This window comes from Rathayibacter sp. VKM Ac-2929, from assembly GCF_022815495.1.
Taxonomy (GTDB): domain Bacteria; phylum Actinomycetota; class Actinomycetes; order Actinomycetales; family Microbacteriaceae; genus Rathayibacter; species Rathayibacter festucae.
This window is the reverse complement of the sequence record NZ_JALGRV010000001.1, coordinates 1-228459: the sequence shown is the minus strand read 5'-3', so window position 1 is coordinate 228459 and position 228459 is coordinate 1. Positions and strand designations below refer to the sequence as shown.

Below are 228459 nucleotides of genomic sequence, written 5' to 3'. Positions count from 1 at the left end.
TCGATGGCGGTGGTCACAGCGAGGATCCCGAGGTGCCCCTTCGCCGCGACCGAGCGGACGAACGCTGCGTCGAAGCGCAACGTCTCGTCGGCGGAGCCGCTCGGCGCGAGGACGCCGGTCGTGACGTCGACGCGCTCGCTCTGCGCACCTCCGACCACTCCCTCGAGGACGCGCAGCGAGTAGACGCTGAGCAGGGTGTCGAAGACGACGGTGACGCCGCCGCCGACCCGGGGCGCCCGGGTGCTCGGGCTGTAGCCGAGCTCGCGGAGGGACTGCTCGACCCGCGCGCGCGTCGCCGCCGACGCGCCGGGCCGCCCGTTGAGCACCTTCGACGCGGTCGCCTTCGAGACGCCCGCATGCGCCGCGACGACGTCCAGCGTGACGCGCGTGTCCGGCGTGCGGGCCACAGGCCCTCCTCTCAACGGTGCCCCGACCCTACCGAAACCGTTTCCTCCCCGCCCCCTGACCTGGTGCGCGCCCCGTAGCGCGCCGCGAGATGCCACTTATGTACACGACACGCCGTAAGAAGCGTGCACAAGTGGCATCTCGCGGGGGGGAGGGAGGACTCGGGGCGTCATATCGATTCGACCGGCAGGGGCCCCGCTGGTTGGATACCGAGTATGAGTAGGCATGTCGTCGTCGTCGGGGCCGGTCTCTTCGGGGCCGCCACTGCGCTGCACCTCGCGCGCGGAGGCGCCCGGGTCACGCTGGTCGAGTCGGGGGACGCGGCGCGCGGCACCACGGCGGCCGGCGCCGGCTTCGTCGGCCTGTGGGCCGCGGGCTACGCCTGGTACTGGAACGAGTCGGAGCGCGACCTCGAGCAGTACGGCCTCGACTTCTACCGCGCCCTCGCCGTCGATCCCGACCGCGGCGGCGTCGACATCCTCCTCCGCGAGACCGGCAGCGCCTGGCTCGCCGTCACCGAGGAGGGCGTCCGCGACCACCTCGGCCCGCTCGTCGAGCACCCGCTGCGCCCGGAGGGCTCCCGCGAGCTCTCGCCGCAGGAGGCCGCCGAGCTCGTCCCCGGCCTCGACGCGAACGCGGTCACCGGCGGCTTCTTCCAGCCCGACGGCATCCAGATCAGCGCCCCCGACGCCGGGCTCGCCCTGGTCGCCGCGGCCCGCGCGGCCGGAGTCGAGATCGTCGAGCACGCGCCCGTCACCGAGGTCCTCGCGACCGACGGCCGCGCGAGCGGCGTCCGCACCGCCGACGGCCGCACCTTCTCCGGCGACAGCGTCGTGCTCGCCGCGGGCTCCTGGACGAACGAGCTGCTCGCCCCGCTCGGCCGCGGCCTCCCGCTGGCCCGCGTCGTCGCGAGCCGCCTCACCACCGCGCCCTTCGGCCTCCCGCACCTGCCGACGCTGATGCTGCCCGAGCTCGGCGGCCTCTGGGTCCGCGAGCACCTCGGCGGCCTCACCTACGGCAACGGCGTCGGCTACCAGCCGCTCGGCGAGTCCGCCGCCGACCGCCGCCCGCAGCGCACCGACCTGATCGAGGCGATGGACGCGCACCTCGCTCCGCTGATCGCCCGCCTGATCCCCGCCTCCGCCGACGCGCTGCGCGAGACCGAGTGGACGCAGGGCGTCGTCTCCTACACCGCCGACCGCCGCTTCCTGGCCGGCCCCGTCCCCGAGCTGCCCGGGCTGTTCGTCGCCGCGGGCGACAACGAGTCCGGAGTGACGCACGGGCCCGGTCTCGGCCGTCTCGTCGCCGAGCTGGTCCTCCACGGCACCACGACCCTCGGCGACGCCGAGCTCTACGCCCCGGCCCGCTTCGCCGCTCAGCAGTTCCCCGACGAGGCCGCCGTGCGCGCGGCGATGCCGGCCCGGCGCCTGGTCGACGCGGTGACCGCCCGATGACAGGCCGCGACGTCGTCGTCGTCGGCGCGGGCCTCGTCGGCGCCGCCGCCGCGCGCTCCCTCGCCGAGCGCGGCGACCGGGTCCTGCTGTTCGAGCGCTTCGAGCGCGGCCACGACCGCGGCTCCTCGCACGGCGAGACCCGCATCTTCCGCCGCGGCTACGCGGAGGACGACTACCGAGCGCTGACCGGACGGGCGGCCGCCGAGTGGGCGCGGCTCGAGCGGGAGTCGGGCCGGAGCCTCTTCACCGCGACCGGAGCGATCGACCACGGCGACGCCTCCGCGCTGCTCGCGATCGAGGAGGCCTTCGCCCGCGACGGCATCCCCTGCGAGCGCCTCGACGCGGCCGAGGCCTCCGCACGCTGGCCCGGCCTGCGCTTCGAGACCGACGTGCTGCTGCATCCCGAGGGCGGCCGGCTCGACGCGGCCGCCGCGATCGAGGCGCTGCTCGCCTCCGCGGAGTCGCACGGCGTCGTCGTCCGGGCGAGCACCGGCGTCCGGGCGATCGAGGAGCGCGAGGGCGGCGTCCGCGTCGTCACCGACGAGGGTCCGCTGCTCGCCGACGCGGTCGTCGTCGCCGGCGGCTCCTGGACGCCGGGACTCGTCGGCGGGCTGGTCGCCGCGGCCGGCCGCTCCCTCCCTCCGCTGCGAATCACGCAGGAGCAGCCCGCGCACTTCACGACCGATCTGCCGCTCGACGCCTGGCCGAGCTTCGTGCACCACCGCGGCGACGAGCCGACGATCTACGGCCTGGCGACCCCGGGCGTCGGCGTGAAGGTCGGCGAGCACGGCACCGGCCGCGTCGTCGATCCGGACCACCGCGACTTCCGCGCCGAACCCGAGCGGCTCGCCCGGCTCGTCGAGTACGTCGCCGACTGGCTGCCCGGCGTCGACGCGGCGAGCGCCGACCCGATCTCCTGCCTCTACGACATCACGCCGACGGAGGACTTCGTGCTCGACCGCGTCAGCCGCGTCACCCTCGCGACCGGATTCTCCGGCCACGGCTTCAAGTTCGGGCCCGTGCTCGGCGAGCTGCTGGCCGACCTGGTCGACGGCGCCGATGCGCTCGACCGCTTCCGGCTCGCGACTCTCTAGATCTCCACCACTCCCCCGCACCACGGACGAAAGCAGCAGCATGCAGACACTCCGCGCCCTCGGCGCCCTCGCCGCCCTCGGCACCGCCGTCGCCCTCGCCGGCTGCACGGCCCCCGGCAGCTCGAGCGACTCCGCCTCGGGCGAGCGCCTCGTCATCGGCACGACCGACTCGATCGTCTCGCTCGACCCGGCCGGCGCCTGGGACCGCGGCAGCTTCACGCCGCAGAACCAGATCTACCAGCACCTCCTGAGCTACGCGGACGGCTCCACCACGCCGGTCCCCGAGGCCGCCGAGGAGTGCGGCTTCGACGACGCGACGACCTACCGCTGCTCGATCGCGCCCGGCCTGACCTTCTCGAACGGCGACGAGCTGACCGCGTCGGACGTCGTCTTCTCGTTCCAGCGCGTCGTCGACATCGCCGCGGACAACGGCCCCTCGCCGCTGCTCGCGAACATGGAGTCGGTCGCGCAGGACGGCGACGACGTCGTCTTCACCCTCGCGGTGCCGAACGACCAGACCTGGCCCTACGTGCTCTCGAGCATGGCCGGGCCGATCGTGGACGAGGAGGTCTTCCCCGCCGACGCGCTGCTCGACGACGCCGACGTGATCGGCTCCGGGCCGTACTCGGTGCAGAACTACGAGGCCGGCGGGCTGCTGCAGCTCGCGGCGAACGAGTCGACCTCGAGCCCCGCGCCGAAGACCGCCGACGTCGTGCTGCGGCCGTACACCTCGTCGACGAACCTGCGCCTCGACGTGGAGAACGGCGCCGTGGACGTGGCCTACCGCTCGCTCACGGCGACCGACGTCGAGGACCTGCGCGGCAACTCCGACCTGCAGGTCGTCGACGGCCCCGGCGGCTCGGTGCGCTTCCTCACCTTCAACGTGAACACCCAGCCCGGCGGCACGCCCGAGCAGAAGCTCGCGATCCGCCAGGCCGTCGCCTCGCTGGTCGACCGCGACGAGCTGTGGGAGCAGGTCTACCGCGGCACCTACACGCCCGCCTACTCCGTGGTGCTCGACGGGCAGACCGGCGCGACGCAGGCCTTCGCCGACGCGTACGGCACGACCCCCGACGCGGACGCCGCCGCCGCGATCCTCAGCGCCGCCGGCGTCTCGACCCCGGTGACCCTGCCGCTGCAGTACACCTCCGACCACTACGGCCCCGACTCCGACCAGGAGTACGCGCTGATCAAGTCGCAGCTGGAGTCGTCGGGCCTGTTCACCGTCGACCTGCAGTCGACCGAGTGGACCAGCTACGTGAAGCAGCTCTCGCCGGACGCAGGCTACCCGGCCTACCAGCTCGGCTTCTTCCCGGACTACCCGGACCCGGACAACTTCCTCCGCTCGGCCTACTCGACCACCGGTGCCTCCGTCGCGAACGGCTACTCGAACCCGGCCGTCGACGCGCTGATCGACACCGAGGCGACCGCGACCGACCCCGCCGCTCGCGCCACCGCGATCGAGGCCATCCAGGCGCAGACCGCCGCGGACGCCCCGATCGTCCCGCTGCTCCAGGGCCGCGAGACCGTCGTCGCCGCCTCGGGCGTCACCGGCATCGAGGACACCCTCGACGCGACCTACCTCTTCCGCTTCGGAGCCCTCGCGAAGTAGCAGCGGAGCGACCGCTGCATGCTGGTCGAGTGGCCGCGCAGAGGCGTATCGAGACCCACCCTCCGGCAGACGGTGGATCTCGATACGCGCCCTCCGGGCGCTACTCGATCAGCATGGTCCGGCGTCAGCGGTCGACGAGCTCGGCCTCGGACCGGCCGTCGGGGGCGTCCTGGCCGTCGGGCGCTGCGGGCCGCCTCCGGCGATGCTGCGCCGCCGCGACCGCGAGCACCACGAGCAGCCCGAGCGCCGCGGTCATCACCGGCCCTGCCGCCTGGGACAGCGCCGCCCGCCAGACGATCTCGATCGGCGCGGTCAGCGAGTCGCCCTGCCACTGGTTCGGCAGCACGAGGATGATCGCCGGGATCGCGAGCAGCGCGGCCCAGAGGACCAGATCGAGGACGACCGCCCCGATCCACCAGGCGCGACCCGGCGTCATGCGCGCGACCGCCGGACGGCCTGCACGACGACGGCGGCGGCGAGGGAGGTGAAGCCCACGGTCAGCAGCGGTGTGGCGCTGAACTGCAGCAGCAGCCGGACGTACTGCTCGTACTCCAGCCGCTCGTAGACGGTGCTCGTCGTGTAGATGGCGAGCGTCGACCACCACAGCGCGGCCAGCCCGAGCGGGATGAGCACGACGCCGGCGATCGCGAGCGTCAGCGGGACCCGGCGGCCCAGAGGACGCACCGCCGTCGGCGCCTCGGGCTGCGGCGTCTCCGCGACGTCCTGATCCTCGGCGGCCTCGACAGCGGCGGGCTCCGGTACGGAGGAGAGGGCGGCGAGCGGCGACTCCGGCTCGGCCGCCTCCACGCGCGGGCTCGGATCCACGTGCGGCACTCGTGCGCCCGCACGCCGCGGACGCCGGTACGCGTCCTCCTCGCGGCGGCGCACCTCCGGCGCCGGCCCCTGGTACCCGCGCTGATAGGCGGCGTGGAACCGCGGATCCGTTCTGCTGCTGTCGACCATGACCGCCCCCGCCTCGTGCGCTCGGAGTCCCATCCTGTCGCACGGCCGCCTGTGGAGGGGACCGCATCGTCAGGAGGGTCCGCGACCGCCTCCCGCGGGCAGCAGCTCGACGAGCACACCCTCGCCGAGCTCGACGTCCTCCTCCGCGTCACCGTCGACATCCTCGGCGATGGCACCCCGGCCGGCGCGCAGGAGCCCGATCGCGAGGGCCGTCGCTGTCATGGCGAAGGCCGCTGTGCCGAGTGCCGGCGCACCGGGCCAGAGCAGAGTGGACACGATCGCGGCCAGCGGAACCTGGTCGCCCTCGGTGTAGCTCCAGTTGTCGGGTTGCACGGCCGAGACCCAGCAGGCCCCGAGCGCCAGCGCCCAGAGCAGGGCGGTGTAGCCCAGGAGCAGGGGCCACCAGCCACCGCGGCCGCTCATGAGCGTGCCGCCCGCAGCGCGATCGCCGCGCCGATCGAGAGCAGCCCGATGGTGATGGCAGGGCCGGCCAGGTAGTTGGTGATCGCGCCGACGAACTGATCGAACTCGTTCGGCTGGACTCCGATGCTCCCGTAGATCGACGACGTGGCGGACCAGATCAGACCCACTCCGGAGACCAGGAAGAGCACGCCCAGCACAGCGAGCGCGAGCGGGATCCGGCGATCGAGCGCGGACGGCCTTCGCGGCGATGCCGGACCGGACTCCGTCGCGACGTCGTCGATCGGCACCTGCTCGCCGTCCCCCACGACCGCAGCGGAGGTACTCGGCAGCGGCGGGGCGGCCGACGGAAGGACGGGCTCTGGACGCAGCGCGGAACTCGGTCGCCGCACTCGAAGCGGTCGAGCGTCCTCCACGGTCGTCGAGCGGCGCCGGCCCTCGGTCGTATCGCCTCCGCGCGGCCGGCGGAACCGCTCCTCCGCCGGCACCACGGAGGCGCTCGGCGCCCCCTGCCCCTGATACCCCCGCTGATAGGCGGGATGGAACCGCGGATCCGTCCGGGTGCTGTCGGTCATGAAGTCCCCCACTCCGTGCGCGAGCCCCCATCCTGTCGCAGACCCGCGACGAACGGCGAGCGCGGCGCTCAGCGCGCGGAGGCGACGCTCGCGCGGCTCGGCAGGCTCACGCAGCCAGCGCCGACGAGCAGCAGGGCGGTCATCACCGCGGTCAGCGCGCCCCAGCCGCCCGCCTCGACGACGAAGCCGAGCAGCCAGCCGCCGACGCCCGAGCCCAGGTAGAAGGCGATCGTGTAGACGGCGCCGGCGTGGCCGCGGAGGGCGGGGGCCGCTCGCGCGCCGGTCCAGGCCGCGCCGGTGGCGTGCACGGCGAAGAAGCCGGCCGAGAAGAGGACGAGCCCGACGACGACGACCACGATCAGCTCGGAGAGCATCACGAGCAGCCCGACGATCATCGCAGCGACGCCGATCCGCATCACGACCCGCGGGCCCAGGCGCGGCGCCCAGACACCGGCGAGCCGGGAGGTCGCGGTCCCGGCGAGATAGGTGAGGAAGAGCAGCGAGACGAGCGCCGGCGGCAGCGCGAACGGCGCGGCCTCGAGCCGGAACGCCAGGTAGTTGTACACCGCGACGAACACGCCGACGACGAAGAACGTCTGCGCGGCGACCGCGAGCAGGACCGGGTCGCGGAGCACCTGCGCGATCTTCCCGCGCCAGCCGCCCTCGCTCCGCGGCGCCCGCACGACACCGCCGCGGGGAGCGAGCAGGACGAACGCGACGGCCGCGAGGGCGCAGACGATCGTGACGGCGAGCAGCGCGCCCCGCCAGCCGACCACGGCGGCGAGCGGACCGGCGAGAAGCCGTCCGGCGGCTCCGCCCAGCGTCGTCCCGGAGACGTAGGCCGCCGCGGCGGCGGTCGCGCCCGCCCCGCCGACCCGGTCGTGGATCGCCGCCACGGCGAGCGCCGGCACCGCGCCGAGCGCCGCGCCGCTGAGGAAGCGCAGCACGAGCAGCACCTCGAAGGACGGTGCAACGCAGGCGAGCAGGGCGAGCACCACGGAGGAGAGCACCGCGATCCGCATGGACTCCAGCCGTCCGATCCGCTCGGCGATCGACGCCCAGGGCAGCACCATGAGCGCGAGCCCGACGGTCGCCGCCGAGACGGTCAGCGCGGCGTCCGAGGCGGAGATCCCCCACTCGCGGGAGAACTGCGGCAGCACGCCCTGCACGGCGTAGAGCTCGGCGAAGGTCGCGAGCCCGGCGGCGAGGAGGGCGATCGTCAGCCGGCGCTGGGAGACGGGAGGAGCGTCGACGGCGGGGCGGACGCTGGTGCTCATCCTCCGAGGCTAGAACCGCGGCGAACGCATGACCAATGCCTGTCGCGTGCCGACCTATACGCTGCAGACATGGATGAGCCCGCGATCCTCCGGCTGCTGCCGACGCTCGTCGCCGTCGCGCAGACCGGGAGCGTCACCGCCGCGGCCGCCGAGCTCGGCGTGCCGCAGCCCACCGCGAGCCGCTCGCTCGCGCGCCTGTCGGAGCTGGTCGGCGCTCCCCTGGTCCGCCGCGAGGGCCGAGGCGTCGTGCTCACCGAGGCCGGCCGGCGGCTCGCGGACGTCGCGCAGGACGGCCTCGCGCTGATCCGCGCGGGCCTGACCGAGGTGCAGCAGGCCCGCGACCTCGAGGACGGCCGCATCGCGATCGCCTTCCAGACCCTGCTCGGCGAGACCTTCGTGCCCGACGTGATCCGGCGCTTCCGCCGCCGCTGGCCGCGCGTCGGCTTCGGCCTCCGCCACGGCTCGCGCGCGCTGTGCCTGCGGGCGGTCGCCGACGGCGAGTCGGAGCTGGCGATCGTCGCCGACCCGCCGGAGCTGCCGGGCACCACCACGACCACGCTCTACACGGAGCCGCTGCTCGCCGTCGTCGACGACCGGCACCCGCTCGCCTCCCGCCGCTCCGTGACGGTGGCGGAGCTGCGCGGCCTCGACCTGATCATGCTCTCGCCCGGCTACGGCCTGCACGAGTCGGCCCGGCGACTGCTGTCCTTCGAGGGGCACGATCCCGAGCCGGCTTTCGAGGTCGGCGACTACCGTGCGGCGCGCGGACTGGCCGCGGCGGGCCTCGGTCTGACGATCCTGCCGCCGAGCCCGTCGTCGATCGAGGACGGCGTGCGCGAGATCCCGATCGACGACCCGCGGGCCGTCCGCGAGATCGGCGTGCTCGTGCGCGACACCGGGAATCCGGTGGTGCCGGAGTTCGTCGAGGCCCTGCGCGCAGCGGCCGGTGTGCGCGCCCGGGTGCGCTGACGCGCGAGGACTCTTCTGTCAAGCACAGGCACACGCGGCTCCTGTGCAGGATGCTCGGAGAGGATCCACTTCCCCCCCCTCACCGCGCACCACCAGCAGCCAGGACGGTCCCGGTCATGATCCTTCTCCGCACCCACTCCAACCGCTGGATCGCCCGCGCCCGCCGCACCGGTGTCGTCCACGGCCTGATCACCTTCGCCGACGACCTGCCGCAGCCCGTCTTCCGCACCCTGCGCCTGGACGCCGCGACCGGCGAGCGCGTCCTGCTGCGCGACACCGACACCCTCGAGGTCGCCTTCGCCGTGCTGATCGCAGCGGTCGAGCGCGTACGCCTGGCGGAGGTCGCGGCACCGGTGCGGGACGACGCGGACTCCGAGGCTATGGCCCCTCTGGCGCCGGTCGCGGTCCTCGCCGAGCCGGACTCCTTCGAGCCGGACGAGCCCACCGACCCGCTGGAGGACGCCGTCGCAGCGTGACGCGCGACGCGTTGAGGACCACCCAGCAAACAGTCAGATATAACCTTCTGAACAGAATCGTTCAAACGGTTATATCCTGCCTTCATGACCCGAGTCGACGCTGCGATACCGCTCCAGGAGCTGCTCTCGGACGCAGGAGCAGCAGCGCGCATCCTCAGCCCGCGCGACGTGCAGATCACCCCTCCCTCCGGAGCGCGGATCGATGTGCGCCTCGTCTTCCTGTCCCGTCCTCCCACCGCGCGCGAAATGCGCCAGCAGGTGGGGGCGGCGGCTGCAGGAACGACAATCGGATTCGTGACCCCCCGGATCAACAGCATCAGCCGACGTGTCGCGCTCGCCGATCCTCGAGTGGCGCTCTTCGGCACCACCGATGGAGTCGTCATCCTTCGCGGAGAAGAACTCACCCCGGCAGCGGACGATCGGCAGCCGAACAGCGGGCACCGGCGCGTGTCCTCCGCGCTCTTCGCGCTCCAGCGAGTCCTGACGAGGACGCCCGAACCTCGGTTCCAGGCAGACCTGGCGCGCGAGTGCGGCGTCTCGCAGGTGACCGTCTCGAATCTGCTCGCAGCCGACTCGGGCCTGGCGGAGAAGACCACCCGTGGATGGATCGCGCGCGACCCCCGCTCACTCCTCGAGCGGTTCCTCACGGACTATCCGGGCGCAGGCGGCCTCTCGCAGCTCTGGTACTCGAGCCGGCCGGTGATCGAACAGGCTGAACGCGCTTGGAAGTCGGGCCCGAGGGCACTGCTCTCCGGCGACAGCGCCGCCGACGCGATCGCCCCCTGGAGGATCCCGACGTCCGCCGTCCTCTACGCGGAGAGCAGCCTCCCGCTGGAGTCGTCGGGCTTCGCGGAGACGGATTCCCCTGAGGCCACGCTGCGGGTCGTCGTTCCGGCGGACCGGACTCTCTGGGCGACGGCGACCGCGTGGTATCCGACCGGGAGGACGGTCGACCCGCTCATCGCCGCCTGGGATCTGAAGCGGACCGGTGGTTCCGACGTGGACGAGGCCGTTGATCACCTCCTCGACAAGGAGCTGGCATGGTTCAGATGAGGTCCGTCGTCCTTCCCTCGACGTCCGGAGCCGATGACGCCGCGCTCCACGCCCTGAAGGACGCGTCGCTCGCGATCGCCGACATGGAAGACGCCTGCATCGTCGGCGGGCAGATGGTGGCACTTCTCTCCGGTGCGTACCCGAGTCCGGGATCGATCGTGCGCCGGACCGCCGACGCGGATGCCGCGGTGTCCCCGCTCATCGCCGCCCAGGGGACGCTGCACGACGTGCTGATCGGGCTCGGATACACGCCGGCGGCAGGCAACCACTACACCTCGGGTGCACGGGTGATCGATGTCCTGGTGCCGTCCCTGACGGGAAGGTTCGAGAGCACCGAGCACGGCGGCCGGGGATTCGACAGTGCGCCCGGTCTGGATCTGGCACTGCACGGAACGCTCGAACTCGGCGTGACGGCGGTCCTGCTCGACGAGACGCACCTCGCGTTCTCGACTCGGGTCCCCGGCGTCGAGCGAGCGCTGATCATCAAAGCACTCGCCTACGAGTCGCGCCGGGCCCAGAAGGATCTCGTCGACATCTACAACCTGATGGAGATCAGAGATGCGCACCGTGCGGAGGACATCGGCGGGTGGCGGATCGGCGAGGATGCGCAGTCCGGGGCTCGGCGCGATGCGGCACTGGCACTCCGGCGCATCGCCGGATCACCCGGGCTCAAATTGATGCTCCGCGGTTCGCCCGTTCCGAGAGGGCGCTTCGGCACCCTTGTCCGCGACCACAGCGCGGAGGTCTGAGGGAGGAGGGCCCGACGCTCGGAAGCGTCGGGCCCTCCTCCCTCAGAGCGTCAGCGTGTGCGCGCCCGAGGCGAGCTCGCGGTCCTCGGCGCCGGCCGTGCGGACGACGGCGGTCGCGCCCTCCGGGACGGTGACGGCCAGCTCGATCGCGTCTCCGCGGCGGTCCCAGCGGACCGAGGCCAGGCCGTGCGGGGTCTCGAGCGTGGACTCCGCCCAGTCGAGGTCGGTGCCGGGCTGCGGTGCGACCAGCAGGCGGGAGTAGCCGGGCTCCAGCGGCGCGAGGCCGCCGACGACGCGGTGCAGCCAGTCGGCGACGGCGCCGAGCGCGTAGTGGTTGAAGCTCGTCATCTCGCCGGGGTTGATGGTGCCGTCGGGCAGCATCGAGTCCCAGCGCTCCCAGACCGTGGTCGCGCCCATCGTCACCGGGTACAGCCAGGACGGGCACTCGCGCTGCAGCAGCAGGCGGTACGCGGCGTCGATGTGGCCGGTCGAGGAGAGCGCGTCGGTGATGAAGGGCGTGCCCGCGAAGCCGGTGGAGATCGTGTAGCCGCTCTCGGCGACCAGCTCGGCGAGGCGGTCGCCGGCCCAGCCGAGCTCGTCGTCGTCGAGCAGGCCGAAGACGATCGCGAGGGAGTAGACGGTGGTGCAGTCGCTGAAGACGCGCTGGTCCGCGACGTACTTCGCGCGGAAGGCCTCGCGCAGCTGCGCCGCCATCTCGGTGAACTCCTGCGCGTCCTCGGTGCGGCCGAGCACGGCGGCGCTCTCGGCGACGATGCGGGCCGTGCGGTAGGCGCAGGCCGTGGCGACGACGCCGGTGTCGGCCTTCGCGTCGGCGGGCTTGTCGGGCGCGGCGTCGGGGTCGAGCCAGTCGCCGAACTGGAAGCCGGTGTCCCAGACCCCCGAGTCGGAGAGCTTCGAGCGCACCCGGCGGGCGTGTGAGGCCATCGACGCGAACGACTCCTCGAGCACGACCGGCTCGCCGTAGGCCTCCCAGACCGCCCACGGCACCCAGGCCGCGGCGTCGCTCCAGAGCGCAGTGGAGTCCATGGGAGGGAAGCTGGTCTCGGCCGCGCGGCGCTTCAGCACGTCCGGCACGACGAACGGGACGGCGCCGTCGTGGTGCGCCTGCTCGAGGGCGAGGTCGCGCAGCCAGTCGCGGAGGAAGTCCTCGGCGTCGGCGAGGTAGACGGCGGTCGAGGCGAAGGCGGCGATGTCGCCGGTCCAGCCGAGGCGCTCGTCGCGCTGCGGGCAGTCGGTCGGCACGTCGAGGAAGTTGCCGACCATGCCGCGGTAGACGTTGTCGTGCAGCTGGTTGACGAGGTCGTCGGAGCTGCGGAAGGTGCCGATCCGGCGCAGGTCGCTGGAGACGACGACCGCGGTGAGGGCGCCGTCGGCGATCTCCGCTCCGGGCCAGCCCTCGACCTCGGCATAGCGGAAGCCGTGGAAGGTGAGGGTCGGCTCGAAGACGTCCGCGCCGCCCGAGAGGGTGAAGCGGTCGGTGGCCTTCGCCTCGCGCAGCGGGCGGACGCCCAGCTCGTCGTCCTCGAGGACCTCGGCGTGGCGCAGTGTGACGACGCTCCCCCCCGGGCCGGTGACCTCGACGCGCAGCCAGCCGACGAGGTTCTCGCCGAAGTCGACGAGGGTGCGGCCGGACGGGCTCGTCCAGATCTTCTGCGGCGCGACCTCGCGCAGACGGCGGACCGGCGGCGCGATGTAGGGCTCGAGCTTCGACAGGTCGACGTCGACCTCGCGGGTGGGCGTCCAGGCGGAGTCGTCGAAGCCGGCGCTCCTCCAGCCCTGCGGCTCGAGGCGGGCGTCGATGTCCTGGCCGTCGTAGATGCTGTCGGCGGTCGTCGATCCGGTCGCGGCGCGCCAGGAGTCGTCGGTCGCGACGACCTGCTCGGCGCCGTCCGCGAAGGTGATCCGCAGCTCGGCGAAGCCGGCGATCTCGGCGCCGTAGGGCTCGGCGCCCTCGCCCCAGGTCAGGCGGCCGCGGTACCAGCCGTCGCCCAGCGCGAGGGCGAGCACCACGGAGTCGCCGGAGATCAGGCTCGTGACGTCGTGCTCGGAGTAGCGCAGGCGCCACTCGTAGCTCGTCCAGCCTGGGGTGAAGAGCTCGTCCGAGACGGGCTCGCCGTCGATCCAGGCCTCGACGATGCCCAGCGCCGAGAGGCGGAGGGTCGCGGAGACGACGTCCCCGTGCCCGGTCTCGAGGGCGGTCTCGCGGCGGAGCAGCGGGGCGGCGTCCAGGGCGGCGGCGGGCGCCGTGAAGCGGGCGGTCCAGTCGGTCATCATCGTCCTTCTGTCAGGAGTGGTCGGGGTGGTCGGGATGGTCGGAGTGGTCGGGGTGTCAGGGGTGGTCGCGGGCGGTCGGCCGGTGGCGCGGGGTGCCCGGCGCGGAGGAGGAGCGGATGCGCAGCACGGGGGTGAGCTGGAAGTGCACCGGCTCGGTCCGGCCCTCGAGGCGCTCGAGCAGGAGGCGCACAGCGCGGTCGCCGAGCTCCTCGCCCGACTGGTCGACGGTCGTCAGCGAGATCCCGGGGTGGCCGGCGACCTCGATGTCGTCGTAGCCGACGATCGCGACGTCGGCCGCGGTGAGCCCGAGCTCGTCGCGCGCCCAGAGCGCGTCGAGGGCGAGCGCGTCGTTGCCCGCGAAGACGGCGGTCGGCCGGTCGGGCGAGCGGAGGAGCTCGAGCGAGCGCTCGTAGGCGTCGAGGCGCTCCGTGCCGAGGTGGACGACCTGCAGCTCGTCCGCGAGACCGGCCGACACCATCCGCTCGCGGTACCGGACGAGGCGCACCGAGTGCGGCGCTGCGGCCACCCGGCTGGTGATGTCGTCGCTGATGGTGAGGTGCGCGATGCGGCGGTGCCCGAGCTCCAGCAGATGATCGAGGACGAGGTCGGTCCCCGCGACGTCGTCGTTGGTGACGGTGTCGTAGCCGGTGGAGTCGTCGTGCCGGCCGAGCATCACGATCGGCGTGCGGGCGGCCAGCCGCTCGAGCCAGGCGGGCTCGACCATCGGCGAGACGGCGATCATCCCGTCGACCTGGCGGTCGAAGAGCGCCTCGATCGCACGGAAGCCCTCGCCGGAGTCGCTCTGCGCGGGAGCGACGATCAGCTGGTAGCGGCTGCCCTCGAGCGCCGCGGAGGCGCCGGTGACGATGCGGTTGAAGAAGGAGTTGCCGAGCGAGGGGACCTCGACGCCGATGGTGAAGCTGGCGCCGCGCATGGCGCGAGCCGCGACGCTGGGCCGGTAGTCGAGCTCCTCGATCGCGGCGGTGACCCGCTCCCGCATCGAGGCGCTGACACCGTAAGCGTTGCGGATGACCTTGGAGACCGCTGCCCGCGAGACGCCGGCGTGCAGCGCGACGTCCTGGATCGTCGCGGGGCCGCTGTGGCCTGTCTCCATCGAGCTCATCATCGCCTCCTCGCGCTGTCGCTGCTGCCGTGCTGCCGTGCTGCCGTGCTGCCGTGCTCTGACGGCGCCCCGATCGGGGCCTCCGCGAACGCCACTGTAACGGTTCATTCCCGATCGTGTAGATCGATCCACGAATTTGCCCGATTTCGTTGACACGTTTCACGACACGGACGTAGGTTCTCCCTGCGTCGCCCCGCGGCCCGGCCTTCCGAACGGTCCGGCGAGCAGGACGACAGCCCCCGGGCACCCCCGCAACGAAGAAGTTGTCCCTACATGGAGGTAGTGATGTCGACCCGACAGAACCGGCGAGCAGTGCTCGCCCTCGGCGCAGGAGGAGCGGCACTCGCTCTCGCGCTCACCGGCTGCAGCACCGGAGGAGGAGGAGGCGATTCCGCCGACGGCTCCACGCTGAGCGTGCTCATCGACAACCAGACGGCGACCGTCGAGCTCTGGGACGCGCTGAAGACGAAGTTCGAGGAGGAGAACGACGGCATCACCCTCGACATCGAGACCCGGCCGCAGGGCAGCGAGGGCGACAACCTGGTCAAGACGCGCCTCGCCACCGGCGAGATGAACGACGTCTTCGCCTACAACTCGGGCTCGCTCTTCCAGGCGCTGAACCCCGACCAGAACCTCGCGCCGCTCTCGGACGAGGCGTGGGTCGACTCGCTCGACGAGGGCTTCCGCACCGTGGTCTCGACCGACTCGGACCTCTACGGCGTCCCGCTCGGCCAGGCGATGGGCGGCGCGGTCCTCTACAACAAGGACGTCTACAGCTCGCTCGGCCTGACCGTGCCGAAGACCTGGGACGAGTTCATCGCGAACAGCGAGAAGATCAAGGCCGCCGGCGACGTCGCGCCGATCATCCAGACCTACGGCGACACCTGGACGTCGCAGCTCTTCGTGCTCGGCGACTTCGCCAACGTGCTGGAGCAGGACCCGGAGTGGGCGACCCAGTACACGGCCAACGAGGCCAAGTACGTCGACGAGCCCGCGCTGGCCGGCTTCGAGCACCTGCAGCAGGTCGCCGAGTCGGGACTGGTGAACGAGGACTACGCCTCGGCCACCTACGACGACGGCGTCCGCATGGTCGCGACCGGCGAGGGCGCGCAGTACCCGATGTTGACCTTCGCGGCCGGCCCGCTGATCCAGAACTACCCGGACTCGCTCGACAAGGTCGGCCTCTTCCCGCTGCCCGGCGAGTCGGCCGACTCCAACCCGCTGACCGTCTGGCAGCCCAACGCGGTCTACGTGCCCAAGTCGACCGAGGGCGCGAAGCTCGAGAGCGCCAAGAAGCTGATGGCCTTCCTGGTCACCCCCGAGAGCTGCGACATCCAGAGCGAGATCGCGGCGCCCCAGGGTCCGTTCGTGATCGACGGCTGCACGCTGCCCGACGACGTGCCCGCCCTCGTGTCGGACATGCAGCCCTACTTCGACAGCGGTGACACGGGCCTCGCGCTCGAGTTCCTCTCGCCGATCAAGGGACCGGCGCTCGAGCAGATCACCGTCGCCGTCGGCTCGGGCATCACGCCCGCCGCGGAGGGTGCTCAGCAGTACGACGACGACGTCACGAAGCAGGCCAAGCAGCTCGGCCTCGACGGCTGGTGAGCCGCGGGGGCCGGGAGCGGAGGCAGCCCCTCCGCTCCCGGCCCCTTCCCCCGGGCGCACCGCCCTCCCACCCTCCCCCCGGCCGATCGACGGAGATCTGATGACCGCAACGATGGAGAAGCGCCCGGCCCGGCGCTCCGAACCCTCCCGCTCCCCCGAGCCGCCGAAACGGCGCAAGGCCATGAAGAGCCCGTACCCGACGTGGTTCTACCTCCCGGCCGGCGTCTTCTACGTGGTCCTGTTCCTCGTCCCGACGGTCGCCTCCCTCTACTTCTCCCTCACCCGCTGGACGCTCTTCGACTCGACCTTCATCGGCTTCGAGAACTTCGTCGAGTTCTTCCAGGACCCGGCGCTGACGACCGGCTTCGTCAACACGTTCATCTACGCGGCGATCACCTCGGGCCTGAAGATCGTGCTCGGCATGGCCCTCGGTGTGCTGCTGAGCTCGCAGATCATCGGCCGCGGCTTCCTCCGCAGCGTGGTGTTCTTCCCGGTGCTGGTGTCGACGATCGGCATCGGCATCACCTTCAAGGTGCTGCTCGACCCGTTCGACGGCCTGATCAACCAGGGCCTCGCGACGATCGGCCTCGCCGGCCCGGGCTGGCTCACCGACCCGCAGTGGGCGCTCTTCTCGGTCGCACTCGTCGACGTCTGGAAGGGCGTCGGACTCGCGACGCTCATCTACATCGCCGGCATCGTCGCGATCCCGCAGGACTACTTCGAGGCCGCCCGCGTCGACGGCGCCGGCGCCTGGCACAACTTCCGCCACATCACATTGCCGCTGCTGCGCCCCGCCACCGTGACGGTGATCCTGCTCTCGTTGATCGGCGGACTGCGCTCCTTCGACCTGATCTGGGCGATGACCAAGGGCGGGCCGGGCTTCACCAGCGACGTGGTCGCCTCGGTCATCTACAAGCAGTACCAGGCCGGCTTCTACGGACTCTCGACCGCCGGCAACGTCATCCTCTTCCTCGTCGTCGCAGCGCTGATCTTCCCGCTGTCGGCCTGGCTCAACCGGAAGGACAAGGAGCTGTGACTACCACGCCGCTCACGCCCGCCCCGCTCTCGCCGACCCCGCTCCAGGACGACCCGCTGCGCGCGAAGGTGCGCCAGCGCGGTGTCGGCCGCGGCTCCCGGACCTGGCGCTACGGCGGCGGGATCCTCGCGATCGTCCTCGCCGTCCTCGTCTTCATCGTCCCCTTCCTCTTCATCGTGCTCACGGCCGCGAAGACGCAGCAGGAGTCGTCGCTGCTCGGCTTCACCCTGCCGACGCAGTGGGTGTTCCTCGAGAACCTGCAGGAGGTGGTCTCGGCGCGGAACTTCGTGCTGCTGCGGGCCTTCGCGAACAGCGCGATCCTGACGATCGTCTCCGTGACGGTGATGGTGGTCCTGGCCGCGATGGTCGGCTACGTCCTCCAGCGCCGCCGCTCGAAATGGAACCCGCTCGTCAACGGCTTCGTCCTGGCCGGCCTGATCATCCCGCCCGCCGTCGTCCCGACGATCTGGGTCCTGCAGGGCCTCGAGCTCTTCAAGACGCTGCCCGGCCTGATCGCGGTGCACGTCGCGTTCGGCCTCTCCTTCTGCATCCTCCTGTTCCGCGCCTTCGTCTCGACGATCCCCCGCGAGCTGGACGAGGCGGCGACCATCGACGGCGCCGGTCCCTTCCGCCTCTTCTTCACGGTGGTGCTGCCGCTGCTGAAGCCGGTGATCGTGACGGTGATCGTCGTGCAGGCCGTGACCGTGTTCAACGACTTCACCTACGCGCTGTACTTCCTGCCCGGCGACGACAACGCGACAGTGCAGCTGACGCTCTACAACTTCTCCTCGCAGTCGGTGTCGTCCTGGAACCTGCTCTTCATGGACGTGCTGCTCATCACCATCCCGCCGCTGGTGATGTACATCTTCTTCAACCGCCAGATCGTCGCCGGCATGACGTCCGGAGCGGTCAAGGGCTGAGCGGGGCCGGCTTGCCCTCACCTCCGTCCCGCCGCCGCCGGACTCCCTTCGGAACCCCGAGGAGGCGTCGGGCGGCGGTTCTGCGCGCGTTCCGCGCCGCGCCGACGAAGCGCCCTGCTCCAGCGACACTCGCCGCCTCCGATGTCCGCTGGACAGTGACGACCGCCGTCGGCCTCCCTCCCGATGACCTCCCTGCCGCATCCTGCGCCGCCACCTTCCGTGGCGCGAAGTATCGGGCCCGTCTCGACGCGCCGCAGCACCGCCTTCAAGCGAGGGGGCCTCGCCACACTCGAGACCCGCCGATGCCCGCGGTCCTGCGGATTCCGCCGGCACTGCGTCGACGGCGACGACTGCGTGGCGGAGAGATCGACCACTGCGCGGGAGGCCTCGGTCGCCTCGCAGATGCACGAATAACCGGCGGAGCATGATCACGGCCGCACAAGGCGAAACATCCTCGTATTCTTCCTGATCAACCGCGAAGGGCGGGACCGAAGTCTCTTCGCAGGCTCGAAGACCTCGGTCATTCAGTCACGAAGGAGTGCAGCTAATGGTCATGCAGAAGAATCACAGAACGGTCTTCACCGTCGTCATGTCGAGTGTGATCGCGGCAGCGGTCGTCCTCGCCGCAGCGAGTCCAGCGCAGGCGATCCCTAGAGTCGAGAGAACTGAACCATCTCCGGCGGCCGACTTCTCGACCGAGGTCGTTCCCGCGACCACCACTGTGGTGACCGACGCCGGAGCGGTATCCGTGGGCATCACCCTCCCCGGCGCGGTGTCGTCCTCCGCGGTGGTCGACCCGGGCACTCTCCCGGACGGTCTCTTCGACGGAGCAGGCGAGCCGGTGCTGACGACGACCCTCGGTGACGCAGCGATCAGCAGCTATGCGACGGAGAAGGGCACGCAGACGCTGATCCAGGTGGACTCCGCCGATGCGGCCCACGATTACCGCTTCCCCCTCTCGCTTCCCGCCGGCGCCAGCGCGACCGTCGAGCCCGACGGGTCGGTCGCCGTCCTATCGGCCGCGGGTGATCTGCTCGGTGGCTACGAGATCCCCTGGGCCTACGACGCCCTGGGCAGTCCTGTCGGCACGAGTTTCACCCTGGACGGGAACACCCTCGTCCAGACGGTGGAGTTCGACGAGGCGACTGCCTTCCCCGTGATCGCCGACCCGAGCGACGCCTGGGGGTGAGCCGCGTGTGTGGCCGCAGTGGCCGGTGCCGTGGCAGTGAACGCGAACATTGCGAACAAGGTCGCCTCCCTGGTGTCCCGGTTCGGAAACATTCAGAAAGCCTTCGAGGTGATTTATCGCGCATGGAAGACCACCTCCAACGCGGAGAAGCGGCGGCAGGCGATCATCAACGCCGCCGGCGATCTGGTCCTGGAACTGGCCGGGGTGATCTCGATAAAGCAGGCCTGCTTTGACTCCTGAGAAGAGGAACAGTTCGCCGTTCGCTCTCACCATGTTCGCGATCGGCAGCCTGTTCGTCTTCCTCGCCGCCGCCGAGAACCGACCCGCGTGGTGGATCGTTCTCTTCGGGATCATGCTGCTCACGACCGGGTACAGCGCTTTCGTCGAATTCCGTCGGCGTGGGCAGTAGAACCGGAAGAGGGTTCATGTTCTCCGCCGCCGCGGAGTGCAAGCCGAGCTGGTGGATCTTCCTCACCGCCGTAGGCCTCCTCGGGACCGGCGTCGGCGCTTTCGGTCACTTCAGGCGGTGGGGACGCTGAAGACACTGTCACCTCCTTGCTCAAGTAGGCCACGGTTCGAGTGAGACATTCCACCCAGGCCCCACGAGAGCGGGCAGAGCGAGCCGATCTTGACGGCCGCTCTGCCCGCTCTTCGCGTCGGGCCACTCCGCCTGTCGGCGCCACACGGTCGGCGAAGCGAGCATGGCGAAGCGTACGAACTCCGGGGCGGTCAAGGGCTGAGCGGGGCCTCCTCTCCGTCGGCCGGGTGCTCCCCCGGCGGGCGCCGCTCGGTCCAGCGGGCGACGTCCGATGGGGGCTCGGTCGTGGGGAGGTCACGGGGGCCGACGAGTCGGCGCAGCCGGGCAGGTCGACGCGAGCGGGTCAGCGCCGTGCGCCAGCGGACGTCGACCACCGCGCGCTGCAGCGGGTCGATCGGCTGGAGGACGCCGTCGATCCGCTCCTCGATGCGCACGAGCGGCGGGCGGACGAGGTGCAGGCGTCGGCCGGGCTCGCGCTCCGGGTCGGCGCGGCCGGCCCGGGTACGGAGCTGCTGCTCCAGCTGCTCGGGATCGCGGGCCGACCAGGCGCTGACCGCGACCCGGCCGTCGGGCAGGTCGAAGCGCTCGGTGATGCGCAGGGGCAGCTCGTCGTGGGGGTGGGTCATCGTTCGTGCCTTTCCGAGGGAGGGGTGCCGAGCCGGATCAGCGCCGGAGGACGTGGCGTGGGGCCTGCGCCGGGGCGGTGGTCCAGCCCCATCGGGAGGAAAGTACTGCTCGCCTCCACACGGCAGAGGGCCACGGGAGCGAACTGTGGAGAGCTCCGCGATCCGCACCGTTGGGGAGGAGTGGCGTCTCCGGCGCCGGACGGCGACGGCGCGCGGGATCCATGGCACGCTCGTGGAGACCGAAAGGCCGTGATGACCACCGCACCTCCCTCCGCTCCGACTCCCTCTCCCGCTCCGCTCGCCGGCGTCCGCGTGCTCGAGCTGGGCAATTTCATCGCCGCCCCCACCGCGGGCCGCCTGCTCGCCGACTTCGGCGCCGACGTGATCAAGGTCGAGCGCCCCGGCACGGGCGACGAGCTGCGCAAGTGGCGGCTGCACTCCGGATCGACGACGTCGATGCTCTTCCACACCCTCAACCGCAGCAAGCGCTCGGTCGCGCTCGACCTGCGCACGGAGGAGGGCTGCGACGCCGTCCGCGGGCTCGCCGCCGAGTGCGACGTCGTCCTCGAGAACTTCCGTCCGGGCACCCTCGAGCGCTGGGGCATCGGACCGGACGTGCTGAACGAGGCGAACCCCGAGCTGGTCATCGGCCGCATCTCGGCGTTCGGCCAGACCGGTCCGCTCTCCAGCCGGCCGGGCTTCGCGGCGGTCGCCGAGGCGATGGGCGGCTTCCGCGAGCTGGTCGGCGATCCGGACCGCCCGCCCGTCCGCGTCGGCGTCTCGATCGGCGACTCCATCGCCGGCCTCTACGCCGGATACGGGGTGATGATGGCGCTCTTCCAGCGCGAGACCCGCCGCGCCGCCGGACTCGGCCCGGCACCGCTGGTCGAGCGGGTGATCGACGTCGCGCTGAACGAGGCGATGTTCTCGATGATGGAGTCGCTCATCCCCGACTACCAGGCGCACGGCATCGTCCGGGAGCGCGTCGGCGGCCGGATGGAGGGCATCGCGCCGACGAACGCCTACGTCTGCGGCGACGGCTCGAGCATCGTGGTCGCGGCCAACGGCGACGCGATCTTCCAGCGGCTGATGGCCATCATCGACCGCGCCGACCTGGCCGAGGATCCGGACCTGCTCACCAACGACGGCCGCTGGCGCCGCCGCGACGAGCTCGACGCCGCGATCGGCGCCTGGACCGCCACGACGACCTCGGACGCGGCACTCGCGATCCTCGACGAGCGCGGCGTGCCGTCGGGCCCGATCCTCACCGCCGCCGACATCAGCACGAACGAGCAGTACGCGGCCCGCGGCATGATCCAGAAGTTCGACGTCGACACGGGCGCCGGGATCATCGAGGGCGTCGGCTTCCCCGGCATCGTCCCGGTGCTCGGCGACCGCTCGCTCCCCATCCGCACGCTCGCGCCCGCGCTGGGCCACGACACCGAGGAGGTCCTGGAGATGCTCGGACGGAAGCCGATCCACGACGCGGCGGCAGCGGAGGAGACCCGATGACCGGCGCCGACCGCACCGTCCGGCTGCGCGACGTCACCCTCCGCGACGGACTGCAGCTGACCGGCAAGCTCCTCTCGACCGAGCGCAAGGTCGAGCTGGTCCGGGCGCTCCTCGCGGCCGGCGTCCCCGAGCTGGAGATCGGCTCGCTCGCCCGGGGCGATCTCGTGCCGCCGATGGCCAACACGCTCGAGGTCGTCGCGGCGCTGACCGCCGAGGAGCTCGAGCACTGCTGGGTCTGGGTGGCGACCCCGCGCCACATCGAGCGAGCAGCGGCGGCCGGCGCACGCAACTTCCAGTACTGCTTCTCGGCCTCCGACTCCCACAACCGCGCCAACATCGGGCGGAGCACCGAGGCGAGCCTCGACGCGATGCCCGAAGCCGTCGCCCTCGCGCACGCGGTCGGCGGACGCATCCAGCTCTGCATCGCCACGTCCTTCACCTGCCCCTTCGAGGGCCCGGTGCCGGAGGAGCGGGTGCTCGCGATCGCGAACGACCCGCGTGCGGCGGGCGCCGAGGACGTCGTGATCTGCGACACCCTCGGCCAGGCCCACCCCGAGCAGGTGTTCTCGCTCGTCTCCCGGGTCGCCGCCGAGACGCCGCCGCGCGAGATCGTCTTCCACGGTCACGACACCTGGGGAGCCGGCGTCGTCAACGCGCTGAGCGCCGTCCGCGCCGGCGCGACCGTCGTCGACGGGGCGCTCGGCGGTCTGGGCGGCTGCCCGTTCGCTCCCGGCGCGAGCGGCAACACCGCCACCGAGGACCTCGTCTTCGCGATGCGCCCTGACTGGCTCGACACCGAGCGCTTCGCCGAGCTCGTCCGCCAGTCCGAGCGGTTGCTCGCCGACGTCGAGGAGCCGAACCGCTCGAAGGCCCGCCAGGGCGCCCGCTCGAAGGCCGAGGCCTTCCCCTGGGTGGTCGCGGACGCGACGGCCTGAGGCCGAGCCTGCCGGCGGATCCACTTGGAAGAGCTGCCCGCAGCCTTTGCTGGTCGAGTAGCCCCGCAGGGGCGTATCGAGACCCGTCGTCACCGGCAGGGCGGGTCTGCAGACTCAGGTGCTGACGGTGGTGGATCTCGATACGCCCGCTCCGCGGGCTACTCGATCAGCATGGGCAGAGCCGCTCGGCGGGCTGGTCGATCAGCATGGGCGGGCCCGCTGCGGGGTCCTCGATCCATTTGCACGGGCCCGCTCCGCGGGTAACGCGATCGGCATGGTTCGCGGAGCGATCGGCGGCCGAGGGCGCGCCGGTCAGGCCGGGACGGGCTCGCGCGGGACGCGGGGCTTCGCGGCCGAGGTGAGCAGCGAGGCGAGGGCGACCAGCACGAGGACGACGGCCATCGCGCCGCGGAGGCCGAAGTGCTCGCCGAGGAAGCCGAGCAGGGGCGGGCCGACGAGGAAGGCGATGTAGCCGGCGGTCGCGACGGCGGCGACGGCGGAGGTCGGGTCCTCGCTCTCGCCCGCGGCGGAGAGCGTGACCGGGAAGCCGAGGGCCGCGCCCAGGCCCCAGAGGACGACGGCCGCGCCGGCCACGACGGCGTTGTCGGCGAAGACGACGATGCCGATCCCGACCGCCGAGACGAGGGTGCTCGCCAGCAGCACGGTCGCCTTGCCGAAGCGGGCCAGCAGGGGGGTGCCGAGGAAGCGGCCGACGGTCATCGCCGCGGCGAAGGCGGTGAACACCACGGTGCCGACGGTGGCGGAGACGCCGTGGCCGTCGACCATGAGCAGCGGCAGCCAGTCGGTCGCCGACCCCTCGGCCAGCGCCAGGGCGAGCACGATCAGGCCGAGCATCAGCACGCGCGGCTGCTGCCAGACCGGCGTCGAGCGGACCTTCTCGCGGGGAGCGCCGGCGACGGCGCGCTCGACCCGACCGGTCTCGACCGGGATGGAGCGGATGACGGTGAGCAGCAGCGCGAGCGCGACGACCGCGACTCCGACGAGCTGCCAGACCACGGGGAAGTCGATCGCCGTCAGGCCGATGCCCGCGACCGCGCCGGTGACGGTGCCGAGACTGTAGAAGCCGTGCAGCGCGGGCAGCACCGAGCGGCCGGTGAGCGTCTCGAGCGCCGCTCCCTCCACGTTGAGCGCGATCTCGGAGATGCCGATCCCGAAGCCGACGAGGGCGAGGCCCGCCGCGACGCCGAACGGGGTGGAGAGCTCGGCGAAGACGCCGGTCAGCGCGATGCCGGTGACGAAGGAGGCGCCGCCGATCACGACGGTGAAGCGCACCCCCTGCCGGCGGACGACGGCGGCGGAGGACAGGACTCCGCTCATCGAGCCGACCGAGAGGCCGAGCAGGACGAGCCCCATCTCGGCGGTCGACGCGGCGAGCAGGTCGCGGACCGCCGGGGTCCGCACGACCCAGGAGGCCATCCCGATGCCGAAGACGAGCATGAAGGCCGAGATGGCCAGGCGGCGCTTCGCGGCGGAGACGGGGCGGGACGGCATGACTACGACCGTATCGCCCGGGGGTGGACGGCAGACGCCGCAGTACGACTAGGGCGGCCGTCAAGCTCCTCCGCCGGCACGCGGGCCGCGGCTAGCGTCGAGAAGAGCCGGTGCCGCGGAACGACGGCGCCCCGCCCGCTCGACGACCCCGGAGGACCCCATGCCCGACCAGTACACCTTCACCGACCCCGCCACGCAGTACCCGAACGTCACGCCGCCGGTGCAGCAGCAGCCCGAGCCCGGCCTCCAGTCGCGGATGACCCCGGTCCCGGACCTCGGCGAGGACAGCTACCGCGGCACCGGCCGCCTGACCGGGCGGCGCGCGCTGATCACGGGCGCCGACTCCGGCATCGGCGCGGCGGTCGCGATCGCCTTCGCCCGCGAGGGCGCGGACATCGCGCTCGCCTACCTCCCCGACGAGGAGGAGGACGCGCAGCACGTCGTCGAGCTGATCCGCGCGGCCGGCCGCACCGCCGTGACGATCCCGGGCGACCTGACCGACGCGCAGTACTGCCGGGACCTCGTGGCGAAGGCCGTCGAGGGGCTCGGCGGCCTCGACACGGTCGTCAACGTCGCCGGCAAGCAGGTCTGGCAGGACGACGTCCTCGAGCTCAGCGACGAGCAGTTCGAGACGACGTTCGCGATCAACGTCTTCGCGCCGTTCCGCATCATCAAGGCGGCGCTCCCGCACCTCCCCGCGGGCTCGACGATCATCAACACGGCCTCCGCGGAGGCGCACTCCCCCGCGCCGGACCGGCTCGACTACGCCATGACGAAGGGCGCGATCAACAACCTGTCGAAGGGGCTCGCGCAGCAGCTCGCGGCGAAGGGCATCCGGGTGAACGTCGTCGCGCCGGGTCCGACCTGGTCGGTGCTGCAGGTGACCGCGGGCGTCGACCCCGAGAGCCTGCCCGAGTTCGGCTCGAGCGAGGCGCCGATGGGCCGCGCGGCGCAGCCGGCCGAGCAGGCGCCCGCCTACGTCTTCCTCGCCTCGGCGGAGTCGAGCTACGTGGTCGGCGAGACGCTGAACGTCAACGGCGGAATGGTCTCGCCGTAGCCGATGCCGCCGGGCCGGCGCCCGCCCTCTACCGTGGAGGCATGAGGATGAGGCGCCGGCTCCTGCCCGTGGTCGCGGGCGCGCTGCTCGTCGTGATCGGGATCGTCGTCGCGGCGACCACTCCGCGCGAGGTGTCGTTCGGCTGGTTCGCGTACGCCCCGCTCTCGGAGACGATGTTCTCGCCCGGGACGATGGTCGTCACTCCCGGTCTGGCGACCGCCGCCGCGCTGATCGTGCTCGGCCTGCTGGTGCTGGCGTTCTGCGCGGGCGGGGCTGTCGCCCGCCGGCACCCGCAGACCGCGAGTGGAGCATCGGGACAGGGCTCCTGACGCCTCGGTCCGCGCGCCTGCGCTGTGACGCGGTGACGACGCGGCGCGAGTCGGCGACGGACCTCGGGCCGGCGAAACGCAGTCCGGCTCGCTGAATCGGGAGGATTCCACGAGCCGAAGGTGATTCCGCGAGCCGGAGCTGGGCATCGGCGGTGGCGCTCGTGACGTTCGGCACGTGGATCCGGGTCCGGCTCGTGGGATCGGCCGGTTCTCACGAGCCGAGGCTGTTCCTGCGAGCCGAGGCCGATGCGGGTGGACCTCCGGCACGTGGAACGAGGCTCGGCTCGCCGGATCGAGTCGATTCCACGAGCCGGAGATGACTCCACGAGCCGGAGCAGATCCCACGAGCCGCCGCTGAGCAGGAACATCTCACGCGAACGGACCCGAACCGGGCCCTGCGCCCGGAGCGGAGCCCGATCCCCGTCCACTCGCTCGCGGCTCCGACTGCGAGTGGACGGGAAACGGGCCCCGCGTGGGTGTCAGGGCCCGTTCCGCGTCCGGTCGCGGAGCCGCCCCGGGAACCGGCGCGCCGCTAGGGTGAGCGCACCCGCCGCCGCTGCGATCCCCGCGCGACCGGGACACCGAGAGGCGGCCGCCGTGGTCCCCGACATCAACCCGTGGGCGGTCGGACTCGCCACCCTGTCGACGATGCTCGTCGGCTCGATCTGGTACACCCCGAAGGTCTTCGGCACGCTCTGGATGCGGCTGGCCGGCATCAGCCGGGAGCAGATGAGCAGCCGCAGCGCGGTCGTCCCGATCCTGGTCACCGTCGTGGTCAGCCTCGTCACCGCGCTCGTCCTGGCCGGCTGCGTCGACATCGCGCACGCCTTCTACGGCGGCAGCTGGTTCGCGAACTCGGTGATCACCGGGCTGTTCCTCTTCGTCGGCTTCACCGCCGCGCGGATGATCACCCACGACGCCTTCGAGGGCCGCCCGGCGAAGCTGACGATCCTGAACATCACGCACGAGCTCGTCACGATCCTCGTGATGGCGGTGATCATCGGCCTGCTGCCGGCCTGACGCCGGCCCCGCCCCGGCGCCCCGGTCAGCCCTCCGGCAGCTCCGCGAACGTGCGCTTGGCGCCGTTGTACCAGCCCATCGACTGCACGGGGTGGCGCCAGCGGTTCTTCATCTCGTTGCGCGCCTCGTCGTGCGTCGCATCGCCGGCCTTCACCGCGTCGCGCAGGTGCCGGTCCTGCAGCGTGATGACGACGTCGGCCGTGTCGCCGCGGTGCTCGAGATCGCAGGGTCCGCCGAGCTGGCGGCAGGTCATGGTCTTCATCGGGTGCTCCTTCTGTCGGGCCCCGGGTGGGCCTCTCTCCTGGTCGACGGCCGGGCGGCCGCCGATGTGACACGACACGCCGGGGCGAGGTCAGCCCGCGTCGACCACGGCGCCCTCGCGCCGGCGGATCGACGCCAGCACGGCCGGGTCCGCCCGGAAGACGACGGCGGTGACCCGCCCGTCCTCGACCGTGAAGTCGAACGCGACCTGCGGGGCACCCCGGTGGAACCAGGCGGCGCCCGGCCGCCCGTCGACGATCGCGGCGAGCGCCGCATGAGCACTGCCGTCGAAGAAGGCGGCCACGGCCTCGCGACCGTCGATCCGCTCCGGGGTCCCCGCGGCGAGCGCGTCCGCGTCCGCGCGGATGCTCGCGCCCGGCGCCAGCAGCTGCAGCAGTCGCACCAGGTCGCCGCCGCGCGCCGCCGCCATGAAGGCGTCGACCACCTGCCAGTCCGCGACCGGCCCGTCCGCGGGTCCGGCCGCGGTCTTGGCGCGCGCCCGGGAGGCGAGCTTGCGGGCCGAGGCCGCGCTGCGCCCGAGGATCTCGCCGATCGTCGCGAAGTCGACGCCGAAGCTGTCCGCGAGCACGAACGCGACGCGCTCGTTGGGCGTCAGGGTCTCGACGACGACGTGCAGGGCCTGGCCGACGGCCTCGGCGCGCTCGAGGCCGGCACTCCCCGTCCCCACGCCTTCCACGCCCGTGCCGGTCTCGACGAGCTCGGCGGGCTCCGGGATGCGCTGGCGCAGCCGGTCGAGGCAGAGCCGGGTCGTGACCGTCGTCAGCCAGGCCGGCAGGTTGTCGATCGCGGCCGTCGTGCCGTGCAGTCGCAGCCACGCCGACTGCACCGCGTCCTCGGCCTCGTGGTGGTCGTCGAGCAGCCGCGAGGCGAGCCGGATGAGCCGGCCGCGCTCCGCCTCGAAGGCTACGGCCTGCTCGTCGACGGAGTGGGACACGCGTCCTCCTGACCGGACCTGCGGCGGCCGCAGCTCGCGCCCCGGTCGCCGGTCCGGAGAGGACCGCGCGGTGAGGGACGCCCCCAGTGTCGCGGCCGGTCGCCGCCGCGACAAGAGCGACGGCGGCCGGCCCCCGCGTCAGCGGTCGGCGCGCGCGTCCTCCGGAGCCTCCGACCGCACCTCGGCGGCCGGCGCCGCGAGGCTCTCGCGGTGCAGGCGCTCCGCCTCCTCGCCGCCGACGGCCTCGCCGCGGGCGACCATGCCGGACTGGTCCGACAGCGGGATCTGCTTGAGCAGCAGCGCGAGGACGAAGGCGATCGCAATGAAGGGCAGCAGGTACCAGAACACCGGCGCCAGCGACTCGGCGTAGGCGCGGACGACGCCGTCGCGGACCTCGTCCGGCAGGGCGCTCAGCGCCTGCGGGTCGAGGGTCGCGGTGGCCGCTCCGACGTCGGCGACGCCCGCGTCCGTGAAGACGCCGGTCAGCTTCTCGGCGAGGGAGTTGGTGAAGATCGTGCCGAACACGGCCACGCCGAGCGAGGCGCCCACCTCGCGGAAGTAGTTGTTCGTGCTGGTCGCCGTGCCGATCATCTCGGGGGCGACGGCGTTCTGCACGACGAGGACGATGACCTGCATGATCAGGCCGAGCCCCGCGCCGAAGAAGAAGAGGTAGACGCAGATCAGCGGGATCGGGGTCTCGGCGGTCAGCGTCGTCATCGCCGCCATCGCGAGGCCGGTGAGCAGGGCGCCGACGATCGGGAACGCCTTGTAGCGGCCGGTGCGCGAGATCGCGATGCCCGAGTAGATCGACGTGCCCATCAGGCCCGCCATCATCGGCAGCATCAGCAGGCCCGACGCGGCGGCGGAGGTTCCGGACGCCATCTGCAAGAAGGTCGGCACGAAGGCGATGGCGGAGAACATGCCGAGGCCGAGCGTGAGGCCGATCGCGGTCGCGTTCACGAAGATCGGGTTGCGGAAGAGGCTGAGCGGGATGATCGGGTCCTCGGCGCGCGACTCCACCCAGATGAAGCCGGCGACCGCGGCGATCAGCCCGGCGCCGAACGCCCAGGTCTCGAGGGCGCCCCAGCCGTGCGCGGCGTCGCCGCCGAAGTCGGTGAAGAAGATCAGGCAGGTGGTGGCGATCGAGAGCAGCAGCACGCCCGGGATGTCGATCCGCTTGGTCGCGCGCTTGCTCGGCAGCGTCAGCGCGAACCAGGCGATGGCGAAGGCCGCGATGCCGACCGGGATGTTGATGTAGAACGCCCACTGCCAGGTGAGGTGGTCGACGAAGAGGCCGCCGAGCAGCGGGCCGGCGACGGCGGAGAGGCCGAAGACGGCGCCGAGCGGGCCCATGTACTTGCCGCGCTCGTTGGCGGGCACGATGTCGGCGATGATCGCCTGCGACAGGATCATCAGCCCGCCGCCGCCGAGGCCCTGCAGGGCGCGGAAGACGACGAACGACCAGAAGTCGCCGGCCAGCGCGCAGCCGACCGAGGCGAGGGTGAACAGCGCGATGGCGATCAGGAAGAGCGTGCGGCGGCCGAGGACGTCGCCGAACTTGCCGTAGATCGGCATCACGATCGTGGTCGCGAGCAGGTAGGCGGTGGTGATCCAGGCCTGGTGCTCGACGCCGCCGAGCTGGCCGACGATGGTCGGCATCGCGGTCGAGACGATGGTCTGGTCGAGGCTGGAGAGGAGCATGCCGGCGATCAGCGCGGAGAAGATGATCCAGATCCGGCGCTGCGTGAGCAGGAGCGGAGAGGCGGTGGCGGGGGCGGTCATGGTGTCCTCGGGGTCGGGTGGGGCGAGAGGGAGCGGGGGGCTGGTCGGCGCGGCGGGGGCCGGGTCAGCCCAGGAGCAGGCGCGTCACGGCCGCGATGCGGTCCTGCGCGAGGCGCTCGAGCGGCACGGAGCCGTCGGAGTCGAGGTAGGCGCCGACGGCGCTCCGGATCACGGTGCCGGCCGTCTGCACGGCGAGCAGCACGGACGGGTCGGCGGGGTCGAGGCCCTCGCGCCGCGCGACGAGGTCGGCGACGAGCAGGTCGCGCTGGGTGCCGACGTCGAGCAGGGCCTGCAGGAGCTTCGGCTCGCGATCGGCGACGGCGACGAACTCGCGGACGCTGTCGGCGTTCAGGCCGATCGCGGCGAAGTGCACCGCACCGAGGGCGACGAGCGCCTCGAGCAGCGAGACGCCCGGGCGGCGGGTCAGGAACTCCGCGACGCTGTCGTCGTCGAGGCCCTCCTCGGGCCGGCCGACGATCGCGTACTCCTTGCTCGGGAAGTAGTTGAAGAAGGTGCGGCGCGAGATGCCGACCTCCTCGCAGAGCTCCTCGACGGTGAAGCCCGAGAAGCCGTGGCGGATGGTCAGCTCGCGGGCGGTGCGGGCCAGCTCGCTGCGCCGCTCGGCCGCGCGCTGGTCGCGCCGGGTCGCGGTCGCATCTGCTTGCATACTGTGCATCATTGCACCATCGGGGTCAGGGTGCAACGCTACCGGTGTCGCGCAGCCGTGACCCCCGTCCGGGTGACTAACGGCCCTCAGCGGCGACCGGGGGCGCACCGTTCGATACCGTCATCGCGGAGGCGAGACACCGTCTCCGCACGCAGACTCGGGGGGACGATGTCGCAGCAGACCAGCCAGGACCCGGCGATCGGCGCCGACGCACCGCTCGGGGCGCCCGACGACCGGGACCGCCGCGCCGCCGTGATCGAGGCGCTGGGCCTGATGGGCTCCGGCCCCGAGGAGCGCTTCGACCGGATCACCCGGATGGCGCAGGAGCTCTTCCAGGTGCCGGTGGCGGAGATCCACATCCTCGACGAGACGACGCTCTTCACGAAGTCGCCGCAGCCCGAGGGGCCGGTGTCCTACCCGCGCGCGGGGACGTTCTGCGACGCGACGCTCGCCCAGCGGAGCACGCTCGTCGTCCCCGACCTCGGCGCCGACGGAGCCTGGGCGCGGCACGTGCACGTCTCCGGACCGCCGCACGTGCAGTTCTACGCCGGCCGCCCGCTCACGGTGGACGACGGCCTGCAGCTCGGGACGCTCTGCCTGCTCGACTTCGTCCCCCGCGCGCTCAGCCCGGAGGAGGAGCTGCTCTTCGAGGAGTTCGGCCAGTGGGTCGAGCGCGAGCTGCGCGACACCGCGGAGTGGGACCGCGCCGCCGACGTGCAGGCCCGCCTCTCCCCCACCGCGTTCCGCCACCCCGCCGGCTACGACCTGGCCGGCGCCTCGCTGCCCAAGTGGCAGATCTGCGGCGACTTCTACACCTGGACCGCGACCGAGGCGGTCGTCGACCTGACCCTCGTCGACGTGATGGGCAAGGGCACCGGCGCCGCGATCCTCGCCGCCGGCATCCGCGCCGCGTTCCGCGCCCGGGCCGGCGGCGCTCCGGACGCGGTGGTCACCGCGGTCAGCGAGCAGCTGCAGCCGGACTTCTCCGCCACCGAGACCTTCGCGACGCTCTTCCACGGCCGGCTCGACACCGCGACCGGCCGGGTCGACTTCGTGGACGCGGGCCACGGGCTCACCGTCCTGCTCCGCGCCGACGGGACCTTCCACCGCCTCGCCGCGCTCGGCCTCCCCCTCGGCATCGCGGAGGACGGCGGCTGGGTCACCCAGACCGTCGATCTCGCCGTCGGCGACTCCCTGGTCTCCTTCACCGACGGGGTGCTCGACCTCTTCGACGGGACCCTGCAGTCGCTCGTCCTCGCGGCCGACCTGGTCCGCACCTCAGAGGGCGCCATCGGCTTCCTCACCGCCCTGACCGCGCTCGCCGGCTCCGGCCGCGCGCTCGACGACATCACCGCGCTCCTCGTGACGCGGACCCACGACACCCCGCGCCCCGCCGCGGACACCGACCAGGAGCAGGCATGACCTTCAGCACCGAGACGATCGCTCCCGGCGTCGCCGTGATCACGGCGGCGGGCCGGCTCAATCTCGCCGCGGCGCGGGATCTGCGCACGGAGGTGCGCAGCGCTCTCGACGAGGGCAGCAGCCGCATCGTCGTCGAGCTGAGCGAGGTCACCTTCATGGACTCGTCCGGGCTCGGCGCGCTCGTCGCCTGCCTGAAGAGCGCCCGCCAGGCCGGGGGCGACCTCCGGATCGCCGCCCCGAGCGAGCAGGTCACCATGGTGCTCGAGCTCTCCAACCTCGACCGCGTGCTCGTCGGCTACGCCTCGGCCGGCGACGCGTACCGTGACTGAGCGCACCCTCGCCTTCCGGACGCCGCCCGACGACATCGAGCTCGTGCACGACCTGCTCGACTCGCTCTTCGGCGAGCGCGCCGACGTCGGTGCCCGCGACCGGATGGAGTTCGAGACGGCGCTCGTCGAGCTCGTCTCCAACGTGATCCAGCACGCCGTCTCGACCACCGCGGTCCTCTGCCGCCTCGTCGTCTCCGTCGACGACGAGGCGCTCCGGGCCGAGCTGGTCGACACCGCGGACCCGCCCGGCGTCGACACCGGGCCGCGGGAGATGCCGGACGCGTTCGCCGAGTCGGGTCGCGGGATCGCCCTCATCCAGGCACTGGTGACCGACTTCGACTACGAGCGCACCGCGAGCCGCAACCTCTGGTCGATCCGCAAGGACCGCGCCCTGCAGGCCTGACGCGCGGGGTCGCTCGCGCTCAGCCGATCGTGTGCGCCGTGATGACCGCCGCGGCGCGCGCGAGGTCCTCGACGACCTCCTCCTCGCCCAGGCGCGGGGACGCCCGCAGCACCTCGACGCTGACCGCGCCGTAGCGCTCGTCGACCGCTGCGAGCAGCGCGGTGCCGGAGTCGGTCAGCCGGAGCAGGACGCTGCGCCGGTCCTGCGGGTTCGAGACGCGGTCGAGGTGGCCGGCCTTGGCCAGGCGGTCGAGCAGCGCGGTCACCGCTCCGGTCGTCAGCGACAGCTCGAGCCCCAGCCACTTGGGCGTCAGTCCGGGCGACTCGGCGAGCGCCTCCAGCGCGCTCAGCTCCGAGATCCCGATCCCGGCGTCGAGGGCGACCGCGGCGCGCAGGTCGCGCTGCGCCGTCTCGAGCTGCCGCAGCGCCTGCCGGAGGGCCGCGCCGGCGGGCTGCTCGCCGCCGTCGGCGGGGGGTGTGTTCTCGCGATCCATGCGGCCTTCTCGGGTGTCGGAGCGGGGGTGGGAGCGGGTGTCGGAGCGGCGACGTCGCCGCCAGACTCGCTGTCCCCACAACAGGGGGTATTAGAACGATTGCAAAGTATCTTTGCCATCAAGTAACTTACTCGACAAGCCAGAAAACACCCCACAGCGAACTGCACGGCAGTTCACCTTCTACCCGATCAGGAGTCCTGTCATGTCGAACCACACCGCAAAGCGCAAGCGCGTCCGTTTCGCCCCCCTCGTCCTCGCCACCAGCGTCGCCGCCGCCGCGCTGCTGTCGGTCTCGATGTCCGGAACCCTCTCCGGCTTCGTCGCCAGCATCACCAACACCAACAACACCGCCGCCTCCGGCTCGCTCGTCATGGAGGAGAAGTCGACCGGCACCACGCCCGTCACCTGCCTCAGCACCGACGGCGGCTCGGTCAGCACCAACACCGCGACCTGCTCGACCATCAACAAGTTCGGCGGCTCGACCACCATGGTCCCCGGCCAGACCGTCAGCACCGCGATCACCATCAAGAACGCCGGCACCGTCTCGGCCAACACCTTCACGCTGACCCCGGGCGCCACCTGCGCCCAGTCGGTCAACACCGCCGCCGGCTCCTCGGGCACCGCGACCGACTTCTGCTCCAAGCTGAACGTCGTCATCACCTCCGGCAGCACCACCGTCTACAGCGGCACCGCCGCCGCGCTCGCCGGCACCGCCGCCAAGTCGCTCTCCGCCGCCCCCGTCACCGCCGGCACCAGCACCCCCTTCACCATCGCCGTCACGCTCGACTCCTCCGCCGGCAACACCTACCAGGGCCTGTCCGCCTCGCTCCCCCTCACCTGGACCTTCGCCAGCTGATCGAGCCTCCCCGGCTCACGCCGAGCGAGGCACGCGCCCGGTCCATGCCGAGCGAGACACGCGTCCGGCTCACGCCGACCGAGGTGCACGCCCGGTTCATGCTGATCGAGTAGCCCGCGCAGCGGGCGTATCGAGATCCACCACCGAAGACCGCTTCCCCCGAAGCACCCGCCCCACCCCGAGAAACGCCCCCGCAACACCCGACACCCGCACCCCGGGGGCCGCCGCCCAGGCGGCCCCCACCCCGCCGAGGAGGTGGACCCGTGACCACGCTGCAGACCCGCCCCGCCCCCGCGCTCCCCGGATCCACCGCCGTCCCCACCGGCACCGCCTCCCCCCTCACCCCCGCCACCACCGTCTCCACCCCCGAGCCCCGCTCCCCCCGCTCCCGCCTGCGCACCGTCGCGACCTGGACCGTCACCGCCATCGTCGCCGCCCTGGTCGTCGCCGCCTTCCTCTTCCACGCCTCCGGCGGACGCTGGTTCATCGTCCAGACGCCGTCGATGGGCACCGCCGCTCCCGTCGGCACCCTGGTCCTCACCGCCCCGACGCCCCTCGAGGACATCCGGGTCGGCGACGTCGTCAGCTTCCACCCCACCACCACCCCCGACGAGACCTACACGCACCGCGTGGTCGACCTCGCCGACGACGGCACCCTGGTCACCCGCGGCGACATCAACGGCGCGACCGACCCGTGGGCGACCGGCGCCGAGCAGCTGATCGGCAAGGTCGTCGTCGCGCTCCCCGGCGCCGGCTGGCTCGCGAAGGGCCTGCCGATGCTCCTCGCCGGCACCGTCCTCGTCCTGCTGCTCACCCGCCTGCTCTCCTCCCCCACCCACCGCGCCGCGATGCGGGTGCTGGGGATCTCGCTCGTCGCCTCCTTCACCGTGTTCGTCCTCCGCCCGTTCGTCGGCATCGTCGTCCTCGAGGCGACCGTGGAGGACGGGCAGACGGACGCCTCGCTCGTCTCGGTCGGCATGCTCCCGATCCGCGTGACGGCGGTCGGCGGCACGAACGCGGACCTCGTCTCCGGCCAGGTCGGCAGCATCCAGGTGCCGGCCAACGGCGAGGACTTCTACAACGTGTCCTCGGCGCTGCACCTGCCGCTCTGGGGCTGGATCCTCTTCGGCGCGGTCTGCGCCACCCCCGTGCTCTGGACGATGCTGGTCGGACTCCCCGCCGAGGCCGAGCCGCGCGGCGAGCACGGCCGCCGGGCCCGCGCCGCCGAGACCGAGACCACGCCCGCCGAGACCGCCGAGACCGCCGAGACAGAGTCGGCCGCCCGATGAGCCGCCACCGCCGCACCCGCTCCGGCCTCCTGGCCCGCCTCCGCTCCGCAGCACCGCGCACCCCGCGCACCACCCTCGCCGCGCTGCTCGTCGCCGCCCTCTCGGCCGTGCTGTTCCTCGCCCCCGCCACCTCCGGCGCCTACGTCGCCTCCATCCGCAACTCGAACAACACGGTCGGCAGCGCGGCGGCCTTCTTCACCTGCGACTCGGCGCTCGCCGCCGACAGGGGCGACGCACTGTTCTCCTACACGCTCGCGCAGGCCACCGGAGCGACGACCGCCGTCGACACCGACTCCGGCGCCTACCCCGGCACCTACCGTCCGGCGATGACCAGCTCCGCGACCACCCCGAAGGCCTGCCCGCGCGACGCCGGCGGCTCCTGGCTGCTGAACGGGACGAACGGCTACCTCAGCACGCCGCTGCAGCTGGCCAACCCGACCACCTTCAGCACGGAGATCTGGTTCAAGACCACCGTCGCGGGCGGCAAGCTCTTCAGCTTCAACAGCAGCCGCGACACCGCCGGCAGTCAGTACGACCGGCACACCTACATCGGCGCGGACGGCCGCCTCGTCTTCGGCATTTACAACAACGGCGTCCAGTCGATCACCAGCCCGAACCCGGTCAACGACGGAGCCTGGCACCACGTCGTCTCCACCCTCTCGCCGACCGCCGGGACGAGCCTCTGGCTCGACGGCGTGAAGGTCGCCGGCAACACCGCCTTCCGCAGCGCGGAGAACACCACCGGCTACTGGAAGATCGGCTACGACACCCTCGGCGGCTCCTGGACGAACGTCGGCCCCGCCTCCTTCTCCGGCAGCCTGCGCTACGCCGCCGTCTACTCGACCGCGCTCACCGCGACCCAGATCCAGAACCACTACAACGCCGGTCGCTGAGTCCCTGCTCCGCACCCGCACCGCTCCGCCCTGCTCCGCCTCGCCCGCTCCCCTCCGCACCCGAACGGATCCCGCCATGACCAGCACCCCCGCGCCCGGACTCTCCCGCCGCTCGCTCACCACCACCGCCCTCTGGACCGTCCCCGTCGTCGCCATCGCCACAGGCGCGCCCCTCGCCGCCGCGTCGACCGCGCCCTGCACGAGCGTCACGCAGTTCGCCGCGACGAACGCGAGCGGCAACCCCGCCGTCCTCGGCGCGACTTCCGCCTCCGGCCGCACCTCGACGATCCGCATCACCTCGACCCTCGCCGCCGGCACGACCGACCTCTCCGGCGGCACGCGCTACAACATGAGCCAGAACGGCTCGGGCTGGGCCGGGAACGCCCCCGGCGGCGTCCCCTCCGAGTACTCCTTCGCCGGCTTCGGCCCGGCGGGTGCGCTCGTGCTCAATCAGCGCCGCGAGGGCGACCTCGCCGTCCTCCCCACCCCGGGCTCCGACGCGCAGACGCTGACCTTCGAGTTCCGCGACGCCGACGGCGCGCTCTTCGACCCGGTCGACTTCCAGCTGACGGTCTTCGACATCACCTCGAACACCGACGCGAACTCGTGGGTGCCGACCTACTGGGACGCCGTCGGCTTCAGCACCGAGCCGACCTCGATCGCCACGTCCGGCTCGCTCCCCGGCGCCGGCGCCGGCACCCTCGCCGACCCCTTCCGCCGCGCCACCGGGAACGAGTACACGACGGCGGGCGTCACCCGCTCCGACACCTTCCACTTCGGCGTCTTCCCCTCGGGCAGCACCCTGACCTACACCCAGCACGACGGCCGTCAGGGCTGGCACTTCGTCTCGCTCACCGACCTCCGGTTCGGCGCCGACGACTGCTGAAGTCGTCCCGGACGCGTCGCCTGCGACGCTCCACTTCCGAGGCCCACGCGAGAGCGTGGGCTTTCGGCGTCTCCCCGCCGCGCTGCCAGGATGAGGGCATGCGCGCTCTCGTCCTCGACTCCGTCCGCGGCGAGCCTAAGGTCCGCGACGTCCCGACACCGGTCGCCCCGGCTGACGGCGTCGTCGTGCGGGTGCTGGCCACCGGGCTGTGCCGGAGCGACTGGCACGCCTGGGCCGGGCACGACGACATCGCCTTCCCGCACGTCCCGGGGCACGAGCTCGCCGGTGTGATCGCCGAGGTCGGGCCCGAGGTCCGGAACTGGGCGGTCGGCGACCGGGTGACCGTGCCGTTCGTCTGCGGCTGCGGCCGCTGCGAGTGGTGCCTGCAGGGCGACGCCCAGGTCTGCCCGGACCAGGAGCAGCCCGGCTTCACGCACTGGGGCTCGTTCGCCGAGCTCGTCGCGCTGCACGCGGCCGACACCAATCTCGTCGCGATCCCGGAGGGCGTCGACTTCGCCACCGCCGCGAGCCTCGGCTGCCGCTTCGCCACCGCCTACCGCGCGCTGGTCGGGCGAGCCCGGGTGCAGCCCGGCGAGTGGGTGACCGTGATCGGGGCCGGCGGCGTCGGCCTCAGCGCCGTCATGGTCGCGCAGGCGCTCGGCGCCCGCGTCATCGCGGTCGACCGGAACGCCGCGGCCCTCGAGGTCGCCGCGAGCGTCGGAGCCGAGCACGTCCTCCTCGCCGACGGCCGCGATCTGCCGGCCGCCGTGCACGCGCTCACCGGCGGCGGGAGTCACGTCGCCGTCGACGCCGTCGGCAGCGAGCAGACCTGCGCCGACGCCCTGCTCAGCCTGCGCCGCCGCGGCCGGCACGTGCAGGTCGGCCTGCTGCCGCCGGTCGAGGGGCACCCGCGGGTGCCGATGGCGCGCGTCATCGCCTGGGAGCTGGACGTCCTCGGCAGCCACGGGATGGCGGCGCGCGACTACCCCGGGATGCTCCGGCTGATCGAGCAGGGCGTCCTCGCCCCGCAGCGCCTGATCGAGCGCACCATCGGACTCGAGGAGGCGGCCGAGCTGCTCCCCGTCTTCGACCGCTCGAACCCGGCGGGCATGACGATCATCGACCCCACTGGTCACCGGTAACCGCTTTCCGATACGCTGGCCGGATCATGCAGAGCAGACGAGACGACCGCAGCCGCCCGCTCTCCGGAGTCCGACCGTGATCCCCCGGATCGGGCTCGTCGGCATCGGCGGCTACGGCGCCTCGCACCTCGGCGCCGTCCTCGCGGCGCACCGCGACGGCCGCGTCCGGCTCGTCGGCGTCGCCGACCCCCGGCCGCCGGTCGAGGGGCTGCTCCCCGACGGCGTCGCGCACCACCCCGACGCGACCGGCCTCTTCGCCGCCGGCGGCACCGACGTCGTCATCATCAGCACCCCGATCCACACCCACGCCGCGATCGCCCTCGCGGCGATGGACCACGGCAACGACGTCCTGCTGGAGAAGCCGCCGGCCGCCTCGCTCGCCGAGTTCACCGCCATCACGGGGCGCGCCGCGGCGACCGGCTCGCTCGTGCAGGTCGGCTTCCAGAGCCTCGGCTCCTCCGCGATCCCGGCGATCCGCACGGCCGTGGCCGACGGCGAGATCGGCGACGTCCTGCGCTACGGCGCCTCCGGGGTCTGGGTCCGCGACGACCGCTACTGGTCGCGCTCCCCCTGGGCCGGCCGCCGCACGCTCGACGGCGCGGTCGTCGCCGACGGCGTCCTGACCAACCCCTTCTCGCACGCGACCGCCACCGCCCTCGCGATCGCCGGTGCCGACCGGCTCGAGGACGTCGTCGACGTGCGGCTGGACCTGCGCCGCGCGAACGACATCGAGGCGGACGACACCTCGGTCGCCGTGCTGACCCTGGCCGACGGCCTGCGGGTCACGACCGCGGTCACCCTCTGCGCCGAGCGGCCGGAGGAGCCCTCCGTCGAGATCGTCGGCACCCGCGGGACGCTCCGCTTCTACTACACGCTCGACGTGGTGCAGCTCGTGCGCGAAGGCCTGCCGCCGCGCACGCTGCAGTACGACCGGATCACGCCGTTCGAGGGACTGCTCGCCGCCCGCGAGCTGGGAACGCCGCTGCACGCCGGGATCGAGCGCACCGGCGGCTTCCTCCGCCTGCTCGAGGCGGTGATGGCGGCTCCGTCGCCGCGCGCGCTGCCCACGGACGCCTGGCGCGAGGTGCAGGACATCGAGGGGCGCCACCGCGTAGTCGACGGCGTCGAGCACGCACTGCAGGAGGCGCTGCGCCGGGAGACGACGTTCGACGCGCTGGATCTGCCGTGGAGCTGAGCGCGTCGCTTCTCTAGAGGGCTCCTCGAGAAGAAGGAGCCCGGTCCGCCGCTCACCCTCCAGCGACGGCGGACCGGGAGTTCAGGGGTGCGCCTCTCAGAGGTGCGGCGACACCGTCTCGGCGAAGGCCGCGACGACGCGCTCGGCCACTTCGGGGTACGCCGTGTCCCAGACCTCCTGGTGGAAGATCTCGACCTCGACGTCGCCGGCGTAGCCCGCCTCGACGACCGCGCGGGTGAGCGATCCGAAGTCGATGACACCCTCGCCCGGGTAGCGGCGGGCGAGCAGCACGTCGGCCGGCAACGGGGTCACCCAGTCGCAGACCTGGTAGCTCGCGATCCGGCCCTCCGCTCCGGCGCGGGCGATCTGCGCGAGGACCTGGGGGTCCCACCAGACGTGGAAGGTGTCGACGACGACGCCGACCGCGGCCGCGTCGAACGGCGCGGCGAGGTCGAGGGCCTGACCGAGCGTCGAGACGACAGCGCGGTCGGAGGCGTACATCGGGTGCAGCGGCTCGATCGCGAGCTGCACGCCCGCCGCCGCGGCGTCGTCGGCCAGCTCGGCCAGCGCGTCCTGCACGCGGGCCCGGGCGCCGACCACATCGCGCGAGCCCGTCGGCAGTCCGCCGGCGACGAGCACGAGCGCGGGGGCACCGAGCGCGGCGGTCTCCTCGATCGCGCGGCGGTTCTCGTCGATCGCCGCCCGCCGCTCCGGCCCCTCGGGCGCGGTGAAGAAGCCGCCGCGGCAGAGGGAGGAGACGCGCAGGCCGGAGTCGGCGACGAGGCGCACGGCCTCCGCGAGCCCGACCGCGGCGACCGGCTCGCGCCAGAGGCCGATCGCGCTCATGCCCGCGGCGGACGTGGTGTCGAGCGCCTCGGCGAGCGACGCGTGCTTGATCGTGGCCTGGTTCAGCGACAGGCGCGGGTCGGCGCTCATGCGGGCACCGCCTCGACCAGGTGCAGCCCCTCGACGGCGCGGGTCACGTCGACCCCGTTCAGCGCGAGCAGCCCGGTCCAGCGGTCGGCCGCGAGCTCCGGCCGCTCCAGCGCGCCGGACGCGTTCGCGAGCCGGACGATCTCGGACAGGTGCGGCAGCGAGCGCGCGGAGTGCAGGCCGCCCACCATCGAGAAGGCAGGCTGGTGGCCGTTCAGCCAGGAGAGGAACGCGACTCCGGTCTTGTAATACTGCGTCGGCGCGGCGAAGACCTGGCGCGAGAGCGCCTCGGTCGGGCCCAGCACACGGCGGTACTCGGCGGTGTCGCCCGCGTCCAGCGCCTGGATCGCGGCGGAGGCGCTCGGCGCCAGCGCGGCGAAGGCGCCGAGCAGCGCGTCCGACCAGCGCGGCGTGCCGTCGGCGTCGGGGGCGCCCTCGATCAGGCCGACGTAGTTGAAGTCGTCGCCGGTGAAGAGGGTCGCGCCCTCGGGCAGCCGCGAGCGCAGCGCGATCTCGGCGTCCGCGTCCAGCAGCGACATCTTGATGCCGCGCACCGAGTCGAGGTTGTCCTCGATGATCCGCTGGACGACCGGGAAGGCGTCGACCGGGTCTGCCGCGCCGAAGTAGCCCTCGAGCACGCCGTCGAAGGCGGTGCCGAGCCAGTGCAGGACGACCGGCTTCGTGGCGCGGGCGAGCACGGCGGCGTAGACGCGCTCGTAGTCGGCGGCGGTCTCCGCGGCGCGGGCGAGGTGCCGGCTGGCCATCAGCACGACCTCCGCCCCCGCGTCCTCGGCGAAGGCGAGCTGCTCGACGTAGGCGTCGATGACGGTGTCCAGCGGGACGACGTCGTCGGTGAGCTGGTCGGTGTTGATCCCGACCACGAGCGCCCCGCCGACCGACGCGGCCTCGGCGGCGCTGCGGCGGATCAGCTCCTGGGTCGCAGTCCAGTCCAGGCCCATGTTGCGCTGCGCGGTGTCCATCGCGTCGGCGACGCCCAGGCCCCAGGACCAGACGTGGTGGCGGAAGCCGAGCGTCGCGTCCCAGTCGATCTGGGCCGGGTGGCCGGGCCGGTTCTCGCCGTGCACCAGCGGCACGACGTGCGCGGCGGCGTAGGCGGTGCGCGAGCGCAGCGGCGCGGTGGGCCTCGCGTGCGCGGGCGCCGGGAGCAGCTCGATGGAGCGGGTCGCGCCGTCGGCGCCGAGGAGGGTCAGCCCGCTCACTGGACGGCGCCCGCCTGCACGAGCACCTCGGCGTCGGCGGCGGCGTCGAGCGCGGCGACGTCGATCCGGCGGCCCTCGCGGGAGGACTCCAGGCCCAGCTCGGCGAGCCGCACGCCGCGCGCACCGGCGAAGAAGTCGTACTCGTGCGGAGCGTCCTCGACCACGTGGCGGATGAACTGCTCCCACTGGGTCTTGAAGCCGTTCTCGAACACGTCGTTGACGGGCAGCTCCTGCCAGTCCTCGGCGTAGTCGTGCGTCTCGGGCAGGTCCGGGTTCCAGGTGGGCTTGGGGGTCGCGACGCGCGGCTGGATCTTGGCGCCGAACAGGCCGACCACGGCCGAGCCGAGCGTGCCGTCGACCTGGAACTCGACGAGCTCCTTGCGGTCGACCCGCACGGCCCAGGAGGAGTTGAGCTGCGCGGTGATGCCGCCGGCGAGATCGAAGATCGCGTAGGCCGCGTCGTCGGCCGTCGCGGTGTAGGGCGCGCCGTTCTCGTCGACCCGGGTCTCGATGTGGGTGGTCGCCTTGGCGTAGACGCCCTCGATCGGTCCGAAGAGGTTCTCGAGCACGTAGTTCCAGTGCGGGAACATGTCGACGATGATGCCGCCGCCGTCCTCGCTGCGGTAGTTCCAGCTCGGACGCTGGGCGGCCTGCCAGTCGCCCTCGAAGACCCAGTAGCCGAACTCGCCGCGGACGCTGAGGATGCGGCCGAAGAAGCCGGAGTCGATGAGGCGCTTGAGCTTCTGGAGGCCCGGCAGGTAGAGCTTGTCGTGCACGACGCCGTTCTTGATGCCGGCCTCCTTGGCCAGCTCGGCGATCTCGAGCGCCTCGGCGTAGGACTCCGCCGTGGGCTTCTCGGTGTAGATGTGCTTGCCGGCGGCGATCGCCTTCTTGATCGCGGGGACGCGCGCCTTCGTCACGAGGAAGTCGGCGTAGACCTGCCACTTCGGGTCGGCGAGCGCGGCGTCGAGGTCGGTGGTCCAGTTCGTCAGGCCGTGCTTGCCGGCGAGCTCGGCGAGCTTCGCCTCGGAGCGCCCGACCAGCAGCGGCTCGACCTGCACGCGGGTGCCGTCGGAGAGCAGCACGCCGCCCTGCTCGCGGATCGCCAGGATCGAGCGGACGAGGTGCTGGCGGTAGCCCATCCGGCCGGAGGCGCCGTTCAGGATGATCCCGAGGGTGGGGGTGGTCGACTCTGACACGGTGCGCCTTTCGAGGAGTGGGAAGCGTTTTCCTGATGGTAGCCGCGGAGCGGCCCGGCGGGCAAGCGCTTTCCCATTCAGCGGAGGAACGGTGGTGGCCGGGTCTCGATACGCCCTTCGGGCTACTCGACCAGCAAGGGACGGCCCACGTCGACGCGTTCGCCGCGCACTCCATGCTGATCGAGTAGCCCGCGCAGCGGGCGTATCGAGATCCACCCCCGTCAGAACAGGCGTCTGCAGACCTGCCCTTCGGGGGACGGCGGGTCTCGATACGCCCCTGCAGGGCTACTCGACCAGCACGGCGCGCGCTACGCGGGCGGCGCGGCTCGCGGCGGGGTGCTCGCGCGCAGGACGACGCGGGTGGGCAGCTCGACGGAGGCGCCGTCGGCCTCGTCGCCGAGGGCCGCGGCGACGGCGCGCTCGCCGAGCGCGGCCAGCGGCACCGCGACCGTGGTCAGCCCCGGGTGCACGTCCTCCGCGATGGGCGCGTCGTCGAAGCCCGCGACGCCCATGCCCGCGCCGGGCTCCACTCCGGCCGCGCGCATCGCGGAGGCGACGCCGACCGCCATCAGGTCGGTCACCGCGAAGACCAGGTCGATGTCGGCGGAGCGCCCGGCCAGCAGCGCGGCCGCCGCGTCGAACGCGCCGTCCCGGGTGAGCGGCGCCTCGACGATCAGATCCGGATCGACGCTCACACCGGCCGCGGACAGCCCCTCGAGGAACCCCGCGACCCGGTCGGACGACGTCAGCACCGCCTCCGGACCGCGCACGATCGCGCAGCGCCGGTAGCCGGCCTCGGCGAGCGCCGCCGCGAGCGCACGCGCTCCGGCGCGGTTGTCCACCTGCACCGAGGGGAACGGCAGCCCGCCCTGGCTGATCATGGCGACTCGCCCGCCGGACGCCTCGTAGGCCTGCAGCTCGGCGATCAGCGCGTCGCGGTGCCGGTCGGCGGCGAAGCGGCTGCCGGCCAGGACGATCGCCCGCGGCCGGCCGCCGCGCAGCGAGCGGACCAGGCCGAGCTCCTTGTCCGGGTCGCGGTCGGTGACGGCGATCCGGACGTCCAGCCGCGACGCGTCGGCCGCGCCGATCACTCCGGAGGCGATGCCCGAGAAGTAGGGGTCGGTGATGTCGCTGACGAGCAGCGCGATCGTCGAGGTGGTCCCGCGCGCGACGGCCTGCGCCGCCGGGTTCGCGGAGTAGCCCAGCTCGGCCGCGGCCGCCTCGACCCGCTCGCGGTACTCGCCCTGCACCTTGCGCGTGCTGCCGTTGAGCACCCGCGAGGCGGTGGCCAGGGACACCCCCGCCGCCCGGGCGACGTCGTGCAGCGTCGCGGCGGCGGTCGTTCGTCGTGCTGCCACGGTGCTCCTCGGGGTCCGGCGGCGGCTTCCCGCGCGCTCGCCAGTGTACGGAGGAGCCGGGATCGGGCGGGAGCGGGTGTCCTCGACGGGCGGTCGCGCTCAGCTCGCGTCGAGCGGCGACACCCCGGTCAGCTCGACGGCGCGGTCCCAGAGCCGGCGCGCCGTGTCCCGGTCGCGGGCGGCGCGGTTCGGGTTCACCTGGCGCGGCGCCCCGCGGACCTCGCCGAGGCCGCCCGGTCCGTAGTAGGCGCCGGAGCGCGCGTCGGGCGAAGTCGCCGCGAGCAGCGTCGGCAGCGCGCCGTCGTCACCGCTCTGCCCGACCGAGCGCATCAGGGCGCCCATGATCGCGCCCTGCCCGTCGCCGGTGTGCGTGTGCAGCTCGGTGACCGACATCCCCGGGTGCGCGGCCATCGAGCCGACGCTCGAGCCGGCCCGGCGCAGGCGTCGGTGCAGCTCGAACGCGAAGACGAGGTCGGCCAGCTTGGACTGTCCGTAGGCCGGCCACGGGCTGTAGCGGCGGCGCTCCCAGTTCAGGTCGTCGAAGTCGAGCGCGCCGAAGCGGTGGGCGAGGCTCGAGAGCGACACCACGCGGTCCGCGATCCGCGGCAGCAGCAGCCCGGTCAGCGCGAACGGCCCGAGGAAGTTCGTGCCGAACTGCAGCTCGAAGCCGTCCGCGGTGCGCCCCTCCGGGACCGCCATGATGCCGGCGTTGTTGACCAGCACGTCGATCGGCCCGGTCGCCTCGGCGAACTCGCGCACCGAGGCGAGGTCGGCGAGGTCGAGCCGCCGGACGACGACGTCGCCGCCCATCCGCTCCGCAGCCCGCTCGCCCTTCTCGACGGTCCGGCAGGCGAGGACCACGCGGGCGCCGTGCTCGGCGAGCGCCCGCGCGGTCGCCTCCCCCAGTCCGCTGTTCGCGCCGGTGACGACGAACGTCCTGCCGGTCTGGTCGGGGATGTCTGCGGCGCTCCAGGAGGTCATCCGCCCACCCTAGATTCCGGGCGTGCACGCCACCTGGACGCCGGTCGGTCCTCGGTCCACCGGTACCAGTGCGCCAGGACGACCGGGCCGAGCTCGAGAAGAGGAGAAGCGTCCCGTCGCCGGCGCTCCTCGGCGCTCCCGGTCAGGCCGATCCGCGCGTCGGGCGACATCGGCAGGATCTCCAGGACGACGTCCCCGGAGCCCGCGTTCAGCGCGTCCAGGTCGAGCACCCACGGCCCACCGTCCCAGAACTGATCGGCGACGACCTCGCCGTCGACGAGGATCCGGGCGACGTCGCCGGACCAGTGGATCTCGAGCTCGCGGCGCTGCGCCGCCGGATCGGTCTCCGGCAGCTCGAGCCGGTGCGCGGCCGCGGCGGCGAAGTCGGCGTCCCGGGGTGCGGAGGCGCGCCCCGCGGACTCCCCGTAGGACACCGGCACGGCGTCGCTCGCGCGGAGCAGGGGCGCCTCGACCGCCTCCGTCTCCGGCCGCATCGACGCCGCCGATCCGGCGACCGGGACGAAGCGCTGCCCTTCCGGGTCGTAGGCGCGCGGCAGGCGGCTCCCTGCGCGGACGTCCCCCGCGATCCGCCCCGCTCCGTCGAGCCAGACCGGGTCCTCCGAGAGGACGAGGCGGCGCTCCCCCGAGCCGGCGGCGGCGAGCACCGACGCCTCCTCGCCCGCCTCCGCGGACAGGATCAGCACCGAGCACGCTCCGCCGTCGCCCTCCGCCCGCACCAGCACCGGCTCGTCGACGTCGAGGCGGAGGAGCGCGCCGTCCTGCCGCTCCCCGTCCACCTCCAGCCGCGTGCCCTCGGCGAAGGCGAGCTCGGCGACGACGCCCGCGGCCGCCACCAGGACCAGCGTCGGCTCCGCCCCGTCGAGGAGCGTCAGCGGCGTCGCGGTCGCCCAGTCCAGCCGGACCCCGCCGACCATCAGGCGCACCGGCCAGACCGCCAGCGTCCCGGCCGGCACGGGCGTGCTCACCGAGGGGAACCGCACGACCTCGTCGTCGAGACCGATCTCGAGCACCACGCCCGGGTGCTCCGGCAGCGGCTCGTGCGGCTGGTGCCAGGTGACGAAGACGAAGCCGCTCGCCCCGTCGCTCCGCAGCGCCCAGCGGAGCGTGTCCGTGTCCTGCTGGCTCGACGGCAGCTCGTCCGGGAGCGTCGACGGCATCTGCGCGAGCCGCTCGCCGAACGCCTCGAGGAAGGCGTGCTGGCGCCGCAGCAGCGCGAGGGTCGGCGACGGCCGGCCGCTCGCCCCGATCGGCGCGCGGAAGTCGTAGTCGAACCGCGGCAGGTCGTTCGGGTAGCCGGTCGCCTGCGACTCCTGCAGCCCGTCGGCGGCGGCGCCGCGCGGGTTCGTCCCGCCGGCGTACATGTAGTAGCCCTGCCAGGCCGAGCCGTTGCCGATCTTGGTGTGCGCGACCGCCGCGATGTCGCGCGGCTGCACGGCCGGGCGCCGGTGGTAGGCGGTGGCCATGCCGCCGCCGAGCTCGCAGGTCGCCGGCGGGTAGTCGAGCGAGGGGGCGCGGGGCGTCACCGCGTCCGTCGTCGCGCCGCGGACGTCGGCGCCGATGCCCGGGTCGTCCCACGTGTGGCTGAAGAAGAAGTGGTCGCGGAACGTCGAGTCCCACGGCGAGTCCGACTCGACCCAGAAGCCGTCCGCGTAGCCGCCGAACAGCGGCAGCACCTCGTCCAGCGGCAGGTCGGCGCCGCCCCAGCCCGTCGACGTCCAGATCGGCGCCGTCAGCCCCGTCTCCCGGGCCAGGCCCTTCAGGGTCCGGATGTGCTCGGGCTGGTCGTAGATCTCGTTCTCGATCTGGATCGCCACCACGTTGCTGCCCGGTCCGCACCGCGACGCCAGCTCGCCGCCCAGCGCGCCGAACCACTCCCGGACGAGCGCGAGATACCCCGGGTCGTCCGTCCGGTGCTCGACTTCGGCGGCCTGCACCCAGTCCGGGAAGCCGCCGTTGCGGACCTCGCCGTGGCACCACGGCCCCACCCGCAGCACGACGTCCAGGCCGACCTCCGCGCACAGGTCGACGAACGCGCCGACGTCGAGGTCCCCGTCGAAGCGGCGCTCCCCGCGCACCTCCTCGTGATGGATCCAGATCACGTAGAACGCCACGACCGTCACGCCGCTCGAGCGCATCAGCCGCAGCCGCTCCTCCCAGCGCTCGCGCGGTACCCGGCTGTAGTGCAGCTCACCGGAGACCGGGACGAAGGGCCGGCCGTCGCGCAGCACCGAGCGGCTGGTCAGCCGCCAGCGATCGTGGCGGTCGACCGCGGTGCTCATCGCGGGCTCCCGCGCGGGCGCGGCCCACGGGAGGTGCCGCACAGTGGCGGTGCTGACGGTGTCCTGGTGTGCTGCGGTCATCGAGATGCCCCTTCGGATCCGGTCGACGATCCCGTCCACGCTAGCGGGAGCCCGATCCGCGGCCGCCGCCTCAGCGCCGCGCCCGCGTCGACGCCCGCGCGACCAGCTCCGGCAGGAACACCGTCTGCCGCGGGATCAGCTCCGGGTCCGCCGCCTCCTCGAGCAGCACGCGCAGCGCCGTCCGCCCGATCACCGAGCTCGGCTGCCGCATCGAGGACAGCGGCACGGCGGCGGCCGCGGCGAAGGAGATGTCGTCGAAGCCGATCAGCGCGATCTCGTCCGGCACCAGCATCCGCCCGTCCACGGCGAGCGCCTGCAGCAGCCCGAGCGCGACCAGGTCGTTGGCCGCGAAGAGCGCATCGGGGCGGTCGCGCCGCGGCCGGGCCAGGATCCGCATCCCGGCGGCGACCCCCTGCGCGACGGTCAGCGCCGTGGTCGCCACCACCTCGAGATCGACCGACGCATCGCTGTTCTCCACCGCGACCCGAGCGCCCGCCAGCCGGTCGGTGACCTGGCGGATCTCGAACGGCCCGCCCACGAAGGCGAGCCGGCGCCGCCCGGTCTCGATCAGGTGCTCGGCCGCCATCCGCCCGCCGGCGACACTGTCGACCGAGACCGAGCTGTAGCGGCCGTCCCCGCTGAAGCGGTCGACCAGCACGACCGGCACCCCGCGCCCGCGCAGCTTCTCCAGCCGCTGCGAGATGTCGCCGTACGGCGCGATCAGCACGCCGCGCACCTGCTGCTCCTCGAACAGGTCCAGGTACTGCCGCTCGCGCGACGGGTCCTCGTCGGTGTTGCCGTAGAGCACGGCGATCTGGTGGCGGGACGCCTCGTCCTCCGCCCCGCGGACCACGTCGTTGAAGAACGGGTTCTGCCCGTCGAGCACCACGAAGCCGACGGTCGAGCTCACGCCGTTGCGCAGCTTCCGGGCAGCGTCGTTGCGCACGTAGCCGAGCGACTCGACGGCGGCGTTCACCCGGGCGAGCGAGTCGTCGGAGACCTCGTCCGGCCGGTTGAGCACGTTGGAGACCGTGCCGACCGAGACGCCGGCGCGCAGGGCGACGTCGCGGATGCTCACTCGCGCCACATCGCCTCCCCTGGGACGCCGAGCCGCATCTCGCGTTGACCGCTCCGGCTCGGCGTCCCTATAGTAGCGATGAAGCTGGATGAATCGATTCAGGTCCTCTTCATCCGAAGCCGGGACCTGACCGCGATTCCCCTCGATGAGGAGGTACCACCCGTGGCATCAGATCCGCCACCCGCACTCGAGCTCGCCCGCGTGGTCAAGGCGTTCGGCGCCGTCGTCGCGCTGCGCTCGGGCACCATCGCCGTGCACCGCGGGTCGATCCACGCGCTGGTCGGCGAGAACGGCGCCGGCAAGTCGACGCTCGTCAAGATCATCGCCGGAGTCCACCAGCGCGATGCGGGCGAGTTCCTCCTCGACGGCGAGCCGGTCGACTTCTCCTCGACCTCGCAGTCGAAGGCCGCGGGGATCGCCGTGATCTACCAGGAGCCGACGCTCTTCCCCGATCTCAGCGTCACCGAGAACATCTTCATGGGCCGGCAGCCCCGCGGTCGCCTCGGCCGCATCGACCGCAGGGCGATGCGCACCGAGGTCGTCGGCCTCTTCGAGCGCCTCGGCGTCCGGATCGACCCCGACCGCCCCGCCGAGGGCCTCTCCATCGCCGACCAGCAGATCATCGAGATCGCCAAGGCCATCTCGCTCGACGCGAAGGTCCTCGTGATGGACGAGCCGACCGCCGCGCTCTCCGGCGTCGAGGTCGAGCGCCTCTTCACCGTCGCCCGCTCGCTCCGCGACGAGGGCCGCGCGCTGATCTTCATCTCGCACCGCTTCGACGAGGTCTTCTCGCTCTGCGACACCATCACCGTGATGCGTGACGGCGCCTACATCTCCACCACCGCCACCGAGGACGCCACCGTCGACGGCATCGTCCGCGAGATGGTCGGCCGCGACATCACCGAGCTCTTCCCCAAGCAGGCGACCGAGATCACCGACGTCCTGCTCGAGGTGAGCGGCCTCACCTCGGCCGGCGTCTTCCACGACATCTCCTTCACCGTCCGCGCCGGCGAGATCGTCGGCCTGGCCGGCCTCGTCGGTGCCGGCCGCAGCGAGGTGGCCCGCGCCGTCTTCGGCGTCGACCCCTACGACTCCGGCTCGGTCACCCTCGTCGGCGGCCGGATCCCGGCCGGCAGCCCCTCGGCCGCGATGCGCGCCGGGCTGGCGCTCGTCCCCGAGGACCGCCGCAAGCAGGGCCTCGTGCTCGACTCCTCCGTCTCGCGCAACATCACGATGGCGATCCAGAAGTCGCTCTCCAGGGGCGGCCTGATCACCGGCCGCCGCGAGAACACCGCCGCGCGCGACTGGGCCGCGCGCCTCGAGGTCAAGACCGACGCGCTCGACACCGTCGCCGGCACGCTCTCGGGCGGCAACCAGCAGAAGGTCGTGCTGGGCAAGTGGCTCGCCACGAATCCGAGGGTCCTGATCATCGACGAGCCGACCCGCGGCATCGACGTCGGCACCAAGTCCGAGGTGCACCGGCTGCTCTCCCAGCTCGCCGGGGAGGGAATGGGCATCCTGATGATCTCGTCCGAGCTGCCCGAGGTGCTCGGCATGGCCGACCGCGTCCTGGTGATGCGCGAGGGGCGGATCACCGCCGAGCTCGACCGCTCCGACGCCACCAGCGAGACCGTGATGCTCGCCGCCACCAGAGGGGCAGCCGCATGAGCACCGCCCAGGCGCCGGCGCAGAAGCGCGTGCCGGCCGCGAAGCCCAACGCCTTCTCCTCCGGCTTCGGCTCCTTCATCCGGGCCCGCGAGACGGGAATCCTGCTCGCGCTGGTCCTCGTCGTCATCGCGACGACCGCGAAGAACCCGACCTTCCTCTTCTCCCCCGACGGCTGGCGCGACCTGCTGCTGACCCCGTCGATCCTGATCCTGATCGCGGTCGGCCAGGCCATCGTGATCATCACCCGCTCGGTCGACCTCTCGGTCGGCTCGATCCTGGGGCTGACCGCCTACCTCACCGGCCGGCTGTTCCTGGACGTGCCGGGGATCCCGATCCTCGCGGTCTTCGCCGCCGGCGTCGTCTTCGGCGGACTGCTCGGGCTGATCAACGGCGCGCTCGTCGCGTTCGCGAAGGTCCCGGCGCTGGTGATCACCCTCGGCACGCTCTACGCCTACCGCGGCATCAACGTCGCCTGGACGGGCAGCGACCGGATCAACGCGTCCGATATGCCCAAGGACTTCCTCGCCCTGGGCACCGGCCAGTTCCTCACCATCCCGTACCTCACGATCATCGCCCTCGTCGTGCTGGTCGCCGCGGGCTGGTACCTGCGCAACCAGCGCGCGGGCCGCGAGTTCTACGCGATCGGCTCCGACCCGGACGCCGCGCGGCTCTACGGCCTGCCCGTCACCCGGCGCATCCTGGTCGCCTTCGTCGTCTCCGGCGCGCTGACCGGCCTGGCCGGCGTGCTCTACGCCGCCCGCTACGGCACCGTCAACTCGCAGGCCGGCTCCGGCTACGAGCTCGACGCGGTCGGCGCCGCGGTGATCGGCGGCGTCGCGATCTTCGGCGGCTCCGGCACGGTCTGGGGCGCGGCGATCGGCGCGGTGCTGCTGCTCACCATCAACCGGGCCCTGCCGATCCTGGGCGTCCCTGACTTCTGGCAGCGCGCGGTCGTCGGCGTGCTGATCATCGGCGCGATCGTGCTCGACCGCGTGCTCTCCCTCCGACAATCCCGCAAGCTCCTCGAAGAGAGGGACGACTCCTGATGAGCCTCGTCACCGACACCACCGCCGTGCGCACCGCGCGCGAGTACCGCGACTACGCCCGGCCGGCCTGGCAGCGCGTCCTGTTCAGCCGCGAGACCGCGATCGTCGTGCTGCTGGTCCTCGTGATCGTCGTCGCCTCCGCCTCGGTGAAGAGCTTCGACAAGCCGATCACCATCACCTACCTGTTCCTCGACATCGCGCCGACGCTGCTGATCGCGCTGCCGATGACGCTGATCATCATCACCGGCGAGATCGACCTGTCGGTCGCCTCCACCGTCGGGCTGGCGAGCGTGCTCACCGGCACGCTGCACCAGGCCGGAGTGCCGTTCGAGGTCGCCGCGCTGGTCGCGATCGTGGCCGGCGCGGTCGGCGGAGCGCTGAACGGCTTCCTCGTCACCGTCGTGGGGCTGCCCTCGCTCGCCGTCACGATCGGCACGCTCGCGCTCTACCGCGGGCTCGCGGTCGGACTGCTCGGCACCACTGCCGTCACCGACTTCCCCGAGTTCTGGACCGACCTCGCCAAGGCGAAGCTCGTCGGCCCGGTGCCACTGGTGGTGCTGCCCTTCGCGATCCTGGCGATCGTCTTCGCGGTGGTCCTGCACTCCACCCGCTTCGGCCGTGGCGTCTTCGCCATCGGCCTGAACGACGAGGCGGCGATCTTCTCCGGCGTGAACGTGAACCGCACCAAGTTCATCCTCTTCGTGGTCTCCGGAGCCGTCTCCGCGCTGGCCGGCATCTACTACACGCTCCGCTACGGCTCCGCCCGCGGCGACAACGCGACCGGCCTCGAGCTGCAGGTGATCGCGGCCGTCCTGCTGGGCGGCGTCTCGATCTTCGGCGGCCGCGGCGCCCTGCACGGCGTGATCGCCGGCGTGATCCTGATCGGCGTGATCGCCTCGGCCCTGCGCCTCGCGAACGTCACCTCCGACGTCATCAACATCATCACCGGAGTGCTGCTCGTGCTCTCGGTGGTGTCCACCAGCTTCCTGGCCTGGCTGTCGCGACTGCGGCGCTCGGGCAGGAGACGCCCCTGATCCCGCATCACCGGCACAGCACCCGCACCACCCCGCACCACCCCGCACCACCCCCACAGCACCTCGACGAAAGGCAGACGATGATGTTCTCCTCCCGTGGGCGCCGCCTCGGCACCCTCACCGCACTGGCCGTCTCGGTCGCGCTCGTCGCGACCGGCTGCTCCGCCTCCGACGGCGACGCCGGCGGCGACGCCGGCTCCGGCTCCGGCGACTACTCGATCACCTTCCTGCCGAAGAACCTCGGCAACGCGTACTTCGACACCTCCGACGCCGGCGGCGAGAAGGCCATCGAGGAGTTCGGCGGCACCTACGCCGAGGTCGGGCCCGCCGAGGCCTCCCCCGACGCGCAGGTCTCCTACATCAACACGCTCACCCAGCAGGGCGCCGGAGCGATCGTCGTCTCGGCGAACGACCCGAAGGCGATCTGCGACGCGCTGAACGAGGCGCGCGACAACGGCACCAAGGTCGTCACCTTCGACTCCGACACCAACGCCGACTGCCGCGACCTCTACATCAACCAGGCCACCGCCGAGGGCATCGCCAAGGCGCAGGTCGACCTGATCACCGAGCAGATCGGCGACAGCGGCGAGGTCGCGATCCTCTCCGCCTCCGCGAACGCCACGAACCAGAACGCCTGGATCGAGCTGATGGAGGAGGAGCTCACCGCGAACCACCCGGACGTGACGCTCGTCGACACCGTCTACGGCGACGACGACGACCAGACCTCGTTCGACAAGACCGCGGCCCTGCTGCAGACCCACCCCGACCTCAAGGGCATCATCTCGCCCACGACGGTCGGCATCGCCGCCGCCGCCCGCTACCTCTCCACCTCGGACTTCAAGGGCAAGGTCGCGCTGACCGGTCTCGGCACGCCGAACCAGATGCGCGAGTTCGTCGAGGACGGCACCGTCACCGCGTTCGCGCTGTGGAACCCGGGAGACCTCGGCTACCTCGCCGCCTACGCCTCGAAGGCCCTGATCGACGGCGACATCACCGGCGCCGAGGGCGACACCTTCGAAGCAGGCGACCTCGGCTCCTTCACGGTCGACGCCGACGGCACCGTCCTGCTCGGCGACCCCTTCACCTTCACCGCCGACAACATCGCCGACTTCGACTTCTGACCCGTTCCGCAGCCATGCTGATCGAGTAGCGCCCACAGGGCGACCCCGTTCATGCTGATCGAGTAGCGCCCGCAGGGCGCGTATCGAGATCCACCGTCCCTGAAACGGTGGGTCTCGATACGCCGCTCCGCGGCTACTCGACCAGCATGTTTCAGGCCACGCGAACAGCTCTCGCAGGGCGACCCTGTTCATGCTGATCGAGCAGCGCCCGCAGGGCGCGTATCGAGATCCCCCACCGAGAGGCCCCACCCCATGCAGCGCGTCTGCTTCCAGCTCCAGGTGCGACCCGAGCGCATCCCCGAGTACACCCGCCGGCACGCCGCGATCTGGCCCGACATGGCCGCCGCCCTGAAGGCCACCGGCTGGAACAACTACTCCCTCTTCCTCCGCCCCGACGGCCTGCTGATCGGCTACTTCGAGACCCCGTCGCTCGAGGCCGCCCGCGCCGGGATGGCCGCCACCGAGGTCAACGCCCGCTGGCAGGCCGAGATGGCCGAGTTCTTCGTCGAGCTCGACGGCGCTCCCGACACCGGCTTCCTGCAGCTGACCGAGGTCTTCCACCTCGAGGACCAGCTGCCCTGACTCCTCCCCTCCTCCCCGACACCCATCGGACAGAGCCGCGGCTCCGAATGATGCACGGGGCCGATCGAGGAGGTAGTGCGGGATGTCGTTCAACAGCCGCCGCTGGCAGGTCCGCAGCATCGTGGCGCGGGTCCAGGCCACCGCAGCACTCAGCACGTCGACGCTGGACACGGCCGCTCGCGCCGACCGCAAGCTCGAGATCCTCCGGATCGCGGACGGCGTCGACGCCGGGCGGGTCAGCAACGACGAGGCCGTCGCCGCCTTCGAGCGTCTGGCCCAGGACGTCGGCCACACTCCCGAGGCGCGGCTCGGTTGACGCCTCCGCACCCGGGCGCACCGTGACGGACGGCGCCCCGTCCGCGCAGGACGACCTCGTCCCGACGCTCGCCGACGGCGACCACGCCGCGTTCCGCCGGCTCTACGAGCGCACCGTCCGGCGCGTCCGCTCGATCACCGTCGGCATCCTGCAGGACCACGCGCAGGCGGAGGAGGTCGCGCAGGAGACCTACTTCGAGCTCTGGCGCTCCGCCGGCCGGCACGCGGTCCTCGAGGAGCAGCAGCACCTCGTCGCCGTCATCGCCCGTCGCCGCGCCATCGACCGGGTCCGCGCCGCGCAGTCCTCCCGCGAGCGCGACCACCGCTACGCGATCCACAGCTACCTCCGCGAGATCGACGAGGCGGAGTCGCACGGCGAGATCGTCGGCGAGTTCCGCCGCGCCGCGGCCGAGATCCGCCGCCTCGCCCCGAAGCACCGCGACCTGCTCTTCCTCGCCTACGTCCGCGGCCTGACCCACGCCGAGATCGCCACCGAGCTCGGCCTGCCGATCGGCACCGTCAAGACCCGCCTCCGCGACACCCTCGCCCGCCTCCGCCGCGAGCTGACGCCCCCGCCCCCCTGACGCCCCCTGCACGCCCCTCGAGCACCCGCGCAACGCCCCTGCATGCTGGTCGAGCAGCCGCGCAGCACCCCCTGCATGCTGGTCGAGTAGCTGCGAAGCGCCCCCCGCATGCCGGTCGAGCAGCCGCGCAGCGGCCTCCGCATGCTGGTCGAGTAGCCGCGCAGCGGCGTATCGAGACCCACCGTCCCCAGCAGGCCCGGTCTGCAGACTCCCCGTCCGACGCTGGTGGATCTCGATACGCGCCCTGCGGGCGCTACTCGATCAGCGTGGAGGGCGGTACCACCTCTCCAGCGGCCACGCCTTCCATGCTGCTCGAGCACCCGCGCAGCGGCGTATCGAGACCCGCCCACGCCGAAGCCCCCGCCCTCCAGACACGGAGAGCGGGGGCCACGGCGAGACCGTCAGCGCGTCAGAGCGTCTGCGCGAACGGGTCGAAGTGCACCGGCACCGCGGGCACCGGCGCGGAGAGCGTGCTGTCGATCGCGACGAACTCGCCGCTCTCGGCCGACTCCTGCGCCGACAGCATGACGTCGAGCACGTGGAAGCCGAGCTCGCCGGTGGCCACGTGCGGGCGGTCCTCGGCGATCGCGCGGACCATGTCGAGCAGGCCGAGGCCGCGGCCGACGACCGTGCCCTTCTGCTCGATCTCGGTCCACTCCTGCTCGCCCCACTGGCCGTCGGCGATCGAGGTGCGGGCCTTCACGTACGCGGTGCGCCCCTCGAACTGGTTCGGGTCCGGGATCACGATCGACCCCTCCGTGCCGTGGATCTCGAAGACGCCGTGGCGCTCGAGCGCGGAGTCGAAGCTGAGCAGGCTCGACGCCTGCTGCCCGGCCGCGAACGAGGTCAGCACCTGCAGCGAGGTGGGCACCTCGACCGGGAACGTCGTCCCCGCGTCGGGGCCGGAGCGGATGACCCGCTCCTCGAGCTTCTTCCGCCCGAGCGCCGCGACCCGCTGAACCGGTCCGAACAGGCTGACGAGTCCGGTGAAGTAGTACGGACCCATGTCCAGCAGCGGGCCCGCGCCCTCCGCGAAGAGGAAGGCCGGGCTCGGGTGCCACAGGTCCGGTCCGACCGTCTGGAAGACGGTGGACGCGAACATCGGCTCGCCGATCACGCCGTCCGCGATCGCGCGCTTCGCGGTCTGGAAGCCCGGGCCGAGCAGCGTGTCCGGCGCCGAGCCGACGCGCAGCCCCTTGGCGGCGGCGTCCTGCAGCAGCTGCGCGGTTCCGGCACGATCCAGGCCCAGCGGCTTCTCGCTCCAGACGTGCTTGCCCGCGGCGATCGCCGCGGCCGAGACCTCGACGTGCGCGGCGGGGATGGTCAGGTTGACGACGACCTGCACGCCGGCGTGCGCGAGGACGTCCTCCGCCGAGCCCCAGGCGGGGACGCCGTGCTTCTCGGCCTGGCTCTTCGCCCGGTCGAGCAGCAGGTCGCCGACGATCAGGACCTCGACGTCCGGGAAGGACGCGAGGTTCTCGAGGTAGGTGTCGCTGATGACGCCGACGCCGATGACGCCGATCCCGATGGGCCCGCTCATGCCGCGTACCCGCCCTTCACGAGGAAGTCGTAGCTGGCCTGGATGTCCGCGAAGACGTCGCCGGGGGCGTTGTCGTACTCGATGACGGCGTACTCGATGGCACCTTCGCCGGCCTTGAGCGCCTCGACGAGCGGCACGTCGCCCTCGCCCGGACGGCGCTGGTCGAGGGTGTCCGAGCCGAAGGCCGCGGCGCCGGGGGCGAACGGGTTCTCGGCCGGCGCGATGCCGTCCTTGACGTGCACCGCGACCAGGCGCGAGCCCAGCTTCGACACCAGTGCGGGGCCGTCCTGGCCGCCGGTCAGCGCCCAGAACAGGTCGAGCTCGATCTCGACGCGCTCGTCCGTCGTCGCGACGAAGCGCTCATAGGCGGTCTGGCCGTCGAAGGAGGCGATGAACTCCTGCGCGTGGTTGTGGTAGCCGACCTTCAGGCCGAAGGTCGCGGCGACCTCGGCGGCCTTGTTCAGGCGGTCGGCGATGTCCGCCACGCCGTCCTCGGTCAGCCAGCGCTCGGCCGAGACGAACGGGTCGATGACGGTCTGGATCCCGATCTGCGCGGCCGCCTCGAAGACGACCTCGGGGGCGGGCGTGGGGATGGAGCCGTCCGGCGTCCACAGCTCGTCGGAGAGCAGCGGAGCGTGGCCGGTCGGCGAAGCGAGACCGCTCGCGTCGAGCGCGGCGCGGATCTCGGCGGGACGGCGGACGAAGTCGAACGCCTCGACGTTCTTCAGTCCGATCGCCGCGAGCTTCTCGAGCGAGCCGTTCGGGTCCTCGGAGAACTCCTTGGCCAGCGTGTAGAGCTGGATGGAGGCCAGGGGCAGAGTCATGATCGATGTCGCTTTCACTGGTGATGGTGGTGCGGGCAGGACTGTCGTCTCCGACCAGCCTGTCCTATGGACGTCCGAGAAAGGCCTATCGGACTTTCTTGATGGGGAGGATGACGAGTGCGCCGACCACTGCGGCCAGTGCGCAGACCGTGAACCACAGCCCGTAGTTGTTGCCGGTCGGGTCGCTGACGTAGACGAGGATGCCGCCGACCAGCGGCGCGAGCGTCTGCGGCAGCGCGTTGGCGATGTTGAAGACGCCGAGGTCCTTGCCGGAGTCGTCGGGGTTCGGCAGCACGTCGACGACGAGCGCCAGGTCCACGCCGACGTAGATGCCGTAGGCGAGTCCGAGGACCGCCTCGAGGACGTAGAAGGCGCCGATGTCCTGCACGAAGATCAGCGCGAAGGTGCCGACCGCGAAGAGCGCGGTCGAGCTCCAGACGAACACCTTGCGGCGCCCGATCCGGTCGGAGAGCCAGCCGGCGAAGTAGCTCGCGCCGACGAGGGTCACCGTGTAGATCAGCACGCTGGTGGTGATCACGGCCGGGATGCTCCCCTCCTCCACGCCGATGTGGTTGAGGAGGTAGAAGAAGCGGAAGGTGGTGAAGCCGAAGCTCGCGAAGATGATCAGGAAGCGCGACCACCACGCGAGCGCGTAGTCGGGGTTCTTCACCGGGCTGACCCAGAAGGTCTCGGCCCAGTCGCGCAGCGTCGCGCGCGGCGGCGCCTGCGGCAGGCGCTTGTCGGGCAGCACGACCGCGAAGACGACCATGGCGACGATCGCGAGGATCGACGGGGCGACGAACATCACGACCAGCTGGCCGGCGAACGCCTGGGCGACGTAGGTGCCCCCGAGGATGCCGACGTTCTGCGCGATGCCGAGCGCCGCGGTGATCTTGCCGCGCTGGAACTTCGGCACCTGGTCGGCGAGCGTCGCGGTGAAGGGCGCGAGCGTCATGTTCGCGCCGAGCTGGGCGAGCGACCAGCCGACGGTGGCGACGAGCAGGGTGGGGGCGAGCGCCATGATCGCGAAGGCGACCGTCATCAGCACCGTGCCGGTCACGATCCAGATCCGGCGCCGGCCGAAGCGGCTCGTCGTGCGGTCGGAGAGCCGGCCGACGACGACGTTCGCGATCGTGGCGAAGAGGGCGCCGAAGCCGCCGAGCACCGCCGCGGCGCCGGTCGCGCCGTCCTGCGCGATCTCGCCCGACTCGACGAGCGACTGGATCTTCAGGCCGATGCCGACGACCGCCGGCCCGAGCAGGGCGATGAAGAAGATCAGCTGCGCCGCGAGCAGCCAGAAGACGTAGCCCTTGGTCGCCGGCTCGGTCGGCTCGGAGAACGCGTGGTGCCCCCGCACCGTCGCCGTCGCGGTGGTCATGCCCGAGGGCATCCCCGCCGCGGATCCGCTGGACGTCGTCATGATCGTTCCCTCTCGTCATCGAGTGTGCAGAATCGAGCGGTCGTGCCCAAAACCTTGCGTCGTGTGGTTTTGAGTATGCAGGGCGGCTCACCTCGCCGCAACCGTCGACCGCTCGAGACGCCGGTCGGGAGTTGCGCAAGATTCTGCCCCCACGACGCTAGCCCTCCCCCTCGCGCCCCCGCCGCCCCTCACCCGAGCTGGCGCGCGACGTCCCGCGAGCAGACCCCTGACGTCGGACTGCACACCCCTCCGCGCCGAACCGCAGACGCCCCGGCGGCCGAACGTACGCTCGAAGCATGCCGACCATCAGCGTCACCGACGCGTGCGCGAACTTCTCCGAACTGATCATCCGCTCACGCACCGAGGCTGTCATCATCGTGCGCCAGGGACGTCCGGAAGCCGTGCTCATCAGTCCCGAGCAGCACGAGCGGATGAGAGACGCTCTCGAGGACGCGGAGGAGGTGAAGGCCTTCGACGCGGCGCTGGCGGAGGACGGCGACAACATCCCCTGGTCAGAGGCGAAGGCGGAACTCGGCCGTCTGCGAGCGGACGAACGACCTCAGTCCGGAGATGCGGAGGCTGCACCCTGAACCAGGCGTTGAACCAAGAACGGCCCGCCGAAGCGGGCCGTCCTGTTCTGTCTCAACCAGAGTGCGCCCGGAGGGATTCGAACCCCCAACCTTCTGATCCGTAGTCAGATGCTCTATCCGTTGAGCTACGGGCGCAGTCCATCGTGTGGCCTTGGGGGGCGCACGCAACGAGGTACGACTATACACATCGGGGAGCCCCTCCGCGAATCGAGCGGGCGCCCGCCCGGGCCCGCGTACCGTGGCAGTCATGGAGGCCGCCGCGATCGAGCTCGTGCGCTTCGTCGTCTCGCCGCTGCACCGGTTCGAGGGGCGGCCGGCGGACGGCCCGATCCCCTCCGAGGGCAACGAGCAGCCCGAGCGGATCGAGATCCGCGCGGGACTCGGCATCGTCGGCGACCGCTACTTCGCCCAGCGCGCGCACCGGACGGCCGCGGTCACCCTCTTCGCGATCGAGTCGCTCGAGCACGTCGCGGCGGAGCTCGGCCGTGCCGCGTTCGACCCCGCCGACACCCGCCGCAACATCATCGTGCGCGGCGCCGACACCGACGCGCTCGCCGGCCGCACCTTCGCGGTGGAGCAGGGCGGCGAGCGGATCGAGTTCCAGGGCGGCCGCCCGGCCAACCCCTGCGCCTGGATGGACGTCTCGCTCGCGCCCGGAGCCTTCAAGGCGATGCGGCGCCGCGGCGGCGTCCGCTGCGCTCCGCTCACCAACGGCGTCCTCCACATCGGGCCCGCCCGGCTGATCCTCCACCGCTCCGAGGACATGCTGATCTGAGCGGATCGGCAAGCGCCTAGGCTCTCCCCCGACCCGTTCCCGCCAGGCCGCTGCGCCGCGACACCCGAGGAGGCGCCCGTGCCCTACCCCGGCCGCCCCCTGCGCGCCCTCGCCTCGAGCGTCCGCCACGGCCTGCGCGACGTCTTCTCCACCACGCGCTCCCGCCGGCGCGACCCGCGCCGCCGCTACAAGAACACCGACGTCTCCGTCCTCCGCGTCCACCGCCGCGACGTCTACGCCCGCGTCAACACCGTCGGCCACACCGGCGAGCGCACCTTCGTCCTCGTCCCGGGCATCGGCGTCGCCGCCACCTACTTCGAGCGGCTCGCCCCGGCGCTCAACGAGTTCGGCCCCGTGCACGCCCTCGACCTGCCCGGCTTCGGCGGCGTCCCGCACCCGCCGAACGCCCGGCACATGACCATCGGCGACTACGCCGAGCTCGTCGGCGCGGTCATCGACGACCTCGGCCTCGACGACCCGGTCGTCCTCGGCCACTCGATGGGCACGCAGGTCGTCGCCGAGCTCGCCGCGCGCCGGCCCGAGCTCACCACGATCGTCCTGCTCGGCCCGGTGATGAACCCGCACGAGCGCCGCATCCCCGTCGCCGCCTGGCGGTTCCTCCAGTCGAGCGTCCGCGAGCCGGTCCAGGTCGCCGTCCTCGCCGCCGCCGCGTACCTGCTCTGCGGCCCGCGCTGGTTCTCACGGGTGCTGCCCGAGATGATGCAGTACCGGATCGAGGACGTCCTGCCCCGGATCCGCGCCTCCACGCTGGTCATCCGCGGCGAGTTCGACCGCCTCGTCCCGCGGGAGTGGGCGGAGGAGGTCGCCGAGGCGATCCCGCACGCGCGCGCCTGGGAGATCCCGGACGCCTCGCACTCGGTGATGCACGCCCACGCGGAGGAGGTCGCGCGGCTCTGCGTCGAGCACGCCCGCGCGCCGCAGCCCGACCGCGACGAGGCCGAGCTGCGCCGCTTCCCGGACGACGAGGTCGACCGCTCGCAGGAGGACGCCCCGATCGAGGACCCGCTGGGCGCGATCCGCGGCCGGGTGACCGAGCTCGCCGGCATCCTCGTCGACGACGACTCGCTGATCGCCGAGGGCAAGACCCAGCACGCGGAGGCGACCGACCCGGCCGCCCTGCAGGAGTCCGACACCGATGCCGGAGACGGCGACTCCGGGCCCGGCCTCTTCGACACGCCCGCCGCACGCTGAGCGCGGAGCCCGCTCAGGACTCCTCGCCCACGATCTCCTCGCGGATGCGCCGCAGGTCCTCGGCGAGCGCCCCCAGCAGGATCCAGTGCTCCGGGTGCGGGGTCACGATCACCAGCGGGGCGGTCAGCGCCGGCAGCTCATCGGTGATCGGCTCGGGTTCCGGCACCGCGACCGAGGACTGCACGAGCAGCCGCAGGTCGTGCGCCGCGCGGTGCAGCTGCACCGCGATGTCCCCGATCGTCGGCTCGCCCACCAGGTCCTGGTCGTAGAGGTCGTGCACCGTGCGGGTCATCCCGCGCACGCGCGTCACGATGCGGGCGAGCCGCGGAGTGACGGAGTCCAGCGCCAGCAGCCGGTCGCGGTGCGCGGAGCGGCGCGGGTTGAGCCGCAGCGACTCCTCACCGGTCGCGATCGCCTCCTCCGCCTTCGTCTGCATGGTCTGCAGCAGCCGCGCGTTGATCAGCAGCTCACTGAGGCGCTCCCGGCCGACCCTCGTCTCGAGCACGTCGGCCAGGTCGTCGAGCGCCGCGGCGAGCTGCGCGGTGAGGTCGCCGACGGCCCGCTCCGCCGGTGCGAGGGTGATCGGCGGGACGATCAGCGCGTTGACGACGATCCCGACGGCCGCGCCGATCAGCGTCTCGAGGATCCGGTCCACGGCGTAGTTCGGCGTCACCGAGCCGACCGAGAGCACGAGCATCGCGCTGATCGGGATCTGCACCGCGGAGGCGGGCGTCAGCCGGACCACCCAGCCCACCGCGATCGCAGCGACGATCGCGCCGAGGACGATCGCGCTGTCGTCGCCGAAGAGCGTGCCGATCAGCGAGCCGACCACGACGCCGATGATCACGCCGACGCTGCGCTCGAGCGCCTTGGAGAACGACTGGTTCACGCTGGGCGCGACCACCAGCAGCGCCGCGATGGCGCCGAAGACGGGCAGCGTCCCGGGGAAGATCAGGGCGGCGATGATCCAGGTGACGACGGTCGCCGCCGCCGTCTTGACCAGCTGGAGCACCGGCGGCCGCGTGTCCACGGTGAAGCTGGACGTGAGGCGCATGGCTCCACGGTAGCCGCGGCGTGCGGGCGCGGTCACGGCCTCGGCGCCGCCTCGATGCTCGCGAGCACCGCCCGCAGGCCGCGAGCGGCGTCGTCGCGGAGCGCGTCGGGCACCGCGGCGAGCAGTTCCCGCTCCACCTCGAGCACCTCGGGGAAGGCGGCGTCGACCAGCGCGGTCCCCTCGGCGGTCAGCGCGATCAGCGCGCCGCGCCCGTCCGCCGGGTTCGCGGTCCGCAGCACCAGACCGCGGCGCTCGAGCGCGTGCAGCCGCTTCGTCACGGCCGGGGCGGAGGCGAGACCGATCGTCCGCAGCGTCGTCGGCGACTGCGGGGCGGCGAGCCGGCGCAGCGTCGTCAGCACGTCGAACTCGCCGCGGGTCAGCTCGAAGGCGGCGAGCCGCTCCTCGGTCGCGCGCACGAGCAGGGCGGAGGCGCGGATCAGGCGACCCGCGACGTCCACCGCCGAGGTGTCCAGCTCGGGCCGCAGCCGGCGCCAGCCCGCACGGATCTCGTCGACGGCGTCCGGAGCCGCGCCGGGGTCCGGATGCGACGAGTCGCTCGACAGAAGATGATTCACGAGTAAAGTATATATGGTTCACCCGTGAACGACCTCTCCGGCCGGTGCCGCTCGGATCCACCCGCCGACCCGAGGACTCCGATGCCCGCCACCCCCTCCCTCCGCAACGCGCTGCCGCACCCCCGCGAGCTGGTCGCCTTCGGCCCGCACGACGGCGCCCACCGCGTCGCCCTGCGCGCCGGGATCTCGATGGCGGTGCCGCTCCTCCTCCTCTGGGTCTTCGGCCGCACCGACCTCGCCCTCTACGCCACCTTCGGCGCCTTCACCGCGCTCTACGGACGCCGGCACACCCACCGCCCGCGCCTGCTGATGCAGGCCTCGGCCGCCGCCTACCTCGTGGCGATGGTGACGATCGGCACCGCCGTCGCCCTGTCGCCGCAGCGCGACTGGCTGATCATCCCGGTGGTCACGCTCGCCGCCGTCGGCGCCGCCTACCTCAGCGACGCGCTGCACTGGCACCCGCCCGGCCCGCTCTTCCCGGTGTTCGCCGTCACCGCCTGCGCCTCGGTGCCGGTCGAGGCGACGCGGATCCCGGAGGCGTTCGCCCTCGCCGCCGCCTCCGCCGCCTTCTCGCTGCTCATCGGAGTGAGCGGGATCGCCGCCCCGCGCGCCCGGCTGCTGCCCGCGACGCCGTGGCGCCCCTCCTTCCGCGCCGCCGCCGTCCGCTCCACGACCCGCGCCGGGATGCTCCGCTTCGGCGCCGTCGTGCTGATCGCCGGCGCGATCCCCACCGCGACCGGCCTCGGCCACCCCTATTGGGCGATGGTCTCCGCCGTCGCGGCGGCCTCGGGCGCCGACGCGACCGCCCGCCTCGTCCGCGCCGGCCACCGGATGCTCGGCACCGTCATCGGCGTCGCGATCGCCGCCGCGCTGCTCGCCCTGCCGCTGTCCCCGCTCGCCACGATCGGCGTCGTCGTGCTGCTGCAGATGCTCGCCGAGCTCGTCGTCGGCCGCAACTACGGCCTGACCCTCGCCCTGATCACCCCGCTCGCGATCCTGATGGTCGAGCTCGCCCACCACACCGACGAGTTCGTCCTGCTGCGCGACCGCGCCCTCGAGACCGCGATCGGCGTCGCCGTCGGCGTGGCCGCCACCCTCCTGTCCCACGCGATCGCCACCCGCACGCACAGCGGAACCGCCGCCACCCGCTGACCGCCGCGCGCCTGCGGAGCACATCGCCCAACTCCAGATCTGCTCCAGATTAAGACACGATCTGGAGCAACGGGGCGCTCGGGTGGGGACCACAAGCGGACCGTCGTGCGGCTCCCCCAGCAGAGCGATCGCGCGTCCGGGCACGACGGAACCCCCGGTCGGCTCGCGCTGACCGGGGGTTCCACCGGCGGGGGTCGGCGGGCACCGGACCCGATGGGCCCGCCCGCCCCCGCACGAGGCGCGGAGTCGCGCGGCGGTTCCCCCCACCGCGCGACCCTCACACCTCAGCTAGGCGACAAAGCTCCACTTCTGGTGGTTGCCTCCGTTGCAGGACCAGGTCCCGAGCTGACGACCCGCGGTCGTGCTCTCGTCGGGCACGTCGAGGCAGGCGCCGCTCGCGCGGTTGACGATCGTCTGACCGCTCACCTGCCACTGCGCCGTCTGTCCGGACGTGCAGGGCGCCTGCACCAGCGCACCGCCGGAGCCCGAGGACCCGGACTGCGCGAGGCAGAGCCCGCTGTGCTGCGTCTGGAACTGCACGTAGCCACCGGCCGACGCCCGGGCGAACACGGCGTTCGACCCGTTGCCGCAGGTCCACTGGACCACCTTCGAGCCGGTCGCGGTCGAGTCGTCCGCGACGTTCACGCAGAGTCCGCTCGAGGCCGACTTGATCGTCGACCGCGGCAGCGCCGGGGCGGCGTTCACCTTTCCCGCCGCGGTGTCGATGACGACCCCGTCCACCTCGGGCATGGCGACCGAGGTGTTCGACGGGAACTGCAGCGGCTGCCAGACGTAGCTGGAGTCGTTGACCGCTCCGTTGTTGGCGCCCGCCCAGCGGTCGCCCATGTAGAGGTAGGACGTGCCGGCGCTGCCGCTGATGGTCGCGACGTAGGTCGGCTGCGAGCGGTTGCCGGTCGGCCCGCCGAAGTCGGTCGGCGTCGACCACGGCCCGGTGATCTTCGTGGCCGTGGAGTACTTGTTCTGGTTCGGGCTCCAGCCGGTGGTCCCGGACGAGAGCGCGAAGTAGACGCCGTTGCGCTTGAAGATCGTCGGCGCCTCACGCGACTGGTTCTCCCAGTGCAGGCCCTGGAACGACTCGACGTTCGTGTACGACGCGTTGAGCTTGAAGATCGCCGTCGACGCGTTCGTCGTGGGGATGGCCGTCGACGAGAAGAGGTACGCCGACCCGTCGTCGTCCTGGTACACCGTCATGTCGCGCGACTCGTAGCCCTGCGGCCGGAAGCTGCCCTGGTAGGCGTAGGAGCCGTCGATCGTGCTCGAGGTCGCGACCGCGACCCGGCCCTCCCAGTAGTTCTGCCCGTTCTCCCAGTGCATCCAGAGCACGTACTTCTGCGTCGCCGCGTTGTAGACGAGCTTCGGCCGCTCGATCGTGGAGACGTTCAGCTCCGGCGCCGAGTTCTTGGTGAGGATGTCGCCGCGGAACTCCCAGTTCTTGAAGTCGGTGGAGCGGTAGAGCGGGACCGAGATGAACCGGTTGTCCGCGTCGGTGCTCTGACCGACCCAGTAGTAGTACTGCCCGACCTTGAGCAGCCCGGCGCCGTGCCCGTGGATCGGCTGGCCCTGGGTGGTGAGGAACTGCGTGCCGTTGGTGACGGTCTGCGGCGCCGCCGTCGCGGGCGCCAGGCCCGTGACCGCGACCAGCGCCGCCGTGGCGAGCGCCATGATCGCCAGCCTGATCCGTCCTCGTCGTTTCGTCATTGAAACTCTCCTTCTAGTTGAGGGTCATCGAGGGGACGACCCACGTGGTGGTCGACATCGCGGGAGCGGATGCCGTGAACCGGTTGCCGGCGAGCGCGGCCGAGGGCAGCGCCGCGAGGTCCTGGGAGCCGCTGGTGCGCACCCCGGAGGCGGTCGCGGTGGCGGGAGCGAATCGGGTGAGGTCGTAGGTGACCGTCGCGGCCGTCGAGGTGGTGTTGACCGTGATGAGGACGACGCGCCTGCCGGCCTCGTCGTGGAAGGCGACGGTGTCGTTGTCGCTCACGCCGATCACCCGGTAGCCGCGGCGGATGTAGCGGCTCCACTGCGCCATCGCCCAGAACTTCTTGTTCCGGGTGTAGCTCGACAGGTCCGCGGAGGCGTTGTTGAGGTCGGTGTCGAGCATCCCCCAGCCCCCGGAGTCGACCGCCTGCCAGTAGGCGAACGCGCTCGCGCCGAGCCACTTCACGTCCCAGAGGATGTTCTGCGAGAGGGTCGTGCCGCTGGCGTCGCCGTTGCCGTGCTCGGAGTCCCAGATCCGCGTGCCGCGAGCTGCGGTCTTGAAGCCGGTCCGGTCGGAGCCCTCGTAGCTGTGCACGTTGTACTGCCCGACGAGCGCGCGGGTCTGCGCGGACCAGCTGTTCACCGTGTCGCGGCCGACGTCGATGCTCGTCTCGTCCGACGCCGCGATCCGCGTCGGCGACCCCTGCCGCGCGAGCTCGTCCGCCAGCGCCTTGAGCATCGTCGCCTGGTTCGCCGGGAGCATCCGGTTGCCCTCCTGGCGGTTGCCGAAGGTCCAGTAGGCGGCGCTCGGCTCGTTCACCGGCGACAGCGTGCGGAAGGGCACACCCCAGGTCGTGCGGAAGCGCTCGTTCACCGTCACGAGGTAGCGGGCGAAGGCCTCGAAGCTGTCGGGGCGCAGGTTCTCGGCGGCGTTCCTCCCCCCGGTGACACTGCCCGAGATCGTCATCCACCAGGGCGGCGAGTTGGCGAAGGACTCGGCGAGGAAGTCGCTGGCCGGGATCCGCGACTTCGCTGCCTGCAGGAACCAGCGCTGATTCGGATCCGCCGACCAGTCGTAGGCCGCCGAGGCGGACGCGAGGTAGCCGGGGATGCGGGCGCGCAGGTCCATGTGCCCGGGGTAGGCCGGGTTCTCGCCGCCACCGATGTTGTAGCGGACGATGTTCAGCCCGAGACCCTTGTCGCGGTCGAAGAGCAGATCGGCGTAGGTGTCGCGCACGGCCGCCGTGCCGCCGATGCGGTGCGCGAACCAGCAGAGCGCCGTGCCGAAGCCCTCCCACACCGGTCCGCGCTGCGCCGGGTCAACGACCGCCGTGCCGGTGGCGGCGTGCGCGGGTGCGGCGCCCGGCCCGGCCACCGCCGTGACCGCGCCCGTGAGCGCTGCCGTGCCTGCGAGGGCGAGAAGCCCTCTCCTGTCCATCGTCATGGGTACCTCCTTGTACCTGTGGTGCTCGTGCAGCGGCGCTCGATCGGCGTCTCCACTGCGCGGATGTCCACGTCAACATCACTTAGGTGAACGTAGCATGGCAGCGCAACCATGGCCAGCACGATGCGCGCCACGATGGTCAGGAGCCTCGGACGGGGGTCACTCACGTCCACGGGAGGATCGTCGTCCCCGAGCACCAGGAGCGACGCATCCGGGAACGACAGAACCCCCGGTCGGCTCTCGCTGACTCGGGGGTTCTGACTGGCGGTACCGGTGGGATTTGAACCCACGGTGGACGCAAGCCCACACATGTTTTCGAGACATGCTCCTTCGGCCGCTCGGACACGGTACCGAGGACGAGTGTACGCGAGGCTCCGGAATCCCGCCAATCGGCGCGGGAACCGCGGCCGAGCGCGGGCGTGCGGCCGGCGCCGAGGCGTCAGGCGGGCTCGGGGAGGAGGAAGGCGAGCACCCGGTCCCACTCGGAGACGGCGAGCAGATGGCCTCGGCCGGGTACGACCTCGAGGCGCGAGTCGGGCAGGCGGGCGGCGTACCACTCGCCGTGCTGGCGGCCGACGGTCGCGTCCTCGCCGCCGTAGAGGAGGAGCGCCGGGGCGTCGACCGTCTCGACCGCGAAGCCCCACTCCTGGAGGGTGTAGCCGACGATGTCCGCGGCCTGGCCGAGGTTGCCCTGGGCGACGGCGCGCTCGAGCATCACCAGGAGCCGCTCGCGGACGCCGGGCGCCTCGAGCACGTCCGTGTCGGCGGCGTCCCCTCCGAGCACGCCGAGCAGCGACTCGGGGGTGGGTGACGGACCGAACGCCGTGTCGAGCGCGGCGGCGAGGGAGCGGACGGCCTCGTCCACCGGCAGCTCGCGCAGCTGCTCGAGCATCGCCCGGTTCTGCTCGCCGACCCACGGCACGGCGTCATCGGGCGCGGGAGTGCCGAGGACGGCGACGCGCCCGACCAGGCCCGGGTAGTTGGCCGAGAGGGCGAGGGCGACGCGGCCGCCCGCCGACCAGCCGGCCGCGGTGACGGAGGCGATGCCCGCGGTGGCCAGGTACTCGGCGATGTCGGCGGCGGCCTGCTCCGGGCTCGCCCCGGCACCGGCGCCGGCGGGATCGACGTCGGTCAGCAGCTCCGAGGCGCCGTAGCCGGGGCGGTCGAACGAGAGCAGCCGCACGCCGTGGCGGGCGGTGGCCGCGGGGTCGGGGTCGAGTCCGGCGGCGCCGGGTGCGGGGTGCACGAGCACGACGACGTGCTCGGCGCCCTCCGAGCCGGACCAGGCGACTCCGAGCGCGCGGCCGGACTTGAGCGTGTGCACCGTCGAGGTCATGGGCCCAGTCTCCCGCAGACGACCGACACCGCCGGCGCGCCGCTCGGGTGCCGGCCGGACTCCTCCCCAGCGAGTCACTCGGCCGGCTGTCCACCGTCCGGGCGCGGCGCGTCCGGGTGTCGGCGGTGGCCGCTAGGGTCGAAGACACGTTCGAAAGAACTCTCCGATGTCGGAGGCCGGCCGTAGCGTCGCCGGTGCTCCCGCACTCCACCCCTGCCCCGCACTCCCCCGGCCCGGAAGGACCCCATGGCCTCCTCGAAGACGCGCACCGCCGCCTACCGCTGCTCCGAGTGCGGCTGGACGACCGCGAAGTGGGTCGGCCGCTGCGGCGAGTGCCAGCAGTGGGGCTCGGTGATCGAGAGCACCGAGCGCACCGGCCTCGTCCGCGCGGTCGCCGCCGTCGCCCCCACGGCGGCGCGGCTCGCCAAGCCGATCACCCAGATCGAGACCACCTCCGCCGCGCACCGGCCCACGGGCGTCGGCGAGCTCGATCGGGTGCTCGGCGGCGGCATCGTCAACGGCGCCGTCGTCCTCCTCTCCGGCGAGCCGGGCGTCGGCAAGTCGACGCTGCTGCTCGAGGTCGCCTCGCGCGCCGCCGCCGAGGGCCAGCGCGTCCTCTACGTCAGCGCGGAGGAGTCCGCCGCCCAGGTGCGGATGCGGGCCGAGCGCACCGGCGCCATGCACGACAGCCTCTTCCTCGCCGCCGAGACCGACCTCGCCACCGTCCTCGGCCAGATCGACGAGGTCCGCCCGGACCTCTTGATCGTCGACTCCGTGCAGACCGTCGCGAGCGACACGGTGGACGGCCTGCCCGGCGGTCCGAGCCAAGTCCGCGAGGTCGCCGCGACGCTGATCCGCGTCTGCAAGGAGCGCGCGCTGCCCCTCGTGCTCGTCGGCCACGTCACGAAGGACGGCTCGATCGCCGGCCCGCGCCTGCTCGAGCACCTCGTCGACGTCGTCTGCCACTTCGAGGGCGACCGCCAGACGGCGCTGCGCTTCGTCCGCTCCCTCAAGAACCGCTTCGGCCCGACCGACGAGGTCGGCTGCTTCGAGATGACCGCCGAGGGCATCGCCGAGATCCCCGACCCCAGCGGCCTCTTCCTCAGCCGCACCCGCTTCCCCACCCCGGGCATCTGCGTCACCGTCGCGATGGAGGGGCGCCGCGCCCTGCCCGTCGAGATCCAGGCCCTCGTCATCGCGAACGACGGCGACCACCCGCGCCGGGTGACCAACGGCGTGGACGCCTCCCGCGTCGCGATGATCCTCGCGGTGCTCGAGCGCCAGGCCGGGATCCCGCTCCGCCGCTGCGACGTCTACGTCTCGACCGTCGGCGGAGTGAAGCTGATGGAGCCGGCCGCCGACCTCGCCATCGCCGTCGCGATCGCCTCGGCCCACGCCTACACGCCGCTGCGCCCCGGCATCGCGGCCTTCGGCGAGATCAGCCTCTCCGGTGACATCCGCCCGGCGTCCGGCGCGAAGCAGCGCGCCAACGAGGCCACCCGGCTCGGCCACCCCTCCCACCTGGACTCGAGCGCCTTCACCCTCTCGAGCGCGATCACCCACGCCCTCGTGCCGGTGCCCGCCCGCATCCCCGTCGGCTGACGGCCCCCGCACCGGACCGCCGCCCTAGGCTGACGCCGTGAGCAGCGACACCGAGCGGGCCGGCACCGACCAGGACCGTCCCGCCACCGACGGACGCCCTGCCCCCGCCTCCGCACCGGCGGTCCGCCGCCGCCGCCGCCGCTTCCCGATCCCCGCGCTGCTCGACCAGGCCTTCTTCGTCCTCGGCGGCGTCGCGGCGACGCTGCTGGCCGTCGTCCTCGTCACCGACGGCGTCCGCTCCGGCTGGGCCCAGATCGGCTTCTACGTCGCCGTCTGGGTCCTCGTCGCCTACCTCGTGCTGCCGCGGCTGCACCGGATCCTCACCCGCCTCTACGTGCCCGACTACTTCATCGGCCGCGCGCGCACCAGCGACGGCCTACTCGGCGACCCGGTCAACCTCGCCTTCCAGGGCAGCGACGCGCAGCTGGTCCACGCGATGACCTCCTCCGGCTGGACCCGCGCCGACGAGGTCACGGTGCGCAGCAGCCGGCGGATCATCACCGCCACGCTCACCCGCCGCAGCTACCACCGCGCCCCCGTCTCGCCGCTCTTCGTGTTCGGGCGGCAGCAGGACGTCGCGTTCCAGCAGGAGGTCGCCGGCAACCCGGGCAAGCGCCACCACGTGCGCTTCTGGCGCTGCCCAGAGAACTGGTTCCTGCCCGGCGGGTTCCCCGTCGAGTGGGTCGCCGCCGGCACCTTCGACCGCAGCGTCGGACTGTCGCTCTTCACGCTCCAGGTCACGCACAAGATCTCCCCCGACACCGACCAGGAACGCGACCACATCGTGGCGAGCCTCCGCGAGCACCACCCCGAGGTGACGGTCGACGTCATCCAGGACTTCTCCACCGGCTACCACTCCCGCAACGGCGGCGGCGACTCCATCGTCACCGACGGCGATCTGCCGGTCGTCGACCTCCGCGCGATCCCCCTGCCGTCCGGGGCCGCCGGGCGCGACGCGATCGCCCCCGTCGCCGCCACCGAGCTCGCCGGTGCACTCGGCACCTCGTCCGCGACGGTCCTCCGCCGGCCCGTCACCACGCACGTCGGCGCCCTGATGCTCGTCGCCCGCGGCCTCGCGTACGCGCTCCAGGCCGTGCTGCTGCTCGCCGGCGCCGCCTCGCTCGACGATCTGACCTGGCTCGACGGCGGCACCGCCACGGCGGGCGGCTCCACGCTCGACGAGGCCTCGACCCGGCCGATCGCCGCAGCCCTCCTCGGGGCGGCGACGCTCCTCTGGCTGCTCCTCGGCGCACTCGTGCTCCGCGGCTCCGGGACGGCCCGCCTGCTCGCCCTCTCCTCCAGCCTGCTCAGCACGATCACCGCCTTCGCCGCGGTGCTCCAGGGCGGCGCGGCGATCAGCCTGCAGACCAACCTCGGCAGCGTCGCCTTCGACATCCTCGTGCTGCTCGCCCTCTCGAGCCGCAGCTCCCGCGACTACGCGGCCGCGAAGAGTCGGCTCCGCGCCGACCGCCGTGCCGAGAGCAGATCGAGACGGGCTGCTCGCGGCCGGACGGGCTAGACCCCGCCGCCTCCGCCGCCGCCCCCGCCACCGCCGGAGCTGCCGCCGCCGCCCGCGCCGCCGCTCGACGAGCTCGACGAGGAGCCGACGAAGCTCGACGCGGTCGAGGAGAACGAGGAGATGCTCCCCGCGAACGCCGCGGCGTGGAACCCCGTCGACCCCGAGTACCAGACCGGGCTCTCACCGGTCTGCTCGTAGGCGGTCGCGAGCGCCGCCGACCACTCCTTCTCCAGCCCGAGGAGCACCGCCCAGGGCAGCAGCCGCTCGGTCACCTCGACGACCTCGACCGGACCGACGCTGCGCCGGTCGGTACCGCGGGGCGACTGCAGCATCGCGAACCGGTCCGCCTCCGCCAGCCGCAGATACAGCTCGAGACCCTTCAGGTGGTCGCGCAGCTCCGCGCCGGCCGCGGTCAGCGGCACCTTCGCGAGCAGGACGCAGACCAGCGCCCCCACGACCAGCGCCGAGAGGAGCAGCACGATCGGCAGCGCCCCGCCGAGCGCCGCCCCGAACAGGAGCGCCCCGGACAGCACGACGCCGACGACGGCGACCACCGCGAGCACGATCAGGAGCACGGAGCCGCGCACCGTTCCGGAGCGCCGCAGTCCCTCCTCCACGACCCGCGCGGACATCACCGTCTGGAAGGACGACACCGCCTTCCCGAACTCCTTGTCCTTCCCGCTCAGATCGCGGACGGCGCCCGGCGAGGGCGAGGCTCCGAACGCGATCTCGAAGAACTCCCGGTCGACGGGAGGGACGACCCGCGGTCGGCCGGCCCGTCGCGGCGCGGCCGTCGCCGGATCGAGCACGCGGAGCAGGAAGCCCGGCTTCCTCCCCGAGTCCTTCTCCTCGACCCGGACCAGCCCGCGGACCGCCGCGTCGAGCAGCGCCGCGGCCGGAGCGCGCGAGGACCGCCCGCGCAGCGCCGCGGAGAGGAAGAGCCCCTGCGCGGGCGGCTCGTACTCGGCGATCACCGTCGGGCGCCCCGGAGCATCGCGCAGCACCGTGGCACGCCGACGGATCGCCGCGACGAGCACGCCGAACAGCACGAGCATCGACGCCAGCTGCACCCAGGCCCAGCCCGAGGCGAAGTAGCCGTCGTCGCGCGGCGTGAAGGTCCCCGGCGCGAATCCGACGGCGACCGTCACGTTCTCGTACGCCGCCAGGTCGGTCCCGCTCGCAGTCACCACGGCGCCGTCGCGGCCGATCGAGCAGCCGTCGGTGGAGCCGGCCGCGCCGCGGTAGCAGGATGCGGTCCCGGTCGCCGCCTCGGCCAGGCCGCCGGTGAGCCGGACCCGGACGTCGTAGCGGTCGAAGGGCTGCCGCCACTGCGTGCCGTTCGCGTCCCAGTAGAACTCGTCCTCGCCGCTCCTCGTTCCGGAGCCGGGCAGCGTCACGTCGTGCTGGGTGTAGGTGAAGACGTAGGTCTGGCTGCCGCTGACGAAGCCGTCCGCGGCGCTCGTCACGAGGAGGATCCCGTCCTCGGTCTCGGTGTCGACGGGCCGAGCCCGTCCCGTCTCGTCCGTCACCGACACCAGGTCGACGCCGGTCGGATACCCCTGGTACTCGAGCGGTATCGCCCGCTGCATCCCGCGGTTCTGGTCCTCGGGGAACTCCGCGACGAACGTCTCGACCGTCGTCAGCGTCGAGCGCCCCTCGGCGTCGCGGCCGAGGTCGTAGTCGACGGCGTAGCGGGAGAAGCGGAAGTCGTCGACGCCGCGTGCTGGTCCGCCGATGGCGGCGGCGCCGACGGCAGCGGCGGCGGCCGGCTCGCCCCCGTGGCCCGCGGGCAGGGGTCCCGCCGTCGCCGCGGGCGCTCCCGCCAGCGCGGCCGCGAGCAGCATCCCCGTCGCTCCCGCGGACAGCCCGGATCCGCGCGCTCCGGAGCCCCGCCCCCTCGGCGTGATCGCGGACAGGAGCCGGCGGAGCGTCCTCATCATGTCCGTGAGCGTACGCGCGCGTGTTCCGCGCCACCTCCCCCTGAAGGGCGACAGGCGAGACGGACTACTGCAGCAGGAACTGCGTCGTCGACCCCGACGGGATGCCCGCGACCGAGACCGACAGGTTGTACGCCGCGCCGCCCCCCTCGACCGCCTCGCGCCCGCCGGAGCAGCTGTCCGGCGAGGAGCGGGTGCGGTCCCAGGTGATCGAGCTGCCCGTCACCGAGGTGCCGGCCGGGAGCAGGATCTCCAGGGACGACGCACCCGTCTGGCAGTCGGTCGAGGTCCAGACCGGGTCGGACCCGCTGGTGATCGTGAAGACCTGTCCGCTCGTCCCGGCGTCGATCACGCAGTCGGTGCTCGAGATGTTCGCGAGCGACAGCGAGAGCTGCGGGGCCTCGTCCGGCCCGTAGCTCGTCGCATCGGTGACGGCCGTGACCGCGACGGTGTCGGCGGTGCAGGCGGCGGCGTCGGCGGGCGGCGAGCCCTCCGGCGCCGTCGAGGGGTAGAGCGTCGGCAGCGACGAGGCCGTCGGGCTCGCCCTCTCAGCGGCTCCGCGCGCGCCCGCCCACGGCTGCAGCGAGACCAGCGCGGCGATCCCGGCGATGATCACCAGGAGCGCGAGGATCAGGCCGGCCCTGCGCCGCCGGTAGACCCGGGAGGGCAGGCGGCGGGGAGGCAGAGTCACCGACACAGGCTACGACGCGCGAGCGCTCAGAGCGTCTTGAGCATGCGGGTGTTGCCGAGCGTGTTCGGCTTCACCCGGGCGAGGTCGAGGAACTCGGCGACGCCCTCGTCGGGAGAGCGCAGCAGCTCGGCGTACACCTCCGGGTCGACGACCTTCTCGCCGATCGGCGCGTAGCCGTGGCGCTCGAAGAAGCCGACCTCGAAGGTCAGGCAGAACAGGCGCTTGAGCCCGAGCTCCCGCGCGTCGTTCTCCAGGCGCTCCAGGATGTGGTGGCCGACGCCCCGGCCGAGCCAGTCCTTCGAGACGGCGAGCGTGCGCACCTCCGCGATGTCGTCCCACATCACGTGCAGCGCGCCGCAGCCGATGGCGGTGCCGTCACCGGACTCCGCGATCCGGAACTCCTGCACGGCGCCGTAGAGCACCACGCGGTCCTTGCCGAGGAGGATGCGCTCGTTGACGAGCGGCTCGCTGAGCTCCTGGATGAAGGGGACGTCGCTCGTGCGCGCGCGGCGCACCGGGTACTTCCAATCGGCCATCCGACAAGCGTACGGCCGAACGACGACGAGCCCGTCCCTCCGCGAGGAGGAACGGGCTCGCTGTCGTGCTGTGCGGGTGCTACGCCATCAGGTCGGGCGTCGCCGGGCCGGCGGTCGCCGCTCCCGCCGTCGCACCGGCGCTGATCGAGATCAGGCGCGGCGTCGTCGTGAAGACGAACTTGCCCTCCGCGAAGTCCACGTGCACGTGGTCTCCGGCACCGAGCTGGCCGTGCAGGATCTGCTCGGACAGCTGATCCTCGATCTCGCGCTGGATCGCGCGGCGCAGCGGGCGGGCGCCGAGGGCCGGGTCGAACCCGACCTCGATCAGCCGCTCCTTGGCCGACTGCGTCAGCTCCACCGTCATGTCGCGGTCCAGCAGGCGGTCGCCGAGGCGGCCGATGAACAGGTCGACGATCTGGAGCAGCTCGGGCTTCGACAGCTGCGGGAAGACGATGACGTCGTCCACGCGGTTGAGGAACTCGGGCTTGAAGTGCTTCTTCAGCTCCTCGTTGACCTTGCCGCGCATGCGGTCGTAGCCGGTGGCGTTCTCGCCCTCGATCTGGAACCCGACGGGACCACCGGCGATGTCACGCGCACCGAGGTTGGTGGTCATGATGATGACGGTGTTCTTGAAGTCGACGACGCGCCCCTGGCCGTCGGTCAGACGACCCTCCTCGAGGATCTGGAGGAGCGAGTTGAAGATGTCGGGGTGGGCCTTCTCGATCTCGTCGAAGAGGACCACGCTGAAGGGCTTCCGGCGGACCTTCTCGGTGAGCTGGCCGCCCTCCTCGAAGCCGACGAACCCGGGAGGGGCACCGAACAGCCGCGAGACGGTGTGCTTCTCGCCGTACTCCGACATGTCGAGCGAGATCATCGCGTTCTCGTCGTCGAAGAGGAACTCGGCGAGCGCCTTGGCGAGCTCGGTCTTTCCGACGCCGGTGGGGCCGGCGAAGATGAACGATCCCGAGGGGCGCTTGGGGTCCTTGAGCCCGGCGCGGGTGCGGCGGATGGTCCGCGAGAGGGCCGCGATGGCCTCCTCCTGGCCGATGACGCGCTGGTGCAGCGCCTTCTCCATGAAGACGAGCCGCGAGGACTCCTCCTCGGTCAGCTTGAAGACCGGGATGCCGGTCGCCTGCGCGAGGACCTCGGCGATCAGGCCCTCGTCGACGACACCGGTCGCCTTGACGTCGCCCGACTTCCACTTCTTCTCCAGGCGCAGGCGCTCACCGAGCAGCTGCTTCTCCTCGTCGCGGAGCGACGCGGCCTTCTCGAAGTCCTGGTCCTCGATCGCGGCCTCCTTCGCGGTGCGGACGACGGCGATCTTGTCGTCGAACTCGCGCAGCTCCGGCGGGGCCGAGAGGATCGAGAGGCGCAGGCGGGCGCCGGCCTCGTCGATCAGGTCGATGGCCTTGTCGGGGAGGAAGCGGTCGCTGATGTAGCGGTCCGCGAGGTTGGCGGCCGAGACGATGGCACCGTCGGTGATGGACACCTTGTGGTGCGCCTCGTAGCGGTCGCGCAGGCCCTTGAGGATGTTGATGGTGTGGGGCAGCGACGGCTCCGCGACCTGGATCGGCTGGAAGCGGCGCTCGAGCGCGGCGTCCTTCTCGAAGTGCTTGCGGTACTCGTCGAGCGTGGTCGCGCCGATGGTCTGCAGCTCGCCGCGGGCGAGCAGCGGCTTGAGGATCGAGGCGGCGTCGATCGCGCCCTCCGCGGCCCCTGCGCCGACGAGGGTGTGGATCTCGTCGATGAAGGTGATGATGTCGCCGCGGGTGCGGATCTCCTTCGTCACCTTCTTGAGGCGCTCCTCGAAGTCTCCGCGGTAGCGGGAGCCGGCGATGAGCGAGCCGAGGTCGAGCGTGTAGAGCTGCTTGTCCTTGAGCGTCTCGGGCACGTCGCCGCGCACGATCGCCTGGGCGAGGCCCTCGACGACGGCGGTCTTGCCGACGCCGGGCTCGCCGATCAGGACGGGGTTGTTCTTGGAGCGGCGGGAGAGGATCTGCATGACCCGCTCGATCTCCTTCTCGCGCCCGATGACCGGGTCGAGCTTGTTGTCGCGCGCCGCCTGCGTGAGGTTGCGTCCGAACTGGTCGAGGATCTGCGAGCCGCCCTGAGGCTGCTGCTGCTCACCGCCCACGGCGACCTGCTCCTTGCCCTGGTAGCCCGAGAGGAGCTGGATGACCTGCTGGCGCACCCGGTTGAGGTCGGCGCCCAGCTTGACGAGCACCTGTGCGGCGACGCCCTCGCCCTCGCGGATAAGGCCGAGCAGGATGTGCTCGGTCCCGATGTAGTTGTGGCCGAGCTGCAGCGCTTCGCGCAGGGACAGCTCGAGGACCTTCTTCGCACGCGGCGTGAAGGGGATGTGGCCGGTGGGCTGCTGCTGCCCCTGGCCGATGATGTCCTGGACCTGCTCGCGCACCGCGTCGAGCGAGATGCCGAGGGATTCGAGCGCCTTGGCGGCCACTCCCTCGCCCTCGTGGATCAGGCCGAGCAGGATGTGCTCGGTCCCGATGTAGTTGTGATTGAGCATCTTGGCCTCTTCTTGGGCCAGGACGACGACGCGCCGTGCGCGATCGGTGAATCTCTCGAACATGCTGTCACTCCCTACAGAACCCGCAGGGGTGGGCTCCGATAGCTCGACTGTAGCCAGCGCTCCCCCCGGTCGGACCCCCTGTTCGCCCTGGGCGTGAGGACCGATTTCTATGCACAGACATAGACTTCCGCTATGAGCAATCTGGAGGAGCATCCGGACGAGCACGCGGTCGCGTCCGAGCCGGTCGCCGCGTCTCCCGTCGAGATCCTCGAGGCGCGGCTCGTGCCGCTCGGCGGAGCCCGCGCCATCGAGGTGCGGCGCACCCTCCCCCAGCGCTCGCGCTCCACGATCGGCGCCTGGTGCTTCGCGGACCACTACGGTCCGGTGCGCCTCGGCGAGGAGGCGGGGATGGACGTCCCGCCGCACCCGCACACCGGACTGCAGACGGTCAGCTGGCTCTTCGAGGGCGAGATCGACCACCGCGACAGCGTCGGGAGCCACCAGCTCGTGCGCCCGGGCGAGCTCAATCTGATGACCGCCGGGCGCGGCATCTCGCACTCCGAGGTCTCCACCGGCGCCGAGCCCGTTCTGCACGGCGTGCAGCTCTGGGTGGCGCTGCCCGAGGAGGCGCGCCTGGGCGAGCCGTTCTTCGAGCACCACCGCGGCGTGCGGGTGGAGCTGCCCGGTGCGAGCGCGCAGGTGTTCGTCGGCGAGCTGCTCGGCGCCTCCGTGCCCGCGAGCGTGTTCACCCCGCTGGTCGCCGCGCAGCTCGACCTCGAGCCGGGCGCCCGCGTCGAGATCCCGCTCGAGACCGCGTGGGAGCACGGAGTGCTGGTCGACGCCGGCCCGCTCGAGGTGGACGGCGTCGACGTCCCCCGCTCCGACCTCGCCTACCTCGCACCGGGTCGCGACATGCTGGTGCTGACGGCCGGGGTCGCGGGCGCCCGGGTCGTGCTGATCGGCGGCGAGCCGTTCCCGGACCAGCTGGTGATGTGGTGGAACTTCGTCGGCCGCAGCCACGACGACGTCGCCGCCGCGCGCGAGCGCTGGCAGAGCGACGTCATCGCGGGCGGCGACGCGGACGGGCCGTTCGGCAGGGTCGCGGGTTACCCCGGCCGGGCACTGCCGGCGCCGACCCTGCCGACCGTCCGGCTGAAGCCGCGCCGACGCGCCTGAGCGCGCCGGCGCCGGCCGGCTCAGGCGGTTCGCCTCAGGACGCTCCGGCCGCCTCCTCCTTCTCCTTCGCCGCGCGCTTCTCCGCCGCCTCGCGGTCGGTCGCCTCGGCGGTCTCGCGGAACGCGCGGCGCGGATCCTGCAGCGCGCTCATCGGCGACAGGTCGCGGCGCGAGACCGCGTCGACGACCCAGCCGGCGATGATGCGCCACTTGCGGTCGAACGTGGGCATGGCCGCCCCGTGGTACGCCCGGTGCGCGAGCCAGGCGGGCACTCCGCGGAGCTTCACGCCCTTGATGACCCCCGCGCCCTTGCCGATCCCGTACTCGGCGACCGTGCCGACGGACACGTGCCGGTACTCCTCGACCGGGCCGCCGGTGATGTCGGCGATGATGTTGCGCGCCAGCAGCTTGGCCTGGCGGACGGCGTTCTGGGCGTTCGGCGGGTAGTACGCGGGCTGCTTCGCGGCGGTGAGGTCGGGCACCTGCGCGCCGTCGCCGGCCGCCCAGGCCGAGCCGACGGGCTCGCCGTCCTCGGTGATCACCCGGAGGCGAGCGTCGGCCATCACGTGCCCCTTCGGCCCGCGCGGCGAGTCGGTCGCGTCGAGGATCGGGTTGGGCTTCACGCCCGCGGTCCAGACGATCGTCGCGGCGGGGATCCGCTCACCGCTGGAGAGCTCGACCACGCCGTCCTCGCAGGAGGGCATCGTCGTCTTCAGGTGCACGTGCACGCCGCGCTCGCGGAGGTGGTCGAGCGTCCAGACCGAGAGCTCCGGGCCGACCTCGGGCGCGACGCGGTCGAGCGCCTCGACGAGGTGCCAGGTGACGTCGCCCATCGAGAGCGACGGCTGCGCGGCGAGGGTGCGGCGGCTGAGGTCGAGCAGTTCGCTGAGCGCCTCGACCCCGGTGTAGCCGCCGCCGACGAAGACGAAGGTGAGCAGGCGCCGGCGCTCGGTCGGATCGGTGGTCAGCGCAGCCTTCGCGATGTTCTCGATGACGCGGTCGCGCAGGTGCGCCGCCTCCTCGACCGTCTTGAAGCCGATGGCGTGCTCGGCGAGACCGGGCGTCGGGAAGGTGCGGGTCACCGCGCCGAGCGCGAAGACGACGTGGTCGAAGGGCAGCGTGCGGCTGGTGCCGTCCATCGCTGCGACGGTGGCCGAGCGCTCGGCCAGGCTGACGCCGGTGATCGCGCCGCGGACGATGCGGGTGCGCTTCAGCGCCTGCACCAGCGGCACCGTGACGTGGCGCGGCTGGACGTGCCCGCCGGCCACCTCGGGGAGGAGCGGCTGGTAGGTCATGTAGGGGTTCGGCTCGACGACGGTGACGTCGATCGGCGTCGCCCCGCGGAGCTTCTCGAGGCCCCAGGCCGTGTAGAGGCCGACGTAGCCGCCGCCGAGGATGAGGATGCGCGTCGTTCTGCTCGCCGCCATGACGTTCCCTTCTGAAGTGCCGGCCCCGGAAGGACCGACGGCCCACCGTGCTGAGGACGCTCCGACGCTACGCCGGGCGCCTCGGACAGCACAGGGCCTTGCGCGAGTCGTCGTCACCCGCAAGCGACGAGGGCGGGCGAGGATCGGCGGAACCGCGGGCGAGGGCCGGCTCAGCCCGCGGCGAGGTCCTCCCCGTTCAGACGGCGGCGGTACTCGCTCGGGGACAGTCCCGTCTCGGTCGCGATCGCGCGCCGCAGCCGCTCGGGCGACGAGAAGCCGGAGCGCCGCGCGATGTCGCTGAGCGGGAGGATGCTCGACTCCGGCGTGCCGACCAGGCGCAGGGCGTTCTCGGTGCGGACGTCGGAGATGAGCCTGCGCAGGGTCGAGCCGCGCTCGTCGGCCACCGCGCGCTGCAGCGTGCGCAGGCTGACCCGGCAGCGCCGCGCCACCGTGCTCGGGTCGAGCGTCGGGTCGCTGTAGTCGGCCTGGATGACCTGCAGGGCGGCCTCGACCATCTCGTGCAGACCGAGGCGCTCGCGCGAGCCCTCCTCCCGCTCCGAGCCGAGCAGCCGGGCGAGTCGCAGGACGGTGCCCTCGAGGTACTCGGCCTGCACCGGGTTCTCGGGGTCGAGCTCGGCCAGGAACGCCCGCAGCATCGTCCGCGCGGTGTTCGTCGTCGAGGTGGCGGGGACGAGCCGCACCGGATCGGCGCGACGGCGCTCGGAGACGCCGTTGTCGGCGCAGAGCACGAGGAAGCGGGCCGGACGGGACGTGCGGACGACGACCGGATCCTCCGAGGAGAGGGCGAGCCCGCCCTCCTCGACCTCGAGCAGGCCGGACGACGTGTCGACGGCGAGGACGCCGTCCATCGGCAGGAGGAAGACCGAGGAGCCGTCGACGGCGCTCGCTCCGGGCCAGCGGACGGCGAACGGCGTCGAGACGACGTGGACCACGCGGACGCGCTCGGTCGCGGCGATGGCGAGGTCCATCCGGAAGCCGGACGTCGTCGGCACGGAGACGTCCACCGTGCGGCGCAGTGCCACGGCGCCCGCTGAGCCCCGGAGCCGCACGGCGCGGGCTCCGGCACTCAGCGGGACGCAGAGCGGATTCAGATGGGAGGGACGAGGGATCACGAGGGCGACTCCGATCGAAGAGGAGCGGACGTCGAGGAACGTTCGCCTTCGGAGCGTAACAAGAAGTGAGAGAGTCTCGCCATTCCTGAGCGAAGCTCGAGCCTCCCCTATTGGAGGGCCGAGGTGAGCCGCGCCAGATTGTCGAGGATCGTCGAGCGCAGCGGCTGCTGGCGCCACTCGCGCAGTGTCAGTTCGCGGGAGTGCTCCCGGTAGTCCTGCTGCACCTCGCGCAGGTCCTCGACGAAGTCGGAGCCGCGCACCATCAGCGACACCTCGAGGTTGAGCGTGAAGGAGCGCATGTCCATGTTGCTCGAGCCGATCACGGCGACGTCGTCGTCGATGGTGAAGTGCTTCGCGTGCAGGATCGTGGGCTTGCGGTACATCCAGATCCGCACGCCGGCGGTGAGCAGCGTCTCGTAGTAGGAGCGCTGCGCGTGGTAGACGACGGCCTGGTCGCCGATCTCGGAGACGAAGAGCTCGACGTGCACGCCGCGGCGGGTCGCGGTCGTGATCGCGTAGAGCATCGCCTCGTCGGGGACGAAGTAGGGGCTCGTGATGATGATCGACTTCTGCGCCGAGTAGAGCAGCGCGAGGAAGAGCCGGAGGTTGTTCTCGCCGTCGAAGCCCGGGCCGCTCGGCACCACCTGGCAGTCGATGGTGTCGCGCTGCTGCAGCGCCTCCATCGGCTCGGACTCGCGCAGGAGCAGCTCGTCCGTCTCGCTGTACCAGTCGGTGATGAAGATCGCGTTGATGCCCTGCACCACCGGGCCCTCGAGGCGCACCATCAGGTCGTGCCAGTGCAGGCCGCGGCGGATGTTGCCGCGCTTGTTGTAGCTCGAGTCGACGACGTTCTGCGAGCCCATGAACGCCGCGTTGCCGTCCACGATCAGCAGCTTGCGGTGGTTGCGGAGGTCCGGGCGCTGGTACTGGCCGAGCCACGGGCGGACGGGGAGCATGTACGACCAGCGCGCACCGGCCCGCTCCAGCGCCCTCAGGCGGCGGTGCGTCCCGGTGTAGTAGCCGGGGACGCGGATCGACGCGATGTGGTCCAGCAGGATCCGCACCGTCACGCCGCGGGCGACGGCGCGGTCGAGCGCGTCGAAGAACGGGGCGGTCGTCGCATCGGCGGCGAGGATGTAGAACTCGCAGTGCACGTAGCGGCGGGCGCGGTCGATCTCGTCGGCCATCGCGCGGATGGTCTGCTCGTAGCCGCCCTGCAGGCGGGCGTCGTTGCCGCCGACGAGGGGCATCGCGCCGAGGTTGCGGTTGAGGGTGACGACGGACTCGAGCCAGAGCGGCCAGGGGTGGTCGCGGGCGACCCGGTCGATGCCCTCGGTCGACTCGAGGATGAAGCGGTTGATCTCCTCCTGCTTGCGCCGGCGCTTGCGCGGCAGCCGGTAGCTGCCGATGAAGAGGAAGAGCAGGATGCCGACGTAGGGGATCAGGAAGATCGCCATCAGCCAGGCGAGGCCGGTGGTCGGGCGGCGGTTGCGCGGGACGACGACGACCGCGATCACGCGGACGACGAGCTCCACGACGATCGCGCCGACCGCGAGGACCAGCGACCAGTCGGGGGAGTTCACGCGGGCTCTACGCCGCGTCGCGCGGGGGCAGACCGCGGCGGGCCCGCTCCTGCGCCTCGATGCGGTCGTAGGCGCGGCGCTCGTTGCGGTCCGAGCGGATCAGCGCGCGCATGATGAACCAGAAGAGGAGCCCGATGGTGACGGTCGGCACGAGTGCCCACAGTCCTTGATTCCACAGCTCCCAGTCCATGGGGGCGATCCTACCCGGCCCGGCCGGGAGCGGGCCCGGAGCGGCCGCTCAGCGAACGGGCCGGACGGACCGGTCCCCCGGCCGCCCGGCGCGGTTCAGCTGCTCTCGATCGACTGGTTGAGGGCCGATGCGTCGGCGTTCAGCCCCTCGAGCTCGGTGCGCAGACCGTCGTACACCGCGATGTCCGCGTCGATCGCGGCGCGGGTGGCGTCGATCGCCTCGCCCCGCGCGAGCAGGTCGGCCCGCTCGGCGTCGAAGGCGGCGTCCGAGGCGAAGTCGCCGCTGTCCGCCCGGGCGTTGAAGGAGTCGATCTCGGCGTTCAGCGCGTCGTACTCCGCGTTGTTGGCGTCGATGCGCGCGGTGAGGTCCGCGTACATCGCGTCGATGCGGGCGACCAGCTCGGTGATGCGGTCCTCGAGGTCGGTGAAGACCGCCTCGTACTGGGCGTTCAGGCCGACCACGACCGATCGGTCGGCGAAATACTCGGCGTAGTGGGCCTCGAGCGCGGGCGGCAGGTCGGCGACCTCGGTGCCGAGTATCGAGTGCAGCTCGTTGACGCGCTCGCCGAGGCCACCGGTGCGGTAGAGCTCCAGACGCTCGGCGATCGGGCCGTCCTGCGGCAGGGCGGCGTAGGCCGCCTCGAGCTGCGCGCCGACCTCGGCCTGCTCGGCGGCGTCCATCCGGACCCACGCGGCGTGCAGCATCTCGTGCGCGGCGGTCACGTCGCGGATCCCGTCGAGGTCGGGGTTCTCGACGTCCGAGATGTAGATGTCGCTGCCGGTGTAGCAGCCGAGCACGATCTCGTCCGAGGCGCCGTAGCCGCAGAGCGCGTTGAAGCCGGCCGTCGGCTCGACCGAGGGGTTCGAGGCGTAGTAGAGGGCGCGGCCGCGGGTGGACATCGCGGTGCGGTCCGCGAAGCCGGTGATCGTGGCGTCGGGGGTGAACGACTCCGCCGCCCGCTGATCCGCCAGCGCACGGCCGACATCGGCGGAGTCGACGAGCACCGAGCCGGCGACCGCCGCGCCCACGCCGAACTGCGCGAGGGTGAGGACGCCGGCGACGACCGTCGCGACGATGCTGGATGCCCTGACCACGCCTCGAACCTACTTGACCAGCGGGAAGAGGATGGTCTCGCGGATCCCGAGACCGGTGACGGCCATCAGCAGCCGGTCGATGCCCATGCCCATGCCGCCGGTCGGGGGCATGCCGTGCTCGAGCGCGCGGAGGAAGTCCTCGTCGAGGCGCATCGCCTCGTCGTCGCCGGCCGCGGCCTGGAGCGCCTGCTCGACGAAGCGCTCCCGCTGGACGACCGGGTCGATCAGCTCGGAGTAGCCGGTCGCCAGCTCGAAGCCGCGGACGTAGAGGTCCCACTTCTCCACGACGCCCGGGATGCTGCGGTGCGCGCGCACCAGCGGCGAGGTGTCGACCGGGAAGTCCATCACGAAGGTGGGCCGGACGAGGTCGCCCTTGACGAAGTGCTCCCAGAGCTCCTCGACGTACTTGCCGTGGGTGGGCACGTGCACCTCGACGCCCTCGCGCGCGGCGAGCGTCTCGAGCTCGACCAGCGGGGTCTGCGGGGTGATCGCGATGCCGGCGGCCTGCGAGAGGCTCTCGTACATCGAGAGGCGGTCCCACTCGCCGCCGAGGTCGTACTCGGTGCCGTCGGCCCAGGTGACCACGTGCGAGCCGGCGACGGCGAGCGCCGCGTTCTGGATCAGCTCCTGAGTGAGGTCGGCGATGCTCGAGTAGTCGCCGTAGGCCTGGTACGCCTCGAGCATCGCGAACTCGGGCGAGTGCGTCGAATCGGCGCCCTCGTTGCGGAAGTTGCGGTTGATCTCGAAGACGCGCTCGATGCCGCCGACGACGGCGCGCTTGAGGTAGAGCTCCGGCGCGATGCGGAGGTAGAGCTCGGTGTCGAAGGCGTTCGAGTGCGTGGCGAAGGGGCGGGCCGAGGCGCCGCCGTGCATCACCTGCAGCATCGGGGTCTCGACCTCGAGGAAGCCGTGGTCGACGAAGGTCTTCCGGAGGGACGCGTTCACGGTCGACCGGGCGATCACGGTCTCGCGGGCCTGCGGCCGCACGATCAGGTCGAGGTAGCGCTGGCGCATCCGGGTCTCGTCGCCGAGCTCGTTGTGCAGGTTCGGCAGCGGGAGGATCGCCTTGGCCGCGATGCTCCACTCCGACACCCAGACGGAGAGCTCGCCGCGCTTGCTGGAGAGCACCTCGCCGGCGACGAAGAGGTGGTCGCCCAGGTCGACGAGCTCCTTCCAGCTCGCCAGCGACTCCTCGCCGACGTCGCCGAGCGAGACCATCGCCTGGATCCGCGAGCCGTCGCCGGCCTGCAGCGTCGCGAAGCAGAGCTTGCCGGTGTTGCGCTGGAAGACGACGCGGCCGGCGAGGCCGACCCGCTCGCCGGTCTTGACGTCCGGCTCGATGCCCTCGTGGCGCGCGCGGACCGCGGCGATGGTGTCGGTGACCGCGACGGACACCGGGTAGGCGCCGCCGCCGAGGTCGTCGCCGGCCAGCTCGATCAGGCGCTCGCGCTTGGCCAGGCGCACGGCCTTCTGCTCGGAGGCCTCCTCGGGCGTGGGCTCGGACGGGGGCACGGGGGCGCCGGGAGTGTCGACCATGTCAGAACGCGGGTGCTTTCGGTTGGAGGCGGCGGGCGCGATCAGGCGAGCAGGATCGGGCCGTTGTCGAGGAGCCGGGTGGAGCCGACGACCGCGGCGACGAGCACGAGGGCCGGGCCGCGGTGGTCGTCGTCGACCGGCAGGAGCGTCGCCGGGTTCGCGACGACGAGGTAGTCCAGCTTAACCAGCGGCTCGCCCATCGAGGCGGACTGCGCGGCCGCGATCACGGCGTCGATCCCGCGGTCCGCGGCGGAGGCCGCGGCCTCGAGCAGCAGCGGGATCGTCCGGGCGGCCCGGCGCTCGCGGGCGTCGAGGTAGCGGTTGCGGCTGGAGAGCGCGAGGCCGTCCTCCTCGCGGACGGTGTCCACGCCCTCGATCGCGACGGGCAGATCGAGGTCGCGCACCATCCGGCGGACGAGGAACAGCTGCTGCGCGTCCTTCTGGCCGAACATCGCGACGTCCGGCTGGACGATGTGCAGGAGCTTCGAGACGACGGTCAGCATGCCGTCGAAGTGGCCGGGGCGCGAGCGGCCCTCGTAGAGCGAGCCGACCTTCCCCGCCACGACGCGGGTGGAGGAGGGGCCGTCCGGGTACATCTCGGCGACACTCGGCGCGAAGACGTGGGCGACGCCGCGCTCCTCGAGCAGGGCGACGTCGGCCGCGAGGTCGCGCGGATAGCGGTCGAGGTCCTCGTTCGGACCGAACTGCAGCGGATTCACGAAGATCGACACGACGACGACGTCCGCGATCTCCCGCGCCCGGTCGACGAGCGCCAGGTGCCCGTCGTGCAGGGCGCCCATCGTCGGCACGAGGGCGATCCGCGCCCCGGCGCGCCGCGCCTCCTGCAGGGTCTCCCGGAGCTCGCCGATGCGTTCGATGGTGCTGATCACCCGAGAACCCTACCGGCGGTGCGGAGTCCGGTGATCGAGGAGCCCGCGCAGCGGGCGTATCGAGATCCACCAGCGTCAGAGCAGAGGTCTGCAGACGCGCACTGCTGATGACGGTGGGGCTCGATACGCGCCTGCGGCGCTACTCGACCAGCATCGGGCGCGCCTGCGGCGCTCCTCGGCCGGAGGGCGGCGTCAGCCGGCCGCGCGGCGGAGGGCGTCGTCGACGGAGGAGCGGACGAGGCTGGAGAGGAAGAAGCCGGGCTTGTCGACGCCGATGCCGGCGAGGAGGCCGGCGGCCTGCTCGACGATGGCGGTGGAGAACGTGGTCGCGGTCGAGACGGCCTCGGCGTAGGCGGGGCGGTCCGCCTCCGCGACGGTGACCGGCTCGCCGCCCATCTCGACGACGAGGGCCTGCGCGATCGGCAGCACCGGGCCGGGCGCGGTCACGGCGAAGTACGTCTCCGCCAGGCGCGCCAGGTCGAGGCTGGTCCCGGTGAACGTCATCGCCGGGTGCACGGCGAGCGGGATGACGCCCGAGGCCAGGGCGGGCGCCAGGACGCCGAAGCCGTGCTCCGCCGCGGTGTGCAGCACGAGCTGCCCGGGCTGCCAGGCCCCGGTCGCGGCGAGGCCGGCGACGAGCGCCGCGATCTCGGCGCCGGGGACGGCGATGATCACCAGCTCGCTCCGCTCGACGAGATCGGGGATCGCGAGCACCGGAGCGCCGGGCAGCAGGGCGTCGACGCGCTCGCGGCCGGTGTCGCTCGTCGTGGCGACGCCGACCACGGCGTGCCCGGCGTTGGCGAGCGCGGCACCGAGCACCGGGCCGACGGGTCCGGCCCCGATGATCCCGACGCCGAGGCGTCCGTCGCGGCGGGCGTCAGGCATACGGGTCCCCCTCGGGTGCGGCCCACGCGTCGCGGGGCGTCGGAGCGGCGGCGGCCCGCCGCCCCCAGTGGTGGCTGGCGTCGCGCTCGGCCGCGGCGGTTCCGGCGCGACCCACGCTCTCGAAGAAGGCGACTCCGTCGGCGACGCTCATCACCGGCACCAGCGGCGTGACCGGACCGGCGACCGTGTGCACGCGCGCCGAGGCCAGCCCGAGCATCCGCTGCAGCGGCCCCTGCTGCACGCCGACGCTCTGCATCCGCGCGAGCGGGACGACCGTGACGCGGCGCCAGACGGCTCCGCTGCGCAGGACCACGACGTCCTCGGCCAGCCGGAAGCCGGTGCGCCGCCAGGAGAAGGGCCGGAGCAGCATCGCCGAGCGGGGCGCGCTGGTGAAGCCGGGGGCGTCCCGGCGGCGCAGCGCGTCGCCGACGGGGGTCGCCTCGGCGCCCTCGTCGTCGCCGGGCAGCAGCAGCGCGAGCACGCGCTCGACGGCGGCGAGGTCGCCGACCGGGAGGATCGTGGTGTTCGGCTCGCCGTTCGCACCGCGGGACGCCGCGTGGCCGGCCCGGTCGATCTTCACCTGCCACCAGCCGAACGGCCGCCAGAGCAGCGGCTGGGTGATCTCCACCGCGTGGATCCGGCCGGGTGGCAGGGTGTCGCTGCTGGTCGAGAGCACGCCGTAGCCGACGCGCACGCCGTCCGGCGTCGCGGCGATCGAGTAGCGCAGCGAGCGGACGAACTGGCGGATGTAGTAGCTGCCGGAGCCGATCAGGCCGGGCAGGATCGCGATCAGCACGTAGGGCGAGCCGTAGACCGAGGTGAGGACGACGGCCACGATCGCCACCACCAGGAAGACGGTGAAGCCGCTGAACACCAGGGAGCCGAGCAGCCGCCCGGGCGGGATGGAGACGACCGACTCGGGCGCAGCCTGCTCCTCCGGCTCGGCGAACTCCTCCAGCCGGCGCGCGAGGAAGCCGCCGGCCGGCGCCTCCCCCGCGACCGCCTCCCGCTCGCGCACCCCCGACGCCAGCCGCAGGATGTCGCGCCGCAGCGCATCGACCAGCCGCGAGCCGAGGTAGGAGAGCTGCACGTTCGCGTCCTGCCCGGCGACGCTGACCTCGAGCTTGGCCGCGCCGAAGAGCCGGGCGAACAGCGGGCGCTGCACGGCGATGCCCTGGATGCGGTCGAGCCGCGCGCGTCGGTTGGTGCGGAACAGCACTCCCGAGCGCACCTCGACGATCTCGTCGGTGATGCGGAAGGTGTGCATCCGCCAGGACAGCCAGAAGGCGAACACGGCGACGGCGAGACCGGCCGCCACGGCGAGCAGCGCCCAGCCGATCAGCCCGCGATCGATCAAGGCGTCGACCGGGTCGCCGCTCTCGTAATCGCCGGGGCCGGGGAGGAAGAGCTCGAGCAGGCGCTCGCGGAGGTTGGTGATCAGGATGCCGAGGACCACCAGCAGGCCGATCCCGCCCTTGAGCACGGGCGTCGCGGGGTGCAGGCGGTGCCACTCGCCGTCGGCGAGGTCGGTCTCGATGCCGCGGACGGCCGCAGGAGCCTCGCTCACAGGCCGGCCCGGCGCGACTCCGCCAGTTCGACGAGCCGGTCGCGCAGCTCCTCCGCGTCGCCGTCGACGAGCCCGGGGATGCTGACACCGGTCGCCGCGGCGGCCGTCACGAAGCGCAGGTCGGCCAGGCCGAGGGCGCGGGCGAGCGGGCCGCGGTTGACGTCGATCAGCTGCATGCGGCCGTAGGGCACCGAGACGAAGCGCTGGAACATGATGCCGCGGCGGAAGAGCAGGTCGTCCTCGCGCAGCCGGTAGCCGTACGCGCGAGCGCGGCGGGGGGCGACGATCAGCAGCGTGACGGCGAGGATCGCCGCTGCGAGGACGAGGATCCAGGCCCAGTCGACGCCGATCAGCAGCAGGAAGGTCGGCACGGCGAGGAGCACCACGCTGGAGACGACCGCCGAGACGACCTCGACGGCCACGTACTTCGGCGAGACGCGCCGCCACGGACCGGCCAGGTCGAGGCGGCCACCGGTCGCGCGCTCGGGACCGACGGAGTCGAGCCCGACGCCCTCCGGCCGGACCGCGTCCGGCTGAACCGCGTCACGCACGGGCCGGACCGACTCGCGCTCCTGCTCGAGCGCCGCCTCGCGGCTCCGCGCCTCACGCCGGCTCAGCGGCTCCGGGTTCAGCGGCTCCGGGCTCAGCGGCTCCGGAGCGGCCGCGGGGGTCGCCTCCTGGTCGTCGGCCATGATGACGTCCTCCCTGCCTGCGTCCGAGCGGGCGTCGGCGTCAGGCGTGGTTCACCTCGCCGACAGCGGGGTCGTCGTCGTCGGTCGGCGGGATGGTGCACAGGTGCTCGGCGACCAGACCGGCCACCAGCAGGACGATCGCGCCGACGATGGCGGCCACGTCCTGCCACACGGAGCCTAGCGAAGGCACCACGGGCCGGCTCAGCAGGTAGACGAGCACCCCGCCGGAGGCCCCGAGGAGCAGAGCGCCGACGAGACTCGACGCCTTGGCCAGCACGACGACGCGCATCGCGCGGAACGGGTCGAGGGGGCGGCGGAGCGTCCCCTTGGTCGCCCGGTGGATCGGGATCGCGAAGCCGATCACGAGCGCCGCGACCACCACGAGCGTCAGCGGGACGGTGAGCGGCGGGATCAGCACCGGACGTCCGGCGGAGGCGATGGCCAGGTCGATCAGGAAGCCGGCGACGGCGCCGACGAGGGCCAGGCCGAGCAGGGAGCTGATGCGGGTGCGCTTCACGGAGTGCTGCTCTCGGGGTCGGTGCGGCCGGGGGCGGGGGCGGTCTCGGAGGTTCGCGGGCGCCGCCACGCTATCGCCTCGGGCCGGTCGGTCACCCGGTCCGTCGCGCGGGCGCGCAGCTCGGCGATCGGGCCGCGCCCCGGCAGGACGGCGTGCGGCTCCACGTCGAACCACGGCTCGAGCACGAAGGCACGCTCGCCGGCGCGGGGGTGCGGGAGCGTGAGGTGCGCGTCGTCGCGGACGACCCCGCCGACCGCGATCAGGTCGATGTCGAGCGTGCGGTCGCCCCAGCGCTCCTCGCCGTCGCCGCGGATCCGGCCGCCCGCGCTCTCGATCGCGGCGGTCGCGGCGAGCAGGTCGTCGGGCTCGAGCGTCGTCGATCCGATCACGACCGCGTTGAAGTAGGCGGGCGCGTCCTCGTCGACGCCGTCGAGCTTCCACGCCGGCGACTCGACCACCTTCGAGACCGCGTCGAGGCGGAGCCCGGGCGTCGTCGCGAGCGCGCGGACGGCGGCCTCCAGGTGCGCGAGCCGGTCGCCCAGGTTGCTGCCGAGGGCGAGGACGACGCGGCGCTCGGGCAGCAGCCGCTGCTGCCGCGGCCTCACCGGCGGACCCGGGTGATCTGCACCGCGACGTCGTCGAACGGCAGCGGGATGGGGGCGTCGGGCTTGTGCACGGTGATCCGCACCACCTCGGCGGCGGCGAAGCTCAGCGCGACCGCGGCCAGGCGCTCCGCGACGGTCTCGATCAGGTCGACCGGATCGCGGGTGACGGCGTCGGCGAGGGCGATCGCCAGCTCGCCGTAGTGCACCGTCTCGGCCAGCGCGTCGCCGCTCGCCGCGGGAGCGAGGTCGAGCCAGACCGTGGCGTCGATGACGAAGTCCTGGCCGTTCTCGCGCTCGAAGCCGAAGACGCCGTGGTGCGCGCGCACCCGGAGGCCCGTCAGGGTGATCGAGTCGCGCAACGCGAGCGCGGCGGCGTCGAGGGTCGGCGGGGTCGCGGCGGAGCGGGCGGGGTCGGTCACGGGAGCTCCTCCTGGAGGCGGGCGCCGAGCGCGAGGGCGCGGGCGCTCGAACGGACGTCGTGCACCCGGACGCCCCAGGCGCCGCGGTCGACGGCGGCGAGGCTCAGCAGCGCCGTCACGTCGTCGCGCTCCGCCGCGGTCGAGCCGGCCGGCGCGAAGGGCGCGAGGAAGCGCTTGCGGGAGTGGCCGACCAGCACGGGCAGGCCCAGCGAGACGATCGCGTCGAGGTGCGCGAGCAGCGCCCAGTCGTGGCCGCCGTCCTTCGCGAAGCCGAGTCCGGGGTCGAGGATCAGGTGCTCGTCGCGGATGCCCGCCGCGCGGGCGGCGTCCACGCGGCGCTCCAGCTCGGAGCGCACCTCGGCGACCACGTCGGCGTAGGAGGCGAGCTCCGTCATCCCGGCGCTGTGACCGCGCCAGTGCATGGCGATGTAGACCGCACCGCGCTCGGCGACCAGCGGCAGCATCGCCGGGTCGGCGAGCCCGCCGGAGACGTCGTTGACGACGACCGCGCCCGCGTCCAGGGCGGCCTCCGCCGTCGCGGCGCTCATGGTGTCGATGCTGACCCGGACGCCCTCGGCCGCGAGAGCGCGGACGACGGGCAGCACCCGCCCCTGCTCGGCAGCGGCGTCGACGCGCGCGGCGCCGGGCCGGGTCGACTCCCCGCCGACGTCGACGAGGTCGGCGCCGAAGGACGCGGGGCCGTCGCCGGTGGGGCGGGTCATCCCGAGTCCGTGCTCGACCGCGTCGTCGACGGACAGCCAGCGACCGCCGTCGCTGAAGGAGTCGGGGGTGACGTTGAGGATCCCGAGGAGCGCGGCGCGGTGGCCGGGTGCGAGATCGGTGACGGCGAGGCCCACGTCAGGCCTCCCGGGCGGCGCCGATCAGCGCGATGATCTCGGCGCGCGCGGCGGGGTCGGCGAGGGTGCCGCGGGCGGCGACGGTGACGGTCGAGCTGGCCCTCTGGCGCGCGCCGCGCAGCCGGACGCAGCCGTGCTCGGCGTCGACGACGACCAGCACGCCCTCGGGCGAGAGGCCGGCGTCGAGGACGTCCGCGATCTGCTCGGTGAGCCGCTCCTGCAGCTGCGGCCTGGACGCGACGGTCTCGACGACCCGCGGGAGCTTGCCGAGGCCGACGACCCGCTCACCCGCGCGGTAGGCGATGTGCGCGACGCCGGCGAAGGGCAGAAGGTGGTGCTCGCAGACGGAGCGGAAGGCCAGGTCGCGGACGACGACCGTCTGGGTCGCCGGCGGCTGCTCCCCCTCCTCGACGACCGCGAAGGTCTCGGCGAGGTGCGAGGCGGGGTCGAGGTCGAACTCGCCGAAGAACTCCTCGTACGAGTCGGCGAAGCGCTGCGGGGTCGTCGAGAGGCCCTCGCGGCCCGGGTCCTCCCCGATGGCCGCGAGGAGCTCGGCGACGGCGGCCTCGATGCGCGCCCTGTCGACCGGCACGGTGCTGCTACGCCGTCGTCGGGCGCGGGTTGATCAGCGGCGGCCGCTGCGGGGCGGCGGGCTCGGAGCTCTCCGAGACGACCGCGCCGTCGGTGGCGCCGGCGTCGATCGGCGCCTTGGCCGGCGGCATGGCGATCGGCGGGAGGTCGGAGAGCGGGCGCTTGTCGCTCGAGAGCCACTGCGGGCGCTCGTCGATCTTGCGGACGTCCTTGAAGATCTCGGCCAGCTGGTCGTGGTCGAGGGTCTCCTTCTCGAGGAGGTCGGCGGCGAGGCGGTCGAGGATGTCGCGGTTGGCGTTGATGACCTGCCAGGCCTCGTCGTGCGCCTGCTCGATCAGCTGCCGGGTCTCGAGGTCGACGCGCTCGGCGACCTGCTCGGAGTAGTCGCGCTGGTGGCCCATGTCACGGCCGAGGAACATCTCGCCCGAGGAGGAGCCGAGCTTCACCGCGCCCACGTTCGAGGACATGCCGAACTCGGTGACCATCTTGCGGGCGATCGAGGTCGCCTTCTCGATGTCGTTCGAGGCGCCGGTGGTCGGGTCGTGGAAGACGATCTCCTCCGCGACACGGCCGCCCATCGCGTAGGCGAGCTGGTCGAGCAGCTCGTTGCGGGTGGTCGAGTACTTGTCCTCGAGCGGCAGGACCATCGTGTAGCCGAGGGCTCGGCCGCGCGGGAGGATCGTGACCTTCGTGACGGGGTCGGTGTGGCGCATCGCCGCGGCGGCGAGGGCGTGGCCGCCCTCGTGGTAGGCCGTGATCAGCTTCTCCTTGTCGCGCATGACGCGCGTGCGGCGCTGCGGACCGGCGATGACGCGGTCGATCGCCTCGTCGAGTGCGCGGTTGTCGATCAGCTGCGCGTTCGAGCGGGCGGTGAGCAGCGCGGCCTCGTTGAGGACGTTCGCCAGGTCGGCGCCGGTGAAGCCCGGGGTCTTGCGGGCGACGACCTCGAGGTCGACTCCGCCGGCCAGCGGCTTGCCGCGGCCGTGCACCTCGAGGATCTTCTTGCGGCCGAGCATATCCGGGGCGTCGACGCCGATCTGGCGGTCGAAGCGGCCCGGGCGCAGCAGCGCGGGGTCGAGGATGTCGGGGCGGTTGGTCGCCGCGATCAGGATGACGTTGGTCTTGACGTCGAAGCCGTCCATCTCGACCAGGAGCTGGTTGAGGGTCTGCTCGCGCTCGTCGTGCCCGCCGCCCATGCCGGCGCCGCGGTGGCGGCCGACGGCGTCGATCTCGTCGACGAAGATGATGGCCGGCGAGTTCTCCTTGGCCTGCTGGAACAGGTCGCGGACGCGGCTCGCGCCGACGCCGACGAACATCTCGACGAAGTCGGAGCCGGAGATCGAGTAGAAGGGGACGCCCGCCTCACCCGCGACGGCGCGGGCCAGCAGGGTCTTGCCGGTGCCGGGAGGGCCGTAGAGCAGGACGCCCTTCGGGATCCGCGCGCCGACGGCCTGGAACTTGGCGGGCTCCTTGAGGAACTCCTTGATCTCGTGCAGCTCCTCGATCGCCTCGTCGGCGCCGGCGACGTCGCCGAACGTGACCTTGGGCGACTCCTTCGAGACCAGCTTCGCCTTCGACTTGCCGAACTGCATGACGCGGTTGCCGCCGCCCTGCATGCCCGAGAGCATCAGCCAGAAGAACGCGCCGATCAGGAGGATCGGGAGGAGGAAGCCGAGAGCGGAGAGGAACCAGTTGGTCTGCGGGACCTCGTCGTCGTAGCCGTCGGACGGAGCAGCGGTGGTGACCGCGTCCACGACCTCGGCGCCGCGCGGTGCCACGTAGTAGAACTGCACCTGCTTGCCGTTGTCGCCGTCGTCCTGCGCGAGGGTCAGGTCGACGCGCTGCTCGCCGTCGACGATCTTCGCGGAGTCGACCTTGCCGTCGGAGAGGAGCTGGAGCCCCTCCTGCGTGCTGATCTGCCGGAAGCCCGACATCGTGATCAGCGAGGAGCCGATCCAGACCGCCACGATCGCGAGGACGACGTAGAGAATGGGACCCCGGAAGATGCGCTTGACGTTCATGAATGTTGCGGGCGCAGGCCCGGCACCTTTCTGACGAGGAAATGTGAGTGTCAGGCTACCTCCCGCTCTCTGAGCGCGCGCCACGCGTTCGCCCTGGGCGGAGGAAGCGCGGGCTGGGCGCGGGGCGGCGGCGTTCGGCGCGCGGAACGGGCTCCCGACACTGCCTGCCTGCTGATCGAGTGGCCCGCGCAGCGGGCGTATCGAGATCCACCAGCGTCAGAAGACGAGGCTTCAGACCCGTCCTGCTGATGGCGGCGGGTCTCGATACGCCGCTGCGCGGCTACTCGACCAGCATGCTGGGCGCCACCGCCGCAGGCGTCCTCCGGTCACGCCGTCTCGCAGCATGCTGCGCGCCGCCGCAGCCGGCGGCCTCCGGTCAGGCCGTCTCGAGGAGGGGCTCCGGGTCGCGCAGCGCCGGCGTCAGGCCGCGGCGGCGGCGGGCGGCGGCCAGCACGGTGACGGCGAGGGCGCCGAGCAGCCAGAGCGAGAGCACCAGCACGGCGTTCGCGACGCCGATGCTGCCGCCGGCGATCAGGGAGCGGAACGCCTCGACCGTGTAGGTCAGCGGCAGCACCCCGTGCACCGCCTGGAAGAAGGCGGGCGCCGTCTCGATGGGGTAGGTGCCGCCCGCCGAGGAGAGCTGGAGCACGATCAGCAGCAGCGCGAGGAAGCGGCCGGGCGCGTCGAGCAGGGCGATCAGCGCCTGGTTGATCGCGACGAAGGTCAGGCTGGTGAGGACCGCGATCCCCATCAGCGCCGGGAGCTGCGCCATCTCGACGCCGACGCCGAAGCGGATCACCAGCGCGGCGAGCACGCCCTGCGCCACCGCCATCAGCGCGCCGGGGAGGTAGCTGCGCATCGCGATCACCCAGGCGGGCCGGCGGGCGGCGAGCAGGCGCTCGCTCAGCGGCGCGCTCATCAGGTAGAAGGCGAGGGCGCCGACCCAGAGCGCGAGGGCCATGAAGTACGGCGCGAGTCCGGAGCCGTACTCGGGCACGCGGTTCAGGCGCTCGGTGTCGAGAGCGACGGGGGCCGCGGCGACGGCGCTGAGCGCGTCCGCCTGATCCGACGTGTAGGACGGGACGTCGGCCGCCCCGTCGGCCAGCTTCCCGGACAGCGTCTCGGAACCGGAGGCGAGGGAGTCGACCCCTGAGGCGAGGCTGCCCGCGCCGGTCGCGGCGTCCGCGCTGCCCTGCGCGGCGGAGTCGGCACCGGTGGCGAGGGCGTCGGAGCCGGAGGCGAGCGAGGCGGTGCCCGAGGCGAGCGCTCCGGCCCCGCTCGCGGCGGAGTCGAGGCCGGTCGTCAGCGGGCCGACGCTGCCGGCGAGGGTGCCGGTGCCGGCGGCGACCTGCGCCGCTCCGGAGTCGAGGGAGGCGGCGCCGGTCGCGAGGGACTGCGCCCCGGTGCTGAGCGACTGCGCGCCGGAGTCGGCGGAGGCGGCTCCGGAGGCGAGCGACTGCACGCCGGTCGTGAGGTCGGCGGCGCCGGAGGACACGGAGGCGGCGCCCACGGCGAGCGCGGTCAGCCCGCCCGAGGAGTCGCCGACGAGCGCCGAGGACCCGGCGGCGAGGGTCTGCGCGCCCTGGTCCGCGGCGGTCGCTCCGGACGAGACTCCGGCGGCTCCCGACTCGAGCTGCGTGAGGAGGGCGAGGCGCTCGGTGTCGGTGAGGGTGCCGTAGCCCGCGATCAGCGACCGGAGGCCGGTGTCGACCGTCGCCGCTCCGGTGGCCAGGGCGGGAGTGCTCGCGGCCAGCGCCGCCGAGCCGTCGCGCAGCGTCCCGGCGCCGGCGAGCGCCGCCGTCGCGCCGTCGGAGACGGAGGAGGCGCCCTCGGCGAGGGACTGCGCGCCGGTCGCGGCTGTCGCCGCTCCGGAGGACAGAGCGGCGGTGCCGTCGGCGAGGGTCGCCGCTCCGGCCGCCAGGTCCGCGGCTCCACCGTCGAGGGACTGCGCACCCGTGGCGACCGACTGCGCGCCGGCGTTCAGCGCGGCGGCGGACGACGGCAGCGCGGACGTCCCGTCGGCGAGCTGCTGCAGGCCGGAGGAGAGAGTCGCCGCTCCGTCCGCAGCGGAGTCGGCCCCGGTGCGGAGCGAGTCCGCCCCGGTGGCGAGCTGCGCGGTGCCGTCCTGCAGCTGCTCGAGGCCGACGACGAGCTCGTCCGAGCCGCTCGACGCGGTGGCCGCGCCGTCGGCGAGCTGCGTCGCGCCGTCGGCGGCCTGCTCGAGGCTGTCGTGCACGTCCGTGAAGCCGACGTAGACGTTCTTCAGGTACTCCTCGCCGACCTGCTTCTCGAGGGTCTGCGTGACCGTGCTGCCGATCGTCGCGGCGATGTTGCCGACGATCAGGTTGGCGCCGTCGTTCGTCGCGATCGACAACCGGGCCGCGGTCGCCGCCGACGGGTCGTCCCCGCCGACCGAGGCGACGTCGGCCGAGAAGCCGGCCGGAACGGTCAGCACTGCGTAGACGGCGCCGGAGGCGAGCTCGCTCGCGGCCTCGTCGGCGTCGGTCCGCGTCCAGTCGAAGTTCGAGGCGGAGGTGCTCGTCGTCAGCTCGTCGGTCAGCGCGTCGCCGAGCGCGAGGGCCGAGCCGTCGGCGGCGGTCGCGCCGGTGTCCTCGTTCACGATCGCCGCGGGGACGGTGTCGAGGTGGTGGGTCGGGTCGAGGTTCGCCGAGGTCAGCAGGCCCGCGTAGATCAGCGGGATGAGCGCGATCGCGGAGAAGACGACGACGAGCCGCGGGGAGACGGAGCGCAGACGGTGGAGGAGCCGGGGTGAGCGGCGGGTGGCGGAGGCGGGCATGGTCCTTCTACTTCGAGGAGTCGGGGGCGGGGGCGGTGAGCCGCGGCGATGCGACTCCGGTGACGAGGAGCTCGGCGATCTCGGCCGAGGCGGAGGCGACCGGGCGGCGGTCGTCGCCGTCGAGCAGCCAGCCGACGACGAGCCAGACGGTCCCGGCGGCGAGGAAGACGGCGAAGCGCTCGACCCGGGCGCGGTCGCCCGCCTCCTGCGCGGCCAGCGGCGAGAAGGCGAGCAGCCGCTGGGCGAGGAAGGCGACGACCGACTCCTGGACGGAGCGGGCGGTGCCACCGCTCAGCGCGCGGCGGTAGAAGTCGGCGTGCTCGAGCAGCCCCGAGAGCAGGCCGCGGACGACGCGCGGCACCGCGGTCTCCCAGTCGTCCTGCGGCGAGGGCGGCACGACGGCGGCGAACAGCGCGTGCATGCGCTCGAGCGCGGCGGCCTCGACCAGCGAGGGCACGTCGCCGAAGTGCTGGTAGAACGTCGGCCGGCTGACGCGGGCGGCCGAGCAGAGGTCGGTGATCGACGGCTGGTCGTCGCCGGGGTGGTCGAGCGCGACCGTGATCGCGGCGATCAGCTGCTCGCGCGAGCGGGCGAGGCGGGGGTCGGTCATGGTGCCTCCTTTACGTTCGTAACTTACATTACATCCGTAAAGGACTTTGGGGGAAGCGTCCCCCGTTGAGCGAGCAGCCGCGTCGCTCTCATGCTGATCGAGTAGCCCGCGCAGCGGGCGTCTCGAGATCCACCGTCACCGGACGTCGAGTCTGCAGACCTCCCTGCTGACGACGCCGGGTCTCGATACCCCCCTGCGGGGCTACTCGACCAGCATGGTGGCGCTCGGAGCGTCAAGTGGTCGGTGCCGCTCCGTCGGGCTCGGCGGCGAGGATCGTCGCGATCTCGGTGGTGTCGATCACGAGGGTGTCGTGCGGGGTGAGGCCCGGGCTCTTCGGGGTCGGCACGGGCAGGCGGACGAGCAGCGCGCCGGGGTCGACGCTGAAGCGGCCGCTCGTGGTGCGGCCGATCGGGTCGCCGTCGAGCTCGGCGAGCACGGGCTGGTCGAGCGAGAAGGAGAACTCGCGCCCCGGCCACTGGTGCAGGGACGCGAGGCCGTTGCGGTTGCCGGTCGCGACGTCGAGAGCGAGGCCGAAGCGGCGGCGCAGCAGCACCAGCTCGAGGTCGCCGTCGTCGAGGACCGCGCCGGCGGCGAGCTCGATGTTCGCCACGACCGAGCTGCAGTTGCAGGCCAGCACCATCAGGGTGCGGGTCGGCGGCTCCGGCTTCCCGTCGATCGTCAGCGTCACCTCGAAGCCGGCCTTGAACATCACCTCGGCGCCCGCCGCCACGTAGGCACCCCAGCCGACCCGCTTCTTCAGCTCGTCGTCGGTCTTGTCCATGATCTCCGCGTCCAGGCCCACGCCGCCCATCACCATGAAGACGCGCTCCTCGCCGTCGTCGAAGGTCGCCGTGCCGACGTCGATCGCCCGGTCCTGCCCGAGCAGCGCGATCTCGACCGCGTCGGCGAGCGCACCGAGCGGGATCCCGAGGTTGCGGGCGAGCAGGTTGCCGGTGCCGCTGGGCAGCAGTCCGTAGGGAACAGAGGTGCCGCGCAGCACCGAGGCGACCGCGCGCACGGTGCCGTCGCCGCCCATCGCGCAGACGAGGTCGGCGCCCGACTCGAGCGCGGCCCGCGCGGCTCCGGCTCCGGAGTCGTCGGCGCTGGTCTCGAACCAGAGCGGCTCGCGCCAGCCGGCGCGGCGGGCGACCGTGGCGACCACGTCCTGCGCGGCGCCGACGTCGTCGAACTTGCTCGGATTGATGACGACGGCGACCACGGGTCGCGCGGCCGTGGATCTCGCGGAAGGGGCTCTCACGCTCTCAGTCTGCTGTGCCGGGCGCCGGCTCCCGCACCGTGCGCCGCTCGAGGGTCGCCGCCGCCTCCGTCGCGAGGACCGCGCCGAGCTCGGCCGAGAGCGTCGCGGGCAGGGTCGGCGGGGCGTCCCAGCGCGGACCGGCGAGCAGGATCCCGCCGCGCTCGCTCGAGCGCCAGAGGGCGTCGACGCTGCCGGTGACGAAGCGGCGGATCCGCGTGGCGGACGCGGCGTCGACCCCGTCCGCCGTCGCGAGGTCGACCAGGTGCCGGTAGGCGATGCCGCCGAAGAGCGCGCCGTCGCCCGCACCCTGGTCGACGAAGACGCCGTCGGGTGCGAGGCGCGTGAGCAGGTCGTCGGCGGTGCGGGAGGCGTGCGCGAGCAGCCGTCCATCCGGACGCAGCCGGTGCAGCGCCAGCGCCGCGCCGATGTAGACGCCGTGGTTGTAGCTGAACGCCCAGTCGTCGCGGGCCGAGCCGCCCTCGCGGCCGATGCCGTCGGCGACGAAGCCGGTGTCGTCGTCGCGCAGGCGCACGTGCAGCCAGTCGAAGGCGGCGCGGGCCAGCTCCTCGCGGCCGTCCGGGCGGAGGCGCTCCAGCCGGGCGCCGAGGATCGCGAACGGCCCGTTCGCCGGCGCGTTCTTGTAGTCGAGCTGGCGGCGGCGCCAGGCGAGGCTCGCGCCGTGCCGGAGGTTCCAGCCTCGTGCGACCGCGAAGCGCCAGAGCCGGTCCGCGCGGTCGAGCCAGCGCCCCTCCCCGGTCGCCTCGCCGAGGCGGGCCAGCGCGCCGCCGAGCCACATCATGTCGTCGAAGTAGCCGTTGACCAGCCGGCCGCCGTTGCGGAGCCGGACGGCGCGGTGGATCCGCGCGGCGCGCTCGAGGTGCGCGTTGTCTCTGGTGCGCTCGAACGCGTCGACGGCGGCGTCGATCGCGTGCGCGAGCCACCAGTAGTCGAACTCGAGATCCGCGCGCAGCGACGTCGGGTAGCTCACGTGGTAGCCGAGCACCGGCACCGCGAACAGCCGTTCGAGGCTCGACTGCGCCGCGTCCGCGCGGGCGTCGGCCCCGGACCGGTCAGGCGTAGACGTGGGGAGCGAGGATCGCGACATCGCGGAGGTTGCGGTAGCGCTCGGCGTAGTCGAGGCCGTAGCCGATGACGAAGTCGTTCGGGATGTCGAAGCCCACGTACGCGACGTCGACCTCGACCTTGGCGGCGCGGGGCTTGCGGAAGAGCGCGCAGATCTCGACGGACTCCGCGCCGCGGCTGCGCAGGTTGCCCTGCAGCCAGGAGAGCGTGAGGCCGGAGTCGATGATGTCCTCGACGATCAGCACCTTGCGGTCGGTGATGTCGGTGTCGAGGTCCTTGAGGATCCGCACCACGCCGGAGGACTTGGTGCTGCTGCCGTAGGAGGAGACGGCCATCCAGTCCATCACGATGTCGAGCTTGAGCTCGCGGGCGAGGTCCGCCATCACCATGACGGCACCGCGGAGCACCCCCACGATGAGCAGGTTCTCGCCGGCGTAGTCGCGCTCGATGGCGCGGGCCAGGTCGCGGATCCGCTCGTGGATCTCGGCCTCGGTGAAGAGGACCTCGGTGATGTCGTCGGCGATGTCGGCTGCTTCCACCCGGCCACTCTACGGGCGGCGACGCCCTGCGCCCCTCCGCGAGATGCCACTTGTGCACGCCTTCCACGGCGTGTCGCGTGCACAAGTGGCATCTCGCGGGGGGAGATCACACGGGGGCGAAGACGAGAGTTGCGGAGACCCGGGTGGCGCGGACTCCGGGGAGGTCGACGCCCTTCTGGCCGTGCCAGTCGGTGACGAGGGCGGCGACGGCGAGGGTCTGGGTGCGGGAGAGGGCGACGCCGAACTCGTTCTGCACGACGAGGCGGATGATGCGCTGGCGGAGCGCCGGCGGATCGGCGGCCAGGCCGCGGGCGTCGATCGTGACGTGGCCCTCGTCGTTCTGGCCGACGAGCTCGAGCGCCCAGTCCAGCGCCATCGCGTCGAGCGCGTCGCCGTCCTCGCGGAGCTGGTCCGCCGTGCGGGCGAGCGCCTCGGCGACTCCCGGGCCGAGCTCGTCCTCGAGCACCGGCAGCACGGAGCGGCGCACGCGGACACGGGTGTAGCGCGGGTCGTCGTTGTGCGGATCGCTCCACGGCTCGAGGCCGGCGTCGGCGCAGGCCGCCACGGTGCTCGCGCGGCGGATGCCGAGCAGAGGGCGCCGCAGCACCCCGCTCACCGCCGCCATGCCGTGCAGACTCGCCGCGCCCGCACCGCGCGCGAGTCCGAGGAGCACCGTCTCGGCCTGGTCGTCGAGGGTGTGCGCGAGGAGGACCGCCGCGGCGCCCGTCGCCTCGACCGCGTCGTCGAAGGCGCGGTACCTCGCCGTGCGCGCCGCCGCCTCCGGACCGTCTCCGTCCGGCAGCACGGACACGACCTCGCGCAGCACAGGGGCGAGGCCGAGGGCGTGCGCCTGCTCCGATGCGCGTCGCGCGACCTCCGCCGATCCGTCCTGGAGACCGTGGTCGACGATCACGGCGCCGGCCCGCCGACCGCCGCGCTCGGCCTCGAAGGCGACCGCGGCCGCGAGGGCCAGCGAGTCGGCTCCGCCGCTCAGCGCGACGAGCACCAGGGCTCCGGAATCGAGCTCGTCGAGGGTCGCGCGCACCGCGCGCCGGATGTCGGCGACGGCGGGAGTCAGGCGGGGGCGATCGGGCACATCAAGTAACGTTAGGCCAGCGATCCGGCCTGCGAGCGCGCGCGTCCGCGCGCACTCCCCCGGCCGGTCCGACCCGCCGATGCGCCGCCCGCGGCGCCACCGACTCAAGGAGCGAACATGGCCGCATACGACGTCGTCGTAGAGATCCCCAAGGGCAGCCGCAACAAGTACGAGGTCGATCACGAGACCGGTCGCGTCTACCTCGACCGCGTGCTCTTCACCTCCTTCGTCTACCCGACGGACTACGGCTACTTCGAGAACACCCTCGGCCTCGACGGCGACCCCGTCGACGCGCTGGTGCTGCTCGAGTACCCCGTCTTCCCGGGCGTTGGCGTCTCCGTCCGCCCGGTCGGCGTGCTCAACATGAGCGACGAGGCCGGCTCCGACGCCAAGGTGATCGTGGTCCCCGCGAAGGACCCGCGCTGGCAGCACATCCAGGACATCGCGGACGTCCCGGAGCAGACCAAGAACGAGATCAAGCACTTCTTCGAGCGCTACAAGGACCTCGAGCCCAACAAGTGGGTCAAGGTCGAGGCCTGGGGCGACGCGGCCGAGGCCGAGCAGATCGTCCAGGACGGCATCAAGAAGCTGGCCGAAGAGGGCCACTGACCCTCACGGGTCTTCTCACGACGGAACCCGCCCCGTCGAGTCGACCGGCTGCTGCCGGCGCCTCGAGGGGGCGGGTTCTCGTGTCTTCGGGCGGTGCTGCCCGGGCGGCGCTACGCCGTCGGGCGGCCGACCATGCCGGTCGGAGTGCCCCAGATCGAGTGCACGCGCACCGGCGAGTTGGGGTTCGGCGCCTCGATCATCTGGCCGTCACCGAGGTAGATGGCCACGTGGTAGTAGTCGCCGGGCGAGTCGGACCAGAAGAGCAGGTCGCCGCGCTGACGCTGGCTGTAGGGGACGAGCTTGCCCTCGTTCGCCATGGTGTTGTACTGGTTCGTCGCGGAGTGCGTGCCGATGTACTCGCCGGCGCTCGCGTACGACTGCTTGGTGAGACCCGAGCAGTCCCAGACGTCCGGGCCCATGCCGCCGAGCACGTAGCGCTCGCCGAGCTGCGCCATCGCGTAGGAGATCGCGGTCTCGACCTGGTCGACCTGCGGCTCCGGGTTCGCCACCGGGACCGGCGCGGGCTGCGGTGCGGCCGGCTGCGGGAGCTGGACGGCGGGCTGCTGCGCGGGGGCCGCCGGCGCAGCGGGCTGCTGCGGTGCCGGCTGCTGCTGCGGCGCCTCGGGCTGGGGGGCGACCGGCTGCTGTGCGATCGGGGCCGAGGGCTGGTTCGCGGCCGGCGCGGCCGGGCGGGAGCCGGACGAGGCGGAGCCGGACGACGAGCCCGACGAGGGCTGAGCGGCGGCCGGTGCCGCGGCGACGGGCTGGGCGGCCGCAGCGTCGGCCTCGGCCTTCGCGGCGGCTGCGGCTGCGGCGGCCTTGCGCTCCTGCTCGCCGGCGAGGAACGCGGTCTCGATCTCGACGGTGGAGTCCTTGAGCAGGGCGAGCTGCGCGATGAGCTCCTCCGACTTCGCCTCCTGCGCCGCGAGGGCACTGCGGGCGGAGGCGGCAGCGGCGTCGGCACCCGTGCGGGCCTCGTCCGCGGCGTCGGACAGCTTCTGGTGCTCGACGACGGCGACGTCGGCCTGCTCGGCGAGCGACTCCGCGGTCTGCTTGTCGGCGAGGGCGTCGGCGTAGACGCGCTGCGACTGCTCGGAGAGCTGCGACATGGCGCCGAGCTGGTAAAGCAGGTCGCCCGCGTCCTGGCCCTTCGCGACGAGGCTCATCGAGAGGTCGCCGCCGGCGGAGCGGGAGAGGTGCGCGGCGAGGAGGCCGGCCCGCATCTGCGACGTGTGCGCCGTCGACGCCGCCGCGTTCGCGCGGTCCTCGAGTTCGGTGACGGCGGCGGCCGCGGCGTCGAGCGCCTCCTGGGCCTGGCGCCAGGCCTCCGCCTTCTTCATCGCGACGAGCGAGGCGTCGTCGACCGAGGTCTGCAGCCCGCCGATCAGCGCGGTGATCGAGTCGATCTCGGCCTGCTTGCTCGCCTCGTCGGTCTTCGCGTTCTGGACGTCGTCCCACGAGGGGTACGACGGGTCGTCGGCCTGGGCCGGCACGATGCCGAGCGACGCCGTGACGGCCGTCACCGCGAAGGCGGCCGAGACCGCCAGCGGAAGACGGCCCTTCCAGGCCCGCTCACGCGGGGCGGGGGTGAAGCTGCGGGCGGTCTTCTGCGCGTCAACCAAGTGTGACTCCTCGTGCGGCCATGAAGGGCTGAGCGTCGACGGCGGTGCCGTTGACGCGGGTCTCGTAGTGCAGGTGGCAGCCGGTCGAGGCGCCGGTGGTGCCGACGGCGGCGATCTGCTGGCCCGCCTCGACCCGCTGGCCGACGCTGACGTAGATGCCGCCGGGCATGATGTGCGCGTAGCCGGTGCTGATGCCGTCGCCGTTGCTGATCTCGATCCAGTTGCCGTAGGTGCCGAACCAGCCGGCGTAGGTCACCGTTCCGCTGTGGGCGGCGAAGATCGGAATGCCGCAGCCGCCGGCGATGTCGGTGCCGCGGTGGTACGAGCTGGTCGAGCCGCCGCCGGTCGAGAGGCTGCCGCGGGGGCCGAAGGTGCCGGTGATGCGGCCCGAGGCGGGGAGCACCCAGCCGGAGTCGCTGACCGCGGTGGAGCCGCCGCCCGGGGACGGGGCGACCGGGGCGCTGTAGCCACCGCCGCCGCCGGATCCGCGGGAGGGCGCCGCTGCTGCCGCCGCCGCCGCGGCCTCTCGGGCTGCTGCAGCCTGCTGGCGGGCGAGCTCGGCCTGCGCCTGACGGGCGGCCTCCTGCTCGGCGAGGATGCGCTGGCGCTCGGCCTCGCGGGCGGCGACGCCGGCCTCGTAGTCGGCGACAGTCGTCGACTCCGTGTCGCGGAGCGCGGCCAGCTGCTGCTCGAGCACGATGCTCTGGTTCTGCTGCTCGGTGAGCGCGGCCTCCGAGGCGGCCTGCGCGGCCGTGGCCTCGGCGAGCTTCGACTCGGCGGCGACGCGGAGCTTCTCCCTCTCGGCCTGCGCGACCTTCGCCTGGTCGCCGAGCGACTCGGCGGTGTTCTTGGTGGTGCTGGCCTGCTCGTAGATGGCGTTGGAGCGCTCGACGAGCTTCGTCATGTTGCCGATGCGGCCGAGGAGGTCGTCGGCCTTGCCGCCCTCGCCGTCGAGGAAGATGTTGACCGAGAGGTCGGTGCCGGTGGTGCGGTAGAGCTGAGCGGCCAGGAGGCCCGCCTGCTGCGTCGCGGCGTCGGCCTGATCGGCACTGGCGGTGGCCTTGGCCTCGAGCTCGCTCGCCCGATCGGAGGCGTCGTCGAAGTCCTGCTGCGCCGCGAAGTACTCCTCGCCGCGCTGCTCGGCGACCTGCTGCGCCGCCGCGACCTCGCTCTGCAGGCCGTCGATCAGCGAGAGGATGCTGTCCACCTGCGCGGCCGCCGCCTGGGTGTTGCCCTTCGCCGCCTCGACGTCGGCCCAGCTGGGGTACTCGACCGCCTGGGCGGGAGTGGCGACCAGCAGACCCGCGACCAGGGCCACCGCGGCCGAGACGAGGGCGGTGCCGCGGAGACGGCCGATCCGCGGCGCGCCGGAGCGGCGTGCGGGGCGGTTTCGGCGCGAAGAGTGGATCATGGGACCTCGGTGCTGGAGACGGACTACTCCCCCGACGGCGGTGCGGCTCCGTCGCGAGGAAGTGGCGATTCCGACCCACACTAGCCAAGCCCTCCCCGTACGCCTAGGAATCGGCGTCGCCCGTCCGGGGCACAGGCGCGCATCGACGTGCGGGGGCCGACCCGCGATCGGCGCCCCTCGAGGGCCGATTTTGCATATCCGGCCGGCTGTCCCTATGCTTGCGTGTCGGTAGTCATGGTGGGTCGGCCGCAGGGTCGCCCCGGCGAGCTTCCGGCCCCATCGTTTAGTGGCCTAGGACACCGCCCTTTCACGGCGGCAGCACGGGTTCGAATCCCGTTGGGGTCACGGATGAGGGTTACCACCGCAAGAGAAGTGCACGACCGCAGAACGGCCGGAGACGGACGGGATGTGAAAATCGAACAGCCTCGAAGGCAGTATGCTTGTCTTCGCAACGAGGCCCTGTAGCGCAGCTGGTTAGCGTGCCGCCCTGTCACGGCGGAGGTCGCGGGTTCAAGTCCCGTCAGGGTCGCAGAGAGGCCCTTCCGAGAGGAAGGGCCTTTTCCAGGAGACGACTCGTTCGTCTCCTCGCGGCATCGATGTCCTCGGACATCCTCGGCTGCAACGGCTCTGTAGCTCAGTTGGTAGAGCGCACGACTGAAAATCGTGAGGTCACGGGATCGACGCCCGTCGGAGCCACGGAAACCCTCGCCTAGCTTCTACATGGCGGGGGTTTCTTCCGTTGACGGGTCGTTCCCGAGCCCCACCGGTCGGGCCGCGCCTCACTCCGCAGAAGTCGTCGTACTCGATGCAGGAGTACGACGGATCTCGCGCAGCAGAGTTCGAGAGCGGCTGCTCGGCTCGTCGGATCGGCCTCGGCTCGCGAGAACGGCTCGATCCTGCGAGCCGGACGTGGTTCTGCGAGCCCGAGGTGCGCTCCGGGCGCTCAGCTGGGCTGCGTAGCCTGGGCGGGCCATGAATCCCGCCGCCTTTCCGCCGCCCGATCCGTCGACCGTCGCTCCTGAGCAGCCTGCCGTCGCCGCCGCGCCGCCGCACGGTGGGCCCGTCTTCGCCTGGGCGCCGCCGCCCGAGCCGCAGCCGTCGGTCGACGCTCCGTACTCCTCTCTCCTCTATCTGCCGGATCCGCGGGTGCGCTGGGGACTGCCGACGGCGGCGCTGACGATCGCCGGGATCGTGCTGCCGCTCGCGCTGCTGATCGTGCTGTTCGGCTTCGGGGTGCTGCCCTACTCCCCCGGGCTCGTGTTCGCGGGGTCGTTCGCCAGCTACCTGGTCGCGCTCGTCATCCCGTTCGCGGCGTCGAGGCTCCGCGGGCTGGGGTCGCTCGCCGCGGACTACGGGCTGCGGTTCCGCTGGATCGACGTGCCGATCGGCATCGGGCTGGGGATCGGCGTGCGGATCGCGATCGTCGCCGTGCTCATCGTGTTCTCGCCGCTGCTGGGCGAGGCGGAGAGCAACCTCGAGCTCGACCCCGACCCGCTGTGGTTCGTGCTGAGCTCCGTGATGATCCCGGTGCTGGTCGCTCCGATCGTCGAGGAGATCCTCTGCCGCGGGGTCGTCATGCGGGCGGTCCGCAACCGGATGCTGCGGACGAAGGGCGACGCCGCGCCGCCGACCCGCGGACGGCGCGTCTGGGCGGCGGTGTTCAGCGTGATCGCGTCGACGCTGGTCTTCGCTCTGCTGCACGGGCACCAGATGGTGAACCCCGCGACGGTCGTCACGCTGGGGACGACGACGGTGATCGCCGGGCTGGCGCACGGTTGGATCTCCACGGTGACCGGGCGGCTCGGCGCGGCGATCGTGTCGCACGCGACGCTGAACGGGTCCGCGGTGCTGCTGCTGGTGCTGGTGACGGCGCTGGGGTAGTCCCGGGGACGGCGGATCTCGATACGCCCGCTGCGCGGGCTACTCGATCAGCATGAACGGTGCCGCGGGTCAGACGTCGAGGATGCGGAGGACCGGGTCGAGGGGGAGCTCGCCGCGGACCTGGCGGTGCAGGCGCTCCATGTCGGCGTCGAGGGCGGCCGCGGTGCGTGCGGCGTCGGACAGGCCGTCGAGCAACTGCTGCGGGACCTGGCGGTCGTACTTGTAGTAGATCTTGTGCTCGAGGCTGGCCCAGAAGTCCATCGCGATGGTGCGGAACTGGACCTCGACGCAGACGTCGACCGAGCCTCCCGAGAGGAACACCGGCACCTCGACGATCGCGTGCAGGCTCTTGTAGCCGTTCTCCTTCGGAGTGGCGATGTAGTCCTTCACCTCGAGGACGCGGACGTCGGCCTGCGAGGTGAGCATGTCGAAGACGCGGTAGACGTCCGAGACGAAGCTGCAGGTGATCCGGACGCCCGCGATGTCGGTGACGGCGGCGGCGATGCCCTCGAAGGAGGTGTCGCAGCCCTTGCGCTCGATCTTCTCGATCAGGCTGTCGGCCGACTTCAGCCGGCTCGACACGTGCTCGATCGGGTTGTACTCCCGCATCTCGCGGAACTCCTCCTGCAGGATCGTCACCTTCGTGACGATCTCGTCCATGCCGAACTTGTACTGCAGCATGAACCGCGCGAAGTCGTCGCGGAGGGCGCGGATCTCGGCGACCGTCCCGGCGTCGAGCGCCTGCGCGACCTCGTCGCTGAGCGGGGGGACGGCGGGCGCCGCGCGGTCGGGAGATCGGGGTTCCACGGGGAGTCACCCTACGCGCGGGCACCTCGGGCCCGGATGTGAAGCGCCATCGGGGTTCCGAGGAGTCGCTGCTCCGTCACGCGGGGGACGACCCGCTCGATGTCCGCTGGCTAGCGTCGGAGGATGTTCTCCGCTCTGAACGTCTTCGGCATCCTCTACATCGTCGCGGCCATCGCGGTCGTCGTGATCGTGCTCGTGCTCGCCGTGCTGCTCTGCCGGCTCGCGATCGCCGCGCGCGAGAACCAGCTGGCGACCGTGCGCCTGCGCGAGCTGCAGATCGAGCGCCTGCTCCTCGACGAGGAGTGAGCACGGCGGGCTGCGCGACGCTCGGGCGAGCGCGCCGGCCGGAAGCACCGGTCAGGGCAGCGCCGGACGCACCTCCGGGCGGGACACCTTCGGGATCAGCAGTCCGAGCACCACGGCGACCACCGCGCCGATCGCGCCGATGACGAACGTCGTCTCGAACGCCTCCGAGCTCGGCAGATCGACGGCGCCGACCGAGACGGTCAGCTGCGCCAGCACGGCCGCGGTGACCGCGGAGGAGAGCGTCGTGCCGAGCGTGCGCATCAGTGAGTTCAAACCGTTCGCCGCCGCGGTCTCGGAGGCCGGGACCGCGTGCATGATCAGGGTCGGCATCGCGGCGTAGGCGAGGCCGAGGCCGACGCCGATCAGCGCGTTGATCACGAGGATCTGCCAGACCTCCGCGCCGAACGGGAGGATCAGCAGGTAGGACACGGCGATCAGTGCGGCTCCCGACACCAGCACCAGGCGCGGTCCGGACTGCGCCGAGAGCCGGGCGGCGAGCGGCGAGGTCGCCATCATCGCCAGGCCCGAGGGCGCCAAGACCAGGCTCGCCACGATCAGGCTGAGGCCGAAGCCGACGCCCGACGCGGCCGGCAGCTCGAGGCGCTGCGGCAGGGTGATCTGCGCGCCGAAGAAGGCGAAGCCGACGGCCACCGAGGCGAGGTTGGTGAACAGCACCGCGGGGCGGGCGGCGACCCGGAGGTCGACGAGCGGGCTCTCCTGGCGCAGCTCGTACCAGCCCCAGATCAGCAGGACCGCGACGCCGCCGAGGCCGGAGCCGAGGATGCCGGGGCTCGTCCAGCCCGCGTCGTTGCCGCGGGAGACGGCGATCAGGATGCCGCTGAGTCCGATCGCGAGGCCGATCGTGCCGACGACGTCGAAGCGGCCGGGCGAGCGCAGGGTCGAGACCGGGATGACGAGGAGCACGAGGACGATGTCGAGGACGCCGAGTCCGGCGGACATCCAGAACAGCACGTGCCAGTCGAGGTTCTCGGCGACCAGGGCGCTGAGCGGCAGGCCGAGCGCGCCGCCGATGCCGAGCGTGGCGCTGACGAGGGCGATCGCGCCGGGCAGGCGGTCGCGGTGCAGGGTGTCGCGGAGGATCGAGATGCCGAGCGGGATGACGCCCATCACCGCTCCCTGGAGGGCGCGGCCGACCACGAGCGTCCAGACGTCGTCCGCGAAGGCGCAGACGATCGAGCCGAGCACGAGGACGACGAGCGCGGCGAGGGCCATCCGGCGCTTGCCGTAGAGGTCGCCGAGACGCCCGGAGACCGGGGTGAGGATGCAGGCGCTGAGCAGGGTCGCGGTGATCACCCAGGCGGTCTCGCTCCGGTCGGCGCCGAGCAGGGTGGGCAGCTCCGACTGGATCGGGACGACCAGCGTCTGCATGAACGACGCGCTCATCCCCGCGAAGGCGAGGACGGCGGTGATCAGGCGGGGGCTGGGCGAGCGGGTGAGCGAGCGTCTGTCGGAGTCGGGCACTGCGGTCCTTCGTGTCGGCGGCGTGCAGGAGCGGGACGCCGGAGGTCCGGCGTCCTGCAGGGCGGGTCGTATTGCTCAGCTTTGCATCGCCGGGCCTCTGAGCCGAACCGACCGATGCTCGGAAACCTTCCCGATCGCTCTACCGGGCTGCCGCGGGCGGGACGAGGATGGGCGCATGATCGAGATCGAGAGCTGGATCGCCGGCTACGAGAAGGCCTGGGCGACGGACGACCCCGCGGATGTGGCGGCGCTCTTCACCGAGGGCGCGGAGTACTTCACGGCGCCGTACGCGGAGGCGATCACCCCGCGGGAGGCGATCGTGGAGTGGTGGGTCGCGGAGAGCGAGCCGGACGACCCGACGTTCGCGTGGGGGCTCGTCGCGCTGACGGAGACCACGGCGGTGGTGGAGGCGCGGACCATCTACCCGTCGGACCGCACGTACCTGAACCTGTGGGTGATCCGCTTCGCGGAGGACGGGCGGGCGTGCTCCTTCACGGAGTGGTACATGGAAGAGCCGAGCGACTCGGTGAGCTGAGGCGGGTGGGGGGGTCTCGATACGCCGCTGCCCGGCTGCTCGACCAGCATGAGCTGCTTGCTGATCGAGTAGGGCGCGGAGCGACCGTATCGAGATCCACCGTGTCTGGGACGGCTGGTCTCGATACGCCCCTTCGGGGCTGCTCGACCAGCATGAACGCGGGGCCGCTCCGGGGTGGGGTCAGAGGGCGGAGCCCGCGACGGCGAAGGTGTCGCAGGCGGTGGCGTCGGCGTCGAAGCCGGCCTGGAACCAGCGCTGGCGCTGCTCGGCGGAGCCGTGGGTCCAGCCCTCGGGGTCGACGGTGCCGGTCGCCTGCTCCTGGATGCGGTCGTCGCCGACGGCCGCGGCGGCGCTCAGGGCGTCGCGGTACTGCTCCTGCGTCACGGGCTTGAGATAGGGGGTCCCGGTCTCGTCGGGCACGGTCGAGGCGTCGCCGACCCAGGCGCCGGCGTAGCAGTCGGCCTGCAGCTCGAGGCGCACGGAGTCGGAGTCCGGGCCGGTGCCGCTGCGGTCGGCCGACTCCATCGCGCCGGTCAGGCTCTGGATGTGGTGGCCCCACTCGTGGGCCAGGATGTACATCTGCGCGAGCGAGCCGCCCGAGGTGTCGAAACGGGTGCGCAGCTCGTCGAAGAAGTCGGTGTCGAGGTAGATCGTCTGGTCCGGCGGGCAGTAGAACGGGCCCACCGCGGCAGTGGCGTTGCCGCAGCCGGTGCTGGTCTGGTCCTCGAAGACGATCACTCCGCCGGTCGTCGTGTAGGTCGCCCCGACGGAGCCCGCCGCGCCGGCCCAGTAGCGGTCGAGCGACTCCGCCGCGCCCTCGAGCCGGCAGTCGACCTCGGCGTTGGCATCGGCGCCGCTGTCGCAGGCGACGGCCGTGCTGGTGATCTGCTCCGGCGAGGATCCGCCGCCACCGCCGACGAGACCGCCGAGCCCGGACAGGTCGACGCCGAGCAGCTGCGAGAGCAGGGCGAGGACGACGACGCCCACGGCGCCTCCGCCGACCGCGATGCCGGTGGTGCGACCGCGCCGGCGGACCTTGCCGCCGCTGAGCTGGGAGTCGTCGTTGAAGGTCATGCGGTCAAACTAGCGCCGACCGAGGACACGCTGCCCGGGGTTGCGGACGGCCCCCGCGGCTCGGCCGGATCAGCCCCAGCGCGACTCGCTGGCGTCGCGGATGATGTCGAGCAGCGCCTCGCGCAGCGGACCGTGATCGAGGGTCCCGGGCAGCATGTCGACCTCGAGCCGGTGCGCGCGCTGCCAGGCCTCGCGGCCCTTGTCCGTCAGCGACACCAGCTGCCGACGGCGGTCGGCGGAGTCGCTCACGCGGGAGACGTGCCCCTCGCGCTCGAGGCGCTCGATCGTGCGCGACATGGTCTGCACCTCGACGTGCGCGGAGGCGGCGAGCTCCTTCTGCGCGGCCGGCCCGGCCTGCAGCAGGTGCAGCACGACCAGCCCCGCGTGGGTGAGGCCGATCTCGGCGAGCGCGCCGTGCCAGGCGTGCTCGACCATCCGGGACGCCGTGGCGAGGAGGCGGCCGGTGGGCCAGCCGTCCATCCCCTTGTCGTCGTCCGCGCGCATCCGCCCAGGCTAGTCCGCCCCGCCGGCCGGGCGGGACGGAGCCGCTGATCGGCTCAGGAGGCGAAGCGGTCGGTCGCCTCGATGAGGGCGTCGAGGATGCCCGGCTCGTCGAACGCGTGGCCGGCGTCCGGGATCAGGTGGAAGTCCGCCTCGGGCCAGGCCCGGTGCAGGTCCCACGCGGTGAACGCGGGCGTGCACATGTCGTAGCGGCCCTGGACGATGACGGCCGGGATGCCGCGGAGCGCGCCGACGTCGCGGATCAGCTGCCCCTCCTCGAGCCAGCCCTTGTGCACGAAGTAGTGGTTCTCGATCCGCGCGAAGGCCAGGGCGAAGGCGGGGTCGGACCACGCCTCGATCATCTCCGGCTTCTGCAGGAGCGTGATGGTCGAGGACTCCCAGGTGGTCCAGGCGACGCCGGCGGGGCCGTGCACGGCCGGGTCGGCGTCGTGCAGCAGCCGGTAGTAGGCCTCGATCAGGCTGCCGCTCGTGCCCGCCGGGATCACCGAGGTGTAGCCCTCCCAGAGGTCCGGGTAGACCGCGGCGGCGCCGCCCTCGTAGAACCACTCGAGCTCGGCCCGGCGGAGGGTGAAGATCCCGCGGAGGACGATCTCGGTGACGCGCTCGGGGTGCGACTCGGCGTAGGCGAGGGCCAGCGTGGAGCCCCAGGAGCCGCCGAAGACCTGCCAGCGCTCGATGTCGAGGTGCTCGCGGAGCTTCTCGAGATCGGAGACCAGGTACCAGGTGGTGTTGGTCGAGAGGTCGGCGTCCGGCTCGCTCGCGTGCGGGATGGAGCGGCCGCACATCCGCTGGTCGAGGAGCACGATCCGGTACTTCTCCGGGTCGAACAGGCGGCGGTGGGTGGCCGAGGCGCCGGCGCCCGGTCCGCCGTGCAGGAAGACGACGGGCTTGCCCTCGGGGTTGCCCGAGGCCTCCCAGTAGATCTCGTGGCCGTCGCCGACGTCGAGCATCCCGGTGTGGAAGGGCTCGATCTCGGGGTACAGAGTGCGCATGGGCCGCACACTACTGACGATCAGGGTCGGGGGAGGCGATTTCACGCGGCCCGGCCCCGGATGCGCCCGGGGGTTGCGCATCCGGGGCGGCGTCAGGCCTGTTCGAGGACCGCCTCGGCGCGCTCGGCGTCGCCCTCGGCCAGGCCGCGATCGATCGCGCGGCGGGAGGCGAGCCAGAGCACGGCTCCGGCGACGAGGACGAGCACCTCGGTGGCGGTCAGCGCCCAGATGATGCCGCCGAGACCGAACCAGAGGTTCCCGAGCAGCACGACCGGGACGAAGAGGACGCCCTGGGTGAGCGACATGGTGGTCGCCGCGAGAGCGCGGCCGGTGGCCTGGAACAGCGAGGTGAGCAGCCCCGCGAAGCCGTTCGCGATCATCGCCACGAGCTGCGCCGCGAGCACCACGGCGCCGAGGGTCAGCACGGCGGGGTCGTCGGCGAAGACCGCGAGCACCGGCTCGTGCAGCAGCCAGAGAGCGGCGGCCGCGAGCACGGTGATCGTCCCGACCGCGACGGCGGCCCCGCGGACCGCCGCGCGAAGGCGCTCGCGGTCGCCCTTGCCGTAGGAGTAGGCGAGCAGCGGCAGCACGCCGAGGGTGATGCCCATCACCAGGAACTCGGGGACCTGGGCGATGCGGACCGCGACACCCATGGCCGCGAGCGGTCCGTCGCCGTAGGCCGCGGCGAGGTTGTTGAGCACGAGCGCGGTCACGATCAGGAAGCCCGACTGCAGCAGCTCGCCGGCGCCGACGCCGAAGACGGGCTTCAGCACGCTCGCGCGCAAGGTGAACCAGCGCGGCGAGAGGTCGATGTGCTCGCTCCGGCGCTGGAGCCAGAGGGCGAAGTAGCCGACGACGAGCAGGTTGGCGAGGCCCACGGCGAGCGCCGCCCCGGCGACGCCGAGGTGCAGCACCAGGATGAAGAGGACGTCGAGGAGGAGGTTCGCGACGGTCGAGAGGAGCAGGCCGATCATGACCTGGCGGGCCGCGCCCTCCGCCCGCACCAGCTGCTCGAGGCAGAAGGAGGCGGCGAGCACGGGCACGAAGGCGAGGGTGACCGCGGTGAAGGCGCCGGTCGCGGCCGCCGTGGTCGGGTCGGCGCCGAGGAGCGCGACCAGCGGGCCGAGCAGGAGCAGGCCGAGGCCGCCGAGGACCGCGCCGGTCAGGATCGAGCCCCAGAGCGCGAAGGAGGCGACGTGCTTGATCTCGCCGGCCTGCGCGGGGTCGCGCTCGGAGGCGCCGAGCAGGCGCGAGATGAGCGCGCTGCCGCCGACCCCGAAGACTCCGCCGACGGCCATCACCAGCCCGAGCAGCGGGGAGCCGAGGGTGATCGCGGCGAGCAGGGTCGCGTCGTGCAGCGAGCCGACGACGCCGGCGTTGATGACGCTGTAGACGGCGGAGACGATCATCGCGGCGGCCATCGGCACGCAGAGGTGCACGAGCGCGCGGACGATCGGGGCGGAGGAGAGGTACCAGCGGTTTGAGCCGGGGGCGGCGGGGGGCGGGGTGGGGGTGTCGATGGCGGCGTTGGGGGTGTCGGTGCTGGGGGTGCTGTTGCAGGACATGGGCGGGCTTCTTCCGGGCAGGGTCGAGCGCGCGCCGAGGGTCGCCGGCACGGCGCGAGGAGGGAGGGCGCGCCGAGGAGGGCGCGGTCGGGGCACCACGGAGGGCGCGGTGAGGAGGCGCGCGAGGGAGCGGCGCGCGCGGAGGGGCGGAACGGGAGGCGGGGGCGGAGCGCCCGGACGCCTAGCGGGTGGGGGGCGGGAGGACCGCGGTGATCTTGGTCAGGAGCGCCTGCAGGGTGGCGCGCTCCTCGGGGTCGAGGGGTGCGAGGAGGGTCTCGTCGGCGGCGAGCATGGCCTCCTCGAACCCGGCGATGAGCTCGGCGCCCGCGGGAGTCGCGTAGACCCGCTTGCGGCGGTCGTCGCCTCCCTCGGTGCGCCGCTCGACGAGACCGCGGCGCTCGAGCCCCTGCAGGAGGCTCGTGACGCTCGCGGGGCTCGTGCGGCTGACCTCGGCGATCTCGCGCTGGATGACGCCGGGCGTCTGCGCGAGGTAGCCGAGGACGAAGGCCTGCTCGTGGCTGAGCTCGCGGGCGCGGATCCAGTCCTCGCCGGCCTTGCGCTGCGCCCACGCGAGCCAGCGGACGAGCTCGAGTCCGGAGGTGGGGCGGTCGCGGGGTTCGTGCATGCTCAGAAGACTAATGGTTAGAGGTCTAACGGTCAAGGATCGAAGGGGTGGGGTCTCGGTACGCCGCGTGCCGCGGCTGCTCGACCAGCATGCACGGGAGCGCGGCGGCGAGGGAGAGCGACAGCAGGCACGGGCGCGGGAGGGAGAGCGCGGCGACAGCCGCTCCTTGTGCGGGTCGAGGAGCGCAGCGCGTCTCTGGACCCCGCTTCCGATGCGGTGCGCAGGCGGCCGGACTAGCGTCGGCCGCATGAGCATGCAGCGCACCCCCGTCACCGTCGCCGTCACGGGAGCGGGAGGCGCGATCGGCTACGCGCTCCTGTTCCGCATCGCCTCCGGGCAGCTCCTCGGGCCCGACGTCCCGGTCCGGCTGAGCCTCCTCGAGATCCCCGCCGGCCTGCGCTCCGCGGCCGGCACCGCGCTCGAGCTGCAGGACGGCGCATTCCCGCTGCTGCGCGGCATCGAGGTCACCGACGACCCGGCCGCCGCGTTCGACGGCGCGAGCGTCGCCCTGCTCGTCGGCGCCCGCCCGCGCTCGGCAGGCATGGAGCGCGCCGACCTCCTCGCGGCGAACGCCGGCATCTTCGGTCCGCAGGGGGCCGCGCTCAACGGGCACGCCGCCGACGACATCCGCGTGCTCGTGGTCGGCAACCCGGCCAACACCAACGCCTGGATCGCCCGCGCGAGCGCCCCGGACATCCCGGCCGGGCGCTTCACCGCGATGACCCGCCTCGACCACAACCGCGCCGTCGCGCAGCTCGCCGCGAAGCTCGATGCTCCGGTCGACGCGATCTCCGGCGTCACGATCTGGGGCAACCACTCCGCCTCGCAGTACCCGGACGTCAGCCACGCGGTCGTCGACGGCCGGCCCGTCACAGACCTCCTCGACACCGCCTGGCTGCACGAGGAGTTCGAGCCGCGGGTCGCCAAGCGCGGCGCCGAGATCATCGAGGTGCGCGGTGCCTCCTCCGCCGCCTCGGCCGCGTCCGCCGCGATCGACCACGTGCACGACTGGGTCACCGGCACCGAGTGGACCTCCGCGGCGGTCGAGTCGGACGGATCCTACGGTGTGGAGGAGGGCCTGATCTCCTCGTTCCCCGTCCGCTCCGTCGACGGCGAGTGGCGCATCATCCCGGGCCTGGAGATCGACGCTCACTCGCGCGCAAAGATCGACGAGTCCGTCCTCGAGCTCCGCGCCGAGCGCGACGCCGCCCTGGCCTTCCTGGGGCGCTGACGCAGGCCGCGAGATTCCACTTGTGCACGCTTCTCACGGCGTGTCGCGTGCACAAGTGGCATCTCGCGGAGGGGGTCAGCGCTTGGGGGACTTTTCGGGGGTGGGGAGGGTGCCGTCCGCGCGGGCGGCCTCGTACCAGGCGTGCGCCTCCTCCTGGCGGGTCGCCTCGGCGCCGCTCGCGATCGACGCGCGGATGTGCTCGGGGCGGTAGCCGAACGCGGCGACCAGATCGCCGGCGTGCGGGCGCAGGCGCGCGAGCAGGCGGTCGATGTAGGAGGTCACCGCGAGCGCCCGCTGCGACGAGAGCCGGCCGTGCAGCAGGTACCAGGCGAGGTGCTTCTCGATCAGCTCGAGGCCGAAGAGGTCGCGGAGCCAGGTCAGCACCGTGCGCGTCCCGTCGTCCTCGATCGTGGCGAGCGCCTCGGTGAACGCCTCCCACTGCAGAAGCTCGGCGTGCGCGCGGGCGGCCTCGATCAGCTCGCTCTGGTGCGCGTTGAAGAGGCGGGCGGCCTCGTCGGCGGGCAGCTTCGACGCCGAGCGCAGGTGGGACGCGACTCCCGAGACCATGCTCTCGACGCGGTCCGTGAGCAGCTCGCGCTGCTCGTCGCGGAGCTGGCCGACGGAGCGGGCGGTCGAGCCGCGGTCGGCGACGACCTGCGCGAGCCGCCGCAGTCCGGAGTTGTTGACCGTCGCTCCGGCGACCTGGCCGACCGCGTAGCGGGCCAGCTCCCCCGGCTGCGCGTTCTTGAAGCGGCGGCCGACGTCGGTCAGCAGTCGCTTGGCGACGAGCTGCAGCAGCACGGTGTTGTCGCCCTCGAACGTCGCGTAGACGTCGAGGTCGGCGCGGAGCTGGGTGAGCCGGTTCTCGGCGAGGAAGCCGGCGCCGCCGCAGGCCTCGCGCGCCTCCTGCAGGGTGTCGAGGGCGTGCCAGGTGGACAGCGCCTTGAGACCCGCGGCGAGCGTCTCGAGGTCCTGCCGCGACTCGTCGGTGTCGTTCCTGCCGGAGAAGACGTCGTCGAAGGCGCGCAGCAGCCTGTCGTGCGCGAAGCCCGCCGCGTAGGTCGTCGCCAGGCGCGGCAGCAGTCGGCGCTGGTGCCGCTGGTAGTCGAGCAGCACCTCCTCGCGGTCGCCGCCGCCGGTGAACTGGCGGCGCTGGTCGCCGTAGGTGATCGCGATCGTCAGCGCGATCTTCGACGCGGCGACCGAGGCGCCGTCGAGCGAGACGCGGCCCTGCACGAGCGTGCCGAGCATGGTGAAGAAGCGACGCCCCGGGCTCGCGATCGGCGAGGAGTAGCTGCCGTCGGCCGCGACGTCGCCGTAGCGGTTGAGCAGGTTCTCGCGCGGCACGCGGACGTGGTCGAAGTGCAGGCGGCCGTTGTCGATGCCGTTCAGCCCGCCCTTGAGGCCGTCGTCCTCGCCGCCGACGCCGGGGAGGAACGCGCCCCCCTCGTCGCGGATCGGCACGTAGAACGCGTGCACACCGTGGTTCACGCCGCGGGTGACGAGCTGCGCGAAGACGACGGCGGCCCGGCCGTCGACGGCGGCGTTGCCGAGGTAGTCCTTCCATGCGGCGCGGAACGGGGTGGTCAGGACGAAGTCGCCGGCCTCCTCGTCGAAGGTCGCCGAGGTCGCGATCGAGGCGACGTCGGAGCCGTGCCCGGTCTCGGTCATCGCGAAGGCGCCGGGGATCTCGAGGCTCATGATGCCCGGCAGCCACTTCTCGTGGTGCGGCTGCGTGCCGAGGTGCAGGACGGCGGCGCCGAAGAGCCCCCACTGCACGCCCGACTTGATCTGCAGCGACGGGTCGGCGGTGACCAGCTCCTCGAAGCCGGCGATGTTGCCGCCGTGATCGGCGTCGCCGCCGAGCGCGACCGGGAAGGCGCGGTGCACGCCGCCCTCCGCCGCGAGGATGCTCATCTGCTGCGTGACCCGGGCGCGGTGCTCGGCCATCGGCAGGCCGTCGGTCCGGTGCAGCTCGGGGCGGGAGGTGAGGGCGCGGGTGGCGAGGCGCTGCTCGCGCCAGTCGCCGAGCAGCAGCTCGCCGAGGGCCGCGATGTCGACGCCGGGGGCGCCGTCCTCGTCGAGCCGGGCGTCGACCTCGCTGCCGAGCACGTCGACGGGCGGCGGCGGGGTGATCGGGCCGGAGCGGGAGCGGCGGACCCGGGAGCGCGATCCGGCGCGGTCGGCGGCGTCGGCGGCGGAGTGGGGGCGGGGCGCTGTGGTGCTCATGAGGAGGATCCCTTCGACCGTCTTCGGCTCGGACCGCTCGCGATCGGCCGGAGCGGAGGATCGAGCGGTCGATCCCGTCGCTGCAGTGCGTCGGGAGGCGGTGCTCCTGCACGGTAGGTCGGGTCGGCGGATCGCGGAAACGTTCCGTCGCGCGGCCACAAAGGGCGGCGGGAGCGGGCGGGGGCGGGTTGTCGGAACCGGCCAGCGGAGCGGGACGCGGATGCGCCGGTGGTGGGGCTCGGGTCTGCGGAGCCTCAGTGCCTGGGCGGGTGGGTCTCGATACGCCCCTGCGGGGCTACTCGACCAGCATGGAAGCGGGTGGGTCTCGATACGCCGCCTGCGGCGGCTACTCGACCAGCATGAGTCGGATCCGACCCTTGTCGATCGGCAGGCTCACGAGGGACGTGCTCCGCTCGTCTCCACCGCTGCCCTGGGGTGGCGGGAGGGGCGTGGCTAGGCTCGGGGCATGAGCGAGCCGCAGCTGCCTCCGCCCCCGCCGCCCCGTCGCGAGAGCCGGCCGGACTGGCGGCCGCCCACCTCGATGGAGTCGGTGCAGGCGCTGGAGTCGGCGCGGCCCTCGGGGCCCGGTACACCGTGGACTGCGGCCCGGCAGCGGCGCCCGGTGCGGGTCTGGGACCTCGTGCTGACGATGGTGCTGATCCTGTGCGCGCTCGGGGCGACGCTGCTGCTGTCCTACTTCGGTCTGTTCTTCGCGATGGCGAGCGACGCCTGCGGGGGCTCGAACGACTGCGATGGCGACCTGATCGGCTGGGGCGTGCTCGTCGCGGCCGGCGGGGTGTGGGTGCCGTTCCTCGCGGCTGTCGCAGTCTCCATCGTGCTGCTGGTGCGGCGGCGGATCGCGTTCTGGGTGCCGATCGCGGGGCTCGCGCTGTCGTTCGGCTGCACCGTGCTCGGCGGCTGGATGGCGACGGTCGGCTCGGGGTCCTGAGCGGCGCAGCTCGGCCCTACAGCCGATCAGGCGCCACCGCGGGGAGGCCCCGCGGAGTCGGCGTCGACGCGGGGTCGGCGCCGCGAGGTCAGCCCGTTCACGAGATCAGCGTCGCCTCGGGCTCAGCGCCGCGGCGGGCTCAGTAGGTGTCCCAGCCGGGGTCCTCGTCGGGCTCCTCCGGCGGGACCCAGTCGTCCTCCGGCGGGGCCGAGGACACGGGCGGGCCGGACCGCTCGCCGCCGAAGGACGGGCGGGCGCCGGACGACCGGCCGGCCGTCGACCGCGCTGCGGGCTGACGCCTCGCGGGGGCCGCCTCCTGGTTCTCGTCGGGCTCGGCGATCACGGGAGTCTCGCCGGCGACGACGGCGAGCACCGCCGCGCCGTAGGTGATCAGCTTCTTCTGGCCGACGCCGCCGATGACGCTGAGGGCGTCGATGGTGGTCGGCTCGACCGTGGCGATCTCGCGGAGGGTCGCGTCGTTGAAGACGACGTAGGCCGGGACCGACTGCGCGCGGGCCTGAGCGACGCGCCACTCCCGGAGCCGCTCGAACAGGGGCTGCGCCTCGGCCGAGAGGTCGGACACGGTGGAGCGGCCGGAGCGCGACGAGCCGCTCGAGCGCGCGGGGCGCTCGGGCTCCTGCCGCAGCTCGACCTTGCGCTCGCCGCTCAGCACGGACGACGACTCGGGGGTCAGCACGAGCGTGCCGAAGCCGTCGTCGTTCACGCCGAGCAGGCTCTGCGCGAGGAGCTGGCGGGCGACTCCGCGCCACTGGGTGTCGCTGAGGTCGGCGCCGATCCCCCAGGTCGCGATCGAGTCGTGCTTGTGCTGGGTCGTCCGCGGGGTGGTCTTGCCGCGCAGGATGTCGATGATGTGGCCGGCGCCGAACTGCTGGTTGCGCTCGCGCTTGAGCCGCACCACCGTCGAGAGGAACTTCTGCGCGGCGACCGTGCCGTCCCACGAGGCCGGCGGCTCGAGGCAGGTGTCGCAGTTGCCGCAGGGGGTGCTCTCCTGGCCGAAGTAGGCGAGGAGGTTCATCCGGCGGCACTGCACCGTCTCGGAGAGGGCGAGCATCGCGTCGAGGTGCGCGGACATCCGCCGCCGGTGCGCGAGGTCGCCCGGGGACTCGTCGATCATCCGGCGCTGCTGGACGACGTCCTGCAGGCCGTAGGCGAGCCAGGCGGTGGAGGGCAGGCCGTCGCGGCCGGCGCGACCCGTCTCCTGGTAGTAGCCCTCGACCGACTTCGGCAGGTCGATGTGCGCCACGAAGCGGACGTCGGGCTTGTCGATGCCCATGCCGAAGGCGATGGTGGCGCAGACGATGACGCCCTCCTCGCGGAGGAAGCGCGACTGCGCGGCGGCCCGGACGCGGGCGTCGAGACCCGCGTGGTACGCGACCGCGTCGAAGCCGGCCGCGCGCAGGGCCTCGGCCGTCGCCTCGACGCTCTTGCGGGAGAGCGCGTAGACGATGCCCGCGTCGTCGGCGTGCTCGCGCTTGAGGAAGTCGATCAGCTGCTTGCGCGGCTCGACCTTGTTGACGATCCGGTACTGGATGTTGGGGCGGTCGAAGCTGGAGATGAAGTGGCGGGCCGCGCCGAGGTGCAGGCGGGTGGTGATCTCGCGGTGGGTCGCCTCGGTGGCGGTCGCGGTGAGGGCGATGCGCGGGACGTCGGGCCAGCGCTCGGCCAGCTCGCCGAGGGCGAGGTAGTCGGGGCGGAAGTCGTGGCCCCACTGGCTCACGCAGTGCGCCTCGTCGATCGCGAACAGGGCGATGCGTCCGCGGGCGAGGAACTGCTTGGTGCCCTCGTTGCCGAGGCGCTCGGGGGCGACGTAGAGGAGGTCGAGCTCGCCGTCGAGGTAGGCGCGCTCGACGCGCTGGCGCTCGCCCATGTCCTGGGTGGAGTTGAGGAACTCGGCGCGGACGCCGTTCGCGCGCAGGGCGTCGACCTGGTCCTGCATCAGGGCGATCAGCGGCGAGACGACGACGCCGGTGCCGGGCCGGACGATCGACGGGATCTGGTAGCAGAGCGACTTGCCGCCGCCCGTGGGCATCAGCACGACCGCGTCGCCGCCGCCGATGACCTGCTCGACGATGGCCTGCTGCTCGCCGCGGAACGAGCCGTAGCCGAAGACCCGCTCGAGGATCTCCTGGGCCGCGGCGGAGGAGCCGGCCGGGGCGTCCGCGGTGGGGCGCTCGGCGGTCGAGAGGGCGGTCGCGGTCGGCTCAGTCACCCGTGGAACTCTACCCGCCGCCTCCGACGCGGCCCCGGGCGAACGGCGTTCTGGGGAGGGTCGCGGCAGGTGCGGGGCTGGGGAGGAGGGACGGGCGCGGCGGAGTGGCGGGCGCCGGGGTGCCTCCGGCTCGCGGAACGGCCTCGGGCACGCGGGAATCGGTCGATCCCGCGAGCCGGAGGTGGAATCACGAGCCGGAGATGGGCGATACGCGGCTTCGGCACGCGGAAGCATCTTCGGCACGCAAGAACCGCCCGACTCCACGAGCCGGGGGTGTAATCACGAGCCGGAGGTCGATGGGAGCGGGCGGGCCAGAAGCCGGCGGGCGGGGCGCGGGGCGGCGGGGTCGGCGAGGGGCCGGCGGGGTCAGAGGTCGGTGATGGTCTTGGTGTCGCCGTCCCAGAAGCGGATGCTCGCGAGGCCGACGGTGAAGGGCTCGCCGAGGAGGGGGACGGCCCGGCCGAGCTGCTCGGCGCGGAGGCGGCGGGACACGCTGATGTGCGGTGTCCAGGACTCGGGCAGCGAGGTGGGCACGGCGCCGGGCATCAGCTCGGTCGCGCGGGCGTGCAGGGCGTCGAAGGCGGGCGAGCGGACGGCTCCCCAGGCCAGCACGAATCGGCCGGCGTGCGGGAACAGCAGCACGGCGCCGAGCTCGACGGTCGCCGGGAGCGCGCCGAGCGCGCCGGGCGGCGGCGGTGTCAGCTCGGGGCCGGCGAGGAGGGTGAGGTGCGGGCGGTTGCTGGCGGACGTGTGCAGCGCGAGGCTCGGGATGCCGGCCGCCTCGAGCGCCTCCCACTGGCCGCGGATCCGCGCCTCCGACTCCGGGTCGAGGAGGACTTCGAGGCTGCGCATGCCCCCATCCTGCCGCGCCGGCCGTCCCGCTCTCGGCCGCTCGCCCGGTCCACGCCCGCGCGCCCGCGCGACCCTCCAGAAGTTGCGGTGGTCGACGGCGACTACCGCAACTACTGCGTTGTCGACGGGTCGCGGCGTACGGGGAGGCTCGCGAGCACCCAGGAGTTGCGGTAGTCGGGCGCGACTACCGCAACTTTTGGAGAGTGGGGAGAGGGGTGGCCGGGGGCGGGGTGGGTCAGCCGATGGTCACCAGGGCGGAGAGGAGCTCCGGGGCGCGGCGGTCGAGGATGCGGCCGCCGACGCGGATGCCGATCAGGGCGAGCACGGCGCCGAGGACCACGGCGGCGGCGAGCGCGCCGAGGCCGAAGCCGAGGCTGCCGCCGACCAGCGAGATCGTGCCGAGGATCAGCGAGGGCAGGGAGAGCACCACGGTGGCGCCCATGCTGCCGAGCATCACGACGCTCGAGATCATCCCGGAGCCGGGCGGGGTCTTCAGCGGGCTGTCGCCGGGGGCCGGCACGGGGTAGACGACCAGCGCGGACGCCACGCTCGAGACGCCGAAGCCGCTGAGCACCAACGCGAGCGACATGCCGAGGACGGCGGGGATCGACTCCGGCCGACCCGCGTAGAGGCAGGTGCCGACGGTGACGATCAGCACGGCCGGCACGCCGATGAGGCCGGCGGCGATGACGCGGCCGGCGCGGTCGGCCGAGCCGGCGACTCCGGAGCTGACGTGCGCGGCCCAGGCGGTGCCGTCGTAGGAGACGTCGGCGCAGAGGGTCACGCCGAAGATCAGCGCGATGAAGAGGGAGGAGAGGACGACCAGCATCGAGCCGCCGCCCTGCAGCGCGCTGTAGAAGACGGCCAGCACGACGACCGCGGGGATCACCAGCAGTCCGCGGCTGTAGCGCGGGTCGCGCCACCAGTAGCCGAGGGCCCGCGCGGCGATCGCGCCGGTCGGGGTGCCGGGGAAGCGGCCGAGGAGACCGATGCCCTGCGCGCCCGAGGCGACCTGCGAGGAGGACGCGGCCGGCTCGGCCAGCGCGTGCCGCAGCGCCCGGGCCCAGAGCCAGACCACGGCGGCGAGCGTGGCGACGCCGATCGCGAAGCGGCCGACGGCGACCGCCCACTCCCCCGCGACGATCGCGCCGGGGACGCCCCAGATCGCGCCGAGCGGCGACCAGCCGAGGGCCGAGGCGACGACGGGGAGCATGTCGAGGCCGTCGCTGATCACGGTGGTGAGTCCGATGAACAGCGGTCCGAGCAGGATCACGACGACCAGGACGACGCCGCCGATCACCTCGCGGTAGCGGCGGCTCGAGCCGAGGCCGGTGGTCAAGGCGCCGATGAGGCGCGAGGCGACCACGCAGGTGGCGACGCCGATGACCGCCGAGACGAGGCCGGGCAGGATGCCGACGGGGTTGCTCCACCAGGCCGCCGCGGCGGCGAGCGCGCCCAGCGAGGTGACGATCCCGGGGAAGCCCGCGAGGCCCGCGGCGGCGAGGCCGAGCATCAGCGTCCGGAGCGGGATCGGGAAGGTCGCCAGGGTCGGCAGGTCCAGGCTCTGGTCCGAGCCGGAGACGAAGATCGGACCGAGGACCCAGCCCAGCAGCAGCGCGGAGCCGCCGAGGATCAGGGCGACGTTCGCGAACGCCGGGTCGGAGGCGCCGAGCGCGATCAGCCCGACGACCACCAGGCCGAGCACGCCGACCGCGTAGAGCCCGCCGAAGATCACGCCGATCAGCTGCCAGACGTTGCGGGTGAGCGTGTTGCGCAGCAGCAGCAGGCGCAGCCTCAGGAGATGCGCAACCATGCCGGGCCCTCCTGGTGGGTGCGGCCGCCGACGAGGTCGACGAAGCGCTCCTCGAGGCTGGAGCCGGCGCGGACCTCCTCCAGCGTTCCGGCGGCGAGGACCCGGCCGTCGGCGATGACGGCGACGCGGTCGCACATCCGCTCGACGAGGTCCATGGAGTGGCTGGAGACGATGACGGTGCCGCCGGAGGCGACGTAGCCGGTGAGGATGTCGCGGATGTTCGCGGCGGAGACCGGGTCGACGGACTCGAAGGGCTCGTCGAGCACCAGCAGCCGCGGGGCGCGGACCAGGGCGCAGGCGAGCGCGATCTTCTTGGTCATGCCGGCGGAGTAGTCGACGACGAGGGTGCGGTCGGCGGGGTCGAGGCCGAGCAGGGCGAGCAGGTCGTCGGCGCGCTCGAGGACGGTCGGGCGGTCGATGCCGCAGAGCAGGCCGTAGTAGGTGATCAGCTGCAGGCCGGTGAGGCGGTCGAAGAGCTTGACGCCGTCGGCGAGCACGCCGATCAGCCGCTTGGCCTCGAGGGTGTCCCGCCAGACGTCGACGTCGTGGATGGTGACGGTGCCCGCGTCGGGGCGGAGCAGGGCGGTCGCCATCGAGAGGGTGGTCGTCTTGCCGGCGCCGTTGGGGCCGACGAGGCCGAAGAAGGAGCCGGCCGGCACATCGAGGTCGATGCCGGCGACGGCCTCCTTGTCGCCGAAGCGCTTGCGGAGGCCGCGGATGCGGAGGGCGATCTCGTCCTGGCGGCCGGTGGCGTCCGGGGCGGCCCAGGCGGGGGCGGGGGTGGCGGTGGCCGGGGTCGCGGTGCTCGGGCTCGCGACGGCCGCGGTCGCGTCGTGCCGATCGACGCCGTCCTGCGGGGAGTCGGTCGCGTGCTGCGGGGTGCCGGTCGGCGTCGTGCCGTTCGTCCCGTCCATGGGAGTCCCTTCGGTGCATGTGTCCTCGGGGCCGCGGTGGGCGGCCGCTCCTCCACGGTAGCGAGGGGCGGGCCGCGCGGCATCAGTCGCGGGGAGGAGGGGGCGGGGCCGCGCGGAGGAGGGGCGGAGGGGGGCGTGTCTAGGCTGAGCCGCATGCCCACGCTCCTTCTCGTCCGTCACGGGCGCACCACGGCCAACACCGCCGGGATCCTCGCCGGACGCACCGCCGGGGTCCGGCTCGACGACGTCGGGCGCACGCAGGCCGCGCGCACCGGGGAGCGGCTCGCCGCGGTCCCGCTCGCCGCGGTCGTGTCGAGTCCGCTCGAGCGGTGCCGGCAGACGGCGCGGTACCTCCTGGAGCGGCAGGACGGCTCACCGGCGACGCCGATCGAGAAGGGGATCACCGAGTGCGACTACGGCGAGTGGCAGGGGCGCTCGCTCCGGGACCTCGCCAAGGAGCCGATGTGGTCGGTCGTGCAGAACCAGCCGTCGGCGGCGGTGTTCCCCGGGGGTGAGGGTCTGGCCGGGATGCAGGCGCGCTCGGTCGCCGCGATCCGGCGGCACGACGCGGCGGTCGCGGCGGAGCACGGGGCGAACGCGGTGTGGGCGGCGGTCAGCCACGGCGACATCATCAAGGCGGTGCTCGCCGACGCGCTCGGCATGCACCTCGACCTCTTCCAGCGGCTGTCGGTCGGGCCGGCGTCGGTGTCGATCATCCGCTACGGCGCGGGGCGGCCGGACGTGATCGCGATGAACACGGAGGCCGGCGACCTGGGCTGGCTGCGGGCGTCGGCGCCGGCCGAGGCCGAGGCGCCGGTCGGGGGCGGGGCGGGGCACGAGTAGCGGCGCAGAACATCAGCTGAGAGGGGTGGGCCTCGGCTGTGGGGGGAGGGACACCGCTCTCAGCTGATGGTGTGCGGGGTGGATCTCGATACGCCCGCTGCGCGGGCTACTCGATCAGCATGGGGCGACCGCTGCGCGGGCTGCTCGATCAGTGGGAAGGGGCGGCGCCCGCAAGGGCGTCTCCTCGGCGTGCAGGGGCGGGTCAGGCGGGCGCTCGTAGACTGGGGGCATGCCCATCGTGCACGGATTCGACTGGCCGGACCGCGTCGTCGTGGGGACGATCGGCTCCCCCGGCTCCCGCTCCTTCTACCTGCAGGCCCGCACCGGGCCGCGCGTCGTCAGCGTCGGGCTGGAGAAGCAGCAGTCGGCGCTGCTCGCGGAGAAGATCGACGAGATCCTCGACCAGCTGATGTCCGCCGAGGGCAACCCGGCGAGCGTGCCGCCCGGCACTCCGCCCGAGCTCGTCGACAACGAGCCGCTCGACCAGCCGGTCGCCGCCGAGTTCCGCGTCGGCAGCCTCAGCCTCGGCTGGGACCCGTCGACGGCGCAGGTCGTCATCGAGGCGTACCCGGTGGTCGAGGGCGACGACGAGGACGACCTCAGCATCGACGACTCCCCCACGCTGCCCGACGAGATGCTGCAGGTGCGGATCCCGGTCGGCACCGCCCGCGCCTTCGCCAAGCGCACGCTCGAGATCGTCGGCGCCGGCCGTCCGCTCTGCCCGCGCTGCGGCGAGCCGATGGACCCCGACGGGCACGACTGCCCGCTGACATGACCGACGCGTCCGAGCCGGCCGCCGAGCAGCCCGGCATCGAGCTGCCCGCCGACTCCGAGCTGCAGAGCGGCGAGCTGGAGCTGACCGGCCGGATCACGGTCGCCTCGAACGCGACGTTCCTCGGCAGCATCGGCGGCACCTCCGTCGTCTACAAGCCGGTCGCCGGCGAGAAGCCGCTCTGGGACTTCCCGGACGGGCAGCTCGCGGGCCGCGAGGTCTCGGCCTACCTCGCCTCGGAGGCGCTGGGCTGGAACGTCGTGCCGCGCACCTGGCTCCGCGAGGGGCCGCTGGGCGTCGGCATGGTGCAGCTCTGGCAGGACATCGATCCGGAGCAGGACGCCGTCGACCTGGTGCCCGCGGACGCGGTGCCCGAGGGCTGGCGGCACGTCCTCGACGGCAGCGACGCCGAGGACCGCGACATCTCGCTCGTGCACGAGGACTCGGCGGCGCTGCGGCGGATGGCCGTCTTCGACGTCGTGGTCAACAACGCGGACCGCAAGGGCGGGCACGTGCTCGAGATGCCTGGCGGCCACCGCTACGGCGTCGACCACGGGCTGACCTTCCACGTGGAGCACAAGCTGCGGACGGTGCTCTGGGGCTGGGTCGGCGAGCCGCTGACCGAGGACGAGCTGTCCGCGCTGCAGCGACTGCGCGCGGCGATCGACGGGCCGCTCGGCGCGGCGCTGTCCGAGCTGCTGCTGGACGAGGAGATCGCGACGTTCGCCAAGCGTTGCGACCGGCTCCGCTCCTCCGGTCGCTTCCCGGCACCGCGCGGCAGCATGCCCGCCGTGCCGTGGCCGCTGTTCTGACCACGTATACGGGGGATCCAGAGGGAAAACAGACTCCTCAGAACCCATGTAGTACTTTCGCCTATGCACGCCACTTCACAGATTGGAAAGTTGCATGCCATTAACACCAGCGAAGGTCGAAAAGGCCCTGCTGCAATTCAATTACTTTCCTAGGATTGCCAAACGAGCAGACGAATTCCCGCCATGTTTTTCCTCGGAGGACTTCACGTCCGAATTGGCGAGCAAGCTGATCAATATTCCGATTGCGCGGAAGGATGGTTTTGGCGTTATCTCGGCGCGGAGCACCAGATTTGATTTAGCGCCACGTAGCCTTGAAATTCCGCACCCGCGTGCGTATGCCAATCTAGTAAGGAACCTGAAATCCTCCTGGCCAGAGTGGGAAGAAGTCGTCGAGAACGAGGTAAGTGCGATAACAGTTCGACTTCATGAAGACGGCAGAATTTTTTCGATGGAAGCATTGGCAGACAGGAGCTCCTTACTTTCTCCAGGAGACCGATTTGAAGCTCATGTAGACATAAGCAACTTTTACGGCTCGATCTACACACATTCGCTCCCTTGGGCCATCCACGGCGTAGACGCCGCGAAGAAGATCCGCGAAAATGCGGGCGAATGGTCGAATCAACTGGACAAGAGGCTACGAGAATCTCGACGCCGAGAAACAACCGGAATTTCTGCCGGGCCGGGCACTTCCAGCATTATCGGAGAAATTCTTCTAACTCGGGTCGACACTCGACTGACTGCGCAAGGTTTTAACTATCTGCGCTTTATCGACGACTACTACTTTTACGCGAAATCCCGCGAAACGGCTGAACAATTCGTGGAAGCGCTGCGAGCTGAGCTGCTGAATTTAAAGCTTTCTATTCATCCGGGTAAGACTACTATCAAAGAGCTCCCTGTTGCCGCCACGCCGCAATGGATGCGTCGACTCCGTTTGATGGGGCGGGAACTCTCAACACAAACTCGCGTTCTTGATCTACTTGCCGAGGCAGTCGCCGTCGCGAACGAGGATTCCGAAAACGGTGTCCTCAGGTTCGCGTTAGTTCAGATTGAGCATGCACTTTTAAAGGATAACCTATTAGATTCGGAAAAGATGGTGGTTTTAAATCGCCTTCTTCATCTTGGCTATCTCCGTCCGGTCGCAGTTGGTATAGCCTGCCGCATCCTCCTTGTCTTCGGGTCTGAGAAAACGGCGGAATTTGCGGATGCCCTGAATCTTATTGCGCAAGCCCATTCTCGGACACTGCGCACCGATGCAGTCACGTGGATTCTCTACACACTCTTGGCGGCCCAGCAGATTCCGTCAGCAAAAACACTCGACGCAATTGTCTCATCGGCCGATTGCCTCGCGCTAGCACTTCTCGCAAAACACGAGAAGACACGAGGCCACGCGATGCAATTTCTCGATAATTTTGAGGCATCAGAGCCAAGCGATTACCGCAGAGACGAGTATTGGCTTTTATACCATGAACTGTCCCTCAAAACGACCCTGCGAAGCAACGTGCCTTTGAACTATTATTCCGAGCTAAAGCCTCTTCGAGACGCTGGAGTCAGTTTCGTTAGCATCCCGAACAACGAGTCGAATAGTGATGATCTACTTTCAGCCTTTATCGCCAATTTCCAGTCTTACAGCGCCCCCAACTACGGAATCTTCTATTAAGAGGACCTATTATTCGGCTCGACCTAGCAGGAGTGTTGTATCCAGACGGATACTGGCTGAAGTTTATGTAGGACACGTACTCTCCTCGCGGAGCCGAGAACGAGAGTAGCTACGCCTACAAACATTAGATAAATTTGACTGGGTCATCACGCATGAGAAACGAAAGACCTGCGCTCCGGTTCAGTTTTCTAGAAGCCCCAGCCGCGGCCGAACAGCTCGTCGCCGGGCGGTCGTCCGCCGGGAGCTGCCCCGCGCGCGCCGAGGTACGACGACACGACGGCCGCACCGAGGTCGTCCGCCTCGGGGTTCACGACCGAGCCGCCGACGCGGCGGGCCAGCGAGTCGATGAAGCGGGCGAGCCCCGGGTCGTCGCCGAGCCGGAAGAACGTGGTGTGCGCGCCGAGGCGGGTGGAGGCGTCGAGCTCGCGGACGGAGACGGCGACGGTCACCGGGTCCGGCGGGTAGTCGAAGTAGATCTGCCCGTCCGGCTCGAGGTGCGCGGTCGGCTCGCCGTCGGTGACGATCAGCAGGACCGGCAGCGCACTCGGGTGCTTGCGGAAGTGCCGGTTGGCCAGCAGCAGGGCGTGGTGCAGGTTGGTGCCCTTCTCCCACTCCGCGTCGAGGCCGACGAGCTGCTCGACCTCCATCACCTCGGCCTGGCGGCCGAACGCGATCAGCTGCAGCTCGTCGCCGCGGAACCGGCTCGAGATCAGGGTGTGCAGGGCGAGCGCGGTGCGCTTCATCGGCACCCAGCGGCCGTCCATCGCCATCGAGAACGAGGTGTCGACGAGGAGGGCGACGCACGCCTGGGTCCGCGCCTCCGTCTCCTGCACCTCGACGTCGCCGATCTCGATCCGGACGCCGGCGCCGGTCTCGCGGCCCTCGCCCGCGGTGCGGGTGAGCGCGTTGGTGAGGGTGCGGGTGACGTCCCAGGCCTCGGTGTCGCCGAACTCCCACTGCCGGGTCGCGCCGGAGCGCTCGCCCGCCGCGCCGGCCCGGCGCACGTCGCGCGCGCCCTGCCGGCCGGAGATCGTGTCGGCGATGTCCCGCAGCAGCGCCTTGCCGAGCTGGCGCATGGCCTTGGGAGTGAGGGTGAGGGCGCCGTCCGAGCCGCGGCGCAGGGTGCCGGAGTCGCGCAGCGCCTTCTCGAGGCGCTTGAGGGTCTGCGCGTCGACCGCCGCGTCGTCGCCGAGGCGGCGGGCCAGCAGATCGAGGTCGAGGTCGTCGAGGTTCGAGCGCTCGTGCGGCTGCGCGAGCTGGTCGGCGAGCGCGTCGAGGTCGGCGAGCTCCTGGAAGACGCCGGTGCCGTCGCCGAGGCCGAGGCCCTGCTCGCCGTCCATCCGCTCGGAGCCGCCCCAGTCCTCGCCGGGGCGCAGGCCCCGCAGGGTCTCGTCCAGCTGCCCGAGCGACTGCATCAGCTCGGGGGTGCCGAAGGCCTGCTGGGCGAGGGCGTCGAGCTCGTCGCGCTGCTGCTGGGTCATCGAGTTGCGCATCCGCTGGGCCGCGGCGGCGCGGGCGGCCAGGGCGTCGATCAGCTCGTCGACGGTCTCGGGCCGCTCGGGGAAGTACTCGCCGTGCTGCGCCATGAAGGCGTCGAACTGCTCGGGGGTGGCCTCGCCGCGGGCGTGCGCCTCGAGGAGCTGGTTGAGGTCGCGGAGCATCGCGTCGATCGCCGCGCGGTCCTCGTCGCTCGCGTTCTGCAGGGCCTGCTTCATGCCCTCGAAGCGCTGCTCGAGCATCTCGGCGCCGAGCAGCTCCTTGATCTTCTCGAAGTCGGCGCGGGCCTCCGGGCTCTGCCAGCGGTAGTCCGAGAGCTCGGACACCGCTGCGGCGGGCGAGGGCGGCAGGCTGTCGAGCTGGATCTCGGCGAGGGCGCGGTCGCCGTCGTCCATCTGCGTGTCGCGCGCGAGCTGCTTGCGCTCGGAGAGGACGGCGCGGTCGAGCAGCTCGCGGACCTCGCGGAGGGTGCCGTCGAGGCCGTGCTTCTGCGTCAGCTCGCGTCGGCGCTCGGCGACCCGGGCGGCGAGGTCGTCGAGACCCTGGCCGTCGCGGCCGCCGCGGCGGAGGAACTCGCGCATCGCGCGCTCGGGCGAGGTGCCCGCCATGACGTCCTCGCCGATGGCGTCGAGCGCCTCCGCGAGGTCGACCGGCGGGGCGAGCGGGTCCGGGCCGCCGTCGTAGCGGGAGTAGCGGGCGTCGCGCCCGAGCCGGCGGTTGCCCCTAGGCACGCGAGCGCCCTCCGGGCAGCGGGCGTCCGGCGGACAGCGGGAGTCCGGCGGGCAGCGGGAGGCCGATGGCCAGCGGCTCAGCCATAGACGGCCTCGCCCCCGCCCGTCTCCTTGCTGAGCTTGCGGGAGAGGTAGAGGCCCTCGAGCGCGAGCTCGACGGCGCCCGCGCGGCGGCCCGCGCCGACGGCCTCGAGGCGGTCGGCGATGTCGTCGTAGAGGGTCGACTCACCGAGGACGGGCAGGGCCGCGAGGAACTCCTCGGCCGTCACCTGCTCGCCCGTGGTGATCATCGCACCGTTCTCCACTGCGGTGACGAGCGGGGTGAGGTCCAGCCCGCGCAGGTGCGCGCGGACCGTCTCGGCGGTGGCCTGGCGGAGGAGGTGGTCGAGGATCTCGTCCTCGCGGCCCTCCTCGCCCGACTCGAACTCGATCTTGCCGCCGAGGACGTCGACCGCGGTCTCGAGGTCGATCGGGCGGGCGACCGCCTCCTCCTCACCGCGCCGGGTGGCCCGGTGCAGCGCGGCGGCGGCGATGGTCTCGGCGCCGGCGATGGCGAAGCGGGCGCTCACTCCGCTGCGCTGGTCGACCGAGGACGACTCGCGCAGCGCCCGGGTGAAGCGGGCGAGGATCTCGATCAGCGCGTCCGGGACGGTGGCGACGAGGTCGGCCTCCTGGCGGATCACGGCGACCTCGTCGACGAGCGCGGTCGGGTAGTGGGTGCGGATCTCGGCGCCGAAGCGGTCCTTCAGCGGGGTGATGATCCGGCCGCGGTTCGTGTAGTCCTCGGGGTTGGCGCTGGCGACGACGAGGACGTCGAGCGGGAGCCGCAGGACGTAGCCGCGGATCTGGATGTCGCGCTCCTCCATCACGTTGAGCATCGCGACCTGGATGCGCTCGGCGAGGTCGGGCAGCTCGTTGATCGCGACGATGCCGCGGTGGCTGCGCGGGATCAGGCCGAAGTGGATGGTCTCCGGGTCGCCGAGGCTGCGGCCCTCGGCCACCTTCATCGGGTCGACGTCGCCGATGAGGTCGGCGACGCTCGTGTCCGGCGTGGCCAGCTTCTCGACGTAGCGCTCCTCGCGGCCGCGCCAGGCGACGGGCAGCTCGTCGCCGAGCTCGTCCGCCCGGCGCCTGCTGATCGAGGTGATCGGCTCGTAGGGGTGCTCGCCGAGCTCGGAGCCGTCGATGACGGGCGTCCACTCGTCGAGCAGGCCGTTGAGCGTGCGGAGGAGGCGGGTCTTGCCCTGGCCGCGCTCGCCGAGGAGCACGATGTCGTGCCCGGCGATCACCGCCCGCTCGACCTGGGGGATGACGGTGTCCTGGAAGCCGTGCAGGCCGGGCCAGGGGTCGCGGCCCTCGCGGAGGGCGTCGAGGAGGTTGTCGCGGATCTCGGTGCGGAGGGTCTTCTGCGCGTGCCCGGAGGCGCGCAGCTGGCCGAGGGTGCTGATCTGGGGGCGCATCACCTCTGCAACGCTACGCCGCGGGTCCGACATGCGGTGGGGGTGCGCGGGATCCGTCGGGGTGCTAGCGGTGAGCGCGGCAGCGGCTGAAAGGGCTCGAAGGTTCGGCGGGCAGCCTGGGGGGATGACCGGTCCCGTCCTCCGCTCGGCCCTCGTCGGCGCGACGCTCGCGCTCGGCGTGGGGCTCGCCTCCTGCAGCACGACTCCCACCGCTCCCGGCCCCGAGGCGCGCGAGCTCGTCGGGGCGAGCAGCGTCGCGGAGGGGCTCGAGGCGCCGTGGTCGGTCGTCTTCGTCGACGACGGAGCAGACGGGGGCGGCACGGCGCTCGTCAGCGAGCGCGACAGCGGACGGGTGCTCGAGCTCGCGGCGAACGGCAGCACCCGAGAGGTCGGTGTCGTCGAGGGCGTGGTCGCCGAGGGCGAGAGCGGGCTGCTCGGGCTGGCCGTCGACGGCCGGACCCTGTTCGCCTACTCGACCGCGGCCGACGGCAACCGGATCCAGCGGTTCGCGCTCGAGCGCGAGGCCGGGGCGTACGCACTCGGTGAGCCGGAGACGATCCTCGACGGCATCCCGGCCGCTCGCACGCACGACGGCGGGCGGATCGCGATCGGCCCCGACGGCATGCTCTACGCGACCGTCGGCGACGCCGGGCGGCGCGAGGCGGCGCAGGACCTGGGCGAGCTCTCCGGCAAGATCCTCCGGATGACGCTCGACGGCGCCGTGCCCGACGGCAACCCGTACCCGGGGTCGCTCGTCTGGAGCAGCGGGCACCGCAATCCGCAGGGCCTCGCCTGGGCGGAGGACGGCACGCTCTTCGCGAGCGAGTTCGGGCAGGACACCCGGGACGAGCTGAACGTGATCGAGCCGGGCGCGAACTACGGCTGGCCAGAGGTCGAGGGGATCGCCGGCGAGGACGGCTTCGTCGATCCGGTGCAGCAGTGGGAGCCGGGCGCGGCCAGCCCGAGCGGGATGACCGAGCTGGACGGCGTGCTCTATCTGGCGAATCTGCGCGGCGAGGTGCTGCGCGCGGTGCCGGTCGCGGATCCGTCGGTCTCGACCGACTACGCCGTCGGCGAGTACGGCCGGCTGCGCGACGCGGTGGCGGCTCCGGACGGCGACCTGTGGTTCGTGACGAGCAACACGGACGGCCGCGGGTCGCCGGGCGAGGCGGACGACCGCATCGTGAGCGTGCCGCCGCCGGCGTGACGCGCGCGCGAGACGTCCCGCTCCCGTAGTGGCGTCCCGGTGCTGCGGGACGCCGCGACGGTTCGAGGTAGCCTCGGGGGGCGCGTGAGGCGCCGGGGGGCAGCAGGCCGCTCTCATAGGCGGCGATCACGAGCTGGGCGCGGTCGTGGGCCGAGAGCTTGGTCATGACGCGGTTGATGTGGGTCTTGGCGGTGTGCGGGGAGATGACGAGGTCGTCCGCGATCTCCTGGTTGGAGCGGCCGCGCGCGACGAGCAGCAGGACCTCGCGCTCGCGGTCGGTCAGCTGGGCGAACTCCGGCGGCTCGACGAGCGGCGGCGACGCCTGGGGCGCGAGGACGTAGCGGGTGATCAGGCTGCGGGTCGCAGCGGGCGAGAGGAGGCTGTCGCCCGCGTGCACGGCGCGGACGGCGGCGGCGATCTCCTCCGGCTCGGCGCCCTTGCCGAGGAAGCCGCCGGCACCCGCGCGCAGGGCGGCGATCAGGTACTCGTCCTCCTCGAAGGTCGTGAGGATCAGGACCTTCGTCGCCGCGAGCTCCGGGTCGGCGCAGATCAGGGCGGTGGCGCCGATGCCGTCGAGCTCGGGCATGCGGATGTCCATCAGGACGACGTCCGGGCGCAGGCGGGTCGCCAGTTCGACCGCCTCGCGGCCGGTGCGCGCCTCGCCGACGACCTCGATGCCGCTCTCGCTGCTCAGGATGTCGGTGACGGCCTGGCGGATGAGGGGCTGGTCGTCGACGACGAGGACGGTGGTCATCGCGGGTCCTCCACTGAGGTCGGGGTCGGCGATGCCGGCGGGAGCGACGCCGACGGCACGACCGCCGCCTGAGGCAGCGGCAGCGACGCCGCCACCCGGTAGCCACCCGGTGTCGCTCCCGTCACCACCGTGCCGCGGACGGAGGCCACGCGCTCGCGGAGGCCGAGCAGCCCGTGCCCGCTGCCGCGCTCGGGGTCCGGACCCGCGACGGCCGCGACCGGGTTCGCCACGACGATCTCGACGCGCTCGTCCGACACCGCGACGAGGACGTGTGCGCGGTGCTCCGCGCCGTGCTTGTGGGCGTTGGTGAGCCCCTCCTGGACCACGCGGTAGGCGACGAGATCGACCGCCCCCTGGACGCGGTCGAGCGCGCCCTCGGTGCGGACGGTGACCTGCAGGCCGTCCTCGCCGAAGCGGCGGACGAGCTCGTCGAGCCGGTCGAGGCCGGGCTGCGGCGACGTGCCGGCCGCCTCGTCGGTGCGGAGGACCTCGAGGAGGTCGCCGATCTCGCCGAGGACCGATCGCGCCGCGCTGCGGATCGTGCTCAGCGCCTCGCGCGCCTTCTCGGGCCGGGAGTCGAGGGCGGAGCTCGCGACCCCGGCGTTGAGGCTGATCACCGAGATCTGATGCGCGACGGCGTCGTGCAGGTCGCGGGCGATGCGCAGCCGCTCCTCGCTGACGCGGCGCCGCGCCTCCGACTCCCGGGTCTGCTCGGCCCGCTCGGCACGCTCCGTCACCGCGACGATGTACTCCCGGCGCGAGCGCGTGGCGTCGCCGGCGGCCGCCGCGAAGAGCACCGTGACGGCGTACTGCACGGCCCGGGCGTCGAGCGGGCTCACCGCCGCGCCGACGACGCTCAGGAGCACCACCGCGACCACCGTGACCCCGGTCACGACGAGACCGACCCGGCGGGAGCTGCGGTTCGTCACCGCGAACATCGCGATCGCCGTCGCGAGGACGACCCCCGGCGCGAGCAGGCCGAGGACCGCCGCGGCGGCCGACAGCACGACGATCGCCGCGAGCACCGGGATCGGCCGGCGCCGCCGCAGCGGCAGCAGGACCGCCGGCGCGAGCACGATCGCGAACTCGAGCAGGCCCGAGGGCCGCTGTGCGGACCCCTGGAACGGCGCGAACGCCGCGGCGACGATGATCGCGGCCGCGAGGGCGTCGCCGAGCCACGACCGCAGCCGCGGGTGGGCCTGCATCCGCGGCGTCATCCCCACATCCTGGCGGAGTGCGCGCACCGCGGCGTCACCCCGCCGCGGTGCTCCGCCTACCGCGACCGCGGTACGGCGGGGACACCCTGCGAGGGACGCGCGATCGGGCGGCGCCGCTCAGGCTGGAGGGGCCGCTCCGGAACCCGCCGGGCGGCGGAGGGAGTCCCATGAGCACGCCCATCATCTCGGTGAGAGACGTCCGCAGGTCGTACGGCCGAGGCCAGAACCGCTTCGAGGCGCTGAAGGGCGTGAGCTTCGACATCCAGGAGGGCGAGAGCGTCGCCATCGTCGGCAAGAGCGGCTCGGGCAAGTCGACCCTGATGCACCTGCTCGCGCTGCTCGACGCCCCCAGCACCGGCGTGGTCGAGCTCGAGGGAGTGGACACGAGCACGCTCAAGGGGCGCCGGCTCGACGTCACCCGCAACCGCACCTTCGGCTTCGTGTTCCAGCAGTTCTTCCTCACGCCGAACGCGTCGGTGCTCGACAACGTGGTGCTGCCGATGAAGATCGCCGGGATCGGCCGGGCGGAGCGCAAGCGCCGCGGCCTCGCCGCGCTGGCCCAGCTCGAGCTCGACGACAAGGCCGGCAGCAGGGCCGTCGACCTCTCCGGCGGGCAGAAGCAGCGGACGGTCATCGCCCGCGCGCTCGTCAACAACCCGCGCATCCTGTTCGCGGACGAGCCGACCGGCAACCTGGACACGACGACCGGCGGAGTGGTCGAGGACATCCTCTTCGCGCTCAACCGCGAGAACGGCATCACCCTGATCGTGGTCACCCACGACGAGGAGCTGGCCGCGCGCTGCGACCGGCGCCTGATGATCCGCGACGGCCTGCTGGTCGAGGACTCCGCGGCGGTGGCCGCATGAAGGCCGTCGACCTGATCGGGACCGCGATCGCCAACACCTTCCGCTCCCGGACGCGCACGCTCCTGACGATCCTCGCGATCTTCGTCGGTGCGTTCACCCTGACCCTCACCAACGGGCTCGGCACCGGCATCAACGCCTACATCGACGACACGGTCGACGGAGTCGGCGCCTCGGACGTGATGACCGTGTCGAAGACCTCGGAGTCGGCGACGGGCCTCGGCTCCGGGCCGGTCGAGTACGACCCGGACGCGATCGCGAGCGGGGCGGCGGGGCCTCCTGGGCAGACCGTCGTCGCGCTGACCCCGGCCGACCTCGACACGCTCGCCGGGGTGGAGGGCGTGCTCGACGTGCAGGCGGTGAAGTCGATCTCGGCCGACTACGTGGCGGCGGGCGACGGCGCGAAGTACGTGATCGGGATCGGCAGCCTCGTGGAGGGGCAGACCGTCCAGCTCGCCGCGGGGGCCGGCCTCGACGACGCGTCGACGCAGCTCCAGGCGGTGCTGCCGGTGTCCTACGTCGAGCCGCTCGGCTTCGCGGACGACGCGGCGGCCGTCGGCACGACCGTGTCGATCGGCGTCACCGACGCGCAGCGGACGCCGCACGTGGTCGAGGCGACGATCGTCGGCGTCGCGGAGGAGAGCATCGCGGGAGCGGGCGGGGGCCTCGTCACGAACGACGCGCTCACCGACGCGCTGTTCACGACGCAGAGCATCGGCGTGCCGGCGGACCAGGTCGACCGCTTCGCCCAGGCGAGCGTGCGCTTCGACGCGGCGGCGGACGACGAGCAGGTCACCGCGCTCAAGGACCGCCTCGCGGACGCCGGCTACACCGGCACCACGGTCGCGGACCAGCTGGGCACGATCAAGGCCGTCGTCGACGGGATCGTGCTGGTGCTCAACGCCTTCGCGGTGATCGCGCTGCTGGCGGCGAGCTTCGGCATCGTCAACACGCTGCTGATGAGCGTGCAGGAGCGGACCCGCGAGATCGGCCTGATGAAGGCGATGGGGATGGGCAGCGGACGCGTGTTCGCGCTCTTCAGCATCGAGGCGGCGTTCATCGGCTTCCTCGGCAGCGCGATCGGCGCGCTGCTGGCGGTGGCGGCGGGGACCGGGCTGAGCGGGGTGCTCTCGGGCTCGCTGCTCTCGGACCTGCCCGGGCTGACCCTGATCGCGTTCGACCCGGTGTCGATCCTGACGGTGGTGCTCGTGGTGATGGTGATCGCGTTCGTGGCGGGGACGCTGCCGGCCGCGCGGGCGGCACGGGCGGATCCGGTGCAGTCGCTGCGCTACGAGTAGCACTCCGGGGCCTGCCGCTGCAGAACGTCGGCTGAACGTGCGGCTCATCGCTCAGGGGCGATGAGGAAGCGTCTCAGCCGATGTTCTGCGTCCGTCAGCGGCCTCCGGCTCCGCTGCCCTCGGCTGCGCTGCCCTCGTACTCCGCGTCGGTGATGTGCTCGGCCCAGGCCGTGGTCGTCGCCGGGTCGTCGGCGGCCTCGAGGACGGCGAGGTGCTCCATGAAGACGCCGGGCGCGGAGGCGTGCCAGTGCTCCTCGCCGGGCGGGGTGTAGAGGGTCTGGCCGGCGTGCACCTCGAGGACCGTGCCGTCGCGGCCGCCGAAGCGGGCGACGCCCGAGGTCACGTGCAGGTACTGGCCGCGGGCGTGCGAGTGCCAGGCGGTGCGGGCGCCGGGGGCGAAGCGCACCCGGGCCATCGTGGTGCGCTGCTCGTCGTCGTGCGGCACGACGATGGTGTCGAGCCAGACGTCGCCGGCGAACTGCTCGGGCGGGTTCTTGACGGTGGGGGTCGTCGGTTCGATGTTCACGGGGTCCTTCTTCCGGGACGGACGGGCGGGGCGCGCTGGCGTCTCCGTCGCCACGCTAGGCCGGAGTCGGAGCACGGGACAGGCCCTGGCGGTACACGTTCCGGCAGGGCCTCGCTCGCGCGTGCACAGCGGTGTGGAGTGGTCGGGATCCCCCTTCCCCCAGCCCCGAGGAGACCCCGTGCCCGAGACCACCCCCAGCCCGCTCCGCGCCACCATCGGCGACCTCGCTCCGAAGATCGTCCGGCTCACCGAGGACGTGCTCTTCGGCGACGTGTGGGAGCGCCCCGAGCTCGCCAAGCGCGACCGCAGCCTGCTCACGCTCTCCTCGCTGCTCACCGGCGGGAGCACGGTGCAGCTCGACGCGCACATCCGCATCGGCCGCGACAACGGGCTGACCGAGGCCGAGATCGTCGAGGCGTTCACCCACCTCGCCTTCTACGCCGGCTGGCCCAAGGCGCTCTCGGCGATCGACGTCGCGAAGCGCGTCTTCGCGGAATGAGCACGCGCCGCAGCACACGCCGCAGCACGCGCCGCTCCGTCTCGGAGCCGCTCGTAGGGTGGTCCCGGAACGACCTCGACGAGCGGAGACGACGATGACGAACGCGCAGGACGACGAGCGCCGCCAGGCGGTGGCGGGGCCGACCTGCCCCTTCGGCGACGAGGCGTTCGAGGACGACGGCGGCACGACGCTCCGCTGGCTCGGCATGGCCGGGTTCCTGCTCACCTCGCGCGGCACCTCGCTGATGATCGATCCGCTGCTCGGCGGCTTCGACATGCCGGTGCTGATCGACTTCCCGATCGCCGCCATCGCCGTGCCGCGGCTGGACGCGGTGCTGGTGACGCACAGCGACAACGACCACTTCAGCCGGCCGACCTGCCGCGAACTCGCGCCGGTGACGACCGCGTTCCACTCGACGCGGTACGTCGCGTCGGAGATGACCGCCGAGGGGCTGCCGGCCCACGGGCACGGGATCGACGACGCGTTCGAGGTCGGCGGTGTGAGCGTCCGGCTCACCCCGGCCGACCACGCCTGGCAGAACGCGTTCCCCGAGCCGGGGCAGCGCTTCTTCGAGGAGGAGGACGCCTGCGGCTTCTGGCTCGAGACGCCGGACGGCACGGTCTGGGCGCCGGGCGACTCGCGGCTGATCCGCGAGCACCACCTGACCGGGCCGAGCCCCGACGTGATGCTCTTCGACTTCTCGGACAGCGAGTGGCACTTCACCTTCGAGGGCGCGATCGAGATGGCGGACGCGCATCCGACGTCGCAGCTGCTGCTGCACCACTGGGGCTCGGTGGACTCGCCGGACTTCGCGCCGTTCAACGGCGACCCGGCCGACGTGCTGCGGGCGGTGACGCATCCGGAGCGGGTGCACGTGCTCGCTCCTGGCGAGCCCTTCCGGCTGGGCTGAGAGGCCGGGCTGGGCTGGGCTGAGGAGTCCGGCTGAGCGGCCTGGCGGACGGGCCGGCGGTCCCCGAGCTCAGACCGCCGGCTGCGCCGCGGGGAGCACCAGGGCCGAGCGGCGGCCGAGCAGCCAGACCGTGAGCGCGAAGCCGCTCAGCACGGCGCCGGCGATGCAGACCGCGCCCCAGCCGCCGTGGGTCCAGAGGAAGGACGCGAGGGCCGAGCCGAGCGCGCCGCAGACGAAGTTGGTCGTGACGAACGCGGTGTTCAGCCGGCTGCGCGCCGACGGGTCGACCTGGAACATCCGCGACTGCACCAGGATGTTGTGGCCCTGGATCGCGATGTCGAGCACCAGGATCGCGACGATCACGGCCACGATCGAGCCGCCTCCGATGCCCGCGATCACGAAGGACAGCAGCACCGCCGCCCAGGCGACGCCGATCGCCGGGAGCGCCAGGCCGCGGTCGTGCAGGTGCCCGGCGCGCTGCGCGGCGACGGCGCCGGCGAGGCCGATCAGGCCGAAGAGGCCGATCGTGCCGACGTCGAAGGAGAACGGCGGGGCGCTGAGCAGGAAGGTCAGCGAGGTCCAGAACATCGTGAAGACCGCGAAGGACGTGCCGCCGAGGGCGAGGCTCCAGCGCACCGAGCGCTCGCGGCGGACGATCGCGAAGACGGAGGCGATCAGGGCCGGGTAGCGCAGGCGGGTCCGCGGCGGGAGCGACGGGATGGCCCGGGCGAGCAGGACCGCGAGCACGACGCCCGCGACCGCCGCGACCACGTAGACGGTGCGCCAGCCGGCGGCCTGGGCGATGAGGCCGCTGATCGTCCGCGAGACGAGGATGCCGGTCAGGATGCCCGAGACGACGGTGCCGACGACCCTGCCGCGGGTGGCGTCGTCGGCGAGGTCGCCCGCGAGCGGGGCGAGGATCTGGCCGGCGACGGTGGTCAGGCCGACGAGGGCGAGGGTCGCGACGAGCACGGCGAAGGTCGGGGCGAGTGCGCAGGCGAGCAGGGCGAGGGAGGCGCAGAGCATCGCGGCGGGGACGAGGACGCGGCGGTCGAGCACGTCGCCGAGCGGGACGAAGAGGAGCACGCCGACGGCGTAGCCGAGCTGCGTCGCGGTGACGAGCCAGCCCGCGGATCCGGTGCTCGTGCCGAGGTCGGTGGCGAGGAAGTCGAGCAGCGGCTGGGCCCAGTAGAGGTTGCCGACGGCGACGCCGCCCGCGATCGCGAAGAGGAGGGTGGTGCGGCGGTTCACTCGGCGGTCCTGTCGGCGGGGGCGGGGTGCGCGGCGGGGGTGTCGGCGCTCTGGGTCGCCGACCAGCTCGCGAGCAGCTTCAGGGCGTCGTCGCTCGGCGAGCCCGGCTCGGCGCTGTAGATCAGGAAGTCGAGGCCGGGGTCGCCGAGCGGCTCGAAGGCCTCGTAGCTGAGGTGCAGGTCGCCGACGATCGGGTGGTGGAAGAACTTGCTGCCGCTGGCGTGGTGGCGCACCTCGTGGGCGCCCCAGCGGGTGCGGAACTCGTCGCTCCGCGTGGACAGCTCGCCGACGAGGGCCTGGAGGTCGGCGTCGTGCGGGGCGCGGCCGGCCTCGGTGCGGAGGATGCCGACGGTGATGTCGGCGGCGGTGCTCCAGACCGGGTAGAACGCCTCCGCCAGCTCGCGCTGCAGGAAGGCGAAGCGGGCGAGGTTGACCGGGCGCTCCGGGAGCGCGTAGAGGTCGGCGTAGAGCGCGCGGAACAGGTCGTTCTCGACCAGGACGTCGAGCCGGCCGTTGCGGACGAAGGCGGGGGCCGAGGTGATCGACTCGACCGCGAGCCGCATGCTCGGCCGGACGGCGGCGGGCGCGCGCCGGCGGGAGCGCAGCGGCGAGCGCTCGGCCGTGCGGGCGAGATCGAAGAGGTGCTCGCGCTCGGCGCGGTCGAGGCGCAGGGCGTCGGCGAGCGCCGTCAGCACCGACTCGGACGCGCCGCGGAGGTCGCCGCGCTCGAGCCGCGAGTAGTACTCGATGCTCACGCCGGCCAGCTGGGCCACCTCGCTGCGGCGCAGGCCCGGCACCCGGCGGTTGCCGCCGCCGGGCAGCTCGACCTGCTCGGGGGTCAGCCGGGCCCGGCGGGATGTCAGGAAGTCGCGCGCCTCGGGGTCGTTCGTCATGCCAGTCACGCTACGGCGCGGCGGCGCGCGGAGGGATGCCCTGCGGGGGCACCGGTGCGGCGGGCGGGTGCGGCGGAGGCCACCTGGGGAGCGGCGGGCGGGCGACCCATGCTGATCGAGTAGCCCGCACAGCGGGCGTATCGAGATCCGTCCGCATGCAGCACCACTGCCGGAGGACGTGGGTCTCGATACGCCCCTGCGGGGCTACTCGACCAGCATGTGTGCGGGCGTCTCTTCCAAGCAGATCCCGTCGGCAGAACTCCAGCACGCAGACCCACTCCGCTGGTGACGGCGGGTCGCGCTGCGCCCCTGCGGGCTCCTCGACCGGCAGTCGGTGCGCACAACATCAGCTGAGAGCAGGGTCCCTCCCCTGACAGCGGAGGCCACCCCTTCTCAGCTGATGTTCTGCAGCGCCCGAGCGCTCCCCACCGTTCGAGCGCCTCTCTGCTGATCGAGCAGCCCGCGGAGCGGGCCCTATCGAGCGGAGGGGGCGCCTCCGGCGCCATCGCAGGGCGGGGAAGAGGCCGACGTCCTTGGGGTGCGCGGGTCTCGATACTCCCCTGCGGGGCTACTCGACCAGCATGTCTGCGGGCGTCTCTTCCAAGTAGATCCACCAGCGTCGGAAGGCGAGTCTGCAGAGTCGCCCTGCTGATGACGGCGGGTCTCGATACGCCCCTGCGGGGCTACTCGACCAGCATGCACGGGCCGACGTCGTGCGACGGCGAAGGCGTCAGGGGCGGTCGAGGCGGGGGGCCGCGGCCAGCAGGCGGCGGGTGTAGGCCTCGCGCGGGGTGCTGAGGACGGCGGCGGCCGGGCCGGACTCGACGAGGCGGCCGTCGCGCATCACGGCGATGCGGTCGCTCATGTGCGCGATGACGCCGAGGTCGTGGGAGATCAGGAGCAGGGCGAGGCCGTGGCGGCGCTGGAGGTCGTCGAGGAGGTCGAGGATCTGCGCCTGCACCGAGACGTCGAGGGCCGAGACCGGCTCGTCGCAGATCAGGACGTCGGGGCGGGTGGCGAGGGCGCGCGCGATCGAGACGCGCTGGCGCTGCCCGCCGGAGAGGGTGCGCGGCGAGCGCCGCTCCAGCGACGCGGCGAGGCCGACGCTCTCGAGCAGGGCCGGCACCGACTCCGCCCCGGCGTCGCGGAGCAGCCGGCCGACGCTCCAGCGCGGGTCGAACGACGACAGGCTGTCCTGGTAGACCGCGCCGATCCGCGGGCGGAGGGGTCGCCGCGCGCGCTCGGTCGCCGCCGACCACGGGCCGCCGTCGAACTCGACCGAGCCCGCGTCCGGGCGGCGCAGTGCGAGCAGCAGCCGGGCGACCGTGCTCTTGCCCGAGCCGGACTCGCCGACGAGGCCGAGGGTCTCGCCGCGGCGCAGCTCGAGGCCGACGCCGTCGACGGCGGTACGGGTGCCGCCGCCGGGGCGGGGGAAGCGGGTGACCAGGTCGACCGCGCGCAGCAGCAGCTCGCCGGGCGGCGCGGGCGGGACGACGGGAGCCTCGGGATCGGTCAACCGCGAGCCGCGCGGCCGCCCGGCCGGGACCGCGGCGACGAGCGTCCGCGCCTGGACCGACTCCGGCGCGCGCAGCACCCGCTTCGCCGGGCCGTCCTCGACCACCCGGCCGTCCGCGAGCACCAGGATCCGGTCGGCGAGCCCGGCGACGACGGCGAGGTCGTGCGAGACCAGCAGCAGCGCCCGGCCGCGCGCCTTCTGCTCGGCGAACAGCTCGAGCACCCGCGCCTGCACGGTGACGTCGAGGGCGGTGGTCGGCTCGTCGGCCACCAGCAGCGGCGGGTCGAGCGCGATCGCGGCGGCCAGCAGTGCGCGCTGGCGGAGTCCGCCGGAGAGCTCGCCGGAGCGGTCGCGCATCCGCTCCTCCGGGTCGGGCATGCCGACGCTCGCGAGCACCTCGGCCACCCGCGCCGACGCCTCCGCCGCGGACAGCCGGGAGTGCAGGCGCAGCACGTCGCCGATCTCGCGGCCGACCGGGCGCAGCGGATCGAGCGAGAGCAGCGCGTCCTGCGGCACGAAGCCGACTCCGGCACCGCGGAGGCGCCGGAGGGTCCGAGCGCCCGCGCCGATCACCTCCTGGTCGCCGACCCGGACGCTCCCGGTCGCCACTCCCCCGCTCAGACCCAGGAGCGCCCGCGCGGTGACGCTCTTGCCCGAGCCGGACTCGCCGACGATCGCGACGCACTCCCCCGGCTCGATCCGGAAGGACACCCCGTGCACGACCTCGACGCCGTCGAAGGCGACGCGGAGGTCCTCCACCACGGCGGCACTGCCCGCGCGCCCGGCGCTCATCGCGCACCCCGCAGTCGGCCGCCGAGGACCGTCGTCGCGAGCGTGGTCAGCACGATCGCGAGACCCGGGAAGACCGTCAGCCACCAGGCGCTCGAGAGGTAGGTGCGGCCCGCGGAGAGCATCGCGCCCCACTCCGGCGCCGGCGGCTCGGCCCCCAGGCCGAGGTAGCTGAGCGCCGAGGCCCAGACGATCGCCTGCCCGACGCCGAGCGTCGCCAGCACCGCGAGCGGGCCGAAGGTGTTCGGCAGCACGTGCGCGAGCAGGATCCGCGGGGAGGAGTGGCCGAGCACGCGCGCCGCCTCGACGTAGCCGGAGTCGCGGATGCCGAGCAGCTGGGTCCGGAGGATGCGCGCGTAGCCGGGCGCGGTCGAGAGGCCGACCGCGACCGTCGCGGGGACGACTCCGGGGCCGGTGACCACGATCACCAGCAGCGCGAGCAGCAGTGCCGGGAAGGCGAAGAGCACCTCGAGGACCCGGCCGATCACTCCGTCGACGAAGCGGCCGCTGAACGCCGCCGCGACGCCGAGCACGGCGCCGAGCACGAGACCGATGGCGGTGGCGCTGACGCCGATGAGGAGGGAGGCCCCGGCGCCGGAGATCAGGCGGCTCAGGACGTCGCGGCCCGACTCGTCGGTGCCGAGGAGGTGCGCGGCGGAGGGCGGGTCGAAGGCGTCGCGCGGGGCGATCGCAAGCGGGTCGAACGGGGCGAGGAAGCCGGGGGCGACGGCCGCGAGCAGCAGGAGGACGACGAAGGCGAGGGCGAGCAGCTCGCCGACGCGGAGGCGGCCGGCGGCCCGGCGCGCGGGGCGGGCGGCGCGCAGCTCGAGCTCGCTCATGCGCGGGCCTCCTGCGGGCGGGCGGCGGCGAGGCGCGGGTCGATGAGGCGGGCGACGAGGTCCGTGGCGAGGGTGACGACGATGTAGGCGAGGGCGGTGACGAGCACGACGCCGGTGACGACGGGCACGTCGCGGACGGTCACCGCGGCCAGCAGCGTCCGGCCGAGGCCGGGCCGGGCGAAGATCGTCTCGACCACCACCGCACCGCCGATCAGGTAGCCGAACGCCCAGCCCGAGAGCGAGACGCCCGGAAGCACCGCGTGCCGGAGCGCGTGCCGGAGCCGGATGCCGAGCTCGCCCTCGCCTCGGGCGCGGGCCGCGAGCACGAACGGCGACTCCAGCGCGTCGAGGAGGGAGCGGCGTATCACCTGGCCGAGGAAGCCGGCGAGCGGGATCGCGAGGGTCAGCGCGGGCAGCACGAGGCCGTTCGCGGAGCCGGTGCTGACCGGCGGGAACCAGCGCAGCGCGGTCGCGAAGACGGCGATCAGCACGGTCGCGAGCCAGAAGTGCGGGAGGGCGGCGGCGGTCAGCTCGAGGCCGGAGCCGATCGCGGCGGCGACGCGGCCGCCGCGGGTGGACCAGAGCGCGGTGGCGAGGGCGAGGACCCAGGCGAGGGTCAGCGCGAGCGCGGCCAGGAGGAGGGTGCCGGGCAGCTGCTGGGCGAGCAGGTCGGCGACGGGGGTGCGCAGGGAGTAGGACGTGCCGAGGTCGCCGCGGGCGAGGCGGCCGAGCTGGGTGAGGTACTGCACGAGGAGCGGCTGGTCGAGGCCGTACTGCTCGCGGACCGCGGCGAGCGCCTCCGGCGACGCCTGCGAGCCGGGGCCGCCGAGGATCGCCTGCGCGGGGTCGCCGGGGATGAGGCGGATGAGGAAGAACACGGCTGTCGCGACCGCCCAGAGCACCACGAGCGCGCCACCGAGGCGGAGGAGGAGGCGGCGGATCACGGGGGCTCCTCTCGGGATGCGGGGTCGTGCGGGCGGGTCTCGATACGCCGCTTCGCGGCTACTCGACCAGCATGGTGGAGGCTGCGGCACCGCTCGACCGGCGGGCGACGCATGCTGATCGAGCAGCCCTCGCAGAGGGCGTATCGAGATCCACCGTGATCAGGACGCCGGGTCTCGATACGCCGCTGCGCGGCTGCTCGACCAGCATGCTCGGAAGCAGCGCGGGCCCGCAGCGTCAGAGCCAGGCGTCCGCGAACCAGGGGGTCGAGACGGTGGCCAGGGCGGCGACGCCCTGGACGGCCGAGCGGTGCAGGTAGTGGTTCTGCTGGTCGTAGAGCGGCAGGATCCAGTAGCCCTCGAGCACGATCCGCTGGGCCTGCGAGTAGAGGTCGGCGCGCTCGGTCTCGTCGACGGTCGCGCTCGCCTGCTCGAGCAGGGCGTCGAGGGCGGGGTCGTTCACCTGGGCGTGGTTGGCGAAGTAGCCGCTCGGCGCCGGGGTGATGCCGGAGGACGCGTAGAGCGTGCGCAGGACGTCCGGTCCGACCTTCGTGTACGGGGCGCTGACCAGCTCGTACTCGTTCGCCGCGAGCGCGGTGTACCAGCTGGAGAGGTCGAGCAGGCTGATCTGCACGTCGAAGCCGGCGACCTTCGCCGACGCCTGGATCTGCTCGAACAGCGACTGCTCAGCCGGGATCGACTGGTTGGTGCTGACCGGCAGACGCAGGACGAGCGGAGCGCCGTCCTTCTCGCGGATGCCGTCGCCGTCGGAGTCGACCCAGCCCGCGGCCGTGAGGAGGTCCTCCGCGGTGGCGATCTCGTCGTCCGAGCCGGCGTCTTCGAAGAGCGACGGGTCGGAGTAGGCGGTCGCCTCGCTGCTCGACAGCGGCGAGTACGAGCGCTCGGCGGTGCCGAAGAAGAGGGAGTCGATGGCGTCGTTCACGCCGACGGCGCGGACGAACGCCTCGCGCACGCTCTGGTCGTCGAACGGCGCCTGGCCGGAGTTGAGCTCGAGGCGGTTCACCGAGCCGGGGCGGGGCGCGTCGATCTCGACGAGGTCGGAGGCGTCGGTGGCGGCCGCGAGCGTGTCGGGCTGGGCGTTGTCGATCACGTCCACCTCGCCCGCCTGCAGTGCCGCGTAGCGGGTGGCGGAGTCGGGGATGAAGCGCCAGGTGATGCTCGAGAGGTAGGCGGGGCCGTCGTGGCCCTCGCCGGTCGGGCCGGTCGCGGCGTCATAGTCGTCGTTGCGGGTGAGGGTCACGTGGTCCTGCTTGACCCACTCCGTCACCGTGAACGGGCCGGTGCCGACGGGCGCCTCGCAGTTCGCCTCCTCGCCGCGGGCGATGCCGGTGGGCGACTCGATCGCGGTCCACGGCTGCGAGAGCGACTCGAGCAGCGCACTGTCGGGGGCGCTGAGGGTGAAGCGGGCGACGGTCGGCGAGACGGCGGTGACCGACTCCACCTTCGCGACGGCGAGATAGCCGGTGGAGGACTTGGTCGCCGGGTCCTGCAGGTGCTCGATGTTCGCAGCGACCGCGTCGGCGTCGAGCGGGGTGCCGTCGGTGAAGGTCAGGCCCTCGCGGAGGGTGAAGTCGTAGCTGAGCGCGTCGTCCGAGACGGTCCACGACTCCGCGAGCCACGGGGTGATGGTGCCGTCGTCGCTGCGCGAGACGAGCGACTCCAGGACCTGGGTCGCGAGCAGCGCCTGCGGGTAGTTGCCGCCGACGTGCGGGTCGAGGCAGGTGGGCTCGGCGTCGCCGGTCGCGTAGGTGAGGACGCCGTCGGCGACCGGGGTGCTGGAGTCTCCCCCGGCGTCGCCGTCGGACGCGGCGGTGCAGCCGGTCAGCAGGAGGGCGGAGGCCGCGAGGGCGGCGAGGGCGGAACGGCGCAGAGTCATGGCGGCTTTCGTCAGGAGGGGGAAGCCGCGTTTCTTGGACCCGGCCCACTAAACGCTACCAGCGCGCTCAGCCTCCGGGCGGAGGTCCCCCGTTCTGCCCGTCTCCGCGAGATGCCACTTGGGTACGCGACACGCCGAGGAAAGCGTGCACAAGTGGCATCTCGCGGGGAGAGGCAGACGGGAGTGTCAGCCGGAGGTCGAGGCGCGGACGACGAGCTCGGGCTGGAAGACGACCTGGCGGGGCTCGGACTCGAGGAGCAGCTCGACGGCGGTCGCGCCGATCAGGGCGCTCGGCTGCCGGATGCTCGACAGCGGCACGATGGTCGCGGTCGCGAAGGCGATGTCGTCGTAGCCGATCAGCGCCACGTCCTCCGGCACCCGCACCTCGCCCAGCAGCATCAGCCCCTGCAGCACGCCGACGGCGAGCAGGTCGTTGGCGCAGAAGACGGCGTCGGGGCGGTCGGCGGGAGCGCGCTCGGCGAGCGCCCGGCCCGCGGCCCGGCCGTCCAGCACGGTGAGTCCCGGCGTCGGCAGCACCTCGAGCGTCGCGCCCGGCACCGCCGCCACGGCCTCGCGCGCGCCCGCGAACCGGTCCGCGACCTGGCGGATCGACTCCGGCCCGCCGACCACCGCGATCCGGCGCCGCCCGAGCCCGAGAAGGTGCTCGACCGCGAGCCGCCCGCCGGCGACGTCGTCGACCGCGACCGACGAGAACGCGCTGTCCCCCGACTCCCGGTCGACCAGCACGCAGGGGATGCCGTGGGCCCGGAGCCGGTCGAGCCGCGCCGACCCCTCCCCCTGCGGCGAGATCAGCACCCCGCTCACCCGCTGCTCCTCGAACAGATCGAGGTAGGAGTCCTCGCGGTCGGCCTCGGCGTCGGTGCTCGCGAGAAGCACGGAGAGCCCCGCCTCGGCGGCGCGGGCCTGGGCTCCGCGGGCGAGCTCGGCGAAGAACGGGTTGCCGGCGTCGAGCACGACGAGGCCGATGCTGCGGCTGCGCCCGGCGCGGAGCTGGCGGGCCGCGTCGTTGCGGACGAAGCCGAGCTCGGCGATCGCGGACTGCACCCGGCGGACGGACTCGGCGCCCACCTTCTCGGGGCGGTTGAGCACGTTCGAGACGGTGCCGACCGAGACTCCGGCGCGAGCGGCGACCTCGCGGACACTGATGGACGGCACATCGTCTCCTCGGGTCGTCGCGGGTCGCAGGGCTGCGCGCGATCCGGGAATCATCTCATCCGGCGGCACCGCAGGCGTGCCCCCTCTCTGCAGGCCTTTGACAGCCCGGGAAGCGGAGCGATACGCTCGGCCCACGGCGCTGTGAAACGATTCATACGATGCCGCCCGGTCGGCGTCCGCCGCACGGCCGGATCGCCCCGCACAGAAGGACCCCGCCGTGACCGACCTCAGCCCCGACATCCTCCGCCAGCTCGAGCAGCAGGCGATCGAACTGCCCTCGTGGGCGTTCGGCAACTCCGGTACCCGCTTCAAGGTGTTCAGCACGCCGGGCACCCCGCGGACCATCGAGGAGAAGATCTCGGACGCGGCGAAGGTCAACGAGCTGACCGGCCTCGCGCCGAGCGTCGCGCTGCACATCCCGTGGGACAAGGTGGACGACTACGCGGCGCTGGGCGAGTTCGCCGCGTCGAAGGGCGTCGCACTGGGCACGATCAACTCGAACACCTTCCAGGACGACGACTACAAGTTCGGCTCACTCACGCACTCCGACCCGGTGATCCGCCAGAAGGCGATCGACCACCACCTCGCCTGCATCGACATCATGGACGCGACCGGCTCGCGCGACCTCAAGATCTGGCTCGCCGACGGCTCGAACTACCCGGGCCAGCAGGACATCCGCGGCCGTCAGGACCGCCTCGCCGACTCGCTCGCCGCGATCTACGAGCGCCTCGGCACCGAGCAGCGCCTGGTCCTGGAGTACAAGTTCTTCGAGCCCGCGTTCTACCACACGGATGTTCCGGACTGGGGCACCTCCTACGCTCACGTCGCCGCGCTCGGCGACCGCGCGCTGGTCTGCCTCGACACCGGACACCACGCGCCGGGCACCAACATCGAGTTCATCGTCGCCCAGCTGCTGCGCCTCGGGAAGCTCGGCTCGTTCGACTTCAACTCGCGCTTCTACGCCGACGACGACCTGATCGTCGGAGCGGCCGACCCGTTCCAGCTCTTCCGCATCCTCTACGAGGTCGTGCGCGGAGGCGGCTACGGCCCGGACTCGCCCGTCGCCTTCATGCTCGACCAGTGCCACAACGTCGAGGACAAGATCCCCGGCCAGATCCGCTCGGTGCTCAACGTGCAGGAGATGACGGCGCGCGCGCTGCTCGTCGACCGCGCGGCCCTCGAGGAGGCGCAGCTCGCCGGCGACGTGCTCGGCGCGAACGGGATCTTCATGGACGCCTTCTACTCCGACGTCCGCCCGGCCCTCGCGGCCTGGCGCTCGGAGCGCGGGCTGCCGGCCGACCCGATGGCGGCGTATGCGGGGTCCGGCCACGCGCAGGCTCTGGCGGAGGAGCGCGTCGGCGGCACGCAGTCGAGCTGGGGCGCGTAGGTCTCGGCGGGAACGCGTGCACAACTGAGGATGGAAGGGCCGATCCGACCGTTTCTCGACGGATTCGGGGCTTCCAGCTTTAGTCCTGCACGGCGGCGGGGTGTGACCGGCCGGCGAGCGGGATCCTGAGCGCCGTCGGGTGCGGGATCCGGGGGCCGATCGGGCTGTCCGGCTGACAGAGATGAGCTCCGGCTCGCGGAACGAGCTCCGGCACGCTCCTTCGCGGCGTTTCGACGAGCCGAAGGTGCTTCCGCGAGCCCGACGTCGCTTCCGCATGACCTCCGGCACGCGGAACGCGCTCCGGCACGCGAAGTCGCGGCGTTTAGACGAGCCGGACGTGTTTCCGCGAGCCTGAGGTGGCTCCGGCACGTTCCGGCACGCGGAACGAGTGCCGGCACATGGAATCGCGGCGTTTCGACGAGCCGGAGGTGTTTTCGCGAGCCCGACGTCGCTTCCGCATCCTCCGGCACGCGGAACGAGCCTCGGCACGCAGAATCGGCCCGTTTCGACGAGCCGGAGGTGTTTCCGCGAGCCCGACGTCGCTCCGACGCCTTCCGGCACGCAGAAGCAGCTCCGGCTTGTGGAATCGCGGGATTCTCGCGAGCCGGAGGCGATTCCGCGAGCCGGAGGTCGTGCCCGGGGTCAGAGTGCCGCCCGGAGGCCGTCGACCAGGTCGTGCTGCGCCTCCCGGCCCGCGCGGGTCGGCACCAGCGGGTACACGTGCAGCTGGCCGACCGCCTCGTGCAGCTCGAACGGCACACCGGCCGCCGCCGCCTTCTCGGCGAGGACGTGCGCGTCGGGGTTCAGGACGTCGCGGGTGCCGGTGTAGACGCTCAGCGGTCCGAGGCCGGCGAGGTCGCCGAAGAGCGGACTGACGATCGGGTCGAGCAGATCGAGCTCGCCGCGCCACTTCTCGGCGAGCACGCGGCCGCCCGGCGTGCCGAGCCACGGATCGCTCGGCTGCACCTCCGGGATGCGCGGGTTGCTCCAGGAGAGATCGAGCGCGGGCGAGATCAGCGTGGTCGACGGCAGGACGACGCCCTGGTCGCGGAGGGCGAGGGCCGTCGACAGCGCGATCTGGCCGCCCGCGGAGTCGCCGGCGAGCGCCGTCGCGCCGTACCGGTCGAGACTCCGGTGCACCAGCGCGCGGACGCCGTCGCGCGCCTCGAGGGCCGTGCCGAACGGGACCAGCGGGTAGATCGGCAGGGTGACCGCCGCAGAGGCCTCGTCCGCGATGCGCGCCGCCAGCCACCAGTGCTGCGGCGCGATCTCGTTGACCCAGCCACCGCCGTGGGCGTAGACGACCCCGCCGCGGATCCGCTGCGGGCGGATCGTGTAGACCGGCCAGCCGCCGACCTGCTCGACGTCGACGCGCACTCCGGGCCGCAGCCGCGGGGGCGGGCCGAAGCGGGCCGGCCGGAGGGCGTTCTCGCGGATCCGGCGGCGAGCGCCGTCCGCGCTGACGAACGTGCGGTTGGCGCGGGCCAGGCGCAGGGCGAGCGGGACGAGGGCGTCGGGGACGGCGAGGGGCATGCCCCAGCATCTCCCGCAGGGATCAGCGGAGCCTGGGCGCTCCGGCGAGCGGCGGATGCGGGCGCGGGTCCCCTCGGGGCGGGAGCACTGTCCGGCACGGGTGACGAGCGTCGGCTCGGAGGAAGCGGTCGGAACCACGAGCCGGAGGTGATCTCGCGAGCAGGAGGTGGGGAGGACTCCGGTGTCGACGACCGGTGCCATGCCTCAGTCGCCGCCGCCGCCGTCCGCGCCGCCGCCGTCCGCGCCGCCGCCGTCCGAGGAGCCGCCGTCCGAGGAGCTGCCGTCGTCGGCACGGCCGTCGCGGGTGTCCGACCCGCTCGAGGTGCCGTCGGTCGTCGCGGCGGTCGAGCCGCCGTCCCGTGAGGCCGGGCGCGTTCCCGGTGCACCCGCGCGCATCCGCAGGACGGTCGCGATGACCGATCCGACCACCGCGATGGCGACGACGAGGGCGACGAGCGCCGCGATCTGCTGGTTCTCCACGTCCGGCTCCTGACTGCGTGAGTGAATCCTCAGCGTCACCGTAGCGAGCGGGGCTGGACGAGGGCGACGGGACGGAGGCCGCGCAGAACATCAGCCAGGAGTGATTCTCGTCGCCGATGGGCGATGACGGACGCTCTCGGCTGATGTTCTGCCGAGCGGCGGGTCTCGATACGCCCCTGCGGGGCTGCTCGGCCAGCATGCGGAGGCCGCTGCGGGGCTGCTCGACCAGCATGCGGAGGCCGCTGCGGGGCTGCAAGACCAGCAGGGTGGGCCGACGCGACCGACTGCGCCGGGCGCTACGGTGACCCCATGCCGAGACAGCCGACGATCCGCGACGTCGCGGTCAGCGCGGGCGTCTCGTATCAGACGGTGTCGCGCGTGCTCAACGACAGCCCGCAGGTCCGGCCGCGCACCCGCGACAAGGTGCTCGCGGCCATCGACGACCTCGGCTTCCGGCGCAGCGCCGCAGCCCGGGCTCTCGCGGCCGGCCGCTCCGGGCTGATCGGCATCCTCGCCGCCGAGAGTCACAGCTTCTACGGCACCGCCACGGCGATGGCCGCGATCGAGCAGGCCGCGCGCGACGCCGGCTACCGGGTGCCCGTGGTCAACGCGGCGCCCGACGCGGAGTCGCTGGCCGCCGCGCTCGAGCACCTCCAGCGCGAGGCGGTCGAGGCGATCGTCGTGCTCGCCCCGCAGGAGCGCGCGCTCGAGGCGATCGAGAGCCTCGCGATCGGAGTGCCGTTCGTCACCCTGGGCGCGGCGGGGCGCGGCGCGGATCCTCGGCTCCTCGTCGACCAGGCCGCGGGTGCGCGGCTCGCCGCCGAGCACCTCCTCGCGCTCGGCCACACCCGGATCGCCCACCTCGCAGGCCCGCAGCACTGGGTGGAGGCGCACGCCCGCCTCGACGGGTTCACCGCGCGGATGGCGGAGGCGGGGCTGGAGCCGGCCGCGCTCATCGGCGGCGACTGGACGGCGGAGTCGGGATACCGGGCGGGACTGCGGCTGCTCGACGAGGTCGCCGACCTCACCGCGGTCGTCGCCGGGAACGACCAGATGGCGCTCGGGCTGCTGCACGCCTGCGCGGACCGCGGCGTGCGCGTGCCCGAGGACCTGAGTGTCGTCGGCTTCGACGACGTGCCCGAGGCCGCGCACTACCGGCCGCCGCTGACGACGATCCGGCAGGACTTCGCCGAGGTCGGCCGCCGCACGATCGGCGTGGTGCTGGCGGAGCTGCGCGGCGAGCCGGCCGCCGTCGACCGGCCGGTGCCGCCGGTGCTGGTGGAGCGGGACTCGACGCGGGCGGTCTGAGGCGGAGCGCCGGCGACGCCGGGTCTCGATACGCCCCTGCGGGGCTACTCGACCAGCATGAGCACGCCGGGTCTCGATACGCGCCCTGCGGGCGCTACTCGACCAGCATGAAGACGGCGGATCTCGATACGCGCCCTCCGGGCGCTACTCGATCAGCGTGGGACGCCGGGCCTCCTGGGAAAGCTCACCTACTGCGGAGGGGGAAGCCATGTTGATCGAGTAGCCCGCACAGCGGGCGTATCGAGATCCACCCGCGTCAGAAGACAAGTCTGCAGACCGCCCGGCCGGCGACGCCGGGTCTCGATACGCCCCTGCGGGGCTACTCGACCAGCATGACTGAAGACCGCCGCGTGCTTTCCCTCACCGCCGAGACGCGAAGCGGCTTCGCCGGACGGTGGATCTCGATACGCGCCCTGCGGGCGCTACTCGATCAGCGAAGGACGCGCCCTGCGGGCGTCCGCTACCGGCGGGCGGGAGCGGCGCGCTTGCCGTCCGCAAGACACTTCGCCTACGCTGGCCCGTGGCTTTGTGAACGGTCACATGGCCCTCAGCGAGGAGTGCAATGGACCAGCGACGGCCCCCCGCCGAGGCGATCACGAGCGGCGCGACCGCCCTCGGGATCGAGCTCGGCTCCACCCGCATCAAGGCCTGTCTCGTCGACGCGGCCGACCCGTCGGTGGTCCTCGCCGTCGGCAGCCACGAGTGGGAGAACCAGCTCGTCGACCGCCGCTGGACGTACTCCCTCGACGCCGTGCACGAGGGGCTCCAGGCCGCCTACGCCGACCTCGTCGCCGACGCCGAGAAGCGCCACGGCGCGCGCCTCACCACGGTCGAGGCGCTCGGCGTCTCCGCGATGATGCACGGCTACCTCGCCTTCGACGCGGCCGGCGAGCTGCTCGTCCCGTTCCGCACCTGGCGCAACACCAGCACCGGCCCCGCGTCGGCCGAGCTGACCGAGCTGTTCGGCGCGAACATCCCGCTGCGCTGGTCGCTCGCGCACCTGCACCAGGCGGTCCTCGACTCCGAGCCGCACGTCGAGAGGATCGACTTCCTCACCACCCTCGCGGGCTACGTGCACTGGCGCCTCACCGGCGAGAAGGTCCTCGGAGTCGGCGACGCCTCCGGCATGGTCCCCACCGACCCGGCGACGCGCGACTACGACGAGACCGTCCTCGAGCGCTACGACACCCGCGTCGCCGGCACCCTGCCGCCGCTGCGCGACCTGCTGCCCGCGGTCCTCCCCGCGGGCGCCGCGGCCGGCGAGCTCACCGCCGAGGGCGCGCTCCTGCTCGACCCGACCGGCGCACTCCAGGCCGGCGTCCCGTTCTGCCCGCCCGAGGGCGACGCCGGCACCGGCATGGTCGCCACCAACTCCGTCGCCCCGCGCACCGGCAACGTCAGCGCCGGCACGAGCATCTTCGCGATGGTCGTCCTGGAGCGCCCGCTCGAGAGCGTGCACCACGAGCTCGACCTGGTCGCCACTCCGGCCGGCGACCTCGTCGCGATGGTGCACTGCAACAACGGCGCGAGCGAGCTCGCCACGTGGGTCGGGCTGTTCTCCCGGTTCGCCGCGGCCTCGGGCGGACCCTCCGACAGCGACGCCGTCTACGGCACGCTCTTCGTGGAGGCGCTGGCCGGCGAGCCCGACGCGGGCGGGCTCCTCGCCTACAACCACCTCGCGGGCGAGCCGATCGCCGGGCTCGTCGAGGGCCGCCCGCTCGTCGTGCGCACCCCCGACTCGCGCCTCACGCTGGCCAACTTCATGCGCGCGCAGCTCTACGGCGTGTTCGGCACGCTCGCGCTCGGCATGCGCGTGCTGGCCGGCGAGGGCGTCGTGATCGACGAGATGTTCGCGCACGGCGGCATGTTCCGCACGGCCGGAGTCGCCCAGCGCTTCCTCGCCGGTGCGCTCGACGCCCCCGTCTCGGTCGCCGCGACCGCCTCCGAGGGCGGCCCCTGGGGCATGGCGGTGCTCGCCGCCTTCCGCCTGCAGGAGGGGACGACCCTCGACTCCTACCTGACCGAGCAGGTCTTCGGCGACGCCGGCTTCGAGACGGTGGCGCCCGACAGCGCCGACGTCGCCGGCTTCACCGCCTACCTCGAGCGCTACCGCGCCGGCCTCGCCGTCGAGCAGACGGCCGTCGACACCCTCACCACGCAAGGAGACACCGCATGACCGACAGCACGACCGCTGCGCCCGCCGGGTTCGGCCCCGAGGTCGAGGCGGCGATCGCCCGCGTCCGCGAGGACGTCGCCCGCCTGCACGCCGAGCTCGTCCGCTACGGCCTCGTCATCTGGACCGGCGGCAACATCTCCGGCCGCGTGCCCGGCGCCGACCTGTTCGTGATCAAGCCGAGCGGCGTCTCCTACGACGACCTCGCGCCCGAGAACATGATCCTCTGCGACCTCGACGGCACCGTCGTCCCGGGCAGCCTCGGGTCCGAGCGCAGCCCGTCCAGCGACACCGCCGCGCACGCCTACGTCTACCGCGAGATGCCCGAGGTCGGCGGCCAGGTGCACACGCACTCCACCTACGCCACCGCCTGGGCGGCCCGCGCCGAGGCGATCCCCTGCGTCATCACCGCCATGGCGGACGAGTTCGGCGGCGAGATCCCGCTCGGCCCGTTCGCGATCATCGGCGACGACTCGATCGGCCGCGGCGTCGTCTCGACGCTCACCGGTCACCGCTCGCGCGCCGTCCTGATGCAGAACCACGGCGTCTTCACCATCGGCAAGGACGCGAAGGACGCCGTCAAGGCCGCGGTGATGACCGAGGACGTCGCCCGCACCGTGCACATCGCGCGCCAGGGCGGCGAGCTCGTCCCCATCCCGCAGGAGTCGATCGACGCCCTGTTCGACCGCTACCAGAACGTCTACGGACAGAACCCCACCGGAGCACTCGCATGACCCGTTACCAGAGCATCGTCCCCGACCTCGCGACCCGCACCGTCTGGTTCCTCACCGGCAGCCAGGACCTCTACGGCGAGGACACCCTCCGCCAGGTCGCCGAGCAGTCGCAGGCCGTCGTCGCGCAGCTGAACGAGTCCAGCGACATCCCCGTCACGATCGAGTGGAAGCCGGTGCTGAAGAGCTCCGACGCGATCCGCCGCACGATGATCGAGGCGAACTCCGACGACTCCGTCGTGGGCGTCATCACCTGGATGCACACCTTCAGCCCCTCGAAGATGTGGATCCACGGCTTCGACGCGCTCGCCAAGCCGCTGCTGCACTTCCACACCCAGGCGAACGTCGCCCTGCCGTGGCAGGACATCGACTTCGACTTCATGAACCTCAACCAGGCCGCGCACGGCGACCGCGAGCACGGCTACATCCTCAGCCGGATGAGCGTGCCGCGGAAGACCGTCGTCGGCCACGCGAGCGACGCCCGCGTCACCGAGTCGATCGGCGTCTGGTCGCGCGCCGCGGCCGGCTGGTCGGCGTCGCAGAGCATGAAGGTCGCCCGCTTCGGCGACAACATGCGCAACGTCGCCGTCACCGAGGGCGACAAGACCGAGGCTGAGATCCGCCTCGGCGTCAGCGTCAACACCTGGGGCGTCAACGAGCTCGTCGAGCGCGTGGATGCGGCGACGGACGCCGACATCGACGCGCTGGTCGCGGAGTACGTCGAGAGCTACGACGTGGTGCCCGAGCTGCTCCCCGGCGGCGAGCGCCACGAGTCGCTGCGCTACGGCGCTGCGGTCGAGATCGGCCTGCGCTCCTTCCTGGAGGAGGGCGGCTTCGAGGCGTTCACCGACAGCTTCGAGGACCTCGGCGGGCTGCGTCAGCTCCCGGGTCTCGCCGTGCAGCGCCTGATGGCCGACGGCTACGGCTTCGGCGGCGAGGGCGACTGGAAGACCGCCGTCCTCATCCGCATCGCCGCGGTGATGGGCGCCGGCCTGCCCGGCGGCACCAGCCTGATGGAGGACTACACCTACGACATGACGCCCGGCGAGGAGCTCATCCTCGGCGCGCACATGCTCGAGGTGTCGCCGTCGCTGTCGTCGAAGCGCGCGTCGCTCGAGATCCACCCCCTGGGCATCGGCGGCCGCGAGGACCCGGTGCGCCTGGTCTTCACCGCCGACGCCGGCGACGCGGTCGTCGTCGCGCTGAGCGACGTGCGCGAGCGCTTCCGCCTGGTCGCGAACAAGGTGACCACCGTCGAGCCGCCGCAGACGCTGCCGCACCTGCCGGTCGGCCGCGCCGTCTGGCAGCCGGCCCCCGACTTCGGCACCAGCGCCGCGGCGTGGATCACGGCCGGCGCCGCGCACCACACCGTCATGACGACGCAGATCGGCCTGGAGGCGTGGGAGGACTTCGCCCGCATCGCCGGCGTCGAGCTCCTCGTCATCGACGAGTCGACCACCCTCCGCGGCTTCGAGGCCGACATCCGCTCGAACGCGGCGTACTACCGCCTCGCGCAGGGGCTGTAGGGACACTGCACGACCGACGGCCGGCTCCCCGCGGGGGGCCGGCCGCTCGTGTGTCTGCGACGGCTCGCGCCAGACGCCGCCGGAGGATGCTCGGCTGGTACCGTCATCGCAACAGTTCAGCCCGCCCGGTGCATCCGGTGCGGGCTGGATCTCTTTCCGGGGGCGGAACGGGACACACGACGTGGCGACAGAGCAGACGATTCCGGAACAGATCGACACCCTGGTCAGCAGAGGCATGACGATCGACGACGATGCCGATCGATGGCTCCGATATGTCGGCTATCACCGCCTCAGCGGCTACTGGCTCGTCTACCAGCGGCTTGCCGACTCCGCGTGCTCCCCGCAGCGGTCGGAAGAGTTCGATCCCGGCTGTCGCCTGTCCGAAGTCGTCGCGCTCTACGAATTTGACCGTCGACTCCGGACGCTCACGCACGATGGGATCGAGCGGGTCGAAGTGGGGCTGCGTCGGATGATCGTCGAGGTGGTCGTCCGGCGCGATCCACTCGCTCACCGTGACCCGCTCTTCTTCCGGCCCGGCTTCGATCATCAGAGCTGGATGCGCCGAGCCTAGTCCCGGGTCGATCGGTCCGCGCGCCGCTCCCGGTCGCTCCAGTCGGAGCTCCGGCATCACGACCGACGCGTGCCGATCTGGGTGCTCGTCGAGCTGCTCGACTTCGCAGATCTGTCTCTGCTCTTCCAGGGGATGAGGGCTGAGGAGCAGTGGGCGATCGCCGGCGAGCTCGGGATCGCGATAGCACCGGAACGTCTTACCGGCAACCAGCGAGCAAAGGCTCTGCGGCACCACCCGCTCGCCAATTGGCTCGAACAGCTCACCCTTGTGCGCAACATCTGTGCGCACCACGCGCGACTGTGGAATCGGACTCTCATCCCTGCGGGGACTTCGGCGATGCGCACCGTCCCCGGGCTCGAATCACTGCCCACTGGCCAGACCGAGAAGGTCTACGGGTCACTCCGTCTGATCGCGTCGGTACTCGCGACTGTCTCGCCCGGCTCGCGGTGGTGGAGCACGATCACTGAGCTCGTCGACTCTCGTCTCGTACTGGCAGCGAGAAGAGCACCGGAAGAAATGGGTTTCCCTCGGAGGGGCGCGGCAAAGCAGTGAAGACGACGCAGATCGGCCTGGAGGCGTGGGAGGACTTCGCCCGCATCGCCGGTGTCGAACTCCTCGTCATCGACGAGTCAACCACCCTCCGCGGCTTCGAGGCCGACATCCGCTCGAACGCGGCGTACTACCGCCTCGCGCAGGGGCTGTAGAGACACTGCACGACCGACGGCCGGCTCCCCACGGGGGCCGGCCGTCCGTGCGTTCCCGGGGTCGCCTCATCAGCGGAGGCCGCCCTGCATGCTGGTCGAGTAGCCGCGGAGCGGCGTATCGAGACCCGACGTCGTCGAGAGGGCGGGTCTGCCGGCCCGCGTCCTGATGACGGTGGATCTCGATACGCCGGCTGCGCGATCAGCATGAAGGACCCGTTGCGCGGGCTGCTCCGTCCGCAGGGAGCCTGCGGCGCTGCAGAACATCAGCTGAGAAGGGGTGGCCTCCGCTGTCAGACGAGGGACCCTGCTCTCAGCTGATGTTGTGCGGACCGCATGCTGGTCGAGCAGCCGCGGAGCGGCGTATCGAGACCCGACGTCGTCAGCTCGGGGCTGCAGACCGAGGTCTCGGCGATGGTGGATCTCGATACGCCCGCTTCGCGGGCTACTCGATCAGCATGGAGTGGCCCGCGGCGCGGACTCGATCAGCATGGAGTGGCCCGCGGCGCGGGCTGCTCCATCAGCATGAGAAGAGGGGCGCGGCGTCGGCCGCTCGATCACCGGCGCCGGCCGCTCGATCACCGGCGCCGCGCCGCTCAGCGGGAGGTGGAGAAGGCCGCGTCGAAGGCGTCGGCCGGGGGCGTGATGGCGTTGAGCTTGCGGACGAAGGCGAGGGCCTCGGGGGCGCCGTCGAGGCGGTCCATGCCGGCGTCCTCCCACTCGACGCTGGTCGGGCCGGTGTAGCCGATCGCGTTGAGGGCGCGGAAGACGGGCTCCCACGGGACGGCGCCGTGGCCGGTCGAGACGAAGGTCCAGCCGCGGCGCGGGTTGGCCCAGGGCAGGTGCGAGCCGAGGACGCCGTTGCGGCCGTCGAGGTTGGCGATCGACTCCTTCACGTGGACGTGGAAGATGTGCTCGGCGAAGTCGAGGATGAACGCGACGCTGTCGAGCTGCTGCCAGACGAAGTGCGACGGGTCGAAGTTGAAGCCGAAGGACGTCCGGTGGCCGATCGCCTCGAGGGTGCGCTTCGCGGTCCAGTAGTCGTAGGCGATCTCGCTCGGGTGCACCTCGAGGCCGTAGCGGACGCCGACCTCCTCGAAGACGTCGAGGATCGGGTTGAAGCGGTCGGCGAAGTCCTGGTAGCCGGCGGCGATCCACTCGTCGGACGCGGGCGGGAACATCGCCACGCCCTTCCAGATCGACGAGCCGGAGAAGCCGTTGACCTGCTTCACGCCGAGCGCGGCGGCGAAGCGGGCGGTGTCCTTGAGGTCCTGCGCGGCCCGCTGGCGGACACCCTCGGGGTCGCCGTCGCCCCAGACGCGGTCGCTGAGGATGTCGCGGTGGCGCGCATCGATCGGATCGTCGCAGACGGCCTGGCCGGTGAGGTGGTTCGAGATCGCGAAGACCTGGAGGCCGTTGCGCTCGAGGATGTCCTTCCGGCTCTGCACGTACGCCGCGTCGTCCCAGCGGGCGACGTCGATGTGGTCGCCCCAGCAGGCGATCTCGAGGCCGTCGTAGCCCCACTCGCCGGCGAGACGGGCCACCTCCTCGAACGGGAGGTCTGCCCACTGGCCGGTGAAGAGGGTGATCGGTCGCGTCATCGCGGAGTCCTTACTCTCGACTCCCGTGCGCCGTCGCACCGGGAGAGGTAATTTGAAGTTCCAGGCAACATATCAGGCGCTCCCTCGAGCCCGAAAGGAACCGATCATCTCCTCGATCGACAGCGCATCGTCGCGCACCGACCTCCTCGTCACCGCCACCGCCGCTCCCACCTGGGAGGAGGGGCTGATCGTCGGCAGCGGCCGCGTCGGCGCCGTCGTCCACGGGCCGGCCGACGCGCTCACCGTGTCCCTGGCGCACGAGCGGTACTTCCTGCCCGTCAACGCGCGGCCCGCCGCACCCGATCTCGCCGGAGTGCGCGAGGAGCTGCGCGGCGCCCTGCTGGCCGGCGACGCCGAGGCGGCGAGCGAGGCGCTGACGCGCGGCGCGCGCTCCAGCGGCTACGACGGGGGACTGATCTGGACCGATCCGCTCGGGATCTGCGCGACCGTCTCGATCCGCACGGCCGGCGGCGTCGCGTCGAGCCGCCGCCTGATCGACCCGCTGCTGGGCGAGGTCGCGGTCGAGTGGACCGACCTCGACGGCGGGCGGCACGCGGTGCGGCTGCTCGCCCCGCACGGCGGCGAGAGCGTCCGGCTGTGCGTGGAGTCCGACCGCGACGGCGAGAGCGTCGTCGCGCTCGGGCTGGGCGCGGGCGACGCGACGTCGTTCGATACGGGGGTGCCGGACGCGTCGGCCGTCGTCGACGCGAGCGTCGAGGGCGGGCCGGTCGGGCGGCTCATCGCCCTGGCCGGGACCGGCAGCGCGGAGACCGGGGGCGAGCGCGTCCGCGCGGTCGTGACCGCCGGCACCGGGACACCGTGGCAGGTCGACGGAGGCGTCACCCGCTCCGTCGCGCCGGTCGCGGCCGGGGCGGCGCGGCTCCTCCGCCTCGACCTCTCGCTCTCGGGCGAGGAGCCGGTGGCGGACGATCTGTCGTGGACCGACCTGCGCGCGGCGCAGCGCGACGGCCACGGCCGCCTCGTCGGTGCCTCCGCGCTCGACCTGGCCGGCGCCTCCTCCGCCGTGCTCACCGAGGACCTCTGGGACGAGGCCCGCGCCGGCGACGAGGGCGCGCGCCGCCGCGTCGTCGAGCTCGCGTACCTCAGCGGCCGGGCGAACATCGTCGCGTCGACGGGCGAGCTGCCGCCGACGCTGCAGGGCGTCTGGCAGGGGACCTGGCGGCCGGCCTGGTCCGCCGACTACACGCTCAACGGCAACGTGCAGAACGGAGCGATGGCGGGGATGATCCCGACCGGCACGCCCGAGCTGGCGCTGTCGATCCTGGAGCTGGTGCTGCCGCACCTCGACGACTACCGCGAGAACGCGCGCCTCGTCTACGGGGCGGAGGGGATGCTCCTGCCGTCGCGGATGTCGACGCACGGCCGCGCGGACCACTTCGCGGCGAGCTACCCGCACCTGTTCTGGACCGGCTGCGGCGGCTGGGTGCTGCGCCTCGCCGCCGACGCCGTGGCCGCGACGGGCGACCGGGGGATCGTGGACGACCGGCTGTGGGAGCTGGCGGAGGGCGTGCTCCGCTTCGCCGAGACCGGGACGACCGTGGTCGACGGGGTCCGGCGGATCGTGCCCTCCTACTCACCCGAGAACACGCCGGGCGGGGCGCGCTCGCCGCTGGCCGTCGACGCGACGATCGACGTCGCGGTGCTGCGCGACGCCGCCCGGGCGACCGCGCTGCTCGGACGGGCCCGCGGCGACGACTCGCTCGACGAGCGCTGGGCGCGCGTGGTCGCCGAGCTGCCGGAGTACCGCGTGGCGGAGGACGGCACGCTCGCGGAGTGGATCGATCCGCGGTTCTCGGAGGAGATCGCGCACCGGCACGCCTCGCAGCTGTACCCGCTCTGGTACGGGGGCGATGCGGCGTTCGAGGGGGACGGTGCGGCTGCCGTGCGGCTGCGGGCGGCTGCGGCGGCGGCGGTGGCGGCGAAGATCGCGTGGCGGGCCGAGGCGCCCACCGCTCCCCCGGGGCGGATGGAGATGGCGTTCGGGCTGGTGCAGGTCGGCACGGCGGCCGCGGCGCTCGGAGATGCGGAGTCGGCACTGACCTGCGCGGAGTGGCTCGCGGTCGAGCACTGGTCGCCGACGCTGACGACCCGGCACGACGCGGGGCGCATCTTCAACCTCGACGCGAGCGGCGGGCTGCCGGGACTGGTCGCGGCGATGCTGCTCGGGTCGGACGACGAGTCGCTGACGGTGCTCCCGGCGCTGCCGTCGGTGTGGGCGCGCGGTGCGGTGACGGGGCTGCGGGCGCGCGGCGGGCTCGTGGTGGACCGGCTGGAGTGGTCGCCGGGGCGCGCGTCGCTGACGGTGCGCCGGGTGCCGGGCGCGGAGTGGCTGGCACCGGCGGGCGGGACGCGGCTGCGGACGCTCCGCGACGCGGTGCTGCGGGTCGACGGGCGCGAGGTGTCGGGTGGGCTGCCGATCGGTGCGGAGCCGGTGCGCGTGGACGTGGAGTGGCGCGACTGAGGCTGCGGCGGTGACCTCCGGCTCGCGGAACGCGCCTGGGCACGCTGAACCGGGCGGATCCGGCGAGCCGGACGCGGAACCGCGAGCCGGAGGTCCCCCGGAGGTCCGCCGGAGTGACCTCCGGCACGTGGAACATGCTTGGGCACGCAGGAACTGGCGGATCCGGCGAGCCGGACGCAGAACCGCGAGTCGAAGGTCCACCGGGGGAACCTCCGGCACGCGGAACACGCCTCGGCACGCCGAAACAGGCGGATCCAACGAGCCGGACGCGGAACCGCGAGCCGAAGGTCGAGCCGGAGTTCAGCCGGGATGACGTCCGGCACGCAGAACACGCCCCGGCACGTGAGAACTGGCGGATCCAGCGAGCCGAACGTGATTCCGCGAGCCGGACGTGCCTGCCGGCCGCCGCCCGCCGTCAGGCGCCCCGCCGCCCGTAGCGGTCGTAGATGCGGTTGCGGGCCGCCAGCTCGGCCGGGGGCAGGCGCTGGGCGTCGGCGATCTCGTAGACGCCGAAGGTGTCGCGCAGGCGCGAGGACGGGTCGACCTCGACGAAGGTGCACCAGGGCAGCCAGTGGTGGTGGCTGCGCAGGGTCTGGCTCGCGAAGTCGCCGCTCTCGTGGCCGAGGCCGGGCATCGCGTAGCCGATGCTGCCGTCGACGTCGGTCGACTGGCGGGTGTTGCGGTGCAGGAACTCGGCGACGTCGCGGTAGTGGTCGTCGCCGGTGATCAGGGACAGCCGGTAGTAGCTGTACGAGCAGGCCGCCATGTACACGTCCGCCCCGCCGCCGAGGGTGATGATGCTCTGGCCGCTGATCGAGTACCGGTTGAACGGATGCTGCGGCCAGGGTGCGACCACCGGGAAGGACCAGGCGTAGGTCCAGGTCTCGGTGTAGTCGGCGGCGCGGACGGCGCCCTCCAGCCAGCGGTGCTCCTCGGTCAGGTCGTAGAGCGCGAGGAAGCCGAACAGGCCGTAGATGCCGGCCTCCTTGTCCTGGATGTCGGCGTTGTCGCAGGTGCCGCCGCGGTACTCCAGGGTGCGGTGGATGTTCGCGAACGACCACTCGCCGGCGCGCACGGCGGACTCGCGGTAGCGCGCCTCCCCCGTCACCAGGTGCAGCTGCACGAGGAAGCGGATGACGCTCGGGGTGTTCGAGCGCGAGTCCATCCGCACCGAGCCGTCGGCGTTGTAGGCGCGGTGGAAGCTGCCGTCGGCGTCCTGCACCTCGAGCAGCCAGTCGGCGGTCCGCCGGCAGAACTCGAGCCAGAGCGGCCGCTCGTCGCCGAGGCCGCGCACGTGCAGGTAGGCGTCGAGGATCGCCTCGACGCCGTCGGCGAGCATCCGCAGGTAGTGCGGATACGGCTCGAAGCCGCCGAGCGAGGGGTTGAAGCACATCCGCGGCGGGCCCGACTCGGGCAGGGCCGTCCGCGCCCAGAAGTCGACGATGCCGACCCCCTGCTCGAACGCCTCGGGCACGCCCTCGCGGTCGCCGTAGCGCAGCAGCTGGTAGCCGATGCCGGGCTGCTGGCCGACGAAGCCGAACTGGAACGAGACGCTCGAGACGTCGAGGTCCGGCAGCTGGCAGGCGAACGGCAGGCCCCAGGAGTCGCCGTAGCGGCGGGTGAGCCGCTGCAGGATCGCCATGCCGTGGTGGAAGTGCCGCTCGTTGTCGACCTCGAACAGGTCGTCGCGGAGGCGCGCGTAGGCGCTGCGCCACGTGGCGCGCATCATCGTCGCGAAGTCGTCGTGGCGGCCGAGGTCGACGGCCACGGCATAGCGCTGGCGGAAGCCGACCTCGACCGGGTGGTTGACCCGCTGCAGCGACTTCGGAGCCGCGTCGTAGTCGAGCCCGGAGTAGGGGTTGTCGACCGGGCGCTCGCCGTCGGCCCCGGGGTAGACGTAGTCGATCGACAGGCCGACGGGCGCCACGTCGAGCGGCGTCCGGACGCCGAAGCCGTAGTACAGGTAGTTCAGCGTGGTGCCCTGCGGCCGGCTCAGGCCGATCGAGCCGACGGTGCACTCCGGGTCGGTGAAGTTCTCCGAGCGGACCACGTCCAGGCGCGGCAGCGTGACATCGGCCGCCCAGCGCGAGAGCGCCACGGTCTCCCCGGTGGCGAGGCTCTGCGCGGCGAACAGCGGCAGCGCGTAGTGGGTCTCGGTGCGCCAGAAGTACTCGCTGCCGGGGTCGCGGCCCATCGCGTCGGCCGGGCCGAAGGCGTTGTCGCGGTACCAGGCGCCGGGCGCGAAGCACTCGTAGTCGCGCAGGTCGGCGGACCCGGTCAGCCCGAGCGAGATGGCCGTCGAGAAGCCGAGGTCGCCGCCGGCCGCGAGCACCTCGACCTCGCGGTGCACGGAGAAGCCCGCGCCCGTGACGCGCCAGACGTCGGTGACGGCGAACGACGAGCCCGAGCGCGCGGTGATCGTGCCGGTGGCGGTGAGCGCGCCGTCCGCGATCGAGACGTCGTCGTAGGGCGCGCCGGAGTACTCGCTGATCGCGGTGACGGTCTTCACCGTGACGCGCAGCGGGCGGTCGTTCGCGTACAGGACGTGCTCGCCCGCGAGCACCTCGAGGCCGCCCGCGCGGGCGCGCAGGGTGTAGTCGCCGGAGCGGAGTTCCACGGTGGTTCCTTCCTGGAGGGTCATGTCAGTGCTTCTCGTCCGCGGGGCTGGTCGACTCCGCCGGCCCCGGCTCGTCCTCGAGCCGCCGCGCGCCCGGATCGAAGCGCCGCGAGCCCGGCCGGAACAGCAGCGCGACTCCGCCCTCCACGAGCGCCGCGACGAGCAGGAGGATCGCGAACGGGATCAGCGAGATCTCGGCCCACGCGCCCATCACCGGCATCACCAGGCCGGCCGCGGTGAAGCTGACCGTGCCGAGGATCGCGGTGACGCTGCCCGCCTCGCTCGACGGGCCCTGGAGCGAGAGGTACTGCACCGGCGCGAAGCCGAGCGAGCGGCCCGCGAGCGCGAAGGTGAGCGCGCCGACGACGACGAGCAGCGGCTGCGTCCCGGTGAGGGCGAGCACCGCGACCACGACGGCGCCGAGGCCCGTGACGATCGCGGACGCGAACATCGCGAAGCGCGGCCCGAACCGCGGCACGATCACTCGGCCGGTCGTCTGCCCGACCGCGATCGTCACGAGCGAGGTGACCAGGAACAGCAGCCCGTAGAGGTCCGGCCCGACCGCGTAGACGTTGGTGTAGAGGAACGGCGCGGTCGCCAGGTAGGCGAAGCCGACCGACCAGCCCGCGGCGGACGCGGCGGCGAGCGCCAGCACCCGCGGCCGCCTCAGCATCCCGAACGAGTTCCGCAGCGACGGGCCGAGTCCGCCCTGGTGCCGCCGCTCGCGGGGCAGCGTCTCGGGCAGCACCAGCAGCGCGATCACGGTGGCGAGCGCCCCCCAGGCGGCGACCGCGAGGAAGGAGCCGCGCCAGTCGATCACCTTGGTCAGCTGCGCGCCGACGGAGGGGACCAGGATCGGGAAGACCGAGACGATCACGGCGAGGTTCGCGAGCATCGTCACGAGCCGCTTGCCGCTGTAGAGGTCGCGGACGATCGCGGTGACGACCACGCCGGCCGCGGTGCAGGCGGCGCCCTGGACGAAGCGGGCCGAGAGCAGCACCGCGGTGTCCGAGGTCATCGCCGCGACGAGGCTCGCCGCGATGTGCAGCGCGGCCGAGACGCCGAGCGGCCACTTGCGGCCGACCGCGTCGCTGAGCGGACCCGAGATCAACTGACCGGCGGCGAAGCCGAAGGTCGCGCCGGTGACGACCAGCTGGGCGGTCGCGACCGAGACGCCGAGGTCGTCCTGGAGCGTCGGCAGGAAGGGCAGCACCAGGTCGATGGTGAGCGGCCCGAAGCCGACCAGCATCGCGAAGATCGGCAGCAGCAGCCGGCCGCGGGGCATCGCCCGGGTGGCGGAGGCGGTGGTGGCGGAGGCGGTCATGAGCGCGGAGCGCAGGTCACGGAGGGGGTCCTGTCCATCAGCTCCCGGCCGAGACCGGGAAGTAGAGCGAGAAGGCTTCGTCGACGACCTCGTGCAGAGGCCGGAAGCGGATCGCGGCAGGCTGGCCGAGGGTGCGGTAGCCGCGGAGCCACTGGGTCCACTGCCGCTCGTTGTCGGGGGCGAGCAGCGCGGGGGCGTCCTCGAGGCGGCCGCGGAGGCTCACCTCGCGGTCGACGAGGCCGGCCAGCACGACCGGCCCCTCGACGAACGCGACGGTGCCGGGCTCGTCCGGGATCGGCACGGCGCGGATCTCGGTGCCGAAGGCGAGGTCGACGCCGGTGCGGCCGCCGGGGTGCGTCAGCAGGAGCTCGCCGTCGAGGCGCTGGACCCGCTCGGTGTCGCCCGCGACGCCCGGCTCGCCGACGGTCCACTCCGGCACCCGGATCCGCACCTGCAGCGCGACCCCCTCCGCCGATTCCACCTCGATGCGGATCCGCGAGGCGGAGGGCCGGTGCGCGTCGCCCGCGGCCCCCGCGTTCGCGTCCGGCCCCACGTAGCCGGCGTTGTCGAGCACCTCGACCCGCACGGCCGCCTCGCCCGCGGCGGTCGCCACGCGGACGCTCGCGTCGACGTGCTGCGCGATCGTCAGCTCGGCGTCGCCGCCTCGGTAGAAGACGAGACCGGAGTGGCGGGTGTGCGCCTGCACCAGCGTGCCGTGGCAGCACCAGAAGTCCTCGGTCGGGCTGCCCCAGTCCTTGCGGGCGCCGCCCTCCAGAGGGAGGAAGTAGGCGACCATCCCGGTCCTCGGGTTCTGCTGGGCGAGCAGGCCGTTCCAGAGGTTCCGCTCGATGTAGTCGGCGTAGGCGAGGTCGCCGGTCCAGCGGAGCAGCACGTCGGCCAGCCGGATCATGTTGTAGACCGTGCAGTGCTCCTGCGTCTTCTCACCGCGGCGGGCGGCGAACTCGAACGGCGGCGTCCAGATCTCGCCCGAGGTCTGACCGCCGGTGCAGAAGGTGCCGCGGTGGACGACCGCCTGCTCCCAGTAGGCCTCGACGATCCGCCGCCAGCGCTCGTCGCCGGTGACCTCGTAGGCGCGGGCGGCGCCGAGCACCTCGGGGATCGTGGTGTTGGCGTGCATGTTGGTGAGCACGTCGCGGCCCGCGAGCAGGCCCTCGAAGAGCGAGCGGCGGTCGTAGCGCTCGAGCAGCTCCGCGTAGACGGGGTCGCCGGTGATCGCGAGGAGGTCGGCCCAGACCTCGAGCATGCCGCCGGTCTCGACCTCGAGGATCTCCTGGAACGCGTCGTCGTCGAAGCCGCGGACCCACTCCAGCAGCGGGGTCGTCGCCGCCCGCGCCATCCGCAGCGCCCGCTCGTCGCCGAGGTCGAGGTGCAGGTCGACCAGGCCCATCAGCAGCTTGTGCATCGCGTACTGCGGCGCCCAGATCGGGCGGCCGGTCGCCAGGCGGTCGAGGTAGCCGCGCGGGATCGCCCAGATCCAGCCGCCGCCGTTCTCCTCCTGGCAGCGCTCGAGGCCGTCGAGCACGGAGTCGATCCGGACGCGGAGCAGCGGGTCGCCGGTGACCGCGACCTCGCGGGCCGCGGCGGAGAGCCAGTGGCCGAGGAAGTGGCCGCGCAGCTGCGAGCCGGGTGTCTCCCAGCCCCAGTGCCGGTCGAGACCGCGGGCCTCGCGCGACTCCTGGGACGGGTGCAGGTGCCAGCCCTGGTCGCCGATCCCGGCCTCGATGCGGAAGTTCTGCAGCAGCCCCTCGTCGGTCAGCGAGAGCAGGTAGTCGCGGTTGAGCCGCCGCCGGGCGTCGAGCACCCCGCGCTCCAGGCGGGACTCGTGCGGGGCCGGGTGGGTCAGCGGCATGGATGCTCCTCGGCGGTGAGTGGTCGGGGTGGGTGGATCGAAGCGGGGTGGATCTGCAGTGAGCGGGACGGCGACGGGATCGCCGGTGGTCGAGATCGATCTCTCACTGTACTCAGACCAGGATCGACGGTAGGAATGTCATCATGCAATCCCCGAGAGTGATCCATCTCGTCGCCGATGACGTGTCCGCCCTCCTCACTCAGTCGGGAGGTGACCTGCCCGTCCTGCTGCACTGGGGTCCGCGGATCGACGCGAGCGACGACGACCTCGCCGGTTTCGCAAGAACCCCCGAGAGGACGGGGATGGACGGCCGTTCCGACGTGCCCTACGAGCCCGGGATCCTCCCCGAGCACTCCTTCGGCTGGGCCGGACTGCCCGGCCTCCGGGTGCACCGCGAGGGCGCCGGCTGGTCGCCGCGGCTCACCGTGGACGCCGTCTCGGTGGCCGGCGAGGCCCTCGCGGAGGGCGCCGTCGTGCAGCCCGGGAGCGCCGCCGTCACCGTCGAGGCGCACGACGCGCAGGCCCAAATCGGGGTCGTACTGGAGATCGTTCTCTCGCCCGCGGGGCTGCTCCGGACCCGCGTCTCCGTCCGCAACGACGGCACCGGGCACCTCGAGGTGATCGGCGCCGACCCCGCCCTGCGGATCCCCACCGAGGCCCGCGAGATCCTGGACTTCTCCGGCCGCTGGGGCACCGAGAAGATCCCGCAGCGCCACCCCGTCGTCACCGGCAGCCACTCGCGCTCCTCCCGGCGCGGCCGCACAGGCCTGGACGCGACGACCGTCGTCGCGATCGGCACCCCCGGCTTCGACGCGGCCGACGGCAAGGTCTGGCTCTGCCACGTCGGCATCGGCGGCAACCACGAGCACGCCGTGGAGCGCGGCGACGGCTGGCTCGCCTTCCGCGGCGGCGAGCTGCTCCTCCCCGGCGAGGTCCGCCTCGCGAGCGGCGAGAGCTACTCCTCCCCCTGGATCTCCGGCAGCTTCGGCCACGGCCTCGACGCCGCTGCCGCCCGCTTCCACGCCTACCTCCGCGGTGTCTCGCGCTCCTCGCTCCGCCCGCGCCCGGTCACCCTCAACGTCTGGGAGGCGGTCTACTTCGAGCAGGACTTCGCGACCCTCGCCGAGCTGGCCGACCGCGCCGCCGCCCTGGGTGTCGAGCGCTACGTGCTCGACGACGGCTGGTTCCTCGGCCGCAGCGACGACCGCGCGGGCCTCGGCGACTGGACGCCCGACCCCGTCTCCTGGCCGGACGGCCTCCTCCCCCTCGCCGAGCACGTCCGCGGCCGGGGCATGGAGTTCGGCCTCTGGGTCGAGCCCGAGATGATCAACGAGGACTCCGACCTCGCCCGCGCGCACCCCGACTGGATCCTGCGCGCCCGTGAGGAGCTGCCGCCGCGCTTCCGGTTCCAGCAGGTGCTCGACCTGACGAATCCGGACGCGTTCGCGCACATCCTCGGCGTGCTCGACGGGCTGGTCGCCGACCTCGGCGTCGCGTACCTGAAGTGGGATCACAACCGCGATCTGATCGACGCCGGCCACCCCGCCACCGGCACCGCCGCCGTGCACGAGCAGACGCTCGCGCTCTACCGGCTGATCGACGAGCTGCGCGAGCGGCACCCGGAGCTCGAGATCGAGAGCTGCGCCTCCGGCGGCGGCCGCGTCGACCTCGGGATCCTCGAGCGCACCGACCGCGTGCACACCTCCGACAACCAGGACCCGCTGGACCGCTCGCGGATGCTGCGCTGGACCGGGCTGCTCGTGCCGCCGGAGATGCTCGGCTCGCACGTCGCCTCGCCGGTCAACTCCGTCACCGGGCGCACCAGCGACCTGCACACCCGCTGCGCGATCGCCTTCCTCGGCCACTTCGGCATCGAGTGGGACCTCCGCGAGCTGGACGCCGAGGAGGAGCCGGTGCTGGCCGGCTGGATCGCGGCGTACCGCGAGCACCGCGGGCTCATCGCGTCCGGACGGGTCGTCGGGAGCGGCGACTCCGACCCCGACGCGCCGTCGCTGCGCGGCGTCGTCGCGACCGACGGCTCCGAGGCGCTCTACACGCTGGTCACACCCGCCCTGACGGCGGACTCGCGCCGCCGCGTCCGCCTCCCGGGCCTGGACCCGCTCGCCCGCTACCGCGTCGAGGCCGCGCGCCCCGGCTCGCTCGGCCCGCCCTGGCAGAGCCCGCGCTGGCTGGAGGCGACCGTGCCGCTCGACTCCGACGCCCCGGCCCCCGCCTACTCGGGGAGCCTGCTGGGCGAGGCGGGCCTGGACCTGCCGACCTTCCACGCCGACCGCGCGATCGTCCTGCGGCTCGTCCGCGTCGACGCGTGAGCGCCGCCGCCCCGACCACTGCCGACTCGCCCGCCACCACCCTGGAGCACCCCGTGAACACCACCGTCACCGTCGACCTCGACCGGCCCGGCGCCACCATCAGCAAGCACGTCTACGGCCACTTCGCCGAGCACCTCGGCCGCTGCATCTACGACGGCTTCTGGGTCGGCGAGGACTCGCCCGTCCCGAACGCCGGCGGGATCCGCCTGGACGTCGTCGAGGCCCTGCGCGCCCTCGACATCCCCAACCTCCGCTGGCCGGGCGGCTGCTTCGCCGACCGCTACCACTGGACCAACGGCATCGGCCCGCGCGAGGAGCGCCCCGGCCTGATCAACACCCAGTGGGGCGGCGTCGCCGAGGACAACTCCTTCGGCACCCACGAGTTCATGGCGCTCTGCGAGCTGCTCGGCGCCGACGCCTACATCTCCGGCAACATCGGCTCCGGCACCGTGCAGGAGATGGCCGACTGGGTCGAGTACCTCACCGGCTCCGGCAAGTCGCCGATGGCTGACCTCCGCCGCTCGCACGGCCGCGAGGAGCCGTGGACCGTCCGCTACTGGGGCCTGGGCAACGAGACCTGGGGCTGCGGCGGCAACATGCGCGCCGGCGCCTACGCCGACCTCGCCCGCCAGTTCGGCACCTTCGTGCAGAGCGGCAACGACGTGCCGCTGCACCGCATCGCGGCCGGCGCCGACGGTGCGGACACGCACTGGACGCAGACGCTGATGGAGGTGATCCCCGAGATCGAGGGGCACCCCTTCTCCTCCGTGCCGTGGGAGTCGGTCTCGGTGCACTACTACACGATCGGCGGCAGCTGGCACGCGAAGGGCAGCGCCACCGACTTCGACGCGGACACCTACTGGAGCACGATCGTCGCCGCGCAGGGCATCGAGGAGCTGCTGCGCTCGCACGCCGCCGTGATGGACGTGCACGACCCCGAGAAGAAGTACGGGATGGTGCTCGACGAGTGGGGCACCTGGTGGGACGTCGAGCCGGGCACGCACCCGGGCTTCCTCTTCCAGCAGAACACCATCCGCGACGCGATGGTCGCGGGGATCCACTTCGACGTCTTCCACGCCTTCGCCGACCGGCTCTCGATGGCGAACATCGCGCAGACCGTCAACGTGCTGCAGGCGATGCTGCTGACCGACCCCGACGGCGGCGAGATGGTGCGGACGCCGACGTACCACGTGTTCGAGATGAACAAGGGGCACCAGGACGCGACGGTGCTGCCGACCACGGTCGCCGGGCCGACCCACGCGGTCGACGGGCGCGAGATCGCGCTGGCCTCCGCCTCCGCCTCGGTGAAGAACGGGCGCGTGCTGGTCTCGATGACCAACGTCGACCTCGACGAGCCGCTGGAGATCGAGCTGTCCTTCCGCGGCGGTTCCGTGACCGGAGCGACGGGGCGGCTCCTCACCGCCGACTCGCCCCAGGCGCACAACCGGCCGGGCGACGCCGACGCGGTCAGCCCGGTCGCGCTCGAGGGGCTGGAGACCACGGCGACGGGGCTGCGGGTGACGCTGCCGCCGCACTCCTTCGCGACGGTGTCGCTGGAGCTGGCCGGGGCCCTCGTGGCAGGGTCGGACGCGTGACCGCCATGAGCACTGCCGCCGCACGCACCGAGGCCGCCCGCCGCCCGCCGATGGGCTGGAACAGCTGGGACTGCTTCGGCTCCTCCGTCACCGAGGACGAGGTGCTGGCGAACGCCGAGTACCTCGCCGAGCACCTGCTGCCGCACGGCTGGGACACGGTCGTCGTCGACATCCAGTGGTACGAGCCGGACCCCGGCACGAGCGACTACCAGGAGGTGTCGGAGCCGGTCCTGGACGACTGGGGCCGGCCGCAGCCCGCGGTGGGGCGCTTCCCCTCCGCGGCGACCGGAGGCTTCACCGCGCTGGCCGCGCGCGTGCACGCCCTCGGGCTGCGCTTCGGCGTGCACCTGATGCGCGGCGTGCCCCGCCGGGCCGCCGAGCTCGGGCTGCCGGTGCTCGGCTCCGACGCGACCTGCGCCGACATCGCCGACCGCGGGAACGTCTGCCCGTGGAACCCGGACAACTTCGGCGTGGACATGACGGTGCCGGGCGCGCAGCAGTACTACGACTCGGTGATGGCGCAGCTGGCGTCGTGGGGCGTCGACTTCGTCAAGCTCGACGACGTGCTCTACCCGCCGATCCAGACCGACGAGATCGCCGCGCTCTCCCGCGCGATCGACGCGACCGGCCGGCCGATGGTGCTGAGCCTCTCGCCCGGCAAGCAGCTCTCGCTGGAGAACCTGGACCTGCTCCGCGACACCGCGCAGATGTGGCGGATCTCGGACGACTTCTGGGACGACTGGGGGCACCTGCAGGAGCAGTTCCAGCGCGCCGCGCGCTGGGCGCCGCACCAGCGGCCGGGCGCGTGGGCCGACGCCGACATGCTGCCGCTGGGCCGGATCGGCGTGCGGGCGCACGTGGGCGAGGACCGCCTCTCGCGGTTCACCCCCGCCGAGCAGCGGACGCTCGTGACGCTCTGGTGCCTGCTGCGCTCGCCGCTGATGATGGGCGGGCACCTCCCGGACACCCCGCCCGAGACGCTGGCGCTGCTGACGAACGACGACGTGCTGGCCCTGCTGTCCAGCGAGGGCAGCCGCGAGATCGTCCGCGACGGCGACCTCGTCGTCTGGAGCGCCTGGCAGGGCGACGTCCAGTGGCGCGGCGTCTTCTGGCTCGGCGACGCCCCGCGCGAGTACTCCGCGCACCTCGCCGACCTCGGCTGCACCGGCACCCCCGTCGACGCCTGGACGGGCGAGCCCCTCCCGGTCGTCGACGGCGCGGTCGCCCTGACCCTCGAGCCCCACGGCGCGCACCTGCTCCGCTTCGCCTGACCCGCCGCGCCCGCCCCGCCGCCGCCAGTGCGCAGAAGTCGCGGTAGTCGGGCGCGACTACCGCAACTTCTGAGTTCTGGGGGCGGGTCAGGACTCCGTGTCGGTGAGGGCGTCGAGGCGGGCGACGTCGTCGGCGGAGAGGTCGAAGTCGACCTGGGCGTTCTCGCGAATGCGCTCGGGGGTGGTCGACTTCGGCAGGGGCAGGACGTCCTTCTCGAGGAGGTAGCGGATGCAGAGCTGCGCCACCGAGACGCCGTTCGCCTTCGCGATGTCGGCGAGGTCGGAGTTCTCCAGCAGGCCGCCGGTCGCCAGCGGCGAGTAGCCCTCGACGAGGATGCCGTTGGTGCGGCAGTAGTCGGTCGTCTCGTCCTGGGTGTTGCCGACGAACCAGCGGATCTGGTTGGCGTGCGGCTTCACGTCCGTCGCGGCGATCAGCGACTCCAGGTCGTCGACCGAGAAGTTGGAGACGCCGATGGCGCGGGCGCGGCCGGAGTCGTAGATCTCCTCCATCGCCTTCCAGGCGGCGATGTTGCCGTCGCGGTGGTCGGAGCCCATGTCCGACCACGGCCACGGCGCGTGGATCAGGTACAGGTCGACGTGCTCGAGCTCGAGCGCCGCCATCGTGGTCTCGAAGCTGTCCTTCGCGCCGGCGTGGTCCTTGACCTCGGCGGGCAGCTTCGTGGTGATGAAGACCTCGTCGCGCGGGATCCCGCTGTCGCGCAGGGCCCGGCCGACGCTCGCCTCGTTGCCGTAGCCGCGGGCGGTGTCGATGTGGCGGTAGCCGGCCTCGAGCGCCGTGGTCACCGCGTCGTAGGCGTCGGTGCCGTCCTCGATCTGCCAGGTGCCGAAGCCGATCTTGGGGATCTCGACCCCGTTGGACAGGGTGAAGGTGTCGGTCAGTGCAGGCATGTCTCTCCTCGAGAAGTCCGGCCCCGCGCGCGTCCTCGCGCCGGGGGTGCTGCTGTTCACGGTAGGCGCGCGGGGCGGCGGGCGCAGGCCCCTTGCGGAGCCGCCCCATGCTGATCGAGTAGCGCCCGCAGGGCGCGTATCGAGATCCGGCGTCGCCAGGAGGGTGGGTCTCGATACGCCCCTTCGGGGCTACTCGACCAGCATGAAAGGACGTTGCTCCGCGATGCCGGACCAGCATGAAGTGGGCGCTCCGCCCCATGCTGATCGAGTAGCGACCGCAGGGCGCGTATCGAGATCCGGCGTCTCCAGGGTGGCGGGTCAGCCGCGGGTCACCGACCAGGGGGTGCGGAGGGCGCGCTCGGCGAGCACGCGGCGCTCGCCGGTCAGTGCTACGTCGGCGGTCTGCGCGGCGTCGGCGGCCGACGGGCCGGCGATCAGGCGCAACGGGCCCGGGTCCACGCTGAGCGCGCCGTCCTCGCCGGTCGCCGCGAGCCGCGCCGCCTCGACGTGGAAGTGCACGGTGAGCGACTCCCCCGCGGCGATCGGCACGCGCGCGTAGCCGAGCAGCTGCGCGGCCGGCCGCACGACGGGCGAGGTCGGGTAGGCGGCGTACAGCTGCACGACCTCGACGGTGTCCTCGCCGCTGTTGCGGAGGGTGACCGCGGCGTCGAGCGCCCCGTCCACCGCCAGCACCGAGGGCGCCGACAGCGCCTCGTACGTGATCGCGCCCCGGGTGAGCCCGAAGCCGAACGGGTGCAGCGGCGTGTTGTCGAGCGCGGTGATCCCGGGGTTCGAGAGCCCGAGCGACGGCTGCAGGTACGTCGTCGACGCCGACGGGAGCCGCGGGATCTGCACGGGCAGGCGCCCGGTCGGCGAGACCCGCCCTGAGAGCACGCCGGCGACCGCGGCCGCCCCGTCCGCCCCGGGGAAGAACGCCTGCACGACACCGCGCGCCGCTCCGTAGGCGCCGAGCGCGTAGGGCCGGCCCGAGAGCACGACGAGCACGGTCGGCACGCCGGTCGCGAGCACCGACGCGACCAGCTCGTCCTGAGCGCCCGGCAGCCGCAGGTCGGCGGCGTCGCAGCCCTCCCCCGAGGTGCCGTCGCCGAACAGCCCGGCCACGTCGCCGACGACGACCACGGCCGCGTCGCTCGAGCGCGCCGTCGCGACGGCCTCGGCGATCGAGGAGGTGTCCGCGGAGGTGATCGACCCGCCGGCCGCGAAGCGCACCCGCTCCTCGCCGAGCTCCGTACGCAGGGCGCTCAGCACGGTCGGGATCTCGATCCCGAGGTCGTGCCCCGGGTGCTTGGAGAGCACGTGGTTCGGGAAGGCGTAGCAGCCGACCAGGCTGCGGAACTGGTCCGCCGCGGGGCCGACCACCGCCACGGTGCCGGAGGCGAGCAGTCCGCGGACGTCGTCGTCGCGCAGCAGCACGACCGACTCCTCCGCGATCCGGAGCGAGATGGCCCGGTTGCGCGCGCTGTCGAGGTCCACCGACTCGGCGCCCTCGGGGACGAGCGGCCCGCCGTCGAGTAGCCCGGCCTCGAACTTGTGCCGGAGGTGGCGCTCGACCGAGCGGTCGAGGTCGCGCTCGTCGACGACGCCCTCGCGGATGAGGCGCGGCAGCTCGCCGTACGCCGCGGTCTGCGGCAGCTCGACGTCCACGCCGGCCCGGATCGCCAGCCGCCCCGCGTCGGCGGTGTCGACCGCGACGTGGTGCATCGCCTGGAGGAACGGCACGGCCCAGTAGTCGGCCACGACCGTCCCCTCGAAGCCCCACTTCTCCCGCAGGATCGTGGTGAGCAGGTGCCGGCTCGCGCTGCTGGGCACGCCGTCGATGTCGGTGTACGAGGTCATCACGCTGCGCGCGCCGCCGTGCCGCAGCGCGGCCTCGAACGGCGGCAGCACGGTGTCCGCGATCTCGCGCGGCCCCATGCTCACGGGAGCGTGGTTGCGGGCACCGCGGGAGGCCGCGTAGCCGGCGAAGTGCTTGAGCGTCGCGATGATCCCCGCCGACTCGAGCCCGGCGACGTACGCGGTGCCGAGCTGCGAGACCAGGTACGGGTCCTCGCCGAGGGTCTCCTCGACGCGGCCCCAGCGGTAGTCCTTCACGACGTCGACCACGGGCGCGAGCCCCTGGTGGATGCCGAGGGCGCGCATGTCGGAGCCGATCGCCTCCGCCATCTCGCCGACGAGGTCCTCGTCGAAGGTGGCCGCCCAGGCGAGCGGCGTGGGGAAGGCGGTCGCGCCGTACGCGGCGAGCCCGGTCAGGCACTCCTCGTGCGCGATCGCCGGGATGCCCAGGCGCTGCGAGCCGACGACCCGCTCCTGCAGCTCGCGGAGCCGGCGCACGCCCTCCGGCACCGAGACGGGCTCGGTGCCGAAGACGCGGGTGAGCTGGCCGAGGCCGCCGTCGAACGGGTCGGCCGCGGTCTCGGGGCCGCCCTCGAGCTTCGGGGCGAAGTCGTCGGCGGAGTCGGTGAGCCAGACGGAGCCGAGCTGGGCCGCCTTCTCCTCGAGCGTGAGCTCGGCGGTGAGGAGGCGGGCCCGCTCGCTCGCGGAGAGGGAGCGGTCCCGCCAGTCGCGACCACCGCTCCGATCCCCGGTCTCGTCGGTGCGGTCGGAGGGGACGAGAGTGGTGGAGGCGTCGTGCATCAGCCCTTGAACGCTCCGTCCATGATCCCGGACACCATGCGGCGGCCGACGAAGAAGAACGCGATCAGCAGCGGCAGCGTGGCCATGAACGACCCGCCCATCGCCAGCGCGACGTCGATCGAGCGGTTGGCCTGCAGCTGCTTCAGTGCGATCTGCACCGTGAACAGCTCCGGCGACTTCAGCACGATGAACGGCCACATGAAGTCGTTCCAGACCGCGGTGAACGTGATCAGCCCGAGCACGAACGCCGCCGGGCGGACCACCGGGAAGGCGATGCGCCAGAACAGCTGCCAGGAGTTGGCGCCGTCGATGCGGGCCGCCTGGATCAGCTCGTCGCTGACCGTGGTCGACATGTGCTGGCGCATCCAGAAGATGCCGAAGGCGCTGGCCAGACCCGGGACGATGATCGCCTGGAGGGTGTCGACCCAGTCGAGGGCCGAGACGATCAGGTACTGCGGGATGATGCTCAGCTGCGCCGGCACCGTCATGGTGAGCAGCACGATCAGGAACAGCACGTTGCGGCCCGGGAACTGCAGCTTCGCGAAGGCGAAGCCGGCCATCGCGCAGAGGATCGCGGAGAGGACCGCGATGCTCAGCGACACGATCAGCGAGTTGAACAGCGACGCGATGAACGGGACGGTGTCGAACACCTTCTCCGCGATGGCGAAGAAGTTCGTGCCCGGGTACAGGCGCGGCGGGATCGACGTGACGGCGGTCGCTCCGACCGACGCGATGACGAACATGTAGTAGAGGGGGAACACCGAGACGAGCACGGCGACGACGAGGAAGACGTACGTCGGCCAGCCGACCCCGCCGCCCTTGCCGCGGCGCTTCGGCAGTACCTTCGGGGTGTCGCCCGTGGCGACGGCCCGGGCCTGCGGGAGGGCCTGATCGATCACATCGGACATCAGACGGCCGCCTTCCGGGTGCGGGTGGACAGGTAGAAGTTGATCAGCGAGACGACCACGACGATCACGAACAGCACGACGCCGATGGCGGAGCCGTAGCCGAACTTGAACTGGCCGAAGCCCTGCTCGTAGAGGAACAGCGCGAGCGTCTGGCACTGCCGGCCGGCGCCGCAGGTGAGGCCCGATTCGGGAGCCACCAGGAGCGCCTCCGTGAAGATCTGCAGACCGCCGATGGTCGACATGATCACGGTGAAGACGATGATCGGGCGCAGCGCCGGGATGGTGAGGTGGCGGAACTGCTGCCAGCTGGAGGCGCCGTCGACCGAGGCGGCCTCGAACATCTCGCGCGGCAGCGACTGGAGCCCCGCCAGGTACAGGAGCGTGTTGTAGCCGAACCAGCGCCAGAAGACCATCGTCGAGATGACGATCCAGGAGCCGTAGTTGGTGGCCAGGAAGTTGATCGAGGGCAGTCCGAAGACGCCGAGGAACCAGTTGATCAGGCCGAAGTTCTTGTCGAAGATCTGCGCGAAGACGATCGCGGTCGCCGCGACGGAGGTGATGTAGGGCACCAGCAGCGCCATGCGCCAGAAGTTCGCCCAGCGCAGTCGCGCGTGGTTGAGCAGGTGCGCCAGGAAGAGCGCGAAGAGCAGCTGCGGCACCGTCGAGATGATGAAGATGCCGAAGGTGTTGACCAGGGCGTTCCAGAACCGGCTGTCCGCGAAGAGCTGCTGGAAGTTCGCGAGTCCGACGAAGGTCTGCTCGCCGATCGGGTTCCAGTCGAAGAGCGAGACGTAGAACGTGAAGAGCAGCGGGAAGAGCCCGAACACGATGAAGATGAGGAAGAAGGGCATGACGTACGCGTAGGGGGCGATCCGCTCCGAGAGGGAGTTGCGGATCTTCGCGGCCTTCTGGACCGGAACACTGGGCTGCTTGCGCTGCCTGGGGGGACGTATGGCTGTCGCCGTTGACACGTGGGTTACCTCCGTCGAAGGGGCGGCCCGGCGCGCGAGGCGCCGGGCCGCTCGGGTGGGTGGGGCGATCAGCCGCCGATGGCCTGCTTGGCCGTGTCGAGGGCCGTCGTCCACGCCTTGTCGGAGGTGACGTTGCCCGCCTCCAGCTCGACGAGGGTGTTCAGCAGGGCGCCGTTGATCGGCGTCGTGTCGGGACCGTTGTAGAAGGAGGGGAACTGCTCGACCGAGGTGGCCATGACCTCGCCGATCTTCGAGTCGCCGAAGAACGGGTCGGTGTAGTTGCGGACCTCGTCGCTCGCGACCGCCTCGGTGGCGGCGGGCAGGGTGCCCGAGGCCGCGAAGTGATCGGTCTGGCCCTCGGCGGACATCATCGTCTTGATGTACTGCCAGGCGGCCTCGGGGTGCTCGGCGCGGGCCGGGATGGCGATGACGCTGCCGCCCCAGTTGCCGCCGACGCCGGGGACGCTCGTGACGCGCCAGTTGCCCGCGGTGTCGGGGGCGTCGGTCTTGATTCCGGCGAGGATCCACGACGGCGCGATGGTCACGGCGAAGGCGCCGTTGGCGCGGCCGGGAGCCCAGCCCGAGGACCAGGCGGCGATGCCGGCGCTGATGCCGGCGTCCTTGGCGTCCACGGCGACCTGGAACGCGTCCTTCACCTGCGGGTTGGTGTCGTAGACGAGCTCGCCGTCGGGCGAGTAGTACTTCTCGGAGACCTGGTTGACGGTCGAGAAGAAGACGCTGGTCTCGATGTTGTCGACGAACGGCTTGCCGGTCGCCTCGGTGTACTTCTCGCCCATGGCGATGAAGGACGGCCAGTCCTTCCACATCTCGGCGACCTCGGCCGGGTCGGTCGGCAGACCGGCGGCCTCGAAGAGGTCGGCGCGGTAGGCGAAGCCGAGTCCGCCGACGTCGGTGGGCACGCCCACGACGGAGCCGTCGTCGGCGGTCGCCGCGGAGGCGGCCCACGGGAGGTAGGCGGAGGCGACGTCGTCGCCGCCGAGGGTGCGCAGGTCGAGGAAGTTCGAGCTGTTGGCGACGAACTGGGGCAGGTCGTCGTTCTGGATCATGACCAGGTCGGGCACCTTGCCGCCGGCCAGCGCCGCGGTGAGGGCGGTGGCGGTCTCGGTGGTGCTGCCGACCTCGGAGAGCTTGATCTTCGCGTCGGGCATCTTGGCGAGGTACTCGTCGACGCTGTCCTTGGCGTTGATGCCGGTGAAGGACCAGAAGGTCGCCTCGGCGTTCGGGTCGTCGGACGCGCCGCCACCGCTTCCGGACGAGCATCCGGTGAGGGCGAGGGCCACGGCGGCGGCTGCTGCGGCCACGGCCGTCAGTCTTCTTTTCACGATTGTTCCTCTTCGTCGGGGATTCGCGGGGGGTCTCGCTGGAGGAGACCGGGAGCAAGAGAACGATCTCTTGGACGCCAAGGTAGCTGGCCTTTCCCCCTCGTGCAAGCGCGATCTCGGAGTCGTTACCGCAGCGTGAGATATCGATCTCCCCTAGTATCTGTAAGAAGTTTCGCAAATCGGACCGCCACGGCCCCGGGGGAGGCGTCCCCGTGGGACTCTGGAGATCGAGCATCCGGCGCCCCGGCCGGCTCCCCTCCTCGTTCAGAAGGATGCAGCCATGACCCGACCCACGCTCGTGGACGTCGCACGGGCCGCGGGCGTGTCCCGCGCCACCGCCGCCCGGGTTCTCGCGGGCGGCACGAACGTCGACGTCCGCATGTCGGCCGCCGTCGAGCACGCCGCGAAGCAGCTCGGCTACGAGGCCAACAGCGCCGCGCGGATGCTGCGCGGCGGCCGCTCCGGCGCGATCGCGCTGATCGTCGCCTTCAACGAGCTCGACAGCCTCACCGGCACCTTCTTCACCTCGGTGCTCAAGGGCGCCGCGAAGGGGCTCTACGCCGCCGAGGTGCAGCCGGTGCTGCTGCCCGCGGACCACGACGACGGCGACCGCATCCCCAAGTTCCTCCGCTCGCGCGCGGTCGACGGAGCGATCGTGATCCTGCAGCACGAGATCACGCACCTCGCGCAGGCGCTCGCCGACTCCCCCGTGCCGATCGCCTGGGTCGGCCGGCCGCGCGTCGCGCTGGCCGAGGACGCCATCGTGATCGACTCCGACAACTACGGCGGCGGCCGGCTCGCCGCCCGCGCGCTCGCCGACTCCGGCCGGCGCCGGCTCGGCATCATCGCCGGCCCGCACGACATGGAGCCGGCCCGCGACCGCATCCGCGGCTGGCGCGACGAGCTGACCGAGCTGGGGCTGGACCACAGCCCGATCGTGCACGGCGAGTTCACTCTCGAGAGCGGCTCGGCCGCGATGGCGCGGCTCCTGCAGCGCCACCCCGACCTCGACGGCGTCTTCGCCTCCTCCGACCTGATGGCCAACGGCGCGATCCGCGTGCTGCAGGCGTCCGGCCGGCGCGTGCCCGCCGACATCTCGGTCGTGGGCTTCGACGACGTGGTCATCGCGACCACCTCGGATCCGACGCTGACCACCATCCGCCAGCCGCTCGAGGACATGGGGCGCGTCGCCGCGGAGACCGTGGTGGCCGTGGTGGCGGGCCGCGAGGTCGACCGGCAGCCGATCCTCGCGACGACGCTCGTGCAGCGGGAGTCGGCGTGAGTGTCGGGCCGGCACCGCACCGGCTGATCGTCAGCACCGATGCCGCGAACGAGGCCGACGACCAGTTCGCGATCGTGCAGGCGCTGCTGAGCGCGACGCTCGACGTCCGGGCGCTCGTGGCCGCGCACTTCGGCCGGCCCGGCAGCCTGCGGGAGTCGCGCGCGGAGATCGATCGCGTGGTCGCCCTCGCGGGGGCCGACGTGCGGGTCGTGGACGGGGCGTCCGCGGCGCTGGTCGCCGGCGGTTCCGCGGAGTCCGTGGCGTCCGAGGGCTCGCGCGTGATCGTCGAGGAGGCGCTGCACGGCGAGGGCCGGCTGTGGATCGCCGTGCTCGGCCCGCTCACCGACGTCGCCGCGGCGCTGCTGGCGGAGCCGTCGATCGCCGAGCGCGACGTCGTCGTGGTCTGGGTGGGCGGCCCGCCCTACGAGGGGATCGCCGCGTACCACCCGGAGTTCAACCTGATCAACGACGTCGCCGCCGCGAACGCCGTGCTCGCCTCCGGAGTCGCCGTCTGGCAGATCCCGATGCCCGTCTACACGATGGTCGGCGTCGGCCACGCCGAGCTGCGCACGCGGCTGGGCGGCACGAGCCCGCTCGGCGACTACCTCGTCGACCAGCTGATCGCCTTCAACGCGACGATCCCCTACGGCCCGCTCGACTTCCGCTCCCTCGGCGACAGCCCCGCGATCGGCGCCGTGATGAACCCCGCCGGCGGCCGCTGGCGCGCCGTCCCCGCCCCGCGCTTCACCGCCACCGGCGACCTCCAGCCCGGCGTCGGCCCGCACCCGATCCGCGTCTGCGAGTCCTTCGACACCCGCTGGCTCCTCGAGGACCTCTTCGCGAAGCTCCTCGAGTTCGGCCGCGCCGGCCGCTGACCGGCCCGTGCTGGGCCGTCCGCGAGACGTCTCCGAGGAGCCGAGGTCGCCCGTTGCACGGGACGCCTCGGCCGTTCGAGGACCTCTCACCGGCGACGGCACCTCCTCCGGCGCACAACATCAGCTGAGAGCACAGGGCCTCCCCTGTCAGAGGAGGGACCCCCGTCTCAGCTGATGTTGTGCGCGACTTCGGCGGCAGAGCAGCAGCCGGATCGGGTGCAGACGGGGCCACGGTCAGGCGCGGGCCGCCTTGACGTAGGCGACGAGGGCGTTCGCGTGCCCGTGGCCGAGGCCGTGCGCGGTCTTCAGCCACGCGACGACCTGCATGTGCGTCTCGGAGTCGAGCCGCTCGTCCACCAGGTCTAGCCACTCCTGGATCGGACGGCCGTAGGTGGTCTCGATGCTCGGGAAGTACGACGCGGGTCCCTTCGGCTTCGAGCCGTCGGCGGGAGGCTCCGGAGCGAGGACGCGCGAGTTGGTCATGCCGGTCACTGTAGCGGCGCCGGGGCGCCGGGTCTCGATACGCGGCTGCGCCGCTCCTCGACCGGCACGGAGGAGGCGCCGCCCTAGGATGCCGGGCCGGCAGAGCCGTGCTGATCGAGTAGCCCTCGCAGAGGGCGTATCCACCGGCATGGAGACGTGGGGTCTCGATACGCGGCTGCGCCGCTACTCGACCAGCATGGGGTGGCGGCTGCGCCGCTACTCGACCAGCATGCAGGGGCGGCTGTGCCGCTGCTCGACCAGCATGACGGGGGCGGGAGCGCCGCTCTGCGGCTCCGCTCGAGTGGCTCCGCTCGGGCCGCTCCGCTCGGGCGGCTCCGCTCGGGCGGCTCCGCTCGGGCGGCGGAGCGCGTCAGAGCCAGCCGCCGTCGACGACCCAGTTCTGGGCGGTGCACATGGCGGAGTCGTCGGCCGCGAGCCAGAGGACCAGGCGGGCGACGTCCGCCGGGACGAGGCGGCCGGGGAGGCACTGGCTGCGGTCGATCTGCTGCTCCGCCTCGGGGGTGACGACCTGCTCGAGCTGCCGCTCGGTCATGATCCAGCCGGGGATGACGCAGTTCACCCGGACGCCGCCGGCGCCGAGCTCGCGGGCCAGGGCGCGGGTCATGCCCTCGATCGCGGCCTTCGCGGTGATGTAGCCGACCAGCTCGACGAGGTCGATGTGCGCGCTGATCGAGCCGAGGTTGATGATCGAGCCGGCGCCCGCGCGCAGCATCCCGCGCGAGACGAGCCGCGCGGCGAAGAACTGGTGACGCAGGTTCACCGCCATGCGGTCGTCCCAGTACGCGGGATCGAGGTCCTCGACGGTGTGCCGGGCGTCGTTCGCCGCGTTGTTGACGAGCACGTGAGCCGGGCCGAGCTCGGCGGTGAGCCCCTCGATCGCGGACTCGAGCGCCGCGACGTCGCGCACGTCGCAGGCGGCGAAGCGGACGGCTCCGCCCAGCTCGCGGGCGAGCGCCCCACCCTGCTCGGCGTCGACGTCGAGGAAGCCGACCCGCGCGCCCTGCGCCGCGAACTGCCGCACGAACTCCGCGCCGAGCCCCGACGCGCCGCCCGTCACGACCACGGTCCGGCCGTCGAGGCTCGGGTACCGGGCGAACGCGCTCACCGCGCACCCGTCCGACCGGGGACGACGATCGAGCGCCCGACGCTCCCGTGCTCCAGCGCCTCGAAGGCCGCGCCGATGTCCTCGAGGGCGAACCTCTCCCCCACCAGCTCGTCGAGCGGCAGCGCACCCGTGCGGTACAGCTCGAAGATCCGCGGCAGATCCAGCTGCGGGATCGAGGACCCGTAGAGCGATCCGACCACGCGCTTCTGCTTCTGCACCAGGTCGTTCACCGGGATGCCCACGCTCTGCCCGACCCGGCCGAGGCCCACGGCGACGGCCGTCCCGCCGGGCTGCAGCATCGCCACGGCGGAGGCCAGCGTCTCCGGCCGCCCGACCGCCTCGACCACCCAGGGCACCCCGCCGGGGACGAGGGCGAGCAGCTGCTCGGCCGTGTCGCCGCCGCCGATGGAGCCGGACGACCCGCCGATCACGTGCGTCGCCCCCAGCCGCCTCGCGAGCGCGAGCCGGTCCGCGTCCACGTCGACCGCGACGACGGTGGTCGCCCCGGCCGCCCGGGCGCCCATCACCGCGGAGAGGCCGACGCCGCCGGCGCCGATCACCACGACCGCGTCGCCGAGGCACGCGCCGATCACGTTGAGCACCGCGCCGACCCCGGTGATCACCGCGCAGCCGGCGATCGCCGCGATCTCGGCCGGCACGTCGTCCGGCACGCGCACCACGCTCCGCTCGGGCACGACCACCCGCTCCGCGAAGCAGGACACCCCGAGCAGGTGGTGCACGGTCTCGCCCGCGGCGCTGAGCCGGCTGGTGCCGTCGAGGAGCCCGCCGGACGCCGCCTGCACCGGTCCGTACTCGCACATGATCGGCCGGCCGGCGACGCACTGGCGGCAGCGGCCGCAGTTCGGCCGCCACAGCAGTGCCACCCGGTCGCCGACGGCGAAGCCCTCGCGGAGGTCCGGGCCGAGGGCGACGATGCGGCCGGCGCCCTCGTGGCCGGGCACCACCGGCAGCGGACAGCGCAGATCACCGCGCAGGTAGTGCAGGTCGGAGTGGCAGACGCCCGCCGCGTCGATCTCGACGAGCAGCTCGCCCCGGCCGGGATCGGCGACGTCGAGCTCCTCGACGGCCAGCGGCGCGCCGAACTCCCGCAGCACCGCCGCGCGCATCCGCGTGCTCATCGCGGTCCTCCTGTCGTGCCGGTCATCGTGGTCCCCTCGTCGTGCATCGGGCGGTCCCGCCCCGCCCCGCTCAATGCGACTCCCGCAGGACGCCGGGCCCGGTCGCGCCGGTCAGGAAGTCCAGGTCCGCGCCGCGCTCGGCCTGCTCGACGTGGTCGACGTACAGCCGCTCCCAGCCGCGGACCGGCGCCGCGTAGGCGGCCGTGGTCGCGGCGGAGGGACGGCGGGCCGCGAGGTCCTCGTCGGTCACCAGCAGCGTCAGCGTCCGCGCCGGGACGTCGAGCTCGATCAGGTCGCCGTCCTGCACCAGCCCGAGCGCGCCGCCGACCGCCGACTCCGGCGTGACGTGCAGCACGATCGTGCCGTAGGCCGTGCCGCTCATCCGTCCGTCGCAGATCCGCACCATGTCGCGCACGCCCGCGTCGAGCAGGCGCTTCGGCAGTGGCATGTTCGCGACCTCGGGCATCCCCGGGTAGCCGCGCGGACCGCAGCCGCGCAGCACCAGCACCGAGTCCGCGGTGACGTCGAGCTCCGGTGAGTCGATCCGCGCGTGCATGTCCTCGACCGAGTCGAAGACGACCGCCGGACCGCGGTGCCGCAGCAGCGCCGCCGTGGCCGCGGCCGGCTTGATGATCGCGCCGGTCGGAGACAGGTTCCCGCGCAGCACGGCGATGCCGGCCGCGGGCAGCAGCGGCGACTCGGCGGTGCGGATCACGTCGCGGTCCCAGACCTCGTGCCCCGGCAGCTCGTCGACGAAGGGCGTGCCGAGCACGGTCACCGCCGTCGGATCCAGCAGCGGCCGCACCTCGTTCATCACGGCGAGGAAGCCGCCCGCGCGGAAGAGGTCCTCCATCAGGTGCGCGCCGGCCGGCTGCAGGTTGACCAGCAGCGGGACGTCGGCGCCGATCCGGTCGAAGTCGTCGAGGTCGAGCTCGACGCCGAGGCGGCCGGCGATCGCGAGCAGGTGCACCACGGCGTTCGTCGATCCGCCGATCGTGGCGAGCGCCACGATCGCGTTGTGGAACGCGGCCTTCGTCATCACGTCCGCCGGCGCGAGCTCCTCCGCCACCATCGCGACGACGCGGTTGCCCGTCGCGTGCGCGAACTGCAGCAGCCTGCTGTCCGAGGCGGGGACGCCCGCGACGCCGGGCAGCGTCATGCCGAGCGCCTCCGCGACGCAGGCCATCGAGGACGCGGTGCCCATCGTGTTGCAGTGCCCGCGGCTGCGGATCATCGAGGACTCGGACTGCACGAAGTAGTCGCTGTCGAGCGCGCCCGCCCGCACCTCCTCGCTCAGGCGCCAGACGTCGGTGCCGCAGCCGAGCGTGCTGCCGCGGAAGGTCCCGTTCAGCATCGGCCCGCCGGGCACCACGATCGCCGGGATCCCCACGCTGGCGGCGGCCATCAGCAGCGCCGGGATGGTCTTGTCGCAGCCGCCGAGCAGCACCAGGCCGTCGATCGGATTGGCGCGGAACAGCTCCTCCGCCGCCATCGCGACCATGTTGCGCCAGAGCATCGCGGTGGTCCGGACGGTCGTCTCGCCGAGCGAGATCACGGGCAGGTTGTAGGGGATCCCGCCGGCCTCGTAGACGCCGTTCTTCACGCTCTGCGCGACCTCGTCGAGGTGCGAGTTGCACGGCGAGAGGTCGGAGGCGGTGTTCGCGATCGCGATCTGCGGCCGGCCGTCGAAGGCGTGGTCGGGCGTGCCGCGGCGCATCCACGCCCGGTGCAGGTAGGTGTTGCGGTCGTCGCCGCCGTACCACTGGGCGCTGCGGACGGTGCGGCCGGTCCGGATCACCGGGCCGAGGCCCGTGGGCCGACCGGGGGTCTCGTCGTTCATCGGGGGACCGATCTGCCGTCGCGGCGGTGAGGGAGGCGGGCCAGGCCCGCGTCGGTGAGGTCGGCCGGCAGCGCGGAAGCCGGTGCCCCCTGGTAGGCGATCGGCCGGAGGAAGCGCCGGATCGCGGTCGCGCCGACCGAGGTGTGCTGCGAGGTCGTGGCGGGCCACGGTCCGCCGTGGTGCTGGCCCCAGGTGACGCTGACGCCGGTGGGCCAGCCGCCGAAGACGACGCGGCCGGAGCGCTCGGCGAGGACGGCGACGAGCCCGCCGATGTCCTCGCCCGGCCCGCTGTGCACGGTGGCGGTCAGCGATCCGTCCAGGTGGGTGAGCGCGGTGAGCACCTCCTCCGGCGCGCGGTACTCGACCAGCAGCGTCAGCGGGCCGAAGCACTCCTCGAGCAGGACGTCGCTGTGCCGGACGAAGTCGTCGACGGTCGTCACGAGCACCACGGGCGTCGTCCCGTCGGCCTGTGCGCCATGGGCCAGCACGCGGACCCCGTCCACCGACTGCAGCCGGCCGGCGGCCGCGGCGAAGGAGTCGGCGATCCGCTCGGTGAGCAGCACCGTCCCCGGCAGGCTCTCGACCCGCTCGGCCACCGCCTGGCGGAACGCGGGTCTCGATACGCGCTGCGCGCTGCTCGACCAGCATGGAGGGGCGCCGCCGCCCGCCCATGCTGATCGAGCAGCCCGCTCCGCGGGCGTATCGAGATCCGCCGCCGCCGGCACGAAGACCACGCCGGGCTTGGTGCAGAACTGCCCGCCGCCGAGCGTGAAGGAGGCGACCAGCTCGGCCGCGAGCGCCGACCCGCGCTCCTCGGCCGCGCCGGGGGTGATCACCACGGGGTTCACGCTGCCGAGCTCGCCGAAGAACGGGATCGGCTCGGCGCGCTCGGACATCGCGTCCATCAGCGCGGTCGCCCCCGGCAGCGAGCCGGTGAACGCCACCGCGCGCACCTCGGGCGCTGCGACCAGGACGAGCCCGGCCTCGCGCCCCTCCACGAGCTCGAAGGTCCCGCGCGGGGCGCCGGCCTCCTCCAGCGCCCGATCGACCACGGCGGCCGTGCGCCGGGACAGCTCCGGATGCCCGGGGTGCGCCTTCACCAGCACCGGGCAGCCCGCGGCGAGCGCCGACGCGGTGTCGCCGCCGGCGACCGAGAAGGCGAACGGGAAGTTCGAGGCGGAGAAGACCGCGACCGGCCCGAGCGGGCGGAGGAAGCGGCGGATCTCCTGCGAGCCGTCGCCGCCGATCGTGCCGGCGACGTCGATCGAGGCCTCGAGGTACGAGCCCTCCTCGAGCACGTCCGCGAAGAGCCGCAGCTGGCCGGCCGTGCGCGCCACCTCGCCCCGCAGCCGCTCGACGCCGAGGTGCGTCTCCGCCTCGGCCACCTCGACCAGGTCGTCGCGCGCCTCGTCGAGCCGCGCCGCGATCCGGCTGAGCCAGCCCGCCCGCTCCTGCCGCGAGGAGGCGAGCACCGCCGGAGTCGCGGCCGCCGCCGCCGCGACGCGCAGCTCGGTGAGCCGGGTCCCGGCCGCGGCCTGCACGCGCTCCTCGTCCGCCTCGATGCTCATCGCGGCACCACGACTGCGATCGGGCCGCTCCCGGCCGACACCTCGACCTCGATCGACGTGCCGCCGGCGGTCACCCGGTAGCGCCCGGCGAAGCCACGGAGCGGGACGCAGCCGTCCGCCCCGGTCCTCGCGGTCGTCTCGGCGTGCCACCACTCGCGGCGGATCAGGTCCTGCAGCGCGTCGTAGCCGGGCTTCCGGCTGCCGTCGCGGCGGAGCAGCCCGGAGGGCGCCCCGAGCCAGGCGCCGTCGTCGGTCAGCCCCCAGTAGGTCAGCGACTCGACCGCCGGATGCGCGAGGACGCTCCGGTAGTGCCGGACGAGCTCGTCCGCCTGCCGCGCCTCGCCCTCCTCGGTGCTCGGCCAGGAGTCGACCACGTAGTCGTTCAGGTCGCCGATCTCCGGCGGCATCAGGTCGCCCGAGAGCAGGGTCGTCTCCGTCATCTGCAGCGGCAGGCCGAAGCGGGAGAAGCGCTCGATCACCTCGGCGATCCGGTCCTCGCCGCGGTAGCCCTGGTGCATGTGGGTCTGCAGGCCGATCGCGTCGATCGCGATCCCCGCGTCCAGGCACTCCTCGATCACGTGCTCGTACTCGCTGGAGAGGTCGAAGTCGTTGAGGACGAAGCGCCCGCCCGAGCCGACCGAGCGGGCCTCCTCGAACGCCAGCCGGATCATGCCGACCCGGCCGAGGCGCTGCGCGAGCCGGGTGATCGCGTTCGGCTCCGCCGTGAAGCGGGGCAGGATCACCGTCTCGTTGATCGCGTCCCAGACGTCGACGACCCCGGCGAAGTCGGCGACCTCGCGGCGGACCCGCGCGCGCAGCACCGCCTCCACCTCGGCGTCCTCGAGCGGCAGCAGCCATTCCGGCGCCAGCGTGTGCCAGACCAGCGGGTGGCCCTTCACCCGGACGCCGCGCGCGGCGAACCACCCGGCCGTCCGGCGCAGCCGCTCGGTCTCGGGGCGCCCGCGCTCGGGCTCGAACGCCCGCCAGTAGAAGGGCAGCGTCACCGTGTCGAAGACGCCCAGCCAGGCGTCGGCGAGCAGCTGCGGATCGGAGTCGACCCTGCCGCCGAAGAACTCCGAGGCGTCGCCGCCGGTGGAGAGCGGCGGGCCGCCCAGCCAGTCGAGGAAGTCGAAGCCGATGCTGCCGAAGCCGAACGCGTGCCGCAGCTGCTCGGTGGTCACGTCCACGCCGGCGACCAGCCGGCCCTGCTCGTCGACGACCCGGACGTCGGTCGTGAGGGTGCGCGCGCCGAGGTCAGCCACGCTCGCCCCGAGCGCCGGGGTACCAGTCGTCCAGCGTGTTCTCGGTGATCGCGATGAACACGTCGTCCGGGCGGACGCCCTCGGCCTCGAGCCGGCGGGCGACCGCCTCGAACATCGCGGCCTTGGTCTCCCGGTCGTACATCCGGACCATCAGGACGCGCACGTAGACCACGTCGCGGCGGTCGCCGCCGAGGTAGTGCGGGTCGGCGACGAGGTGGCTCGCGGGCAGCGGATGGATGACCTGGAAGCGGTCCTCCGCATCCATGCCCAGGCCCTCGACGAGGCCCGCGTTGACGGCCTCCGCGTAGGCGAACCGGGTCTCCTCGGGGACGGTGTCGGCGACTTCGATGGTGACGAGAGGCATCAGGCCCACGCTTCCTTGCTCACGCGCACATCGGCGCTGGTTCGTACGGACTCCTCGATCGCGAGACCGAGGAGATGGTCCTGGCAGGCCTCGGCCAGCGGGTAGGGCGCGGGGCCGGCGTCGCGGGCCCACCGCCCGGTCGCCTCGAGGAGGTCGGCGACGGCGAGGTCGTCCTCGGACAGCCGGGTCCCGACCCACTCGTTGCGCCAGACGATCCGGCCCTCGAAGGAGGCGGTGACCACCTCGTTGCCCTCGAGGTTCATGTCGATGCCGGTGCGCCGGTACGAGATCGGCGAGACGATCACGCCCTCCTCGGTGAGGTGGGTGACGCTGTCGTCGGCGATCTCGCCGAGCGAGCCGCGGATCACGATCCGCCGGCTGAGCAGCGGGTTCCACCACTGGTTGTCGACGAAGTCGTAGAGGCCCATCCGGCCGTCGCCGAAGTCGAGGGTGCCGATCGTCGTGGTCCGCGGCTCGGGCGACGGGTCCTCGCGCCAGCCGTCGAAGGTCAGCGGATCGGCCTGGGGCGCGGTGAAGGCGCGGGCGCTCACCACGGCCTCGGCCATGCCCGCGCCGAGGAAGCCGCGGATCAGGCTGGTCGCGTGGTACAGGTGCGTGGACGCGACGTGCACGGCGGTGGCCTGCCCGATCGCCCCGCTGCGGACGACCGCCTGCCGCGCCGCGTGCCCCGGCATCAGCATGTACTGCTCCGCCACCTGCACCCGGGCCGAGGCGCCGAGCGCGCTCCACAGCTCGCGCAGCCCGTCGGCGGTCGGCGCGGGCGGGGTCTCCGCGAGCACCGGCACGCCGAGCTCCGCGAGCCGGATCGTCACGCCCGGCATCGACGGCCAGGAGACCGCGGCGATCACGAAGTCGGGCCGGTGCGCGAGGGCCTCCTCCAGCGTCCGGACGACGGGGGCGTCCCAGCGGGCGCTCATCCGCTCCTCGGCGGCGGACGAGTTCGCCACGATCGCCACGGCGCGCAGCCGCTCGGGGGCGGTGCGGGCCAGGCGGAGGTAGAACTCGGAGCGCCAGCCGGTCCCCACCACCGCGAACGTCATCGGCTCAGTCATGTCGGACCTTCTCTCTGTCGATACGGGGTCGTGCTCGATCGTGCCGTCGTGCTGCGGAGGGGATCGGGTCGTCGTCGCTGTCACGCCTGCGTCATCCCACCGTCGACGACGAGCTCGGCGCCGGCGATGAAGCTCGACTCCGCGGTCGCGAGGAAGAGGACCGCCGAGGCGACCTCCTCGGGCCGGCCGATGCGGCCGACCGGGATCTGCGCGGCGACCGCTTGCTCGACGGCTGCAGAGCCTCCGGTGAACTTGTCGAAGCCGGCGGTGGCGATCGGGCCGGGGCTCACCGCGTTGGCGCGGATCCGCCGGTCGGCGAGCTCGGCCGTCAGGGTGCGCGCCAGCGAGCGCACGGCCGCCTTGCTCGCGTTGTAGACGGAGTGCCCGGGCCCGCCGTTGTGCCCGGCGATCGAGGAGACGAGGACGATGCGCCCGCCGTCCGCCATCGCCGGGACGATGCTCCGGGCGGTCAGGAAGGTGCCGCGGAAGTTGAGGTCGCTCACGTGGTCGAACATCTCCGGAGTGGTGTCGACGATCGGCGTCGCCTCCACGTCGCGCCCGGCGTTGAGGACCAGGACGTCGACGGCGCGGCCGTCCTCGCCGACGGCCCGCGCCAGCTCGTCCAGATGCTCGAGCGTCGAGCCGTCGCCGACCACGGTGCGCACGGCACCGCCGCCGTCCTCCCGCAGGGCCTGCGCGCGCTCCTCGCTCGTGCCGGTCGCGATCACGTCGGCCCCCTCGGCGACCAGGCGGAGCACGATCGCCCGCCCGATCCCCGCGGTGCCGGCGGTGACGACGGCGAGCGCCCCGTCCAGCCGGGCGCTCACTTGAGCGCCCCGGCGGCCAGGCCGCGCTCGAAGGAGCGCTGCAGCAGCAGGTACGCGACGATCACCGGGACCGCCGTGATCACCGAGGCGGCCAGGACTCCCGTCTGGTCGTTGGTGTACTGGCTGGTGAAGAACGAGGGCAGCAGGGTCACCACCTGCTTGTCCGGGTCGTTCAGCATCAGCAGCGGCAGCAGGAACGCGTTCCAGCTGTTGATCAGCGTGAGCACCACGATCGCGCCGGCGATCGGCCGGGTCAGCGGCAGGACGATGTACCAGAAGACCTTGACGATGCTCGCCCCGTCGACGCGGCCGGCGTCCATCAGCTCGGTCGGGATGCCGGCGAAGAAGCTCCGGGCCAGCAGGACCGTGAACGGCACCTGCAGCGCGGCCAGCGGCAGGATCACCGCGATCAGCTGGTTGTAGACGTCGAGCGTCGACGCGGTGACGAACAGCGGCGTCAGCAGCACCGCCTCCGGCATGGTCAGCGCCGCGATCAGCAGCCAGAACCACACCTCCTTGCCGCGGATGCGCAGCTTGGCGAAGCCGAAGGCCGCCAGCATCGTGAGGACGTAGACGATCGCGACGGTCGAGACCGCGACGATGATCGTGTTCCGGAAGTAGGTGGGGACGACGCCGGTCGCGAAGACCTTGCCGTAGTTGCCCCAGCCGGCGCCGGCCAGCGAGCCCTGCACCATCGCGACGAGCGCGAAGAGGAACGGGAGGACGATGACGGTCGCGAGCAGCTGCACGCCGATGCGCGAGCGGACCGTGCGGAGTTCGAACACGTCGGGCCTCAGCTCTCGTCGGCGCGGCGCCGCAGGTTCATCAGGACGCCGCCGCCGACGGCGAGGACGAGGAGGGCGATCGAGATCGCGGCCGCGTAGCCGAAGTGCTTCTCCGCGACCATGGTCTGGTAGATGTACGTGCCGAGGAACTCGGTCGCGTGGTTCGGCCCGCCCTTGGTCACCAGGTACGGCACGTCGAAGGTCTTCAGCGCCCCGATGATCCCCAGCGTGGCGAGCGCGATCGTCGTGCCCTTGCACATCGGCCACACGATCGCGACGAGGGTGCGGAGGTTGCTCGCCCCGTCGATCCGGGCCGCCTCGAGGATCTCCGGCTCGATCTGCGCCATCGCGGCGTAGAAGAGGATGAAGGTGAGTCCCGTCCACTGCCAGACGGTGACGGCCATCACGACCGGCATCGCCGTGGCCGGATCCGCGAGCCACGGGTGGGCGAGCCCGCCCAGCCCGACGCCGCGCAGCAGCTGATTGAACTGCCCGTCGACGTCGAAGATCGAGCGGAAGACCGGCGCCATCGACGCCGGAGCGAGGACGGTCGGCACGAAGATCAGCACCTTGTAGAGCGGCGCCAGGGCGATCCGCGAGTGCATGATCGCCGCGAAGGTGAAGCCGACCGCCGTCTGCACCGCGAAGGTGACGACGAAGAAGACCGCCGTGTGCCCGATCGCGCCCCAGAACACGCGGTCCTGGAACATCTGCACGAAGTTGTCCGCGCCCACCGACTCCGACGGGCTCAGGATGAACCCGTTCCAGTCGAGCGTCGACACGTACCCCGTGTAGCCGATGGCGAAGTAGATCATCCCCAGCACGAGGACGATCGCCGGGAGGATCCAGATCATCCCGGGCCCGAGGAGCATCCGCTTCCGCCGGCGCTGCGGGGCGGGCTCCACGCCCCGAGCGGCGCGGTCGGGCGCTCCCGCCCCGGATCTCGCGATGGCCGTTGTCATCTCAGCTCCCTTGCCTGATGCCCGTCGCGGGCGGCCCGGTCGGCCGCCCGCGAGGAGGGTTCGGTCCTACTTCTGGTCGTCGACGACGGACTGCAGACCCTGAAGGGCCTGGTCGATGTCCGTGTCCCCGGAGGCGACGCCGATCAGCGCGTCCCGGAAGGCGGTGTTGAGATCCGCGCTGACCGTCGCGAAGCGCGGGTCGGTCGCGGCGCTCGCCGTCGCCGTGTACTCCTTGAGCGCGTCCAGCTGCGCGTCCGGCGCGACGAGGTCGATGCCGTCCCAGTCGGGCTGCACCCCCGCCAGCGACGGGATGTCGTTCAGCGTGTTCGCGACGGCGGTCTGACCGGCCTCGGAGGTGGTCAGCCAGACGGCGAAGGTGGTCGCCGCGGCCTGCGCGTCGGACTTGGTGCTCACGGCGAGGCCGTAGTCCGCGTCGCCGAACATCTCGCCGACGTTCCCGGTGCCCGCGACGTCCGGGAACTGGATCGGCACCATGGTGAACGGCTCGGGGTCCGCGACGCCGGCGGCCTCCATCGCGGTGATCATCGAGTCGCGGACGGTGTACTGGGTGTACCAGCTGCCCATCATCACCATCGCGTACTTCTCGGACATGAAGGCGTTGTTGGCGTCCGGGTACTGCTGCAGGCCGATGGCGCCCTCCTGCATGATCCCGTCGTCGAAGAGGTCCTTCCAGATCTGCAGGCCCTGCTCGAAGGCGGGATCCGTGTAGTCCATCTCGCCCGCGGCGGCCTTGGCGTAGGCGCCGGGCTCGATGTTCTGCATGATCGCCTCGAAGGTGTCCATGTCGAAGGCCCACTGGCCGGCGCCCTGGACGAAGCAGCCCTTGCCGGCCGCCTCGAGGGTCTGGCAGACCTGCACCCACTCGTCGTAGGTGGTGGGCGCGGTGACGCCGACCTCGTCGAGCATGTCCTGGTTGACCCAGATGCTGCCGGAGTAGACGGCGCCGGCGGAGAGGCCGACCACCTTGTCGTCGACGGCGAGGCCCTCGACGCCCGAGGCGGCCAGCTTGTCCTGCCAGTCCGCGCCGAGCTCCTCCTCGACGGCGGGGCCGAGGTCGATGGCGCCCGCCTGGAAGGTCTCGACGCCGCCGTTCGCAGAGCCCGGTGCGACGTTGAAGACGTCGGGGCCGTCGGCCGAGGTGATGGCCGGGCCGAGCACCGAGTCGTAGCTGTCGATCGGCTTCGAGACGAACTCCACCTCGATGTCCGGGTACTCCTCGTTGAACGAGGCGATCAGCTTGTCCGCCAGCGGCTTGTCCGGGGTCCAGCCCCACCAGGTGATCGAGCCCTCGGTGGCGGAGCCGGGATCGCTCGAGGCTCCTCCCCCGCCGCCGCTGCAGGCGGTGAGCGAGACCGCCAGGACACCGGCCGCGACGAGCGCGGCCCTCCTCGGCCAACCGAACGTCTTCTTCGACATCGCGCTACTCCTTCGCTCCGCGTCGTCGCGGAGTGTCCGTGGATCGAGGTGCGGCGCCGCCTCCTCGGGCGACTCGCAAAACTTGCTTGCAACTTACTGCGCAAGTTGCGCACGAGTTGCAGTGTAAAGTGACGAGGACCGAGAGGTCAAGACCTCGGGAGCTGAGCAGGAAGGCGGTGTCGCATGACGGAATCCGGCGCAACTCTCGCGCAAATCGCCGAGGCGGCGGGCGTCTCCATCCCCACGGTGTCCCGCGTCCTCAACGGCAAGCCCGGCATCTCGGCCCCCAAGCGGCACGAGATCGAGCGCCTGATCGAGGACCACGGCTATGCGCGACGCAAGGCCAAGCGATCCGCGACGCTGATCGACTTCGTCGTCTCCAGCCTCGAGACGCAGTGGGCGACGGAGCTGCTCCGCGGCGCCCAGGCGGAGGCCTCCCGGTCGGGCGTCGACCTGGTGCTCAACGTCACCCACGACGGCGGGGCCGGCGCGCCCGACTGGATCGACCGCATCGCCTCCCGCGGCTCGGACGGCATCGTGCTCGTGGTGTCGGACCTCACGGCGGAGGCGCGCGAGCGGCTCGGGAAGCTGAAGGTGCCGGTCGTCGCCATCGATCCGCAGGGCAGCGACACGGAGTCGTTCGCGACCGTGTCGGCCACCGACTGGGTCGGCGGCCGGGAGGCGACGGAGCACCTGCTCGCGCTCGGCCACCGGCGGATCGGCTTCGTCACCGGCCCGATGGAGCTCGAGTGCCACCAGGACCGCCTGGACGGCTTCACCAGCGCGCTCGGCCGCGCCGGCGTCGAGGCGGCGAAGGAGCTCGTCCGGAACGGCGACTCGCTGATCAGCGGCGGCGTGCGCTTCGGCGGCGAGCTGCTCGACCTCCCGGAGCGCCCCACCGCGATCATCAGCGGCTCCGACGAGCAGGCCTACGGCGTCTACCTCGCGGCCCGCGACCGCGGCCTCCGCGTCCCCGAGGACCTCTCCGTCGTCGGCTTCGACGACGTCGACCTCTGCCGCTGGGTCAGCCCGCAGCTGACCACCGTCCGCCAGCCCCTCTCGAGCATGGCCTCCGAGGCCACCCGCCTCCTGCTCAAGCTCGCGGCCGGCGACCCCGTCGACACCCCCACCGTCCGCCTCGCCTCCACCCTCATCGTCCGCGAGTCCACGGCCGCCCCGGCCGCCTGACGCCCACCCCACGCCGACCGACGCCGCGCCGCCCGAGGAGCGCCCACTGGGCGCGCCCCCTTTTTCATGCTGATCGAGGCGCGGCCTCAGGGCGCGCCGTTCCGTGCTGATCGAGTAGCCCGCTCCGCGGGTCCTCCATGCTGATCGAGTAGCCCGCTCGCGGGCGTATCGAGATCCACCCCTGCACGCCCCCGGTCTCGATACGCCGCTCCGCGGCCACTCGACCAGCATGAACGCGCCGCACCCGCACTACTGCCGATCGAGGAGCCCGCGCTGGGCGCCCGCCTCAGGCTGATCGAGCAGCCCGCCCCGCAGACGTCTCGAGATCCACCCCCGGAGGCATCGCCGCGCACAACATCAGCTGAGAGCACCCGCCCTCCCTCGACAGCGGAGGGACCCCCTTCTCAGCTGATGTTGCGCGCGGCACCTGCAGAAAGCGGCTCATCCCGCCCAGGGCACGACCACGTCGATGATCCAGGTGACCCCGAAGCGGTCGGTCAGCTTGCCGTAGAGCGGCGAGAACACCGACGGCCCGAACGGGACGTGGACGACCGCCCCCTCCGACTCCGCCAGGGCGGTGCCGAGGCGCTCGATCTCCGCGCTCTCGTTGCCCCGCAGCGACACGTAGAACGCGTTCTCGCCGGCCGCGTACGGCAGCGAGTCCTGCACGTCGTACGCCATGACGTGGAACCCGTTCGGCGCCGTCACCTGCCCCCAGGCGATCTGCTCGGACTGGGCGGAACTCTGCCCCGCCTCGACGTCCCCGTAGGGAGCGAGGACGAGGTCGCCCCCGAAGACCGAGTGATAGAACTCGAGCGCCTCCTTCGCGCGGCCGCGGAAGTTGAGGTGCAGGGTGCTGGTGATGCTCACGACGGGTCTCCTCCAGAGATGCGAGTCGCTCCGAACCGCTCGGAGCACCTGCAGTCCACCGCCCGTACCGGTCGGGGATCGTCCGGATCCGCCGGCGCGACCCCCGATCGCTCAACGGCGACCCATCCCCCCCGGCGGCGCTCGTTAGGGAAGTTAGAGCGTTTTAGGAGATCTGGATAAAACGCTCTAACACTCCTAAAATCGAGCCATGGACGCCGTCGACAACCCCTACACCCCGAACGCAGGTGCGAGGCCCGAGATCCTGATCGGTCGCGATGAGCAGACCGAGGCGTTCCGCACTCTTCTTCGCCGCCTCCGACGCGGCAGGACCGATCAATCGATGATCATCACGGGACTGCGCGGGGTCGGCAAGACGGTCCTCCTCAACAGCTTCCGATCGATCGCCCTGCAGGAGAAGTGGGAGGTGATCGAGTTCGAGGCCGTGAAGCACGGCGAAGGCCGCTTCCGTCAGGTCATCGCCTCTCAGCTGAAGGCCGCTCTCCTGCGACTCTCGCCGCGCGCTCGATGGACCGACAGAGGTCGGCACGCCGCGTCCGTCCTGAGTGCGTTCGCGATCTCGGTCGGGGCTGACGGAGCGTGGTCCATCGGCTGGGACGTCCCGCCCGCGGAAGGACTCGCCGACCACAGTGATCTCGGCCTCGATCTGACCGATGTCCTCGTTGCCGTTGGTGAAGCGGCGGGAGAGCAGGGCGAGGGCATCGTCCTCCTGATCGACGAGGTGCAGTTCCTCGATTCGCCGCAGCTCGAAGCGCTCATTCAGGCCATCCACAAGACGGTGCAGCGGAGCCTGCCCGTCACCTTCGTCGGCGCTGGCCTGCCGCAGATCGCTGAACTCGTCGGAGACGCCAAGTCGTACGCGGAACGGCTGTTCAAATTCCCCCGAATCGACTCGCTCGACCACGACGACGCCGCTGCCGCACTGCGAGAGCCGGCCGCCGCCGAGGGAGCCGTCTGGGACGACGACGCGGTCGAGCTCGCCGTCGCGATCACGAGCGGTTACCCGTACTTTCTGCAGGAGCTGGGCTACCAGGTCTGGACAGTCGCAGAGAACGACCGGATCCACGGGGAGGACGTCGAACTCGCTCGTGACGCGTACGAGGCCAAACTTGACAGCTCCTTCTTCCGCGTCCGGCTCGACCGGGCCACGCCACTGCAGACCGCCTACATGCGCGCCATGGCGGAGCTGGGACCGGAACCGCAGAAGGCGGGCGACGTCGCCGTCCTCCTCGAGCGATCGTCGCAGCAGCTGGGACCCACCCGTGCCGAGCTGATCGAGATGGGGCTCCTGTTCACGCCTCAGCACGGCTACGCCGCTTTCACCGTTCCCGACTTCGACCGCTTCATGAAACGGGCTGTCCCGACCCTCGAGGTGCCGCCTCTCGTCAGTCGAGGTTCTCGACGGGCTCAGCCCAGCGACGGTTAGGCCGGCTCTCGCTACCGGCGGCCGGCTGAACAGCGTCTCTCAGCGCTGCTGTTCGACCGCACTCTCGCCCGGCGCCGGCTCACGGCGGTCGAAGGCCGGATCAGGCCGCGCATCGGGCTCCCCGGGCTCGACCTCTAGGTACTGCGCCGAGATCGTGCGGTACGAGCGGGTGAGCATCGCCGCGCCGGCCGCGACCACCATGACCGCCCCGCCGATCAGGAACACGAGCGCGATCCCCCGACCGACCCCGTCGCCCAGCAGCCAGCCGTACGCCGCCCGCCCGTCGGCCGACTCCATGTACGGGATCAGCGCGAACTCCGCGATCGGCGCGATCAGGAACGCGGTGATCGGCGCCGCCGCCGACTCCAGCGCCGCCGCGAAGCCGAAGACCCGCCCCTGCGTCTCGAACGGCACGACCTTCTGCACGACGGTCTGCTCCGCCGCCTCGACCGCGGGGATCAGCGTCATGTAGACCCAGATGCCGCCGGCGTACAGCCACCACCAGTCGCGGAGGGTGAAGACCGCGCCGATCACGCCCATCGCCATCACGAGCAGCAGCATCGTCCGGATCGGATTCCGGCCGAGCCCGAGCTTCGCCACCAGCAGCCCGCCGATGATGAAGCCGGTCGCGGTCACGCCGAGCACGACGCCCCACAGCTCCACCGGGAACAGCTCGAGTCCGTAGGGATCCATCAGCGCGAGGTACACGCCGCCGATCAGGTTGTTGAAGGTCGAGAAGACGATCAGCGCGAAGAGCCCGGTCGCCGCCCGCACCGCCGTGATGCTCCCCCGCAGATCGATCAGCGGGGCCCGCGAGCCGGCCGCCGCGGGGATCGCCTCGGCGATCCGCAGGAACAGCAGGTGCACGAGCGCCGCGGCGGAGACGCCGATCGCGATCAGCAGCGTCCAGCCCATGCCGAGCAGGCCGATCGAGAGCCCGCTGAACACGCTCGTGACCACGAAGGCGAGCCCCTGCACCGTGCCGACCAGGCCGTTCGCGTTCGCGTGGCGCTCCACCGGCACCATCAGCGTCACGGTCGTGGACAGGGCGATGTTCCGCATGTTCTCGATCACCGCGCCGAACAGGACCGTGCCGGAGAAGACCCAGAACCAGGGCCCGCCGAAGTCCAGCAGCGTCGCCTCCGGCAGAGCGAGGTACAGGCCGCCGGCGACGCCGAACGACACCAGCGTCACCGCCCCGGCGAACACCATCACCCGGTGCTTCCGGTGCCGGTCCACGATCGTGCCGAAGGCCATCGCGAAGACCGCGACGAGCAGCATGTACGCGCCGCCGATGATCCCGGTGGCGAGCACCGACCGCGTCTCGAGGTACACCCAGAAGGTCAGCGCGAACCAGAGGAAGCTCGTCGTCACGTTCGCGACCGCGGTGTTGACGAGGATCCAGCCGAAGGTGCGCAGGCTCGCCGCGCTCGGCTCCGCGGCGGGTGCGCCGGCGGCGTCGGGGACGGTCGAGGACATGGCTTCCCTCCGCTCGGCGACGGCCGGTCCGGAGTCGTCCCGGACCGCCGTCGCAGCCACTGTAGGCCCGCGCCGCCGACCGGTCGAGAGGCGACCGGGCGCGGACGCGGCGTCTCCGCGGACGCCGTCGCGTCACTCCGCTCGCGGCAGCGCCACCCCCATCCGGTAGAACCGGTCCGCCGTCCCCGCGAACACCGCGAGCCGCTCGGGCGGCGAGAGCTGCGCCGTCAGCGCGTCGAACGCCGAGTACAGCTCGGTGAAGGAGCTGTAGAGCCCGTCCACGGGGAAGTTGCTGCCGAACATCGACCGGTCCGGACCGAAGACCTCCAGGGTCTCGAGGACGAACGGCGCGATCGACTCCCGGGTCCAGGAGTGGTCGTTGGTGCCGAGCGCCGAGATCTTGACGACGGTGTTCTCCTGCGCGGCGACCGCGGCCAGGCCCGCGCGCCACTCGGCGACCGACTCCGGATCGCGCCCGATCGGCATGCCCAGGTGATCGAGCACGATCGCCGTCTCCGGGAAGTCCGCGGCGAGCGCCGCCGCCTCCGCGAGCTGCGAGGGGAACACCTGCAGATCGAACGAGAGCCCCAGCCCCTGCAGCCGGCCGAAGTTCGCCCGCCAGACCGGATCGCCGAGGACGTCGCCCCGGTCCCGGTGGCTGTAGACCGGGTCCGGATGCCAGTTCAGGATGTCGCGGACACCGCGTGTGACCGAGAACGCGGCGTGCTCCTCGAGCAGCCGCGGCGCCTCCGGATCGAGCAGCGACACGTGCGCGACGTGGACGGTCGGCACCGTGCTCTCCCGGGCGAGCGCGTCGATCCACGCGGTCTCGGCGAGCGCGTCGGCGGCACCGTTCTCGACGTGCACCGAGGCGAGCAGCGTCACGTCGCAGGCGTCCGCGCGGTAGTCGTCGACGCTGTAGGAACGGCGGAGCGGGCGGTCGTCGCCGTGGTAGCGGAACGGCTCGGCGGGTCCCTCCAGCCACGGGTACGAGCGGCGCAGGTCGGTGAGGTGGTGGTGCGCGTCGATGACGACGAGGTCAGGCATGCGGCTCCTCCGGTCGGCGGGCGAGCCCGGCGAGCGTGCGGTGCACGCCGGTGTGGTCGAGGTCGCCGTCGCCCTCGGCGATCATCCTCTCGAACAGCGCGGTCACCGCGGCGGTGGTCGGCAGTGCGACGCCCTCGGCGGCGGCGGACTCGGCGACGAAGCGCAGGTCCTTGAGCTGGTTGCGGGCGCTGCCGCCCTCGGCGAAGTCCTCGTCGAGCCACTTGCGGCTCTTCTGCTCCAGCACCGCGGTGCGCGCCAGCCCGCCCTGCAGCAGCTCGACGACCGTCGCCGGGTCGAGACCGGCGCTCCGGGCGAGCAGCAGCGCCTCCGACACCACGGCGACCGTGCCGGCGACGACGATCTGGTTGCAGAGCTTGGCGGTGGCACCCGCTCCGCTCGGCCCGAGGTGGCGGACCGTGCGGCCGAGCCGCTCGAAGACGGGGAGCACGCGGGCCACCGGCTCGTCGGCACCGCCGACCATGATGCTGAGCGTCGCGTCGCGGGCGCCGACCGTTCCCCCGCTGAGCGGGGCGTCGACCACCTGCACGCCGTGCTCCGCGGCGAGGCGGCGGGCGAGAGCCGCGACCGCGATCGGCGAGACGGTGCCGTGCACGACGAGCACCGGAGCGGCGATCCCCGCCGCGCGCCAGCCGGCGAGCAGGCCGTCCTCGCCCTCGAGCAGCGACTCGACCTGCACCAGATCGGGCAGCACGGTCAGCACGACGTCGCCGGCCGCCGCCGCGGGGGTCGGCGCGACCACGGCGCCGAGCTCCGCGAAGGGGGCGGCCCGCGACGCCGTCCGGTTCCAGACCGTCAGCGACGCGGCCGCGAGCAGGTTCCGCGCCATCGGCGCGCCCATCGGCCCGAGGCCGAGCAGCGAGAGCCTCATGCGCCGGACCCCGCGGGCGCCACGTCGGCGAGCTCCTGCGGTGCGACGTCGTCGAGGAGCACCCGCGCCTCGAAGCCGAGCAGCTCGCGGGAGCGGGTCAGCTCGAGCCCGACCGCGCGCCCCTCGAGCCGCCCGCGCGGGACGTCCGGGGCGATCGCGTCGAGCGCGTCCGCGGTGCTCCCGCGCAGATAGGTGAGCGGAGCGGCCACCAGGATCCCCGGCGCCGGCGGCGTCTCGTGCAGCAGCGCCGCGAGCACGGCCCGCGCCGAGTCGGCGGCGTCGAGATAGCTCCAGCCCTCCGCCGCCTGCCGTCGCGGGTCGGCCGCCAGCACCGCTCGCAGATGCGCGCCGAACACGCGGCCGCCGTCCACGGTGATGTCGCGGACCAGCGGGTAGCGCAGCCCGGTGAGGCTCAGCCCCCAGGTCGCGTGCGCCATCCGCGCCGCGTCCTCGGTCGCGAGCTTCGACAGCGAGTACTCGTCCGAGATCCGCGGCTGCGCGTCCTCGGAGTAGGGGAAGACGGGCGGCAGCACCTGCTCGGCGCCGAGCGGGTAGCCGTTCGCGTTGATGCTCGAGGCGTAGACGACCTCCGCGACCCCGGCCGCGGCGGCGGCGGCGAACACCGCGAAGCTGCCCACCGCGTTCACCCGGTAGGTCTCGACCGCGTCCGCCATGCCCAGCCCGGCGTAGCCGCCCAGGTGCACCACCGCGTCCTGCCCGGCCACCGCCTCCGCCAGCACGGCCGGGTCGGTCACGTCGCCGACGATCGAGCGGACGTCCGCGTCCGACGCGACCCGGTCCAGGACGGTGACCATCGCCCCCTCCGCCAGCAGCGCCGCGACCGTGGGCCGGCCGATCAGGCCGCAGCCGCCCGTCACCAGGACGCGGGCCCCGTCGAGCGTCGTCAGCCGCGCCGTCGCGCTCCGGCGCGCCGTCATGCGCGCACGGACGGCGTCGACTCGGTGGGCGGCGCCGCGACGTCCTCGCGCTGCTTCTTCCGGCCCCGCGAGAGCATCGGCCAGCCCTTGCTGCCCTGGTCGAGGGTGACCGCGATGAGGACGACGAGTCCGGTCACGATCTGCTCGTAGAAGCTCGGCACGTTCAGCAGCACCAGGCCGTTGGTGAGAGCGCCGAGGATCAGCGCGCCGACCAGGGTGCCCGCGATGCGGCCCTCGCCGCCCATCAGGTTCGCGCCGCCGATGACCGCGGCCGCGATCGCGGTCAGCTGGTACGGGCTGCCCGCGTCCGGCTGCGCCGCGTTGATCCGGGCGACGATCACCAGGCCGGCCAGCGCCGAGAGACCACCGGAGATGCAGTACACCGCGATCTTCACCCGGTGCACCCGCACGCCGGAGAGCCAGGCGGTCTCCTCGCTGCCGCCCACCGCGATCACGTTCTGGCCGAAGACGGTCTTGCGCAGCAGCAGCCAGGCCGCGATGCCGACGACCGCCACGATCAGCACGACGACGGGCACACCGCCGACGTAGCTGTTGAGCAGCAGGATGAACTCCTTCGGCACGTCGTAGACCGGCTTGCCGTTCGTGGCGACGTACGCGCCGCCCTGGAAGACGCTCATCGTGCCGAGCGTCGCGATGAACGGCGGCAGGTTCAGCTTGGTGACCAGCAGCCCGTTGATCCCGCCGCAGACGAGGCCGAGGACGATGCCCGCGGCCAGCCCGAGCAGCGGCGGCACCCCGCCGTTGACCAGCAGCGACGCACTGACGATGCCGACGAAGCTCGCCATCGCGCCGACCGCGAGGTCGATGCCGCCGGTGATGATGACGAAGGTCAGCCCGATGCCGATGATCGCGTTCACGCTCGCCGACACCGCGACGTCGCGGAGATTGCCGAGGGTGAGGAAGTTGGGGTTCAGGACGCCGAGGACGACGAAGAGGACGACCGCGGCGAGGTAGATGCCGAAGGCCTGCAGGTTGAAGGAGCGGCGGGGCGGCGTGGCGACGCCCCCGGTCTCGGGGGAGGTCATGAGATTCCTTTCGCGACGCCCATGGCGTTGGTGACGATGCTGTGCTCGGTGATGTCGTCGCCGACGTGCTCGGAGACGAAGCGGCCCGCCCTCATGACGAGGACCCGGTCGCTGAGGGAGATGATCTCGGGCAGGTCGCTCGAGACGACGATCACGGCGTGCCCCTCGGAGGCGAGCTGGTCGATGAGCTCGTAGATCTCGACCTTGCCGCCGACGTCGACGCCCTTGGTCGGCTCGTCGAAGAGGAAGACGCTCGCGCCGAGCCAGATCCACTTCGCGATCACGATCTTCTGCTGGTTCCCGCCGGAGAACTGGCGGGCGTTCAGCCGGACGTCGGCCGGGCGCAGCGACATCCGCCGGCCCATCTCCTCCGCCGTCGCGATCTGCCGCTTCGTGCTGATGAACGGACCGAAGCCGTTGAGCTGCCGATCGGAGGTGAGGGCGACGTTCGCGTAGGCCGGGGTCTGCAGCACGAGTCCCTGGTGCTTGCGGTCCTCCGGGATGAAGGCGATCCCCGCGTCGCGGCTGTCGCGCGGCGAGCGCACCTTGAGCGTGCGGCCGGCGAGCCGGACCGTGCCCTCGCTGCCCTCGTCGGCGCGGATCAGCGCGCGGAGGAACTCGGTGCGCCCCGAGCCGACCAGGCCCGCGATGCCGACGACCTCGCCGCGCCGCACCTGGATCGACTCCGGCCCGACGCCGCTCGGGTGCGTGACGCCGGAGGCCTCGAAATGCACCTCGGCGTCCGCGGCGACCGGGTGCCGCCGCTCGAACGAGAGCAGCTCGCGCCCGACCATCCGCCGGACGATGTCCTCGGAGGACGTCTCGGCGATCGGCGCGTCGTAGGCGGGCCGCCCGTCGCGGAGGACGACGACCGTGTCCGAGACGCTCATCACCTCCGGCATCTTGTGCGAGACGTAGATCACGCCGACGCCCCGCCCGTGCGCGATCTCGCGCACCCGGGTCAGCACGCCCTCGACGTTGTGCTCGAGCATGCTGGTCGTCGGCTCGTCCAGAGCGACGATCTTGGCCCCGAAGGCGAACGCCCGCGCGATGGTGAGCGCGTGCCGCTGCGCCGGGCTGAGCCGGCCGACCGGCGTCCGCCCGTCCATCGGGAAGCCCATCCGGTGGACGTCCTGGAGGGCCTGGTCGAGGTCGTCCTGAGCGGAGGCGCGCTGCGTGCGCGTGCGCCCGAGCAGCAGGTTCTGCGTCACCGTGAGCTGGGGCACGATGGCCGGCTCCTGGTGCGCGATCCGCACCCCCTCCGCGAGTGCCTGGCGCGAGGTGTACTCCATCCGCCGCACGCCGTCGATGGTGATCGAGCCGCGGTCGGGGCGGAGGGCGCCGCCGAGGATGTTGAGCAGGGTGCTCTTCCCCGCGCCGTTCTCGCCCGCGAGGGTGCGGATCTCCCCGCGTTCGAGGGTGAAGCTCACGCCGTCCAGGGCGCGGACGCCGGGGAACGACTTCGCGATGCCGCGGACCTCGAGCAGATGCTCGGCCATGTTCCGTCTTCTTTCCTGATCGAGAGGGGCCTTGCCGGGAGTGCGCTCCGCCGGAGGGGTCTCCGGCGGAGCGCGGGGGTCAGCCGCGGGTCACGGCATCCCGGTCTCGTAGTCGGCGACGTTCTCGCTGTCGATGATGAAGGCCGGCACGTCGATCCAGCCCGGGACCTCCTTGCCGGCGAGGAGCCAGAGCGCGGCGTCCACGCCGGTCGCGCCCTCCGTCGTCGGCAGCTCGCTGACGGTGGCGGTGTAGTCGCCGGCCAGGATCTGCTTCTTGGCCTGCGGGATGCCGTCGGTGCCGACGAGGATCACCTTCCCGGTGAGGCCCTTCGCGTCGATGGCGGCCTGCACGCCGAGCGCCATGCCGTCGTTCTGCGAGTAGAACGCCTTGATGTCGGGGTTCGCGGTGAGCATCGTGGTCGCGATCTCCTGCGCCTTGGTCTGGTCCCACGAGGCGGTCTGCGAGGCGACGAGCTCGAGGTTCTCGTGCTTCGCGAGCGCGGCCGTGAAGCCGTCGCCGCGGTTGATCGCGTTGGAGGAGCCGGGGTCGCCCTCGATCATCGCGACCTGGCCGCCGTCCGGCAGCAGGTCGGCGATGTAGTCCGCGGCCGTGGCGCCGATGGTGGTCGCGTCGGGGCCGACGTAGACGACGCCGGGGACGTCGCTCTTCGCGTCGTTCAGCACGACGGCCGGGATGCCGTCGGCGAGGGCGGACTCGAAGACCGAGTCGAGGCCGGTCGCCGAGATGGGCGAGGCGAGGATCGCGGTGCAGCCCTGGTTCATCGCGCTCTTGGCCTTGTCGAGCTGCTCGGTGATCGAGGACTCGTCCGTGACGTCGAAGGTCTGGTAGTCGACGCCGAGCTCCTTCGCGCGGTTCTCGAAGCCGTCGCGCTCGTAGCCCCAGAACTCGTTCGAGAGGGTGCGGGTGATGTAGCAGAGCTTGGCGCCGTCGGGGACGGCCGGGTCGCCGAGCGAGGAGGTGACCTCGTCGACCGGGGTCTGCGCGGAGGAGTCGACGAGCGACACGATGTCGGCGCCGGAGCCGCCGGCGGCGGCACCTCCGCCGTCGCCGTCGGGCGAGGCCGAGCAGCCGACGAGGAGCGTCAGTGAGGCGAGCCCGGCGAGGGCGGCGCCGGTGGCGCGGGTGGGGAAGGACATGGGAGGGGGCCTTTCGTCATCGGAAGGTGAGGCGGGGTCGTGCGGGGTCGCGGATCGCGAGGGTGGTGCGGAGGCGGGCCGGGCGGAGGACGCGCCCGGCCCGAGGGGGTCAGGAGGCGAGCAGCGCCTCGGTCTCGCGGCGCAGCTCGAGCGCCTCGGCGAGCGACTCGTCGATGATCACGTCGTCCCATCCGACCGTCGCGCCCTGCGCGATGTCGTGGCGCAGCTCGACGTGATGGGCCAGGGCGACGGGGAGCGCTCCGATGGCGACCGAGTGCTTCGCGGAGACGAGCTTGCCGTAGACGGTGAAGCCGCCCTCGCCGTCGAGGAACTCGCCGGCCTTCAGGTCCTTCTTCGCGGTCGCGACGACGTCGCCGTAGAAGCCCTCGGGGTGCCCGGTCGAGATGCCGCGCAGCGCCGCGTTGGCGATCGACACGTTCAGCTCGAGGCCGACGTAGTGGTACGGCCGGTAGAGCGCCGCGTACTGCTTGGTCGGGTCCGGGTGCCACGGGTACTCGTCGAAGCAGGTGGACACGTAGGGGTTGGTCGCCTTGACCACGACGTAGACGCCCTCCTGCGTGTTGTGCGGGATGAGGGAGCCGTCGCGCCGGACGCTCGACATCACGTCGACCGTCCCCTCGTGGTCGAGGGCGCCGCCGATCGAGCTCGGCCGGCTGATCGTCGCGATCTCCTCGACGTCGCCCGGCGTGAACGTGAGGCCGGAGTCGGAGGGCACCAGGCCCGCCGCGTTCGCGACCGCCGCCATCTCGATCGCGGCCTTCGTGCCGTCGCGGAACGAGGTGTGCATGTACGGGTTGAGCTGGCCGGAGTCGGTCAGCTCCTTGCTGAACTCCCAGTTCTCCCAGACGTTGTCGGGGTTCATCTGGTGGTAGTGCTCGAGGTACTTGGCGCCCTTGCCGGCGCAGACGACGTCGAAGCCGCTGGTGCGGGCCCAGTCGACGAGCTCCATGATCAGGGCGGGCTGGTCGCCGTACGCCATCGAGTAGACGATGCCCGCGGCCTCGGCGCGCTTGGCGAGCGCGGGGCCGGCCAGCGCGTCGGCCTCGACGGTGACCATGATGATGTGCTTGCCGGTCTCGATCGCCCGGAGCGCGTGGTGCACGCCGACGATCGGGTTGCCGGTCGCCTCGACGATGACGTCGATGTCGTGCTCGAAGAGGACGGCGGCGTTGTCGACGATGGTGGTCGTCCGGTTCGCGAGCGCCTCGGGGATGTCCGCGGCCATCGCCTCGGCCGGCCAGTCGACCAGCTCGAAGGCCCCGCGGGCCCGGGCGACGTTGACGTCGGCGATGGCGACCACGTGGACGCCGGGGATGTTGCGCGCCTGCGAGAGGTACATGGTGCCGTAGCGCCCGGCACCGATCAGCCCGATGCGGATGGGGCGGCCCTCTCGTTCGCGATCGCCGAGGAGTTTGTACAGGTTCACGGTGGCCTCTCTGGTCCGGGGGCGCACGGACGCAGAGGGCCGCCTCGGGGGCGGAGGACGTCGTCGTCGTGCGCAGTCTTCGTGGGGAAGTGCTGCTCGCCGGCTCCCAGTGGAACCGGTACCAGTTTTGTACCAGCAACGATTAGAGTGTGTCAACAGCGGGCGCGGCGGCCCGGTCCCGCGCCGATACGATTGCCCGACAGCTGGGGAGGAACCGTGCAGAAAGCACCGACGATCCGCGACGTCGCGCGCAGTGCGGGCGTCTCGGTGTCCGTGGTGTCGCGCGTGCTCAACGACGGGACCGGCCCGGTCGCCGTCGACACCCGGCGCCGCGTGGTCGAGGCGATCGAGCAGCTCGGCTTCCGGCGGCGCGCCGCGGCCCGCGAGCTGAGCCACGGTCAGACCCTGTCCATCGGTCTGGTCCTGCCCGACCTCACGAACCCGTTCTTCGCCCGCCTGGCCGACAGCGTCGTCTGGGAGGCGCGCGCCCGCGGCGCCCAGGTGCTCCTGATGACGACGCAGGAGGACTCGCACGTCGAGGGCGAGTCGCTCACCAGCCTGCTCGACCGCTCGGTCGGCGGCGTCATCGCGACCCCGTCCGGCGAGAACCTCGAGAAGTGGTCGCGGCTGCGCCGGGCCGGGATCGACGTCGTCTTCGTCGACCGCACCACCCCCGGTCTCGACGACGTCGACGTGGTCAGCATCGGCAACTCCGCCTCCGCCGCCCGCGCGACCGATCACCTGCTCGCGCTCGGCCACCGCCGGATCGCGATCGTCTCGGGGCCGCTGCGCACCTCGACCGGCCAGGCGCGCGTCGCCGGCTACCGCGCCGCCCTCACCGCCGCCGGGCTGCCGATCGACGGGACGCTGATCCGCGAGGTCCCGTTCCGCGGCGACATCGGCGGCGAGGCCGTCGCCGCGCTGCTCGCGCTTCCGGAGCCGCCGACCGCCTTGATCGTCGCCAACACGGCGCAGGTGCGCAGCGCCGTGCACCGCCTGTTCCAGCTCGGCGTCGCGATCCCCGAGGCGCTCTCCGTGGTCGTCTTCGACGACAACCCGTGGAGCGAGCTCGTCACCCCGCCGCTCAGCGTCGTCCGCCAGCCGATCGACATGCTCGCCCGGCACAGCGTCGACCTGGTGCTGGCCCGGATGCAGGGCCGGATCCCCGACACCCCCCAGCACATCGAGGTCCAGGCCGACCTCGTCATCCGCTCCAGCTGCGCCGCCCCGGCGCAGCACTGACTCCGCCCCACCACCCCTCCACGAAAGGCACTGCCATGTCCGACCCCGTCGTCGTCACCGCGATCTTCACCCCCGCCGAGGGCGAGCACGACGCCCTCATCGCCGCCCTCTCCCCCGCCATCGCCGAGGTCCACGGCGAGGAGGGCTGCGAGCTCTACGCGATCCACGACTCCCCCGACGGCACCATCGTCATGCTCGAGAAGTGGACCAGCGCCGAGGCCCTCGACGCCCACGGCGCCGGCGACCCCGTCGTCCGCCTGAACGCCGCCATCAAGGGCCTCGTCGCCGCGCCCCCCGTCGTCACCCGCCTCTCCCCGATCCCCGCCGGCACCGCCACCCAGGGCGCCCTCTAGCCCCGGACCCTCGCCGACTCGCCCGACTCCACGCTGGTCGAGCACCCCCGCAGGGGCGTATCGAGACCAACGTCCTCCGAGCATCCAGCCTGCGGACCCGCCGTCCGGCGCAGGTGGATCTCGATACGCCCGCTCCGCGGGCTACTCGATCAGCATGCGGGCGCCCGCTCCGCGGGCTACTCGACCAGCAGGCGCTCGCGTCGCGAAGGTCGCTCGCTCCTACCGGAGGGCGGGCCGCCCGCACCGACTCGCCCGAGAAGGCTCGTTCTCCACCCCGAGAACGCGCCTTCTCGGGCGACTCGGCGCGCTCCCGGCACTCAGAGAAGAATCGGCCCTGGCGAGGGCGGCTTCTCCGGCAGCCCCGCCTCGAGAATCCGGGTCACGATCGCGACGGCGCGGTCGGCGAGCGCGTCGCCGGGGTAGAAGCTCTCGAACAGGTCTTCAGCGGCCTCCAGAGTGCCGACCTCGCAGAGACTCAGGAGCTGACGGATGTCGTTGGTATCGCGACCGGGTCGATTGGCGCGAAGCTTCATCGCGAGAAGAGCATCAGCTGATGCGACCTGGATCACGACCCCCGCACGGTCGTACACCGTCTCCCACTCGACGACCCGCTCGCCGAGAGTCGGCACCGATCCGGTCTGCTCCACCGCGAAGTTCAGCCAGTCGTCGCTCCACCCGTGCCTGCGCGCCACCTTCGCAGCCGCCCCTGTCACCACGTCATCACTGCCCGGGTTCACGTGGAGCGAGTCCAGATCCTGCGTCGTGCCCCTGTCGAAGTAGCGGAGAGCGAGGGCGGCACCGCCGACGAGCCGGATGCCCGCCGTCTCCCGCAGCTGATGGAGCTCAGCGACGAGTTCCGCGAGACCCGCGATGATGTCGTCGCGGTCGAGCGAGACGGCCACGATCACACGCTCGCGAAGGTGTCTCGCCACACGTGCACGCCGCGCCGCAGGAACTCCTCGGGCACCTCCGACTCGGGCGGCGCCGGATCCGCGGGGTCGATCTCGAGGACGACGGCGACAGGGAGGTAGCGCAGGGGCCGGGTCACCCAGGCCGGGAGAGGCAGCCCCTCCTCGCCCAGACGCCAGGCGACGAGCGCGGCGATCGCCGCGTCCCACGCGCGGTTCCGCGTCGGCTCGGGCTCCGCCAGCCCCAGCACACCTCGGAGGAGCCCGCGCTCAGCGACGAGGTTGTCGTTGAGCTGCAGGAGTGCCCGCAGGGCGCGATCCCGATCCCCCACTCGCAGCCGTCCGCGGATCTCGACAGCCGCGGCCGCGGCATCGTCCCGCTGGAGGGGCAGTGCGTAGAGCCGGTGCCCCGCGCCCGCCAGGACGCGCTGCACCGTGCTGAAGTCCGCGTCCCGGCCGTTCTCGATGCGCGAGATCCGGGCCTGATCGACATCGGTCAGGTCCGCCAGCTGCTGCTGTGTGAAGCCGCGGCTGGCACGGGCCGAGCGCACGGCGGTCGAGCTCTCCGTCATCAGCGCACCTCCCCGGTCATGTCCTGAGAGACATAATCTACTCGCCTCGATGGCGTCACAGGGAACGGCGCGGTTCGACTCCTTCGAGGAGCAGTACGCAGCCCGCCCGCCGCACCGCCCTCAGCGCGGCCGGCCCACCGACGCGCGCTCGATCAGGCGCGTCTCGAGCTCCAGCCGTGTCGCGCTCGAGGACAGCGGCCGGGCCGCGCGGTGCGCCTGGTGCAGCATCCGGAAGGCGGCGGCGCCCATCTGGGCGATCGGCTGCTGGATCGTGGTCAGCGGCGGCGTCGCCCACGCCGACTCCTGCACGTCGTCGAAGCCGATCACGCTGAGGTCGTCCGGGATGCGCAGGCCGGCCAGGTCGGCCGCGTCGTAGACGCCGAGCGCCATGGTGTCCGAGAGCGCGAAGAGCGCCGTGGGCCGGATCAGCGCGTCCGCCAGCATCGCGGAGGCGACGACCCGGGAGCGGTCGCGGTTCCAGCCGGCGTAGACCACGCGCTCCCGCGGCAGCGGCACCCCCGCATCGCGCAGCGCCGTGCTGAAGCCGTCGAGCCGGGCGCTGCTGTAGAGCTGCCCGCGAGCGCCCGCGATCACGCCGATGCGGGTGTGACCCTGGGCGAGCAGGTGCTCCGCCGCCATCCGGCCGCCGTCCCAGTTGGTCGCGCCGACGCTCGCCACGTCGGCGGGCGGGCGGGTGATCGGGTCCACGATCACCACGGGCAGCTCGGCCGTGGTGAGCAGGTGCAGCTGCGCCGCCGTGACGTCCACGAGGACGACGATCGCGCCGAGGGACGAGCGGCGCAGGAGCCGGTTGACCCATTCCCCGTCGGGCCGCGCGCGGGTGAGCACCAGGTCGACGCCGGCCGCCGCGGCCTCCTCCTCGATCCCGGCGAGGACGGGACCGATCCAGGTGCCGTCCAGGTGGCCGACCACGACGTCGACGATGTGCGCGACGTGCGGGTCCTCCGCCGGCGGACGCAGCCGCGGCCGGCGCCGGTAGCCGAGCTCGTGCGCGGCCTCCATCACCCGCAGCCGGGTCGCCTCGGAGACGTCGGTCCCGCCGCTCAGCACCTTCGAGACCGTCGGCACGCTCGTCCCCGCGCGCTCGGCGATGCGCGCCATCGTCGGCCGGGGAGCGGCACCGCTGTCGTCCATGCCCCCACTGTAGAGCAGAACGAGTTGCGAAACCCAGCCGGGAAACGACCGTCGCGAGAACCCGGATCCCGCCTTGCCCACGACTCTCCACGGGTGCAGACTGGACACACACGGGCGGCAACGGCAACAGAGTTGCGCAACTACCGTTCGATGACGAACCGCGGAGCGATCCGCCGAGCACCCCGAGGACACCGATGACCGACCTCCCCCCGTCCACTCCCGCCAAGAGGGCGCTCGTCGTCCGCGGCGGCTGGGACGGCCACCAGCCCGTCGAGGCGACCGAGCTGTTCCTCCCCTTCCTCGCCGAGAACGGCTTCGAGGTGCGCGTCGAGGAGTCGACCGCCGTCTACGCCGACGAGGACTACCTGCGCACCGTCGACCTGATCGTGCAGTCCAACACCATGACCTCGATCGAGTGGCCCGAGTTCCTCGGCCTGCGCGCGGCCGTCGAGCGCGGCACCGGCCTGGCCGGCTGGCACGGCGGCATCGCCGACTCGTACCGGAACAACTCCGACTACCTGCAGCTGATCGGCGGCCAGTTCGTCTCGCACCCGGGCAAGCACCCGGACGAGCGCACCGGCGAGCAGTCGGACAACTACGTCCCGCACACGATCGAGATGACGGCCCTCGCGGCCGACCACCCGATCACGCAGGGCATCAGCGACTTCGAGCTCACCACCGAGCAGTACTGGGTGCTGCACGACGACTACAACGACGTGCTCGCGACCACCACGCAGGCCGTCCGCGAGTGGGACCCGTGGCACCGCCCGATCACCTCCCCCGCCGTCTGGACCCGCCAGTGGGGCGAGGGCCGCATCTTCGTCTCGACCCCGGGCCACCGCGTCGAGATCCTCCAGGACGCCAACGTCCGCACCATCATCGAGAGGGGACTGCTGTGGGCCTCCCGCTGAGAGTCGGCATCATCGGAGTCGGGAAGATCAGCGAGCAGTACCTCGCGAACCTCCCGACCTTCCCCGGCCTCCGCCTCGTCGCGGTCGCCGACCTGAACACCGCGCGAGCGCAGGAGGTCGCCGACGAGCAGGGCGTCCGCGCCCTCTCGGTCGACGAGCTGATCGCCGACCCCGAGGTCGACGCGGTGCTCAACCTGACCATCCCCGCCGCCCACGTCGAGATCGGCACCCGCGCGCTGAAGGCCGGCAAGCACGTCTTCGCGGAGAAGCCGCTCGGCCTGAACCCCGCCGAGGCCGCGCCGATGCTCGACCTGGCCGAGGAGCTGGGCCTGCGCTTCGGCAGCGCCCCCGACACCGTGCTCGGCACCGGCGTGCAGACCGCGCGGCAGACGCTCGACTCCGGAGTGATCGGCACGCCGATCGCCGCGCAGGTGCACTGGGCCGCTCCCGGCCACGAGCGCTGGCACCCGGCGCCGGAGTTCTACTACCAGCCCGGCGGCGGCCCGCTGCTGGACATGGGCCCGTACTACCTGACCGCGCTGGTGCACTTCTTCGGCCCCGTCGTCCGGGTCACCGGTCTCGCGACCCGCTCGGACCGCCCGCGCACCATCGAGTCCGGCCCGCGCGCCGGCACGCCCATCCCCGTCTCGATCGACACGCACATCAGCGCGCTGCTCGAGCACGAGAACGGCGTCACCTCGACGGTGATGGTCAGCTTCGAGGTCTGGCGCACCCGCGCGCCGAAGTTCGAGATCTTCGGGACGGAGGGCACCATCGCCGTCCCCGACCCGAACATGTTCTCCGACCCGGTCGAGGTCGCGGTGCGCGACGAGGACTGGCGGGTCGTCCCCGACTCCGCCGGCGTCGTCGGCACCGGGCGCGGCGTCGGTCTCGCCGACATCGCCGAGGCGATCGAGGAGGACCGGCCGCACCGCGCCTCCGGCCGCCTCGGGCTGCACGTCCTCGAGATCATGGACGCGATCCTCCGCTCGAGCGCCGAGAAGGCGGTCGTCGAGATCGAGTCCAGGGTGGAGCGGCCCGAGCTGCTCCCGCTGCGGACGGCCGCCGGCGAGCCGGTCGGCGACCCCGTCCGCGCCTGACACCGCCCGCGCCCGCAGGCACCACCCGACCCGACCCGCGCCGGCCGCGACCTCTCCCTGGTCGCGGCCGGCGCGCCCCTTCCGAGGAGACCCCCGATGACAGCACCCCTCCGCGTCGCCATGATCGGCCACGCCTTCATGGGCCGCGCCCACGCCCAGGCCTGGCGAACCGCGCCGCGCTTCTTCGACCTGCCGCTGCAGCCCGAGCTCGCCGTGGTCGTCGGCCGCGACGAGGGCCGCGCGCGGGCCGCCGCCGAGAACTTCGGCGCGGCCGAGTCCTCGATCGACTGGCGCGCGGTGATCGCCCGCGACGACATCGACCTGATCGACATCTGCACCCCGGGCGACCAGCACGCCGAGATCGCGATCGCCGCCCTCGAGGCCGGCAAGCACGTGCTCTGCGAGAAGCCGCTCGCACGCTCCGTTCCCGAGGCGCGGACGATGACCGAGGCGGCCGCCGCCGCGACCGGCTTCGCGATGTGCGGCTTCAGCTACCGCCGCACCCCGGCGCTCGCGCTCGCCAAGCGCTTCCTCGAGGAGGGCCGGCTCGGCGAGATCCGGCACGTCCGCGCGCAGTACCTGCAGGACTGGCTGAGCGACTCCGAGGGCCCGCTGACGTGGCGCCTCGACAAGGAGAGGGCCGGCTCCGGCGCCCTCGGCGACATCGGCGCGCACAGCATCGACACCGCGCAGTGGCTCACCGGGCAGACGATCGACGGCGTCTCGGCGATGCTGCGGACGTTCGTCACCGAGCGCCCGGTCCTGTCCGCGCAGGCCGGCCTCGGCGGTCGCGCCGAGGAGGGCGCCGAGCGCGGCCCGGTCACCGTCGACGACGCCGCCCTGTTCACCGCGACGCTGAGCGGAGGCGCCGTCGGCGTCTTCGAATCGACCCGCGTCGCCACCGGCCGGAAGAACGCCAACCGCATCGAGATCAACGGCGAGACGGGCTCGATCGCCTTCGACTTCGAGCGCCTCAACGAGCTCGAGTACTACGACGCCCGCGACCCCGAGGACGCGCAGGGCTTCCGCACCATCCAGGTGACGGAGCCGGTGCACCCCTACGCCGCCGCCTGGTGGCCGACCGGGCACGGGCTCGGCTACGAGCACGTCTTCAGCCACCAGGTCGTCGACCTCGTCACGGCGATCGCCGAGGGCGTCCAGCCCACGCCCTCGTTCGCCGACGCCCTGCAGGTGCAGCAGGTGCTCGACGCCGTCGAGCGCAGCGCCGCGGACGGCTCCCGCCTCACGGCCGTCGCCTGACCGGGGCGTCCTGACCGGGGCGTCCCGACCAGGGCGTCCTGACGGAGGCGCCTCCGCGGGCGGTGGCCGAAGGGTCACCGCCCGGGAAGACGCCGCCCGATCGCGCCTCCGTCGAGTCCGTTCGCGGCCGTCCGACCCGACGCGTCGGCCCTCCTCCGATTCCCGACACGGCCGCGGACCCCTTTCGGGGGGAGGGAGGCCAGGGGACCCCGTAAACTGGGGACCTGGGGGGTCGAGTGGGTCCCCCGAGTGGGGGAGTGCTGCAGTGGGGATCGGTTTCCGGACCGCAGGAGAGCTGCGCGTCCTCGCGGGTGCTCGCCTGCACCCCGTCGTGGGCCCGGCCCTCAGCCGCTCCCGAGACCGCTCCCGGCTCTCGGCCGGGCTGTCGATGCCCAGCGGCCCCGGTCTCGTCCGGCCCTCGCCGCTGGCGCAGCCGTGGGAGGCGCCGCTCATCCGCCTGATCCGCGCGGGCGCCCCCGCCGCCGAGCTGCACGAGGCGACCGCCGCCTCCCCCGAGGGCTCGAAGCTCGCCGCCGTGATCGAGCTGGTCCGCGACGCGCTGTCGCGCCGGGAGGACGACCGCGCCCTCCGCCTCGCCGGCTGGCTGGTGCGGATGCGCTACGACCCGGCCGCCGATCCGTTCCTCCGCCGCTATGGGATCGTCCTCACGGCCCATCTGCCGCTCAGCGCCGGACTCGACATCGACGTCCCGCTCGACGCGACCGCGCTGCGCCTGCTCTTCGCCGAGCTCGCCGCCGCGGACGACCCGGCCGGCGCCACGGCCGCCGTCGAGACGCTGCCGCCGTCGACACTGGCCGCCTCGACGCTCGCCTCGCTCTACTCCGCCCGGCGGCGCTGGGGCGACATGGCGCAGTTCTCGGCGCCGGTGGTCAACGTCGACGCCCCGTCCGCCGCGGTCCTGATCCGCCGCGGCGTCGCCCTGCGCGAGCTCGGCCTGATCGAGAGCGCCCTCGAGGCCTTCGACCGCGTGGTGCGCCCGAACGTCACGACCGCCCGCCCCGTCGAGCTCCGGATCGAGGCCCTCTACGAGCGGGCCAGCACCCACCTCGCCGACGGCCGGCGCGCCCCGGCCCGCCGCGACCTCGAGCGCGTCCTCGCCCAGTACCCCGAGAGCCCCGAGGCCCACGAGCTGATGGCCGCCGTCGGCCGCTGACCCGGCCGTCTCCGCCCCCACTCCTCAAAAGTTGCGGTAGTCGCACCCGGATACCGCAACTTCTGCTGAATAGGTGCCGTCCCCGGAACGTGTCGGCGAGTGGCCCGCGCAGCGGGCAGCCCATGCTGATCGAGTAGCCCGCGCAGCGGGCAGCCCCTGCTGATCGAGTAGCCCCCGCAGCGGGCAGCCCATGCTGATCGAGTAGCCCGCGCAGCGGGCGTATCGAGACCCCCCCCGCCACGGACAACAGCAGGAAGGGGCGCCCCCGCGAACGGGAGCGCCCCTCACGCCGAGCCTTCGGCTCAGCCCTCGGCCTTCGAGGGCTTGCCCTCGGCGGGCAGCACCTCGACCGGGGTGTCGCGCGGATCCTCGCCCTCGGCCTGCGAGGGCTTGTCGGCCTGGTCGTCCGGGTCCTCGACGGGGCTCGGGGTCTGGTCGCTCATCGCAGTCCCTCCGGCTCGTCCGAGGTGGCGGACGGCTCGGGGTGCGCCTCGAACTCCATCCAGGCCCGGTCGAGCGAGGCCTGCGCCGAGGCGGGCTCGCTCGCGAAGTAGCCGTCGTAGATGGCGCGTCCGCCGTGCTCCGGCAGGTCGCCGCGGCCGGCGTAGGTCTGGGCGAGCTCGCCGACCTCGTCGTCCCTCTTCTCCTGGTCCCGCAACCACGCGGGGAAGGTCTGCGTCATGGTGACACCTCTCTCTCCTGCCTCCAGACAATCCCTCCGATCGGCGGGCTGCAAGCCCTTGCCCCGGACGTTCGCCCGCCGCGATCAGGGGCCGCGAGCACTGCGAGGATTCCGGTATGGACAGCAGCGAGCACCCCCGGCCGGACGTCACGACCGTCGACATCGTCGGTGGTGCCGAGCCGCTCGCGGTCGAGCTGCACGCGTACGACGGGGGCTGGGCGGACGCGTTCCGCGAGCACCAGCGGCGGATCGCGCAGGCCCTCGCGGCGGTCGACGTCGCGATCGAGCACATCGGCTCCACCGCGGTGCCCGGCCTCGCGGCGAAGCCGATCATCGACGTCGCCGTCGCGGTCCCCGACATCACCGCGGAGGAGGACTACCTGGCCCCACTGCTCGCGGCCGGTTACCGGCTGCGCGTCCGCGAGCCCGGCCATCGCCTCGTCCGCACCCCGGAGCGGGACGTGCACGTGCACCTCTACGCCCGGGGCGACGCCGCGATCGAGGAGTACCTCCTGCTCCGCGACCACCTCCGCCGCGACGCGGCCGACCGCGCCCTCTACGAGGCGACCAAGCGCTCGCTGATGGAGCGGAGCTGGGCCGACATGAACGCCTACTCGGACGCCAAGACCGAGGTGATCGAGGCCATCAAGGCGAGGGCTCGAGCCGCACGCGGCGACACGGCGACGTCGGTCTCGACGCCGGCCTGAGCCCCGGTGCGTCGCCTCGCGCCGGTTCGCCGAACGGCGTCGCCCACCGCGCCGCCGTCGCGTGAGGCTGGACGGATGCATGCCGACGAGTACCTGTCCCCCGAGGAGCTCCCCGAGCCGCCGACGCTGGACGTCGTGACGCGGTTCTTCCGAGGTCCGCTCTTCACCCTCACGCCGCAGCCGTCCCTGGAGGAGTGGGTGTCCTCGGCCTCGGCGCGCGATGCGGGCGGGGTGATCCTCTTCGACGAGGCCTCGATCGGCTACACCTTCTGGCGCAACCCGGACGACCACGACGACCCCGCGAATCTCGAGGAGCTCGGCGGCCAGCCGAGGCCCTCGCTCGACGTCTCGCCGACGCATCCCGTGCCCGGGTGGATGGCGGAGATCGCCGCCCGGTTGCCGTACCCCCAGCTCTGGGACGCGGTGCGGACGAGCGTGGCGGAGGAGCACTCGCCGTGGCAGAGCATCGAGTTCGCGCTCCTCGAGCACGTGAACCTCGTCCTGAGGAGCCGCCTCCGCAGCGAGCGCGCCGGTGGGAGCGACCCCGGCGAGCTCCTCGGCCCCGCGATGGACCTCGGCGTCGAGCACGGCGTCCCGCTCCTCCTCGACGGGCGGTGGGTCCCCGGCATCCGGATCGACACCGACCCGCACGTCCTCGGCGTCGGCGCCCACCTCGGCGACCGCTTCCTGACGGCCGTCGTCGAGCGCGACCGCCTCCCCCTCCTCGACTTCACCTTCGTCACCCGCCACGCCCGCACCTGAGCCCCTTTGCTGGTCGACCAGCCCGCTCCGCGGACCCCCCCCTCATGCTGGTCGAGCACCCCGCTCCGCCGACCCCCCTCATGCTGGTCGAGTAGCCCGCGCAGCGGGCGTATCGAGACCCGCCATCGCCGGACCTCCGCTCGCCGGCCCCCGCCCGCCGCCGCTTCGCGCCGGGTCACCGCCCGCCGTTGCGCCCGCCGCGCCGCCGCGGCACCCTCGGAGGATGTTCTCCGACGAGAGCGCCCGCCTCGAGGACGTCCCGGTCCCGCCGACCCTCGACGAGGTGGCGCGCGCCTTCCCGGGCCCGCTGTACGGCTTCGTTCCTCAGCCGTCGCTCGAGCGGTGGACGTCCGGCACGTCGTCGAGCTCCTCCGGCGGACGCGTCGAGATCGAGTCCGTGGCGATCGGCTACACGCTCTGGCTGAACCCGGACGACCACGACGACCCCGCCGACCTCGCGGAGCTCGACGACGAGCAGCGCGCCTCGCTCGACGCCCCGCCGGTGCGCCCGCTGCCCGACTGGATGACCGCGATCAAGGCCCGGATGCGCTACCCGTGGCTGTGGGAGGCGGTGCGGACGACCGTCGCGCACGAGCCCGCCCCGCCGTGGCACTCGGCCGAGAGCGTGCTCGTCGAGCACGTGAACCACGTCCTGAGGAACCGGTTCCACGCCGAGCGCGTCCGCGGCCGGCTCCCCGGCGAGCTGCTCGGCCCCGCGACCGAGAAGTGCGTCGAGCACGACGTCCCGCTCCTCCTCGACGGCCGCCCGGTCCCCGGACTCCGGATCGACACCGACGCGCACGTCCTCGGCGTCGGCGCCGACCTCGGCGACCGCGTCCTGACGGCCGTCGTCGAGCGCGACCGCCTCCCCCTCCTCGACCTCGCCTTCGCCACCCACCGCGCGCCCGCCTGAGCGCCCCTCTTCTGCTGGTCGAGCGACCCGCTTCGCGCCGGTCGAGCAGCCCGCTCCGCGGGTGCATCGAGCGGGGAAGCCGCTTCGCGTCTCGGTGGTGAGCGAAAGGACGCGGCTGCGCCCCGTCATGGTGGTCGAGTAGCCCCGAAGGGGCGTATCGAGACCCGCCGTCATCAGCAGGGCGGATCTGCAGACTCGTCCTTCTGGCCCTGGTGGATCTCGATGCGCCCGCTCCGCGGGCTACTCGATCAGCACGGCTTCCCATCACCAGGAGCCGTCTCCGCGGAACGCACGTGCCTGCGAGTTCGGGTCTCGATACGCCCCCGCGGGCCCGCTCAGCCACCGGGCAAGCGCATACCCACCCCCACCCCGCGCTCGGCGGCCGGCACCGCCCCCGCGCGGGAGTACCGTGACGCCATGACAGCGCAGGACGACATCGGTGCGGAGCAGGCGCCCGCGAAGGACTTCTCGCACGAGCAGGAGGGCTACCAGCACGGTCTGAAGCCCCGCCAGCTCCAGATGATCGCGATCGGCGGAGCGATCGGAACCGGGCTCTTCCTCGGCGCCGGCGGCCGCCTCAACTCCGCCGGCCCGGCCCTCGCGATCGCCTACCTCGTCGCCGGCGTCTTCGCCTTCTTCATCCTCCGCGCCCTCGGCGAGCTGGTCCTGCACCGCCCGTCGTCGGGGTCGTTCATCTCCTACGCCCGCGAGTTCTACGGCGAGAAGTTCGCCTACGCGGCCGGCTGGATGTACTTCCTCAACTGGGCGATGACCTCGATCGTCGACACCACCGCCGTCGCCGTCTACCTCAAGTACTGGTCGGCCTTCACTGCGGCGCCGCAGTGGCTTCTCGCCCTCATCGCGCTGCTCGTCGTCCTCGCCGCGAACATGGTCGCGGTCAAGGTCTTCGGCGAGCTCGAGTTCTGGTTCGCGCTGATCAAGGTGACGGCGCTGGTCGCCTTCCTCGTCGTCGCGCTGATCTGGCTCGTCTTCGCCTTCCCGGTGCAGGCCGGCGGCGAGACCGTGCAGACCGGCGTCTCGATCCTCTCGGACAACGGCGGCATCCTCCCCAACGGCCTGCTCCCCGCGGTCCTGGTGATGCAGGGCGTCGTCTTCGCCTACGCCGCGATCGAGCTGGTCGGCACCGCCTCCGGCGAGACGCAGGACACCGAGAAGGTCATCCCGCGCGCGATCAACTCGGTGATCTTCCGGATCGCGATCTTCTACGTCGGCTCGATCGTCCTGCTCTCACTGCTGCTCCCCTACACCGCCTACAAGGAGGGCGAGAGCCCCTTCGTCACCTTCTTCTCCTCGATCGGCGGGCCCGAGGTCGGCACCATCGCGGGCTCGATCATGAACTTCGTGGTCCTCACCGCGGCCCTCTCCTCGCTCAACGCCGGTCTCTACTCCACCGGTCGCGCGCTGCACTCGATGGGCATGAACGGCTCCGCCCCGAAGTGGACGACGCGGATGTCGAAGGGCGGCGTCCCCTACGCGGGCATCCTGCTCACCGCGACCTTCACGGTGGCGGGCGTGGTGCTCAACTACTTCGTGCCGAGCCAGGCGTTCGAGATCGCGTTGAACATCGCGAGCCTGGGCATCATCACGGCGTGGGGCACGATCATCCTCTGCCAGATGCGGCTGCGGCAGTGGGCGAAGAAGGGCCTCGCGAAGGAGCCGTCCTTCAAGCTCCCCGGCGCTCCGGTCACCTCCTGGCTGACCCTCGTCTTCCTGGCCGTGGTGCTGGTGCTGATGGCGATCGACTTCCCGGTCGGCACGCTCACCATCGCCTCGCTGGTGATCATCGTCCCGCTGCTGGTGGCGGGCTGGTTCCTGCAGCGCGGCCGCATCCTGCGGATCGCGGAGCTGCGCGACGGAGTGACGGGGCCGTTCCCGGTGACCGGTCGCGACCCGTCCGCCCAGGTGCGGCGCGGCCGAGACGGCGAGAGCTGAGGCCCGCCGGACCGGCGCCCCGCCCGCGCGCCCACCGTTACTCTCGATCGCGCGGGCGCCCACGCGCCGGCGGAACGGGAGCGGCATGGCCACGGTGGACTCCGCGGAGCGGCGCGCGCGCCTGATCGAGCTGCTCGAGCGCGACGGCGCGATCCGCCTCGACGACGCGGCGGCCGAGCTCGACGTGTCGACGATGACCGTGCGCCGCGATCTGGCCGACCTCGAGGCGGAGGGCCGGCTCAGCCGGGTCCGCGGCGGCGCGGTCGCCGCGCTCCGCCCCCGCCCCTTCGCCGAGCGCCTGGCCGCGGGCGCCGCCGCCAAGCGCGAGATCGCGCGCAAAGCCGTCGCGCTGCTGCCCGACTCCGGCGCGATCGCGGTCGACGCCTCCTCGACGGCCGGAACCCTGCTCGCCGCCGCCCCGGAGTCGCCGCGGCTGCTGATTGCGACCAACTCACTGGAGAACCACGCCTCGGCCCGCGCCACCCGCGCCCGGGTCGTCCTGATCGGCGGCGAGCTCCAGGCCGAGACCGACAGCTTCGTCGGCCCGCTCGCCTGCGCCGGCGCGGCCGAGCTGCACTACGACCGCTTCTTCACCTCCGCCTCGGCCGTCACCCGCGCGGGCACGAGCGAGGTGACGCTCGAGGAGGCGCAGGTGAAGCGCGTGCTCGTCGCCGCCTCGGCCGAGACGGTGCTGCTGGTCGACTCGTCCAAGCTCGAGCGCACGGCCCTCGCCCGCGCGCTCGACTGGGACGCGATCGCGGTGCTCGTGACCGAGCTCGACCCCGCGGACGAGCGACTCGACCCGTTCCGCGGCCTCGCCGACGTGCGCTGACGAGCATTGACCGGAACGAGTCGGCCTGTTAGCTTCTGTGATAGTTAACACACTCGTTCAATCAGACGGAGAAGTCATGGCAGCCTCGACCGCCGCAGAGCTCATCGCCCGCTCGAACCGCCTCGGGGCCGACCCGCGCAACACGAACTACGCGGGCGGCAACACCTCCGTGAAGGGCGTCGAGACCGATCCGGTCACCGGCGAGCCCGTCGAGCTGCTCTGGGTCAAGGGCTCCGGCGGCGATCTCGGCACGCTGAAGGAGTCGGGCCTCGCGGTCCTCCGCATGGACCGCCTCCGCGCGCTCGTGAACGTCTACCCCGGCGTCGACCGCGAGGACGAGATGGTCGCCGCGTTCGACTACACGCTGCACGGCAAGGGCGGCGCCGCCCCCTCGATCGACACCGCGATGCACGGCCTCGTCGACGCCGCGCACGTCGACCACCTGCACCCCGACTCCGGCATCGCCTTCGCGACCGCCGCCGACGGCGAGCGCCTCACCGCGGAGGCCTTCGGCGGCACCGTCGCCTGGGTCCCGTGGCGCCGCCCCGGCTTCCAGCTCGGCCTCGACATCGCCGCGATCAAGGAGGCGAACCCCGAGGTCATCGGCGCGATCCTCGGCGGCCACGGCATCACCGCCTGGGGCGACACCAGCGAGGAGGCGGAGGCGAACTCGCTCCGCATCATCGAGACCGCGAGCGCCTACATCGCCGAGCACGGCCGCCCCGAGCCCTTCGGCCCCGCCCTCGACGGCTACGCCGCCCTCCCCGAGGAGGAGCGCCGCGCCAAGGCCGCCGCCCTCGCCGCCCACCTGCGCTCGATCGCCTCGCACGACCGCCCCCAGGTCGGCCACTTCACCGACTCCGCCGAGGTCCTCGACTTCCTCGCGAGCACCGAGCACCCGCGCCTGGCCGCGCTCGGCACCTCCTGCCCCGACCACTTCCTCCGCACCAAGGTGAAGCCGCTGCTCGTCGACCTGCCGGCCACGGCCACCGTCGAGGAGATCGTCGAGCGCCTCCCCGCGCTGCACGAGGCCTACCGCGCCGACTACCAGGCCTACTACGACGCACACGCCACGCCCGAGAGCCCCGCGATCCGCGGCGCCGACCCGCTGATCGTGCTCGTGCCCGGCGTGGGCATGTTCTCCTACGGCGCGAACAAGCAGACCGCCCGCGTCGCCGGCGAGTTCTACGTCAACGCGATCAACGTGATGCGCGGCGCCGAGGCCATCTCGACCTACGCGCCGATCGACGAGGCCGAGAAGTTCCGCATCGAGTACTGGGCGCTCGAGGAGGCGAAGCTGCAGCGGATGCCGAAGCCCAAGCCCCTGGCCTCCCGCATCGCGCTGGTCACCGGCGCCGCCTCCGGCATCGGCAAGGCCATCGCCACCCGCCTCGCCGCCGAGGGCGCCTGCGTCGTCGTCGCCGACCTCGATCTCGCCAAGGCGCAGGCCGCGGCGGCCGAGCTCGGCTCGACCGACGTCGCGGTGGGAGTGGCGGCGAACGTCTCTGACGCCGCCGCCGTGAAGGCCGCGATCGACGCCACCGTGCTCGCCTTCGGCGGTCTGGACCTGGTGGTCAACAACGCCGGCCTCTCGCTCTCGAAGTCGCTCTTCGACACCACCGAGGCCGACTGGGACCTCCAGCACGACGTGATGGCGAAGGGCTCGTTCCTCGTCTCGCAGGCCGCGGCCCGCGTGCTCGTCGACCAGAAGCTCGGCGGCGACATCGTCTACATCTCCTCGAAGAACTCGGTCTTCGCCGGCCCGAACAACATCGCCTACTCCGCGACCAAGGCCGACCAGGCCCACCAGGTGCGCCTGCTGGCCGCCGAGCTCGGCGAGCACGGCATCAAGGTCAACGGCATCAACCCCGACGGCGTCGTCCGCGGCTCCGGCATCTTCGCCTCCGGCTGGGGCGCGAACCGCGCCAAGACCTACGGCATCGACGAGGAGGACCTGGGCGCGTTCTACGCCAAGCGCACCATCCTCAAGCGCGAGGTCGTCCCCGAGAACGTCGCCAACGCGGTGTTCGCGCTCTGCACTTCCGACTTCTCGCACACGACCGGACTCCACGTGCCGGTTGACGCGGGCGTGGCTGCGGCCTTCCTGCGATGACATCGTCATCGCGGGAACGCCGCAGCATCGCCCGAAAGGCGGCAGCCCTCGGCCCGGAAGACCGTGGAACGCGACGGCGACCCTCAATGGGTCGCATCCCGCCGAAGGCGTCCATCGAAGGAGTCCTCCGATGAAGGCCGTCGCGGCGGTCGACCTCGGCGCCACCAGCGGGCGCGTCATCCTCGGCTACGTCGGCCACGACGAGCTGCGGATGCGGCACGTCGCGCGCTTCCCGAACCAGCCCGTCCGCGTGCAGGAGGGCGGCGAGTCCGCGCTGCACTGGAACATCCTCGAGCTGCACCGCTCGCTGACCACCGGGCTGACCAACGCGCTCCGCGACGAGCCCGAGGTCGTCTCGATCGGCGTCGACTCCTGGGCCGTCGACTACGCCCTGCTGCGCCGGGGCCGGATGCTCGGCGCGCCGTACCACTACCGCGACGAGCGGACCGCGCGCGGCGTCGCCGACGTGCACGCACGGATCGGCGCCGAGGAGCTCTACGCGCGCAACGGACTGCAGCACCTGCCGTTCAACACGCTGTTCCAGCTCGCCGCCGAGCGCGACGTGCTCGCCCTCGCCGACCAGGCGCTGCTCGTCCCCGACCTGATCGGCTACTGGCTGACCGGTGTCGCCGCGACCGAGATCACCAACGCCTCCACCACGGGTCTGCTCGACCCGCACACCCGCGCGTGGGACCACGAGCTCCTCACGCGCCTCGATCTGCCGCTCGGGATCCTCGCGCCCCTGATCGAGCCGGGCTCCCGGCTCGGCTCGCTCCTGCCCGCCGTCGCCGCGGAGCTCGGCGCCCCGGTCGGGCTCGGCGTCGTCGCCGTCGGCTCGCACGACACGGCCTCGGCCGTCGTCGCCGTGCCGGCCGCTGGCGAGGACTTCGCGTACATCTCCAGTGGCACCTGGTCGCTCGTCGGCGTCGAACTCGAGGAGCCGGTGGTCTCGCTGGAGGGTCGGGCCGCCAACTTCACCAACGAGGGCGGCGTCGACGGGCGAGTCCGATTCCTGAAGAACGTCTCCGGGCTCTGGCTGCTCTCCGAGTCGATCCGCACCTGGGAGCGCAGCACCGGCGAGCAGATCGACCTCGCCGAGCTGCTGCGCCAGGCCGCGGCGATCCGCGGACCGATCACCACCTTCGACCCGGCCGACGAGCGCTTCCTCGCGCCGGGCAACATGCCCGGCCGGATCGTCGAGTGGTGCGTCGAGCGCGGTCTCGCGCAGCCGCGCACCCGCCCCGAGTTCGTCCGCTCGATCCTGGAGTCGCTCGCCGAGGCCTACGCGAGCACCCTCGCCGATGCCGTCCGGCTGAGCGGCAAGCACGTCCGCACGATCCACGTCGTCGGCGGCGGCTCGCAGAACGAGCTGCTCTGCCAGCTGACCGCCGACCGCACCGGGCTCCCGGTCGAGGCCGGTCCCAGCGAGGCCACGGCGATCGGGAACATCATCGTCCAGGCCCGCGCGCAGGGTCTCGTCTCCGGCTCGCTCGAGTCGCTGCGCGCCCTCGTGCGCCGGGCGTTCCCGCCGACGCGCTACGAACCCCGTCCCTCCTCCCCCGAGAAAGGCTGACCAGCATGGTCCAGCGCCAATTCCCGAAGCCCGTCGAGCTGCTCGAGTACCTCAGCTTCAAGAAGCCCGAGCTCGACGGCCGCAAGCGCCGCCTCGA

The 228459-nt window shown here is 72.6% G+C and carries 200 protein-coding genes, 5 tRNA genes and 3 pseudogenes (1 of these 208 only partly in view); 87 read left to right on the top strand and 121 right to left on the bottom strand.

Features of this window, described 5'->3' with window-relative positions:
- Positions 1 to 407 carry the start of a LacI family DNA-binding transcriptional regulator gene (locus MT355_RS01050; RefSeq protein ID WP_243598208.1) on the bottom strand. 622 nt of this gene lie to the left of the window's left edge, so the window shows 407 of its 1029 coding nt (coding positions 1–407); it begins with the start codon at positions 405 to 407; its stop codon lies beyond the left edge, outside the window.
- A 213-nt stretch (positions 408 to 620) separates the two neighbouring features.
- Here MT355_RS01050 and MT355_RS01045 point away from each other — a divergent pair, with 213 nt between their 5' ends.
- The 3 genes from MT355_RS01045 to MT355_RS01035 are packed head-to-tail and all read left to right on the top strand — an operon-like array spanning position 621 to position 4565.
- A complete protein-coding gene (locus tag MT355_RS01045; RefSeq protein WP_243598207.1) occupies positions 621 to 1859 on the top strand; it encodes an FAD-binding oxidoreductase in 1239 nt (412 codons plus the stop codon).
- The gene (locus tag MT355_RS01040; RefSeq protein ID WP_243598206.1) at positions 1856 to 2953 is read left to right on the top strand and encodes an FAD-dependent oxidoreductase; all 1098 of its coding nucleotides are present in this window, start codon (positions 1856 to 1858) and stop codon (positions 2951 to 2953) included. Before MT355_RS01045 ends, MT355_RS01040 begins: the two co-directional genes overlap by 4 nt.
- Before the next feature lie 40 nt (positions 2954 to 2993).
- Entirely contained in the window at positions 2994 to 4565 is a 1572-nt protein-coding gene (locus MT355_RS01035; RefSeq protein ID WP_243598205.1) for an ABC transporter substrate-binding protein, read from the top strand.
- 124 nt (positions 4566 to 4689) lie between these two features.
- On the opposite strand, the gene MT355_RS01030 is transcribed toward MT355_RS01035, so the two are convergent.
- From MT355_RS01030 to MT355_RS01010, 5 genes are all read right to left on the bottom strand, one after another.
- Positions 4690 to 5001, bottom strand: a complete 312-nt coding sequence (locus MT355_RS01030) for a hypothetical protein (protein ID WP_243598204.1) — start codon at positions 4999 to 5001, stop codon at positions 4690 to 4692.
- Entirely contained in the window at positions 4998 to 5528 is a 531-nt protein-coding gene (locus MT355_RS01025; protein WP_243598203.1) for a hypothetical protein, read from the bottom strand. Before MT355_RS01025 ends, MT355_RS01030 begins: the two co-directional genes overlap by 4 nt.
- Positions 5529 to 5597: 69 nt before the next feature.
- Positions 5598 to 5951 carry a hypothetical protein gene (locus MT355_RS01020; RefSeq protein ID WP_243598202.1) on the bottom strand — a complete coding sequence of 118 codons (354 nt, stop codon included), beginning with the start codon at positions 5949 to 5951 and terminating at the stop codon, positions 5598 to 5600.
- Complete coding sequence (locus MT355_RS01015) at positions 5948 to 6256, bottom strand: hypothetical protein (RefSeq protein ID WP_243581211.1); 309 nt, start codon at positions 6254 to 6256, stop codon at positions 5948 to 5950. Before MT355_RS01015 ends, MT355_RS01020 begins: the two co-directional genes overlap by 4 nt.
- A 335-nt stretch (positions 6257 to 6591) precedes the next feature.
- Positions 6592 to 7800, bottom strand: a complete 1209-nt coding sequence (locus tag MT355_RS01010; RefSeq protein ID WP_243598201.1) for an MFS transporter — start codon at positions 7798 to 7800, stop codon at positions 6592 to 6594.
- Between the two features lie 69 nt (positions 7801 to 7869).
- Here MT355_RS01010 and MT355_RS01005 point away from each other — a divergent pair, with 69 nt between their 5' ends.
- The 4 genes from MT355_RS01005 (at position 7870) to MT355_RS00990 (ending at position 11047) form a co-directional block, all read left to right on the top strand.
- Positions 7870 to 8769 carry a LysR family transcriptional regulator gene (locus MT355_RS01005; RefSeq protein WP_243598200.1) on the top strand — a complete coding sequence of 300 codons (900 nt, stop codon included), beginning with the start codon at positions 7870 to 7872 and terminating at the stop codon, positions 8767 to 8769.
- Positions 8770 to 8885: 116 nt separating this feature from the next.
- A complete protein-coding gene (locus MT355_RS01000) occupies positions 8886 to 9245 on the top strand; it encodes a hypothetical protein (RefSeq protein WP_243598199.1) in 360 nt (119 codons plus the stop codon).
- 204 nt (positions 9246 to 9449) lie between these two features.
- Positions 9450 to 10298, top strand: coding sequence for a hypothetical protein (locus MT355_RS00995; RefSeq protein ID WP_243598198.1), 849 nt, complete (start codon positions 9450 to 9452; stop codon positions 10296 to 10298).
- 83 nt (positions 10299 to 10381) lie between these two features.
- Positions 10382 to 11047: a hypothetical protein gene (locus MT355_RS00990; protein WP_243598197.1), complete on the top strand. Its 666-nt coding sequence runs from the start codon at positions 10382 to 10384 to the stop codon at positions 11045 to 11047.
- A 42-nt stretch (positions 11048 to 11089) separates the two neighbouring features.
- Here the strand turns inward: MT355_RS00990 and MT355_RS00985 are convergent, their stop codons facing one another.
- Positions 11090 to 13339, bottom strand: a complete 2250-nt coding sequence (locus MT355_RS00985) for an alpha-L-rhamnosidase (protein ID WP_243598196.1) — start codon at positions 13337 to 13339, stop codon at positions 11090 to 11092.
- A 58-nt stretch (positions 13340 to 13397) separates the two neighbouring features.
- Positions 13398 to 14465, bottom strand: a complete 1068-nt coding sequence (locus tag MT355_RS00980) for a LacI family DNA-binding transcriptional regulator (RefSeq protein ID WP_243598195.1) — start codon at positions 14463 to 14465, stop codon at positions 13398 to 13400.
- 285 nt (positions 14466 to 14750) lie between these two features.
- Here MT355_RS00980 and MT355_RS00975 point away from each other — a divergent pair, with 285 nt between their 5' ends.
- The 6 genes from MT355_RS00975 to MT355_RS00950 all read left to right on the top strand — a co-directional run bounded on the left by MT355_RS00975 (position 14751) and on the right by MT355_RS00950 (position 19627).
- A complete protein-coding gene (locus MT355_RS00975) occupies positions 14751 to 16073 on the top strand; it encodes an ABC transporter substrate-binding protein (protein WP_243598194.1) in 1323 nt (440 codons plus the stop codon).
- A 100-nt stretch (positions 16074 to 16173) separates the two neighbouring features.
- Positions 16174 to 17109 (top strand): carbohydrate ABC transporter permease, encoded by a 936-nt coding sequence (locus MT355_RS00970; RefSeq protein WP_123705466.1) that lies wholly within the window; start codon positions 16174 to 16176, stop codon positions 17107 to 17109.
- 122 nt (positions 17110 to 17231) lie between these two features.
- Positions 17232 to 18029 carry a carbohydrate ABC transporter permease gene (locus MT355_RS00965; RefSeq protein ID WP_372487890.1) on the top strand — a complete coding sequence of 266 codons (798 nt, stop codon included), beginning with the start codon at positions 17232 to 17234 and terminating at the stop codon, positions 18027 to 18029.
- 547 nt (positions 18030 to 18576) lie between these two features.
- Positions 18577 to 19218 (top strand): hypothetical protein, encoded by a 642-nt coding sequence (locus MT355_RS00960; protein ID WP_243598193.1) that lies wholly within the window; start codon positions 18577 to 18579, stop codon positions 19216 to 19218.
- Positions 19219 to 19227: 9 nt separating this feature from the next.
- Positions 19228 to 19458, top strand: coding sequence for a hypothetical protein (locus MT355_RS00955; RefSeq protein WP_243598192.1), 231 nt, complete (start codon positions 19228 to 19230; stop codon positions 19456 to 19458).
- A 31-nt stretch (positions 19459 to 19489) separates the two neighbouring features.
- Complete coding sequence (locus MT355_RS00950) at positions 19490 to 19627, top strand: hypothetical protein (protein WP_243598191.1); 138 nt, start codon at positions 19490 to 19492, stop codon at positions 19625 to 19627.
- 320 nt (positions 19628 to 19947) lie between these two features.
- Here MT355_RS00950 and MT355_RS00945 read toward each other — a convergent pair whose 3' ends face one another.
- Entirely contained in the window at positions 19948 to 20382 is a 435-nt protein-coding gene (locus tag MT355_RS00945; protein WP_243598190.1) for a hypothetical protein, read from the bottom strand.
- A 252-nt stretch (positions 20383 to 20634) separates the two neighbouring features.
- Between MT355_RS00945 and MT355_RS00940 the strand changes: the two genes are divergently transcribed.
- A complete protein-coding gene (locus MT355_RS00940; protein ID WP_243598189.1) occupies positions 20635 to 21894 on the top strand; it encodes a CaiB/BaiF CoA-transferase family protein in 1260 nt (419 codons plus the stop codon).
- Positions 21891 to 22829: a hydroxymethylglutaryl-CoA lyase gene (locus tag MT355_RS00935; RefSeq protein ID WP_243598188.1), complete on the top strand. Its 939-nt coding sequence runs from the start codon at positions 21891 to 21893 to the stop codon at positions 22827 to 22829. Before MT355_RS00940 ends, MT355_RS00935 begins: the two co-directional genes overlap by 4 nt.
- 312 nt (positions 22830 to 23141) lie before the next feature.
- Here the strand turns inward: MT355_RS00935 and MT355_RS00930 are convergent, their stop codons facing one another.
- A complete protein-coding gene (locus MT355_RS00930; RefSeq protein ID WP_243598187.1) occupies positions 23142 to 24341 on the bottom strand; it encodes an MFS transporter in 1200 nt (399 codons plus the stop codon).
- A 160-nt stretch (positions 24342 to 24501) separates the two neighbouring features.
- Here MT355_RS00930 and MT355_RS00925 point away from each other — a divergent pair, with 160 nt between their 5' ends.
- The 3 genes from MT355_RS00925 (at position 24502) to MT355_RS00915 (ending at position 26747) form a co-directional block, all read left to right on the top strand.
- Positions 24502 to 25398 (top strand): SDR family oxidoreductase, encoded by an 897-nt coding sequence (locus MT355_RS00925; RefSeq protein ID WP_243598186.1) that lies wholly within the window; start codon positions 24502 to 24504, stop codon positions 25396 to 25398.
- Positions 25399 to 25439: 41 nt separating this feature from the next.
- A complete protein-coding gene (locus MT355_RS00920) occupies positions 25440 to 25727 on the top strand; it encodes a hypothetical protein (RefSeq protein ID WP_243598185.1) in 288 nt (95 codons plus the stop codon).
- 597 nt (positions 25728 to 26324) lie between these two features.
- Entirely contained in the window at positions 26325 to 26747 is a 423-nt protein-coding gene (locus MT355_RS00915; RefSeq protein WP_123732730.1) for a DUF1761 domain-containing protein, read from the top strand.
- A gap of 25 nt (positions 26748 to 26772) precedes the next feature.
- Here MT355_RS00915 and MT355_RS00910 read toward each other — a convergent pair whose 3' ends face one another.
- From MT355_RS00910 to MT355_RS00895, 4 genes are all read right to left on the bottom strand, one after another.
- Entirely contained in the window at positions 26773 to 27009 is a 237-nt protein-coding gene (locus MT355_RS00910) for a hypothetical protein (RefSeq protein WP_123736654.1), read from the bottom strand.
- A gap of 90 nt (positions 27010 to 27099) precedes the next feature.
- Positions 27100 to 27963 (bottom strand): sigma factor, encoded by an 864-nt coding sequence (locus MT355_RS00905; RefSeq protein ID WP_243598184.1) that lies wholly within the window; start codon positions 27961 to 27963, stop codon positions 27100 to 27102.
- Between the two features lie 138 nt (positions 27964 to 28101).
- The gene (locus MT355_RS00900) at positions 28102 to 29745 is read right to left on the bottom strand and encodes an MDR family MFS transporter (RefSeq protein ID WP_243598183.1); all 1644 of its coding nucleotides are present in this window, start codon (positions 29743 to 29745) and stop codon (positions 28102 to 28104) included.
- Positions 29746 to 29809: 64 nt separating this feature from the next.
- Positions 29810 to 30412 (bottom strand): TetR/AcrR family transcriptional regulator, encoded by a 603-nt coding sequence (locus MT355_RS00895; protein ID WP_243598182.1) that lies wholly within the window; start codon positions 30410 to 30412, stop codon positions 29810 to 29812.
- 168 nt (positions 30413 to 30580) lie between these two features.
- Here MT355_RS00895 and MT355_RS00890 point away from each other — a divergent pair, with 168 nt between their 5' ends.
- The 3 genes from MT355_RS00890 to MT355_RS00880 are packed head-to-tail and all read left to right on the top strand — an operon-like array spanning position 30581 to position 32566.
- Complete coding sequence (locus tag MT355_RS00890; protein ID WP_243598181.1) at positions 30581 to 31834, top strand: PP2C family protein-serine/threonine phosphatase; 1254 nt, start codon at positions 30581 to 30583, stop codon at positions 31832 to 31834.
- Entirely contained in the window at positions 31831 to 32163 is a 333-nt protein-coding gene (locus MT355_RS00885; RefSeq protein ID WP_123446750.1) for an STAS domain-containing protein, read from the top strand. Before MT355_RS00890 ends, MT355_RS00885 begins: the two co-directional genes overlap by 4 nt.
- On the top strand, positions 32156 to 32566 hold the full coding sequence (locus tag MT355_RS00880; RefSeq protein WP_243598180.1) for an ATP-binding protein: 411 nt from the start codon (positions 32156 to 32158) through the stop codon (positions 32564 to 32566). The genes MT355_RS00885 and MT355_RS00880 overlap by 8 nt, the downstream gene beginning before the upstream one ends.
- A 19-nt stretch (positions 32567 to 32585) precedes the next feature.
- Here MT355_RS00880 and MT355_RS00875 read toward each other — a convergent pair whose 3' ends face one another.
- Entirely contained in the window at positions 32586 to 33059 is a 474-nt protein-coding gene (locus MT355_RS00875; RefSeq protein WP_243598179.1) for a MarR family winged helix-turn-helix transcriptional regulator, read from the bottom strand.
- A 202-nt stretch (positions 33060 to 33261) separates the two neighbouring features.
- Here MT355_RS00875 and MT355_RS00870 point away from each other — a divergent pair, with 202 nt between their 5' ends.
- The 6 genes from MT355_RS00870 to MT355_RS00845 all read left to right on the top strand — a co-directional run bounded on the left by MT355_RS00870 (position 33262) and on the right by MT355_RS00845 (position 39320).
- Positions 33262 to 33915: a hypothetical protein gene (locus tag MT355_RS00870; RefSeq protein ID WP_123736647.1), complete on the top strand. Its 654-nt coding sequence runs from the start codon at positions 33262 to 33264 to the stop codon at positions 33913 to 33915.
- 263 nt (positions 33916 to 34178) lie between these two features.
- On the top strand, positions 34179 to 35204 hold the full coding sequence (locus MT355_RS00865) for a signal peptidase I (RefSeq protein WP_308197283.1): 1026 nt from the start codon (positions 34179 to 34181) through the stop codon (positions 35202 to 35204).
- The gene (locus MT355_RS00860; RefSeq protein WP_123736646.1) at positions 35201 to 36097 is read left to right on the top strand and encodes a LamG domain-containing protein; all 897 of its coding nucleotides are present in this window, start codon (positions 35201 to 35203) and stop codon (positions 36095 to 36097) included. The genes MT355_RS00865 and MT355_RS00860 overlap by 4 nt, the downstream gene beginning before the upstream one ends.
- Positions 36098 to 36173: 76 nt before the next feature.
- The gene (locus MT355_RS00855; protein ID WP_123446757.1) at positions 36174 to 36983 is read left to right on the top strand and encodes a hypothetical protein; all 810 of its coding nucleotides are present in this window, start codon (positions 36174 to 36176) and stop codon (positions 36981 to 36983) included.
- Between the two features lie 98 nt (positions 36984 to 37081).
- The gene (locus tag MT355_RS00850) at positions 37082 to 38125 is read left to right on the top strand and encodes a zinc-dependent alcohol dehydrogenase family protein (RefSeq protein ID WP_243598178.1); all 1044 of its coding nucleotides are present in this window, start codon (positions 37082 to 37084) and stop codon (positions 38123 to 38125) included.
- A gap of 76 nt (positions 38126 to 38201) precedes the next feature.
- Positions 38202 to 39320: a Gfo/Idh/MocA family protein gene (locus tag MT355_RS00845; RefSeq protein WP_243598177.1), complete on the top strand. Its 1119-nt coding sequence runs from the start codon at positions 38202 to 38204 to the stop codon at positions 39318 to 39320.
- A 96-nt stretch (positions 39321 to 39416) separates the two neighbouring features.
- Here the strand turns inward: MT355_RS00845 and MT355_RS00840 are convergent, their stop codons facing one another.
- The 7 genes from MT355_RS00840 to MT355_RS00810 all read right to left on the bottom strand — a co-directional run bounded on the left by MT355_RS00840 (position 39417) and on the right by MT355_RS00810 (position 48479).
- Positions 39417 to 40256, bottom strand: a complete 840-nt coding sequence (locus MT355_RS00840; RefSeq protein ID WP_243598176.1) for a sugar phosphate isomerase/epimerase — start codon at positions 40254 to 40256, stop codon at positions 39417 to 39419.
- On the bottom strand, positions 40253 to 41473 hold the full coding sequence (locus MT355_RS00835; RefSeq protein WP_243598175.1) for a DUF993 family protein: 1221 nt from the start codon (positions 41471 to 41473) through the stop codon (positions 40253 to 40255). The genes MT355_RS00840 and MT355_RS00835 overlap by 4 nt, the downstream gene beginning before the upstream one ends.
- Positions 41470 to 42615: a Gfo/Idh/MocA family protein gene (locus MT355_RS00830; RefSeq protein WP_123447046.1), complete on the bottom strand. Its 1146-nt coding sequence runs from the start codon at positions 42613 to 42615 to the stop codon at positions 41470 to 41472. Before MT355_RS00830 ends, MT355_RS00835 begins: the two co-directional genes overlap by 4 nt.
- Before the next feature lie 365 nt (positions 42616 to 42980).
- Complete coding sequence (locus tag MT355_RS00825) at positions 42981 to 44030, bottom strand: LacI family DNA-binding transcriptional regulator (protein WP_243598174.1); 1050 nt, start codon at positions 44028 to 44030, stop codon at positions 42981 to 42983.
- 99 nt (positions 44031 to 44129) lie between these two features.
- Positions 44130 to 45011: an oxidoreductase gene (locus MT355_RS00820; RefSeq protein ID WP_243598173.1), complete on the bottom strand. Its 882-nt coding sequence runs from the start codon at positions 45009 to 45011 to the stop codon at positions 44130 to 44132.
- Positions 45008 to 47392 (bottom strand): beta-galactosidase, encoded by a 2385-nt coding sequence (locus tag MT355_RS00815; RefSeq protein WP_243598172.1) that lies wholly within the window; start codon positions 47390 to 47392, stop codon positions 45008 to 45010. The genes MT355_RS00820 and MT355_RS00815 overlap by 4 nt, the downstream gene beginning before the upstream one ends.
- 70 nt (positions 47393 to 47462) lie before the next feature.
- Positions 47463 to 48479, bottom strand: a complete 1017-nt coding sequence (locus MT355_RS00810) for a LacI family DNA-binding transcriptional regulator (RefSeq protein ID WP_243598171.1) — start codon at positions 48477 to 48479, stop codon at positions 47463 to 47465.
- Between the two features lie 153 nt (positions 48480 to 48632).
- Here MT355_RS00810 and MT355_RS00805 point away from each other — a divergent pair, with 153 nt between their 5' ends.
- The 7 genes from MT355_RS00805 to MT355_RS00775 all read left to right on the top strand — a co-directional run bounded on the left by MT355_RS00805 (position 48633) and on the right by MT355_RS00775 (position 54820).
- Positions 48633 to 50138, top strand: coding sequence for a sugar ABC transporter ATP-binding protein (locus tag MT355_RS00805; protein ID WP_243598170.1), 1506 nt, complete (start codon positions 48633 to 48635; stop codon positions 50136 to 50138).
- A complete protein-coding gene (locus MT355_RS00800; RefSeq protein WP_173251333.1) occupies positions 50135 to 51184 on the top strand; it encodes an ABC transporter permease in 1050 nt (349 codons plus the stop codon). The genes MT355_RS00805 and MT355_RS00800 overlap by 4 nt, the downstream gene beginning before the upstream one ends.
- On the top strand, positions 51184 to 52218 hold the full coding sequence (locus MT355_RS00795) for an ABC transporter permease (protein ID WP_243598169.1): 1035 nt from the start codon (positions 51184 to 51186) through the stop codon (positions 52216 to 52218). Before MT355_RS00800 ends, MT355_RS00795 begins: the two co-directional genes overlap by 1 nt.
- 80 nt (positions 52219 to 52298) lie before the next feature.
- On the top strand, positions 52299 to 53339 hold the full coding sequence (gene rhaS / locus MT355_RS00790) for a rhamnose ABC transporter substrate-binding protein (RefSeq protein ID WP_243598168.1): 1041 nt from the start codon (positions 52299 to 52301) through the stop codon (positions 53337 to 53339).
- Between the two features lie 252 nt (positions 53340 to 53591).
- Positions 53592 to 53921: an L-rhamnose mutarotase gene (locus tag MT355_RS00785; RefSeq protein WP_123705497.1), complete on the top strand. Its 330-nt coding sequence runs from the start codon at positions 53592 to 53594 to the stop codon at positions 53919 to 53921.
- Between the two features lie 82 nt (positions 53922 to 54003).
- Entirely contained in the window at positions 54004 to 54237 is a 234-nt protein-coding gene (locus tag MT355_RS00780; RefSeq protein WP_243598167.1) for a hypothetical protein, read from the top strand.
- A 22-nt stretch (positions 54238 to 54259) separates the two neighbouring features.
- The gene (locus tag MT355_RS00775) at positions 54260 to 54820 is read left to right on the top strand and encodes a sigma-70 family RNA polymerase sigma factor (RefSeq protein ID WP_243598166.1); all 561 of its coding nucleotides are present in this window, start codon (positions 54260 to 54262) and stop codon (positions 54818 to 54820) included.
- Between the two features lie 409 nt (positions 54821 to 55229).
- On the opposite strand, the gene MT355_RS00770 is transcribed toward MT355_RS00775, so the two are convergent.
- From MT355_RS00770 to MT355_RS00760, 3 genes are all read right to left on the bottom strand, one after another.
- A complete protein-coding gene (locus MT355_RS00770; protein ID WP_243598165.1) occupies positions 55230 to 56360 on the bottom strand; it encodes a Gfo/Idh/MocA family protein in 1131 nt (376 codons plus the stop codon).
- Positions 56357 to 57184 (bottom strand): sugar phosphate isomerase/epimerase, encoded by an 828-nt coding sequence (locus MT355_RS00765; RefSeq protein ID WP_243598164.1) that lies wholly within the window; start codon positions 57182 to 57184, stop codon positions 56357 to 56359. Before MT355_RS00765 ends, MT355_RS00770 begins: the two co-directional genes overlap by 4 nt.
- Before the next feature lie 85 nt (positions 57185 to 57269).
- Positions 57270 to 58604: an MFS transporter gene (locus MT355_RS00760; protein WP_208110589.1), complete on the bottom strand. Its 1335-nt coding sequence runs from the start codon at positions 58602 to 58604 to the stop codon at positions 57270 to 57272.
- Positions 58605 to 58900: 296 nt separating this feature from the next.
- Between MT355_RS00760 and MT355_RS00755 the strand changes: the two genes are divergently transcribed.
- Positions 58901 to 59194: a type II toxin-antitoxin system Phd/YefM family antitoxin gene (locus MT355_RS00755; protein WP_243598163.1), complete on the top strand. Its 294-nt coding sequence runs from the start codon at positions 58901 to 58903 to the stop codon at positions 59192 to 59194.
- Positions 59195 to 59256: 62 nt separating this feature from the next.
- Here the strand turns inward: MT355_RS00755 and MT355_RS00750 are convergent.
- Positions 59257 to 59329, bottom strand: a tRNA-Arg gene (locus MT355_RS00750).
- A 112-nt stretch (positions 59330 to 59441) separates the two neighbouring features.
- Here MT355_RS00750 and MT355_RS00745 point away from each other — a divergent pair.
- Together MT355_RS00745 and MT355_RS00740 are read left to right on the top strand one after the other, a co-directional pair.
- Positions 59442 to 59969, top strand: a complete 528-nt coding sequence (locus MT355_RS00745) for an MOSC domain-containing protein (RefSeq protein WP_243598162.1) — start codon at positions 59442 to 59444, stop codon at positions 59967 to 59969.
- A gap of 78 nt (positions 59970 to 60047) precedes the next feature.
- Positions 60048 to 61181: an alpha/beta fold hydrolase gene (locus MT355_RS00740; protein ID WP_243598161.1), complete on the top strand. Its 1134-nt coding sequence runs from the start codon at positions 60048 to 60050 to the stop codon at positions 61179 to 61181.
- Between the two features lie 13 nt (positions 61182 to 61194).
- On the opposite strand, the gene MT355_RS00735 is transcribed toward MT355_RS00740, so the two are convergent.
- Together MT355_RS00735 and MT355_RS21480 are read right to left on the bottom strand one after the other, a co-directional pair.
- Complete coding sequence (locus MT355_RS00735; RefSeq protein ID WP_243598160.1) at positions 61195 to 62235, bottom strand: aromatic acid exporter family protein; 1041 nt, start codon at positions 62233 to 62235, stop codon at positions 61195 to 61197.
- 32 nt (positions 62236 to 62267) lie between these two features.
- A complete protein-coding gene (locus MT355_RS21480; protein WP_243598159.1) occupies positions 62268 to 62810 on the bottom strand; it encodes a MarR family winged helix-turn-helix transcriptional regulator in 543 nt (180 codons plus the stop codon).
- 81 nt (positions 62811 to 62891) lie between these two features.
- Here MT355_RS21480 and MT355_RS00725 point away from each other — a divergent pair, with 81 nt between their 5' ends.
- Positions 62892 to 63962 (top strand): FUSC family protein, encoded by a 1071-nt coding sequence (locus MT355_RS00725; RefSeq protein WP_243598158.1) that lies wholly within the window; start codon positions 62892 to 62894, stop codon positions 63960 to 63962.
- 288 nt (positions 63963 to 64250) lie between these two features.
- Here the strand turns inward: MT355_RS00725 and MT355_RS00720 are convergent, their stop codons facing one another.
- From MT355_RS00720 to MT355_RS00705, 4 genes are all read right to left on the bottom strand, one after another.
- Positions 64251 to 65681, bottom strand: a complete 1431-nt coding sequence (locus tag MT355_RS00720) for an RICIN domain-containing protein (protein WP_243598157.1) — start codon at positions 65679 to 65681, stop codon at positions 64251 to 64253.
- Positions 65682 to 65694: 13 nt separating this feature from the next.
- Entirely contained in the window at positions 65695 to 67125 is a 1431-nt protein-coding gene (locus MT355_RS00715; RefSeq protein WP_243598156.1) for a glycoside hydrolase, read from the bottom strand.
- A 262-nt stretch (positions 67126 to 67387) separates the two neighbouring features.
- Positions 67388 to 67477: transfer RNA gene (locus MT355_RS00710), tRNA-Ser, on the bottom strand.
- A gap of 87 nt (positions 67478 to 67564) precedes the next feature.
- Positions 67565 to 68461 (bottom strand): alpha/beta fold hydrolase, encoded by an 897-nt coding sequence (locus MT355_RS00705; RefSeq protein WP_243598155.1) that lies wholly within the window; start codon positions 68459 to 68461, stop codon positions 67565 to 67567.
- A gap of 246 nt (positions 68462 to 68707) precedes the next feature.
- On the opposite strand from MT355_RS00705, the gene radA reads away from it, so the two are divergent.
- Positions 68708 to 70063, top strand: coding sequence for a DNA repair protein RadA (radA, locus tag MT355_RS00700; RefSeq protein WP_123705510.1), 1356 nt, complete (start codon positions 68708 to 68710; stop codon positions 70061 to 70063).
- A gap of 37 nt (positions 70064 to 70100) precedes the next feature.
- Positions 70101 to 71582 carry an LssY C-terminal domain-containing protein gene (locus tag MT355_RS00695; protein WP_243598154.1) on the top strand — a complete coding sequence of 494 codons (1482 nt, stop codon included), beginning with the start codon at positions 70101 to 70103 and terminating at the stop codon, positions 71580 to 71582.
- On the opposite strand, the gene MT355_RS00690 is transcribed toward MT355_RS00695, so the two are convergent.
- The 4 genes from MT355_RS00690 to MT355_RS00675 all read right to left on the bottom strand — a co-directional run bounded on the left by MT355_RS00690 (position 71579) and on the right by MT355_RS00675 (position 77336).
- Entirely contained in the window at positions 71579 to 73522 is a 1944-nt protein-coding gene (locus MT355_RS00690; RefSeq protein WP_279391986.1) for a DUF2207 domain-containing protein, read from the bottom strand. The two genes, MT355_RS00695 and MT355_RS00690, sit on opposite strands and share 4 nt — an antisense overlap.
- Before the next feature lie 64 nt (positions 73523 to 73586).
- Positions 73587 to 74210: a hypothetical protein gene (locus MT355_RS00685; protein ID WP_243598153.1), complete on the bottom strand. Its 624-nt coding sequence runs from the start codon at positions 74208 to 74210 to the stop codon at positions 73587 to 73589.
- A 26-nt stretch (positions 74211 to 74236) separates the two neighbouring features.
- Positions 74237 to 74746 (bottom strand): amino-acid N-acetyltransferase, encoded by a 510-nt coding sequence (locus MT355_RS00680; RefSeq protein WP_243598152.1) that lies wholly within the window; start codon positions 74744 to 74746, stop codon positions 74237 to 74239.
- A gap of 79 nt (positions 74747 to 74825) precedes the next feature.
- Positions 74826 to 77336, bottom strand: coding sequence for an ATP-dependent Clp protease ATP-binding subunit (locus MT355_RS00675; protein WP_123446787.1), 2511 nt, complete (start codon positions 77334 to 77336; stop codon positions 74826 to 74828).
- Positions 77337 to 77468: 132 nt separating this feature from the next.
- Here MT355_RS00675 and MT355_RS00670 point away from each other — a divergent pair, with 132 nt between their 5' ends.
- Positions 77469 to 78452, top strand: coding sequence for a pirin family protein (locus tag MT355_RS00670; RefSeq protein WP_243598151.1), 984 nt, complete (start codon positions 77469 to 77471; stop codon positions 78450 to 78452).
- A gap of 34 nt (positions 78453 to 78486) precedes the next feature.
- Here the strand turns inward: MT355_RS00670 and MT355_RS00665 are convergent, their stop codons facing one another.
- The 22 genes from MT355_RS00665 to tilS all read right to left on the bottom strand — a co-directional run bounded on the left by MT355_RS00665 (position 78487) and on the right by tilS (position 101841).
- Positions 78487 to 79878, bottom strand: coding sequence for an NAD(P)/FAD-dependent oxidoreductase (locus MT355_RS00665; protein ID WP_243598150.1), 1392 nt, complete (start codon positions 79876 to 79878; stop codon positions 78487 to 78489).
- 170 nt (positions 79879 to 80048) lie between these two features.
- Entirely contained in the window at positions 80049 to 80921 is an 873-nt protein-coding gene (locus MT355_RS00660; protein WP_243598149.1) for a helix-turn-helix domain-containing protein, read from the bottom strand.
- Between the two features lie 197 nt (positions 80922 to 81118).
- Positions 81119 to 82594, bottom strand: a complete 1476-nt coding sequence (gene cls / locus MT355_RS00655) for a cardiolipin synthase (RefSeq protein ID WP_243598148.1) — start codon at positions 82592 to 82594, stop codon at positions 81119 to 81121.
- Between the two features lie 7 nt (positions 82595 to 82601).
- Positions 82602 to 82784, bottom strand: a complete 183-nt coding sequence (locus MT355_RS00650) for a hypothetical protein (RefSeq protein WP_123446793.1) — start codon at positions 82782 to 82784, stop codon at positions 82602 to 82604.
- Positions 82785 to 82879: 95 nt separating this feature from the next.
- Positions 82880 to 83878 carry a hypothetical protein gene (locus MT355_RS00645; RefSeq protein ID WP_243598147.1) on the bottom strand — a complete coding sequence of 333 codons (999 nt, stop codon included), beginning with the start codon at positions 83876 to 83878 and terminating at the stop codon, positions 82880 to 82882.
- Positions 83879 to 83887: 9 nt separating this feature from the next.
- Entirely contained in the window at positions 83888 to 85414 is a 1527-nt protein-coding gene (gene lysS, locus MT355_RS00640; protein ID WP_243598146.1) for a lysine--tRNA ligase, read from the bottom strand.
- 41 nt (positions 85415 to 85455) lie between these two features.
- Entirely contained in the window at positions 85456 to 86304 is an 849-nt protein-coding gene (gene panC, locus MT355_RS00635) for a pantoate--beta-alanine ligase (protein WP_243581153.1), read from the bottom strand.
- A gap of 192 nt (positions 86305 to 86496) precedes the next feature.
- Complete coding sequence (locus tag MT355_RS00630) at positions 86497 to 87189, bottom strand: Rossmann-like and DUF2520 domain-containing protein (protein WP_132438022.1); 693 nt, start codon at positions 87187 to 87189, stop codon at positions 86497 to 86499.
- Positions 87182 to 88756, bottom strand: a complete 1575-nt coding sequence (locus MT355_RS00625; RefSeq protein ID WP_243598145.1) for a PH domain-containing protein — start codon at positions 88754 to 88756, stop codon at positions 87182 to 87184. The genes MT355_RS00630 and MT355_RS00625 overlap by 8 nt, the downstream gene beginning before the upstream one ends.
- Entirely contained in the window at positions 88753 to 89214 is a 462-nt protein-coding gene (locus MT355_RS00620; RefSeq protein ID WP_374204632.1) for a PH domain-containing protein, read from the bottom strand. The genes MT355_RS00625 and MT355_RS00620 overlap by 4 nt, the downstream gene beginning before the upstream one ends.
- Positions 89215 to 89488: 274 nt before the next feature.
- Positions 89489 to 89965: a DUF3180 domain-containing protein gene (locus tag MT355_RS00615; protein WP_132438025.1), complete on the bottom strand. Its 477-nt coding sequence runs from the start codon at positions 89963 to 89965 to the stop codon at positions 89489 to 89491.
- Positions 89962 to 90570 carry a 2-amino-4-hydroxy-6-hydroxymethyldihydropteridine diphosphokinase gene (gene folK / locus MT355_RS00610; RefSeq protein ID WP_243598143.1) on the bottom strand — a complete coding sequence of 203 codons (609 nt, stop codon included), beginning with the start codon at positions 90568 to 90570 and terminating at the stop codon, positions 89962 to 89964. The genes MT355_RS00615 and folK overlap by 4 nt, the downstream gene beginning before the upstream one ends.
- A complete protein-coding gene (gene folB, locus MT355_RS00605; protein WP_243598142.1) occupies positions 90567 to 90989 on the bottom strand; it encodes a dihydroneopterin aldolase in 423 nt (140 codons plus the stop codon). The genes folK and folB overlap by 4 nt, the downstream gene beginning before the upstream one ends.
- On the bottom strand, positions 90986 to 91846 hold the full coding sequence (gene folP / locus MT355_RS00600) for a dihydropteroate synthase (RefSeq protein WP_243598141.1): 861 nt from the start codon (positions 91844 to 91846) through the stop codon (positions 90986 to 90988). Before folP ends, folB begins: the two co-directional genes overlap by 4 nt.
- Position 91847: 1 nt before the next feature.
- A complete protein-coding gene (gene folE, locus MT355_RS00595; RefSeq protein WP_123446802.1) occupies positions 91848 to 92438 on the bottom strand; it encodes a GTP cyclohydrolase I in 591 nt (196 codons plus the stop codon).
- Positions 92439 to 92445: 7 nt separating this feature from the next.
- The gene (gene ftsH / locus MT355_RS00590; RefSeq protein ID WP_123705529.1) at positions 92446 to 94458 is read right to left on the bottom strand and encodes an ATP-dependent zinc metalloprotease FtsH; all 2013 of its coding nucleotides are present in this window, start codon (positions 94456 to 94458) and stop codon (positions 92446 to 92448) included.
- A gap of 376 nt (positions 94459 to 94834) precedes the next feature.
- Positions 94835 to 97255 carry a YhgE/Pip domain-containing protein gene (locus MT355_RS21080; protein WP_279391985.1) on the bottom strand — a complete coding sequence of 807 codons (2421 nt, stop codon included), beginning with the start codon at positions 97253 to 97255 and terminating at the stop codon, positions 94835 to 94837.
- A gap of 7 nt (positions 97256 to 97262) precedes the next feature.
- On the bottom strand, positions 97263 to 97865 hold the full coding sequence (locus MT355_RS00575; RefSeq protein WP_243598140.1) for a TetR/AcrR family transcriptional regulator: 603 nt from the start codon (positions 97863 to 97865) through the stop codon (positions 97263 to 97265).
- Between the two features lie 232 nt (positions 97866 to 98097).
- A complete protein-coding gene (locus MT355_RS00570; RefSeq protein ID WP_243598139.1) occupies positions 98098 to 99123 on the bottom strand; it encodes a diacylglycerol kinase family protein in 1026 nt (341 codons plus the stop codon).
- A 4-nt stretch (positions 99124 to 99127) separates the two neighbouring features.
- Positions 99128 to 100228, bottom strand: a complete 1101-nt coding sequence (locus tag MT355_RS00565) for a glycoside hydrolase family 76 protein (RefSeq protein ID WP_243598138.1) — start codon at positions 100226 to 100228, stop codon at positions 99128 to 99130.
- Positions 100194 to 100745 (bottom strand): hypoxanthine phosphoribosyltransferase, encoded by a 552-nt coding sequence (gene hpt / locus MT355_RS00560; RefSeq protein WP_123446809.1) that lies wholly within the window; start codon positions 100743 to 100745, stop codon positions 100194 to 100196. Before hpt ends, MT355_RS00565 begins: the two co-directional genes overlap by 35 nt.
- A gap of 106 nt (positions 100746 to 100851) precedes the next feature.
- Positions 100852 to 101841: a tRNA lysidine(34) synthetase TilS gene (tilS, locus tag MT355_RS00555; RefSeq protein ID WP_243598137.1), complete on the bottom strand. Its 990-nt coding sequence runs from the start codon at positions 101839 to 101841 to the stop codon at positions 100852 to 100854.
- A gap of 117 nt (positions 101842 to 101958) precedes the next feature.
- Between tilS and ppa the strand changes: the two genes are divergently transcribed.
- Positions 101959 to 102450 carry an inorganic diphosphatase gene (ppa, locus tag MT355_RS00550; protein ID WP_160090870.1) on the top strand — a complete coding sequence of 164 codons (492 nt, stop codon included), beginning with the start codon at positions 101959 to 101961 and terminating at the stop codon, positions 102448 to 102450.
- Positions 102451 to 102560: 110 nt separating this feature from the next.
- Here ppa and MT355_RS00545 read toward each other — a convergent pair whose 3' ends face one another.
- Positions 102561 to 104072 carry an NlpC/P60 family protein gene (locus MT355_RS00545; protein WP_243598136.1) on the bottom strand — a complete coding sequence of 504 codons (1512 nt, stop codon included), beginning with the start codon at positions 104070 to 104072 and terminating at the stop codon, positions 102561 to 102563.
- Complete coding sequence (locus tag MT355_RS00540; protein ID WP_243598135.1) at positions 104065 to 105483, bottom strand: M23 family metallopeptidase; 1419 nt, start codon at positions 105481 to 105483, stop codon at positions 104065 to 104067. The genes MT355_RS00545 and MT355_RS00540 overlap by 8 nt, the downstream gene beginning before the upstream one ends.
- A gap of 272 nt (positions 105484 to 105755) precedes the next feature.
- Between MT355_RS00540 and MT355_RS00535 the strand changes: the two genes are divergently transcribed.
- From MT355_RS00535 to MT355_RS00520, 4 genes are all read left to right on the top strand, one after another.
- A tRNA-Glu gene (locus tag MT355_RS00535) sits at positions 105756 to 105828 on the top strand.
- Between the two features lie 110 nt (positions 105829 to 105938).
- Positions 105939 to 106012 (top strand) — tRNA-Asp (locus MT355_RS00530).
- A gap of 94 nt (positions 106013 to 106106) precedes the next feature.
- Positions 106107 to 106179 (top strand) — tRNA-Phe (locus MT355_RS00525).
- 276 nt (positions 106180 to 106455) lie between these two features.
- A complete protein-coding gene (locus tag MT355_RS00520; protein ID WP_243598134.1) occupies positions 106456 to 107364 on the top strand; it encodes a CPBP family intramembrane glutamic endopeptidase in 909 nt (302 codons plus the stop codon).
- 69 nt (positions 107365 to 107433) lie between these two features.
- Here MT355_RS00520 and MT355_RS00515 read toward each other — a convergent pair whose 3' ends face one another.
- The gene (locus MT355_RS00515; protein ID WP_123732880.1) at positions 107434 to 108045 is read right to left on the bottom strand and encodes a GTP pyrophosphokinase family protein; all 612 of its coding nucleotides are present in this window, start codon (positions 108043 to 108045) and stop codon (positions 107434 to 107436) included.
- A gap of 249 nt (positions 108046 to 108294) precedes the next feature.
- Here MT355_RS00515 and MT355_RS00510 point away from each other — a divergent pair, with 249 nt between their 5' ends.
- Complete coding sequence (locus tag MT355_RS00510; RefSeq protein WP_123446814.1) at positions 108295 to 108477, top strand: hypothetical protein; 183 nt, start codon at positions 108295 to 108297, stop codon at positions 108475 to 108477.
- 51 nt (positions 108478 to 108528) lie between these two features.
- Here the strand turns inward: MT355_RS00510 and MT355_RS00505 are convergent, their stop codons facing one another.
- Positions 108529 to 109959 carry an MFS transporter gene (locus MT355_RS00505; protein WP_243581140.1) on the bottom strand — a complete coding sequence of 477 codons (1431 nt, stop codon included), beginning with the start codon at positions 109957 to 109959 and terminating at the stop codon, positions 108529 to 108531.
- 175 nt (positions 109960 to 110134) lie between these two features.
- On the opposite strand from MT355_RS00505, the gene MT355_RS00500 reads away from it, so the two are divergent.
- The gene (locus MT355_RS00500) at positions 110135 to 110494 is read left to right on the top strand and encodes a nuclear transport factor 2 family protein (protein ID WP_123446815.1); all 360 of its coding nucleotides are present in this window, start codon (positions 110135 to 110137) and stop codon (positions 110492 to 110494) included.
- Between the two features lie 180 nt (positions 110495 to 110674).
- On the opposite strand, the gene MT355_RS00495 is transcribed toward MT355_RS00500, so the two are convergent.
- The 5 genes from MT355_RS00495 to MT355_RS00475 form a co-directional block, all read right to left on the bottom strand.
- Positions 110675 to 111568, bottom strand: a complete 894-nt coding sequence (locus MT355_RS00495) for a neutral zinc metallopeptidase (RefSeq protein ID WP_123736601.1) — start codon at positions 111566 to 111568, stop codon at positions 110675 to 110677.
- Between the two features lie 69 nt (positions 111569 to 111637).
- Positions 111638 to 112072: a MarR family winged helix-turn-helix transcriptional regulator gene (locus MT355_RS00490; protein ID WP_123732676.1), complete on the bottom strand. Its 435-nt coding sequence runs from the start codon at positions 112070 to 112072 to the stop codon at positions 111638 to 111640.
- A 53-nt stretch (positions 112073 to 112125) separates the two neighbouring features.
- Positions 112126 to 113082 (bottom strand): prolyl aminopeptidase, encoded by a 957-nt coding sequence (pip, locus tag MT355_RS00485; RefSeq protein WP_243598133.1) that lies wholly within the window; start codon positions 113080 to 113082, stop codon positions 112126 to 112128.
- Positions 113083 to 113174: 92 nt separating this feature from the next.
- On the bottom strand, positions 113175 to 114647 hold the full coding sequence (locus MT355_RS00480) for an MATE family efflux transporter (protein WP_243598132.1): 1473 nt from the start codon (positions 114645 to 114647) through the stop codon (positions 113175 to 113177).
- Positions 114648 to 114828: 181 nt separating this feature from the next.
- Positions 114829 to 115272 carry a MarR family winged helix-turn-helix transcriptional regulator gene (locus MT355_RS00475; RefSeq protein ID WP_243598131.1) on the bottom strand — a complete coding sequence of 148 codons (444 nt, stop codon included), beginning with the start codon at positions 115270 to 115272 and terminating at the stop codon, positions 114829 to 114831.
- A gap of 253 nt (positions 115273 to 115525) precedes the next feature.
- Between MT355_RS00475 and MT355_RS00470 the strand changes: the two genes are divergently transcribed.
- Positions 115526 to 116503 carry a malate dehydrogenase gene (locus MT355_RS00470; RefSeq protein ID WP_308197299.1) on the top strand — a complete coding sequence of 326 codons (978 nt, stop codon included), beginning with the start codon at positions 115526 to 115528 and terminating at the stop codon, positions 116501 to 116503.
- Positions 116504 to 116578: 75 nt separating this feature from the next.
- Here MT355_RS00470 and MT355_RS00465 read toward each other — a convergent pair whose 3' ends face one another.
- Entirely contained in the window at positions 116579 to 118732 is a 2154-nt protein-coding gene (locus MT355_RS00465) for an acyl-CoA dehydrogenase (protein WP_243598129.1), read from the bottom strand.
- Between the two features lie 466 nt (positions 118733 to 119198).
- Here MT355_RS00465 and MT355_RS00460 point away from each other — a divergent pair, with 466 nt between their 5' ends.
- Positions 119199 to 119681, top strand: coding sequence for a DUF6264 family protein (locus MT355_RS00460; protein WP_243598128.1), 483 nt, complete (start codon positions 119199 to 119201; stop codon positions 119679 to 119681).
- 139 nt (positions 119682 to 119820) lie between these two features.
- On the opposite strand, the gene recQ is transcribed toward MT355_RS00460, so the two are convergent.
- From recQ to MT355_RS00440, 4 genes are all read right to left on the bottom strand, one after another.
- A complete protein-coding gene (recQ, locus tag MT355_RS00455) occupies positions 119821 to 121911 on the bottom strand; it encodes a DNA helicase RecQ (RefSeq protein WP_374204625.1) in 2091 nt (696 codons plus the stop codon).
- Between the two features lie 366 nt (positions 121912 to 122277).
- Positions 122278 to 122763, bottom strand: coding sequence for a 2'-5' RNA ligase family protein (locus MT355_RS00450; protein WP_243598127.1), 486 nt, complete (start codon positions 122761 to 122763; stop codon positions 122278 to 122280).
- Positions 122764 to 122998: 235 nt separating this feature from the next.
- Positions 122999 to 124576 (bottom strand): transporter, encoded by a 1578-nt coding sequence (locus MT355_RS00445; protein ID WP_243598126.1) that lies wholly within the window; start codon positions 124574 to 124576, stop codon positions 122999 to 123001.
- Positions 124558 to 125490, bottom strand: coding sequence for an ABC transporter ATP-binding protein (locus MT355_RS00440; RefSeq protein WP_243598125.1), 933 nt, complete (start codon positions 125488 to 125490; stop codon positions 124558 to 124560). The genes MT355_RS00445 and MT355_RS00440 overlap by 19 nt, the downstream gene beginning before the upstream one ends.
- A 153-nt stretch (positions 125491 to 125643) precedes the next feature.
- On the opposite strand from MT355_RS00440, the gene MT355_RS00435 reads away from it, so the two are divergent.
- The 4 genes from MT355_RS00435 (at position 125644) to MT355_RS00420 (ending at position 129574) form a co-directional block, all read left to right on the top strand.
- Positions 125644 to 126333 carry a histidine phosphatase family protein gene (locus MT355_RS00435; protein WP_243598124.1) on the top strand — a complete coding sequence of 230 codons (690 nt, stop codon included), beginning with the start codon at positions 125644 to 125646 and terminating at the stop codon, positions 126331 to 126333.
- A 229-nt stretch (positions 126334 to 126562) separates the two neighbouring features.
- The gene (locus MT355_RS00430) at positions 126563 to 127108 is read left to right on the top strand and encodes a DUF3090 domain-containing protein (RefSeq protein ID WP_123732666.1); all 546 of its coding nucleotides are present in this window, start codon (positions 126563 to 126565) and stop codon (positions 127106 to 127108) included.
- Entirely contained in the window at positions 127105 to 127917 is an 813-nt protein-coding gene (locus MT355_RS00425; RefSeq protein WP_243598123.1) for an SCO1664 family protein, read from the top strand. The genes MT355_RS00430 and MT355_RS00425 overlap by 4 nt, the downstream gene beginning before the upstream one ends.
- A gap of 94 nt (positions 127918 to 128011) precedes the next feature.
- The gene (locus MT355_RS00420; protein WP_243598122.1) at positions 128012 to 129574 is read left to right on the top strand and encodes an RNA-directed DNA polymerase; all 1563 of its coding nucleotides are present in this window, start codon (positions 128012 to 128014) and stop codon (positions 129572 to 129574) included.
- Between the two features lie 188 nt (positions 129575 to 129762).
- Here MT355_RS00420 and MT355_RS00415 read toward each other — a convergent pair whose 3' ends face one another.
- Together MT355_RS00415 and MT355_RS00410 are read right to left on the bottom strand one after the other, a co-directional pair.
- Entirely contained in the window at positions 129763 to 131802 is a 2040-nt protein-coding gene (locus MT355_RS00415) for a VWA domain-containing protein (RefSeq protein ID WP_243598121.1), read from the bottom strand.
- Between the two features lie 77 nt (positions 131803 to 131879).
- Positions 131880 to 133262, bottom strand: coding sequence for a magnesium chelatase (locus tag MT355_RS00410; RefSeq protein WP_243598688.1), 1383 nt, complete (start codon positions 133260 to 133262; stop codon positions 131880 to 131882).
- Between the two features lie 124 nt (positions 133263 to 133386).
- Between MT355_RS00410 and MT355_RS00405 the strand changes: the two genes are divergently transcribed.
- A complete protein-coding gene (locus MT355_RS00405; RefSeq protein WP_243598120.1) occupies positions 133387 to 134469 on the top strand; it encodes a sorbosone dehydrogenase family protein in 1083 nt (360 codons plus the stop codon).
- A 181-nt stretch (positions 134470 to 134650) separates the two neighbouring features.
- Here MT355_RS00405 and MT355_RS00400 read toward each other — a convergent pair.
- Together MT355_RS00400 and MT355_RS00395 are read right to left on the bottom strand one after the other, a co-directional pair.
- Positions 134651 to 135223, bottom strand: a pseudogene (locus MT355_RS00400) (response regulator); the annotation flags it as partial.
- Complete coding sequence (locus MT355_RS00395) at positions 135220 to 136440, bottom strand: sensor histidine kinase (protein WP_279391984.1); 1221 nt, start codon at positions 136438 to 136440, stop codon at positions 135220 to 135222. The gene MT355_RS00395 and the pseudogene MT355_RS00400, both read right to left, overlap by 4 nt.
- A gap of 167 nt (positions 136441 to 136607) precedes the next feature.
- On the opposite strand from MT355_RS00395, the gene MT355_RS00385 reads away from it, so the two are divergent.
- A complete protein-coding gene (locus MT355_RS00385) occupies positions 136608 to 137306 on the top strand; it encodes an ABC transporter ATP-binding protein (protein ID WP_123446839.1) in 699 nt (232 codons plus the stop codon).
- Positions 137303 to 138601, top strand: coding sequence for an ABC transporter permease (locus tag MT355_RS00380; protein ID WP_243598119.1), 1299 nt, complete (start codon positions 137303 to 137305; stop codon positions 138599 to 138601). The genes MT355_RS00385 and MT355_RS00380 overlap by 4 nt, the downstream gene beginning before the upstream one ends.
- 94 nt (positions 138602 to 138695) lie before the next feature.
- On the opposite strand, the gene MT355_RS00375 is transcribed toward MT355_RS00380, so the two are convergent.
- Positions 138696 to 139127, bottom strand: coding sequence for a cupin domain-containing protein (locus MT355_RS00375; RefSeq protein WP_243598118.1), 432 nt, complete (start codon positions 139125 to 139127; stop codon positions 138696 to 138698).
- A gap of 178 nt (positions 139128 to 139305) precedes the next feature.
- On the opposite strand from MT355_RS00375, the gene MT355_RS00370 reads away from it, so the two are divergent.
- Complete coding sequence (locus MT355_RS00370) at positions 139306 to 139626, top strand: carboxymuconolactone decarboxylase family protein (protein ID WP_243598117.1); 321 nt, start codon at positions 139306 to 139308, stop codon at positions 139624 to 139626.
- A gap of 94 nt (positions 139627 to 139720) precedes the next feature.
- Positions 139721 to 140536: an MBL fold metallo-hydrolase gene (locus MT355_RS00365; protein ID WP_243598116.1), complete on the top strand. Its 816-nt coding sequence runs from the start codon at positions 139721 to 139723 to the stop codon at positions 140534 to 140536.
- Between the two features lie 69 nt (positions 140537 to 140605).
- On the opposite strand, the gene MT355_RS00360 is transcribed toward MT355_RS00365, so the two are convergent.
- The 7 genes from MT355_RS00360 to MT355_RS00330 form a co-directional block, all read right to left on the bottom strand.
- A complete protein-coding gene (locus MT355_RS00360) occupies positions 140606 to 141787 on the bottom strand; it encodes an MFS transporter (RefSeq protein WP_243598115.1) in 1182 nt (393 codons plus the stop codon).
- A complete protein-coding gene (locus MT355_RS00355) occupies positions 141784 to 142680 on the bottom strand; it encodes a helix-turn-helix transcriptional regulator (protein WP_243598114.1) in 897 nt (298 codons plus the stop codon). The genes MT355_RS00360 and MT355_RS00355 overlap by 4 nt, the downstream gene beginning before the upstream one ends.
- A gap of 730 nt (positions 142681 to 143410) precedes the next feature.
- Positions 143411 to 144988, bottom strand: coding sequence for an ABC transporter ATP-binding protein (locus tag MT355_RS00350; RefSeq protein ID WP_243598113.1), 1578 nt, complete (start codon positions 144986 to 144988; stop codon positions 143411 to 143413).
- Complete coding sequence (locus MT355_RS00345; RefSeq protein ID WP_243598112.1) at positions 144985 to 145824, bottom strand: ABC transporter permease; 840 nt, start codon at positions 145822 to 145824, stop codon at positions 144985 to 144987. Before MT355_RS00345 ends, MT355_RS00350 begins: the two co-directional genes overlap by 4 nt.
- Positions 145821 to 146768, bottom strand: coding sequence for an ABC transporter permease (locus MT355_RS00340; RefSeq protein WP_243598111.1), 948 nt, complete (start codon positions 146766 to 146768; stop codon positions 145821 to 145823). Before MT355_RS00340 ends, MT355_RS00345 begins: the two co-directional genes overlap by 4 nt.
- Before the next feature lie 235 nt (positions 146769 to 147003).
- Positions 147004 to 148662 carry an ABC transporter substrate-binding protein gene (locus MT355_RS00335; protein ID WP_243598110.1) on the bottom strand — a complete coding sequence of 553 codons (1659 nt, stop codon included), beginning with the start codon at positions 148660 to 148662 and terminating at the stop codon, positions 147004 to 147006.
- A gap of 186 nt (positions 148663 to 148848) precedes the next feature.
- Entirely contained in the window at positions 148849 to 149838 is a 990-nt protein-coding gene (locus tag MT355_RS00330; protein WP_243598109.1) for a LacI family DNA-binding transcriptional regulator, read from the bottom strand.
- A 217-nt stretch (positions 149839 to 150055) separates the two neighbouring features.
- Between MT355_RS00330 and rhaI the strand changes: the two genes are divergently transcribed.
- Positions 150056 to 151225, top strand: coding sequence for an L-rhamnose isomerase (gene rhaI / locus MT355_RS00325; protein WP_243598108.1), 1170 nt, complete (start codon positions 150056 to 150058; stop codon positions 151223 to 151225).
- 642 nt (positions 151226 to 151867) lie between these two features.
- On the opposite strand, the gene MT355_RS00320 is transcribed toward rhaI, so the two are convergent.
- Both MT355_RS00320 and MT355_RS00315 read right to left on the bottom strand, forming a co-directional pair.
- Entirely contained in the window at positions 151868 to 152758 is an 891-nt protein-coding gene (locus tag MT355_RS00320) for an alpha/beta hydrolase fold domain-containing protein (protein WP_243598107.1), read from the bottom strand.
- Between the two features lie 204 nt (positions 152759 to 152962).
- Entirely contained in the window at positions 152963 to 153238 is a 276-nt protein-coding gene (locus tag MT355_RS00315; RefSeq protein ID WP_243598106.1) for a hypothetical protein, read from the bottom strand.
- Positions 153239 to 153547: 309 nt separating this feature from the next.
- On the opposite strand from MT355_RS00315, the gene MT355_RS00310 reads away from it, so the two are divergent.
- The 6 genes and pseudogenes from MT355_RS00310 to MT355_RS00285 all read left to right on the top strand — a co-directional run.
- A complete protein-coding gene (locus MT355_RS00310; RefSeq protein ID WP_133962842.1) occupies positions 153548 to 154546 on the top strand; it encodes a LacI family DNA-binding transcriptional regulator in 999 nt (332 codons plus the stop codon).
- Positions 154547 to 155108: 562 nt separating this feature from the next.
- Complete coding sequence (locus MT355_RS00305; protein WP_243598105.1) at positions 155109 to 156722, top strand: xylulokinase; 1614 nt, start codon at positions 155109 to 155111, stop codon at positions 156720 to 156722.
- Positions 156719 to 157453 carry an L-ribulose-5-phosphate 4-epimerase gene (locus MT355_RS00300; RefSeq protein WP_123446858.1) on the top strand — a complete coding sequence of 245 codons (735 nt, stop codon included), beginning with the start codon at positions 156719 to 156721 and terminating at the stop codon, positions 157451 to 157453. Before MT355_RS00305 ends, MT355_RS00300 begins: the two co-directional genes overlap by 4 nt.
- On the top strand, positions 157450 to 158976 hold the full coding sequence (gene araA, locus MT355_RS00295) for an L-arabinose isomerase (protein WP_243598104.1): 1527 nt from the start codon (positions 157450 to 157452) through the stop codon (positions 158974 to 158976). Before MT355_RS00300 ends, araA begins: the two co-directional genes overlap by 4 nt.
- Before the next feature lie 235 nt (positions 158977 to 159211).
- Positions 159212 to 160099 (top strand): annotated as a pseudogene (locus MT355_RS21740) (Abi family protein).
- Positions 160096 to 160251 (top strand): annotated as a pseudogene (locus tag MT355_RS00285) (L-arabinose isomerase); the annotation flags it as partial. The pseudogenes MT355_RS21740 and MT355_RS00285, both read left to right, overlap by 4 nt.
- 593 nt (positions 160252 to 160844) lie before the next feature.
- Here the strand turns inward: MT355_RS00285 and MT355_RS00280 are convergent.
- Positions 160845 to 161849 (bottom strand): sugar phosphate isomerase/epimerase, encoded by a 1005-nt coding sequence (locus tag MT355_RS00280; RefSeq protein WP_243598102.1) that lies wholly within the window; start codon positions 161847 to 161849, stop codon positions 160845 to 160847.
- A gap of 25 nt (positions 161850 to 161874) precedes the next feature.
- Here MT355_RS00280 and MT355_RS00275 point away from each other — a divergent pair, with 25 nt between their 5' ends.
- Positions 161875 to 164331, top strand: a complete 2457-nt coding sequence (locus tag MT355_RS00275) for a glycoside hydrolase family 95-like protein (RefSeq protein ID WP_243598101.1) — start codon at positions 161875 to 161877, stop codon at positions 164329 to 164331.
- A gap of 415 nt (positions 164332 to 164746) precedes the next feature.
- Here MT355_RS00275 and MT355_RS00270 read toward each other — a convergent pair whose 3' ends face one another.
- From MT355_RS00270 to MT355_RS00260, 3 genes are read right to left on the bottom strand one after another with little or no spacing between them, the layout of a single operon-like run.
- Positions 164747 to 166972: a hypothetical protein gene (locus MT355_RS00270; RefSeq protein WP_243598100.1), complete on the bottom strand. Its 2226-nt coding sequence runs from the start codon at positions 166970 to 166972 to the stop codon at positions 164747 to 164749.
- A gap of 1 nt (position 166973) precedes the next feature.
- Positions 166974 to 168272, bottom strand: coding sequence for a multidrug effflux MFS transporter (locus tag MT355_RS00265; RefSeq protein WP_123446863.1), 1299 nt, complete (start codon positions 168270 to 168272; stop codon positions 166974 to 166976).
- A gap of 37 nt (positions 168273 to 168309) precedes the next feature.
- Complete coding sequence (locus MT355_RS00260; protein WP_243598099.1) at positions 168310 to 170142, bottom strand: beta-L-arabinofuranosidase domain-containing protein; 1833 nt, start codon at positions 170140 to 170142, stop codon at positions 168310 to 168312.
- A 143-nt stretch (positions 170143 to 170285) separates the two neighbouring features.
- On the opposite strand from MT355_RS00260, the gene MT355_RS00255 reads away from it, so the two are divergent.
- Genes MT355_RS00255 through MT355_RS00245 form a run of 3 tightly spaced genes read left to right on the top strand, consistent with a single transcriptional unit; the run spans position 170286 to position 175338 of the window.
- Positions 170286 to 172472 carry an alpha-galactosidase gene (locus MT355_RS00255; protein WP_243598098.1) on the top strand — a complete coding sequence of 729 codons (2187 nt, stop codon included), beginning with the start codon at positions 170286 to 170288 and terminating at the stop codon, positions 172470 to 172472.
- Positions 172469 to 174067, top strand: coding sequence for an alpha-N-arabinofuranosidase (locus tag MT355_RS00250; protein ID WP_374204624.1), 1599 nt, complete (start codon positions 172469 to 172471; stop codon positions 174065 to 174067). The genes MT355_RS00255 and MT355_RS00250 overlap by 4 nt, the downstream gene beginning before the upstream one ends.
- A gap of 5 nt (positions 174068 to 174072) precedes the next feature.
- Positions 174073 to 175338 carry an alpha-galactosidase gene (locus MT355_RS00245; protein ID WP_243598685.1) on the top strand — a complete coding sequence of 422 codons (1266 nt, stop codon included), beginning with the start codon at positions 174073 to 174075 and terminating at the stop codon, positions 175336 to 175338.
- 87 nt (positions 175339 to 175425) lie between these two features.
- Here MT355_RS00245 and MT355_RS00240 read toward each other — a convergent pair whose 3' ends face one another.
- From MT355_RS00240 to MT355_RS00220, 5 genes are all read right to left on the bottom strand, one after another.
- Positions 175426 to 176247: an aldo/keto reductase gene (locus tag MT355_RS00240; protein WP_243598097.1), complete on the bottom strand. Its 822-nt coding sequence runs from the start codon at positions 176245 to 176247 to the stop codon at positions 175426 to 175428.
- A gap of 318 nt (positions 176248 to 176565) precedes the next feature.
- Positions 176566 to 178902, bottom strand: a complete 2337-nt coding sequence (locus tag MT355_RS00235) for a glycoside hydrolase family 3 N-terminal domain-containing protein (RefSeq protein WP_243598096.1) — start codon at positions 178900 to 178902, stop codon at positions 176566 to 176568.
- Positions 178902 to 179810, bottom strand: coding sequence for a carbohydrate ABC transporter permease (locus MT355_RS00230; protein WP_123706487.1), 909 nt, complete (start codon positions 179808 to 179810; stop codon positions 178902 to 178904). The genes MT355_RS00235 and MT355_RS00230 overlap by 1 nt, the downstream gene beginning before the upstream one ends.
- Positions 179810 to 180661 (bottom strand): carbohydrate ABC transporter permease, encoded by an 852-nt coding sequence (locus MT355_RS00225; RefSeq protein ID WP_243598095.1) that lies wholly within the window; start codon positions 180659 to 180661, stop codon positions 179810 to 179812. The genes MT355_RS00230 and MT355_RS00225 overlap by 1 nt, the downstream gene beginning before the upstream one ends.
- A gap of 188 nt (positions 180662 to 180849) precedes the next feature.
- The gene (locus tag MT355_RS00220) at positions 180850 to 182103 is read right to left on the bottom strand and encodes an ABC transporter substrate-binding protein (RefSeq protein WP_123446869.1); all 1254 of its coding nucleotides are present in this window, start codon (positions 182101 to 182103) and stop codon (positions 180850 to 180852) included.
- 301 nt (positions 182104 to 182404) lie between these two features.
- On the opposite strand from MT355_RS00220, the gene MT355_RS00215 reads away from it, so the two are divergent.
- Together MT355_RS00215 and MT355_RS00210 are read left to right on the top strand one after the other, a co-directional pair.
- Positions 182405 to 183406, top strand: a complete 1002-nt coding sequence (locus tag MT355_RS00215) for a LacI family DNA-binding transcriptional regulator (protein WP_123446870.1) — start codon at positions 182405 to 182407, stop codon at positions 183404 to 183406.
- A complete protein-coding gene (locus tag MT355_RS00210) occupies positions 183403 to 184281 on the top strand; it encodes a nucleoside hydrolase (protein WP_243598094.1) in 879 nt (292 codons plus the stop codon). Before MT355_RS00215 ends, MT355_RS00210 begins: the two co-directional genes overlap by 4 nt.
- 234 nt (positions 184282 to 184515) lie before the next feature.
- Here the strand turns inward: MT355_RS00210 and MT355_RS00205 are convergent, their stop codons facing one another.
- The 12 genes from MT355_RS00205 to MT355_RS00150 all read right to left on the bottom strand — a co-directional run bounded on the left by MT355_RS00205 (position 184516) and on the right by MT355_RS00150 (position 197147).
- The gene (locus tag MT355_RS00205) at positions 184516 to 184764 is read right to left on the bottom strand and encodes a DUF4287 domain-containing protein (RefSeq protein ID WP_243598093.1); all 249 of its coding nucleotides are present in this window, start codon (positions 184762 to 184764) and stop codon (positions 184516 to 184518) included.
- A gap of 370 nt (positions 184765 to 185134) precedes the next feature.
- Positions 185135 to 185890 carry an SDR family NAD(P)-dependent oxidoreductase gene (locus tag MT355_RS00200; protein WP_243598092.1) on the bottom strand — a complete coding sequence of 252 codons (756 nt, stop codon included), beginning with the start codon at positions 185888 to 185890 and terminating at the stop codon, positions 185135 to 185137.
- A complete protein-coding gene (locus tag MT355_RS00195) occupies positions 185887 to 187029 on the bottom strand; it encodes a zinc-binding dehydrogenase (protein WP_243598091.1) in 1143 nt (380 codons plus the stop codon). The genes MT355_RS00200 and MT355_RS00195 overlap by 4 nt, the downstream gene beginning before the upstream one ends.
- A gap of 70 nt (positions 187030 to 187099) precedes the next feature.
- Positions 187100 to 188869, bottom strand: coding sequence for an IlvD/Edd family dehydratase (locus MT355_RS00190; RefSeq protein ID WP_243598090.1), 1770 nt, complete (start codon positions 188867 to 188869; stop codon positions 187100 to 187102).
- Positions 188866 to 190437: an aldehyde dehydrogenase (NADP(+)) gene (locus MT355_RS00185; protein ID WP_243598089.1), complete on the bottom strand. Its 1572-nt coding sequence runs from the start codon at positions 190435 to 190437 to the stop codon at positions 188866 to 188868. The genes MT355_RS00190 and MT355_RS00185 overlap by 4 nt, the downstream gene beginning before the upstream one ends.
- The gene (locus MT355_RS00180) at positions 190434 to 191699 is read right to left on the bottom strand and encodes an endo-1,4-beta-xylanase (protein WP_243598088.1); all 1266 of its coding nucleotides are present in this window, start codon (positions 191697 to 191699) and stop codon (positions 190434 to 190436) included. The genes MT355_RS00185 and MT355_RS00180 overlap by 4 nt, the downstream gene beginning before the upstream one ends.
- On the bottom strand, positions 191692 to 192063 hold the full coding sequence (locus MT355_RS00175; protein ID WP_127887613.1) for a tautomerase family protein: 372 nt from the start codon (positions 192061 to 192063) through the stop codon (positions 191692 to 191694). The genes MT355_RS00180 and MT355_RS00175 overlap by 8 nt, the downstream gene beginning before the upstream one ends.
- Positions 192063 to 193136, bottom strand: coding sequence for a Gfo/Idh/MocA family protein (locus tag MT355_RS00170; RefSeq protein WP_243598087.1), 1074 nt, complete (start codon positions 193134 to 193136; stop codon positions 192063 to 192065). Before MT355_RS00170 ends, MT355_RS00175 begins: the two co-directional genes overlap by 1 nt.
- A gap of 80 nt (positions 193137 to 193216) precedes the next feature.
- Positions 193217 to 193963, bottom strand: coding sequence for an SDR family NAD(P)-dependent oxidoreductase (locus MT355_RS00165; protein WP_243598086.1), 747 nt, complete (start codon positions 193961 to 193963; stop codon positions 193217 to 193219).
- Positions 193960 to 194748: a carbohydrate ABC transporter permease gene (locus MT355_RS00160; protein ID WP_123446885.1), complete on the bottom strand. Its 789-nt coding sequence runs from the start codon at positions 194746 to 194748 to the stop codon at positions 193960 to 193962. The genes MT355_RS00165 and MT355_RS00160 overlap by 4 nt, the downstream gene beginning before the upstream one ends.
- 8 nt (positions 194749 to 194756) lie before the next feature.
- Positions 194757 to 195710: a carbohydrate ABC transporter permease gene (locus tag MT355_RS00155; RefSeq protein ID WP_208110594.1), complete on the bottom strand. Its 954-nt coding sequence runs from the start codon at positions 195708 to 195710 to the stop codon at positions 194757 to 194759.
- Between the two features lie 66 nt (positions 195711 to 195776).
- Positions 195777 to 197147, bottom strand: coding sequence for an ABC transporter substrate-binding protein (locus tag MT355_RS00150; RefSeq protein WP_243598085.1), 1371 nt, complete (start codon positions 197145 to 197147; stop codon positions 195777 to 195779).
- A 183-nt stretch (positions 197148 to 197330) separates the two neighbouring features.
- Between MT355_RS00150 and MT355_RS00145 the strand changes: the two genes are divergently transcribed.
- The gene (locus MT355_RS00145) at positions 197331 to 198335 is read left to right on the top strand and encodes a LacI family DNA-binding transcriptional regulator (RefSeq protein ID WP_243598084.1); all 1005 of its coding nucleotides are present in this window, start codon (positions 197331 to 197333) and stop codon (positions 198333 to 198335) included.
- 441 nt (positions 198336 to 198776) lie between these two features.
- On the opposite strand, the gene MT355_RS00140 is transcribed toward MT355_RS00145, so the two are convergent.
- Complete coding sequence (locus MT355_RS00140; RefSeq protein ID WP_243598083.1) at positions 198777 to 199205, bottom strand: VOC family protein; 429 nt, start codon at positions 199203 to 199205, stop codon at positions 198777 to 198779.
- A 208-nt stretch (positions 199206 to 199413) separates the two neighbouring features.
- Between MT355_RS00140 and MT355_RS00135 the strand changes: the two genes are divergently transcribed.
- Positions 199414 to 200649: an AAA family ATPase gene (locus MT355_RS00135; RefSeq protein WP_243598082.1), complete on the top strand. Its 1236-nt coding sequence runs from the start codon at positions 199414 to 199416 to the stop codon at positions 200647 to 200649.
- A 39-nt stretch (positions 200650 to 200688) separates the two neighbouring features.
- Here the strand turns inward: MT355_RS00135 and MT355_RS00130 are convergent, their stop codons facing one another.
- The 8 genes from MT355_RS00130 to MT355_RS00095 all read right to left on the bottom strand — a co-directional run bounded on the left by MT355_RS00130 (position 200689) and on the right by MT355_RS00095 (position 210152).
- On the bottom strand, positions 200689 to 202128 hold the full coding sequence (locus tag MT355_RS00130) for an MFS transporter (protein WP_279391981.1): 1440 nt from the start codon (positions 202126 to 202128) through the stop codon (positions 200689 to 200691).
- Between the two features lie 132 nt (positions 202129 to 202260).
- Positions 202261 to 203175, bottom strand: a complete 915-nt coding sequence (locus tag MT355_RS00125) for an amidohydrolase (protein ID WP_243598081.1) — start codon at positions 203173 to 203175, stop codon at positions 202261 to 202263.
- Positions 203168 to 204064, bottom strand: coding sequence for an NAD(P)-dependent oxidoreductase (locus tag MT355_RS00120; protein WP_243598080.1), 897 nt, complete (start codon positions 204062 to 204064; stop codon positions 203168 to 203170). The genes MT355_RS00125 and MT355_RS00120 overlap by 8 nt, the downstream gene beginning before the upstream one ends.
- Complete coding sequence (locus tag MT355_RS00115) at positions 204061 to 205002, bottom strand: NAD(P)-dependent oxidoreductase (protein ID WP_243598079.1); 942 nt, start codon at positions 205000 to 205002, stop codon at positions 204061 to 204063. The genes MT355_RS00120 and MT355_RS00115 overlap by 4 nt, the downstream gene beginning before the upstream one ends.
- Positions 204999 to 206048, bottom strand: coding sequence for an ABC transporter permease (locus MT355_RS00110; protein ID WP_123446898.1), 1050 nt, complete (start codon positions 206046 to 206048; stop codon positions 204999 to 205001). The genes MT355_RS00115 and MT355_RS00110 overlap by 4 nt, the downstream gene beginning before the upstream one ends.
- A complete protein-coding gene (locus MT355_RS00105; RefSeq protein WP_243598078.1) occupies positions 206045 to 207547 on the bottom strand; it encodes a sugar ABC transporter ATP-binding protein in 1503 nt (500 codons plus the stop codon). Before MT355_RS00105 ends, MT355_RS00110 begins: the two co-directional genes overlap by 4 nt.
- Before the next feature lie 90 nt (positions 207548 to 207637).
- A complete protein-coding gene (locus MT355_RS00100) occupies positions 207638 to 208705 on the bottom strand; it encodes a substrate-binding domain-containing protein (protein WP_123706477.1) in 1068 nt (355 codons plus the stop codon).
- A gap of 109 nt (positions 208706 to 208814) precedes the next feature.
- The gene (locus tag MT355_RS00095; protein ID WP_123446901.1) at positions 208815 to 210152 is read right to left on the bottom strand and encodes an NAD(P)H-dependent oxidoreductase; all 1338 of its coding nucleotides are present in this window, start codon (positions 210150 to 210152) and stop codon (positions 208815 to 208817) included.
- Positions 210153 to 210368: 216 nt separating this feature from the next.
- On the opposite strand from MT355_RS00095, the gene MT355_RS00090 reads away from it, so the two are divergent.
- Both MT355_RS00090 and MT355_RS00085 read left to right on the top strand, forming a co-directional pair.
- A complete protein-coding gene (locus MT355_RS00090; RefSeq protein WP_243598077.1) occupies positions 210369 to 211394 on the top strand; it encodes a LacI family DNA-binding transcriptional regulator in 1026 nt (341 codons plus the stop codon).
- Positions 211395 to 211429: 35 nt separating this feature from the next.
- Entirely contained in the window at positions 211430 to 211747 is a 318-nt protein-coding gene (locus MT355_RS00085) for a putative quinol monooxygenase (protein WP_243598076.1), read from the top strand.
- Between the two features lie 317 nt (positions 211748 to 212064).
- On the opposite strand, the gene MT355_RS00080 is transcribed toward MT355_RS00085, so the two are convergent.
- The 3 genes from MT355_RS00080 to MT355_RS00070 form a co-directional block, all read right to left on the bottom strand.
- A complete protein-coding gene (locus MT355_RS00080) occupies positions 212065 to 212649 on the bottom strand; it encodes a hypothetical protein (RefSeq protein WP_132436848.1) in 585 nt (194 codons plus the stop codon).
- 2 nt (positions 212650 to 212651) lie between these two features.
- Complete coding sequence (locus tag MT355_RS00075; protein WP_243598075.1) at positions 212652 to 213227, bottom strand: helix-turn-helix transcriptional regulator; 576 nt, start codon at positions 213225 to 213227, stop codon at positions 212652 to 212654.
- 120 nt (positions 213228 to 213347) lie between these two features.
- Positions 213348 to 214382 (bottom strand): LacI family DNA-binding transcriptional regulator, encoded by a 1035-nt coding sequence (locus tag MT355_RS00070; protein WP_243598074.1) that lies wholly within the window; start codon positions 214380 to 214382, stop codon positions 213348 to 213350.
- A gap of 194 nt (positions 214383 to 214576) precedes the next feature.
- Between MT355_RS00070 and MT355_RS00065 the strand changes: the two genes are divergently transcribed.
- The 4 genes from MT355_RS00065 (at position 214577) to MT355_RS21475 (ending at position 218827) form a co-directional block, all read left to right on the top strand.
- On the top strand, positions 214577 to 215293 hold the full coding sequence (locus tag MT355_RS00065) for a ThuA domain-containing protein (protein WP_127887624.1): 717 nt from the start codon (positions 214577 to 214579) through the stop codon (positions 215291 to 215293).
- Complete coding sequence (locus tag MT355_RS00060; protein WP_243598073.1) at positions 215278 to 216393, top strand: Gfo/Idh/MocA family protein; 1116 nt, start codon at positions 215278 to 215280, stop codon at positions 216391 to 216393. The genes MT355_RS00065 and MT355_RS00060 overlap by 16 nt, the downstream gene beginning before the upstream one ends.
- Positions 216394 to 216489: 96 nt before the next feature.
- A complete protein-coding gene (locus MT355_RS00055) occupies positions 216490 to 217653 on the top strand; it encodes a Gfo/Idh/MocA family protein (protein WP_123706471.1) in 1164 nt (387 codons plus the stop codon).
- 265 nt (positions 217654 to 217918) lie between these two features.
- A complete protein-coding gene (locus MT355_RS21475; protein WP_243598072.1) occupies positions 217919 to 218827 on the top strand; it encodes a tetratricopeptide repeat protein in 909 nt (302 codons plus the stop codon).
- A 302-nt stretch (positions 218828 to 219129) separates the two neighbouring features.
- Here MT355_RS21475 and MT355_RS00045 read toward each other — a convergent pair whose 3' ends face one another.
- Both MT355_RS00045 and MT355_RS00040 read right to left on the bottom strand, forming a co-directional pair.
- The gene (locus MT355_RS00045) at positions 219130 to 219270 is read right to left on the bottom strand and encodes a hypothetical protein (RefSeq protein ID WP_159421935.1); all 141 of its coding nucleotides are present in this window, start codon (positions 219268 to 219270) and stop codon (positions 219130 to 219132) included.
- Positions 219267 to 219509: a hypothetical protein gene (locus tag MT355_RS00040; protein WP_123706469.1), complete on the bottom strand. Its 243-nt coding sequence runs from the start codon at positions 219507 to 219509 to the stop codon at positions 219267 to 219269. Before MT355_RS00040 ends, MT355_RS00045 begins: the two co-directional genes overlap by 4 nt.
- A 116-nt stretch (positions 219510 to 219625) precedes the next feature.
- Between MT355_RS00040 and MT355_RS00035 the strand changes: the two genes are divergently transcribed.
- The 7 genes from MT355_RS00035 (at position 219626) to MT355_RS00005 (ending at position 228362) form a co-directional block, all read left to right on the top strand.
- Positions 219626 to 220216, top strand: a complete 591-nt coding sequence (locus MT355_RS00035) for a GrpB family protein (RefSeq protein WP_243598071.1) — start codon at positions 219626 to 219628, stop codon at positions 220214 to 220216.
- Between the two features lie 75 nt (positions 220217 to 220291).
- A complete protein-coding gene (locus MT355_RS00030; protein WP_243598070.1) occupies positions 220292 to 220978 on the top strand; it encodes a hypothetical protein in 687 nt (228 codons plus the stop codon).
- Positions 220979 to 221201: 223 nt separating this feature from the next.
- Positions 221202 to 221891 (top strand): hypothetical protein, encoded by a 690-nt coding sequence (locus tag MT355_RS00025; protein WP_243598069.1) that lies wholly within the window; start codon positions 221202 to 221204, stop codon positions 221889 to 221891.
- A gap of 417 nt (positions 221892 to 222308) precedes the next feature.
- Positions 222309 to 223844, top strand: a complete 1536-nt coding sequence (locus MT355_RS00020; protein ID WP_243598068.1) for an amino acid permease — start codon at positions 222309 to 222311, stop codon at positions 223842 to 223844.
- A gap of 85 nt (positions 223845 to 223929) precedes the next feature.
- Positions 223930 to 224676, top strand: coding sequence for a DeoR/GlpR family DNA-binding transcription regulator (locus MT355_RS00015; RefSeq protein WP_243598067.1), 747 nt, complete (start codon positions 223930 to 223932; stop codon positions 224674 to 224676).
- A gap of 76 nt (positions 224677 to 224752) precedes the next feature.
- Positions 224753 to 226789, top strand: coding sequence for a bifunctional aldolase/short-chain dehydrogenase (locus MT355_RS00010; RefSeq protein ID WP_243598066.1), 2037 nt, complete (start codon positions 224753 to 224755; stop codon positions 226787 to 226789).
- 130 nt (positions 226790 to 226919) lie between these two features.
- Positions 226920 to 228362, top strand: coding sequence for a rhamnulokinase family protein (locus MT355_RS00005; RefSeq protein ID WP_243598065.1), 1443 nt, complete (start codon positions 226920 to 226922; stop codon positions 228360 to 228362).
- Positions 228363 to 228459: the final 97 nt, after the last annotated feature.

Coding starts and splice junctions, on each gene's coding strand:
- MT355_RS01045 (WP_243598207.1), top strand. CDS start 621: ATGAGTAGGCATGTCGTCGTCGTCGGGGCCGGTCTCTTCGGGGCCGCC.
- MT355_RS01040 (WP_243598206.1), top strand. CDS start 1,856: ATGACAGGCCGCGACGTCGTCGTCGTCGGCGCGGGCCTCGTCGGCGCC.
- MT355_RS01035 (WP_243598205.1), top strand. CDS start 2,994: ATGCAGACACTCCGCGCCCTCGGCGCCCTCGCCGCCCTCGGCACCGCC.
- MT355_RS01030 (WP_243598204.1), bottom strand. CDS start 5,001: ATGACGCCGGGTCGCGCCTGGTGGATCGGGGCGGTCGTCCTCGATCTG.
- MT355_RS01025 (WP_243598203.1), bottom strand. CDS start 5,528: ATGGTCGACAGCAGCAGAACGGATCCGCGGTTCCACGCCGCCTATCAG.
- MT355_RS01020 (WP_243598202.1), bottom strand. CDS start 5,951: ATGAGCGGCCGCGGTGGCTGGTGGCCCCTGCTCCTGGGCTACACCGCC.
- MT355_RS01010 (WP_243598201.1), bottom strand. CDS start 7,800: ATGAGCACCAGCGTCCGCCCCGCCGTCGACGCTCCTCCCGTCTCCCAG.
- MT355_RS01005 (WP_243598200.1), top strand. CDS start 7,870: ATGGATGAGCCCGCGATCCTCCGGCTGCTGCCGACGCTCGTCGCCGTC.
- MT355_RS01000 (WP_243598199.1), top strand. CDS start 8,886: ATGATCCTTCTCCGCACCCACTCCAACCGCTGGATCGCCCGCGCCCGC.
- MT355_RS00990 (WP_243598197.1), top strand. CDS start 10,382: ATGGAAGACGCCTGCATCGTCGGCGGGCAGATGGTGGCACTTCTCTCC.
- MT355_RS00985 (WP_243598196.1), bottom strand. CDS start 13,339: ATGACCGACTGGACCGCCCGCTTCACGGCGCCCGCCGCCGCCCTGGAC.
- MT355_RS00980 (WP_243598195.1), bottom strand. CDS start 14,465: ATGAGCTCGATGGAGACAGGCCACAGCGGCCCCGCGACGATCCAGGAC.
- MT355_RS00975 (WP_243598194.1), top strand. CDS start 14,751: ATGTCGACCCGACAGAACCGGCGAGCAGTGCTCGCCCTCGGCGCAGGA.
- MT355_RS00970 (WP_123705466.1), top strand. CDS start 16,174: ATGACCGCAACGATGGAGAAGCGCCCGGCCCGGCGCTCCGAACCCTCC.
- MT355_RS00960 (WP_243598193.1), top strand. CDS start 18,577: ATGGTCATGCAGAAGAATCACAGAACGGTCTTCACCGTCGTCATGTCG.
- MT355_RS00950 (WP_243598191.1), top strand. CDS start 19,490: ATGTTCGCGATCGGCAGCCTGTTCGTCTTCCTCGCCGCCGCCGAGAAC.
- MT355_RS00945 (WP_243598190.1), bottom strand. CDS start 20,382: ATGACCCACCCCCACGACGAGCTGCCCCTGCGCATCACCGAGCGCTTC.
- MT355_RS00940 (WP_243598189.1), top strand. CDS start 20,635: ATGACCACCGCACCTCCCTCCGCTCCGACTCCCTCTCCCGCTCCGCTC.
- MT355_RS00935 (WP_243598188.1), top strand. CDS start 21,891: ATGACCGGCGCCGACCGCACCGTCCGGCTGCGCGACGTCACCCTCCGC.
- MT355_RS00930 (WP_243598187.1), bottom strand. CDS start 24,341: ATGCCGTCCCGCCCCGTCTCCGCCGCGAAGCGCCGCCTGGCCATCTCG.
- MT355_RS00925 (WP_243598186.1), top strand. CDS start 24,502: ATGCCCGACCAGTACACCTTCACCGACCCCGCCACGCAGTACCCGAAC.
- MT355_RS00920 (WP_243598185.1), top strand. CDS start 25,440: ATGAGGATGAGGCGCCGGCTCCTGCCCGTGGTCGCGGGCGCGCTGCTC.
- MT355_RS00910 (WP_123736654.1), bottom strand. CDS start 27,009: ATGAAGACCATGACCTGCCGCCAGCTCGGCGGACCCTGCGATCTCGAG.
- MT355_RS00900 (WP_243598183.1), bottom strand. CDS start 29,745: ATGACCGCCCCCGCCACCGCCTCTCCGCTCCTGCTCACGCAGCGCCGG.
- MT355_RS00895 (WP_243598182.1), bottom strand. CDS start 30,412: ATGCAAGCAGATGCGACCGCGACCCGGCGCGACCAGCGCGCGGCCGAG.
- MT355_RS00890 (WP_243598181.1), top strand. CDS start 30,581: ATGTCGCAGCAGACCAGCCAGGACCCGGCGATCGGCGCCGACGCACCG.
- MT355_RS00885 (WP_123446750.1), top strand. CDS start 31,831: ATGACCTTCAGCACCGAGACGATCGCTCCCGGCGTCGCCGTGATCACG.
- MT355_RS00875 (WP_243598179.1), bottom strand. CDS start 33,059: ATGGATCGCGAGAACACACCCCCCGCCGACGGCGGCGAGCAGCCCGCC.
- MT355_RS00870 (WP_123736647.1), top strand. CDS start 33,262: ATGTCGAACCACACCGCAAAGCGCAAGCGCGTCCGTTTCGCCCCCCTC.
- MT355_RS00860 (WP_123736646.1), top strand. CDS start 35,201: ATGAGCCGCCACCGCCGCACCCGCTCCGGCCTCCTGGCCCGCCTCCGC.
- MT355_RS00855 (WP_123446757.1), top strand. CDS start 36,174: ATGACCAGCACCCCCGCGCCCGGACTCTCCCGCCGCTCGCTCACCACC.
- MT355_RS00850 (WP_243598178.1), top strand. CDS start 37,082: ATGCGCGCTCTCGTCCTCGACTCCGTCCGCGGCGAGCCTAAGGTCCGC.
- MT355_RS00840 (WP_243598176.1), bottom strand. CDS start 40,256: ATGAGCGCCGACCCGCGCCTGTCGCTGAACCAGGCCACGATCAAGCAC.
- MT355_RS00830 (WP_123447046.1), bottom strand. CDS start 42,615: ATGGGCTACCGCCAGCACCTCGTCCGCTCGATCCTGGCGATCCGCGAG.
- MT355_RS00820 (WP_243598173.1), bottom strand. CDS start 45,011: ATGACCTCCTGGAGCGCCGCAGACATCCCCGACCAGACCGGCAGGACG.
- MT355_RS00815 (WP_243598172.1), bottom strand. CDS start 47,392: ATGACCGCAGCACACCAGGACACCGTCAGCACCGCCACTGTGCGGCAC.
- MT355_RS00800 (WP_173251333.1), top strand. CDS start 50,135: ATGAGCACCGCCCAGGCGCCGGCGCAGAAGCGCGTGCCGGCCGCGAAG.
- MT355_RS00795 (WP_243598169.1), top strand. CDS start 51,184: ATGAGCCTCGTCACCGACACCACCGCCGTGCGCACCGCGCGCGAGTAC.
- rhaS (WP_243598168.1), top strand. CDS start 52,299: ATGATGTTCTCCTCCCGTGGGCGCCGCCTCGGCACCCTCACCGCACTG.
- MT355_RS00785 (WP_123705497.1), top strand. CDS start 53,592: ATGCAGCGCGTCTGCTTCCAGCTCCAGGTGCGACCCGAGCGCATCCCC.
- MT355_RS00780 (WP_243598167.1), top strand. CDS start 54,004: ATGTCGTTCAACAGCCGCCGCTGGCAGGTCCGCAGCATCGTGGCGCGG.
- MT355_RS00770 (WP_243598165.1), bottom strand. CDS start 56,360: ATGAGCGGGCCCATCGGGATCGGCGTCATCGGCGTCGGCGTCATCAGC.
- MT355_RS00765 (WP_243598164.1), bottom strand. CDS start 57,184: ATGACTCTGCCCCTGGCCTCCATCCAGCTCTACACGCTGGCCAAGGAG.
- MT355_RS00760 (WP_208110589.1), bottom strand. CDS start 58,604: ATGACGACGTCCAGCGGATCCGCGGCGGGGATGCCCTCGGGCATGACC.
- MT355_RS00755 (WP_243598163.1), top strand. CDS start 58,901: ATGCCGACCATCAGCGTCACCGACGCGTGCGCGAACTTCTCCGAACTG.
- MT355_RS00745 (WP_243598162.1), top strand. CDS start 59,442: ATGGAGGCCGCCGCGATCGAGCTCGTGCGCTTCGTCGTCTCGCCGCTG.
- MT355_RS00735 (WP_243598160.1), bottom strand. CDS start 62,235: ATGCGCCTCACGTCCAGCTTCACCGTGGACACGCGGCCGCCGGTGCTC.
- MT355_RS00725 (WP_243598158.1), top strand. CDS start 62,892: ATGCCCGCCACCCCCTCCCTCCGCAACGCGCTGCCGCACCCCCGCGAG.
- MT355_RS00720 (WP_243598157.1), bottom strand. CDS start 65,681: ATGACGAAACGACGAGGACGGATCAGGCTGGCGATCATGGCGCTCGCC.
- MT355_RS00715 (WP_243598156.1), bottom strand. CDS start 67,125: ATGACGATGGACAGGAGAGGGCTTCTCGCCCTCGCAGGCACGGCAGCG.
- MT355_RS00705 (WP_243598155.1), bottom strand. CDS start 68,461: ATGACCTCGACGGTGCACACGCTCAAGTCCGGCCGCGCGCTCGGAGTC.
- radA (WP_123705510.1), top strand. CDS start 68,708: ATGGCCTCCTCGAAGACGCGCACCGCCGCCTACCGCTGCTCCGAGTGC.
- MT355_RS00690 (WP_279391986.1), bottom strand. CDS start 73,522: ATGATGAGGACGCTCCGCCGGCTCCTGTCCGCGATCACGCCGAGGGGG.
- MT355_RS00680 (WP_243598152.1), bottom strand. CDS start 74,746: ATGGCCGATTGGAAGTACCCGGTGCGCCGCGCGCGCACGAGCGACGTC.
- MT355_RS00675 (WP_123446787.1), bottom strand. CDS start 77,336: ATGTTCGAGAGATTCACCGATCGCGCACGGCGCGTCGTCGTCCTGGCC.
- MT355_RS00670 (WP_243598151.1), top strand. CDS start 77,469: ATGAGCAATCTGGAGGAGCATCCGGACGAGCACGCGGTCGCGTCCGAG.
- MT355_RS00665 (WP_243598150.1), bottom strand. CDS start 79,878: ATGGCGGCGAGCAGAACGACGCGCATCCTCATCCTCGGCGGCGGCTAC.
- MT355_RS00650 (WP_123446793.1), bottom strand. CDS start 82,784: ATGGACTGGGAGCTGTGGAATCAAGGACTGTGGGCACTCGTGCCGACC.
- lysS (WP_243598146.1), bottom strand. CDS start 85,414: ATGGTCGACACTCCCGGCGCCCCCGTGCCCCCGTCCGAGCCCACGCCC.
- MT355_RS00630 (WP_132438022.1), bottom strand. CDS start 87,189: ATGCCTGACGCCCGCCGCGACGGACGCCTCGGCGTCGGGATCATCGGG.
- ftsH (WP_123705529.1), bottom strand. CDS start 94,458: ATGAACGTCAAGCGCATCTTCCGGGGTCCCATTCTCTACGTCGTCCTC.
- MT355_RS21080 (WP_279391985.1), bottom strand. CDS start 97,255: ATGCCCGCCTCCGCCACCCGCCGCTCACCCCGGCTCCTCCACCGTCTG.
- MT355_RS00575 (WP_243598140.1), bottom strand. CDS start 97,865: ATGACCGACCCCCGCCTCGCCCGCTCGCGCGAGCAGCTGATCGCCGCG.
- MT355_RS00565 (WP_243598138.1), bottom strand. CDS start 100,228: ATGTCGCGATCCTCGCTCCCCACGTCTACGCCTGACCGGTCCGGGGCC.
- ppa (WP_160090870.1), top strand. CDS start 101,959: ATGGCCGCATACGACGTCGTCGTAGAGATCCCCAAGGGCAGCCGCAAC.
- MT355_RS00540 (WP_243598135.1), bottom strand. CDS start 105,483: ATGATCCACTCTTCGCGCCGAAACCGCCCCGCACGCCGCTCCGGCGCG.
- MT355_RS00520 (WP_243598134.1), top strand. CDS start 106,456: ATGAATCCCGCCGCCTTTCCGCCGCCCGATCCGTCGACCGTCGCTCCT.
- MT355_RS00515 (WP_123732880.1), bottom strand. CDS start 108,045: ATGCTGCAGTACAAGTTCGGCATGGACGAGATCGTCACGAAGGTGACG.
- MT355_RS00510 (WP_123446814.1), top strand. CDS start 108,295: ATGTTCTCCGCTCTGAACGTCTTCGGCATCCTCTACATCGTCGCGGCC.
- MT355_RS00500 (WP_123446815.1), top strand. CDS start 110,135: ATGATCGAGATCGAGAGCTGGATCGCCGGCTACGAGAAGGCCTGGGCG.
- MT355_RS00495 (WP_123736601.1), bottom strand. CDS start 111,568: ATGACCTTCAACGACGACTCCCAGCTCAGCGGCGGCAAGGTCCGCCGG.
- MT355_RS00490 (WP_123732676.1), bottom strand. CDS start 112,072: ATGCGCGCGGACGACGACAAGGGGATGGACGGCTGGCCCACCGGCCGC.
- pip (WP_243598133.1), bottom strand. CDS start 113,082: ATGCGCACTCTGTACCCCGAGATCGAGCCCTTCCACACCGGGATGCTC.
- MT355_RS00480 (WP_243598132.1), bottom strand. CDS start 114,647: ATGTCCTGCAACAGCACCCCCAGCACCGACACCCCCAACGCCGCCATC.
- MT355_RS00475 (WP_243598131.1), bottom strand. CDS start 115,272: ATGCACGAACCCCGCGACCGCCCCACCTCCGGACTCGAGCTCGTCCGC.
- MT355_RS00470 (WP_308197299.1), top strand. CDS start 115,526: ATGCAGCGCACCCCCGTCACCGTCGCCGTCACGGGAGCGGGAGGCGCG.
- MT355_RS00465 (WP_243598129.1), bottom strand. CDS start 118,732: ATGAGCACCACAGCGCCCCGCCCCCACTCCGCCGCCGACGCCGCCGAC.
- MT355_RS00460 (WP_243598128.1), top strand. CDS start 119,199: ATGAGCGAGCCGCAGCTGCCTCCGCCCCCGCCGCCCCGTCGCGAGAGC.
- MT355_RS00450 (WP_243598127.1), bottom strand. CDS start 122,763: ATGCGCAGCCTCGAAGTCCTCCTCGACCCGGAGTCGGAGGCGCGGATC.
- MT355_RS00445 (WP_243598126.1), bottom strand. CDS start 124,576: ATGGTTGCGCATCTCCTGAGGCTGCGCCTGCTGCTGCTGCGCAACACG.
- MT355_RS00440 (WP_243598125.1), bottom strand. CDS start 125,490: ATGGACGGGACGAACGGCACGACGCCGACCGGCACCCCGCAGCACGCG.
- MT355_RS00435 (WP_243598124.1), top strand. CDS start 125,644: ATGCCCACGCTCCTTCTCGTCCGTCACGGGCGCACCACGGCCAACACC.
- MT355_RS00430 (WP_123732666.1), top strand. CDS start 126,563: ATGCCCATCGTGCACGGATTCGACTGGCCGGACCGCGTCGTCGTGGGG.
- MT355_RS00425 (WP_243598123.1), top strand. CDS start 127,105: ATGACCGACGCGTCCGAGCCGGCCGCCGAGCAGCCCGGCATCGAGCTG.
- MT355_RS00420 (WP_243598122.1), top strand. CDS start 128,012: ATGCCATTAACACCAGCGAAGGTCGAAAAGGCCCTGCTGCAATTCAAT.
- MT355_RS00410 (WP_243598688.1), bottom strand. CDS start 133,262: ATGCGCCCCCAGATCAGCACCCTCGGCCAGCTGCGCGCCTCCGGGCAC.
- MT355_RS00405 (WP_243598120.1), top strand. CDS start 133,387: ATGACCGGTCCCGTCCTCCGCTCGGCCCTCGTCGGCGCGACGCTCGCG.
- MT355_RS00395 (WP_279391984.1), bottom strand. CDS start 136,440: ATGACGCCGCGGATGCAGGCCCACCCGCGGCTGCGGTCGTGGCTCGGC.
- MT355_RS00385 (WP_123446839.1), top strand. CDS start 136,608: ATGAGCACGCCCATCATCTCGGTGAGAGACGTCCGCAGGTCGTACGGC.
- MT355_RS00380 (WP_243598119.1), top strand. CDS start 137,303: ATGAAGGCCGTCGACCTGATCGGGACCGCGATCGCCAACACCTTCCGC.
- MT355_RS00365 (WP_243598116.1), top strand. CDS start 139,721: ATGACGAACGCGCAGGACGACGAGCGCCGCCAGGCGGTGGCGGGGCCG.
- MT355_RS00355 (WP_243598114.1), bottom strand. CDS start 142,680: ATGACGAACGACCCCGAGGCGCGCGACTTCCTGACATCCCGCCGGGCC.
- MT355_RS00350 (WP_243598113.1), bottom strand. CDS start 144,988: ATGAGCGCCGGGCGCGCGGGCAGTGCCGCCGTGGTGGAGGACCTCCGC.
- MT355_RS00345 (WP_243598112.1), bottom strand. CDS start 145,824: ATGAGCGAGCTCGAGCTGCGCGCCGCCCGCCCCGCGCGCCGGGCCGCC.
- MT355_RS00335 (WP_243598110.1), bottom strand. CDS start 148,662: ATGACTCTGCGCCGTTCCGCCCTCGCCGCCCTCGCGGCCTCCGCCCTC.
- MT355_RS00320 (WP_243598107.1), bottom strand. CDS start 152,758: ATGCCCCTCGCCGTCCCCGACGCCCTCGTCCCGCTCGCCCTGCGCCTG.
- MT355_RS00310 (WP_133962842.1), top strand. CDS start 153,548: ATGCCGAGACAGCCGACGATCCGCGACGTCGCGGTCAGCGCGGGCGTC.
- MT355_RS00305 (WP_243598105.1), top strand. CDS start 155,109: ATGGACCAGCGACGGCCCCCCGCCGAGGCGATCACGAGCGGCGCGACC.
- MT355_RS00300 (WP_123446858.1), top strand. CDS start 156,719: ATGACCGACAGCACGACCGCTGCGCCCGCCGGGTTCGGCCCCGAGGTC.
- araA (WP_243598104.1), top strand. CDS start 157,450: ATGACCCGTTACCAGAGCATCGTCCCCGACCTCGCGACCCGCACCGTC.
- MT355_RS00280 (WP_243598102.1), bottom strand. CDS start 161,849: ATGACGCGACCGATCACCCTCTTCACCGGCCAGTGGGCAGACCTCCCG.
- MT355_RS00270 (WP_243598100.1), bottom strand. CDS start 166,972: ATGACCCTCCAGGAAGGAACCACCGTGGAACTCCGCTCCGGCGACTAC.
- MT355_RS00265 (WP_123446863.1), bottom strand. CDS start 168,272: ATGACCGCCTCCGCCACCACCGCCTCCGCCACCCGGGCGATGCCCCGC.
- MT355_RS00260 (WP_243598099.1), bottom strand. CDS start 170,142: ATGCCGCTGACCCACCCGGCCCCGCACGAGTCCCGCCTGGAGCGCGGG.
- MT355_RS00255 (WP_243598098.1), top strand. CDS start 170,286: ATGCAATCCCCGAGAGTGATCCATCTCGTCGCCGATGACGTGTCCGCC.
- MT355_RS00245 (WP_243598685.1), top strand. CDS start 174,073: ATGAGCACTGCCGCCGCACGCACCGAGGCCGCCCGCCGCCCGCCGATG.
- MT355_RS00240 (WP_243598097.1), bottom strand. CDS start 176,247: ATGCCTGCACTGACCGACACCTTCACCCTGTCCAACGGGGTCGAGATC.
- MT355_RS00235 (WP_243598096.1), bottom strand. CDS start 178,902: ATGCACGACGCCTCCACCACTCTCGTCCCCTCCGACCGCACCGACGAG.
- MT355_RS00230 (WP_123706487.1), bottom strand. CDS start 179,810: ATGTCCGATGTGATCGATCAGGCCCTCCCGCAGGCCCGGGCCGTCGCC.
- MT355_RS00225 (WP_243598095.1), bottom strand. CDS start 180,661: ATGCCCTTCTTCCTCATCTTCATCGTGTTCGGGCTCTTCCCGCTGCTC.
- MT355_RS00215 (WP_123446870.1), top strand. CDS start 182,405: ATGACCCGACCCACGCTCGTGGACGTCGCACGGGCCGCGGGCGTGTCC.
- MT355_RS00205 (WP_243598093.1), bottom strand. CDS start 184,764: ATGACCAACTCGCGCGTCCTCGCTCCGGAGCCTCCCGCCGACGGCTCG.
- MT355_RS00195 (WP_243598091.1), bottom strand. CDS start 187,029: ATGAGCACGCGGATGCGCGCGGCGGTGCTGCGGGAGTTCGGCGCGCCG.
- MT355_RS00190 (WP_243598090.1), bottom strand. CDS start 188,869: ATGAACGACGAGACCCCCGGTCGGCCCACGGGCCTCGGCCCGGTGATC.
- MT355_RS00185 (WP_243598089.1), bottom strand. CDS start 190,437: ATGAGCATCGAGGCGGACGAGGAGCGCGTGCAGGCCGCGGCCGGGACC.
- MT355_RS00175 (WP_127887613.1), bottom strand. CDS start 192,063: ATGCCTCTCGTCACCATCGAAGTCGCCGACACCGTCCCCGAGGAGACC.
- MT355_RS00170 (WP_243598087.1), bottom strand. CDS start 193,136: ATGACTGAGCCGATGACGTTCGCGGTGGTGGGGACCGGCTGGCGCTCC.
- MT355_RS00155 (WP_208110594.1), bottom strand. CDS start 195,710: ATGACAACGGCCATCGCGAGATCCGGGGCGGGAGCGCCCGACCGCGCC.
- MT355_RS00150 (WP_243598085.1), bottom strand. CDS start 197,147: ATGTCGAAGAAGACGTTCGGTTGGCCGAGGAGGGCCGCGCTCGTCGCG.
- MT355_RS00145 (WP_243598084.1), top strand. CDS start 197,331: ATGACGGAATCCGGCGCAACTCTCGCGCAAATCGCCGAGGCGGCGGGC.
- MT355_RS00135 (WP_243598082.1), top strand. CDS start 199,414: ATGGACGCCGTCGACAACCCCTACACCCCGAACGCAGGTGCGAGGCCC.
- MT355_RS00130 (WP_279391981.1), bottom strand. CDS start 202,128: ATGTCCTCGACCGTCCCCGACGCCGCCGGCGCACCCGCCGCGGAGCCG.
- MT355_RS00125 (WP_243598081.1), bottom strand. CDS start 203,175: ATGCCTGACCTCGTCGTCATCGACGCGCACCACCACCTCACCGACCTG.
- MT355_RS00120 (WP_243598080.1), bottom strand. CDS start 204,064: ATGAGGCTCTCGCTGCTCGGCCTCGGGCCGATGGGCGCGCCGATGGCG.
- MT355_RS00115 (WP_243598079.1), bottom strand. CDS start 205,002: ATGACGGCGCGCCGGAGCGCGACGGCGCGGCTGACGACGCTCGACGGG.
- MT355_RS00110 (WP_123446898.1), bottom strand. CDS start 206,048: ATGACCTCCCCCGAGACCGGGGGCGTCGCCACGCCGCCCCGCCGCTCC.
- MT355_RS00105 (WP_243598078.1), bottom strand. CDS start 207,547: ATGGCCGAGCATCTGCTCGAGGTCCGCGGCATCGCGAAGTCGTTCCCC.
- MT355_RS00100 (WP_123706477.1), bottom strand. CDS start 208,705: ATGTCCTTCCCCACCCGCGCCACCGGCGCCGCCCTCGCCGGGCTCGCC.
- MT355_RS00085 (WP_243598076.1), top strand. CDS start 211,430: ATGTCCGACCCCGTCGTCGTCACCGCGATCTTCACCCCCGCCGAGGGC.
- MT355_RS00075 (WP_243598075.1), bottom strand. CDS start 213,227: ATGACGGAGAGCTCGACCGCCGTGCGCTCGGCCCGTGCCAGCCGCGGC.
- MT355_RS00070 (WP_243598074.1), bottom strand. CDS start 214,382: ATGGACGACAGCGGTGCCGCTCCCCGGCCGACGATGGCGCGCATCGCC.
- MT355_RS00065 (WP_127887624.1), top strand. CDS start 214,577: ATGACCGACCTCCCCCCGTCCACTCCCGCCAAGAGGGCGCTCGTCGTC.
- MT355_RS00055 (WP_123706471.1), top strand. CDS start 216,490: ATGACAGCACCCCTCCGCGTCGCCATGATCGGCCACGCCTTCATGGGC.
- MT355_RS00045 (WP_159421935.1), bottom strand. CDS start 219,270: ATGAGCGACCAGACCCCGAGCCCCGTCGAGGACCCGGACGACCAGGCC.
- MT355_RS00040 (WP_123706469.1), bottom strand. CDS start 219,509: ATGACGCAGACCTTCCCCGCGTGGTTGCGGGACCAGGAGAAGAGGGAC.
- MT355_RS00035 (WP_243598071.1), top strand. CDS start 219,626: ATGGACAGCAGCGAGCACCCCCGGCCGGACGTCACGACCGTCGACATC.
- MT355_RS00030 (WP_243598070.1), top strand. CDS start 220,292: ATGCATGCCGACGAGTACCTGTCCCCCGAGGAGCTCCCCGAGCCGCCG.
- MT355_RS00025 (WP_243598069.1), top strand. CDS start 221,202: ATGTTCTCCGACGAGAGCGCCCGCCTCGAGGACGTCCCGGTCCCGCCG.
- MT355_RS00020 (WP_243598068.1), top strand. CDS start 222,309: ATGACAGCGCAGGACGACATCGGTGCGGAGCAGGCGCCCGCGAAGGAC.
- MT355_RS00015 (WP_243598067.1), top strand. CDS start 223,930: ATGGCCACGGTGGACTCCGCGGAGCGGCGCGCGCGCCTGATCGAGCTG.
- MT355_RS00010 (WP_243598066.1), top strand. CDS start 224,753: ATGGCAGCCTCGACCGCCGCAGAGCTCATCGCCCGCTCGAACCGCCTC.
- MT355_RS00005 (WP_243598065.1), top strand. CDS start 226,920: ATGAAGGCCGTCGCGGCGGTCGACCTCGGCGCCACCAGCGGGCGCGTC.